Annotated in this window: 211 protein-coding genes and 1 other RNA gene (1 of these 212 running past the window's edge); 87 read left to right on the plus strand and 125 right to left on the minus strand. The window is 62.8% G+C overall.

Annotated features, from left to right (window positions below; genetic code table 11):
* The 16 genes from GJ699_RS15955 to GJ699_RS16030 all read right to left on the minus strand — a co-directional run.
* Positions 1-297 (minus strand): chemotaxis protein CheW (locus GJ699_RS15955; protein ID WP_195763561.1); only part of this gene is annotated, 297 nt, incomplete at its 3' end.
* Between the two features lies 1 nt (position 298).
* Positions 299-2755, minus strand: a complete 2457-nt coding sequence (locus GJ699_RS15960) for a methyl-accepting chemotaxis protein (protein WP_154377955.1) — start codon at positions 2753-2755, stop codon at positions 299-301.
* Between the two features lie 255 nt (positions 2756-3010).
* The gene (locus GJ699_RS15965) at positions 3011-3247 is read right to left on the minus strand and encodes a hypothetical protein (RefSeq protein ID WP_154377957.1); all 237 of its coding nucleotides are present in this window, start codon (positions 3245-3247) and stop codon (positions 3011-3013) included.
* A gap of 81 nt (positions 3248-3328) precedes the next feature.
* Positions 3329-3676 carry a hypothetical protein gene (locus tag GJ699_RS15970; RefSeq protein ID WP_154377960.1) on the minus strand — a complete coding sequence of 116 codons (348 nt, stop codon included), beginning with the start codon at positions 3674-3676 and terminating at the stop codon, positions 3329-3331.
* A complete protein-coding gene (locus GJ699_RS15975; protein WP_154377962.1) occupies positions 3673-4029 on the minus strand; it encodes a DUF4339 domain-containing protein in 357 nt (118 codons plus the stop codon). Before GJ699_RS15975 ends, GJ699_RS15970 begins: the two co-directional genes overlap by 4 nt.
* 15 nt (positions 4030-4044) lie before the next feature.
* Positions 4045-5355 carry an SPFH domain-containing protein gene (locus GJ699_RS15980; protein WP_229262124.1) on the minus strand — a complete coding sequence of 437 codons (1311 nt, stop codon included), beginning with the start codon at positions 5353-5355 and terminating at the stop codon, positions 4045-4047.
* A 61-nt stretch (positions 5356-5416) separates the two neighbouring features.
* Entirely contained in the window at positions 5417-6382 is a 966-nt protein-coding gene (locus tag GJ699_RS15985; RefSeq protein WP_154377966.1) for a zinc ribbon domain-containing protein, read from the minus strand.
* Between the two features lie 69 nt (positions 6383-6451).
* Positions 6452-7069 (minus strand): hypothetical protein, encoded by a 618-nt coding sequence (locus GJ699_RS15990; protein ID WP_154377968.1) that lies wholly within the window; start codon positions 7067-7069, stop codon positions 6452-6454.
* Positions 7070-7139: 70 nt separating this feature from the next.
* Positions 7140-8174 (minus strand): hypothetical protein, encoded by a 1035-nt coding sequence (locus tag GJ699_RS15995; protein ID WP_154377970.1) that lies wholly within the window; start codon positions 8172-8174, stop codon positions 7140-7142.
* Positions 8171-9334 carry a hypothetical protein gene (locus GJ699_RS16000; protein ID WP_154377973.1) on the minus strand — a complete coding sequence of 388 codons (1164 nt, stop codon included), beginning with the start codon at positions 9332-9334 and terminating at the stop codon, positions 8171-8173. Before GJ699_RS16000 ends, GJ699_RS15995 begins: the two co-directional genes overlap by 4 nt.
* 254 nt (positions 9335-9588) lie before the next feature.
* Entirely contained in the window at positions 9589-9945 is a 357-nt protein-coding gene (locus GJ699_RS16005; protein ID WP_154377975.1) for a winged helix-turn-helix domain-containing protein, read from the minus strand.
* Positions 9946-9993: 48 nt separating this feature from the next.
* Complete coding sequence (locus tag GJ699_RS16010; protein ID WP_154377977.1) at positions 9994-10482, minus strand: hypothetical protein; 489 nt, start codon at positions 10480-10482, stop codon at positions 9994-9996.
* 149 nt (positions 10483-10631) lie between these two features.
* On the minus strand, positions 10632-12329 hold the full coding sequence (locus tag GJ699_RS16015; protein ID WP_154377979.1) for a methyl-accepting chemotaxis protein: 1698 nt from the start codon (positions 12327-12329) through the stop codon (positions 10632-10634).
* 785 nt (positions 12330-13114) lie between these two features.
* The gene (locus GJ699_RS16020; protein WP_154377981.1) at positions 13115-13903 is read right to left on the minus strand and encodes an isocitrate lyase/PEP mutase family protein; all 789 of its coding nucleotides are present in this window, start codon (positions 13901-13903) and stop codon (positions 13115-13117) included.
* A 10-nt stretch (positions 13904-13913) separates the two neighbouring features.
* Positions 13914-16283, minus strand: a complete 2370-nt coding sequence (locus GJ699_RS16025) for a DNA polymerase II (RefSeq protein ID WP_154377984.1) — start codon at positions 16281-16283, stop codon at positions 13914-13916.
* 45 nt (positions 16284-16328) lie between these two features.
* Entirely contained in the window at positions 16329-16991 is a 663-nt protein-coding gene (locus tag GJ699_RS16030) for a hypothetical protein (protein ID WP_154377986.1), read from the minus strand.
* Positions 16992-17129: 138 nt separating this feature from the next.
* On the opposite strand from GJ699_RS16030, the gene GJ699_RS16035 reads away from it, so the two are divergent.
* Together GJ699_RS16035 and GJ699_RS16040 are read left to right on the plus strand one after the other, a co-directional pair.
* Positions 17130-17849 (plus strand): response regulator transcription factor, encoded by a 720-nt coding sequence (locus GJ699_RS16035; RefSeq protein ID WP_154377988.1) that lies wholly within the window; start codon positions 17130-17132, stop codon positions 17847-17849.
* Positions 17846-19792, plus strand: a complete 1947-nt coding sequence (locus GJ699_RS16040; RefSeq protein ID WP_154377990.1) for a sensor histidine kinase — start codon at positions 17846-17848, stop codon at positions 19790-19792. The genes GJ699_RS16035 and GJ699_RS16040 overlap by 4 nt, the downstream gene beginning before the upstream one ends.
* On the opposite strand, the gene GJ699_RS16045 is transcribed toward GJ699_RS16040, so the two are convergent.
* From GJ699_RS16045 to GJ699_RS16065, 5 genes are all read right to left on the minus strand, one after another.
* Complete coding sequence (locus GJ699_RS16045; RefSeq protein ID WP_154377992.1) at positions 19789-20343, minus strand: TadE family protein; 555 nt, start codon at positions 20341-20343, stop codon at positions 19789-19791. The two genes, GJ699_RS16040 and GJ699_RS16045, sit on opposite strands and share 4 nt — an antisense overlap.
* A gap of 2 nt (positions 20344-20345) precedes the next feature.
* Complete coding sequence (locus tag GJ699_RS16050; protein ID WP_154377994.1) at positions 20346-20786, minus strand: TadE family protein; 441 nt, start codon at positions 20784-20786, stop codon at positions 20346-20348.
* Complete coding sequence (locus tag GJ699_RS16055; RefSeq protein ID WP_154377996.1) at positions 20783-22243, minus strand: pilus assembly protein TadG-related protein; 1461 nt, start codon at positions 22241-22243, stop codon at positions 20783-20785. Before GJ699_RS16055 ends, GJ699_RS16050 begins: the two co-directional genes overlap by 4 nt.
* A 282-nt stretch (positions 22244-22525) precedes the next feature.
* Positions 22526-23749, minus strand: a complete 1224-nt coding sequence (locus tag GJ699_RS16060) for an acyl-CoA dehydrogenase family protein (protein WP_154377998.1) — start codon at positions 23747-23749, stop codon at positions 22526-22528.
* A gap of 11 nt (positions 23750-23760) precedes the next feature.
* Positions 23761-24465, minus strand: a complete 705-nt coding sequence (locus tag GJ699_RS16065; protein WP_154378000.1) for a histidine phosphatase family protein — start codon at positions 24463-24465, stop codon at positions 23761-23763.
* A gap of 84 nt (positions 24466-24549) precedes the next feature.
* On the opposite strand from GJ699_RS16065, the gene GJ699_RS16070 reads away from it, so the two are divergent.
* The 9 genes from GJ699_RS16070 (at position 24550) to GJ699_RS16110 (ending at position 32785) form a co-directional block, all read left to right on the plus strand.
* On the plus strand, positions 24550-25452 hold the full coding sequence (locus tag GJ699_RS16070; protein WP_154378002.1) for a LysR family transcriptional regulator: 903 nt from the start codon (positions 24550-24552) through the stop codon (positions 25450-25452).
* Between the two features lie 136 nt (positions 25453-25588).
* The gene (locus tag GJ699_RS16075; RefSeq protein WP_154378004.1) at positions 25589-26332 is read left to right on the plus strand and encodes a GntR family transcriptional regulator; all 744 of its coding nucleotides are present in this window, start codon (positions 25589-25591) and stop codon (positions 26330-26332) included.
* An 11-nt stretch (positions 26333-26343) separates the two neighbouring features.
* Complete coding sequence (locus tag GJ699_RS16080) at positions 26344-28071, plus strand: fumarate reductase/succinate dehydrogenase flavoprotein subunit (RefSeq protein ID WP_154378006.1); 1728 nt, start codon at positions 26344-26346, stop codon at positions 28069-28071.
* 10 nt (positions 28072-28081) lie between these two features.
* The gene (locus GJ699_RS16085; RefSeq protein ID WP_154378008.1) at positions 28082-28315 is read left to right on the plus strand and encodes a 4Fe-4S dicluster domain-containing protein; all 234 of its coding nucleotides are present in this window, start codon (positions 28082-28084) and stop codon (positions 28313-28315) included.
* 13 nt (positions 28316-28328) lie between these two features.
* Positions 28329-29747 carry an ABC transporter substrate-binding protein gene (locus tag GJ699_RS16090; protein ID WP_154378011.1) on the plus strand — a complete coding sequence of 473 codons (1419 nt, stop codon included), beginning with the start codon at positions 28329-28331 and terminating at the stop codon, positions 29745-29747.
* Between the two features lie 12 nt (positions 29748-29759).
* Complete coding sequence (locus tag GJ699_RS16095) at positions 29760-30569, plus strand: ABC transporter permease (protein WP_154378013.1); 810 nt, start codon at positions 29760-29762, stop codon at positions 30567-30569.
* On the plus strand, positions 30566-31405 hold the full coding sequence (locus tag GJ699_RS16100; RefSeq protein WP_154378015.1) for an ABC transporter ATP-binding protein: 840 nt from the start codon (positions 30566-30568) through the stop codon (positions 31403-31405). The genes GJ699_RS16095 and GJ699_RS16100 overlap by 4 nt, the downstream gene beginning before the upstream one ends.
* A gap of 7 nt (positions 31406-31412) precedes the next feature.
* Positions 31413-32402, plus strand: coding sequence for a HEAT repeat domain-containing protein (locus GJ699_RS16105; RefSeq protein ID WP_154378017.1), 990 nt, complete (start codon positions 31413-31415; stop codon positions 32400-32402).
* Positions 32399-32785, plus strand: coding sequence for a DUF971 domain-containing protein (locus tag GJ699_RS16110; RefSeq protein ID WP_154378019.1), 387 nt, complete (start codon positions 32399-32401; stop codon positions 32783-32785). Before GJ699_RS16105 ends, GJ699_RS16110 begins: the two co-directional genes overlap by 4 nt.
* On the opposite strand, the gene GJ699_RS35320 is transcribed toward GJ699_RS16110, so the two are convergent.
* From GJ699_RS35320 to GJ699_RS16130, 5 genes are all read right to left on the minus strand, one after another.
* Complete coding sequence (locus GJ699_RS35320; RefSeq protein WP_154378021.1) at positions 32724-33098, minus strand: PIN domain-containing protein; 375 nt, start codon at positions 33096-33098, stop codon at positions 32724-32726. The two genes, GJ699_RS16110 and GJ699_RS35320, sit on opposite strands and share 62 nt — an antisense overlap.
* Positions 32984-33241: an AbrB/MazE/SpoVT family DNA-binding domain-containing protein gene (locus tag GJ699_RS34180; protein ID WP_195763563.1), complete on the minus strand. Its 258-nt coding sequence runs from the start codon at positions 33239-33241 to the stop codon at positions 32984-32986. Before GJ699_RS34180 ends, GJ699_RS35320 begins: the two co-directional genes overlap by 115 nt.
* 92 nt (positions 33242-33333) lie before the next feature.
* Positions 33334-33927 carry a PqiC family protein gene (locus GJ699_RS16120; RefSeq protein WP_154378023.1) on the minus strand — a complete coding sequence of 198 codons (594 nt, stop codon included), beginning with the start codon at positions 33925-33927 and terminating at the stop codon, positions 33334-33336.
* Entirely contained in the window at positions 33924-35543 is a 1620-nt protein-coding gene (locus tag GJ699_RS16125; protein WP_154378025.1) for a PqiB family protein, read from the minus strand. The genes GJ699_RS16120 and GJ699_RS16125 overlap by 4 nt, the downstream gene beginning before the upstream one ends.
* The gene (locus GJ699_RS16130; protein ID WP_371867572.1) at positions 35536-36804 is read right to left on the minus strand and encodes a paraquat-inducible protein A; all 1269 of its coding nucleotides are present in this window, start codon (positions 36802-36804) and stop codon (positions 35536-35538) included. Before GJ699_RS16130 ends, GJ699_RS16125 begins: the two co-directional genes overlap by 8 nt.
* 104 nt (positions 36805-36908) lie before the next feature.
* Between GJ699_RS16130 and GJ699_RS16135 the strand changes: the two genes are divergently transcribed.
* The gene (locus tag GJ699_RS16135) at positions 36909-37625 is read left to right on the plus strand and encodes a transporter substrate-binding domain-containing protein (protein ID WP_154378027.1); all 717 of its coding nucleotides are present in this window, start codon (positions 36909-36911) and stop codon (positions 37623-37625) included.
* Here GJ699_RS16135 and GJ699_RS16140 read toward each other — a convergent pair.
* Both GJ699_RS16140 and GJ699_RS16145 read right to left on the minus strand, forming a co-directional pair.
* Positions 37618-38841: an ArgE/DapE family deacylase gene (locus GJ699_RS16140; RefSeq protein ID WP_154378029.1), complete on the minus strand. Its 1224-nt coding sequence runs from the start codon at positions 38839-38841 to the stop codon at positions 37618-37620. The two genes, GJ699_RS16135 and GJ699_RS16140, sit on opposite strands and share 8 nt — an antisense overlap.
* A gap of 11 nt (positions 38842-38852) precedes the next feature.
* Positions 38853-40061 carry a urate hydroxylase PuuD gene (locus GJ699_RS16145; RefSeq protein WP_154378031.1) on the minus strand — a complete coding sequence of 403 codons (1209 nt, stop codon included), beginning with the start codon at positions 40059-40061 and terminating at the stop codon, positions 38853-38855.
* Between the two features lie 120 nt (positions 40062-40181).
* Between GJ699_RS16145 and GJ699_RS16150 the strand changes: the two genes are divergently transcribed.
* The 3 genes from GJ699_RS16150 to GJ699_RS16160 all read left to right on the plus strand — a co-directional run bounded on the left by GJ699_RS16150 (position 40182) and on the right by GJ699_RS16160 (position 45213).
* Positions 40182-41120 carry a LysR substrate-binding domain-containing protein gene (locus GJ699_RS16150; RefSeq protein WP_154378033.1) on the plus strand — a complete coding sequence of 313 codons (939 nt, stop codon included), beginning with the start codon at positions 40182-40184 and terminating at the stop codon, positions 41118-41120.
* Positions 41121-41188: 68 nt separating this feature from the next.
* Complete coding sequence (locus tag GJ699_RS16155) at positions 41189-42946, plus strand: allantoate amidohydrolase (RefSeq protein ID WP_154378035.1); 1758 nt, start codon at positions 41189-41191, stop codon at positions 42944-42946.
* A gap of 74 nt (positions 42947-43020) precedes the next feature.
* Complete coding sequence (locus GJ699_RS16160) at positions 43021-45213, plus strand: prolyl oligopeptidase family serine peptidase (protein WP_154378037.1); 2193 nt, start codon at positions 43021-43023, stop codon at positions 45211-45213.
* Here the strand turns inward: GJ699_RS16160 and GJ699_RS16165 are convergent.
* A complete protein-coding gene (locus GJ699_RS16165) occupies positions 45202-46119 on the minus strand; it encodes an AraC family transcriptional regulator (RefSeq protein WP_154378039.1) in 918 nt (305 codons plus the stop codon). The two genes, GJ699_RS16160 and GJ699_RS16165, sit on opposite strands and share 12 nt — an antisense overlap.
* Positions 46120-46215: 96 nt before the next feature.
* Here GJ699_RS16165 and GJ699_RS16170 point away from each other — a divergent pair, with 96 nt between their 5' ends.
* A complete protein-coding gene (locus tag GJ699_RS16170; RefSeq protein ID WP_154378041.1) occupies positions 46216-47109 on the plus strand; it encodes an SDR family oxidoreductase in 894 nt (297 codons plus the stop codon).
* Here the strand turns inward: GJ699_RS16170 and GJ699_RS16175 are convergent.
* The 10 genes from GJ699_RS16175 to aptA all read right to left on the minus strand — a co-directional run bounded on the left by GJ699_RS16175 (position 47057) and on the right by aptA (position 61004).
* A complete protein-coding gene (locus tag GJ699_RS16175; protein ID WP_154378043.1) occupies positions 47057-48445 on the minus strand; it encodes a tetratricopeptide repeat protein in 1389 nt (462 codons plus the stop codon). The two genes, GJ699_RS16170 and GJ699_RS16175, sit on opposite strands and share 53 nt — an antisense overlap.
* A complete protein-coding gene (locus GJ699_RS16180) occupies positions 48445-50073 on the minus strand; it encodes a putative bifunctional diguanylate cyclase/phosphodiesterase (protein ID WP_229262125.1) in 1629 nt (542 codons plus the stop codon). The genes GJ699_RS16175 and GJ699_RS16180 overlap by 1 nt, the downstream gene beginning before the upstream one ends.
* A 106-nt stretch (positions 50074-50179) precedes the next feature.
* Complete coding sequence (locus GJ699_RS16185; protein WP_154378047.1) at positions 50180-51406, minus strand: Zn-dependent hydrolase; 1227 nt, start codon at positions 51404-51406, stop codon at positions 50180-50182.
* A gap of 10 nt (positions 51407-51416) precedes the next feature.
* Entirely contained in the window at positions 51417-52811 is a 1395-nt protein-coding gene (hydA, locus tag GJ699_RS16190) for a dihydropyrimidinase (RefSeq protein ID WP_154378049.1), read from the minus strand.
* 11 nt (positions 52812-52822) lie between these two features.
* Positions 52823-54307, minus strand: a complete 1485-nt coding sequence (locus tag GJ699_RS16195) for an NCS1 family nucleobase:cation symporter-1 (protein WP_154378051.1) — start codon at positions 54305-54307, stop codon at positions 52823-52825.
* A 51-nt stretch (positions 54308-54358) separates the two neighbouring features.
* Complete coding sequence (gene preA, locus GJ699_RS16200; RefSeq protein WP_154378053.1) at positions 54359-55654, minus strand: NAD-dependent dihydropyrimidine dehydrogenase subunit PreA; 1296 nt, start codon at positions 55652-55654, stop codon at positions 54359-54361.
* Positions 55654-57024, minus strand: coding sequence for an NAD(P)-dependent oxidoreductase (locus GJ699_RS16205; protein ID WP_154378055.1), 1371 nt, complete (start codon positions 57022-57024; stop codon positions 55654-55656). Before GJ699_RS16205 ends, preA begins: the two co-directional genes overlap by 1 nt.
* Before the next feature lie 16 nt (positions 57025-57040).
* A complete protein-coding gene (locus GJ699_RS16210; protein ID WP_154378056.1) occupies positions 57041-58534 on the minus strand; it encodes a CoA-acylating methylmalonate-semialdehyde dehydrogenase in 1494 nt (497 codons plus the stop codon).
* 22 nt (positions 58535-58556) lie between these two features.
* Positions 58557-59672: an alanine dehydrogenase gene (gene ald / locus GJ699_RS16215; RefSeq protein WP_154378058.1), complete on the minus strand. Its 1116-nt coding sequence runs from the start codon at positions 59670-59672 to the stop codon at positions 58557-58559.
* 15 nt (positions 59673-59687) lie between these two features.
* Positions 59688-61004, minus strand: a complete 1317-nt coding sequence (gene aptA, locus GJ699_RS16220; protein ID WP_154378060.1) for an omega-aminotransferase AptA — start codon at positions 61002-61004, stop codon at positions 59688-59690.
* A 179-nt stretch (positions 61005-61183) separates the two neighbouring features.
* Between aptA and GJ699_RS16225 the strand changes: the two genes are divergently transcribed.
* Positions 61184-62611 carry an aminotransferase-like domain-containing protein gene (locus GJ699_RS16225; RefSeq protein WP_154378062.1) on the plus strand — a complete coding sequence of 476 codons (1428 nt, stop codon included), beginning with the start codon at positions 61184-61186 and terminating at the stop codon, positions 62609-62611.
* Positions 62599-63252 carry a TetR/AcrR family transcriptional regulator gene (locus tag GJ699_RS16230; RefSeq protein WP_154378064.1) on the plus strand — a complete coding sequence of 218 codons (654 nt, stop codon included), beginning with the start codon at positions 62599-62601 and terminating at the stop codon, positions 63250-63252. The genes GJ699_RS16225 and GJ699_RS16230 overlap by 13 nt, the downstream gene beginning before the upstream one ends.
* Here GJ699_RS16230 and GJ699_RS16235 read toward each other — a convergent pair.
* Positions 63218-64198, minus strand: coding sequence for a choice-of-anchor A family protein (locus GJ699_RS16235; protein WP_229262126.1), 981 nt, complete (start codon positions 64196-64198; stop codon positions 63218-63220). The two genes, GJ699_RS16230 and GJ699_RS16235, sit on opposite strands and share 35 nt — an antisense overlap.
* 94 nt (positions 64199-64292) lie before the next feature.
* On the opposite strand from GJ699_RS16235, the gene GJ699_RS16240 reads away from it, so the two are divergent.
* The 5 genes from GJ699_RS16240 to GJ699_RS16260 all read left to right on the plus strand — a co-directional run bounded on the left by GJ699_RS16240 (position 64293) and on the right by GJ699_RS16260 (position 67408).
* The gene (locus GJ699_RS16240) at positions 64293-64883 is read left to right on the plus strand and encodes a GNAT family N-acetyltransferase (RefSeq protein ID WP_154378066.1); all 591 of its coding nucleotides are present in this window, start codon (positions 64293-64295) and stop codon (positions 64881-64883) included.
* A 101-nt stretch (positions 64884-64984) separates the two neighbouring features.
* A complete protein-coding gene (locus tag GJ699_RS16245) occupies positions 64985-65236 on the plus strand; it encodes a hypothetical protein (RefSeq protein WP_154378068.1) in 252 nt (83 codons plus the stop codon).
* Complete coding sequence (locus GJ699_RS16250; protein WP_154378070.1) at positions 65233-66162, plus strand: sensor histidine kinase; 930 nt, start codon at positions 65233-65235, stop codon at positions 66160-66162. The genes GJ699_RS16245 and GJ699_RS16250 overlap by 4 nt, the downstream gene beginning before the upstream one ends.
* Positions 66159-66923, plus strand: coding sequence for a LytR/AlgR family response regulator transcription factor (locus tag GJ699_RS16255; protein ID WP_154378072.1), 765 nt, complete (start codon positions 66159-66161; stop codon positions 66921-66923). The genes GJ699_RS16250 and GJ699_RS16255 overlap by 4 nt, the downstream gene beginning before the upstream one ends.
* A gap of 56 nt (positions 66924-66979) precedes the next feature.
* Positions 66980-67408, plus strand: a complete 429-nt coding sequence (locus GJ699_RS16260) for a VOC family protein (RefSeq protein ID WP_154378074.1) — start codon at positions 66980-66982, stop codon at positions 67406-67408.
* Here the strand turns inward: GJ699_RS16260 and GJ699_RS16265 are convergent.
* From GJ699_RS16265 to xapA, 7 genes are all read right to left on the minus strand, one after another.
* Positions 67405-68625: a nucleoside deaminase gene (locus tag GJ699_RS16265; RefSeq protein WP_154378076.1), complete on the minus strand. Its 1221-nt coding sequence runs from the start codon at positions 68623-68625 to the stop codon at positions 67405-67407. The two genes, GJ699_RS16260 and GJ699_RS16265, sit on opposite strands and share 4 nt — an antisense overlap.
* A complete protein-coding gene (locus tag GJ699_RS16270; RefSeq protein ID WP_154378078.1) occupies positions 68625-69032 on the minus strand; it encodes a cytidine deaminase in 408 nt (135 codons plus the stop codon). Before GJ699_RS16270 ends, GJ699_RS16265 begins: the two co-directional genes overlap by 1 nt.
* Positions 69029-70354 (minus strand): thymidine phosphorylase, encoded by a 1326-nt coding sequence (gene deoA / locus GJ699_RS16275; RefSeq protein ID WP_154378080.1) that lies wholly within the window; start codon positions 70352-70354, stop codon positions 69029-69031. The genes GJ699_RS16270 and deoA overlap by 4 nt, the downstream gene beginning before the upstream one ends.
* A 91-nt stretch (positions 70355-70445) precedes the next feature.
* On the minus strand, positions 70446-72827 hold the full coding sequence (locus tag GJ699_RS16280) for an aldehyde dehydrogenase family protein (protein WP_371867573.1): 2382 nt from the start codon (positions 72825-72827) through the stop codon (positions 70446-70448).
* A gap of 13 nt (positions 72828-72840) precedes the next feature.
* Positions 72841-73794 carry a deoxyribose-phosphate aldolase gene (deoC, locus tag GJ699_RS16285; RefSeq protein WP_154378082.1) on the minus strand — a complete coding sequence of 318 codons (954 nt, stop codon included), beginning with the start codon at positions 73792-73794 and terminating at the stop codon, positions 72841-72843.
* A complete protein-coding gene (locus GJ699_RS16290; protein WP_154378084.1) occupies positions 73791-74984 on the minus strand; it encodes a phosphopentomutase in 1194 nt (397 codons plus the stop codon). The genes deoC and GJ699_RS16290 overlap by 4 nt, the downstream gene beginning before the upstream one ends.
* A gap of 52 nt (positions 74985-75036) precedes the next feature.
* Entirely contained in the window at positions 75037-75876 is an 840-nt protein-coding gene (gene xapA / locus GJ699_RS16295) for a xanthosine phosphorylase (protein WP_154378086.1), read from the minus strand.
* Positions 75877-76090: 214 nt separating this feature from the next.
* Here xapA and GJ699_RS16300 point away from each other — a divergent pair, with 214 nt between their 5' ends.
* From GJ699_RS16300 to GJ699_RS16310, 3 genes are read left to right on the plus strand one after another with little or no spacing between them, the layout of a single operon-like run.
* Positions 76091-77221, plus strand: coding sequence for a carbohydrate kinase (locus GJ699_RS16300; RefSeq protein ID WP_371867574.1), 1131 nt, complete (start codon positions 76091-76093; stop codon positions 77219-77221).
* Between the two features lie 4 nt (positions 77222-77225).
* Complete coding sequence (locus GJ699_RS16305; RefSeq protein WP_154378090.1) at positions 77226-78137, plus strand: pseudouridine-5'-phosphate glycosidase; 912 nt, start codon at positions 77226-77228, stop codon at positions 78135-78137.
* A gap of 10 nt (positions 78138-78147) precedes the next feature.
* Positions 78148-79056, plus strand: coding sequence for a LysR family transcriptional regulator (locus tag GJ699_RS16310; protein WP_154378092.1), 909 nt, complete (start codon positions 78148-78150; stop codon positions 79054-79056).
* On the opposite strand, the gene pcp is transcribed toward GJ699_RS16310, so the two are convergent.
* Genes pcp through GJ699_RS16330 form a run of 4 tightly spaced genes read right to left on the minus strand, consistent with a single transcriptional unit; the run spans position 79053 to position 83755 of the window.
* Positions 79053-79703 carry a pyroglutamyl-peptidase I gene (pcp, locus tag GJ699_RS16315; RefSeq protein WP_154378094.1) on the minus strand — a complete coding sequence of 217 codons (651 nt, stop codon included), beginning with the start codon at positions 79701-79703 and terminating at the stop codon, positions 79053-79055. The genes GJ699_RS16310 and pcp overlap by 4 nt on opposite strands.
* A gap of 37 nt (positions 79704-79740) precedes the next feature.
* A complete protein-coding gene (locus tag GJ699_RS16320) occupies positions 79741-80697 on the minus strand; it encodes a DUF979 domain-containing protein (RefSeq protein ID WP_154378096.1) in 957 nt (318 codons plus the stop codon).
* Positions 80694-81383: a DUF969 domain-containing protein gene (locus GJ699_RS16325; protein WP_154378098.1), complete on the minus strand. Its 690-nt coding sequence runs from the start codon at positions 81381-81383 to the stop codon at positions 80694-80696. Before GJ699_RS16325 ends, GJ699_RS16320 begins: the two co-directional genes overlap by 4 nt.
* A 47-nt stretch (positions 81384-81430) precedes the next feature.
* Positions 81431-83755 (minus strand): TonB-dependent receptor, encoded by a 2325-nt coding sequence (locus tag GJ699_RS16330; protein ID WP_154378100.1) that lies wholly within the window; start codon positions 83753-83755, stop codon positions 81431-81433.
* Between the two features lie 387 nt (positions 83756-84142).
* Between GJ699_RS16330 and tal the strand changes: the two genes are divergently transcribed.
* From tal to GJ699_RS16355, 5 genes are all read left to right on the plus strand, one after another.
* Entirely contained in the window at positions 84143-85216 is a 1074-nt protein-coding gene (tal, locus tag GJ699_RS16335; protein WP_154378102.1) for a transaldolase, read from the plus strand.
* Positions 85217-85304: 88 nt separating this feature from the next.
* Positions 85305-86300, plus strand: coding sequence for a BMP family lipoprotein (locus GJ699_RS16340; RefSeq protein ID WP_154378104.1), 996 nt, complete (start codon positions 85305-85307; stop codon positions 86298-86300).
* Positions 86301-86376: 76 nt separating this feature from the next.
* A complete protein-coding gene (locus GJ699_RS16345; protein ID WP_154378106.1) occupies positions 86377-87915 on the plus strand; it encodes an ABC transporter ATP-binding protein in 1539 nt (512 codons plus the stop codon).
* A complete protein-coding gene (locus GJ699_RS16350; RefSeq protein WP_195763564.1) occupies positions 87912-88988 on the plus strand; it encodes an ABC transporter permease in 1077 nt (358 codons plus the stop codon). Before GJ699_RS16345 ends, GJ699_RS16350 begins: the two co-directional genes overlap by 4 nt.
* A 7-nt stretch (positions 88989-88995) precedes the next feature.
* Entirely contained in the window at positions 88996-89967 is a 972-nt protein-coding gene (locus GJ699_RS16355) for an ABC transporter permease (RefSeq protein ID WP_154378108.1), read from the plus strand.
* A gap of 39 nt (positions 89968-90006) precedes the next feature.
* Here GJ699_RS16355 and GJ699_RS16360 read toward each other — a convergent pair whose 3' ends face one another.
* Entirely contained in the window at positions 90007-90456 is a 450-nt protein-coding gene (locus GJ699_RS16360; RefSeq protein ID WP_154378110.1) for a helix-turn-helix domain-containing protein, read from the minus strand.
* Positions 90457-90526: 70 nt separating this feature from the next.
* Positions 90527-91102: an NUDIX domain-containing protein gene (locus tag GJ699_RS16365; protein WP_154378112.1), complete on the minus strand. Its 576-nt coding sequence runs from the start codon at positions 91100-91102 to the stop codon at positions 90527-90529.
* Between the two features lie 69 nt (positions 91103-91171).
* Here GJ699_RS16365 and GJ699_RS16370 point away from each other — a divergent pair, with 69 nt between their 5' ends.
* Complete coding sequence (locus GJ699_RS16370) at positions 91172-91942, plus strand: DeoR/GlpR family DNA-binding transcription regulator (RefSeq protein ID WP_154378597.1); 771 nt, start codon at positions 91172-91174, stop codon at positions 91940-91942.
* Here the strand turns inward: GJ699_RS16370 and GJ699_RS16375 are convergent.
* Positions 91939-92328, minus strand: a complete 390-nt coding sequence (locus tag GJ699_RS16375; protein ID WP_371867575.1) for a c-type cytochrome — start codon at positions 92326-92328, stop codon at positions 91939-91941. The two genes, GJ699_RS16370 and GJ699_RS16375, sit on opposite strands and share 4 nt — an antisense overlap.
* 4 nt (positions 92329-92332) lie before the next feature.
* On the opposite strand from GJ699_RS16375, the gene GJ699_RS16380 reads away from it, so the two are divergent.
* Positions 92333-92977, plus strand: coding sequence for a site-2 protease family protein (locus tag GJ699_RS16380; protein ID WP_195763565.1), 645 nt, complete (start codon positions 92333-92335; stop codon positions 92975-92977).
* A 95-nt stretch (positions 92978-93072) separates the two neighbouring features.
* Complete coding sequence (locus GJ699_RS16385) at positions 93073-93942, plus strand: transporter substrate-binding domain-containing protein (protein ID WP_229262127.1); 870 nt, start codon at positions 93073-93075, stop codon at positions 93940-93942.
* Here GJ699_RS16385 and GJ699_RS16390 read toward each other — a convergent pair whose 3' ends face one another.
* From GJ699_RS16390 to puuE, 10 genes are all read right to left on the minus strand, one after another.
* On the minus strand, positions 93943-95001 hold the full coding sequence (locus GJ699_RS16390) for a S1/P1 nuclease (RefSeq protein WP_154378117.1): 1059 nt from the start codon (positions 94999-95001) through the stop codon (positions 93943-93945).
* Positions 94998-96221, minus strand: a complete 1224-nt coding sequence (locus GJ699_RS16395) for a phospholipase D-like domain-containing protein (protein WP_154378601.1) — start codon at positions 96219-96221, stop codon at positions 94998-95000. The genes GJ699_RS16390 and GJ699_RS16395 overlap by 4 nt, the downstream gene beginning before the upstream one ends.
* Entirely contained in the window at positions 96221-97921 is a 1701-nt protein-coding gene (locus GJ699_RS16400) for a bifunctional metallophosphatase/5'-nucleotidase (RefSeq protein ID WP_154378120.1), read from the minus strand. Before GJ699_RS16400 ends, GJ699_RS16395 begins: the two co-directional genes overlap by 1 nt.
* Before the next feature lie 123 nt (positions 97922-98044).
* The gene (locus tag GJ699_RS16405; RefSeq protein ID WP_154378122.1) at positions 98045-100432 is read right to left on the minus strand and encodes a TonB-dependent receptor; all 2388 of its coding nucleotides are present in this window, start codon (positions 100430-100432) and stop codon (positions 98045-98047) included.
* A 450-nt stretch (positions 100433-100882) separates the two neighbouring features.
* Positions 100883-102328 (minus strand): amidohydrolase family protein, encoded by a 1446-nt coding sequence (locus GJ699_RS16410; RefSeq protein ID WP_154378124.1) that lies wholly within the window; start codon positions 102326-102328, stop codon positions 100883-100885.
* A 14-nt stretch (positions 102329-102342) separates the two neighbouring features.
* Complete coding sequence (gene guaD / locus GJ699_RS16415) at positions 102343-103650, minus strand: guanine deaminase (RefSeq protein ID WP_154378126.1); 1308 nt, start codon at positions 103648-103650, stop codon at positions 102343-102345.
* A gap of 60 nt (positions 103651-103710) precedes the next feature.
* Positions 103711-104733, minus strand: coding sequence for a xanthine dehydrogenase accessory protein XdhC (gene xdhC / locus GJ699_RS16420; protein WP_154378128.1), 1023 nt, complete (start codon positions 104731-104733; stop codon positions 103711-103713).
* On the minus strand, positions 104733-107132 hold the full coding sequence (gene xdhB / locus GJ699_RS16425) for a xanthine dehydrogenase molybdopterin binding subunit (protein WP_229262128.1): 2400 nt from the start codon (positions 107130-107132) through the stop codon (positions 104733-104735). Before xdhB ends, xdhC begins: the two co-directional genes overlap by 1 nt.
* An 11-nt stretch (positions 107133-107143) precedes the next feature.
* On the minus strand, positions 107144-108613 hold the full coding sequence (gene xdhA / locus GJ699_RS16430) for a xanthine dehydrogenase small subunit (RefSeq protein WP_154378130.1): 1470 nt from the start codon (positions 108611-108613) through the stop codon (positions 107144-107146).
* A gap of 7 nt (positions 108614-108620) precedes the next feature.
* Positions 108621-109574, minus strand: a complete 954-nt coding sequence (gene puuE, locus GJ699_RS16435; RefSeq protein ID WP_154378132.1) for an allantoinase PuuE — start codon at positions 109572-109574, stop codon at positions 108621-108623.
* A 109-nt stretch (positions 109575-109683) separates the two neighbouring features.
* Here puuE and uraH point away from each other — a divergent pair, with 109 nt between their 5' ends.
* The 7 genes from uraH (at position 109684) to GJ699_RS16470 (ending at position 117438) form a co-directional block, all read left to right on the plus strand.
* Positions 109684-110037, plus strand: coding sequence for a hydroxyisourate hydrolase (uraH, locus tag GJ699_RS16440; protein ID WP_154378134.1), 354 nt, complete (start codon positions 109684-109686; stop codon positions 110035-110037).
* Positions 110038-110063: 26 nt separating this feature from the next.
* A complete protein-coding gene (locus GJ699_RS16445; protein WP_154378136.1) occupies positions 110064-111557 on the plus strand; it encodes a tetratricopeptide repeat protein in 1494 nt (497 codons plus the stop codon).
* On the plus strand, positions 111548-112144 hold the full coding sequence (locus tag GJ699_RS16450) for a VOC family protein (protein ID WP_154378138.1): 597 nt from the start codon (positions 111548-111550) through the stop codon (positions 112142-112144). The genes GJ699_RS16445 and GJ699_RS16450 overlap by 10 nt, the downstream gene beginning before the upstream one ends.
* A gap of 11 nt (positions 112145-112155) precedes the next feature.
* Positions 112156-112911, plus strand: coding sequence for an APH(3') family aminoglycoside O-phosphotransferase (locus GJ699_RS16455; protein WP_154378140.1), 756 nt, complete (start codon positions 112156-112158; stop codon positions 112909-112911).
* Positions 112912-113061: 150 nt separating this feature from the next.
* Positions 113062-114351: an HlyC/CorC family transporter gene (locus GJ699_RS16460; protein WP_154378142.1), complete on the plus strand. Its 1290-nt coding sequence runs from the start codon at positions 113062-113064 to the stop codon at positions 114349-114351.
* A gap of 123 nt (positions 114352-114474) precedes the next feature.
* Entirely contained in the window at positions 114475-116208 is a 1734-nt protein-coding gene (pilB, locus tag GJ699_RS16465) for a type IV-A pilus assembly ATPase PilB (protein ID WP_154378144.1), read from the plus strand.
* A gap of 15 nt (positions 116209-116223) precedes the next feature.
* Positions 116224-117438, plus strand: coding sequence for a type II secretion system F family protein (locus GJ699_RS16470; RefSeq protein ID WP_154378146.1), 1215 nt, complete (start codon positions 116224-116226; stop codon positions 117436-117438).
* Between the two features lie 2 nt (positions 117439-117440).
* On the opposite strand, the gene GJ699_RS16475 is transcribed toward GJ699_RS16470, so the two are convergent.
* Entirely contained in the window at positions 117441-118169 is a 729-nt protein-coding gene (locus tag GJ699_RS16475) for a sensor histidine kinase (protein ID WP_154378148.1), read from the minus strand.
* Between the two features lie 194 nt (positions 118170-118363).
* Here GJ699_RS16475 and GJ699_RS16480 point away from each other — a divergent pair, with 194 nt between their 5' ends.
* The 4 genes from GJ699_RS16480 to GJ699_RS16495 all read left to right on the plus strand — a co-directional run bounded on the left by GJ699_RS16480 (position 118364) and on the right by GJ699_RS16495 (position 120889).
* Positions 118364-119245 carry a prepilin peptidase gene (locus GJ699_RS16480; protein WP_154378150.1) on the plus strand — a complete coding sequence of 294 codons (882 nt, stop codon included), beginning with the start codon at positions 118364-118366 and terminating at the stop codon, positions 119243-119245.
* Complete coding sequence (gene coaE, locus GJ699_RS16485; RefSeq protein WP_154378151.1) at positions 119245-119883, plus strand: dephospho-CoA kinase; 639 nt, start codon at positions 119245-119247, stop codon at positions 119881-119883. Before GJ699_RS16480 ends, coaE begins: the two co-directional genes overlap by 1 nt.
* A 68-nt stretch (positions 119884-119951) precedes the next feature.
* Positions 119952-120707 carry a cell division protein ZapD gene (gene zapD, locus GJ699_RS16490; protein ID WP_154378153.1) on the plus strand — a complete coding sequence of 252 codons (756 nt, stop codon included), beginning with the start codon at positions 119952-119954 and terminating at the stop codon, positions 120705-120707.
* A gap of 8 nt (positions 120708-120715) precedes the next feature.
* A complete protein-coding gene (locus GJ699_RS16495) occupies positions 120716-120889 on the plus strand; it encodes a DNA gyrase inhibitor YacG (RefSeq protein WP_154378155.1) in 174 nt (57 codons plus the stop codon).
* A gap of 3 nt (positions 120890-120892) precedes the next feature.
* Here GJ699_RS16495 and GJ699_RS16500 read toward each other — a convergent pair whose 3' ends face one another.
* From GJ699_RS16500 to argJ, 3 genes are read right to left on the minus strand one after another with little or no spacing between them, the layout of a single operon-like run.
* Positions 120893-121288 carry an NUDIX domain-containing protein gene (locus GJ699_RS16500; protein ID WP_154378157.1) on the minus strand — a complete coding sequence of 132 codons (396 nt, stop codon included), beginning with the start codon at positions 121286-121288 and terminating at the stop codon, positions 120893-120895.
* Positions 121285-122154 (minus strand): ATP-binding protein, encoded by an 870-nt coding sequence (locus GJ699_RS16505; protein WP_154378159.1) that lies wholly within the window; start codon positions 122152-122154, stop codon positions 121285-121287. Before GJ699_RS16505 ends, GJ699_RS16500 begins: the two co-directional genes overlap by 4 nt.
* A gap of 1 nt (position 122155) precedes the next feature.
* Positions 122156-123394 carry a bifunctional glutamate N-acetyltransferase/amino-acid acetyltransferase ArgJ gene (gene argJ / locus GJ699_RS16510; protein WP_154378161.1) on the minus strand — a complete coding sequence of 413 codons (1239 nt, stop codon included), beginning with the start codon at positions 123392-123394 and terminating at the stop codon, positions 122156-122158.
* A gap of 322 nt (positions 123395-123716) precedes the next feature.
* On the opposite strand from argJ, the gene GJ699_RS16515 reads away from it, so the two are divergent.
* From GJ699_RS16515 to GJ699_RS16525, 3 genes are all read left to right on the plus strand, one after another.
* Complete coding sequence (locus tag GJ699_RS16515; RefSeq protein ID WP_154378163.1) at positions 123717-124943, plus strand: porin; 1227 nt, start codon at positions 123717-123719, stop codon at positions 124941-124943.
* Positions 124944-124971: 28 nt separating this feature from the next.
* Complete coding sequence (locus tag GJ699_RS16520) at positions 124972-125367, plus strand: type 2 periplasmic-binding domain-containing protein (protein WP_371867576.1); 396 nt, start codon at positions 124972-124974, stop codon at positions 125365-125367.
* Between the two features lie 81 nt (positions 125368-125448).
* Positions 125449-127431, plus strand: a complete 1983-nt coding sequence (locus GJ699_RS16525) for a sensor histidine kinase (RefSeq protein ID WP_154378168.1) — start codon at positions 125449-125451, stop codon at positions 127429-127431.
* A gap of 8 nt (positions 127432-127439) precedes the next feature.
* Here GJ699_RS16525 and GJ699_RS16530 read toward each other — a convergent pair whose 3' ends face one another.
* The 3 genes from GJ699_RS16530 to secA all read right to left on the minus strand — a co-directional run bounded on the left by GJ699_RS16530 (position 127440) and on the right by secA (position 131960).
* The gene (locus GJ699_RS16530) at positions 127440-128183 is read right to left on the minus strand and encodes a sterol desaturase family protein (protein WP_154378170.1); all 744 of its coding nucleotides are present in this window, start codon (positions 128181-128183) and stop codon (positions 127440-127442) included.
* Complete coding sequence (locus GJ699_RS16535) at positions 128171-128920, minus strand: PEPxxWA-CTERM sorting domain-containing protein (protein ID WP_195763566.1); 750 nt, start codon at positions 128918-128920, stop codon at positions 128171-128173. The genes GJ699_RS16530 and GJ699_RS16535 overlap by 13 nt, the downstream gene beginning before the upstream one ends.
* Positions 128921-129176: 256 nt before the next feature.
* Positions 129177-131960, minus strand: coding sequence for a preprotein translocase subunit SecA (gene secA, locus GJ699_RS16540; RefSeq protein ID WP_154378174.1), 2784 nt, complete (start codon positions 131958-131960; stop codon positions 129177-129179).
* 212 nt (positions 131961-132172) lie between these two features.
* Between secA and GJ699_RS16545 the strand changes: the two genes are divergently transcribed.
* Positions 132173-132661, plus strand: coding sequence for a DciA family protein (locus GJ699_RS16545; RefSeq protein ID WP_229262129.1), 489 nt, complete (start codon positions 132173-132175; stop codon positions 132659-132661).
* A 13-nt stretch (positions 132662-132674) separates the two neighbouring features.
* On the opposite strand, the gene lpxC is transcribed toward GJ699_RS16545, so the two are convergent.
* On the minus strand, positions 132675-133610 hold the full coding sequence (lpxC, locus tag GJ699_RS16550) for a UDP-3-O-acyl-N-acetylglucosamine deacetylase (RefSeq protein ID WP_154378178.1): 936 nt from the start codon (positions 133608-133610) through the stop codon (positions 132675-132677).
* Between the two features lie 131 nt (positions 133611-133741).
* Between lpxC and GJ699_RS16555 the strand changes: the two genes are divergently transcribed.
* Positions 133742-134026 carry a hypothetical protein gene (locus GJ699_RS16555; RefSeq protein ID WP_154378181.1) on the plus strand — a complete coding sequence of 95 codons (285 nt, stop codon included), beginning with the start codon at positions 133742-133744 and terminating at the stop codon, positions 134024-134026.
* Complete coding sequence (locus tag GJ699_RS16560; RefSeq protein ID WP_154378183.1) at positions 134017-134442, plus strand: PIN domain-containing protein; 426 nt, start codon at positions 134017-134019, stop codon at positions 134440-134442. Before GJ699_RS16555 ends, GJ699_RS16560 begins: the two co-directional genes overlap by 10 nt.
* Positions 134443-134445: 3 nt before the next feature.
* Here the strand turns inward: GJ699_RS16560 and GJ699_RS16565 are convergent, their stop codons facing one another.
* The 3 genes from GJ699_RS16565 to GJ699_RS16575 all read right to left on the minus strand — a co-directional run bounded on the left by GJ699_RS16565 (position 134446) and on the right by GJ699_RS16575 (position 136968).
* Positions 134446-135288 (minus strand): DMT family transporter, encoded by an 843-nt coding sequence (locus tag GJ699_RS16565; RefSeq protein ID WP_154378185.1) that lies wholly within the window; start codon positions 135286-135288, stop codon positions 134446-134448.
* Positions 135289-135442: 154 nt separating this feature from the next.
* Positions 135443-136414: an NAD-dependent epimerase/dehydratase family protein gene (locus tag GJ699_RS16570; RefSeq protein WP_154378187.1), complete on the minus strand. Its 972-nt coding sequence runs from the start codon at positions 136412-136414 to the stop codon at positions 135443-135445.
* The gene (locus GJ699_RS16575) at positions 136411-136968 is read right to left on the minus strand and encodes a TetR/AcrR family transcriptional regulator (protein ID WP_371867577.1); all 558 of its coding nucleotides are present in this window, start codon (positions 136966-136968) and stop codon (positions 136411-136413) included. Before GJ699_RS16575 ends, GJ699_RS16570 begins: the two co-directional genes overlap by 4 nt.
* A 128-nt stretch (positions 136969-137096) precedes the next feature.
* Here GJ699_RS16575 and GJ699_RS16580 point away from each other — a divergent pair, with 128 nt between their 5' ends.
* Positions 137097-137351: an AbrB/MazE/SpoVT family DNA-binding domain-containing protein gene (locus GJ699_RS16580; RefSeq protein ID WP_154378191.1), complete on the plus strand. Its 255-nt coding sequence runs from the start codon at positions 137097-137099 to the stop codon at positions 137349-137351.
* Positions 137348-137563, plus strand: coding sequence for a hypothetical protein (locus tag GJ699_RS34185; RefSeq protein WP_195763567.1), 216 nt, complete (start codon positions 137348-137350; stop codon positions 137561-137563). Before GJ699_RS16580 ends, GJ699_RS34185 begins: the two co-directional genes overlap by 4 nt.
* Here GJ699_RS34185 and GJ699_RS16590 read toward each other — a convergent pair.
* Entirely contained in the window at positions 137560-138336 is a 777-nt protein-coding gene (locus tag GJ699_RS16590) for a helix-turn-helix transcriptional regulator (protein ID WP_154378193.1), read from the minus strand. The two genes, GJ699_RS34185 and GJ699_RS16590, sit on opposite strands and share 4 nt — an antisense overlap.
* A 93-nt stretch (positions 138337-138429) precedes the next feature.
* Here GJ699_RS16590 and GJ699_RS16595 point away from each other — a divergent pair, with 93 nt between their 5' ends.
* Positions 138430-139191, plus strand: a complete 762-nt coding sequence (locus GJ699_RS16595) for a class I SAM-dependent methyltransferase (protein WP_154378195.1) — start codon at positions 138430-138432, stop codon at positions 139189-139191.
* Positions 139192-139261: 70 nt separating this feature from the next.
* Complete coding sequence (locus GJ699_RS16600) at positions 139262-139759, plus strand: DUF2244 domain-containing protein (protein WP_154378197.1); 498 nt, start codon at positions 139262-139264, stop codon at positions 139757-139759.
* A gap of 48 nt (positions 139760-139807) precedes the next feature.
* Here GJ699_RS16600 and GJ699_RS16605 read toward each other — a convergent pair whose 3' ends face one another.
* The gene (locus tag GJ699_RS16605) at positions 139808-140203 is read right to left on the minus strand and encodes a hypothetical protein (RefSeq protein WP_154378199.1); all 396 of its coding nucleotides are present in this window, start codon (positions 140201-140203) and stop codon (positions 139808-139810) included.
* Positions 140204-140392: 189 nt separating this feature from the next.
* Between GJ699_RS16605 and GJ699_RS34610 the strand changes: the two genes are divergently transcribed.
* Positions 140393-140632: a hypothetical protein gene (locus GJ699_RS34610; protein WP_229262130.1), complete on the plus strand. Its 240-nt coding sequence runs from the start codon at positions 140393-140395 to the stop codon at positions 140630-140632.
* Between the two features lie 365 nt (positions 140633-140997).
* Here the strand turns inward: GJ699_RS34610 and GJ699_RS16615 are convergent, their stop codons facing one another.
* The 21 genes from GJ699_RS16615 to rnpB form a co-directional block, all read right to left on the minus strand.
* Positions 140998-141501, minus strand: coding sequence for a peroxiredoxin (locus tag GJ699_RS16615; RefSeq protein WP_154378201.1), 504 nt, complete (start codon positions 141499-141501; stop codon positions 140998-141000).
* Between the two features lie 79 nt (positions 141502-141580).
* Positions 141581-142807: a cell division protein FtsZ gene (gene ftsZ / locus GJ699_RS16620; protein WP_154378203.1), complete on the minus strand. Its 1227-nt coding sequence runs from the start codon at positions 142805-142807 to the stop codon at positions 141581-141583.
* Positions 142808-142931: 124 nt separating this feature from the next.
* Positions 142932-144164 carry a cell division protein FtsA gene (gene ftsA, locus GJ699_RS16625; protein ID WP_135200696.1) on the minus strand — a complete coding sequence of 411 codons (1233 nt, stop codon included), beginning with the start codon at positions 144162-144164 and terminating at the stop codon, positions 142932-142934.
* Positions 144165-144179: 15 nt separating this feature from the next.
* On the minus strand, positions 144180-144983 hold the full coding sequence (locus tag GJ699_RS16630; protein ID WP_154378205.1) for a cell division protein FtsQ/DivIB: 804 nt from the start codon (positions 144981-144983) through the stop codon (positions 144180-144182).
* Between the two features lie 7 nt (positions 144984-144990).
* Complete coding sequence (locus GJ699_RS16635) at positions 144991-145950, minus strand: D-alanine--D-alanine ligase (protein WP_371867578.1); 960 nt, start codon at positions 145948-145950, stop codon at positions 144991-144993.
* A 3-nt stretch (positions 145951-145953) separates the two neighbouring features.
* On the minus strand, positions 145954-147345 hold the full coding sequence (murC, locus tag GJ699_RS16640; RefSeq protein WP_154378207.1) for a UDP-N-acetylmuramate--L-alanine ligase: 1392 nt from the start codon (positions 147343-147345) through the stop codon (positions 145954-145956).
* Positions 147342-148409, minus strand: coding sequence for an undecaprenyldiphospho-muramoylpentapeptide beta-N-acetylglucosaminyltransferase (gene murG / locus GJ699_RS16645; RefSeq protein ID WP_154378209.1), 1068 nt, complete (start codon positions 148407-148409; stop codon positions 147342-147344). Before murG ends, murC begins: the two co-directional genes overlap by 4 nt.
* Complete coding sequence (ftsW, locus tag GJ699_RS16650) at positions 148406-149626, minus strand: putative lipid II flippase FtsW (RefSeq protein WP_154378211.1); 1221 nt, start codon at positions 149624-149626, stop codon at positions 148406-148408. Before ftsW ends, murG begins: the two co-directional genes overlap by 4 nt.
* Positions 149627-151300, minus strand: coding sequence for a UDP-N-acetylmuramoyl-L-alanine--D-glutamate ligase (gene murD, locus GJ699_RS16655; protein WP_154378213.1), 1674 nt, complete (start codon positions 151298-151300; stop codon positions 149627-149629).
* Positions 151300-152469, minus strand: a complete 1170-nt coding sequence (gene mraY, locus GJ699_RS16660; RefSeq protein ID WP_154378215.1) for a phospho-N-acetylmuramoyl-pentapeptide-transferase — start codon at positions 152467-152469, stop codon at positions 151300-151302. The genes murD and mraY overlap by 1 nt, the downstream gene beginning before the upstream one ends.
* Positions 152470-152471: 2 nt before the next feature.
* Entirely contained in the window at positions 152472-153857 is a 1386-nt protein-coding gene (locus GJ699_RS16665; protein ID WP_154378217.1) for a UDP-N-acetylmuramoyl-tripeptide--D-alanyl-D-alanine ligase, read from the minus strand.
* A complete protein-coding gene (locus tag GJ699_RS16670) occupies positions 153857-155404 on the minus strand; it encodes a UDP-N-acetylmuramoyl-L-alanyl-D-glutamate--2,6-diaminopimelate ligase (protein ID WP_154378607.1) in 1548 nt (515 codons plus the stop codon). The genes GJ699_RS16665 and GJ699_RS16670 overlap by 1 nt, the downstream gene beginning before the upstream one ends.
* 20 nt (positions 155405-155424) lie before the next feature.
* A complete protein-coding gene (locus GJ699_RS16675; protein WP_154378219.1) occupies positions 155425-157200 on the minus strand; it encodes a peptidoglycan D,D-transpeptidase FtsI family protein in 1776 nt (591 codons plus the stop codon).
* A complete protein-coding gene (gene ftsL, locus GJ699_RS16680; protein ID WP_154378222.1) occupies positions 157197-157472 on the minus strand; it encodes a cell division protein FtsL in 276 nt (91 codons plus the stop codon). Before ftsL ends, GJ699_RS16675 begins: the two co-directional genes overlap by 4 nt.
* Positions 157469-158431: a 16S rRNA (cytosine(1402)-N(4))-methyltransferase RsmH gene (rsmH, locus tag GJ699_RS16685; RefSeq protein ID WP_154378224.1), complete on the minus strand. Its 963-nt coding sequence runs from the start codon at positions 158429-158431 to the stop codon at positions 157469-157471. The genes ftsL and rsmH overlap by 4 nt, the downstream gene beginning before the upstream one ends.
* 11 nt (positions 158432-158442) lie before the next feature.
* The gene (gene mraZ / locus GJ699_RS16690; RefSeq protein ID WP_371867579.1) at positions 158443-158871 is read right to left on the minus strand and encodes a division/cell wall cluster transcriptional repressor MraZ; all 429 of its coding nucleotides are present in this window, start codon (positions 158869-158871) and stop codon (positions 158443-158445) included.
* 588 nt (positions 158872-159459) lie between these two features.
* Entirely contained in the window at positions 159460-160692 is a 1233-nt protein-coding gene (locus GJ699_RS16695) for a DUF2252 domain-containing protein (RefSeq protein ID WP_154378229.1), read from the minus strand.
* A gap of 30 nt (positions 160693-160722) precedes the next feature.
* A complete protein-coding gene (locus GJ699_RS16700) occupies positions 160723-161094 on the minus strand; it encodes a type II toxin-antitoxin system RelE/ParE family toxin (RefSeq protein WP_371867580.1) in 372 nt (123 codons plus the stop codon).
* Positions 161091-161372, minus strand: a complete 282-nt coding sequence (locus GJ699_RS16705) for a type II toxin-antitoxin system Phd/YefM family antitoxin (protein ID WP_154378231.1) — start codon at positions 161370-161372, stop codon at positions 161091-161093. Before GJ699_RS16705 ends, GJ699_RS16700 begins: the two co-directional genes overlap by 4 nt.
* Before the next feature lie 79 nt (positions 161373-161451).
* A complete protein-coding gene (glpK, locus tag GJ699_RS16710) occupies positions 161452-162951 on the minus strand; it encodes a glycerol kinase GlpK (RefSeq protein WP_154378233.1) in 1500 nt (499 codons plus the stop codon).
* Positions 162952-163011: 60 nt separating this feature from the next.
* Positions 163012-163368: RNase P RNA component class A (gene rnpB / locus GJ699_RS16715), an RNA gene on the minus strand.
* Between the two features lie 118 nt (positions 163369-163486).
* On the opposite strand from rnpB, the gene GJ699_RS16720 reads away from it, so the two are divergent.
* Positions 163487-165184 carry a thiamine pyrophosphate-binding protein gene (locus GJ699_RS16720; RefSeq protein WP_154378236.1) on the plus strand — a complete coding sequence of 566 codons (1698 nt, stop codon included), beginning with the start codon at positions 163487-163489 and terminating at the stop codon, positions 165182-165184.
* A 31-nt stretch (positions 165185-165215) separates the two neighbouring features.
* On the opposite strand, the gene GJ699_RS16725 is transcribed toward GJ699_RS16720, so the two are convergent.
* Complete coding sequence (locus tag GJ699_RS16725; protein ID WP_229262131.1) at positions 165216-165761, minus strand: hypothetical protein; 546 nt, start codon at positions 165759-165761, stop codon at positions 165216-165218.
* Positions 165762-165830: 69 nt separating this feature from the next.
* Complete coding sequence (locus GJ699_RS16730; protein ID WP_154378239.1) at positions 165831-166919, minus strand: porin; 1089 nt, start codon at positions 166917-166919, stop codon at positions 165831-165833.
* Positions 166920-167990: 1071 nt separating this feature from the next.
* On the opposite strand from GJ699_RS16730, the gene GJ699_RS16735 reads away from it, so the two are divergent.
* The 10 genes from GJ699_RS16735 (at position 167991) to GJ699_RS16780 (ending at position 179170) form a co-directional block, all read left to right on the plus strand.
* Positions 167991-168938, plus strand: a complete 948-nt coding sequence (locus GJ699_RS16735; protein WP_154378241.1) for a MerR family transcriptional regulator — start codon at positions 167991-167993, stop codon at positions 168936-168938.
* 83 nt (positions 168939-169021) lie between these two features.
* On the plus strand, positions 169022-170059 hold the full coding sequence (gene ftsY / locus GJ699_RS16740) for a signal recognition particle-docking protein FtsY (RefSeq protein WP_154378243.1): 1038 nt from the start codon (positions 169022-169024) through the stop codon (positions 170057-170059).
* A 10-nt stretch (positions 170060-170069) separates the two neighbouring features.
* Positions 170070-170726: a cell division ATP-binding protein FtsE gene (locus GJ699_RS16745; protein ID WP_154378246.1), complete on the plus strand. Its 657-nt coding sequence runs from the start codon at positions 170070-170072 to the stop codon at positions 170724-170726.
* Positions 170723-171643: a permease-like cell division protein FtsX gene (ftsX, locus tag GJ699_RS16750; protein ID WP_154378247.1), complete on the plus strand. Its 921-nt coding sequence runs from the start codon at positions 170723-170725 to the stop codon at positions 171641-171643. Before GJ699_RS16745 ends, ftsX begins: the two co-directional genes overlap by 4 nt.
* Positions 171644-171885: 242 nt before the next feature.
* Positions 171886-172773, plus strand: a complete 888-nt coding sequence (gene rpoH / locus GJ699_RS16755; protein WP_371867581.1) for an RNA polymerase sigma factor RpoH — start codon at positions 171886-171888, stop codon at positions 172771-172773.
* A gap of 281 nt (positions 172774-173054) precedes the next feature.
* A complete protein-coding gene (locus tag GJ699_RS16760) occupies positions 173055-173501 on the plus strand; it encodes a hypothetical protein (protein ID WP_371867582.1) in 447 nt (148 codons plus the stop codon).
* A gap of 119 nt (positions 173502-173620) precedes the next feature.
* The gene (gene ggt / locus GJ699_RS16765; protein WP_371867583.1) at positions 173621-175267 is read left to right on the plus strand and encodes a gamma-glutamyltransferase; all 1647 of its coding nucleotides are present in this window, start codon (positions 173621-173623) and stop codon (positions 175265-175267) included.
* A gap of 77 nt (positions 175268-175344) precedes the next feature.
* Positions 175345-176022, plus strand: coding sequence for a signal peptidase I (gene lepB, locus GJ699_RS16770; RefSeq protein ID WP_154378251.1), 678 nt, complete (start codon positions 175345-175347; stop codon positions 176020-176022).
* A gap of 59 nt (positions 176023-176081) precedes the next feature.
* Positions 176082-176822: an ABC transporter ATP-binding protein gene (locus tag GJ699_RS16775; protein ID WP_154378253.1), complete on the plus strand. Its 741-nt coding sequence runs from the start codon at positions 176082-176084 to the stop codon at positions 176820-176822.
* Positions 176819-179170 (plus strand): CPBP family intramembrane glutamic endopeptidase, encoded by a 2352-nt coding sequence (locus GJ699_RS16780; RefSeq protein ID WP_154378255.1) that lies wholly within the window; start codon positions 176819-176821, stop codon positions 179168-179170. Before GJ699_RS16775 ends, GJ699_RS16780 begins: the two co-directional genes overlap by 4 nt.
* Here the strand turns inward: GJ699_RS16780 and GJ699_RS16785 are convergent.
* The 5 genes from GJ699_RS16785 to garD form a co-directional block, all read right to left on the minus strand.
* On the minus strand, positions 179167-181611 hold the full coding sequence (locus tag GJ699_RS16785; protein WP_229262132.1) for a TonB-dependent siderophore receptor: 2445 nt from the start codon (positions 181609-181611) through the stop codon (positions 179167-179169). The two genes, GJ699_RS16780 and GJ699_RS16785, sit on opposite strands and share 4 nt — an antisense overlap.
* Positions 181612-181676: 65 nt before the next feature.
* Positions 181677-182672: a FecR family protein gene (locus GJ699_RS16790; protein ID WP_371867584.1), complete on the minus strand. Its 996-nt coding sequence runs from the start codon at positions 182670-182672 to the stop codon at positions 181677-181679.
* Entirely contained in the window at positions 182669-183166 is a 498-nt protein-coding gene (locus GJ699_RS16795; RefSeq protein ID WP_308495522.1) for a sigma-70 family RNA polymerase sigma factor, read from the minus strand. Before GJ699_RS16795 ends, GJ699_RS16790 begins: the two co-directional genes overlap by 4 nt.
* A gap of 119 nt (positions 183167-183285) precedes the next feature.
* Entirely contained in the window at positions 183286-184092 is an 807-nt protein-coding gene (locus GJ699_RS16800; RefSeq protein WP_229262145.1) for an NAD-dependent epimerase/dehydratase family protein, read from the minus strand.
* A gap of 22 nt (positions 184093-184114) precedes the next feature.
* Positions 184115-185677: a galactarate dehydratase gene (gene garD, locus GJ699_RS16805; RefSeq protein WP_154378259.1), complete on the minus strand. Its 1563-nt coding sequence runs from the start codon at positions 185675-185677 to the stop codon at positions 184115-184117.
* Between the two features lie 279 nt (positions 185678-185956).
* On the opposite strand from garD, the gene GJ699_RS16810 reads away from it, so the two are divergent.
* The 7 genes from GJ699_RS16810 (at position 185957) to GJ699_RS16840 (ending at position 197111) form a co-directional block, all read left to right on the plus strand.
* On the plus strand, positions 185957-186661 hold the full coding sequence (locus GJ699_RS16810) for a FadR/GntR family transcriptional regulator (protein WP_154378261.1): 705 nt from the start codon (positions 185957-185959) through the stop codon (positions 186659-186661).
* Between the two features lie 210 nt (positions 186662-186871).
* Positions 186872-189586 (plus strand): TonB-dependent receptor, encoded by a 2715-nt coding sequence (locus GJ699_RS16815; protein ID WP_154378263.1) that lies wholly within the window; start codon positions 186872-186874, stop codon positions 189584-189586.
* Positions 189587-189678: 92 nt separating this feature from the next.
* Positions 189679-190455 carry a rhamnogalacturonan acetylesterase gene (locus tag GJ699_RS16820; RefSeq protein ID WP_154378265.1) on the plus strand — a complete coding sequence of 259 codons (777 nt, stop codon included), beginning with the start codon at positions 189679-189681 and terminating at the stop codon, positions 190453-190455.
* 11 nt (positions 190456-190466) lie between these two features.
* On the plus strand, positions 190467-193166 hold the full coding sequence (locus tag GJ699_RS16825) for a pectinesterase family protein (protein ID WP_229262133.1): 2700 nt from the start codon (positions 190467-190469) through the stop codon (positions 193164-193166).
* A gap of 10 nt (positions 193167-193176) precedes the next feature.
* Positions 193177-195018 carry a glycoside hydrolase family 28 protein gene (locus GJ699_RS16830; protein ID WP_229262134.1) on the plus strand — a complete coding sequence of 614 codons (1842 nt, stop codon included), beginning with the start codon at positions 193177-193179 and terminating at the stop codon, positions 195016-195018.
* A gap of 11 nt (positions 195019-195029) precedes the next feature.
* The gene (locus tag GJ699_RS16835; RefSeq protein WP_229262135.1) at positions 195030-196595 is read left to right on the plus strand and encodes a pectinesterase family protein; all 1566 of its coding nucleotides are present in this window, start codon (positions 195030-195032) and stop codon (positions 196593-196595) included.
* 33 nt (positions 196596-196628) lie between these two features.
* Positions 196629-197111: a hypothetical protein gene (locus GJ699_RS16840; protein WP_154378271.1), complete on the plus strand. Its 483-nt coding sequence runs from the start codon at positions 196629-196631 to the stop codon at positions 197109-197111.
* Here GJ699_RS16840 and GJ699_RS16845 read toward each other — a convergent pair whose 3' ends face one another.
* From GJ699_RS16845 to GJ699_RS16880, 8 genes are all read right to left on the minus strand, one after another.
* Positions 197112-197381 (minus strand): hypothetical protein, encoded by a 270-nt coding sequence (locus tag GJ699_RS16845; RefSeq protein WP_154378273.1) that lies wholly within the window; start codon positions 197379-197381, stop codon positions 197112-197114.
* Complete coding sequence (locus tag GJ699_RS16850; protein WP_154378275.1) at positions 197381-197605, minus strand: hypothetical protein; 225 nt, start codon at positions 197603-197605, stop codon at positions 197381-197383. Before GJ699_RS16850 ends, GJ699_RS16845 begins: the two co-directional genes overlap by 1 nt.
* A 74-nt stretch (positions 197606-197679) precedes the next feature.
* Complete coding sequence (locus tag GJ699_RS16855) at positions 197680-199236, minus strand: glycoside hydrolase family 43 protein (protein ID WP_154378277.1); 1557 nt, start codon at positions 199234-199236, stop codon at positions 197680-197682.
* Positions 199237-199238: 2 nt separating this feature from the next.
* The gene (locus GJ699_RS16860; protein ID WP_154378279.1) at positions 199239-200117 is read right to left on the minus strand and encodes an SMP-30/gluconolactonase/LRE family protein; all 879 of its coding nucleotides are present in this window, start codon (positions 200115-200117) and stop codon (positions 199239-199241) included.
* Entirely contained in the window at positions 200105-201682 is a 1578-nt protein-coding gene (locus tag GJ699_RS16865) for an aldehyde dehydrogenase (NADP(+)) (protein WP_154378281.1), read from the minus strand. Before GJ699_RS16865 ends, GJ699_RS16860 begins: the two co-directional genes overlap by 13 nt.
* Positions 201683-201754: 72 nt before the next feature.
* The gene (gene kdgD / locus GJ699_RS16870) at positions 201755-202666 is read right to left on the minus strand and encodes a 5-dehydro-4-deoxyglucarate dehydratase (protein WP_154378283.1); all 912 of its coding nucleotides are present in this window, start codon (positions 202664-202666) and stop codon (positions 201755-201757) included.
* Between the two features lie 134 nt (positions 202667-202800).
* Entirely contained in the window at positions 202801-203541 is a 741-nt protein-coding gene (locus GJ699_RS16875) for a FadR/GntR family transcriptional regulator (RefSeq protein WP_154378285.1), read from the minus strand.
* 124 nt (positions 203542-203665) lie between these two features.
* Positions 203666-204484 (minus strand): HDOD domain-containing protein, encoded by an 819-nt coding sequence (locus tag GJ699_RS16880; RefSeq protein ID WP_154378287.1) that lies wholly within the window; start codon positions 204482-204484, stop codon positions 203666-203668.
* Between the two features lie 212 nt (positions 204485-204696).
* On the opposite strand from GJ699_RS16880, the gene GJ699_RS16885 reads away from it, so the two are divergent.
* Positions 204697-206016 carry a porin gene (locus GJ699_RS16885; RefSeq protein WP_154378289.1) on the plus strand — a complete coding sequence of 440 codons (1320 nt, stop codon included), beginning with the start codon at positions 204697-204699 and terminating at the stop codon, positions 206014-206016.
* A 64-nt stretch (positions 206017-206080) separates the two neighbouring features.
* Here the strand turns inward: GJ699_RS16885 and GJ699_RS16890 are convergent, their stop codons facing one another.
* From GJ699_RS16890 to GJ699_RS16905, 4 genes are all read right to left on the minus strand, one after another.
* Positions 206081-206662, minus strand: a complete 582-nt coding sequence (locus GJ699_RS16890; protein WP_154378291.1) for a TerD family protein — start codon at positions 206660-206662, stop codon at positions 206081-206083.
* 16 nt (positions 206663-206678) lie between these two features.
* The gene (locus GJ699_RS16895) at positions 206679-207377 is read right to left on the minus strand and encodes a TIGR00266 family protein (protein WP_154378293.1); all 699 of its coding nucleotides are present in this window, start codon (positions 207375-207377) and stop codon (positions 206679-206681) included.
* A 25-nt stretch (positions 207378-207402) separates the two neighbouring features.
* Entirely contained in the window at positions 207403-207978 is a 576-nt protein-coding gene (locus GJ699_RS16900; RefSeq protein ID WP_154378295.1) for a TerD family protein, read from the minus strand.
* Positions 207979-208062: 84 nt separating this feature from the next.
* A complete protein-coding gene (locus tag GJ699_RS16905) occupies positions 208063-209112 on the minus strand; it encodes a DUF475 domain-containing protein (protein WP_154378297.1) in 1050 nt (349 codons plus the stop codon).
* Between the two features lie 102 nt (positions 209113-209214).
* Between GJ699_RS16905 and nhaR the strand changes: the two genes are divergently transcribed.
* The 4 genes from nhaR (at position 209215) to GJ699_RS16925 (ending at position 214031) form a co-directional block, all read left to right on the plus strand.
* Entirely contained in the window at positions 209215-210132 is a 918-nt protein-coding gene (gene nhaR, locus GJ699_RS16910; RefSeq protein ID WP_154378299.1) for a transcriptional activator NhaR, read from the plus strand.
* Positions 210133-210223: 91 nt separating this feature from the next.
* On the plus strand, positions 210224-211723 hold the full coding sequence (locus GJ699_RS16915) for an OmpA family protein (protein WP_154378301.1): 1500 nt from the start codon (positions 210224-210226) through the stop codon (positions 211721-211723).
* On the plus strand, positions 211720-213204 hold the full coding sequence (locus GJ699_RS16920; RefSeq protein ID WP_154378303.1) for a hypothetical protein: 1485 nt from the start codon (positions 211720-211722) through the stop codon (positions 213202-213204). The genes GJ699_RS16915 and GJ699_RS16920 overlap by 4 nt, the downstream gene beginning before the upstream one ends.
* Entirely contained in the window at positions 213201-214031 is an 831-nt protein-coding gene (locus GJ699_RS16925; protein ID WP_154378305.1) for a hypothetical protein, read from the plus strand. Before GJ699_RS16920 ends, GJ699_RS16925 begins: the two co-directional genes overlap by 4 nt.
* A 3-nt stretch (positions 214032-214034) precedes the next feature.
* Here GJ699_RS16925 and GJ699_RS16930 read toward each other — a convergent pair whose 3' ends face one another.
* Entirely contained in the window at positions 214035-214940 is a 906-nt protein-coding gene (locus GJ699_RS16930) for a choline sulfate utilization transcriptional regulator (protein ID WP_154378307.1), read from the minus strand.
* A gap of 171 nt (positions 214941-215111) precedes the next feature.
* On the opposite strand from GJ699_RS16930, the gene betC reads away from it, so the two are divergent.
* From betC to GJ699_RS16965, 7 genes are all read left to right on the plus strand, one after another.
* Positions 215112-216650, plus strand: coding sequence for a choline-sulfatase (gene betC / locus GJ699_RS16935; protein WP_154378309.1), 1539 nt, complete (start codon positions 215112-215114; stop codon positions 216648-216650).
* The gene (gene choX / locus GJ699_RS16940) at positions 216647-217645 is read left to right on the plus strand and encodes a choline ABC transporter substrate-binding protein (protein ID WP_154378311.1); all 999 of its coding nucleotides are present in this window, start codon (positions 216647-216649) and stop codon (positions 217643-217645) included. Before betC ends, choX begins: the two co-directional genes overlap by 4 nt.
* Before the next feature lie 38 nt (positions 217646-217683).
* Positions 217684-219915: a TonB-dependent receptor gene (locus GJ699_RS16945; protein WP_154378313.1), complete on the plus strand. Its 2232-nt coding sequence runs from the start codon at positions 217684-217686 to the stop codon at positions 219913-219915.
* Between the two features lie 14 nt (positions 219916-219929).
* Positions 219930-220973, plus strand: a complete 1044-nt coding sequence (locus GJ699_RS16950; protein WP_154378315.1) for a quaternary amine ABC transporter ATP-binding protein — start codon at positions 219930-219932, stop codon at positions 220971-220973.
* Positions 220974-220975: 2 nt separating this feature from the next.
* The gene (locus GJ699_RS16955) at positions 220976-221800 is read left to right on the plus strand and encodes an ABC transporter permease (protein ID WP_154378318.1); all 825 of its coding nucleotides are present in this window, start codon (positions 220976-220978) and stop codon (positions 221798-221800) included.
* 192 nt (positions 221801-221992) lie between these two features.
* Entirely contained in the window at positions 221993-223330 is a 1338-nt protein-coding gene (locus GJ699_RS16960; protein WP_154378320.1) for a hemolysin family protein, read from the plus strand.
* A 26-nt stretch (positions 223331-223356) separates the two neighbouring features.
* Entirely contained in the window at positions 223357-224151 is a 795-nt protein-coding gene (locus GJ699_RS16965; RefSeq protein WP_154378322.1) for a substrate-binding periplasmic protein, read from the plus strand.
* On the opposite strand, the gene GJ699_RS16970 is transcribed toward GJ699_RS16965, so the two are convergent.
* Positions 224148-225188 carry an AI-2E family transporter gene (locus GJ699_RS16970; RefSeq protein WP_154378324.1) on the minus strand — a complete coding sequence of 347 codons (1041 nt, stop codon included), beginning with the start codon at positions 225186-225188 and terminating at the stop codon, positions 224148-224150. The two genes, GJ699_RS16965 and GJ699_RS16970, sit on opposite strands and share 4 nt — an antisense overlap.
* Before the next feature lie 14 nt (positions 225189-225202).
* Positions 225203-225799, minus strand: a complete 597-nt coding sequence (locus GJ699_RS16975; protein WP_154378326.1) for an SCO family protein — start codon at positions 225797-225799, stop codon at positions 225203-225205.
* Positions 225800-225895: 96 nt separating this feature from the next.
* On the opposite strand from GJ699_RS16975, the gene GJ699_RS16980 reads away from it, so the two are divergent.
* Complete coding sequence (locus tag GJ699_RS16980) at positions 225896-226162, plus strand: hypothetical protein (RefSeq protein ID WP_154378328.1); 267 nt, start codon at positions 225896-225898, stop codon at positions 226160-226162.
* Between the two features lie 143 nt (positions 226163-226305).
* Here GJ699_RS16980 and GJ699_RS16985 read toward each other — a convergent pair whose 3' ends face one another.
* The 5 genes in view from GJ699_RS16985 to GJ699_RS17005 are tightly spaced (at most 13 nt apart) and all read right to left on the minus strand, a layout consistent with a single transcriptional unit that may run on beyond the window.
* A complete protein-coding gene (locus GJ699_RS16985) occupies positions 226306-227355 on the minus strand; it encodes an acyl-CoA dehydrogenase family protein (protein WP_154378330.1) in 1050 nt (349 codons plus the stop codon).
* Positions 227356-228252: a heme o synthase gene (cyoE, locus tag GJ699_RS16990; RefSeq protein WP_154378332.1), complete on the minus strand. Its 897-nt coding sequence runs from the start codon at positions 228250-228252 to the stop codon at positions 227356-227358.
* Positions 228253-228265: 13 nt separating this feature from the next.
* Positions 228266-229420, minus strand: a complete 1155-nt coding sequence (locus tag GJ699_RS16995) for a COX15/CtaA family protein (RefSeq protein WP_195763568.1) — start codon at positions 229418-229420, stop codon at positions 228266-228268.
* A gap of 2 nt (positions 229421-229422) precedes the next feature.
* On the minus strand, positions 229423-230043 hold the full coding sequence (locus GJ699_RS17000; RefSeq protein WP_371867585.1) for an SCO family protein: 621 nt from the start codon (positions 230041-230043) through the stop codon (positions 229423-229425).
* Positions 230027-230135, minus strand: the 3' portion of a protein-coding gene (locus GJ699_RS17005) for an SURF1 family protein (protein WP_371867588.1). 623 nt of this gene lie beyond the right edge of the window; 109 of the gene's 732 nt are visible here — the last part of the coding sequence; the start codon falls outside the window, past its right edge — the gene reads right to left on this strand; its stop codon occupies positions 230027-230029. Before GJ699_RS17005 ends, GJ699_RS17000 begins: the two co-directional genes overlap by 17 nt.

Below are 230135 nucleotides of genomic sequence, written 5' to 3' on the forward strand. Positions count from 1 at the left end.
GGCGTTGGCGACGTTGGCGTTGGCCGCTGCCGCGCCGGGCCTGGCGGCGCTTGCGGCAGCGTTGGGCGCGGCATCGGCGTTGGCCAGCGCGACCCAGCAGCCGATGTCGATCACCGGCACCGGCTGGCCATCCACCGCCAGCAGGCCGAGCAGCGCGCCGTGGCGGCGCGGCAGCGGCGTGTATTCTGGCGGCGCCGCCAGCGCGCGTTCCACGCGGGCGGCCGGGATGCCGATGCGGGCGGCGCCGATGCGCACCACCACTTGCGGCGCCAGGCCGCTATCGTCGCGGGCGTTCATATCAGTTCTTGGCAGCGGTCATGCGTTCCAGATCCTGCAGCAGCAGGGCGACGTCGCTGGTGGCCGAGGCCTGCGCGGCGGTCGACTGGTGGATGCTGGCGATCGATTCGCGCGTGGTCACCACCGATTTGACGATGCGCGCGAACGCCGCCTCGACTTCGCTCGACAACCGGCCGCCCTCGTCGACGCGGCTGACGGTCTGGTTGATCAGCTTGGCGATCTCGCGCGCCGCGCCGGCCGATTTCTCGGCCAGCTTGCGCACTTCGTTGGCCACCACCGAGAAGCCCTTGCCATGCTCGCCGGCGCGCGCCGCCTCGATCGCGGCGTTGAACGCCAGCAGATGGGTCTGGGCGGCGATGTCGCCGATCGCGTCGACGATTTCGTGCACTTCGCCGGACGAGGTCTGGATCGCCTGGTTGGCGGCGCGCGCCGATTCCACCAGCTGGCCGCCCTCGTGCGCCTCGTTCTGGGTCTGGCCGGCCAGGCCGCTGGAGCGCTCGGAACCGCGGGCGATTTCGTTGATCGAGTTGGTCAGCCCGTTCAGCAGCTGGGTGATGGCTTGCACTTTCTGCGTGATGGCTTGTTCGCGCTGCACCTGGTCGGTGATGTCCATGGCGAACTTGACCACCTTGTAGGGCTTGCCGTTGAAGTCGAGGATCGGGTTGTAGGTGGCCAGGATCCACACCTCGGCGCCATGGCGGGCGCGGCGCAGGAAGCGGCCCGACTGGTACATGCCCTGCGCCAGATTGGCCCAGAAGTGGCGGTATTCGCTGCTTTGTACCAGCGCCGGCGCGCAGAACATGCTGTGGTGCTGGCCCAGCACGTCGTCGGCGGTGTAGCCCAGCGTGCGCAGGAAGTTGTCGTTGGCCGAGATCACCTGGCCGCGCAGGTCGAACTCGATCACCGCCTGCGAGCGGCCGATCGCGTCCAGCTTGCCCTTGATGTCGGCGTGCATGCGCTTTTGCTCGGTGATGTCGGTGGCGAACTTGACCACCTTGTACGGTTTGCCGTCGCCGTCGAAGATCGGATTGTACGAGGCCAGGATCCAGATGTCCTTGCCGCTCTTGCTGCGGCGGTGGAATTCGCCGGCGTGAAATTCGCCGCGTGCCAGCCGCTCCCAGAAGGTCAGGTAGTCGGTCGAGTGGGCGTATTCGGCGTCGCAGAACATGCGGTGGTGCTGGCCCTTGATTTCGTCCAGCTGGTAGCCGACCACGGCCAGGAAGTTGTCGTTGGCGCTCAGCACCCGGCCCTGCAGGTCGAACTCGATCACCGCCTGCACCCGGTCCATGGCGGCGTTGCGGCCGGCGTATTCGGCGTTGCGCAGCTTGGTCTCGGTGATGTCGGTGGCGAACTTGACCACCTTGATCGGGCGGCCCTCGTCGTCCAGGATCGGATTGTAGGAGGCCTGGATCCAGATCGGCCGGCCATCCTTGGTCACGCGCTTGTATTCGCCGGCGTGGTAGCCGCCGCCGGCCAGGTGGCGCCAGAAGCTGTGGTATTCGGTCGACTGGGTGAAGGCTGGCTCGCACAGCAGGTCGTGCGAGCGGCCGATCAATTCTTCGCGGCTGTAGCCGAAGGCGTCGAGGAAGTTGTCGTTGACTTGCATGACGCGGCCTTCCAGGTCGAACTCGATCACGGCCTGGGCCCGGTTCAGCGCCGCCACCTTGCCTTCGAATTCCAGGTTGCCGTGGATGATGGTGGTGATGTCGGACGCGTATTCGACGATCTTCAGCGGCTGGCCATCCGGCCCCAGCACGGCGTTGAACGAGGCGCTGATCCAGATGCGGCGGCCGTCCTTGGTGCGGCGGCGGAATTTGCCGACCTGGCAGCCGCCGGCCGCCAGCTGGCGCCAGAAGTCGGCGTAGTCTTCCGACTGCACGTCGTCGCGGTCGCAGAACAGGCGGTGGTGCTTGCCCACCACTTCGCTGGCGCTATAGCCGTAGATGGCGCTGAAATTGTCGTTGGCGGACAGGATGGTGCCGTCGGTATTAAACTCCATCACCGCGTGCACGCGGTCGATGGCGGACATCTTGCCTTCGTGGTCGGCGGCGCGGGTTTTCGGCTCGGTGACGTCGACCGCCAGCTGGATCACCTTGATCACCTTGCCGTCGTCGTCCAGCACCGGGTTGTAGGAGCCATACAGCCACAACGGCTTGCCAGCGCTGCTCAGGCGCACGCACACGCCCTGCTTCTCGACCTCGCCCAGCGCCAGCCGGCGCCACAGCTCGCCATATGCCTCGGAATGGATGTATTCCTGGCTGCACAAGATGCGATGATCGCGGCCGACCAGCTGCTCGCGCGAGTAGCCAACGATGTCGAGGAAATTCTGGTTGGCGTCGAGCACGCGCCCGTCCGGATCGTATTCGATCACGCCCTGGGTCAGGTCGATGGCGGTGGCAATCGCGGCGGCGCGTTGCAATGCGGCGGCCGGCGCCGCAGTCGCGGAAAGATCGGTCATGGTGGTTTGGTCCTGAGAGAGCCCGGGATGTCACGATGAAAGAGCAGTGATCCGGAGCGACGGCGCGATGTGGCGCTCGGTTGGGGCCGGCAGGCGGGGGATGGGGCGCAGCGGCGGGGGATGTCGTAATGTAACCGCGACGTTGGCGTGAGGCAAGAAAATTTTAACTATGAGAGCGATGGCCGCGATTGGCGGTCATGCGGCGGCGACGGCGATGCGGCGGCCCTGCGGCGACGCTGTGCCGCCACGTCCGCCTCAGCGCGCGCTGGCGCGTCGGCTGCCGCTACGGTGGCTACGACTCTTGCGGCGCGAGGCCGAGCGCTTCACCGGCCGGTGCTGATATTTTTTAGTTTCACCGCTCTCGGCACGCTGCTTGTTGACGATGCGCGCCGCCACCTCGTCCTCGCGGCCCGGGTAGCGGCCTTCCTGCTTGAACTTTTTTTCAAGCTTGCTATATTCGCGCTCGCGTTTGGGGCTGGCTCCGCGTGGCATGATGGCCTCCGTGCAAAATGGACGCTTCGATCATGCCCGCGCGGCGCGCGGCGGTAAGTGCGTTGACTAACGCTGAGCCGCTTACTGGCGCGCCGTGTAGAGCGCTTGCGCCAGCAGCACGTAGAGCAGGAACAAGATGCCGCAGCACACCACGTAGGTCGATTGCGCAAACGCGGCGTAGGCGAAGATCAGGTTCAGCACCAGGTCGCCGGCAAAGAACAGCAGCGACAGCATGCGCACGTTGACGCCGACCCGGCCGCCCTCGAAGCTGACGCCGATGGCCAGCGCCAGCGTGCTGGCCAGGAAGGCAAACGCGCCGACGCCGATGGTGCCCTTCATGGCGTTGCTGTCGATCGAGACCAGCCCGAACGTCAGCAGGCCGGCGATCAGCAGGGCGATTAATAAGTTGACTGCGTGGATGCGCATCATGCTCCTTCCGAGGGAAATGGGGGTGGCGCCAAGGCCACCAGCCGCAGCACGTCGGCCACCTGCTCGGCCAGCTGCCACTGGGCCATGCCGGGCTTCCAGACATGGCTTTGTTTGGTGAGCTTGCCGGCCACGATCAGTTGCAACAGCTCGCGCTCGCTGAAGGGGCCGGCCGGTTTGCCGTCCAGCAGCACGTGGTATAGCCGCGCCAGCGCGCTCAACGGCGCGGTGTGGGAACCGGGGATGTGGGTCTGGCGCAGCGCTTCCTGCATCGATTCGCTCATCTGGCGCGCGATCGCCACGCCCATGCCGAATTCGACCAGCCGCTGCACCGAATAAAAGTTATCGTCGCTCATGTCGGCTCCGGTTGCTTACAGCGCGGGTGGTGGCGGTGGTGGTGGCGGCACCGGCGGCTGGGCCGCCGCGAACAGCGGCGCCAGTTCGGCCACCTGGCCGGCCAGTTCCCAGTTGGCCATGCCGGCCTTCCACACATGCTGTTGCGGCGTCAGCTGGCCGCCGCGCGCCTGCTCCTGCAGCTGGACCAGATTGAATGGCCCGGTGCTGACGCCATTGACGCTGACGTTGTACAGCGTTTGCGGTGGTGGCGGCGGTTGCTGCATGGTCTGGCCGGCCGCGGTCATCATATTGGCCATCTGGCCGCCCATGACGCCGCCCACCGCCATGCCGGTCATCATGCCGACCGGGTTGAAACCGCCACCGCCGCCCAGCGGCATCGCGCTCATGTCGCCCAGGCTGGCGGCGGCGGCGCTCAGCACCTGGGTCTGCTGGTTGATCTGGTGTGCCGCCAGGTGCTGGCTCTGGGTCTGCAAGGTCTGGAAGCGTTCGCTGGCCTCGCGCTGGATGCGCATGGTTTCCGCCATGTTGATGGCGTTGATTTCCTGGGTCTGGTCCAGATTGCGCAGGCTGACTTCGTTCTGCTTCTGGCGCATGGCGATTTCCAGATCGGCGGTGATGCTGCGCAGTTGCTGGTATTCGTGGGTTTCCTTGTCGACTTCGATGGTGGCGAGGTCGAAGCGCACCAGGTTGACGCCGAAATCGTCCTTGAACGCCTGCGCCAGTCGCGGCGCGATCAGGTCGTTAATTTCCAGCAGCTTGCGCTCGATCTGCAGCACCGGCATGCCGTGGTCGGCCGGGATGTTGCTGATGATGCCTTTGACGTATTTCAGCACCGCGTCGCGCACCAGCACACGGAATTGCTCCAGGTCGAAGTTGACCAGGCGGTGCAGCTTGATGAAGGCGCGGTAGTCGGTGATGCTGAACTTGATCGCGCCGCGCGCCGCCATGCGCACCGGGAAGTCCATGAAGCGCGGATCGAACACGTCGAAATACGGCACGCCGAACGGCAAGTCCTGCTGGCCCTGCAGGTTGATGAAGTACACCTCGGCCTGGAACGGGCTCTGGCCGGCATAGGCCAGGCCGATCAGGTTGGAGATGATGGGGAAGTTGGCGGTCTTGATGGTTTCGTCGAACGGTCCCTCGATGAAGTCCTGGGTGGCGCCGTCCTGTTGCTTGTAGACGAACACCGCCACCTCGCCATCCTTGACGCGCAGGCTGCTGCCCCAGCGGATGGCGTTTTCCTTGTTGGTGCTGTTGGCGGCGCCGCTCGGGCGCCACTTCCAGATCAGGTATTTTTCTTCGTCGCAGCGGATCACGTCCAGCATGCCGCCTTCATTTTTTTTGCCAAAAAAACCCATGTCCAGTCGTCCTTTACTTATCTGGTGCTTACCACTTCTTTTCGACTTCGCGGGCTTTTTCCTTGTCGGCCGCGATGCGGGCCACTTCGGCGCTCTTTTGCTCGGTCGCGACTTTTTCCGCCGTGGCGCGCTCGGCGGCGGCGTTGACGGCGGCTTGTTCGGCCGCGACCGCGCCGGCGATCAGCGCGCTCAGCTCGGCGCGCTTGCCGTCCCACAGGCTGCGCGCCTGCTGGTTGTCGCTCTGCTTGCAGCTGCCGTCGGCCAGTTCCCAGCGCAGCTTGGCGGCGGCGGTCTGGGCCGCGCTGTAGTTTTTGCCGCGGTACTGCTGGTCGGCCTCGCCGGCGACGATGCGCAGACGCGCGCTCTCGTCGTGCGCGGCCTGCACGTACTGGTCTTCGCACTGCTGCGCCTTGTGGCTGTCCAGTTGCGAGCTGACCACGCCGATCCCGCCCAGAATCACCACGCCGCCCAGCAGCGCGAACAGCAGCGGGTTGCGCTTGGCCTTGATCTGCAAGTCCTGGCCGACGCTGCTTTGCAGGCTGGCTTCGACGCGGTCGAACTCGGCCAGCGCGGCGGCGTCGTTGCGGTAGGCGTTGCGGGCGCGGTTCAGCACTTCGAGGAATTTGCTGCGCCAATCCTCCAGGTTGGGATCGGGCTGCACGCTGGCGACGATTTTGGGCTGGATGAAGAACATCAGCTGTTGCAAGTCTTCGCGCGAATTCGGCACCGGGAAGTCGCGGATCACGCGCGCGCGCTTGGTGACGATGGCTTGCTCGCGGTGGCGGCCCTTGAGGCCGCGTTCATCGGCTTCGCGCTCGATGTCCTCGAAGCGCTGGGTCAGCGCCAGGATCGAGCGGTTGGCTTCGATATCGGTAAATTCATGCCCGCAGGCCTCGCAGGCCGAGACAAATGCCGCCAGTTGGGCGCCGCAGCTGGGACACTTGTGGATCGCGCCGCGCTTTTGCGTGGCCGGGCTGTCGGACATCTGATTCATGGTGGTTCCTGATGGTGGGGTGGCGACATGCGCCGGGAGCGGCCACGGCCGCCCCACGGCGGGACGGGATTACAGCAGGCTGGTGGCGTCGGCCGGAATCTCGATCTTGTTTTCCTTGGCGAAGTCGAGCGAGCGCTTGAGCGTGTTTTTCAGCGAGCTCATGTTGTCAGGCAGCGACTTCACCACGTAGGCGGCGGCAGCGGCGCCGGCGCCCAGCGAGCTGACGCTCGGCTTGAAGCCTTTGACGTCGCCGGCCACCCCGGTGTAGCTCTTGATGCCTTTGACCAGGTCAACCAGGCCCAGCGTGTAATTCTTTTTGCTTTCCGCCGACAGCGCGACCTTGTTGCCGCTCATGGCGGCGTCCAGCGCCTTGCTGTTGTCGGTCTGCACCTGGGCCGCGTCCTGCATGCTGGACACGGTGGCGCCGGTGGTCAGGTTCTTGGCCGCCAGCTCGGTCTTGTCGGCCTGGTCTTTCAGCCCCAGCGCCTTGAGGAAGTTGACGTCCGCGCTCATGACTTGCTGGGTGCCGCCGACATAGCTTTTCACCAGCGATTCCGCGCTGACGCTGCCGCTGCTGCTGTTGCCGCCGCCCAGCGCTTTGCTCAAGCCGCCCAACTGGGCGTGCGCCGGCACGGCCATTGCCGCGATTGCCATGGCCACCACGGCCGCCATCATTTTGCTGCTCATAGATCCCTCTCCTGCCGACTTATCAGATACAGCGCGCCCCGTCAGCTGGTGAGCGCGCCCGTGAGAATCGTTATTGCACGCCGGCGGCGTTGAGGCGGCTGATCACCTCGCGCGTGGCGAGCGTGGCGGCGTCTTTCAAACCCTTGTCGCGCGCCATCGCGTTGTCCGGCGCCACCCCGTACAGCTGCACCGCCGGCACCGAGGCCACTTCGCGCGGGAAATTGCCGCGCAAGTCCAGCACCCTGGCCGTGACCGTGACCGCGACCCGCGCCAGGCCGCTGACCGGGTCCTTGTCCACCGCGCCGACGTCCAGCGTGGCGGTGACGAAGAACGGCACCCGGTTCTTGCGCAGCGTGGCCACCACCGCGCGCTGGGTGGCCGGCGCCAGGTCGTTACCGGCCGAGAAATCCTTGCTCGCGGTCTTGAAATCGCTGTCGCTGATGACGAACGAGGAATCGGTGGCCTCGAAGCCGCCCTGCGAGAACTGGCTGCTGATGGCGGTGCTGGCGTTGGTCAGCGGCAGCAGGCGGAAATTGACCTCGTCGGCCTTTTGCTGGCTGCTGCCGCCGCTTTCGACTTGCAGCGCGGCGCGCTGGGTGCCCTTGGCGCTGCCGCTGTTGGTGGCTTCGGCCTCGACCCGCTTGAGCACGCGGGCCTCGAAGCTGCGCACGCTGGCCGCCTCGCGGCCGACGAACAGATACACCAGTTGCGACTTCTCGCCGTGCGCCGCCTTGCTGACGTTGCTGGCCGAGCGCAGCAGGATATTCAGCTTGGTCAGGCTGAGGTCGCCACGGATGGCGACCGAATATTTGCGCAGGCTGGTCTGGTCCTGCTCGTTGATGACCACGGTGTTGCTGATGTATTTCTCGATGTTTTCCTGGATCTTGTCCTGCACCGCCGCGAAGTTCTGCATTTCAGCCTCGCCGCGCTCGTCGAAGTAATGTTCGATGGCGGCCATCTGCGCCTTGACGTAGGCGCTTTCCTTCAGTTCCGGAGTGGGGGTGCTGGTATAGGTCACGGTGCCCACGCCCTTGACCTGCACCACTTGCGCCGCCGCCAGCAGCGGGCACACCAACAGCATCAGCATCCACAGGCTTTTTTTCATTTAATCTTCCTTAAGGTGTCACGCGCAACAGCCATTTGCGCCTCGATATCCTTGGCCGAGGCCGCGGTTTTGATCCATGCCGCGGCGGGCTGCGCCAGCGCGTCGGCAAACTTGGTGTACAGGCCGCGCACCGCGTCCTGGTAGGCCGAGAAGTCGTCGCTATTGACCTGCCCGGTCGGCAACACGGCGACTTCGCCGTTCTTCAGGTCGGTCTGGATGAAGGCGGTATTCATCAGCGGCTCCGAAAAGCCCAGCGACATATAGGCGCCGTACACATAGGTGGTGCTGACGCTGGTTTCGGCGGTCTTCAGCTTGGCGAATTTGTTCAGCTTGATGTCGAACACATAGTCGCCGGACGGCAGCGTCAGCTTGATGTCGTCGCCGTTTTCCAGCCGCAGCGACATCACGCCGCCGGTGTGGCCGATGCTGCTCGGCAGCATCGACAGTCCCAGCCGCGACGACAGCACCGAGCCCAGGGTGTCGGCCAGCATGGCTTGCACCGTGGCCGGGTTGTTGCGCAGGATTTCGGGGAAGGCGGCCAGCGCTTCGGCGCTGACCTCGCCCTTGCGCACTTGCAGGGTGCGGACGTTGTCGCCCGGCAGGGTGGCGCGCTGCAGGCACTGGGCGAACTGCGAGATCAAGCCTTTTTCATCCGGACGGCGGATCAGATTGTCGACAAAACCGCTCAGGCGTTCTTCGCTCGGCGCTTGCGTGGTGGCGTCGAACAGCACCACGTTGACCGGGCAGTTGCGGACGATGGTCTGATTTTTATAATCAAATATCAGCGTGTCGGCACGCAGATTGACAAAGGTCTTGTAATAATTCCCGTAATGCTCGGTCACCACGGTTTCACCGGTTAACACCAGCGCCGCCATTAATGCGCGGTCGGCCTGCAGATTCACCATGCCGGCACGGGTAAAGTGGAATTGCGGGTTATTAATCGCACCGGCTTTTTCCGCCACCATCGCGGAATAACGCTCCTGGATATTCTCCGATCCCTGGCGCAGCGTGAACAGGCGATAGGCCCGCGGGAAGCGCTGCGCGGCACTCTGAAAATCGCCGGCAAAGGCAAATCCGGCGACGGAAACATCGGTGGCCCACGCTTGGCAGGAAAAACACAGCATCCCTAGCAGGAACGATATTATTTTAGTGATTTTCATAAGAAAATTATACAAGCCAGCTTTTCCAAACGGCAACTATTTTTTCTGAATTTTATTTTTTTAAAATACTGAAACCAGATTCAATGCGATCGCATTCAGTCTGTGATAACAAATATATTTTTTGAAATATTGTGATTATTGGAGAGAATTAACCCGTCTTGTTTGTGCGACGATCGCGCGCAACAAACTATGTTCTAATTTTTAGAACAGTCTAGCCGCAGAGTGGCTGGTGTGCAATATATTTCGTTGAGGAATTAGATTTGTTGCGCGGCCTGCACCATGCACTTCGACAGTTTGTCGAAGTGCAGCAAGGCGGCCTGGGTCAGCTCGATTTGCTTGCGACGCGGATCTTCGGTATCGCTCAGCATGATCCAGCCTTTTTCGCGCATGGAGGTCAGCCGGCTATGCAGGGTGGCGGGGGCGCCCAGGTCTTTTTTCGCCATCATGTCGCGCACCGACAAGCGCTGCCGCTCCTGGCCGGCACGGGCAATGATGGCCAGGATGCGTTCTTCCAGCGGGTCCAGCGGCGGCAACGACGGCAGACCACGCAAGGCTTCAGCCAGCTGCAGGAAACGCAGGTAGAGATCGGCAGGTCGCTTGGCAGTGGTCATAGGGTGAGATGAAGGGAGGGTGCTGCGGCAAATTCTAGCATAGCCCCTCTAGCGCGCGCCTTGCGGCAGCGGCAACAGGGACAGCGCGTATTTGGCGGTGTAGACCACGATCAGGCTGCCCATCAGATCACCGATGAACATGACCGGAAAACCGGGCAGCAATCCCAGCTCGCCATGCAGGGCAAACCACAGGTGATGCAGCAGCGGGCTGGCAAAGGCGCAGCCCAGCGCGCAGATCAACAGCCGCTGCGGCGTCAGCTTGCTCAGCGAACTGCGCAAGCCCCAGCGTTGTTGTGCGATCAGGTAGATCAGATACGGCCCCAGCGCGCCGCAAATGGCGCCGCTGGTGGCGCGCAATAGCTCGCCCGGGAAGTAGTACCAGTAACAGGCCAGCCAGCCTGCGATCAGCAAGCCCAGCGCACCGGTCCAGCCGAACATCAGCACGCACAGCAATCTGGTCCCCGCCGGCAGGTAAATCCAGCCGATGCCTTGCATGAACTCGGTGCGGCGGAAGAACAGCTCGTTCACCATCATCATCGTCCCATGCAGGCAAACTGCGCCGATAACCATGTAGAGATTCAAGCGGGACGACGAGATGGGCTGTTTCATAAATCAGGCGGAGCGGGTGCAAGTTGTCGCACAGTAGCACACTCCAGCCTGACTGTGGCCTGACTGCGGCCTGCCGGTCAGAACTCTTCCCAATCGGCGGCGGCGGCTTTCGCGGTCTTGGCCGGCTGGCGCGCCATCGCCAGCTGGACCGGCGGCTGAGCCGCCTTGGCGGGCAGGCGCGCCGGTGCTGGCGCCACCGCCACACGCGACGGCGCGGCGCGCTCGCTGGCCTCCAGCTTGAACACGCTGACCACCCGTGCCAGTTGCTCGGCTTGCTCCTGCATCGAGGCCGACGCCGCAGCCGCCTGCTCCACCAGCGCGGCGTTCTGCTGGGTGACGGTATCCATCTCCGCCACTGCCTGGTTGATCTGCTCGATGCCAACCTCCTGCTCCTTGCCGGCGGTGGTGATTTCCGCGACGATGTCCGACACCTTGCGCACGCTGGCCACCACCTCCTCCATGGTCTTGCCGGCCTGGTGCACCAGCTTGCTGCCCGCTTCCACCTGCGCCACCGAGTCGGTGATCAGGCTCTTGATTTCCTTGGCCGCGCTGGCCGAGCGCTGCGCCAGATTGCGCACCTCGGACGCCACCACCGCGAAGCCGCGCCCCTGCTCGCCGGCGCGCGCCGCCTCCACCGCCGCGTTCAGCGCCAGGATGTTGGTCTGGAACGCGATGCCGTCGATGACGCCGATGATGTCGACGATCTTGCTGGACGAGGCGTTGATCGAACCCATGGTCTGCACCACCTGCGACACCACGTCGCCGCCCTGCACCGCGATCCCGGAGGCCGAGTGCGCCAGCTCGTTGGCGCGGCGGGCGTTGTCGGCGTTCTGCTTGACGGTGGAGGTCAGCTCCTCCATCGACGACGCGGTTTCTTCCAGCGAGCTGGCTTGCTGTTCGGTGCGCGCCGACAGGTCCAGATTGCCGGTGGCGATTTCGCTGGCGGCGGTGGAAATCACGTCCGTTCCCTGCCGCACCTGGCCGACGATTTTCTGCAGATTGTCATTCATCTCTTTTAGCGCTTGCAGCAACTGGCCGGTTTCGTCGGTGGTGCTGACCACGATCTGGCTGGTCAGGTTGCCGGCGGCCACGGTCTGGGCGATGTGCACCGCGTTTTCCAGCGGCCGCGCGATCAGGCCGGAAATCCACACCGCCTGGATCGCGCCCAGCGCCACGCAGGCCACCACGATGCCCATGATCCACCAGCGCGCCGAGGCATACAGTGCGTCGCCCAGCTCGCTGGCCTTGTTGCCGCCATCGATGTTGATGACCGCCAGCCGCTCCATGATGTCCGATGCCTGGTTGAACAGCGTGGCCGCGTCGCCGCGCGTGAGTGCCCGCGCTTCGGCGTTCTTTTCCTGGCGCGACAGTTTGATCACTTCCGCGCTTTGCACCAGATATTTATCCCACAGTCGGCTGAATTCGGCGTAGCCGCTGCGCTCTTCCGGTTCGGTGATCAGCTTTTCATATTCGGCGCGGTGCTTCTTCAGCTTGTCGGCGAATTCGCCCATGCGCTTTTCGTACTTGTCCATGTCGGCCGGGGTTTCGGACAAGATGTGCTGCGCTTCCTGCGAGCGGTAGCGGGCGATGTCGTATTTAATCTCCAGCAGCACGCGCACACTGGGCATCCAGTTGGTCTGCAGATCGGTGGAAGTCGCGTTGACCCGGGCCAGTTGCACCACCGAGAAGCTGCCCAGGCCCACGCATAACAGCAGTACCACGGCAAACGACAGCATCAGTTTGGTAAACAGACGGAGATTCAAAAAGGCGCGCATGGTCAGCTCCTGAACAGGGTTCACTGCGGCAGCGCGGGGGCGAGGCGCCATGTCTGTAATTCATCGAACGTTTCTTGTTATACCAGACATGCAAATTGCAAGCGATTGTATGTTTCTATGGCCGCGAGCATATCCATCGCCATTACGGACGGCGGGGTATATACAGGGGGTTCCCTTCCCCACTCCCTGTGGCAAACCTCCTATTTTCTCTCCTATTTTCCCCTGCTTTTCTCGATTTTCCCCTGCACTGAACTTTGCAGGGGAAAGCAGGTCTAAATAGGGAAAAGCAGAGGGAGAAATAGGATGAAATCCACAGTGACCGTGCAGGTAGACACCGATACCCTGCTCCGCCTGATCAGCCAGCTTCAAATCCGTGGCGGCGCGCAAGACGTCTCCGCCGCGATCAACAGCGCCATCGACTTATGGCTGCGCGAACAGACGCAACTGGCCAAGGGCAGCGACCCTGCCAGCGTGCGCGGCTACCAATGGAAAACACTGTTCCTGCCCGAGGGCACCGAGATCCGCTCATGGAGCTACGGCGAACACAACTACGCGCGTGTAGTCGGTGACGAAATCATCCACAACGGCAAAGCCGTGACGCCCAACCAGTTCGCGCACGCGTTCGCCCGCACCACGCGCAACGCCTGCTGGCCGGCGCGACTCATCCGTGCGGCCAGCCACGCGACACCACGCCCGGCGAGGGTTGGGATCTGCCCGAGCGCCGCAAATTCCGCTTCCGGATTGAAGACGTGGCGTTCGAATAAACCGACCGGCGGCGCGCGCCGTCAGCCCTGCGGCTTGAGGAACAGCGCCTGCAGATCGCCATACGGCATGGCCTGCGCGATCAGCGGACCGGCGTTGCCGGTGGCGAGGAAATCGCGCGCCATGCCGGCCGCCACCGCCCACAATGCCTGCGGAATACCGGAACCGGCGCTCAGCCGCGCCACGCCCAGCGCATGCAACTGCTCGGCCGATGGCAAGCCCGGCCAATCCATCACATTGACCGGCAGCCCGGCGCCCGCCACCACCGCGCTGATCTCATCCACCTTGCAAATGCCCGGCACAAACAAACCATCCGCGCCAGCCTCGCGATACAGCGCCGCGCGCCGCAGCACCTCGGCCACGCGCTCGCCTTCCGGCGCCAGCCCCTTCAAATACACATCCGTGCGCAGATTGATGAACAGCTCCTTGCCCAACGCCTTGATGGCGCGGATCTTGTCCGCCACCAGCGCCGGCGCATCCGCCCCATCTTCCAGATTGATGCCAGCCACACCCGCATCGATCAGCCGCGCCACATTGGCCGCCACCTGCGCCGGATCGGCCGCATAACCATTTTCAAAATCCACCGACAGCGGCACCGTCAACACCCGCGCGATATTCGCGGCCACCGCCACCGCGCGCTCCACCGGCAGATGATCATTGTCGGCATAGCCCTGCGCCCACGCCACGCCGGCGCTGGTGGTGGCGATCGCCGTCGCGCCCAGACTCTCGAACAAACGCGCGCTGCCCGCATCCCAGGCGTTCGGCAAATGCAACAACTTGCTGCCGTCATGCAGTTTCTTGAATTCGCTCATACCGTCTCCGTTAAAAAAGGCTGGCTTGCGCCGTGGTCAGGCTGTTGAAGCTATCGTTCATCGGCAGCAGAATGGAATCGGCAATCGGCTGCAACTGCTTGCTCAGATAATGCTCGTAATCGATATGCGAGCGCACCACCTCCAGCGGTTCCGGACCGCCAGTGGTCATCACATAGCTGATCCAGCCGCCGTTCTGATAACGCAACGGGCGACGCTGCGCTTGATTGTAGTCGTCGGCGATGCGCGCCGCGCGCACCTGTGGCGGCACATTGACCTTGTATTCGTCCAGCGGCTGCCGCAGCCGCTTGCGGTACACCAGCAAATCATCATAATCGCCGGACAGGGTTTTCTGCGCATAATCGCGCACGAAATCCTGATACGGCTCGTCCTTGAAAATGCGCGTGAACAGCCCCTGCTGGAACTGCTGCGCCAACGGCGTCCAATCGCTGCGCGCCACCTCCAGCCCGCGATAAATCACTTCCTCTTCGCCCTTGCTGTTGATGGTCAGCCCAGCGTAGCGCTTCTTGCTGCCCATGTCGGTGCCACGGATGGTTGGCATGAAGAACTTGGCATAGTGCGTGTCGAACTCAATCTCCAGATGGCATTCCAGCCCGTGCTTTTCCTTCAGCATGGTACGCCACCAATCGTTGATGTAATCCGCCAGCCCGGCGCCGATCGCCAGCGCCTCATCGTTCGGGTACTCTTTTTTCAGCCAGATGAAAATCGAATCGGTGTCGCCGTAGATGACGTCATAGCCGCGCGCCTCCACCAGCTCGCGGGTTTGCTTCAGCATCTGGTGGCCACGCAGCGTCACCGACGACACCAGCCGCGGATTGAAGAAGCGACACTCGCTGGCGCCCAGCACGCCGCAGAAGGAATTCATCAACAGCTTCAGCGCGGTCGATAGCGGCTCGTTCCTGGCCCGCTTGGCGGCATCGCGCTGCTTCCACAGTTCCGTGGTGATAGCCGGCAGACAGTGCTTGTCGCGCGAGAACACGGTGCCGTTGACGCCCTCCACCACCTCGGCCGCGTCCTCGGCAATCTCGCCCTCGATCAGCCCGACCGGGTCGACCAGAAAAGTACGAATAATCGACGGATACAAACTCTTGTAATCCAGCACCACCACCGAATCGTACAGGCCCGGCTTGGAGTCGATCACAAAGCCGCCCGGCGAGGCGCCGCCATTGACGTCGCCCACGTTCGGCGCCACATAACCCTCGCGGTGCATGCGCGGCAGATAATGATGATTGAAAGCGGCGATCGAACCGCCCAGATGGTCGGCCTGCAGCCCGGTCACGGTGGCGCGCTCGATCATGAAGGCCAGCAGATTGGCCTTGGCAAAGATGCGCGTCACCAGCTCGCAGTCTTTCAGGTTGTACAGCGCCAGCGCCGGCTTGTCGTCGTGGAAGCGGCGCTCGATCTCGGCCATCTTGTCGTAATCGTCGCCGATCTCCTTGCCCTCGCCCAGCATGGACTGCGCCACGTTTTGCAGACTGTACGACGGAAACAGCCACGACGCCGCCTTCAGCGCATCGATGCCATCCAGGATGATGCGCCCCGGCAGCGGCGCAAACAGATAGCCCTGCTTGCCCGGATGCTCGCGCCACTCGATGGCCTTGCCCTCGCGTCCCAGCGCCAGCGCCACCTTGTGTTTGTCGGCATTCTTTTGCAGCACGCGCAAGTCGAACTGCACCACGTTCCAGCCGATGATGACGTCCGGATCATGGCGCGCCATCCAGCCGTTGAGACGCTCGATCAGCTGGCGCGGCGTGGCGCAGTACTCCAGATCGAAATCGACCGCCGCCGCGCCCTCCGGCGCCGCGCCCAGCATATACACCTGACGCTGGCCGCAGCCCTCCAGCGCGATCGAATACAAATCCTCGTAGGCGCTGGTCTCGATGTCGAGCGACACCATCCTCAGCGCCGGCCGGTAATCCGGCGCCGGCTTCAGCTTGCAATTGTGGATCACGCTGCCGCTGGCGTGGCCGCCCTCGATCTGCACCCCGGCGGTGATGAAGCGCTCCATCAGATACCGCTCGGGCGGCCGGATGTCGGCCTCGTACAGCTTGATGCCGTGGTCGCGCAGCGTGCGCTCCAGCGCGGTCAGCTGCTTGTAGCGCGACGCGTACACCCCCAGCACCGGCTGCTGCTGGAAGGTCTTCAGTTGCAGCTCGCGCAACTCGATGCCGGCCGTCGGCGCCAGCTGCGCCTCGATGGCCGCGCGCACCCCGGCCTCGGCGAAAGCCACCGAGGTTTGCGCGGTGAGGCGGACTTTCCTGGGCCCGGCGTCGGTCGCCAGCCAGAAATCGATCTCCGTGCCGCCGGCGGTGTCGCGCCAGTGACGGGTCAGGATGAAGCCGTTTTGTGCGGGATGCGTCATGCCAGAATTATACTGTATGCGCATACAGCTGGCACTACCAGTGTGCTATTCCAGCTTGACCCACGCCGCCGCCAGATACGACAGCCGCAAGGCCGCCGGCCCGCGCGGCGCCGGCCGGTGCTCCGGCCGCCCCGGCTGGTCCGGCCGCTCGACGTCGAACGCGACGCCATCCAGGCTGATTTCCACCGTCGCGCCATCCTCGTCGCGGCCGGAAAACAGCAGCAACGCGCCATGGCCGCGCACCGCGCCGCGCAGCGTGGTCAGGCCAGACCAGCGGTAGCTCATCAAGTCGCCGGCCAGCCGCGTCGCCGCCTGCACCAGCGGCAAGCGCTGCTCCTGCGACGGATCGCCGCCGCTGATCCAGTGCAAATGCACCTCGCACAGCCGGCCGTACTCGGCGTCAAACACATAGCGCAAACGCGCCGGCCCTGGCCCCGGCGGCAGCGCCGGCAGATCCAGTTCAAACCATTCCTCGCCGCTGAGGCGGTCGAATTCATGACGCATGCCGGCCTGCGCTTTCGGATGCTCGCGCGCGATCACCGTCATCACCGCCGCCATGTCCATGCCCCAGCGCGCGCGGCCGTAACCCTGGCAGCGATAGCGCTGCTCGCGCACCTGCCACGAACGTGGCTGGCCAGTCAGGGATAATTCAAGCAAGGGGCGCCGCCAGCGGGTGCGCGGCTGTGGCAGGATGTCGGTCGTGTGCATGGAAACAACAGTTAAAAAACAGGCAAATAAAACTAGCTTCATTCTATGTTGCCGGCCCCGCCATTGTATGTAGCACGAAAGTGCTACACGGCCCGCTTGAGCGCCTTGCGGTGTCCGCATCCAGCGTAAAATGGCCGCATGAAGCAGACCGAACCCACCGATACCAGCCGCACCATCCACGTCGCCATCGTCGAGGACGATCCGGATTTCAGCAGCGCCCTCAGCCTGGTGGTGCAAAGCGCCGCCGACATGCGCCTGATCGGCCGCGCCGGCACCCAGGCGGAAGGACTGGCGTTGCTGGCCGGGCCGCCGGCCGACGTGCTGCTGGTCGACCTCGGCCTGCCGGACGGCTCCGGCATCGAAGTGATCCGCGCCGCCGCGCGCCACTGGCCCAGCTGTAACATCATGGTCAGCACCAATTTTGGCGACGAAACCCATGTGATGCGCTCGATCGAGGCCGGCGCCGCCGGCTACCTGCTGAAAGACAGCTCGCCGTCGCGCATGAGCGATGAAATCCGCAGCCTGGCCAACGGCGGCAGCCCGATCAGCCCGATCATCGCGCGCCAGGTGCTGGCGCGCTTCCGCCCCACCCCGGGCGCGCCGGCCAGCGCCGCCGCCGTCGACAGCGCCGATCCGGCCGCCGACACCGCCAGCGATGAAGCGCCGCTGCTGTCGCAGCGCGAACGGCAAGTGCTGGACTACATCACCAAGGGCTTCACCGTGCATGAAATCGCCGGCCTGATGCAACTGTCGCACTTCACCGTGCGCACCTTCGTGCGCCGCATCTACAGCAAGCTCAAAGTCAGCTCCAAGGCCGAAGCCATCTTCGAGGCGCGCAGCCAGGGACTGCTGTCTTGAGCGACACCCCGTCGCGCCTGCCGGCCAGGCTGCTGTTGCTGTTCTCGCTGGCGGTGCTGCTGACCGCCATCGTGCTCTACCTCGACAACGACAGCGGCGACGCCCCGGCCGCCAGCCTGCTGCTGACCCAGGCCAGTTGGCAGGAAACCGAGGCGCCCGCCACCACCCCGCCGCCGAGCGAGCTCGACAGCGCCAGCCTGCCGGCCCGCTGGCAGCTGGTGTCGCTGCCGTTCGGCCCCTCGATCGCACTGCTGCGCCAGGCCCGCGCCGGCGCCAGCGCCGCCCCCGTGCCGACGGTGCGCGTGACCTGGCTGAAAGTCAGCGTCGACGGCCTGCCGGCGCAGGCGCGCCGCCTGGCGCTGTACGGCGCCCGCGTCAAAACCGACGGCACCATCGCGGTCTACGTCAACGGCCGGCTGGCGCACCAGGCGCAAATCAGCGGCCCATCGTGGAACAGCACCCGCACCCCGCTCTGGTTCACGCTGCCCGCCGATCCTGGCGCGCCGCCGGTGCATGAAATCCTGCTGCGGCTGGAACACAGCCCAGCCTCGCAAACCGCCGTCTCCACGCTGCACCTCGGCCCCGAGGAAGCGCTGCGCACCCGCTACCATGTGCGGCTGTGGCTGCAGCAACAACTGCCGGCCATGCTGAGCGCCGCCTTCCTGGCGGTCGGCGTGTTCGCGCTATGCGTATGGCTGCGCCGCCAGCATGAAATCGCCTACCTGCTGTTCTTCAACCTGGCCGTCACCACTTTCCTGCGCGGCCTGCACTTCTACATCGAGCTGCCGGTCGAAAACGGCTGGTTCGCCTGGCTCACCGTCAACTCGCTGTTCTGGCTGGTGCTGGCGGTGCACTACTTCCTGTGCCAGTTGCACCAGCGGCCGCTGGCCTGGCTGACCCGGCTCCTGGTGACGGTGACGCTGGCGATCGGCGTGCTGACGCTGCCGGCGCTGGCGCTGCTGCCGAATATGCCAACCGTGACGCCGCTGATCTACATCGTGGCGCCGATGATGAGCGCGCTGGCCTGCGTGGTCGGCGGCATCTGCGCCTGGCGCCACTCGGCCGAGGGCCGGCTGGTGGTGTACGGCATCGTCGCCTGCACCCTGATGGGCATGAGCGACTGGCTGCTGCAAAACAACGTCATCAGCGCCGAAGGCTGGTACCTGGGTGCCTACACGCCGGCGGTGTGCTTCATCACCTTCGGCGTGCTGATGTACCGGCGCTACGTCGCCGCCATCGTCGAAGTCGAGCGCGTCAACGCCAGCCTGGCCGAACGGCTTGCGCGGCGCGAGGCCGAACTGGAAGCCAGCCACCAGCGGCTGCGCGACATCGAACTGCGCCAGACCATCAGCGACGAACGCCAGCGCCTGATGCAAGACATGCACGACGGCCTCGGCTCCTCGCTGATCGGCGCCATCCGCTCGGTCGAGCGCGGCGGCCTGGGCGAAGCGCGGGTGGCGCAAATCCTCAAGGACTGCCTGGACGACCTGAAACTGACCATCGACTCGATGGAACCGGTCGAGGCCGACCTGCTGCTATTGCTGGCCACCTTGCGCTTCCGGCTCGAACCGCGACTGGAAGGCAGCGGCGTGCGGCTGCTGTGGGCCGTGCGCGAAACCCCGGCGCTGCCGTGGCTCAATCCGTCCAGCGCGCTGCACATCCTGCGCATCGTCCAGGAAAGCATCGCCAACATCCTGCGCCACACCAGCGCCAGCGAAATCCGGGTCGACACCAACGCCGGTGCCGACGGCGTGCAAGTCCACATCATCGACAACGGCGCCGGCTTCAACGTCACCCACGCGCTGCGCCAGGGCGGCGGCCGCGGCCTGCAAAACCAGCAGCGCCGCGCCGCCGCGCTGGACGGCCGGGTCGACTGGCAGTCGGACGCCGGCGGCACCCGCTTCACGCTGTGGCTGCCGCTCACCCGGCCCGGCCACAGCTAGGGACAAGGCGCCGCCCCCGGCAGCGCGCCCAGCGTCTCGGCGGCCGCGATCGCGGTCGCGGTGGGCAGCGTCAGCGGCAAGCTGAGGAAGGAAAACAGCGGCTGATACAGCACCGCGCGGCACTCGCCGCTGTCAGCCGGATCGCAGATGCGCGCCCGCACCAGCCGGATGCAGCTGGCGTCATACGGGTCCTTCATGCAGACCAGGCGATTGTTGGCCGGACAGGCCGGCAACGCCGCCGCCGCGATCGGCGTCATCGCCGCGCCATTGCTGGTCAGCGCCAGATAATCGATGCGCACATAGGCCGCGCTGACCGGCGCCCCCAACAGCAGGCCGCCGCCACCATCGCGCAACAGCGCCTGCTGCCGCAGCACGGCCAACGCCGCCGCATCGGCAAAATCGGTATGCGCGGCGGCGCTGGCGGCGCGCAGCGTCACCGCCTGCAGCGTATTGAACATATACAGCACGCGCGCCAGCTCCAGCACGCCGCAGCACAGCAGCATGAACCACACCAGCACGATGCTGAACTCGGCCGTCACCACCCCACGCATGCTCACCTCCCGATATAGGGATAACTGGCTTCCACCACCAGCGGCAGCGGCTGCCAGGTCAGCCAACTGAAACTGGTGTCCTCCAGATACAGCTGAATATTCACCGTGACCGTGCTTGGCGTCACCACCCCGATACAGATCTGCCCATCGCACAACGTGGTCAAACCGTACGGAATGCTGCCCGGCGACAGCTCGGCCAACTCGGCCGCCACGATCTGGCCGGCCACCGCCGCCGCCGCCGGTGCCCGCGCCGGATTATTCATATCGCCCAGCGGCACCCGCGACAGATAGCGCGCCGCGTCCTGCGCCGCCCGCTCGATCGCCGTGTAATGCCAGAACACCCGCCCCAGAAACAGCGGAAACACCAGCAGCGACACAAATAGCGGCAGCAGCAGCGCCATTTCCACCGCCGCCAGCCCACGCCGCGCGCGCCGGCGCCTCATCGGTACAACTCCACGCCGCCGCCCAGCGTGGCTGGCGCCGCCACCCCGCCAAACTCGGCATACAAGGCGCTGGCGGTGGCCGGCACCGTCATCAGAAACTTGCCGACCGCCAGCACCGTCGCGCTACCGCCGCTGACCGGACACGCCAGCAGCGGCACATTCAGCACCCGCCGTCCCGCCACACCCTTGTGCGCGCTCGACGGCGCCAGAAAAAAGCTGCCGCTGCTGGTCTTGTACGGCGTCAGCGTGCCGCTCGGATACGTGGTCTTGGCCACCGGCAGCCCCGGCGCGTACAGCGTGGCCCAATCGCCGGTGGCAAACGGCGTATAGCCAGCGCTGGGTTCCGCTGCGCCAGCCACATAACTGCTGTAAGGCACCGCCCGCGCATACGCCCACAGCGGCCCGTACATCGCCGCCGTATTGCCGGTCGGCGCCGGCAGCGGATCGGCCACCGTCCACAGCTTGCCGCCGCTGGTGGACGACTGCGCGCCCTGCGCGGCCGGCGTCACCGTCATCCACGGCGCCGCGCTGCTATAGACATACGACTTGATATTGGTATCCGGCGGCGCCGTCACAAACGAGCACAGCGCCCCGCTGTACTGATCGAAACGCGCATTCAGCTGGTTATACAGCGACGCCAGCGGAAACGGCCTGGCCACCGTCAGCGCGCCACCCGTCACGCGCGGCATCGCCAACTGACCGGTACAGACATACGGCCCGACCAGACTAACGGCGGTATTACCGGCCGCGCCAGTCGCGCCGGGCGGCGTAAACGGATCGACCACAAAATTCTCGGCCGTAGTGCCGTCCGGATTCAGCTGCATCAAATCATAGGCCACGCCACGGCGGAAACCATATTCCACCAACTCGGTATTGGCCGGTGGCCCCGGATTGGCGCGCGCCGTGGCCGGCGTGGCCGACAGCGCGCACAGCGCCAGCGGCGCCACATCGATGGTCGAGCGCCCGGCCACCGCCACCGCCCGCACCGACGCCGAAGCCAGCGCGGCCGACAGCACCCGCATGAACAAGCCATCCACCGTTCCCGGATCGCTGGCCAGCGCACCGGTATCGACACGCACGAAAAACAGCGCCTCCGGCGCCGCCTGCGCGCTGGCGGCATCGACCCAAACGCCATCCGACGCGCTGGAAAAACTGAGCGCCGCGCCGCTCCAGCTGATAGTCTGCTGCCGATACTGATAGCGCGCCCCCGCCACCGCGCTGGCCGCCTGCGCCAACGCATTGACAACCCCGGCCGCGCTGCCATTCAACTGACGCGCCGCCGCCAGCGCCGCCGTATTCGCCACCGCCCGCAACTCCGCCTGCCGGTTATACAAACACCCCAAATCGAGCGCCATCGCGATAAACCCTAGCAGGATGAACAACATTAACGCAAACACCAGCGCCACCGCGCCGCGCGGCGCGCCAGAGGGATAGCGATAGGAAGGATGCAGGCTCATGCGCCGATTCTAGGCCCGGCCTTTCCTGCGAGCATTGACGCAAGGCAAAAAAAAAGCCCGCTACAGAGAGCGGGCTAAATCTATTTCCTTGGAGGAGAATAGAGGAGACAGGTGCAATCATGCCCGTCGCCAAACTATTAATCCAATTTATCTTACTGATCTCAGAGATTCACACAACGCATAATGCTCTGCCCAGCCCGTGTCCACTTCGGGGTCAGTTCCAAAAATCGGACATTGAATCGCTCGCGATCCAATGTCCGATTTTTAGAACTGACCCCGAAGTTAGGACATTGCTTTCCAGCGTGCTAATTCCAGCTTGCCGATCTGGGCGCGGTGCACTTCGTCGGGGCCGTCGGCCAGGCGCAGTGAGCGGGCGCTGGCGTAGGCATGGGCCAGGAAGGGGTCGGCCATGCCGCCGCCGCCCTGTATCTGGATCGCCCAGTCGATCACCCGGCACGCCATGGCCGGTGCCGCCACTTTGATCATCGCGATCTCTTTGGCTGCTACTTTGTTGCCGACCGTGTCCATCATGTAGGCGGCGTTCAGCACCAGCAGCCGCGCTTGGTCGATCTCGATGCGCGCTTCGGCGATCCGCTCCAGCGTCACGCCCTGCTCCGCCACCGGTTTGCCGAACGCCACCCGCGCCAGGCTGCGTTTGCACATCTGCTCCAGCGCGCGCTCGGCCAGGCCGATCAGGCGCATGCAGTGGTGGATGCGGCCCGGCCCCAGCCGGCCCTGGGCGATTTCAAAGCCACGCCCCTCGCCCAGCAGCAGATTCGATGCCGGCACCCGTACCTTGTCGAACACGATTTCGGCGTGGCCGTGCGGCGCGTCGTCAAAGCCGAACACCGGCAGATGGCGCAGGATGGTCACGCCCGGCGTGTCGCGCGGCACCAGTATCATCGACTGCTGCTTGTGACGGCTGGGGTTATCCGGATCGCTCTTGCCCATGAAGATGAACACCGCGCAGCGCGGATCGTTGGCGCCGGACGACCACCACTTGCGGCCATTGATCACATACTCGTCACCGTCGCGCGCGATCGAGCTTTCGATATTGGTCGCGTCCGACGACGCCACCGCCGGCTCGGTCATGCCGAAGCAGGAGCGGATACGCCCATCCAGCAGCGGCTCCAGCCACTGCCGCTGCTGCTCCGGCGTGCCGTAACGCGCCAGCACTTCCATATTGCCGGTGTCCGGCGCCGCGCAGTTGAACACTTCCGGCGCCCAGTGCACCCGGCCCATGATTTCGCACAGCGGCGCGTATTCCAGATTGGTCAGCCCGGCGCCATGCTCGGAATCCGGCAGGAACAGATTCCACAGCCCGGCCGCGCGCGCCTTCAGCTTCAGCCCCTCCATGATGCGGGTCGCCACCCAGGCATTGCCGGCGGCGCGGTTGGCGTCCACCTCGGCGTGAAACGCCGCCTCGTTCGGATAAATGTGCTGCTCCATGAAGGCCGTCAGGCGGGCCTGCAGTTCCCGTACTTTCGGGCTGTAGTCGAAATCCATGTGATGTCTCCTTATCGGTATGTGACGGCGCCGGGTTGTCCCAGCCATTCCAGATGCGCGTAATTATTCAGATAGCCCAGCGTGAACTGGCCGGGCCGCTGCAGGATTTTGGTGACGGCGCAATTGGCCAGCGTCCAGTTCAACTCCATCACCTGGAAGTCCTGCAGCCCAAGCAGATGCTGCATCAAGGTCGCGATCACGCCGCCCGAGGTGAACACGATCACCTCCTGGCCGCGCGTGTCGGTGTCCAGCCGCTCCAGCGCGCGGATGCAGCGGCGGCGGAAGTCCGGCCAGGTTTCGCTGTATTCGTCGTCGTGCCAGCCGCTCATCCAGCGCTGCATGGCGGCGCGGAACAGATGCTCCAGCGCGCGCGGCGGATCGACGTGATTCGCCAGCAGCGCCTTGAACGCCACCGCGTCGGCAAACTCCGGCACGTGCCGCAGCAGCACTTCGTGATGATCGAATTCTGCGAAATCCTCGTCGGTGATCCATTCGGCATCGACCAGCTGCTGTTTCGGCAGCTCGCCCAGGCAGGTATCCGCCGTCTGCCGATGGCGCGCCATGCCGCCGGTGATCACGTGGCTGAACGATTGCTGGCGGTTGGCGTACCACTGTCCCAGCAGGCGCGCCTGCTCATAGCCCAGCGTCGACAGCTGATCGTAATTGGCGCTGCCGAACGAGGCCTGCCCGTGGCGCACCAGATAAATTTGTCCCATATCGCATCCTATGTAAGACCCGTAGCTTACCGGCCGGCCTATAATTCATCAAATGAATAGAATTAATGTGAATGGATAAATCTCATGCATATATCCAAGGTCGACCTCAACCTGTTCACCGTGCTGGACGCCATCTACACCGAAGGCAGCATCACCCGCGCCAGCCTGAAGATGAACCTGACCCAGCCCGCCATCAGCCACGCGCTGAACCGCCTGCGCCAGCTGTTCGACGATCCGCTGTTCGAACGCCAGGGCCACACCATGACGCCAACGCCGCTGGCGCGCTCCATCATCGAACCGGTGCGGCGCGCGCTGCGCGGATTCGAGGTCACGCTGAGCGGCGCCGCGCGCTTTGAAGCCGCCAGCAGCGAGCGCAGTTTCTCGCTGGCGGTGCGCGACGTGCTGGAAGCCAGCGTGCTGCCGCCGCTGATGGCCAATATCGCCCACAGCGCGCCTTCGACCACGCTCAACACGCTGCAGGTCAGCCGCCGCGAGCTAGAAAGCGAACTGGCGGCCGGCACGCTGGACGCCGCGATCGACATCCTGCTGCCGCTATCGAACGACATCCGCCGCGCCCAGTTGGCCGGCGACCAGACCGTGGTGCTGGTGCGGCGCGGCCATCCGCTGATCAAGCGCCGCAAGCTAACGCTGGAGACCTATCTGGAACTGGAACACATCCAGACCAGCTCGCGCCGCCGTGGTCCCGGACTGGAAGACGTGGAACTGAGCCGCCACGGCCTGCAGCGCCGCATCCGCCTGCGCTGCCAGCACTACTTCGCCGCCTGCCGCGTGGTCAGCCAAACCGACCTGGCGCTGACCATGCCGGACCGGCTGGCGCGCATCGTCAACCAGCAGTTCGACAACCAGATCCTGCCGCTGCCGCTGGAGATGCCGTCGCTGGACGTCTATCTGTACTGGCACGCCAACGTCGACAACGACCCGGCCAATAGCTGGCTGCGCGCCCAAATCGCCGCCGCGATGAACTAAGTGCCCGCATTTTCCGCATAAGTTTTCCGCATAAGTTAGCGCAATTTCATTCGTTCCCAAGTTTTTGCGACGCCGATAGACTCGGCCTCATTCGACATAACCTGTTATGACAGGTTATACCTATCAGAGTGAGGCCATGAAAAATTTCCGTACCATCGAACTGTCGCCGGTGCCGTTGTACACCCAGGTCAAAGAGAATCTGCGCGAGCGCATCCTGGATGGCACCTACCTCGCCCACGCCAAACTGCCGGCCGAGAGCGAGCTAAGTACCGTGTTCGGCGTCAGCCGCATCACCGTGCGCCAGGCGCTCAGCGACCTGCAAAAGGAAGGCGTGATCTTCAAGATCCCCGGCAAAGGCACTTTCGTCGCCAAGCCCAAGGCGTTCCAGCAGTTGACGCAGCTGGAAGGCTTCGGTGAAGCCATGGGCCGCATGGGCTACGAAATCTACAACCAGGTCACCAGCCACAAGACCGTCGCCGCCAGCCCGCACGTCGCGCAGCAGCTGCAAGTGGCGGTCGGCAGCGACGTCACCGAAATCAAGCGCATCCGCCACCTGAACCGCGAGCCGGTATCGCTGGAAGTGACCTATCTGGCGCAGGACATCGGCGAGCGCCTGCGCCGCGAAGACCTGGCCACGCGCGATATCTTCCTCATTCTGGAAAACGACTACGCCATCCCGCTCGGCCGCGCCGACCTGCAGGTCGACGCCATGCTGGCCGACGATAGCCTGGCGCACGCGCTGCGCGTCGAACAAGGCAGCGCCGTGCTGCGCATCGAACGCCTGACCCACCGCGCCGACGGCAGCCCGCTCGATTTCGAATACCTGTACTTCCGCGGCGACGCTTTCCAGTACCGCCTGCAAATCAACCGCCGCCCATAAAAGGAGCCGCCATGCAAACCCATATCGAAACCGTCGACGTGCTGGTGATCGGCGGCGGCACCGCCGGCCCGATGGCCGCCGCCAAAGCCAAGGAAGCCAATCCGCAGCTGCGCGTGCTGCTGTTGGAGAAAGCCCACGTCAAGCGCAGCGGCGCCATCTCGATGGGGATGGATGGCCTCAACAACGCCATCGTGCCCGGCTTCGCCACGCCCGAGCAGTACGTCAAGGAGATCACCACCGCCAACGACGGCATCGTCAACCAGAAGACAGTGATGGCCTACGCCGAAAACAGCTACGCCATGATCGAAGAGCTGGACCGCTGGGGCGTCAAGTTCGAGAAGGACGAAACCGGCGACTACGCGATGCGCAAGGTGCACCACATGGGCACCTATGTGTTGCCAATGCCCGAGGGGCACGACATCAAAAAGGTGCTGTATCGCCGCCTGAAACGCCAGCGCGTCGAGATCACCAACCGGCTGGTGGCGACCCGGTTGCTGCTGGCGGAAGATGGCAGCATCGCCGGCGCCATGGCTTTCGACTGCCGCACGGCCGACTTCCACGTCATCCGCGCCAAAAGCGTGGTGCTGGCCACCGGCGCCGCCGGCCGTCTCGGCCTGCCAGCTTCCGGCTACCTGTTCGGTACCTACGAAAACCCGACCAACGCCGGTGACGGCTACAGCATGGCCTACCACGCCGGCGCCGAACTGTCGGGTATCGAATGCTTCCAGATCAACCCACTGATCAAGGACTACAACGGCCCGGCGTGCGCCTACGTCACCGGCCCGTTCGGCGGCTTCACCACCAATAACAAGGGCGAGCGCTTCATCGAATGCGACTACTGGAGCGGCCAGATGATGCAGGAGTTTTACAACGAACTCCAGGGCGGCAACGGCCCGGTATTCCTCAAGCTGGACCACCTGGCCGAGGAAACCATCAGCACCATCGAAACCATTTTGCACACCAACGAGCGTCCGAGCCGCGGCCGTTTCCACGCCGGTCGCGGTACCGACTACCGCCAGCAGATGGTGGAGATGCACATCTCTGAAATCGGCTTGTGCAGCGGTCACTCGGCGTCCGGCGTATGGGTCAACGAGCGCGCCGAAACCACGGTGCCCGGCCTGTACGCCGCCGGCGACCTGGCCTGCGTGCCGCACAACTACATGCTGGGCGCCTTCGTCTACGGCAAACTGGCCGGCGAGGCGGCGGCCGAGCGCTGCGCCGCCATCGAACTGCCGGCGCTGGATGAAGCCCAGGTCGAGACCGAGCGCGCGCGCGTGTGGGCGCCGCTGGACCGGCCGGATGGCTTGCCGCCGTCACAGGTGGAATACAAGCTGCGGCGCATGGTCAACGACTATCTGCAACCGCCCAAGGTTACGCGCAAGATGGAGATCGGCCTGACCCGCTTTGAAGCGATCCGCGCCGACCTGGATCGGCTGTCGGCCCGCAATCCGCATGAGCTGATGCGGGCGCTGGAAGTTCACGCCATCCGCGATTGTGCCGAGATGGCGGCGCGCGCCTCGCTGTATCGCACCGAGAGCCGCTGGGGCTTGTATCACAACCGCGTCGATCATCCGGACCGCAACGACGCCGACTGGCTGTGCCACGTGCAGGTAAAGAAAATCAACGGCGCCATGCAGTGCTTCAAGCGCCCGCTGGAACCCTACATCATCGCCCTCGAGGAAGAGGAAAAACAAGCTTACCAACGCCTGCGCATCGTCGCGCCGGCACTGGCAGCATAAGGAGAACATCATGCCCATCGCCCTGACACCCAGCAGCGTGCCGGTGCGCGTCAACGACGCGCTGTGCATCGCCGACAAAGGCTGCACCGTGTGCGTTGACGTCTGCCCGCTCGACGTGCTGGCCATCGATTTCAGCAAAGGCAAAGCCTATATGAAGTTTGACGAATGCTGGTACTGCATGCCCTGCGAAAAAGACTGCCCGACCGGCGCGGTAACGGTCGACATCCCTTATTTACTAAGATGACTGGAGAAGCACCATGACTTTGCACCAGAAACTGATTGCCCTGCTGGCCGCCACCCTGACTTTGAGCGCGGCCCACGCCGAAACCATCCGCGTCGCCATCGGCACGCAGGACACCACCATCAACTGCGCCACCGGCGGCCTGCTGATCCGCGAACTGAAGCTGCTGGAAAAATACCTGCCGCACGACGGCAAGTACAAGGACGTCCAGTACGACATCCAGTGGAAGAACTTCACCTCCGGCGCGCCGCTGACCAATGAAATGGTAGCCGGCAAACTGGATATCGGCTCCATGGCCGACTTCCCCGGCTCCTTCAACGGCGCCGCCTTCGCCAAGGCCGGGAAGAAAAGCCTGTTCATCAGCGTCTTGTCCGGCAGCGTGCAAGGCAGCGGTAACGGCATCGTGGTGCCGAAGTCGTCGCCGGTGCAGTCGCTGTCCGAGTTGAAGGGCAAGACCATCTCGGTGCCATTCGCCTCCACCGCGCACGGCATGCTGCTGCGCGCCATCAAGGCCCAGGGCTGGGAGCTGGACAAGGACATCACCGTGGTGACGCAAGCGCCGGAAGTCGCCGGCTCCGCGCTGCAGTCCAACAAGATCGACGCGCACGCCGACTTCGTGCCGTTCGCGGAACTGTTCCCGCATCGCGGCTTCGCCCGCAAGATCTTCGACGGCTCGCAGGCGCAGGCGCCAACGCTGCACGGCAGCCTGGTGGACGCCGACTACGCGAAAAAATATCCGGAGATCGTCACCGCCTTCCTGCGCGCCGCCATCGAAGCTGACCGCATCATCGCCGCCGAGCCGGAAAAATACAGTGAGCTGATCGCCAAGGTGACCGGCATCGAGGCCGAAGTCGATTATCTGTTCCATGGCCCGCTCGGCCTGCAGACGCGCGACTTCACCTGGAAGCCGGAATACCGTCAGGCTGTCAAGACCTCGATTGAAACGCTGCGCCTGATGAAGCGCACCGACCAGGATCTGGACGTCAACAGCTTCATCGACGACAGCTACATCCGCGCCGCCTTCAAACAGGCCAACCTGGATTACGACGCCGCGCTGAAGAACTATGCGCGCCGCCCGCTGGTCGCCAAGGACGCCGCCACCGGCAAACCGATCACCGACTTCTCGCGCCTGACGCAGGTGTGGGTGGACGGCGAGCCGCTGGTGCGTCACTACGCCAACGTGGAATCGGCCTTCGCCGCCGTGCGCAAGCTGGAAAAGGACGGCAAGAAGATCCGCGTGGTGTATGCGCATGACCGCAACAGCGGCCTGAAACTGTTCGCCTACGATGCCTGGTTCGTCACCGCTAAAAACGAGACCAGCGCCTTCCTGTCCAAGTCCTCCGCCGACGCCTGGGCCAAGCAGCATGGCGGCACCGTCGCCAGCTACGCGGCCGTGCTGGATGCCGCCGGCGACCGTAAGCTGGCCAGCCAATAAGGATAGCCGCCCATGAGCGCAACCACCATCCATCGCGCAGCCAGCCGCAACGCGCTGCGCTGGGGCCTGCGTCTGGCTTCGCTGGCGGCCTGTCTGCTGGCCTGGCAGTGGGCGGCAGGCCACCACCTGAATCTCGGCCTGCTGACGTTCCAGAACGTGCCGCCGCCGGTGGAAGTGGCCCAGGCCGCATGGGAGTTGCTGCACTCACCGCAGTTGCTGGGCCACCTGCGGGCCAGCCTGTGGCGCGTGTTCAGCGGCTTCGCGGTGGCGGCGCTGGTCGGCATCGTGCTCGGGCTGACCATCGGCCGCTGGCAACGCTGGCAGGACGTGCTGATGCCGCCACTGGAAATGCTGCGCCCCATACCGGCCGTGGCCTGGATTCCGCTGGCGATCCTGATGTTTCCCTCGTCCGAAATGTCGATGATCTTCATCACCTTCACCGGCGCGCTGTTTCCCATCCTGCTCAACACCATCCACGGTGTGGAGCAGATCGACCCGCGTCTTATCGCCTCCGCGCGCAGCCTGGGTGGCGGCGCGTGGGCCATTTTTGTCGAAGTGGTGCTGCCCGGCGCCGCACCCAGCATCGTCACCGGCCTGTCGATCGGCATGGGCACGGCGTGGTTTTGCCTGGTGACGGCCGAAATGATCTCCGGCCAGTTCGGCATCGGCTATTACACCTGGGCCTCGTACACCATTCAGAACTACGCCGATATCGTGGTCGGCATGCTGGTGATCGGCGCGCTGGGCATGGGCAGCAGCGTGCTGGTGAAACGCGCCGGCCACGCGCTGATGCCGTGGCATCAACAGGAGGGCAAGGCATGAGAGACGTGAACCAGGCATTGGGCCGCATCGATATCGGGCAGCTGTCGCTACGTGTCGGCCACGGCGAGCAGGCATTCGAGGCGGTGCAAGATGTTTCGCTGAACGTGGCGCCGGGCGAATTCGTCTGCCTGATCGGTCCATCGGGCTGCGGCAAATCGACGCTGCTGGGCGCACTGGCCGGCCATCTGCAACCGAGCAAGGGCAGCATCGCGGTCGATGGCGTGGCGGTGAAGGGGCCACATGCGGAGCGCGGGCTGGTGTTCCAGCATCACACGCTGTTCCCGTGGCGGCGTGTGATCGACAACGTGGCGTTCGGCCTGAAGATGCAGGGCGTTCCGCGTGCCGAGCGTCATCGCCGCGCGCTGGAGCTACTGACCATGGTCGGCCTGCGCGATTTCGCCCAACACTATCCGGCGCAGCTGTCGGGTGGCATGAAGCAGCGGGTGGAAATCGCCCGCGTGCTGATCAACCATCCGCGCGTGATTTTGATGGACGAACCGTTTGGCGCACTCGATGCGCAAACGCGGTTGATGATGCAGCAGTTGCTGTTGCAGCTATGGGCGAGTATCCGCACCACCATCGTCTTCATCACGCACGACATCGACGAGGCGCTGTTCCTGGCCGACCGCATTCTGGTCATGAGCCCACGGCCTGGCCGCATCATCGAAGAAATCGCGGTCGACTTTGCGCGGCCGCGCGACGCCTCGCTGGTCACGTCCGAACATTTCACGCGGCTGAAGCGACGCTGCCTGCAACTGCTGCAGCCGCACGGCGCCGAGCTGCCGCTGGAGCGCCTGTCCCCACTAGGCGCGTCCAACCTGCAATTTGCGATTTAAGGAAAACATGAACACGATTTTTGACGAAGACGCCGAGCTCGCGCAGTACCGCGAACGCCTGCACCACCCGGACAGCGCGGTGCGCCGCATCGCCGTGCTGGAACTGGCCGATCTGGACGGCGACGAACACGCGCCACTATTCATCGAAGCGCTGCGCGACAGCGATGCCAGCGTCCGCGCCGAAGCCGCGCGCGCGCTGGAAGCATTTGAAAGCGTGGACAGCGTGGCCGGCCTGGTGCCGCTGCTGTCCGACGCCGACGAAGAAGTCCGCGCCGCAGCCGCGCAAACACTGAGTGAATTGAAGCACCCCGCTTCGGCGGCGGTGCTGCTGCCGCATGCCGCGCATCCGCACGCTTTCGTGCGCGTCGCCGTGCTGCGTGCCGTGCGCGAACTGCGCGCCGCCGGCAGCTATGCCCCAGCCCTGGCCGCGCTCAACGACACCGACGCCGCCGTACGCCGCGAAGCCGTCACCGTCCTGGGTTACCTGAAGCAGCCAGCCGCCCTGCCCGCGCTGACACAACTGGTCAGCCAGGACGCCGACGCCGAAGTGCGCCGCGCCGCCACCGGTGCGGTGGGCTATGCCGGCATCGACGACGCAGTGCCAGTCCTTTCCGCGCTGCTCGACGGCCTGCGCGACAGCACCTGGCAAGTGCGCGAAGAAGCCGCCACCACACTGGGCAAACTGGCGTTGCCGCCAGCCGGCGCGTCACAAGCCGGCAACGCCCTGATCGCCGCGCTGGAAGACGCTTATTGGCAGGTCCGCCTGCGCGCCGCCCGCAGCCTGGGACGGCTGCGCCACGCCGCCGCGCGCGAAGCGTTGGTGCAAACATTGGCCCACACCATCAGCAACCTGCGCAAGGAAGCCGCACTGGCGCTGGGTGAACTGGGCGACGCCGCCGCCGTACCGGCGCTGAGCGTGGCCGCCGAAGACTCCGACCCCGAAGTCCGCAAAGCCGCGCGCCTGGCACTGGCACAGATACAGGCAGCCACACGATGAACAGCCCACAGCAGATCACCAACAACCGCCAGCAGCGCGTGCTGGACATCATCTGGGACGACGGCAGCACCCAGCAACTACCGCACGCCACCCTGCGCGCGCAATGCAAATGCACCGTCTGCCAATCGCAACGCCTGCTGGCCGGCACCGATGCCGATGCCGACGTCCCGCCGCCGCCCGCGCCCGCAGCCGACATCCGCATCGAAGAAATCCACCCAGTCGGCGCCTACGGCATGCAACTGATCTTCAGCGACGGCCACGAACGCGGCATCTACCCCTGGCCCTATCTGCGCTCCTTGGAAATGAACGCAAGCGAATCAGCTATTGACTCCAATCCTCCAACTGCAGTCCAGCGGAAAAAAAGCCAAATGCTGCATCGCTAGTCACGAGGGTCGCGCCGATTGTTTTCGCATGAGCGGCGATCAATAGATCCATCGGTGCCAACGGAGCTCCCGCAGCCTCGCGCATGACACGCATCGCTGCATAAACAGGAACCAGTTTGCTACCCCAAGGCAGCACTATTACCTGCAATAGAAAATTCTCCACCCGTGCAGCCAATTTCACTGGATTTCCGCGCTTGGCTACTCCGTAATCGTCAAAAAGGTCGCGGTCTGCTCGCCCTGGTTTCGGTCCGCTGGAGACATGAAATCCGCTGGCACAATCTCCCTGACGTCTTCCTTGAAGAACTCTTCCCATGACATGGGGCGCCGCGACAAAATGACATCTCCGCTAAACGTATCGTACCGAACATAGATGTCATTTCCTTTGAGCATCATCCCCTCCGGCAAATGAACCAACTGCCTGGAGCCATCGAAATATAACTGAGCCTTTTCGTACATGATGCGCTCCCGAGAAAAAGAGAGCTCTCAATATACGCCCGATGCAGAGTAGATCAAACCACGTTCACATGCAGAGTTTGATCCAGGCCAAATCAGCACGCCGGCTTAGCGCCCTGCGCCAGCGCGCGCACGGCTTTGGAAATGTCGGCGCCGATGCGGGTGATGGCGCGGCGGTGGCCGGCCACCAGCTCGTCATAACCGGCGCTGACGCTTTCCTGCGCCACGCTGCGGCAGGTCAGCACCTGCGTGTCCCCCACTTTGCGCACACTCCACACCGCATCGATCAGCGCATACTGCCCCGGCGCCGATTCGAAACGCTGCACGTTGGTGCTGATGCGATACACCGTCGCCGCCTCCGGCGCCGGCGTGCGGAACACGTCCACCGTTCCCAGCTCGCCTGTGATGGCCAGCGACAACGCCTGCTGAACCTCCGCCGCCGGCTGCTGCGACCAGCGCTCCTGCTCCAGCAAGTCAACGCGCCCGCCGCCCAGTGTCACCACCAGCTGATTGCGTGCCACCTGCTGCGGCACCGTCACCGCCGGCACTTCGATGTAGTATGCGGCCGGTGCCGGCGCTGCCGCCGCCCCCAGGCCCGTGCTCAAACTGTAAAAATGTTCCGGCGGCGCGCTGGCACATCCCGCCAGAGCCAGGGCCAGCGCCGCTGCGGCGGCATAGACACGCATCATTTCTGCTCTCCTTTTCGTTCCGCCTTACCGCGGATCAGCGACTCCGGATGCCGCTCCAGATAATCCGACAAAGCATTCAGCGATTGCAACGTCTGCGTCAGCTGCTGCAAGGCTTCGCGCAAATCCGACTGCACCGGCGAATCCTTCTGCAGCAGCTGATCGGCCTCGTTGAAGGTCTTGCGCGCCGCGCCCAACGTATCCTTCATCTCCGGCACCACCTGCGCGTTCACCTGATTGAACAAGGCGTTCGCGCTCTTCAGCGTATCGCGCAGGTTTTTGCCGATTTCATCGAAAGGCACCTTATCCAGCTTGCGCGCGATGCTGGAAATCTGCGTTTGCAATTCATCCAGCGAATTCGGCACCGTCGGCAGTTCCGGCACCTCGGCCGCCATGTCAACCTTGACCGCCGGTGCATTCGGGAAGAAGTCCAGCGCCACATACAGCTGTCCGGTCAACAGATTTCCGGTCCGCAGCTGGCCGCGCAGACCGCGCGCCACCAGCTTCTCCAGCAACTGCGGCCCGGCGTTGCGATCCTGATCGGCAGTGATCGACTGCGCGAAGTTGCGGCCCAGCCGCGCCGGATACATATCCACCGTCACTGGCATGCGGAAGTTCTTCTTCACCGGATCGAACTCCACGCCCACCGAGCGCACCTCGCCCATCACGATGCCACGGAAGTCCACCGTCGCCCCCGGCGACAGGCCGCGCAGCGACTGGTCGAAATACAGCACCGTGGTCACCGGCACGCCATCCGGTTCGCGCATCGCGGACGCCTGATCGTCGGCCAGCGAGAACTCGCTACCCTGCGGCGCCACCGCCGATGGTTTCTGTCCGCTCACCGATTCGAACGCAATGCCGCCCACCAGCAACGCCGCCAGCGATTGCGTGTTGACCTTGAAGCCGCTGGAATCCAGTCGCACATCGACGCCGCTGGCATGCCACCAGCGCGTGCTCTTGCCCACATACTGGTCATACGGCGCGCCGACAAACACCGTCATCTTCACGCCGCGTCCCTTGTCTTCCAGGTCAAACCCGGTAACCTGTCCCACCTGAATGCGGCGATAGAAAATCGGTGAGCCGACATCGATGGAGCCCAGCGAGTCGCCATGCAGCGTATATGTGGTGCCCTTCTCGTCGCGCGTTACCTGCGGCGGTTTTTCCAGCCCGGTGAATTCATGACTGGTGTCCTCCGACTTGCCGGCATCGACACCGATGTAAGAACCGGACAGCAGCGTATTCAGCCCGGTCACGCCACTGGCGCCGATGCGCGGCTTGACCACCCAGAAGCGTGTATCGGCCGCCGTGAAGCGCTTGGCTTCCTTGCTCATGTCGATCATGACCAGCACTTTGGACAAATCGTGTGCCAGCGAAATCGAGCGCACCAGGCCAATATCCACGTCCTTGTATTTGACCTTGGTCTTGCCCGGCTCCAGCCCATCCGCACTGCGGAAGCTGACCGTGACGGTCGGCCCCTGGTCCAGCACCGACTTGACCACCAGCGTCAGGCCGATAATCGCCGCCAGCAGTGGAATCAGCCACACCAGCGACGGCAGGCGGCTGGGCTTTTCCACCTGTGGCTCCGGCAGCGGCGCTGTGCCGCTCTCGTTTTCAGACATGCTTCTCTCCGTGAGTATCGACAGGATCCCAGATCAGACGGGGATCGAATTGCATAGACGCGATCATGGTCAGCACCACCACCGCGCAAAACGCCAGCGCGCCCGGGCCGGCCGTGATCACCGCCAGCGACTGGAAACGCACCAGCGCCACCGTCAGCGTGATCACAAAAATATCCAGCATCGACCAGCGGCCGACAAACTCCACGATGCGATACAACAGCGTGCGCTGCAACGGCCGCCAGCGCGAGCGCCGCTGCGCGGTCCACGCCAGCAGCGCCAGCGCCGCCAGCTTCAGCACCGGCACCACGATGCTGGCGACGAAAATGATGGCCGCCAGCGCCGGCGAACCGCTGGTCCAGAAGTAGACCACGCCGCTGATGATGGTGTCGTCCTCCTGCCCGAACAGCGAATGGGTGTACATCACCGGCAGCAGATTGGCCGGAATGTACAGAATGGCCGCCGCCAGCAGAAAGGCCCAGGTGCGGCCCACGCTGTCCGGATGACGGCGATGCAAACGCGCGCCGCAACGTGCGCAATACTGATGCCGCACCGTGCGTTTCAGCGATTCCACCAGGCCGCAACTGTGGCAGGCCAGCAGCGGCGCGCCCTTGGCCAGCGCCGCGTAACGGAATGGCTGCTGCGCCGCGCGTCGTGGTCCCGGCAAGTGCTCACCGATATTCCATAAAATCTTGGGGTCGAAAGACACCACCACCGCCAGCATCAGCGTCAGCGCGCCGAACGCAAACAGGCCAGGTTGCACCAACACCTGCGCCAGGCTGGTCATCTTCACAATCGTAATCAGAATGCCGATCATCAGCACTTCGGTCATGCCCCAGCGCCGCGCCAGGCCCACCGCCCGCAGCAGATGGTCAAAACCCGGCGGCCGGCGGCCCTCGCGCAGCGACAGCGTCACGTACAGCAGCGCCCCCAGCTCCACCGCCGGCAGCACCATGGTGAACAAAAACACCACCGCCGCCACCAGCTGCATGCCCTCGCTCCACAGCACGCGGATGGCGCCCAGCAGCGTGGCGCTGCTGCTGTAGCCATTGACCTCCAGCTCGACGATGGGGAAAAACTGCGCGATCAAAAAGACAAACACCGCGCCCAGCGTGATGGCCGCCATGCGGTTGGCGTCGGAATGGATGCCGCGATACAGAATCGAGCGGCAACGCACGCAGCGCGCTTTCTCGCGCGGGCGCAGCGGGCGGCGCTGATGCAGCACGCCGCAATCGTGGCAACTTATCAGATCGTATCGATGCACAGGCTATGGCCGTTCAGTCAAACATCCGCCTATCATACGGCAAAGCGAATCGGCTATCATAAGCTTTACACCTTGCTTTGCCCCTTACATTCCGGAGACAGCCCATGCCCCGCTGTTGGCCAATTCTGGCTATCGTCACGATTACAGCAGGCGCGCGTGCGCAGGGTCCGGACACGCTCGTTTTCGGCACCACGCACGAAACCGACTCCGTCGTGTACCAATTTGCCAGCGAATATTTGCAGCGTCTGTGCGGTGAGATACATCAGCGCTGCCAATTACAAAACCTGCCGGGCCGGCGCAGCGAAGCGATGCTGGCTAACGGCAGCCTGGCTGGGGAAATGGGACGGGTCAAGGACTATGGCAGCAAGCACCCGCGCTACCAGCGGATAGAAGAGCCGTTCGTGCTGACCAGCACCTACATCTTCACCCCCACCGGCAAACCGGTCATCGACAGCTGGGAAGCGCTGATCCGGCAGGCACGCTCGGTCAGCTACAAGCGCGGCATCTACACCTATCAGACACGCCTGGAAGCGCTGCGGCCACGCATCCAGCCGCACGACGTGCAAAGCGTGCCGGCCTGCCTGCAAATGGTCATCAACGGCCGTGACCAGGCATGCATCTACGACGACGGTAGCCTGAGCGCCGCCTCGCGCGCCATGCTGTCCATGGGAGGCACCGGCAAGCCGCTGGAAGAACTGGGGCTGTATATCTACCTGAGCCCCGACCAGCGCGCACTGGCGCCGGCCATCAACGCCGCAGCGCGCCACCTGCATGCCAAGGGCATTCCGGCGGAGCTGCGGCGCAAGTACTTCCTCAAGTAAGGAAGTCGAACAGCGTGCAGGCCACCACCTTGGTGGCCTTGCGCAGGTCTTCGAGCTTGAGGCGCTCGTCGGCCTTTTTGGCGTTCGATTCGGGCACGGTGCGCGGGCCGGCGCCATACAGCACGGCGGGAATGCCATGTTCGCCGTACAGGCGGGCGTCCGCGTACAGCGGCGTGCCTTGTGCAGGGATCTTCTCGCCGATGAAGGTTTCGGCGTTCTGCTGAATCGCCGCCACCAGCTTTTCCGTGCCCGGACGTTCGCGCAGCGCGTGCGACAGCAACAAGCGCTTGATCTCCAGCGTGATGCCGGGCACACCCTGCACCGCGTTTTCGATCAGCGCGCGCACCTGCGCTTCCACTTCCACCGGATCTTCTTCCGGTATCATGCGGCGGTCCATCTTCAGCACCACTTTGCCCGGTACCACGTTGGTGTTGGTGCCGCCATCGATACGGCCCACCAGCATGGTCGGGGAATCGATGCCGGCGATCTTCGATTTGATCTTTTTCAGCTCCGGCAGCTGGTCGTAGATGGCGTTGAGAATGCGGGTCGCCGCCTGCAGCGCATCGTGGCCGGTTTCCGGCATCGCGCCGTGGCCCGACTTGCCATGCACCGTGATCTCCAGCTGCAGGCAAGCGTTGTGCGCGGTGACGATGTTGTAGCTGAAGCCAGCGGCGATCACGTAATCCGGCTTGGTCAGCTTTTGCTCCAGCAGCCAGCCCGGCCCCAGCAAGCCGCCGAATTCCTCGTCGTAAGTGAAGTGCAGTTCGAGTCCCCCCTTGAGCGGCACGCCCAAAGCCTCCAGCGCGCGCACCGCGAAGATGTAGGTCGCGAAGTCGCACTTGGACACCGCCGCCGCGCGGCCGTAGATATAGCCGTTATCGATCACCCCACCGTATGGCGGGTAAGTCCAGTTATCGCCCGGCGGCACCACGTCGCCATGCGCGTTCAGCGCCAACGTCGGTCCGCCCGCAGCGTAGGGGCGGCGCACGATCAGATTGGTGATGCTCTCCATGCCGTAATCGCGCACGGTCTGCTCCGGCACCGCGTGCTTCTCGGTGATCCAGCCATAGCCCTGTAGCAGTTCCGCCACCATGTAGGCATGCGGCGCGTTGTTGCCGGGTGGGGTATCGGTCGGTACGCGCAGCAGTTGCTGCAGCACGCCGACTTCCTCATCGAAGTGTGCATCGATCCATTCTGCCAGTTGTTGCTTGCTCATTTCGTGTTCCTTCATTTGGCGCCGGATTCATACCAGGCGGCTATCTGCGCCCGTTCGGCATCGGTCATATTGGTCAGGTTAGCCAAAGGCATGGCCTTGGTCTGCACCACCTGCTTGTAGATTTTTTCCGCGTTCTGATGAATCTCGGCGGCGTTATCGAACGCCACGCCCAACGGCGCGGCCGCAAATCCAGGCTGTGTAGGATGCGCCGAGTGGCAGCTCACACAACGCTGTCCAATCACACCCTGCACAGCGTTAAAGGCCGCCGCAGGATCTGCCGCCGGCGCTACCGCAGCAGGCTTGGGCGGCGCAATCGCCACCGCCACGCCAGCCAGCAGCGCCAGGCCAATCGCTGGATAGCGCCATTCCACGCGGCCCTTGTGGCGCAGATTGAAGAAGTGGCGGATGAACACACCGGCCGCCATGATAAACGCCAGCACCAGCCACGCGTGGTCGTTCCGGTAAGTCATCGCGTAGTGGTTGCTGATCATGATGAACAGCACCGGCAGCGTGAAGTAGTTATTGTGCACGCTGCGCTGCTTGGCCTTCTGGCCGTGCACCGGGTCCGGCATGCGGCCGGCCGACATGGCCTCCACCATCTTGCGCTGGCCCGGAATAATCAGCATCAGCACATTGCCGACCATGATGGTGCCGATCAGCGCCCCCACATGGATGTAAGCGGCGCGCCCGCTCAGCACATGCGTCAAACCATATGCCGCGCCGACGATCAGCGCAAAGATCACTACCCCGAACAGGCCATCGCGCTTGCCCAGCGGCGAACGGCACAGCAAATCGTAGACCGTCCATCCCACCACCAGCGTGCCGATGCCGATGCCGACCGCCTGCAGGCTGCTGATGTCGGCCACCGATTTATCGATCATCATCGCCTGCGCGTTGAAGTAGTAAGCGATGGTCAGCAGCGCGATCCCGGACAACCAGGTGGAATACGCTTCCCACTTAAACCAGTGTAATTCCTTCGGCAGCTCGGCCGGCGCCACCAGATACTTCTGCGGATTGTAGAAGCCACCGCCATGCACCGCCCACAGCTCGCCCGACACGCCCTTCTTCGCCAGTTCCGATCCCGGCGCCGGCGGACGGATCGAATTATCCAGCCACACAAAGTAAAACGAGGCGCCTATCCATGCGATGCCGGTGATGATGTGCAGCCAGCGTACGAGCAGATTCGCCCATTCAAGTCCATAAGGGATCAGATATTCCATGTAGTTTTCAAGAGGTCAAAGATGTGGCTAATTTACAGAAGATAAACGGATTTGATTCCTGCTACATGAACATTAGAGTATATTAGACATATCCGATCCCGTATAAAACTTAGCCTGCACATGTCCGCTTTGCCGCAACACCTGGACCTTCACCTGATCCGCATCCTCTACCTGCTGCTGGTCGAGAAAAACGTCTCCCGTGTCGCCCTCAAACTGAATCAGCCGCAGCCCTCGATTTCGGCCTCGCTGCGCAAACTGCGCGAGCTGACCGGCGATCCCATTTTGGTGCGCGGCGCGCGCGGCATGGTGCCGACCCAGCATGGTGAAAGCCTGCTTGCACCAGCAAAGCGCATTCTCGACGAAACCGAGAACCTGTTCCTCAAGAAGGCACCTTTCGTGCCACAGGAAGAGGCACGCACCTTCCACGTCGCCGCGCCGGACTATCTGGACAGCCAGTTCCTGCCTAATCTGGTGGCGCTACTGCGTCGCGGCTCACCCAACAGCCGCGTGAAAATCCATGGCCTTGGCCCCGGTGTCGACTACGTGCGCCTGCTGTCCGATGGCGACATGGACCTGGTCATCGCCAACTGGGACGAACCGCCCGAACACCTGCACATGTCCAAGCTGTTCGAAGATCCCATCATCTGCGTGATGCGCGCCGACTGTCCGTACGCGCTACGCACCGCGGCCGACAAGATGACGATGGACGATTACCTCACGCTACCGCACGTGGCGCCAACCCAGATCCTGCCCGGCTACACCGGCGTGATCGACAACTACCTTGAGCGCCAGGGTTTGCAGCGCAACGTGATGGTGGAATCGGCCTACTTCGGCCTGATCCCGCACATGCTGGCGCAGACCGACCTGGTGCTGACCACCGGCAGCCAGTTCGTGCGTCACTACGAAAAGCTGATGCCCCTGAAGACTTACGCCGTGCCGGTGAAGTTCCCGCCGATGCGTTTCTACCAGCTGTGGCACGAGCGCGTGCACCAGGCGCCGGAACACAAGTGGCTGCGCGAGCAGGTCGGCGCCGCCGCCAAGGCGCTGGCGCAAAAGTAAGCGCGACGATATAAACCTTACCGCATACTGCATATATTGTGGCGGCCCTGCCGCGTTATGATGGAGTCATGATGACACTCTCCGACCTGAATAACTGCGACACCGCCAGCTTCGTCGAACGCCTGCGCGGCATCTACGAACACTCGCCATGGATACCGGAGCGCGCCGCCGTGCAGCGCCCGTTCGCCAACGTCACCGCGCTGAAGCAAGCCATGCAGGCCGTGGTCAGCGCCGCCACGCTGGACGAACAACTGGGCCTGATCCGCGCCCACCCGGAGCTGGCCGGCAAGGCCGCCGTGGCCGGAGAACTCACCGCCGAATCCACCAGCGAACAAGCCAAGTCCGGCCTGCACCTGTGCAGCGCCGAGGAATTCGCCACGCTGCATCAGCTGAACGCTGACTACAACGCCAAATTCGGTTTCCCCTTCATCCTCGCGGTCAAAGGTCCGACCGGACAAGGACTGACACGACAGAGCATCATCGCCACCTTCACGCGCCGCCTGAAGAATCAGCGCGCCGATGAAATCGCGGAATGCCTGCGCCAGATAAAACGCATCGCCGAGATGCGCATCAACGACCTGCTGGCGGTGCAGCTGGAGTTCGGTCCCACCATCATGCAATGGAGCGAAGACCTGGCCGCGTGGAGCGACGACGACGGCGCACTCACCTGCGCCTACATGACGCCCGCCCACCGCAAGACCGCCACCCAGCTGCTGGACTGGATGCGCGCGGCTGGCATGGATGCGCACATCGATGCTGTCGGCAACGTGGTCGGCGTCTACCGCGCCGACGAAGACGACGCCAAAACCCTGATCACCGGCTCGCACTACGACACCGTGCGCAACGGCGGCAAGTACGACGGCCGTCTCGGCATCCTGCTGCCGATCGCCATCGTGCGTAGCCTGCATGCGCGCGGCGAGAGGCTGCCATTCAACTTTGAAATCATCGGCTTCGCGGAAGAAGAAGGCGTGCGTTTCAAGAGCACCTTCCTCGGCAGCACCGCCGTCACTGGCCGCTTCGACCTGTCGCTGCTGGAGCAGCTCGACGCCGATGGCGTCAGCATGCGCGAGGCACTGCTGGCCGCTGGCCACGACGTAGCGCGCATCCCCGCCATCGCCCGCAATCCGGCCGACCTGCTGGGCTTTGTGGAAGTCCATATCGAACAAGGGCCGGTACTGCTGGAGCGCGACCTGCCGCTGGGCGTGGTGACGGCCATCGCCGGCAGCTCGCGCTATCTGGTCGAACTGACCGGCCTCGCCAGCCACGCCGGCACCACGCCGATGAGCATGCGCAAGGACGCCGCCGCAGCGGCAGCCGAAATCGTGCTGCTGGTCGAACAGCGCTGCGCGCAGGCGCCGTCGCTGGTCGGCACCGTCGGCCAGTTGCAAGTGCCGGGCGGCTCGGTCAACGTGATTCCCGGCGCCTGCAAACTGTCGCTGGACATCCGCGCCGCCGATGACGCGGTGCGCCGCGCCGCCGTCAAGGACGTATTGGACGGCATCGCCGCCATCTGCGCGCGCCGCCAGATCGAATCCAGCCTGCAGCTGCTGCTGGACGCCAGCGCCGCGCCATGCGCGCCGCGCCTGATGCGGCAATTCGGCGACGCCATCGAACGCGCCGGCCTGCCGCGCTTCGACCTGCTGTCCGGCGCCGGTCACGACGCCATGGAAATGGCGTCCGTCACCGACGTCGCCATGCTGTTCACACGCTGCGGCAACGGCGGCATCAGCCACAATCCGCTGGAGATCATGACCGCTGACGACGCCGACCTGGCCGCCCGCGTGCTGCTGGACTTCCTGCGTAATTACAACAGTGACAAAAAGTGAGTTTGTTGACAACATAAAAGTCATACAATTCCGGGCCTGAACAGATCGATGTGCTCACCGGCCCGGAGGTTGTCATGGCAGCTCTTAGCAGCAAGCTCGTACAGCTTTTTTCGCTCACCGTTTTATTCCTTTCCGCGCGAGCGGACAACCTTCCCACCGCCGCGATCCACAAGGTAGAAGACACCTACTTCGGTGTCACCGTCAACGACGACTACCGCTATTTTGAAGACGTCAAGAACAAGGAAGTGGCGCAGTGGATCAAGACCCACAGCGACTATGCCCACAACACCCTGACGCATATCGGCGGTCGCGACGCCATGCTGGCCGAGTTGAAGAAACTGGAGTCATCGGTGCCGGGCCGCGTCTACAGCGTGACCCGCACGGCGGGCGATAAATGGTTTTACGAGAATCGCGGCGCGCAGGACAACCAGTTCAAACTATGCATGCGCGTCGGCCTGACCGGCAAAGAGGTGGTACTGGTCGATCCCGACAAAATCGCCAAGCGCGCCGGCAAACCGTACGCCGTCAATTACTTCATGCCTTCGCCGGATGGGCGCTATCTGGCCTACGGCCTGTCGCAGCAGGGTTCCGAAAGCGCCAGCCTGTATCTGATGGACTTGCAGACCGGCCGCAATATCGGCAAGCCGTTCACGCGCGCCGAATTCGGTGCGCCGGACTGGGCTCCGGACAGCAAATCGCTGAACTTCGTGCGGTTGCAGGAAATGAAGCGTGGCATGCAGGCGACCGATAAGTTCCAGAAATCGGCGGTGTGGCACGTCGACCTGCCATCGTTGAAAATATCGGCGGCGCCGGTGTTCAGCCTCAAGTCGCCGGGCGTCGCGATCACGCCGGCCGAGATTCCCTTCACCGATACCAGCCCCGATGGGCGCTGGGTATTTGGTATCGTCGTCAATGGCGTGCAGCGCGAACTCAAGGTCTATGCCACCAGGGCCAGCGACCTCAAAGCTGGCAAGCCATTGTGGCGCAAGCTGGTCGGCTATCAGGACGAAGTGACCGATGTCGCCTACATGAACGACAAGCTGTATCTGCTGTCGCACCTGAAGGCGCCGCGTTCGGAAATCAAGCTGCTGGACATCAATGCGCCAGACGCCGGCACCTCCACGCTGGTCGCGCAAGGCAATCGCGTCATCACCTCCATCGCACCGGCCAGCGATGCGATCTACATCGAAGCGCGCGACGGCAATATCAAGCGCCTGTCGCGCCTGACCTACCAGAACGGCGCCCAGCAGCAGGACGTCAAGCTGCCGCTGGAAGGCACCTTTAATCTCGATGACATGGAATCCAACATCAGCGCCGCCAATCCGCGCTTTCCCGGCGTGGTGCTGGATCTGCAAAGCTGGACCCAGGCGCGCCAGATCTACAGTATCACGGCCGATGGCACAGTGACCAATACCGGCCTTCAGCCGCGAGGCCTGTACGATGCGCCAGCCGACATCGAAGCCCGCGAAGTACTGGTGCGCAGCCATGACGGCGCCATGGTGCCGCTCTCCATCATGTACCGCAAAGGGACGGCGCTGGATGGCCGCAGTCCCACCCTGCTATACGGCTACGGCGCCTACGGCATAACCGAGGAACCGCGCTTCTCGCTGTACCGGCTGGCATGGATCAACCAGGGCGGCGTGTGGGCGGTTGCCAATCCGCGTGGCAGCGGCGTGTTTGGCGAAGAGTGGTATCGCGGCGGCTACCAGGAAACCAAGCCGAATACCTGGAAGGACTTCATCGCCTGCGCCGAATATCTGATCGCACAGGGCTACACCAAGCCCGCCAAACTGGGGATCTACGGCGGCAGCGCCGGCGGCATCCTGGTTGGCCGCGCGATGACGGAACGGCCGGACCTGTTTGCCGCCGTGGTGTCCGCCGTGGGCGTCAACGACACGCTGCGCGCGGAATTCACCGCCAACGGCATTCCCAACATCCCGGAATTCGGCAGCGTCAAAACGGAGGCCGGCTTCAAAGGGCTGCTGGCCATGAGCACCCTGGCCAACGTCAAGGATCACACAGCTTATCCGGCCTTGCTGGTGTATGGCGGCTTTAACGACCCACGGGTCGAGATCTGGCACAGCGCCAAACTGGCGGCACGCGTGCTGGCCGCCAATGACAGCGGCAAACCGGTGCTGCTGCGCGTCGATTACGATGCGGGGCACGGCATCGGCGCCACCAAACAACAACAGCTGGAAGAGCGGGCCGACGTATTCTCCTTCCTGCTATGGCAATTCGGCCAGCCCGGATACGCCTTACGCCCCTGATGGCGACTGCTCGCGCACGTACTGGCGCGGCGAGCAGCCCATCACCCGCTTGAAGGCGGTGCTGAAGGCGCTGTCCGATTCGTAGCCCAGCGATTGCGCGATGGTCGATACCGGCTGATTGGAATGCACCAGCCGGTCGCCGGCCAGCAGCATGCGCCAGCGCGTCAGGTATTCCATTGGCGAGCTGCCAACGGTCTGCTTGAACTTCAGCGCCAGCGTGGAACGCGACATGCCGACATGCTGCGCCAACCGCTCCAGCGTCCAGCGTTGCGCCGGTTCCGCATGCAGCGCGCCGATGGCGCCGCCGATCTGCGGATCGGCCAGCGCATACAGCCAGCCCACGCCGCCGCCCTCTTCAGCCAACACCAGCCGCAGCGCCTGCACCAGCATCATGTGCGCCATGTGCTGCGCGATCAGCGCATGGCCGGGCCGCTGTTCGCGCAGCTCGGCGGCCAACCGCTGCAGCGACCAGCGCAAGGTATCGCGGTCCGACTCCTTGTGCACGTGGGCGATCGGCGGCAGCGCCTCCAGCAGGATGCCTGTGTGCTTGCCGTTGAAGACGAAGTGGCCGCCGACCATGAAGCAGTTACCGCCATCGTTGATGATGCCGATACCGCCTTCCCGCCGCTTGCGCAGCACATCCAGCGCGTTCACCGGCGGCAGCGAGAGATCGCTGGCGATGCGGAACGGCAGGCCACGCGGCAGCAGGAAGCAGTCACCGGATTTCAACAGCACCGGCTCCGGCACGCCCTCCAACGCCAGCCAGCACTGGCCGGAGACGATGGCGTAGCACTTGATGCCCTCGTGCTGGTGGAACTGCAGCGCCCATTCGCCGCCCACGTCGAAGCCGCCGGCCATATAGCTGCTCGGCTTGAGCAGCGAAAGCACATCTGACAATGGATCCATGATTTCCGGACGATCGCAAAGAAAATACGGATTGTATAGCATGGATCGTCTGGCGATGCGCGTCTATCATGCCTCCATCTCAACAAGGAGGACAGCATGAAAGTATTCGTCACCGGAGCAACCGGCTGGGTGGGATCAGCCGTGATACAGGAACTGCGGGCCGCAGGACACGAGGTACTGGGACTGGCGCGCAGCGACGACGGCGCAGCCCTTTTGCGCGAGCGCGGCGTCACCGTGCATCGCGGCTATCTGGAAGATCTGGATGCGCTGGCCGCCGGCGCGCGTGCCTGCGATGGCGTGATCCACACCGCCTTCATACACGACTTCAAGGACTTGAATGCCGCCGGAGAAACCGACCGCCAGGCCATCGAAGCCATCGGCGAAGCGCTGGCAGGCAGTGGCAAGCCGTTCATCACAACGTCTGGCAGCGCGCTGCTGCCACATGGCCGCGTCGGCACCGAGAGCGATGCCGCCAATCCGGACGGCGCGGCCACACACCGCAACGCCTCGGAAGTGCTGACACTGGCGCTGGCCGCGCGCGGCGTACGTACTTCGCTGGTGCGCCTGCCGCCCACGGTGCATGGCGATGGCGACCATGGCTTCGTGCCCATGCTGGTTCGCATCGCGCGCGACAAGGGCATAGCGGCCTATGTGGGCGATGGCCAGAACCGCTGGCCGGCGGTGCACCGCTTCGACGCGGCCCGCCTGTATCGCCTGGTGCTGGAACATGGGGTGGCCGGCACCCGCTATCACGCCGTCGGTGAACAGGCCGTGGCCACGCGGGACATCGCCGCCGCCATTAGCAAAGGATTGGACCTGCCGCTGGCGAGCCTGTCGACCGAGGAAGCGGCAGCGCACTTCGGCTTCCTGGCACGCTTCTTTGGCGCCGACTGCCCAGCCTCCAGCGAACTGACACGGCGGCAGCTGGGCTGGCAGCCTAACGGCCTGCCGCTGCTTGAGGATCTGGCGCTGCACTACTTCCGAGACTGAGCAACGCCGCCGCCACCTGTTCGATAACAGGCTTCCAGCCGCCGTCGCGCGGCTGGCGGAACAGGCGCATGCCTGGATACCACGGCGTATCGTCGCGCTCCTTCATCCAGCGCCAATCGCAGCGATAGTCGGGCAGCAGCAGCCAGCATGGCTTGCCCATGGCGCCGGCCAGATGCGCGACCGCCGTGTCCACGCTGATCACCAGATCGAGATTGGCGATCACCGCCGCCGTCTCCGCAAAATCCGCCAACTGCGATGCGATCGGATACAGCACCATGCCGGCCGGTGGCAACAACGCCTCATCCTCGCCCGCGCCTTTTTGCAGGCTGATGAAATGGGCCGGCACGGCGGCCAGCGGCGCCAGCGTCATCAACGATGGCAGCGAGCGATCGGCGTCGTTTTCGAAATTCGCATTGCCGCGCCAGGCCAGGCCCACGCGCAAGCCTTGCTGCGGTAACGCCTCGCGCCAGTAGGCCACGCGCACCGGTTCCGCATGCAGATAAGGTACATCCGCCGGAATGCTGTCCAGCGTGGTCCCGAACATGCCAGGCAAACGCATCGGCCGCGTCCAGTAATCCCAGCCGCCGGGCAACGCGGTGCCCAACGCGTGCACAGCATCCACGCCTGGCAGCGTGGCGAACAAGCGCACCAGCGCTGGATGGCACACCACGTCCACCCGCACCGCGCCGCGCGCCTTCAGATACGGCGCATAACGGCAGAAATGGATCATGTCGCCATGCCCGGCCTCCAGGCCGATCACAATCGCCTTGCCGTCCAGCGCCTCGCCTTCCCACAACGGACAATCGAAGGACAGCGGAAAATGATCGAACTGCCAGCGCGCCTCCAGCATGCGCCAACCTTCGTCGAAGCGCGCCTGCCGCAGCAGCAGATAACTCAGATTGAACTGCGCGCGCGCATGGCCCGGCTCCAGCGCCAGCGCGCGCCGGTAGCACGCTTCGCCTTCCTCTTCGCGATGCGTACACACCAGCAGCACACCCAATTGACTCAGAGCCGAAGGCGATTGCGGCGCCAGCGTCACTGCCGCCCGCGTCGCCACCTCCGACTCTGCTAGCCGCTTCTCCTTGAACAGCAGGGCACCCAGATTCTGCTGCAGTTGCGCGTGCTCCGGCATCAGCGCAATCGCCTGCCGATAATGGAACTCCGCCTCGGCCGCAATGCCCTGCTGCTCCTTCAGATAACCAAGATTGGCCCGCGCCGCCGCATGCCATGGCTGCAAAGCCAGCGCCTGCAAATAACACGCCTCCGCCGCCGCGAAGTCGCCTGCGGCCATGCGGTGGTTCCCGTCGATATAAGCTTGCTGTGGATCGGTGTGCATCAGGATCGCGCGATGAGCGCCGTCAATTCATGCTCCGGCAGCGGCTTGCTGAACCAATAGCCCTGATAATACTGGCAGCCTTCGGCGGCGACGAAGGCCAACTGCTCCGGCGTTTCCACACCCTCGGCCAGCAGCGACATGTTCAAGGTTTTTCCCAGTGCGGCGATCATGCGGACGATGGCCTCGCCATGGCCTTGCTGGCCGCTTCCGGCGATGAAGGAACGGTCTATCTTCAGCTGCGACAGCGGCAATCGGTGCAGGTAGGACAGCGACGAATAGCCGGTGCCGAAATCGTCCACCGCGAAGCTCACGCCCACGGCGCGCAGGCGTTCCATTTTCAATATCGTGCTTTCCACGTCCTTCAGCAGCAGGCTTTCGGTCAACTCCAGCCGCAGCCGCTCCGGCCGCGCGCCGGTCAGCGTCAACACTTCCAGCACTTGTTCGACAAAGTCGGGCCGGTGGAACTGCACCGGGCTGACGTTGACCGCCATTTCCAGCGTGGCAGTGCGCGTGTCGTCGGCCCAGCGTGCCAGCAACTGGCATGCTTGCAGCAGCACCCAACGACCCAGCTGCAAAATCATATTGGTCTCTTCGGCCAGCGGAATGAATGCGCACGGTGACACCATGCCACGCAGCGGATGCTGCCAGCGGATCAACGCTTCGGCGCCGGCGATCTGACCGTCAGTGCTGGCCAGCGGCTGATAATGCAGTACGAATTCATCGCCCGCCAGCGCGCGCCGCATTTCGCTCTCCAGCTGGGCGCGCGCAGATACCCGCGCCTGCATGCCGGGATCGAAGAGGGATACACAGTTGCGGCCCTCGGCCTTGGCATGGTACATCGCCAGGTCGGCGCGCTTGAGGACTTCGTCGACGGTGGTGGGCTCGCGGCCGAACACCGCCACGCCGATGCTGGTGGTGCTGTAGTGCTGCGCGCCGTCGATTTCGAACGGTTCATGGAACGATTGCAGCACCTTGGTCGCAATCTCCTGCGCCGAAGTGGCGGCGTCGATGCCCAGGTCTTCAAGCAGGATGACGAATTCGTCGCCACCGAAGCGCGCCACCGTGTCGCAGCTGCGCACTGCGTCGTCCAGCCGGTCCGCCACCAGCTGCAGCAGCATGTCGCCCTTGTCGTGACCGCGCGTGTCGTTGATGCTCTTGAAGTTATCGAGGTCGATGAACAGCGCCGCGCCAGGCCGGCCGCCGCGTTGGCCCAGGGCCAGCGCATGCTCCAGCCGGTCCAGCAGCAGCTGGCGGTTGGGCAGGCCGGTCAACTTGTCGTAGAACGCCAGCCGGTGAATCTCCGCTTCGGTGGCCTTGCGGCCGCTGATATCGCGGAAGTAAATGGTCAGTCCCTGTTCGGATGGATAGGCGCGGATCTCGGTCCACAGGTTGAGTGGCGCGTAATGCTCCTCAAACGACACCGGCGTGTTGGTCTCCACCGCCTGGTGATAGGCGCGATAGTAAGGCCCATCCACCGCTTCCGGGAACACGTCCCACAGGTTGCGACCAAGGACATCGGCCCGCACCAAGTGCGTCAGCCGCTCGGCATTGCCGTTCATGTAGCGGATTTCCCACGCATGCCCAAGGATCAGCACCGCGTCCGAAATGCTCTCCAGGGTGGCGGTCAAGGCGGCGCCTTGGAGCGCTTCAACGTGAGATTCGTGTGGTCCTTGCATGGCAATAGCTGGGCATACTGATATGGAACAGTCAGTATGCCCTGAGGCAGGACGCCGGTCAAACCAGCCGTGCGCGCTCCAGCATGGCGTGCAGCAGCACGTTGCAGCCGGCTTCCAGGTGCTCGGCCTTGGCATCTTCGATTTCGTTGTGACTGATGCCGTCCTTGCAAGGCACGAAGATCATGCCGGCTGGCGCCAGGCGGGCGGCGTAGATGGCGTCGTGGCCAGCGCCGGACACCACGTCCATGGTCGAGTAACCCAGTTTGGCGGTGGCGCTGCGCACCGCGTCCACGCACTCCGGATGGAACGGGCATGGCGGGTAGTAGGACACGCGCTCGATCGAAATCTTCAGGCCCGATTCGCTACGCGTCTTGTCGATAAACGCCAGCATCTCTTCGTGCATGGTGTTGAGCAGTTCATCGTTCACGTTGCGCAGGTCGATGCTGAATTTGACCTCGCCCGGGATCACGTTGCGGCTGTTGGGGAACACCTGCACCATGCCCACCGTGCCGCGTCCATACGGCGGGTAGCGGTTGGCGATCGCCACCACTTCCTGCATGATCCTGGTGGACACCTGCAGCGCATCCTTGCGCAGTCCCATCGGCGTGGGGCCGGCGTGGGCTTCCATGCCGGTGACCACGCAGTCGTACCACGACAATCCCATCACGGCCGGCACCACGCCGATCACCTTGTCGGCGTCTTCCAGCACCGGGCCTTGTTCGATATGGGTTTCGAAGTAGGCGCCGATTGGATGGTCTCCCGGCACTTGCGGGCCTTTGTAGCCGATGCGTTCCAGTTCTTCGCCCACCGTTTTGCCATCGACGTCTTTCGCCGCGTAGGCGGTTTCCAGGCTGAAGGCGCCGCAGAATACGCCGGAGCCCATCATCACCGGCACGAAACGCGAGCCTTCTTCGTTGGTCCAGAAGGCGACTTCGATCGGCGCTTCGGTTTTGATTTTGAGGTCGTTCAGCGTGCGCACCACTTCCAGCCCGGCCAGCACACCGTAGTTGCCGTCGAATTTACCGCCGGTGGGCTGGGTGTCGATATGGCTGCCGGTCATCACCGGCGGCAGCGCGTTGTTCGTGCCGTCGCGGCGCATGAACACATTGCCGATCTGGTCGATGGTGATGGACATGCCGGCTTCCTTACCCCAGCCGACCACCAGATCGCGGCCCTGCTTGTCGAGGTCCGTCAGCGCCAGGCGTTTGACGCCGCCCTTTTCCGTCGCGCCGATCCGCGCCAGTTCCATCAGCGATGCCCACAGGCGGTCACCATTAATTTGCATCTCATACTCCTTAACGTGCCGACGTTGCTTTGAACGCCGGCCGATTGATATAGCGGCCCGCGCCCTCGACGGCCATCAGCACGCCGCGATGGAACACGACGTTACCGGCAGCCAGCGTGGTGCTGGGGATGCCGCGCACGGTGCGGCCTTCGAACACATTGAAACCACCCTTGGCGAACTGCGTCAGCGCGGAGATGGTACGCGTACCTTCGGGGTCCCACACCACCACGTCCGCATCCGCGCCCGGCGCGATCACGCCCTTGCGCGGATAGATGTTGAAAATCTGCGCCGTATTGGTCGAGGTGATGCGCACGAATTCCGACGGCGTCAGCATGCCGCTGTTGACGCCCGCATCCCACACCACCGACATGCGGTCTTCGACCCCACCGCAGCCATTCGGAATTTTGGTGAAATCGTCCTTGCCCATCGCCTTCTGCTCGGCGCAGAAGGTGCAGTGATCGGTGGCCGTGGTGTGCAGATTGCCGCCGCGCAGACCTTGCCACAACGCGGCCTGATGATGCTTGCTGCGGAACGGAGGGCTCATCACATGGCCCGCCGCGAATTCCAGGTCATCACTCTGGTACACGCTGTCGTCGATCACCAGATGGCCGGCCAGCGCCTCGCCATACACTCGCTGACCATGCGCGCTGGCGCGCGTGATCGCCTCCAGCGATTCGGCGCAGGAGACGTGCACGATATAGATCGGCGTATTCATCACATTGGCGATGGCGATCGCACGGTTGGCCGCTTCCGCCTCCACTTCCGGAGGACGCGACAACGGATGCGAGCTTGGCCCGGTCAGCCCACGCTTGATCAGATCCTGCTGCAGCTGGTACACCAGCTCACCGTTCTCCGCGTGCACGGTCGGAATCGCGCCCAGCTCAAGACAGCGGCGGAAGCTCTTCACCAGCGTTTCATCATCGGCCATGATGGCGTTCTTGTACGCCATGAAGTGCTTGAAGCTGTTGACGCCATGGTCCTTCACCAGTATGCCCATGTCGCGGTGCACCGTCTCGTCCCACCAGGTGATCGCGACGTGGAAGGTGTAATCGCCGGCCGACTTCTGCGCCCACTCGCGCCACTGCTGATACGCCTCGATCAGATTCTGCTTCGGCGAAGGAATCACGAAATCGATGATGGAGGTGGTGCCGCCGGCCAGGCCGGCGGCGGTGCCGGTATAGAAATCATCCTGCGTCACCGTGCCCATAAAGGGCAGGTTCATGTGCGTGTGCGGATCTATCCCGCCCGGCATCACATACTGACCGCCGGCGTCGATCACCTTGGCGCCGGCCGGCACTTCCAGATTCTCGCCAACGGCGATGATCTTGTCGCCATCGCACAGCACATCGGCGCGGAAGGCGCGGTCGGCGTTGACGACAGTGCCGCCACGGATGATGGTCTTCATAAAACGTCTCCTTACGGGTGAGCCGGCGCGCGCACTGCGGGCACGGTTTTCCCTTTCATCATTACCCCATACACCACGGCCGAAATGGCCAGGCCAACGAACCAGGCGTAGGTATAAATCGTTTTAAACGCGACCGACACGTCCGGGAAGGAGGCCGGGAAAGCGGCGTTGAGGAAGCCGGGTATATTCGGCAGCACGCCCACCACGAACGCCGCCACCGCCGCCATGTTCCAGCCCTTGCCGTACGAGTACTGGCCATCTTCGCGATACAGCTCGGTGACATTCAACTCCGTCTTGCGCACCAGGTAGTAGTCGACAATCAGCACGCCGGCGATAGGACCGAGCAGCGCCGAGTAGCCCACCAGCCAGGTAAAGATATAGCCTTGCGTCGATTCCAGTATCTTCCACGGCATCATCAGAATGGCGATGGTGGCGGTGATGTAGCCGCCGACCTTGTAGCTGATCTGCTTCGGCGCCAGCGACGAGAAATCATACGCCGGGCCGACCAGATTCGCCGCCAGGTTCACCGACACGGTATCGATCAACAGAATCAGCAGCGCCACCAGCACCGCCGCGCCGGTCATGCGGCTGGACAGGTCGACCGGGTCCCAGATCGCCTTGCCGTACAAGACCACCGTGGCCGACGTGACGATCACCGCCATCGCCGCCAGCAGGCCCATAGGGATCGGCAGGCCGACCGACTGGCCAATCACCTGGTCGCGCTGGGTTTTGGCGAAGCGCGTAAAGTCCGGAATGTTCAATGCCAGCGTGGCCCAGAAGCCCACCATGGCCGTCAGCGAAGGCCAGAATACGGCCCAGAACTGGCCCGCCTTCTTGCCGCCTTCGACAAACTGCGATGGTGCCGACAGCAGATCGCCAAAGCCGCCGGCCTTGCTGTACACCCAGCCGAGCAGCACGAAGCAGATCAGGATCTTCAGCGGCGCGGTATAGGTTTCCAATTTGCGGATCGCATCCATGCCATGCACGATGTAGTAGAACTGAATCGCCCAGAACACCAGGAAGCACAACAGCTGCGAGCCGTTGATGCCCAGCCCAGCGATCTTGTCGCCGCCGATTTCGCCGCCCATCATCACGCCCAGCAGCGTGTAGATCATCTGACCGCCAAACCAGGTCTGGATGCCGTACCAGCCGCAGGCCACAATCGCGCGCATCAGCGCCGGCAGCTTGGCGCCGGAGGTGCCGAACGAGGCGCGCGCCAGCACCGCATACGGAATACCGTACTTGGTGCCGGCATGACCGATCAGCAGCATCGGCAGCAGCACGATGGCATTCGCCAGGAACACCGTCAGCACCGCCTGGTAACCCGACATGCCGCCTTCGATCAAACTGGCGGACAGCGTGTAAGCCGGAATGCACATCACCATGCCGACCCACAGCGCGGAGAAGTGATACCAGCGCCAGGTACGCTGCGCCGCCGTGGTCGGTGCCAGGTCTTCGTTCCAGAGTTGCGTGCTGCCAGATAGTTCTGTGCTCAAGGCGTTCTCCAAAAAGGTTGAGTTATCGCTTTAACACTGCAAGTTCCGTACCTATGCAGCCTCCACCACCTTGATATTTTCCGCACGCGGATTGCGCGGGTCCTGAGTCCAGTTCATGTATGGCTTGCCGGTATCCTGCGGCACCATCGTGATGCAACCCTGCACCGGACAGGTGATCTCGCACAGATTACACCCAACACACTCCTCTTTGTTCACTTCATACGTGCGCGTGCCGGTGACCGCATCGATCAGCTGATTGATCGATTGGTGCGAGGTATCTTCGCACGCCACGTAGCAGCGGCCGCACTTGATGCAATCATCCTGATTGATCTGCGCGATCACCTGATAGTTCATGTTCAGGTATTTCCAGTCGGTGGTATTGGGCACTGCCTTGCCGACGAAATCGGCAACGCTCTTGTAGCCCTTCTGATCCATCCAGCGCGACAAGCCATCCTTCATCTCTTCAACGATGCGGAAGCCGTGCAGCATCGCCGCCGTGCAGACCTGCACGCAGCCCGATCCCAGCGCCATGAACTCGGCCGCGTCGCGCCAGTTGCCAATGCCGCCGATGCCGGAAATCGGCAAGCCCGCCGTTTGCGGATCGCGCGCGATCTCGGCCACCATGTTGAGCGCGATCGGCTTCACCGCCGAACCACAGTAACCACCGTGAGTGCTGGCGCCGCCCACAATCGGGAACGCCACCATCTGGTCCAGATCCAGATGCGTGATCGAGTTGATGGTGTTGATCAGCGAGACCGCATCCGCACCGCCAGCCTTGGCGGCGCGCGCCGGCGCGCGCACGTCGGTGATGTTGGGCGTCAGCTTGACGATGACCGGCAGCTTGCTGTGTGTCTTGCACCAGCGCGTCACCATCTCCACGTACTCCGGCACCTGGCCCACGGCCGCACCCATGCCGCGCTCCGGCATGCCGTGCGGGCAGCCGAAATTCAGCTCGATGCCATCGGCGCCGGTGGCTTCCACTTTCGGCATGATCTCGGCCCACAGCGCTTCCTCACAAGGCAGCATCAGCGAGACGATGATCACGCGGTCCGGCCAGTCCTTCTTCACCTGCGTGATCTCTTGCAGATTGAGTTCCAGCGAACGGTCGGTAATCAACTCGATGTTGTTGAAGCCGAGGACTTCGCGGTTCTTGCCGTAATGCGCCGAGTAGCGCGACGACACGTTGACGGCGGCGGGGTCTTCACCCAGCGTCTTCCACACCACACCGCCCCAACCGGCTTCAAATGCGCGCACCACGTTGTAGGCTTTATCGGTCGGCGGCGCGGAGGCCAGCCAGAACGGGTTGATGGATTTGATGCCGCAGAATTCTATGCTCAGGTCAGCCATTATGCAGCCTCCTTCAGACCGTTGATGTCGTGATGAATGGCGTGTGCCGCCAGCTTGCCGTGTTGGACCGCTTGCACGGTCAGATCCTGTCCAGGCGCCACACAATCGCCGCCGGCGTAGATGCGCGGCAGGACTGTGCGGAACTGATCGTCGACGTGGATTTTGTCACCGTCGCGTTTCAGCGTTTTCGCCAGCGGATCGCTGATGCTCGTTTCGTCCATGCTCTGGCCGATGGCTTTGAAGATCGCGTCGGCCGCGATCTCGAAGGTCTCGCCGGTGCCGGACAGGCGGCCATTGACCACCGCCGTTTTCTCGAAGCGCATGCCGCGTACGCGGCCGCCGTCATCCAGCAGTACTTGCTGCGGCTGTGCCCAGGTGCGCATGCGAACCTGATTCTCTTTGGCGATGTGCTGTTCGTGTTCGGTCGCGCTCATCGCTTCGAAGCCGCGACGGTAGACCAGCGTGACTTCGTCCGCACCCAGACGCTGGATCTGCACCGCCATGTCGATCGCGGTATTGCCGGCGCCGACGACGATGGCGCGCGAAGGCACCGGCAGCTTGCTCAGGTCATCGGCCTGACGCAGTTCGGCGATGTAGTCGACGGCGGCCAACAGGCCGGGCGCTTCTTCGCCGGTGAGGCCGAGCTGCTTGCTGGCGCCCAGGCCAAGGCCAAGGAAAACGGCATCGTATTCCGCATGCAGGTCTTTCAGCTGCACGTTACCGCCCAAGGTCTGGCCATGCTTGATGCTGATGCCGCCGATCTGCAGCAGGAAGTCAACTTCCTTCTGTGCGAAGTTGTCGGTCAGTTTGTACTTGGCGATGCCGTATTCATTGAGGCCACCGGATTTTTCTTTGGCTTCGTAGATCACCACGTCGTTGCCCAGCATGGCCAGGCGGTGCGCGCACGACAGGCCGGCGGGGCCGGCGCCGACCACGGCGATCTTCTTGCCGGTTACGGCGGCGCGCTGGAATGGATGTTCTTCGAACTGCATATTGTCGATGGCGTAGCGCTGCAGCAGGCCGATTTTCACCGGCTGGCCTTCGGCATCGTGATTGCGCACGCAGGCATCTTCACACAGGATTTCGGTCGGACAGACACGCGAGCAGCTGCCGCCAAGGATGTTCTGTTTGAGGATACCGGCGGCGGCGCCGTTGATATTTTCGTCGTGGATGTTGCGGATAAAACTGGCCACATCGATATCCGACGGGCAGATGCGCGTGCACGGCGCATCGTAGCAATACAGGCAGCGCGAGGATTCAATGGCGGCCTGTCGTGCGTTCAGCGCCGGTGCCAGATCAGTGAAGTGTTTCGCCAGTGATTCATTGGCTTCCTTCGATTTCGGCAGGTAGCTTAGCGATTCGAGAATCATGTTGGTTCCTGGTTGATTATTTCATCTGTGGGAATGCAAATTCTGCGCCAGCGCTGGCGGTGTTGGGCCAGCGCTGCATCACTGCCTTGTGGCGCGTGTAGAAGCGCACGCCTTCAGGACCGTATGCGTGATGATCGCCGAACAGACTGCGCTTCCATCCACCGAAACTATTGAACGCCATTGGCACCGGCAGCGGCACATTCACGCCCACCATGCCGACCTGAATCTGCCGCACAAATTCGCGCGCCACACCGCCATCGCGCGTGTAAATCGCAACGCCATTGCCATACTCATTGCGATTGATAAGCTCCACCGCAGTGCCCACATCCGGCGCGCGCAACATGCACAGCACCGGACCGAAAATCTCTTCCTTGTAGATCGTCATCTCCGGCGTGACGTGATCGAATAAAGTACCGCCAACAAAGAAGCCATTCTCGCGATCCGGCACTTTGTAATTACGCCCATCGACCACCAGTTTCGCACCCTGCTCGACACCTTCACCAATCAAGCGCTCTATACGCTGCTTGGCCGCGTTCGTTACGACAGGCCCCATTTCGGCGTCCGACGACATCCCGTCGCGCACTTTCAGTGCAGCGGTGCGCTTTGCCAGTGCATCGACAATTTTGTCGCCCGCGTCACCCACCGCCACCACCACCGAAATCGCCATGCAACGCTCGCCGGCCGAACCGAAGGCGGCACCCATCAGCGCATCGACCGTCATGTCCATATCCGCGTCCGGCATCACCACCATATGATTCTTGGCGCCGCCCAAAGCCTGCACGCGCTTGCCCGCCGCGCTGCCGCGCGAGTAGATGTATTCCGCAATCGGCGTCGAACCGACAAAGCTCACCGCCTGCACCACCGGATGATCGAGCAGCGCATCGACCGTGACCTTATCGCCCTGCACCACATTGAACACACCATCCGGCAAACCGGCTTCCGTCAGCAGACGCGCATGCAGCAGCGACGGCGACGGATCGCGTTCGGAAGGCTTGAGCACAAAGGTGTTCCCGCATGCCAGCGCGATCGGGAACATCCACATCGGCACCATCACCGGGAAGTTGAACGGCGTGATGCCGGCCACCACGCCCAGTGATTGGCGCATCGACCACGCGTCGATGCCGCGCGAAATCTGATCGGTGAATTCCCCCTTCAGCATCTGCGGAATGCCGACTGCGAACTCCACCATCTCGATGCCGCGTGCCACTTCGCCCTGCGCGTCGGCAAAGGTCTTGCCATGCTCGCGCGTGATCATCGCCGCGAATTCATCCACATGCTGTTGGCACAGCTGCAGGTATTTGAACAGCACGCGCGCGCGCGTCAGCGGCGGCGTTGCGGCCCACGATGGAAATGCTTTTTCCGCTGCGCGCACGGCGGCGTCGACTTCATCCGCCGTGCCCAGCGCGACTTTGGCTACCGGCTCGCCCAGTGCGGGATTGAACACGTCTGCATGGCGGCCGCTTTGCGTATCGACGGTAACACCGTTGATGTAATGGGTGATGGTGTCCATAATGCTCTTTCAAGTTTGCGGTTCAACCCAGAAGGCTGTCCGCGTCTACATAGTTATAACCAAGGCCGTGCGCCACCGCTTCATAGGTGACTTTGCCGAGGCTGACATTCAAACCATTCTTCAGATGCGGGTTGGCTTTCAACGCTTTCTGCCAGCCCTTGTCGGCCAATGCGACTGCATGGCCTATCGTTGCGTTGTTCAATGCGAAGGTCGAAGTGCGCGCCACCGCGCCCGGCATATTCGCCACGCAGTAGTGCACCACGCCATCCACCACAAAGGTCGGCTGCTCGTGCGTGGTGGCGCGCGAGGTTTCAAAACAGCCACCCTGATCGATTGCCACATCCACCACCACCGCGCCCGGCTTCATGCGCGAGATCATCGCGCGCGTCACCAGCTTGGGTGCTGCGGCGCCGGGCACCAGTACGCCGCCAATCACCAGGTCCGCGTCCAGCACCGCTTCCTCGATTGAATGCGCGTTGCTGTACATGGTGGCGACGCGGTTGCCATACACGAGGTCCAGCTGGCGCAGGCGATCCACGTTTTTATCCAGGATGGTGACGCGCGCGCCGATGCCCACCGCCATCTGCAAGGCATTGGTGCCGACTACGCCGGCGCCGATGATGGCGATATGCCCTGGCGCCACGCCCGGCACGCCGCCCAGCAACAAACCCATGCCGCCCTTGGATTTCTCCAGGTGTGCGGCGCCGGCCTGAATCGACATCCGCCCCGCCACTTCACTCATCGGCGCCAGCAGCGGCAAGCCGCCGTTGGCACCGGTGATAGTTTCATAGGCGATGCACACCGCGCCCGATTTCACCAGCGCCCTGGTCTGCTCCGGGTCCGGCGCCAGATGCAGATAGGTGTACAGAATCTGCCCTTCGCGCAGCATCGCGCATTCCTGCGGCTGCGGTTCCTTCACCTTCACGATCATCTCGGCGCGGCGGAAAATGTCGGCCGCGTCTTCGACGATGCTGGCGCCGGATGCTTCATACATCGCATCCGTCAGGCCAATGGCCGCGCCGGCGTTTTGTTGTACCAGTACTTGATGACCACGCAAAATGAGTTCCTTCACACTGGCCGGGGTAAGGCCAACACGGGACTCCTGGTTCTTAATCTCTTTTGGGACGCCGACCAGCATGGTTGTCTCCTTTATTTAATCCAGGTTTTTAAGCACATCCCTCAACTTTCCAAACAGTTCATCGATGTGTTTTTTCTCCAGCACCAGCGGTGGCGACAACGCGATGATGTCGCCGGTAACGCGAATCAGAATGCCGTCCGCGAAAGCCTTCTTGAACGCCGCGAACGCGCGCGCGCCAGGCTTGCCGGCGATCGGCGCCAGCTCGATGCCGGCGATCAGACCGATGGTACGGATGTCGATCACATGCGGCAGTCCTTGCAGCGAATGCACGGCGTCGGCCCAGTACGCGGCGATGCCGGCCGCGTGTTCGAGGATCTTTTGTTCTTTGAAGACTTCCAGCGTTGCCAGCGATGCGGCGCAGGCCACCGGATGGCCGGAATAGGTATAACCGTGGAACAGCTCAATCCCGGCCGGCGCATCCATGAAGGCGTCGTGGATATGCTGTTTGCTGAATACCGCGCCCATCGGAATGGTGCCGTTGGTGAGCCCTTTCGCCGTCGTCATCATGTCCGGCTCGACGTCGAAATAGTCGGCCGCGAACGGCGTGGTCATGCGGCCAAAGCCGGTGATCACTTCATCGAAGATCAGCAGGATGCCGTGCTTGGTGCACAGCTCGCGCAAGCGCTTCAGATAACCCTTGGGTGGAATCAGCACGCCGGTGGAACCGGCCACCGGCTCGACGATCACCGCCGCGATGGTCGACGCGTCGTGCAGCGTGACAATGCGTTCCAGTTCATCGGCCAGATTGGCGCCGTGTTCCGGCTCGCCGCGCGTGTAGGCGTTCTTCTCCAGATTGTGGGTATGCGGCAGATGGTCCACGCCCGGCAACATAACGCCATACGGCTTGCGGTTGCCGGCGATGCCGCCCACCGAGATGCCGCCGAAGCCGACGCCGTGGTAACCGCGTTCGCGGCCGATGAAGCGGGTGCGGCTAGCCTCGCCGCGCGCCTTGTGATACGCCAGCGCGATCTTCAGCGCGGTATCGACCGACTCGGAGCCGGAGTTGGTGTAGAACACATGACCGAACTTGTGGTTGGTGTACTCCATCAGCTTTTCGGCCAGATCGAAGGCGGCCGGATGGCCCATCTGGAAGGTCGGCGCGAAGTCCAGCTGCCCCACCATCTCGCGCACGGCGGCGACGATTTTCGGCTGCGCGTGACCGCACGGCACGCACCACAGGCCGGCGGTGCCGTCCAGGATGCTGCGGCCGTCCACGTCCTTGTAATACATGCCTTCGGCCGACACCAGCAGGCGCGGGTGCGCCTTGAAGTCGCGGTTATTGGTAAAGGGCATCCAGAAGGACGCCATCGATTCTGGTCGGGATTCGTTCATGCACATCTCTCCTATGAAACAACTGCTTTCGGATTTTTTGGCGAACCGTAAAAAAAATTTACCAGTTGGCAAAATGATGATGCAATAATAGACAGCAGGACAACTATGGCACAGATACACAATTCATCAAACTGTCCAACCGTACAGGCAACAAAAACACTACAGTTTTGGAGTTGAGGATGGAAGAAGGAAGTTGGCCCTGCATTGCTATCGAGCGTAGACAAAAGGGTAGCCTGGTGGATCAGATCGTGACGGCGATCAGCGCCATGGTCGGCCGCAAGGAGTTGCGCGTGGGCACCAAGATGCCCTCGGTACGCCAGTTCGCCAAGTGTAATGGCATCTCTACCTTTACAGTTGTGGAGTCGTACGACCGGCTGGTGACGCTCGGCCTGTTGTCGTCGCGGCGCGGTTCCGGCTATTTCGTGGCGCGCCAGGAGGTGCCGGCGACGTTGCTGCCGGCCGCGCTGCACATCATCCCCAACGCCATCGACGCGCTGACGCCGGAGCTGTATTCCGGCGTGTCGGAAGCACTGCCGGTGGGCGCCGGCTGGCTGCCGCCCGAGTGGTATGGCGAAGACACCATCCTCGATGCCGTGCGCCAGGCGATGCGCATTCCGGCCAACCGCCTGCGCGGCTATGGCCATCCGCTCGGCTTTCCCTCGTTGCGCCAGCAGCTCGCCACCACGCTCAGCGACGAGCTGTTTCCGGTCGAGGCCGAGCAGATCCTGCTGACCCACGGCGCCACCCACGCCTTCGACCTGGTGCTGCGCACCTTGACGCGGCCGGGCGATACCGTGTTGGTTGAAGATCCCGGCTACAGCAATCTGCTGTCGCTGATCCGCCACCATGGCTGCATCCCGGTCGGCATCCCGCGCGGCGAGCAGGGGCTGGATCTGGAAGCGCTGGCGCAGCAAGCGGCGCAGACCCAGCCCAAGCTCATGTTCGTCAACACGGTGCTGCAAAATCCGCTCGGCACCTCGCTCAGCATCGCCCAGGCGCACCGGCTGCTGGCATTGGCCGAGCAGTTCGACTTCTGGCTGGTGGAGGACGATATCTACCGCGAGCTGGCGCCGCGCGGCGAGGCGTCGCTGGCGGCCATGGATGGCTTGCGGCGCGTGATCCGCGTCGGCAGCTTTTCCAAGACGTTGTCGCCGGTGCTGCGGGTCGGCTCGATCTGCGCCTCGTCGTCATTGATACCGGAGCTGCTGCGGGTGAAGATGCTGGCCGGCCTCACCACCTCCGAGATCAACGAGCGCGCCGTTTATCACGCCATCACCGCTCGCCCCTACAAGCGCATGGTGGACAAGCTGGTGACGCAGCTGGACGCCGGCCGCGAACGCGCCATGGCCAGTCTGCGCGACATTGGCATGACGCTGCTGGCGCGGCCGCGCGGCGGCATGTTCGTCAGCGCCGGCTGGCACGACGCGCCAACGCCGGAATGGAACGGCAAGATCATCGCCGACCTGGCGCTCAAGCACGGCATCCTGTTGTCGCCGTGCGACTTCTTCATGCTGCGCGCGCCGGAATCGATCTGGTTCCGCTTCAACGTCGCCTACGCAGACCACCCGCAACTACAAACCTTCCTCAAGCACATATGTCGACAGTAAAAATCAATCGTCGCCTGCTCAATCGCGACAAGCTGGAAGCCGAGATCACCGCCGAAGCGGTGCGGGTGTTTGCCGAATTCGGTTACGAGGGCACCTCGATCGCCATGGTGGCGGAAAAGGTCGGGCTGTCCAAGCAAAACCTGATGTACTACTTCCCCACCAAGCAGGCGCTGTATCAGCGCGTGCTGGACGAGGTGCTGGACGAATGGCTGGCGCGCATGGAGACGCTGGCCGCAGCCGACCAGGACCCGCGCGAAGTGCTGCGCACCTATGTGCAAGCCAAGCTGAAATTCTCGCGCGAGAATCCGTGGGCCTCGCGGGTGTATGCGATGGAAGTGATCAGCGGCGCGCCGCTGTACGGCGGCCAGATTCAGAACCGCGTGGTGCCGCTGGTGCGCAAGGATATCGAGGTGTTTGAACAGTGGATCAGCGAGGGCAAGATGGCGCCGCTGAACGCCACCCACCTGCTGTTCGCCATCTGGGCGATGACGCAGTCCTACGCCGATTTCTCGGCGCAGATGGCGCTGGTGCTGAATCGCAAGCAGCTGACCAAAAAGGATTTCGACGATGCCGAGAAGGTCATCGTCGATATGGTGCTGGCGGCGATTAGCGTGCCGCAGCCTTGCGGCGACGGCCGATAAAGCCCAGCAGACCGAGGCCGGTCAGCAGCATGGCGTAGGTATCGGCTTCCGGCACGGCGCTGACCGTCAGGCCGGTGACGTTCACCGACTGGAAGGCGTTACCGCTATTGATCTGGATGCCGGAATTCCAGTCCTTGACGATGACGTCGCCGGTGATGTGGCCGCCGCCATTGGTCACGGTGGCCAACGGCGCCAGCACGCTGGCTTCCAGGCCGACACCGTTCAGCGTCAGCGTGGTCGCCTGGTAGAAGTTGAACAGCACGTTGTAATTCGCCAGATCGGTGTAACCGCCGCTCAGCGTGGCGGTAGTGCCGCTGACGTTGAAGATAATCGTGCTATAGGTCGAGCTGTCGCTGGTGGCGCGGCTGGCCATGGTGCTGGTGATCAGATTATTGAACGTGAAGTTATTGATCGACGACAGCTGAGCGGCCGTGATGTCGATAACTTCCACCCGGTTGCCGCTGCTGGCGGTGCCGGTCACCACCAGGCCGCTGTACTGCACCACGGCGCTGGCGTTGGTGGTTGGCGTTACCGCCGCCAGCGCGGCCGAACGCTCGGCCTCGTAGGCGGCCAGCGTGTTCAGGTTGAGCGGCGCGGTGCCACCTACCTGCGGCGTCGAATAGACGCCGGCGCTGGTGATGGTGCTGCTCAGGCCAGCGTAGGTGTCGCCGTGATTGATCGAGCCACTGGTCAGGCTCAGATTGCCGCCAACGATCAGCGAGTAATGGCCCAAGGCATCCTTGTCGTTTTGATTGACCGAGTAGCTGCTCAGCGTAACATTGCCACGAGCAATGATCGAACCTTCGGTATCCGAGCCGGAAGAGGTGAAATTGCCCAACGTGAACACGTTCGCGCCGTTCAGACCCAAGTTCAACGTGGCCGCGTGCGCGGTTCCCAGGGAAGCGAGTGCAATAGTAACGGCTGCTGCTGCGAGTTTCATCGACATGGCAATTACCTCATGGAAATTTGTATTGTATGTATTGTATATAAAAATTTGTTCCATGCCAATGAAAATGGTGTTTGTTACAATTCAAGTTAATATGAATAATCTTCCCTCTTCCTGGGCGCCTTTCGCCCTGCATACTCCGCGCCTGACATTGCGCTTCCTCACCGCCGATGACGCCGACAGTTTGTTCCCGCTGTTTAGCGACCCGGAGACGCTGCGCTACTGGAGCAGCGTGGCCTGGCTCCATCCCGACCAGGCCCGCGCCAACATCGAGCAGACGCTGCAAGGCTATCGGGACGGCAGCAGCCTGCGCCTGGGGCTGGTGCTGCGCGACGGCGATCAGGCCGGCGCGCTGATCGGCACCGTCACCCTGTACGAGTTCGACCGCCGCAACCACCGCTGCGACATCGGCTACATGCTGGGCCGGCCATACTGGGGCCAACGCTACATGCAGGAGGCGCTACCGGCGGTCATCAGCCACGCTTTCGGTCCGCTGGAACTGCACCGTATCCAAGCCGATATCCATCCTGATAACATTGCCTCCGAGCGGCTGCTGCAAAGCCTGCATTTCCAGCGTGAAGGCCATCTGCGCGAGCGCTGGTTCGTCGGCGACGAAATCTCCGACAGCATCATCTACGGGCTGTTGCGGCGCGACTGGCAAGCCGCCGTTCATCCGGCACAATAACCGGCCAGCCCCGCCAAATTGCAGTTGATCGGAATCCGCTGCGGCAGTTGCCGCCGCTTTGTTACAGTGACCTCATCGCAACACTTTTATGGAGACACCAAATGGACAAAGTAAGCGCCCTGTTCAATGAAATCTTTGAAGCCTTCATGCGCACGCTGCGCTTTGGCGTCGGACTGATCGGCCGCATGTCGCCGCAAGCCCTGCTGGGCGCGGCGCTGGTGCTGGCCTTCATTTGCTCGATCCTGCCGCTGGCCCTGACGCTGTTTGTGGTATTCCTGCTGATTAAGCTGGCGGTCGGCGCCTGCTTCCTCAACCGCCGCCAGCGCCCTACGCCGTACAAGGATGTTGAATGAAAAAGAATAAGCTGGCCCAGGCCGGCTACAACAACGCCAAGACCTTGCTGGACATCGTGCGCGAGATCGGTGACACCGCCATCACCCTGTGGTGGCGCTTCTTCGACTGGCTGGCCCAGGTCGAGTGGCGCAAGCTGATGATGATCTGGCTGCTGTTGCTGCTGTTTAGCCTGACGCCGTTGGGCCTGTCCAAGCAGGCGGTGTTGTTTATCGCCGTCTCGGCCGGCCTGAAGATTCTGGCCGGCGGCAAGCGCAAAGCCGAGCTGAACGCGCGCGACGCCGAATCGCATGCCGACGAGGAAGGCATGGAGCGGCGCGTGGTGGAGGCGCGCATGGCGGCGCTGCAAGCCCAGGTCGAGCCGCATTTTCTGTTCAACACCCTGGCGCTGATCGGCCAGTTGATCGAGACCGATCCGCCGCAGGCCGCCCGCATCCACCAGAACCTGATCGACTACCTGCGCGCCACGCTGCCGCAGATGCGCGCCAAGGGCGCCGGCACGCTGGGCCGGCAAATCGAAATGTCGCGCGCCTACCTGGCCATCATGCAAGCCCGCATGCGCTCGCGGCTGGCGGTGTCGATCGACGTGCCGGACGAGATGCTGAGCGCCACTTTCCCGGTGATGATGCTGCAGATCTTGATTGAAAACGCCATCAAGCACGGGCTGGAGCCGAAGATCGACGGCGGCCGCATCGACCTCCGCGCCAGCGTGGAAAACCAGATGCTACAGGTCGACGTGATCGACGACGGCATCGGCTTCAACCACTTTGCCGGCGACGGCCTCGGTCTGGCCAATGTGCGCGAGCGCTTGCGCATCCAGTACGGCAACCGCGCCCAGCTGGTGATCGAAGCGCCGCTCACCGGCGGCACCCGCGCCAGCATCCGCGTGCCCTACGCCCCCGACATTTTTGCCGCGAGTCCCAAATGAGCCGCCCTACCGCCCTGATCGCCGACGATGAAGAAGGCATGCGCCAGCAATTGCGCAGCCGCTTGCAGGATGCGTGGCCGGCGCTGGAGATTGTGGCCGAAGCCGCCAACGGCATCGAAGCCGTGGCGCTGGCCGGCCAGCACCAGCCGGACATCGTGTTTCTCGACATCCGCATGCCCGGCCTGTCCGGGATTGAAGCGGCGCGCATGCTGTTCAACCGCTGCCACCTGGTGTTTGTCACCGCTTACGACCAGTACGCGATCGAAGCGTTTGAACAGGGTGCGCTGGATTATCTGCTCAAGCCGGTGGGCGGCGAGCGCCTGAAAACCACCTGCACCCGGCTGCAAGCGCTGATCGGCCATCAGCCGTCCAACATCGAGCGCCAGCTGAGCCAGTTGCTAACGCACCACAGCAAGCCGACGGCGGCAGCGCCCGAATACCTGCGCTGGATCCAGGCCGTGGTGGGCGCCAATCTGCGCATGATTTCCACCCGCGAAGTATTGTTCTTCCAGGCCGACGAAAAATACACCCGCGTGCAAACCGAACAGTCGGAAGTGCTGATCCGCAAGACGCTGAAAGAGCTGGCGGACGAGCTGGACCCAAACGAATTCTGGCGCATCCACCGCTCCACGCTGGTGCGGGTCGACGCCATTCAGGAAGTCACGCGCGACCTGCGCGGACGGCAAATGGTCCGCATCCGCAACCACCCGGAGCTGCTGGAAGTGAGTCGCGGCCACACTCATTTATTCCAGCAAATGTAACGCAGGGCGCTGATGGCTCGGCGTATACTGGCTATTCTCACTCAAGGGAGGGAACGATGACCAGCATACCCAAGCAAACGCTTTGCGGCGTCATACCATGTCTGCGTTACCGCGACGCGCCGGCCGCCATCGTGTGGCTGCGCGACACGCTGGGCTTTAACGTCCAGTTCGTGGTGCCCAACGCGGATGGCAGCATCGCCCACGCCCAGCTCACCTTCGGCAACAGCATGATCATGCTTGGTTCCGCTTTCGACAGCGAATATGGCCAGTTGCTGAAACAGCCCTCCGAGACCGGCGGCTACGTCACCCAAAGCGCCTACCTGGTGGTCAACGATGCCGACCACGTCTACGGCCGTGTGCTGGAAAACGGCGGCCGCATCCTGCTCGACATCAAAGACGAAGACTACGGTGGCCGCGGCTTCACCTGCAGCGACCCCGAAGGCCACGTCTGGAGCATCGGCACCTACGATCCCTACGCGGATTAAGACAACGCGGCAATCAGCGCGGCATCCGCGACTTGGGTGGGGTGGATTTGAATGATGTCGCGATAGAGCGGCGGCATGGCAGCGCAGATGGTGTGCAGTTCCTCTGCTGGCATCGAGGTCAGCACGTATTGGAGTTGCGTCGGATTGTTGGGTGGCAGCGGGCCTTCCATGGTGGAGCCGTAGGCACCCAGATCCATATAGCTGATGGCGCTGGCGTCCGGTCCCTGGGCAAACACGAAAGTGCCGTACTTGGAGTGGCCGAGGTAGCGCCGCACTTCCGTCTGCTGCTGCGCGCCGGCGCCATTCAGCAGCTTGTAGCGCAGTTGCGCGTAGGCGCGCGCGGTTTCCATGAAGGCGCTGCGGATGCCGGACTGCGTCATGCGTCCGCTCATGCACAGCAGCAGATTGCCGAACGCATCCAGCAAGGCCACCGCATCCCCCGCCCCGCCATGTTCGCGGTCGCGCGCCATCGCTTGCCGCAGGAAGGGCGCGAGGCCGGCGTCCGGCTGGTGCGGCGTGCAGCGGTAGGCCAGCGCATCCGGGTACTGCTGCTTCAGCGCGTGGACGATGAAATGGTCGGCCGGCAGCGTGGCCGGATCCAGCAGCTGATCCTGCGGCAGATCCGCATTAATCAGCGCCATCACGTCGGACGACGTGGCCTCGAACACCAGCGCGCACAAGGCTTGCGTCGGTTCAGAGATGGTTTTCCCGATGAAGAACGATTTCGGCGTGGCGCCCAGCGCCGCGCGCGCGTACAGCGAGGAGCCAAGAATGGCCGGATAGCTGAAGCTGTCGGCCGCCTGCGCGCGCAAGGGCTCGGGCAGCGTGGCGAACACCGCGCTGGCATCGTAGTTGATGCCGGATTGCGGATCGGGCGCCGCCACCACCACATTGAAGCCGCCGGCCAGAATCGCGCCGCTGCACATGCAGCACGGATCGAGCGAGGTGACGATGGTGATGTCCTGTGGCTCCGGCAGCACACGCCCCTTGGCGCGTTCGGCGTAGTACCAGTCGATCAACTGGCGCTCACCGTGCGCGGTGGGGTCGAACACCAGACCATCCTTGATGACGTTGTTGTGCAACGACTGCAGCACGTTTCCGTGCTGGTCGAGCATGACGCCGCCGACACCGAAGGTGCCCTGGGTCTTGGCCGCAATCGCTTCGGATGCCGCGATCGCGACGGCGGCCTGCACATCAATCGTCTTTTTGAGTGCCATTACTGCTTTTTCAAATCCTGGCCGCCGAATGCATTGGGCAGCTGCGCGGCGGCGGTGGTTTCGAAAATATCGCCTTTGAGGTTGGTCAGCAGGACTGGCAGCTCATTGCCGCCCAATTCCAGGATCACCTGGCGGCAGGCGCCGCACGGCGCGATCGGACCATCGGTTTCGCCGATCACCACCAGATGGGCGAAATCGCCCTGCTTGTAGCCGTGGGCGAAAGCGCTGAAGAAGGCGGTGCGCTCGGCGCAGTTGCACAGGCCATAGGACGCGTTTTCCACGTTACAGCCGTGGAACACCTTGCCATCGTTGGTCAGCAGCGCGGCGCCGACCTTGAAGTTGGAGTACGGCGTGTAAGCCTTCAACCGCGCGGCGGCGGCTTCGGCGATCAGTTCTTGTTTATTCATGGACGGATCGTGCGATAGATGACAGGGTTGGCAGCAGGTGCTGCATCGGTGATCTGGTAAGCCGCCTGGATTTCGCGGATCGCCTGCTCGGCCGCTTGCTGGGTGCGCGCGTGCACCATCGCCAGCGGCTGGCCGGCTTCGATCTTGTCGCCCAGGCCAGCCAGATCGGTCAGACCGACCGCGAAGTCGATCGGATCGGCGGCACGGCGACGGCCACCACCCAGCGATACCACCGCCAGGCCGATATCGCGGCAGTTGGTCGACGCGGCATAACCCGACGTCAGCGCAGGCGCCGGTACGATGATCGGCGAACGTTCCAGGTACTTGTCCGGATTGTCCATCAGATCGGCAGGACCGCCCAGCGCCACCACCATGCGCGCGAAGCGCTCGGCCGCTTCGCCGCTGTCCAGCGATGCCTGCAGCTTGGCGCGCGCTTCTTCTTCGGTGGCGGCCAGCTTGCCCAGCACCAGCATCTCGGCGCACAGCGCCATGGTCACTTCGTGCAGACGCGCTGGACGCGACTTGCCACTCAGGTAGTCGATCGCGCCGCGCACTTCAACCGCGTTACCGGCATACGGTGCCAGCGATTCGTTCATGTCGGTCAGGATGGCCGAGGTCATCATGCCGGCGCCATTGCCGACCTTGACGATGCTGTCCGCCAGCTCCACCGATTTCTCGTAAGTCGGCATGAACGCGCCGCTGCCAACCTTGACGTCCATCGCCAGCGCATCCAGGCCGGCCGACAGTTTTTTCGACAGGATCGAGCCGGTAATCATGGCCACCGACTCCACCGTCGCGGTCACGTCGCGCACGCCGTAGAAGATCTTGTCCGACGGTGCCAGCGACGAAGTCTGGCCGATGATGGCGACGCCGACTTCCTTCACCACCTTGCGGAACAGCGCATTGTCCGGCACCGTGGTGTAGCCAGGGATGGAATCGAACTTGTCCAGCGTGCCGCCGGTGTGGCCCAGGCCACGGCCGGAAATCATCGGCACATAGCCGCCACAAGCCGCCACCATAGGGCCGAGCAGCAGCGACACCACGTCACCGACGCCGCCGGTGGAGTGCTTGTCGACCACCGGGCCGTTCAGGTCCAGCGAGCGCCAGTCCAGCACTTCGCCGGAATCGCGCATGGCCAGCGTGAAGGCGACGCGTTCGTCCATGCTCATGTCGTTGAAGTAGACCGCCATCGCCAGCGCGGCGATCTGGCTTTCGGTCACGCGGCCCGAGGTGATGCCGCCAACGAAGAACTGGATCTCTTCGGCCGACAGAATGCCGCCGTCGCGCTTTTTGCGGATGATCTCTTGAGGTAGGTAGGACATGGAATGCTCCGTTTAAATCGAGGTATTTTTTAAGTGCGATGGGCCGGCGCCCGAAAATCGGAGCGCCGGCCCTCGCCGTCCCGCAGCGCGATTAAACGCCGTACGGAATCCAGATGTTTTTCACTTGCGATGCCTGCGCCAACACGGCACGACCGCCCGACTGCGCGGTGCTGTACCAGTCGCGGCCTTTGGCGCCACCGACCCAGGTCCGCTTCAGCGTCGCCGCCGACAGGCGCTCCACTTCAGCACAGCCTTCGGCCGAACCGTCGTGACGCCATACCGCATCGATATCGCCATGGGTCGCCAGCGTGCGCGCCAACTCGTCGGCCGAACCGGTAACGATATTGACCACACCGCCCGGCAGATCCGACGTATCGAACACCTGATACAGATCGGTAGCCGACAGCGGATGCGCTTCCGACGGCACCACCACCACGCGGTTACCCAGCGCGATCGCCGGCGCCACCAGCGAGATGAAGCCCAGCAGCGGCGCCTCGTTCGGGCACACGATACCAATCACACCCAGCGGCTCATTCAGCGCCACGGTAATGCCGTGCATCGGCGGCTGATGCGCCAGGCCGTCGTACTTGTCGGCCCACGCGGCGTAGTAGAACAGACGCTCGATCGACGCCTGCACTTCCTTCTCGGCGTTCTTGGTGCCGGTCATGGCGGCGATGCGGGCGGCGAATTCCTCGCCGCGCGCGGCCAGGTTTTCAGCGATGTAGTACAGCACCTGTGCGCGATTATGCGCGGTGGCCTTGGTCCAGCCGCCGGCTTTGTGCGCGGCTTCCACGGCGTTGCGGATGTCCTTGCGGCTGCCCTCGCCCACTTCGGCGATGAAGGCGCCATCGGCACCGTGGATCGCACGGCTGTAGGCGCCGTCAGGGCGGGCTTGTTTGCCGCCGATGTACAGCTTGGCGGTACGGTCGATGGCGAAAGCGCCGCCGGTCGACGGTGCGGCTTTCGCCTTGGCTTTCGGCTCGACCAGCGGTGCGGCCGGACGCGCATCTTCCGACAGTGCCGTCATGTACTCGTACATGCCTTCGCGGCCGCCTTCACGGCCGTAGCCGGATTCGCGGTAGCCACCGAAGCCGCAAGCGGCGTCGAACTGATTGGCGGTGTTAATCCACACCACGCCAGCCTTGATCGCAGGCGCGACGTCCAGCGCCAGCGAAATATTCTCGGTCCACACGCAAGCAGCCAGGCCGTACACGGTGTTGTTCGCCAGTTGTACCGCTTCCGGCGGAGTGCGGAAGCTCATCGCCACCAGCACCGGGCCAAAGATCTCGGCCTGCGCCACGGCGGCGGCGGTCGAGGCGCCGGTGATCAGGGTTGGCGGGAACCACGAGCCATCGGCTGGCAGTTCGCACGCTGGCTGGTACACGGTGCAGCCTTCGTCGCGCGCCGATTGCACCAGACCTTCAATACGCTGCTTCTGCACCGGGTCGACCAGCGCGCCGATGTCGATCGATTTTTCCAGCGGCGAGCCGAGGGTCAGCTTGTCCATGCGGGCACGCAGCTTGGTCAGGAATTTATCCTGCACCGATTCCTGCACCAGCAGGCGCGAACCGGCGCAGCACACCTGGCCCTGATTGAACCAGATCGAATCGACCAGGCCCTCAATCGCGGCATCCAGGTCAGCATCTTCGAATACGATGAACGGCGACTTGCCGCCCAGTTCCAGCGACAGCTTCTTGCCGCTGCCGGCGGTGGCTTCGCGGATCAAACGACCGACTTCGGTCGAACCGGTGAAGGCCAGCTTGTCGATGCCCGCGTGCTTGACGATGGCTTCACCCACGCGGCCATCGCCGGTGATGATGTTGACCACACCGGCCGGCACGCCAGCCTGCACGCAGATGTCGGCGAACAGCATCGCGGTCAGCGAGGTGAATTCGGCCGGCTTGAAGACCACGGTGTTACCGGCGGCCAGCGCCGGCGCGATTTTCCACGCCAGCATCAGCAGCGGGAAGTTCCACGGCACGATCTGGCCGACCACACCCACGGCGCGGTAGTCGGCGAATTCTTCGGCTTGCAGCTGCGCCCAGCCAGCGTGATGGTAGAAGTGGCGTGCCACCAGCGGCAGATCGACATCGCGGGTTTCGCGGATGGTCTTGCCGTTGTCTAGCGTTTCCAGCACCGCGAACAGGCGCGCGTGCTTTTGCATCAGGCGCGCGATCGCGTACATGATCTTGGCGCGGCCATGGCCGCCCAGTGCTTGCCAGCCCGGTTGCGCGGCACGCGCGGCGGCGACGGCGCGGTCGACGTCTTCGGCGCTGCCCTGGGTCAGGTCGGCCAGCTTGCTGCCATCGGCCGGATTGATGGAGGCGAACAGCTCACCGGCCGCGCTCCACTCGTTGTTGATAAACAGGCCGAATTGACGGCCACGTTGTTCCAGCCACGCTTGCGCTTCTTTGGTGCTTTCCGGTGCTGGGCCGTATTCCATAGTATTCAGGATCTCTTTAATTGATGGCATGACGTGTCCGTAATTAAGGTTGCGCGTGGCGGTGAGCGGCCGAGTAGGCGCCGGTCACGTAATGTTCGAGCTGACGTTCGATGTCGGTCAGCAGGCTCGATGCGCCGATGCGGAACAGATGCGGTTCCAGCCACTCGTTGCCCAGTTCTTCCTTCATCAGGGACAGGTACTGCAGCGCGGCCTTGGCCGTGCTGACGCCGCCCGCAGGCTTGTAGCCGATCTTGAAGCCGGTCTGCTCGTGGTAGTCGCGAATCGCGCGCACCATGGTCAGCGACACCGGGATGGTGGCGTTGACCGACTCTTTACCGGTCGAGGTCTTGATGAAGTCCGCGCCGGCCATCATGCACACCCACGATGCCTTGGCCACGTTTTCCAGCGTGACCAGTTCACCGGTCGCCAGAATCGCTTTGACGTGCGCTTCGCCGCAAGCTTTGCGGTAAGCCAGCATCTCGTCGTACAGCGCTTGCCAGTTGCCGGTCAGGACGTGCTGGCGGGTGATGACGATATCGATCTCGGTCGCGCCAGCGGCCACCGACAGTTCGATCTCGCGCACCTTGGTTTCCATGCTGGTCAGGCCGGCCGGGAAGCCGGTCGACACGGCGGCGATCGGCAACCGGCCTTGCAGCACTTCCACCGCCGGCTTGATCATCTCGTGATACACGCAGACGGCGCCGGTGGCCAGGTTGACGTCCTGCAGGCCCAGTGCCTCCACCAGATCGGCGCGCAGCGGACGCAGCGCCTTGCGGCACAGGCGCTCGACGCGGCCAGGAGTGTCGTCGCCGGACAGCGTGGTCAGGTCGATCAGGCCGATGGCCTTGACCAGCCACGCGGCCTGGTATTCCTTCTTCACCGTGCGGCGGTTCGCCAGGCTGGCGGCGCGGCGGTCCGAGGCCGATTTATTAACGCGGATGTGATTAATCCAGCTGAGGTCCAGCGGGACCGCTTCATTGCGCTTGAAGTCGCTCATAACAGATTGCTTCCGTTCGAAAGTGGCTTGACGCCGAGGTGATGGGCCAGGGTCTGGCCGATGTCGGAGAAGGATTCGGAAATGCCCAGCGATTGCGCTTGCACCTTCGGACCGAAGAAGATCATCGGGATGTGTTCGCGGGTATGGTCGGAGCCTGGCCAGGTCGGATCGCAGCCATGGTCGGCGGTGATCACCACCAGATCGTCCGGTTGCAGCTTGGCGATGAATTCCGGCAGGCGCGCATCCATTTCATGCAGCGCGTTCGAATAGCCATTGACGTCGCGGCGATGACCGAAAGCCTGGTCGAAGTCGACAAAGTTCACGAAGGTCAGCGATTTGTCGCCGGCTTCGTCGGCCACTTTCAGCAGCGCGTCGAACAGCGCCATATTGTCCTTGCCCTTGACCACGCGCGATACGCCTTGTGTGGCGAAGATGTCGCTGATTTTACCCAGCGCGATCACTTCGCCGCCATCGTTCTTCACGTGGTCCAGCAGCGTAGGCGCTGGCGGGGCGACCGCATAGTCGTGACGGTTGGTGGTGCGGGTGTAATTGCCGTTGGCGCCGACGAACGGACGCGCGATCACGCGGCCGATGTTGTACGGCTCCACCAGTTTGAAGGCGATCTCGCACACTTCATACAGGCGCTCCAGACCGAACGATTCTTCGTGCGCGGCGATCTGCAGCACCGAGTCGGCGGAGGTGTAGATAATCGGCTTGCCGCTGGCGACATGCTCGTCGCCGTGCTTGTTGATAATTTCGGTGCCCGAGGCGTGGCAATCGCCGAGGAAGCCCGGCACGCCGGTCAGTTCCTGCAGCTTGGCGGTCAACTCGGCCGGGAACGATGGCACGGTTTTCGGGAAGTAGCCCCAGTCGAATTCCACCGGCACGCCGGCGATTTCCCAGTGGCCGGACTGGGTGTCCTTGCCGGTCGAACGTTCGCGCGCGGCGCCGTAGGCGGCGGTGAAGCCTTCGCGTTGGGTGAAGCCGGTGGCCCATTCGCCGCTGGCCAGATGCGCGGCGGCGGTCAGGCCCAGGTTTTCCATGGTCGGCAGCGACATCGGCTTGCCGCTCTTGGCGACTTGCTCGGCGATGTGGCCGAAGGTGTTGGCGCCGGCGTCGTTGTACTTCGCCGCGTCGGGCGTGGCGCCCAGACCAAACGAATCGAGCAGCAGGATAAATGCGCGTTTCATAACGAGACTCCTAAAAAGCAAAAGGGCGGACTAGCCGACCCTGTTTGGTTCCTTAAGCCTGCGGCGTTTTCGCTACATTGCCCAGGAAGCCCAGGATCACTTCAACCAGCGAAGTCGCCGCAACGGCAGCGTACTTCAGGGTCTGTTCATGCGACAGCGGGAACGGCGACAAGCCTTCGGCCAGATTGGTGATGGCCGATACGCCCACCACTTTCAAACCGCAGTGACGCGCCGACACCACTTCCGGCACCACCGACATGCCCACCACGTCCGCGCCCAGCGTCTTGAAGGCGCGGATTTCCGCAGGCGTTTCAAAGTTAGGACCGGCGTAGGCGATGTACACGCCTTCATGCAGCGTCACGTTTTTCTCTTTGGCCGACGCTTGCAGCAGCGCGCGCAGTTCGGCGTCGTAGGCATTGGCCATGCTGAAGAAGCGCGGACCGAAACGCTCATCGTTCGGGCCCATCATCGGGGTGCCCGGCAGGAAGTTGATATGGTCGGTCAGCGCCACCAGCGAACCGGCGTCCACTTCAGTGCGCAGCGAACCGGCCGCATTGGTCACGAACAGCATTTCGCAGCCCAGCAGCTTCATGGTGCGCACGGCGCTGGTCATCACGCCCAGGCCATAGCCTTCGTAGACGTGGCCGCGGCCCTTCATGCACACCACCTGCACGCCCGCCAAGGTGCCGATCACCAGCTCGCCGGCATGGCCGTGCACGGTGGAGATCGGGAAGCCCGGCAGCTGATCGTAGCCAATGGTGATCGCGTCGGTCATTTGTTCCGCCAGCACGCCCAGACCGGAACCAAGAATCATCGCTACACGCGGCTTGAAGCCTTCTGGAAGACGGGAGCGAATAATGTCGGCGGCCTGAAATGGGGAATTATTAGACATGAAATCCTCGAATATTTTTGATGTGACTGGGGAAGCTGACACTATGCATCATCGTCCATATGTATGGCAAATACCATTTTTCTTATCCATTTATACAAATCACATATAAATCAGGCGTATTATAAACGACAGAAAACTGAGCCGCAGCGCAGCCATTGACCGCATTCAGACAAATGTTTACCATTAAGGACAATTGTTTAACGAGGCCACTACCGTGTCCGATTCCTCCAAAAAGGACCAGCTCTACCAGCTGATCCGTGCCAACCCCTTTATCTCCCAGCAAGACCTGGCGGTAGAGCTGCGCCTGTCGCGCTCCGCCGTGGCCGGTCATATTGCCAGCCTGATCCGCGAACGCCGCCTGCTCGGCCGCGCCTACGTGCTGCCGGACAAGCGCCCTGTAGTCTGTATAGGCGCTGCCAACCTCGACCGCAAGCTGCGCACCATTGCCTCGATGCAACTGGGCACCTCCAATCCGGCCACCGCCGAGGAAGTCTATGGCGGCGTGGCACGCAATATCGCCGAAAACCTGGCCCGGCTGAGCCTGCCGGTCGCGCTGCTGACCGCGCTGGGCGATGACGGCGCCGGCCGCAATCTGCAAGATCACGCGGAAGCCGCCGGCATCGACACCCGGGGCAGCCTCAAGCTGCAGGACGCCGCCACCGGCACCTACACCGCCATCCTCGACGACAAGGGCGAACTGGTGGTGGCGCTGGCCGATATGGCGCTGTACGACCGCATCACGCCCGACTTCCTGACCAGCCGCCTGCCGCAGCGCGCGGCCGCCGCCATGACCGTGGTCGACCTCAACCTGCCGGCCGACAGCATCGCCGCGCTGCTGGACAGCGCGCGTCACGACAACGTGCCGCTGGTGATCGTGGCGGTATCGCAGCCGAAGATGGCGCGCCTGCCGCAAGACCTGCGCGGCCTGCGCCTGCTGATCCTGAATCGCGGCGAACTGGAAACCCGCGCCGGCCGCGCCCTGCCCACCGAGGCCGACGTGCGCGCCGCCTGCCACGCGCTGCGCGAACAGGGCGTGCAGGATGTCATCGTCACCTGCGGCAGCCAGGGCGTCTACCACACCCGCGACAGCGAACTGGTGTGGCTGGCCGCGCATCAGGTGGACGTGGTCGACGTCACCGGCGCCGGCGATGCGTTTTCCGCCGCCGTGTGCTGGTCACTGTATCAAGGCAGCGGCGATCTGACGCTGGCCTGCCGCCGTGGCCTGAAGGTCGCGGCGATGACGCTGGAAAGCCCCGAGACCGTGTCGCCAGTACTGGCCGCCGACGTGCTCGACGAAATACACGATTTTGACTTGAGCGCCCCACTCTTCCCAAGTAAAGGATAAAACCATGCACCAATACCTGCTGTTCTCGCCGGAAGTGGCCGCCGCCCGTGCCGCCGGCAAACCCATCGTCGCGCTGGAATCGACCATTATTTCGCACGGCATGCCGTATCCGCAAAACGTGCAGATGGCGCGTGAAGTGGAACAGATCATCCGTGATGGCGGCGCCGTGCCGGCCACCATCGCCATCATCGGCGGCAAAATCTGCATCGGCCTGTCGGATGAACAGCTGGAGCTGCTGGGCACCGCCGGCGACGCCATCAAGGTCAGCCGCCGCGACCTGCCGTTTGTTCTGGCACAGAACAAACTAGGCGCGACCACCGTGGCCGCCACCATGATCTGCGCCGAGCTGGCCGGCATCCAGGTGTTCGTCACCGGCGGCATCGGCGGCGTGCATCGCGGCGCCGAAACCAGCTTCGACATCTCGGCCGACCTGCAGGAACTGGCGCACACCTCGGTGGCGGTGGTGTGCGCCGGCGTCAAATCGATTCTGGATATCGGCCTGACGCTGGAATACCTGGAGACGCATGGCGTGCCAGTGGTCAGCGTCGGCCAGCGCGGCTTCCCGGCGTTCTTCACGCGCGAAAGTGGCTTCAACGCCGACTTCCAGCTGGACACGCCGGCCGAGCAAGCCGCCTTCATTCACACCAAGTGGACGCTGGGCCTGAAAGGCGGCATCGTGGTCAGCAATCCGGTGCCGGCCGCCGAGGCCATGCCGAAGGAAGAAATCGACCGCATCACCGAACAGGCGCTGGCGGAGGCCGAGCAGCAAGGCGTCACCGGCAAGAACGTCACGCCGTTCCTGCTGGCGCGCATCAAGGCGCTGACCGAGGGCCGCAGCCTGGCCACCAATATCGCGCTGGTGAAAAACAACGCCCGCTGCGGCGCCGCGCTGGCGGTGGCCCTGCTGCACAGCTGACAACACCACCATGTCCATCGACCTCAAACAACTGAAGTACTTCCTGGCCGTGGCCGAAGAAAAAAGCTTCAGCCGCGCGGCCGAACGCCTGCACATCTCGCAGCCACCACTGAGCCAGCAGATCATGAAGCTGGAGAGCGAACTGGGGGTCAAACTGTTCGCCCGCACCACCCGCACCTTCGAACTGACGGTGGCCGGCAAGGCGCTGATGAACGAGGCAACCGACCTGCTGGCCAAGATGCGCATGACCATCGACACCATCCGCCAGATCGATCGCGGTGAGGTCGGCCGGCTGCGCGTCGGCATCGTCGGTTCCGCCATGTGGGGGCCGATTCCCAGCCTGCTGGAGGAGTTCCAGACCAAGTTCCCGCGCGTGACCTGGACCCTGCACGAACTGGGGCCGACACTGCAATACGAAGCGCTGCGCGCCAAGCAGGTTGACGTTGGTTTCTGGCGCGAGCCGCGCCTCAACGAGGACGATTTAAAGAACGATAATCTGCGTCAGGAACTGTGCTTCCGCGAGGACGTGTGCGTGGCCATCAACGAGCATCACCCGCTGGCCAAGCAGGAAGCCATCGAATTGATGGACATCGCCGACGAACCGATGCTGACACTGGCGCTCGACAAGTCGCCCTTCCCGCGCTACCTGCTGCAATGCTGCGTCAACGCCGGCTTCCAGCCGACCATTTTCCAGGAAGCCTCCGAGCCGCAAACCTTGCTGGCCATGGTCGGCGCCGGATTGGGCGTGGCGCTGATGCCGGAAACCACCAGCCGCATCGGCTGGCCGGGCGTGGTGTTCGTACCGATCCGCACCAACCCGCCGTCGGCCAATCTGTACATCACCTACACCACGCAGGATGACGCGCCGGTGGTGCGGGCTTTCCTCAACATCCTGAACCCGCCGGCGCGCGCAGATTAGTGCGTCAGTCCGCCCGCCTCGCGCATATCGACCGTGTGCGCGAGCGTGGTGCGGACCGCGATACGCAAGCCTTCGACCACGTCTTCCAGTTTCATGCTGGCCGCGCCCGGATGCTGCGCCGCCTGTTGCGGCAGATAGGGAATATGAATGAAGCCGGCGCGCATGGTGGTACCCCACTCGTGCGCCGAATGCATCAGACCATAGAACACATGGTTGCAAACAAACGTGCCGGCGGTCTGCGACACCGACGCCGGCAGGCCCGCCTCGCGCAGCTCGTGCACAATGGCCTTGATCGGCAAAGTGGAGAAGTAAGCGGCCGGGCCGCCATTGACGATAGCTTGATCCACCAGCACGCGTTGCTGGTTGTCCGGAATCGGCGCGTCATCAACGTTGATGGCCACGCGCTCGACTGAAATATCAACCCGGCCGCCAGCCTGGCCAACCGCGATCACAATGCTGGGCTGCAGTTCTTCCACCGCACGGTGGACCACTTTCAGCGCGTGACCAAATACACACGGCAGCTGCCGCACATGGACCACGAATTCGCCTTCGTGCCAACCGTCCAGCTGACGCACTGCTTCCCACGAGGGATTGATGGTCTCCTTGTTGAACGGCTCAAAGCCCGTTAACAATATTATCTTTTTCATCTCGCCTGCTCCGGTGATGCTCAGACCCGAAAGCGTCTCACAGATTCATCAAAAAATAAAGGAGCGCAATATTTGCTAACAATAATGGCAACGCGGTCGGCACTTGCATTTTTACCACCGCGTTCTTGTCCGGCAGTTCCAGCAGCGCGGCCGGCACGATGTTGAAGTTGGCCGCCATCGGCGTCATCAGCGTGCCGCAGTAAGCGCTGAACATGCCGATCGCCGCCATCACCGCCGGGTTGGCATGGTAGACGCCGACCAGCACTGGAATGCCGACCCCGCCCGCCATCACCGGAAAGGCGGCAAAGCCATTCCCCATGATGATGGTGAACAGCGCCATGCCGACGCAGTAGACCGCCACCGCCACCAGCCGCACGTCCATGTTGATGTAAGAGGTGACCACGTGCGCCACCGCCTTGCCCATGCCTGCCTCGGTGAACAACAGACCCAGCACGGCCAGCATGTGCGGCAACACCACCGCCCAGCCCAGATGGTCGATCAGGCGGCGCGATTCGCGCATCGCCTGGGCCGGCGTCGAGCGCGTCAGCCAGCAGGCGGTGGTAACCGCGAACAGCGAGCCGCAGCCGAGGCTGACCAGGGTCAGGTTTTTCGGATCGAGCAGGAACAGGCCGTCCCATTTGACGTCCTTGAACAATGTGGAACCGATGACGGTGGTGATGGGAATCAGCAGCGCCGGAATCAGCAGCTTGTGGCCCAGCCGCTGCGCGCTGTCGCGGCGTTGATCCGCCGTGCGCTCGCCGTAGCGGCCCAGCGTGACGCCGCCGAAGCCGGCGATCAGCGCCATCACCGCCATCAGCACGCCGGCCAGCACCGGCGGCAGATAATCGCCAGCCAAGTAGATCAGCGCATACAGCGCCCAGAACAGCGCGCTGCTATAGCGCTTGGGATTGTGCGGATCGCGCAACGCCATCCACGCCACCGCCAGCAGCATCGCGCCCAGCACGTAAAAGAAGAAATCCAGCGTGACGATCATGCGGCGCTCCGGGCGATCGCCAGGTCGAGGCGGCGCAGGCGCCAGGCGTGAATCACGAAAGCGCAGATGGCGGTCGGGATGCCCCACAACGCCATGTGCAACGGATCGACTTCCACTCCCTCGCCGCGCAGAATGGTTTGCATCAGCACGATGGCGCCGAAGGCGACGAAAATATCCTCGCCAAAGAACAGGCCGACATTATCGGTGGCGGCCGCCATGGCGCGGATGCGGTAACGCATGTCCTGCGTGATATTGGGATAGCGCACCTCGGCGGCGCCCTCCGCCATCGGCGCGATCAGCGGCCGCACCATATTGGGATGGCCGCCGATGCTGGTCAGGCCGAACGCGGCCGCCAATTCGCGGATGGCCAGGTAGACGATCAGCAACCGGCCGGTGGTGGCCGAGCGGATGCGCGCGATCGACGCCTGCGCGTGTTCTTTCAGGCCGTGCCGCTCCAGCAGGCCGATGGCGGCGATCGGCAACAGCAAGATCATCGGCAGGTTGCGGGTCTTGATGAAGGCCGTGCCCAGCGTGGCCAGCAGCTGGTCGATCGGCATGGCGGCGGTGAGGCCGGTGACGATGCAGGCGGCGATCACCACCAGCACCGGATGGGCGCGCAGCGCGAAGCCGGCGACAATGACCGCCACCCCAAGCAGCGGCCACAAATTAACGACTGTGTGATTCAAATCCGGCTCCCAAAGAAAAATCCCCGCAGGGCGCGGGGATTGTAACCTTAGAAGCTCATCTTGAACGAAGCACCCCAGGTACGCGGCTCATTCAGCATGCCGGTCAGGTTGTCAAAGTCGATGGCGCCGATGATGACCTGCTTGTCGGTGATGTTGCGGCCAAACGCAGCCACTTCATACTTGCCGTCGCCCCATTTGTAACCCAGGCGCACGCCACCTTCGGTCAGCGGCTTGGCCTTGTACTCCGGCGCTTCGTACAGGAAGAAGTTGTAGCTGCTGCGGTAGGTCCAGTCGGTGTAAGCGTAGAACTCGCCGTTGCCGACTTCGGTGCTGTACTTCAGCGTGAAGTTGGCCTGCGTCTTCGGCGCGCGCGGCAGCGGGTTGCCGTTGATGCTGGAAGTGCCCGCGAACGGACCTGCCTTGTTGGTCGGGGTGCAACCGCTGGACGCGTTGTTACTCACGTTGCCGCAATACTGCACGAACAGGTTCGGGTCCTTGATCTCGGTATCGTTGTAGCTGTAGCCGAAGGTGCTGCTGAAGCCATAGCCCAGGTTAGCCTGCAGATCCAGCTCCACACCCTGGCCAATGACCTTCTCGGCGTTGATCAGCTGGTTCATATTGACGCTGCCGCTGCCGGCGGTCAGCTGCTTGTCCTTGACGCGGTATTTGAACACCGACGCGCTCAGGCGCGCGCGCTTGTCGAACAGATCCTGCTTGACGCCGAACTCACCCGACAGCGCTTTCTCGGCGTTGGCTTGCGACGGCACGTCGGTCAGGGCACTCAGGCGGCCCTGCATTGACGGCGCGCGGTAACCGGTGGCGACGCGGGCGAACAGATTGGTGTTCTTGTCCAGTTCATAGGTGCCGCTCAGATCCCAGCTCAGGTTGTTGGAATTGCTGTGCAGGTCGTGGGTCACCGTGGTCAGCGTGGTCGAACCGGTTGGGTAGTCGATACGCGAGGCCGAGAAGTCCTTCTTGTCGTTGGTGTAGCGCAGGCCGCCGCGCAGCTTGAATTGCTCGGTAACCGCGTAGTTCAGGGTGCCGAACGCCGCCCACGATTTGTTTTTCTGATACTGCACCGCATACGCCGGGCTCAGCACGTTGCCGACGCTGAAGGTGTTGTAGGCAACCGAGTTGATCTGGATGTTCTCGTCAAAGAAGAACAGGCCGCCAATCCACTGCAGCGGACCGCTGTAGTTGGACTCGGCACGGAACTCCTGACTGAACTGCTTGTGGTTCGGCAGTTGGTCTTCGGTCTCGACCGCGAACGGGATGTAGCCGGGGCCGTACGGCGGCGCGTATACCGCGCCATAGCCGCCGTCGACGTCGGCGCGGCTGTAGAACTCCAGCTTCTCGTAACCGGTGATCGAGTTCAGCGTGATGTCGTTCAGGTTGTACTTCAGGCGCACGCTGCCGCCCTTGGTTTCCAGGCGCTGATAGTTGATGCCGTCGCTAGGATAAGAACCGTAGTCGAAGCCATCCACCAGGTCGTTGGTGCCCTTCTTGATGATGTTGGCGCGGAACAGCGTGGCGGTGCCGTGATAGTCGCGCTCGTGGTAGTTGAACAGCGCGCTGAAGTCCTTGCTCGGCTGCACCAGTGCTTGCAGGCGGAAGGCGTTGTCGCCATAGCCTTCGAAGTCCTGGGTGCCCTTGCCGGCGGTCGGATTGGTGTTGTGCACGCGATCGTCGCGATGCTGGGTGGTGCCGGAGAAGCGCAGCGCCACAGTGTCGCTGACCGGGATGTTGAACACGCCTTCGGCATTCTTGGCGCCGAAGTTACCCACGCCGAGTTGCAGATAGCCTTCGGTCTTGAACACCGGCTTGGCCGAGTCGAACTTGATGACGCCGGCCGGCGAGTTACGGCCAAACAGCGTGCCCTGCGGGCCGCGCAGCACCTCGACCTGCTCCACGTCGAACACCGGGAAACCCTTCAGCATGGCGTTTTCCTGCACCACGTCGTCCATCACGTAGCCGACCGGCTGCGAGGCGTTGAGGTCGAAGTCGGTATTGCCCAGGCCGCGAATGTAGAAGCGCGGGAAGGTGCGGCCATAGTCGGATTCGACGTTGACCGACGGCGAGCGGCCGGCCAGGAAGCGGATGTCGGCGGCGCCGGAGGTCAGCACGTCCAGCTTGTCGCCCTTGAGCGTGGCGATGGACATCGGCACGTCCTTGATGTTTTCAGCGCGGCGCTGGGCCGTCACGATCACTGTTTCCAGCTGGTCTTTGCTGGCGGCGGCCGGGGCGTCCTGTCCCTCAGCGGCTGCCGGCTGGGCGTTGGCCTCAGCTTCGGTGGCCAGGGCCGCGTGCAGCGGAAAAGCGCTGGCGACGGCCAGGGCGATCAACGATCGCACTGCGAAACCTTGTTTGCTCATTTTGTCCTGCTCCCTTGATTGTGTAGTGGATATTTATTATTGAATCTGTATCGAAACTGAACGTGGAGCGCATATCGATATACAAATTACCAATCATGCTAGCACGGAAAAAATTGCAGGAAAGAGCACTTTTGGCGGAATTGATTCATATCTATTTTGAATAAATCACTAAGTAAAAACGAATTTGTCCTACATATCGGCACTGATGCATAGTATTGGACTCCCTGCGGATGGGGCTAAGCGAACGCTTGCTCTATGAAATCGGGGTAGCCCGGCAAGCCGCATGGACGCGTGATTTTTTCCAAACGGACAAAAAAGCAACAATATAAAAATATTTAATTCGGCGGACGCTGTTGTTGCAGTGCGACATACATTCTTGGACGGTAGATGAACAACATGCTCGAACACAGCCGCCTGCAGGCAGTTGGCAGGCTGGGACAACAAATCTGGCTCGACAACCTGAGCCGCGACCTGCTCGCCTCCGGCCGCCTGGCCGAACTGATCGCCGAAGACGGCGTGCAAGGGCTGACCTCGAATCCCGCCATCTTCTATCAAGCCATCCAGCACGATCCGGCCTACCAGGCCGCGCTGCCGCTGCTGCGCACCGCCCACGCCACGCCGGAAGCGCGCTTTGAAGCGCTGGTGATTCCCGACGTGCAGCGCGCCTGCGACCTGTTCGCGCCGCTGTACCGCGACAGCGATGGCCGCGCCGGCTTCGTCAGTTTTGAAGTGTCGCCGCGTCTGGCGCATGACGCCGACGCCACCGTGGCCGAGGCCAAACGACTGTGGACGCTGATCGCCCGCCCCAACCTCATGATCAAGATTCCGGCCACGACGGCCGGCATCGCCGCGCTGGAGCAAGTCATTTACGCCGGCATCAACGTCAACATGACGCTGATCTTTGCCGCCAGCCAGATTCAGGCCGTGCGCGCCGCCCACCGTCGCGGGCTGGCACGCCGCTTGCAAGACAAATTATCGGTACAACGCATCGCCAGCGTGGCCAGCGTGTTCATCAGCCGCATCGACGTCGCGGTCGATGCGCTGCTGCCGGACGGCGACCCGCTGCGCGGCCAGGCGGCCATGGCCGCTGCCCGCATCGCCTACGCCGACTGGCAGCAGGACAGCGGCTTCGGCGTGTTCGCCGCCTTTGGCGCCACGCCGCAGTGGCTGCTGTGGGCCAGCACCGCGACCAAGACCGCGGCCGAGCGCGACGTGCGTTATGTGGAAGGCTTGATCGGCGCCGACACCATCAACACAGTGCCGGACGCCACGCTGGCCGCGTTCCGCGCACACGGCGTGGCTGAAACCACGTTAACGCGGCAGGTGGAAGGCGAGCGCGCGCTGCTGGCGCAGCTGGCGCATCGCGGTATTGATTTGGAAACTATCGGTGAGCAATTGCTGGCGGCGGGGCTGCTGCAATTCGAGCAAGCTTTTAGCAAGTTGCTAGCACTTACCGAGTGAAATCAGGGATTTAGAGGAATTAAACGGCCGGGAATTATATGTTTCGGCCAATAAAAATATACAATACGGATCTTCCAGGAGCCTATTCATGAAACTTTCACAACTTAGTTTGACGGTTGCAGCACTGTTTGTCGCTGCCAGCGCGTCCGCGGCTGACCCTAAGCTGGGCATCGTGTATGACGCAGGCGGCAAGTTCGATAAGTCGTTCAATCAATCCGCTTTCGAAGGCGCATCGCGCTTCAAAAAAGACACCAACATCAATTTCATCGAGGTCCAGGCCTCCAGCGATACCCAGGCTGAACAGGTGCTGCGCGGCCTCGCCCGCAAGAACCTCGACCTGATCGCTTCGATCGGCTTCGCCCAGCAGGCGGCGGTGCAGAAGGTCGCCAAGGAATTCCCGAAAGTCCACTTCGTGCTGATCGACGGCGTGGCGCAAGGCGCCAACGTCAACTCCATCACCTTCAAGGAAGAAGAAGGTTCCTACCTGGTCGGCGTGGCCGCGGCCATGGCCTCCAAGTCGAAGAAGCTGGGCTTCATCGGCGGCGTCGACATCCCGCTGATCCGTACCTTCTCCTGCGGCTATGCCCAGGGCGCCAAGGCCGTGAATCCGAAGGTCGACGTCACCTCCAATATGGTGGGCACCACCTCCGATTCGTGGAATAACCCGGCCAAGGGCGGTGAGCTGGCCCGTTCGCAATTCGACCGTGGCGTTGATGTGGTGTTTGCCGTGGCCGGCGGTTCGGGTCTGGGCACGCTGCAAACTGCCAAGGAAAAAGGCAAGCTGGCGATCGGCGTCGACTCCAACCAGAACCACCTGTACCCGGGCACGATCCTGACCTCGATGGTCAAGCGCGTCGACAACGCCGTGTACGACTCCTTCATGCAAATGAAGAATGGCACCTGGAAGGCCGGCGTCACCGCCAAGGGTCTGAAAGAAGGCGGCGTCGATTGGGCGCTGGACGAGAACAACCGCAAGCTGATCACGCCGGAAATCGAGAAGCGTGTGACGGGTGCGCGCAAGGACATCATCGACGGCAAGGTTAAGGTCATCGATATCCGTTCGGGCGCCGCCTGCCCGGTCTAAAATCTGTTTGAACATTGAGCGCGCCGCCGGAGTCATTCTCCGCGCGGCGCGTTTTACTTAATTTAAAAACGATCCTATGCAGCCAGCAGTAGAATTTCGCGGCATCTCCAAGCACTTTGGAGCTGTAAAGGCGAACACGGACGTCAACTTCGCCATCGCCAAGGGCTCGATCCATGGCCTGGTGGGCGAGAACGGCGCCGGCAAATCGACCCTGATGAGCATCCTGTATGGATACTACCGCGCCGACGGCGGGGAGATCCTGCTCGATGGCCAGGCGCGTCGCATCCACAACAGCCAGGAGGCGATTGCGCTCGGCATCGGCATGGTGCACCAGCACTTCATGCTGGTCGAGAACATGACCGTGCTGGATAACGTGATGCTGGGCAGCGAGGGCGGTTTCAAGCTCAAGCCCAAGCGCGCGCGCGTCGAACAGGAGTTGCGCGAAATTTGCACGCGCTACCAGCTGGACGTCGATCCGCTGGCCACCATCCACGATTTGTCGGTGGGGGCGCAGCAGCGGGTCGAGATCCTCAAGCAGATCTACCGCAGTGCCAATATCCTGATCCTGGACGAGCCGACCGCCGTGCTGACCGCGCAGGAGACCGCGTCGCTGTTCGAGATCCTGCGCCTGTTCAAGGAACAGGGCAAGACCATCATCCTGATCACCCACAAGCTGCAGGAAATTCTCGACATCACCGACACCGTGACGGTGATGCGCGCCGGCCGCGTGGTGGGCGCGGTGCCGACCGCCGGCACCACCAAGGAAGATCTGGCCAATATGATGGTCGGTCGTCCGATTGAAAACAACCTGCCGCGCGCGCCCTACAATCCGGGCGCGCCGGTGCTGCAGGTCGAGAACCTGCAACTGCTGGACGACCAGGGCGTCAAGCTGCTGGCCGATATCGGCTTCACGCTGCGCGCCGGCGAGATCGTGGCGGTTGCCGGCGTCTCCGGCAATGGCCAGAGCGAATTGATGGAGATCCTGTCGGGCATGCGCCTGCCGACTTCCGGCAAGCTGGATTTCCTCGGCAAAGCCCTCCCCGGTCTGTCAACCCGCGGCCGCTCGGATGCCGACGGCCTGCCGCGCAAGTTCCGTGAGCTGGGCATCGGCCACGTGCCGGAAGATCGTCTGCGCGATGGCGTGATCAAAGCCTTCTCGGTGATGCACAACACCATCTTCGGTTATCAGGACAAGCTGAAAAATCGCTGGGGTCTGCTCGACTTCAAGGCCATCGCCGCGCGCTGCGCGGACCTGATGAAGAACTTCGACGTCCGCCCCAACAACCACGACCTGCGTATCGGCCTGCTCTCGGGCGGCAATCAGCAAAAGGTGGTGATCGCGCGCGAAGTGCTGGCGCAGCCCAAGCTGATGCTGGTCGGCCAGCCGACGCGCGGCGTGGACATCGGCACCATCGAAAGCATCCACACCCAGTTGCTCAAGCTGCGCGATGAAGGCGTGGCGATCCTGCTGGTCTCGGTGGAACTGGAAGAAGTACGCGCGCTGGCGGACCGCATTCTGGTCATGTGCGGCGGCCGCATCACCGGCGAACTGAAAATTGAAGAATTCGACACCACTCGCATCGGCCTGCTGATGGGAGGCATGCATAAATCATGAATAAAGACCTGCCACGCTGGGCAACCGGCTTTGTAATGCCCGTCCTGAATCTGCTGTCCGCGCTATTGGTGACGGCACTGGTGATCCACCTGCTGGGCGAGAGCCCGACCGAATCGCTGGCCATTCTGGTCAACAGCGCCGTGGTCAATCCGGAAGGCTTGAGCTACACGCTGTTCTACGCGTCGACCTTCATCTTTACCGGGCTGGCGGTGTCGATCGCCATGCAGGCCGGCTTGTTCAACATCGGCGCCGAAGGCCAGATGTATGTCGGCGGTCTGGGTTTGACCTGGGCCATGCTGGCGTTTGACAGCTCGCTGCCGGCCATCGTGCTGATCCCGCTGGGGATCGCCGGCGCGGCGGTGTTTGGCGCGCTGTGGTCCTTCCTGCCCGGCTATCTGCAGGCGAAGCGCGGCAGCCACGTGGTGGTAACCACCATCATGTTCAACTTCATCGCCTCGCAGTTGATGAACTTCGTGATCGTTAAATACATGATCCCGGACGGCGAGCAGAATCCGGCCAGCCGCGCCTTTGCCGCCGCCGCCGAAATGCCACGCCTGAACCAGTGGTTCCCGGTGCTGGGCGAGACGCCGCTGAACATCAGCTTCTTCCTGGCGATTATCGCGCTGGTGATTTACGGCGTGGTGGTGTCGAGGTCGGCCTGGGGCTACAAGCTGCGCGCCACCGGCTTGAACCAGCATGCGGCGCATTACGCCGGCATCCGCATCAGCAAGATGATCATCGTCGTCATGCTGATCTCGGGCGCACTGGCCGGTCTCGGTTCGGTCAATTCGATCATGGGTTCGACCCATTACCTGTCGCTGAACTTCGTCGGCGGCGCGGGCTTCATCGGCATCGCGATTGCGCTGATGGGCCGTCAGAACCCGATTGGCATCTTCCTGTCCGCCGTGCTGTTTGGCGCACTGACCCAGGGCGGTTTCGATCTGTCGCTGGAAAAGCAGAACATCCCTCCGGAGATGGTGATTCTGGTGCAGGGCGTGATCATCCTGTTCTGCGGTGCGATGGAGAATATGTACGGCCCGGCCATCGCCAAAATGCTGAAATTGAAGAAGTGAGGACGATATGACTTTTGACGATCTCCATATCGGCAGTATCCTGGTATCCACCGTGCGCAACGCGCCGGTGCTGATTTTCGCCGGCATGGCCGGCCTGTTCGCGGAACGTTCGGGCGTGATTGACATCGGCCTGGAAGGCAAGATCCTGGCCTCGGCGTTTGTGTCGGCGGCGGTGGCCTTCACCACCCAGAACCCATGGTACGGCGTAATGGCCGGCATGCTGGCGTCGGTGCTGCTGGCGTCACTGCAGGCTTACGTCGCGATCACCCAGAAGGGCAACCAACTGGTGGCCGGCATCGCCATCAACATCGCCATGAGCGGCCTGACCTTCGTGGTGGCGCAATACATCTTCCAGCAGGGCGGCCGCACCCCGGACCTGGGCTCGGCGCGGCTGTTCGACGTGGTGCTGCCCGGTTCCGCAGCGGTGGAAAACATCCCCTTCCTCGGCTGGTTCTACGCGCACCTGATCGGCGGCCATTCGGTGCTGGTGTACGTCGCCTTCCTGCTGGTGCCGCTGGTGCACTGGATCGTGTATCACAGCCGCTTCGGCCTGCGCCTGCGCGCCTGTGGCGAGAACCCGCACGCCGCCGACGCCGCCGGTGTCAGCGTCGAACGTCAACGCTACTTCGCCATGCTGATCGCCGGCGCACTGTGCTCGCTGTCGGGCGCCTACCTGGCGATCGTGCAGAGCGGCTTCTTCCTGCGCGACATGTCGGCCGGCGCCGGCTACCTGGCGCTGACCGCCATGGTGTTCGGTAACTGGCGTCCGCTGTACACCTTCCTCGGTTGCCTGATGTTCGGCTTCTTCGGCGCGGTGCAAATCCAGATCGAAGGCGTGGAACTGCCGGTGGTCGGCCGCCTGCCGGGCGCGCTGATCCAGATGATCCCTTACGTGCTGACCGTGATCGTGCTGGCCGGCCTGATGGCCAAGTCGGTGGCGCCAAAAGCACTCGGCACGCCGTTCGTCAAATCGCGCTGATTCTTTGTTCCATGACAGCAGGCCCAGAGCCTGCTGTCGCTACTTCGCCAACGACAGAAACAGCTGCGGCTTCACGCGAAAATATTCAGCCAGTTTCCGCGCCAAGGTAGCGTCAATCTTTTGATTGCCTGCGAGTACCGCAGCCAATCGAGAGCTATCAATAATTCCCGCCAAGTCTGCGGCAGTGCGTTCGCCCTGCTCCATCATAAACGCCAACATTTCATGCGGCTCGCTTCGGTCTTGCCCGATAGCAAAGTGCGTTTTTTCATATTCACTGATCATGTCTACCAAGAGGTCGAACAAGCTCGACAGCGGATGGGCTGCGTCCTCGCCTACCACGCTCCAAATTGCCTCCACCAGTTGCAAGGCATGCAGATGATCAGCATCGGCTCTCAGCGGCCGCAATCCGCTAACCAACTCCAACCTCATCCATGCCGCTGTCAGATCATCAATATCAAGCGTCTTTACGTCGTCCGCAAAGTTATTCATGGCTTAATCCTCCCGCTGCGAAACCGACTTTAGTCCATTTTGCCGATTGAGCGCACGCAAAAGACAGCGGTCAGGTTAAATGCAGCGCCGCGTACTGCAGCAGCATGATGGTCTTGCCATCGGCGATGTCGCCGGTGGCGATCATGTTCAGCGCTTGTTCCATCGGCAGTTCCAGTACTTCGATATCCTCCCCCTCCTCCGCAATGCCGCCGCCCTGACTCGGGCGTGACGCCGGATCGTATTCGGCCACGAAGAAGTACAGCCGTTCCGTCACCGAACCGGGACTCATGAATGCTTCGAACACCTTGCGCACTTCGCCCACGCGGTAGCCGGTTTCCTCTTCCACTTCTGCCTTGATGCGCTCCTCCGGGCTGGCCTGGTCCAGCAAGCCCGCCGCCGCTTCGATCAGGAAGCCGTCATGGCCGTTGCCGTAGGTCGGAAAGCGGAACTGCCGCACCAGCACCACCGTGCGTTGCGCGCGGTTGTACAGCAGGATGGTGGCGCCGTGACCACGATCGTAGGTTTCGCGCGTCTGGCGCTGCCAGCTGCCGTCGCTGCGGCGGTAGTCGAAGGTGGTTTTCTGAAGCAGGAACCAGTCGTGCGACAGGGTTTCTACCTTGTGAATGCGGATCCGGTCTTCGGGCATGAGATTCTCCTGGTTGCGTATTTTTACGATATCATGCAATATCGTGCAACATCAAGAAAATTCATGCATATGCTGACACGCCAACGCAAGGAACTGCTGCTCACCCGCCTGAAACAGGAAGGGCAGATCGTGGCCCGCTCGCTCAGCGAGGAGCTGGGCCTGTCCGAAGACACTATCCGCCGCGATCTGCGCGAACTGGCCGCCGAGGGCTTGCTGCAACGGGTGCACGGCGGCGCGCTGCCGCTCGATCTGCCGCCATCGCCGGCGCTGGGCGACTTCGCCGCGCGCCAGCAGATTTCCAGCGACGCCAAGCCAGCCATCGCGCGCGCGGCGGCGGCCATGATCGAAGACGGCCAAGTGGTATTCATCGATGGCGGCACCACCGCCGTGCAGCTGGCGCGCGCGCTGCCGCTGACATTGCGCTGCACGGTGGTGACGCACAGCCCTTCGGTGGCGGTGGAGCTGGTGGCGCATCCGCTGATCGAAGTGGTGCTGATCGGCGGCCGCCTGTTCAAGCATTCCATCGTTGCGATGGGGCCGGCGGCACTGGAGGCGATCGCGCAGATCCACACCGACATCTACTTCATGGGCGTGTGCAGCCTGCACCCGCAGGCCGGCGTCAGCACCGGCGATTACGACGAAGCGGGCATCAAGCGCGCCATCAGCGCGATGGCGCGGCGCACGGTGGTGCTGGCGTCACCGGAAAAGCTGGACAGCGCGGCGCCGTATCAGATCGTACCGATGTCGCAGGTAAGCGCCATCGTGGTCCACCGCGACGCGCCAGCAAAGCTGCTGGCGCCCTACCGCGAGCTGGGCATCGCGCTGCACAGCGCAGGCTAGAAGGCCCGCATGTAGGACAGCAGGTCAGCCAATTGCTGCTCGCTCTTGACACCCAAGAAGCGCATGCTGGTACCGGGCACCACGTCATGCGGCGCGCGCAAAAAAGCCATCAGCGTTTTCTCATCCCAGGTGAGGCCGGACTTCTTCATCGCCTCCGAATACTTGAAATCCTTGGTCGACGCCGCGCGCCGGCCGATGATGCCGTTCAGCTGCGGCCCATAGCCCGCACTGGCATACTTGCCCACCGCATGACACGAAGCGCAGCGCAGAAAAAGGAATGCGCCGTTTTTCGGATCGCCCACCAGAGCGGCCGCAGGTGCCGCTTGGCAGATCGCCAGAAGCACAAATAAAAGATATGATCTCATGCGAACGATGTTACCCCACATGCCTATGCCCTTGCTGATTCTAGTCTCCGCAGTATTCATCCACCTGGCGGCGATTGCCCTGATGGGGAAAATGATCGGCGTGAAGCTACACGTATTTTCACTGGGAGTCGGCCCCGCCATTCTGACTCTGGGCCGCTTCCGGCTCAGTGCCATCCCCACCGGAGGCTATGTACGATTTCGCGATTCAACGCAGGACATCGTACCGCCAGGCGAAATGAATACAGCCTTGGATGGCAGGACTACGCTCGAACAATTGGTTGTGGCGCTCTCCGGATGCGTTGTCCTGTTTGCTCTGGGACTGGTACTAGCCGGCGCCGATGGCCTGCATGCCTTTCTCTGTCTTCCTCAACAACTTTTCAGCGGCGTCATCTCACCATTTGAGCGCGCTCCAGCGCTGATCAATAGCAGCCTGGCATTCATGCGTTTAGCACCACACGGTATTCTCGCCGGCACCGTCTGCGCCAAACTTGCAGCCCTCAATCTGCTCCCCCTGCCCGGCATGAATGGCGGCGCCGCACTGCGCATCATCGGCATCCGCATCGGCGCTGCCAAATGGTGGCCCGACGCCGCCACCAGAGCGCTCACTCTCGTGTATGTCGCACTACTCCTTGGCTGGTGCCTCGCGCTGATCGTCTTCCTGCTGGCATAGGCAGATACCCCTCGAAGCTTGCGGGGCGGTGGACTGCGTGGCACACTCCCGACATGATACGTTTCCAATCACCCCGAGTATCCCTGACGCGCTGTTTGCTGTTGGCCGCCCTGTGCCTGGCCGGCAGCGCCGGAGCGGCGGCGATGCGGGTGGTGTATCCGCTGACCACCACCGGCGATGTCGACAGCCGTTATGAGTATGACTGGGCGGTGCTGCGCATGGCGCTGGACAAGACCACGCCGCGCTACGGCCCGTATGAGATGCAGCAGTCGTCCTATCCGATGTCGACGCCGCGCGTGGTGCAGGAGTTGATGACGCCGGGTGGCCGCATCAACGTGTTCGCCCGCGCCACCTCGCCGGAACTGGAACAGCAGTTTGTGCCGGTGCGTCTGCCGATCGACAAGGGCTTGCTGGGCTATCGCATTTTCCTGGTCCGGCGCGATAAGCTGCCGCGCTTTGCGGCCGTCCGCACGCTGAACGATTTGCGCGCAATGAGCGTCGGACAGGGCAAGGACTGGACCGATGTTTCGATCCTGCGCCACGCCGGTTTCAAGGTGGTCGAGGGCACCAATTATTCCGGCCTGTTCGCCATGCTGAACGCCGGTCGCTTCGATTTCTTTTCACGCGCGATCGATGAAGCACAGCGCGAATTCAAAGAGCGCACGGCCGCCTATCCAAACATGCTGATCGAACCGACCGTGCTGCTGCAATATCCGCTGCCGCTGTACTTCTTCACGCGCCGCGACGCCGAGGGCAAGCTGCTGGCGCAGCGCATCACCGACGGCATGGAGATGATGATCAAGGATGGCTCGCTCAACGTCCTGTTCCTGCGCTACAAAGGCGAGCGTATCAAGGCCAGCGCGCTGGTCGGCCGCCACATCCTGCACCTGACCAATCCGCACCTGACGCCAGAGACGCCGCTGTCGCGCAGCGAACTCTGGTTCAATCCCCTGACCGGAAAGTGATTACGGCCAGATCGCCTTGAGCACCGCCGCCAGGTGATAACCTCCCTGGATCAGCTGCGCCTTGGCCTCGGCCGACGACTGCACCGGATAGTTGTCCGGAATCGCCAGCGGCCACACGTTGTAAACCTCACCGCTCTTGCTGGTCTGCTGCGCCATCGCGCCCGGCACCACATCGGTATAGGCCAGCTTGGCCACCACCAGCGTCTGATCGGCCCACTGATACGGCCAGGTCACCGGATCGCCGCTGTTGGGCGCCACCACCGGAGCGTCGGCAATCACCATCTGCGCAAACTGCGCCGGCGTGCGTGCGCCGATGCGGCGGAACGCGTAGTTGACCACCGTGGTATCCCAGTACGAGTGGAAGGCACGCGTGGTCGGCGCCTTGGCCGGCGTGGCGGTGGTCGGCTTGTCGTCGGCCGGCGCGGCCGGAATCAGCTGCGTGCTGTTGGCCGTCAGCTTGGCGTCATCCAGTTGCAGGTTGTTGCCGCCCTGCGTGGCAAAGGCTTCCTTGTCGTCCAGCTGCTTCTGGGTCGGCACCATGAAGCCGCCGCTCTTGGCGACATAGCCCTCGCCCACGTGCAGCGGCTGCGCGATGTCGCCGGTCAGGTGCGTCAGAATCAGCAGCGCCTGGCGCGGCGTGAAGTGATGCGGATTGCTGGCGGCATCCGCCTTGCCCTGCAACACGGCGATGCACTGCTTCGCGGTCTGCACGATGTCGTGATCGGTGGTGCCAACGCCATGGTCCTCATAATGCGACAACTGATACGGCACATCGGTGTAGTGGTACTCGCTGTGTTTCGGATTGGCGGTGGTGTAAGCCACCATCTCCTCCGTTTGCGGACCGCAGTAAGTGCCCTTCACGCAGTCGGCCCAGCTGGCGATCTTCTCCAGGCTTTCGCCCGGCAGCAGCAAAGCCTGCACCTGCTTCTCGGCGTTGCTGCCCTTGATCAGCTGATCGGCAATCGCGCCCACCGCGCGGTGGCCATCATTGCCCCAGGCGTGAGCATTGAAGGAAACGAAGGCGCTGCTCAGCGCCAGTATGCATGCGAGCTTTTTCATTCAGGGCTGCCTTTCGCTGGCTTCGGATATTGTTTATTGATGTCGAGCGCTTGCGCGTACGACGACGACCAGGCCTGCTCATGCAGCGCGGCCAGGCGCTGCGCCATTTTCTCGTTGCGCATCACCACTTCCAGATTGCGCGACAAGTCCATATAGCCGCCGCTCCAGTTGCTGGTGCCAACCCAGGCGATCTGATTGTCGATCACCATGGTCTTGCTGTGGATGACGCGCGCGAACGGAATGAAGCCGGTCGACACCACCGGCAGCGTCACCACGCGGATCTCGACGTTGGGCAGAACCGCCAGCGATTTCAGATACGCCTGCGCCGGCTGCTCCAGATTCCAGTTGGAGACCATCAGCTTGATCTTAACGCCACGGTTGGCGGCCGAGCGCACCGCATTGTCGATCACCGCGTAGTAAGGGCGCGTGCCTTTCGGGCCGTAGCTGAGCGGCGCGTAGTCCAGCAGCTGGATACGCACTTCGCTCTTCGCTTCCGCCAGCAGCTCCGGCAAGCCGGCCTCGGAATTGCCCACACCGGCCGGGTTGTACTGATTCGGGCTGGCCAGCAGGAATGTATCCTGATGGATGTCCGGCAGCGCGCTGCGCACGTTCAGCACCGGCGCCACCTGGCCTTGCGAAGTCAGCGCCTGCGCGGCCCAGTCCTGGTTGAAGATGGCTTGCACCTGCCCCACCACTTTCGGATCGGTGATGCGCAAGCCGGTTTCGTGAATGTGCTCAAACGAGCGCCAGTCGAAGTTCTGGCTGCCGACATAGGCGGTCTGGCCATCCACCACCAGATACTTGGCGTGGATGATGCCGTTGCCGGTCAGCTTGTTGAAATCGATGATGCGCAGTTCCAGATTCGGAATCGCCTTCAGGCGTTCGATGCTCGGTTTTTCCGACAGGCCCACGCCCTTCTGGTCCAGCAGGAAGCGGATCTTGACGCCGCGCTTGCCGGCAGCCTCCAGATGCTCAACCACTTTGTCGAACACGCTGCCCGGCTTGATGACCACGTAAAACTGGCCGATGACGATTTCGTTTTTGGCGTGATCGAACAATTCGCTCCAGACCTGCGCCGGATTGCGCAGATCGTCGCTGTGCAGCGTGGTTTCGACCGGCGCGGTCTGCACCAGCTCATAGCCGGGAATCGAAAATTCGGCGCGGGCCGGCGCGGCCAGCACGCTGGCCGCCACCAGTGCGGATAACAAAATACGACGCATCATTTCTCCTTATAGCGTGCCTGCGCCGCAGCGGCGCCGGCGGGCTTCAAATCCTGTTCGCGCTTCGCCAGATACTCGGTGAAAGCGTCGAGATCGCGAATGCCAGTCGGCGCGCGATTGCTGCCCTTGGTGAAGCCGGGGAAGCCGTCACCACCTTCGGCCAGGAAGTTATTGGTCATCACGCGGTACGAGCCGTTCGGGTCCAACGGCACGCCATTCAGCTTGACGCTGCCCGGCACCACGCGGCTGCCTTCCGGTTGCATCGCATCGTACTCATAGCTGAAGCCTTCCGATACCTGCAGCAGGCCGCGTTTGCTGTCACGGTTGTCCAGCCATTGCTGCTCCAGCAGTTCGACGATCTGCGCGCCGCGCAGATTCATCACCACCAGCGCGTTCCCAAACGGCAGCACCGCCATCGCCTGGCCCAGCGTCACGCGGTTGCCGGCGCTGGTTTCCAGATCCTGGCGAATGCCGCCCGGATTTTGCAGCGCGATCTGCGCGCCGTAAGGACGGCCGGCGTACAACATCGAATCGGCGACCAGATCACCCAGCGCGGATTCGCGTTTGTGATCCTTGTCGCGCTTCACGCTCGGCACCGCGATGGTGGCGACCGGTTGCGCCAGCGCGGCTTCGCTGCGCGCGCGCGCTTTTTTCAGATACGCGTCCAGCGCCGGATCGGCGGGCCAGGTGCCGGGCACCATGACTTCCTGTTTGGCGCTGACATCACGCACGCTATTGGTGTTGGTATCCACCGTCAGCTTGATACGGCCCAGCAGGTGGCCACCCATATCGGACTGCGTCACCAAACGGCCATCCACCTTGCACAGATAACCCTGGTGCGAATGGCCGGAAATCACCAGCCGGATCGCCGGGTCGAGGCGCTTGACCACGTCCACGATCGGACCTTCGAGATGGGCGCAATCCTGCTGGTCGAATTTATCGGTGGTGCGGCCGCCCTGGTGAATCAACACCACGAACACGCCCACGCCCTGCTTGCGCAGTTCCGGCAGTTGGCGGTTGATGGCGTCCGCCTCGTCGACGAATTCCAGGCCAGCGATGCCCGAGGCCAGCGATGCCTCGGCGGTTTCTTTCAGCACGGTGCCGATGAAGGCGATCTTCACGCCATGCGCGGTTTCGATTTTGTACGCCGGCAGCACCGGTTTGCGGGTCGTCATGTCGATCACATTGGCGGCCAGGTACTGGAACTGCGCGCCCTGATAACTACCGTCGAATTTGCAGGCTTTGTCAGCACGCGGCGACTTGCAGCCGCCGGTCTGCTGACGCAGCAGCTCAATCCGGCCCTGGTCGAATTCGTGATTGCCGACCGAGGTCGCGCGCAGGCCGAGCAGATTCATGGCGCCGATGGTCGGTTCGTCGGCCCACATCGAGGAGATGGCCGGGCTGGCGCCGACCAAATCGCCGGCACCCACCAGCAGCAGTTCCGGGTCCTGCTTGCGCCACGCCTGCAGCGCCGCGCCCAGCGTGTCGATACCGCCGGCCGTGATCACGCGCTCGCCGCCGCCGGCCGCGCTGTCCAGCGTGTACTTGCTGGCTTCGAGATTACCGTGGAAGTCATTGACGGCCACCAGCTGAACTTCGGTGACGCCGGCCGGCAGCGCCGGCGGCTTGCTCGCGCAGCCGGCCAGCGTAACGCCAAAGGCCAGCAGCAGCGAGGTGGAAAGAGTGTGTGGGATATGCATAGAGAGATGAAGCGCTTGCGGAGCAAAGCAGTTAGCGTACACGAAAAAACGGGCCCGAAGGCCCGTTGAATTGTTTCGCTTTGTCGCTGCGGCCAGCCATGACCGGCCGCAGTTCCAGGTGACTTAGAAGTCAGCCGAGAAGGTGACCGACGTGAAGCGAGGAGCAGCAGCGTAGTACGACACAGTCTTCGCGGTGACGCCGGTGTAAGCCAGCGCGTTGACCACGGTTTGCGAAGCTGGGTTCAGGTACTGTTTGTTGGTCAGGTTGCTCATGTTCAGCGAGACCTTCGGACGTTTCAGCCAGCCCTGGTTCGGGAAGGTGTAGCCAGCGTCGAAGCCGTAGGTGGTGTAGCCAGCGGTTTGCTCGTCGTTCATCAGAGTCGACTGCTGCTTGCTGGTGGCACGGGCTTTCACACGAGCGTAGAACGGACCATCGCTGTATTCCAGGCTCAGTGCTGCTTTCTGACGTGGGGTCAGCGGGTACTCTTTACCCACGGTGTCCAGGTAGTACGAGGTTTTCACGCCGTTGACGGTCGCCACGTTGGCCAGGAACTTGCTCTTGATTTCCGACTTGCTGTAGCCGTACGAAACGTAAGCTGCCCAGCCGTTGATCGGGGTGTTACCCAGTTCCAGTTCCACACCCTGGTTGGTGACTTTACCCACGTTGGCCACTACGCTGGTCGCGGTGTTAGGATCGTAGGCGGTAGCCAGACGGTCCTTGAAGTTCACGTTGTAGAAGGTGATCGAGCTGACGATCGCCTTGCTCTGGTGACGGTAGCCGATGTCCAGATTGGTCGAGGTCTCTGGATTCACTGGCACGGTGTACTGTGCCACGCCGTTCACCACGGTCACGTTGCCGCTGGTTGGAGCGAAGGTGAAGTTGGCAGGTGCCTTGAAGTTCTGCGCCACGCTGGCGAACAACTGGTCGTCGTTGGTGATGCGGTAACGAACACCCACTTGCGGCAGCACTTTGTGGTCGGTCTGCTTGAAGGTGTAAGCCACTGGCGACGCTTCGGTTGCGTAGTTGGTGAAGTCGCGCTTGCTGTAAGGCGTACGGATACCGAAGTTGATGGTCAGCTTGTCATCCAGCGTGGTGAAGGTATCTTGCAGCGATGCCTGGTACGCGGTCGAAATGGTTTGCCAGTTACGCGACTCGAATGGCGAGCCGTCGGAACGCAGCAGCTGGCCGTTTTGCAGGTAGTCGTCCACTGCGGTGCCGTCGGCGTTGACGCCAACCGCAGGACCGGTTTGACGGTGCTTGGCGCGTTCGAACCAGAAGCCGGCCAGGATGGTGTGGTCGCCGTAGGTGTAGGTCGCCGATGCGGTCACGCCAGGACGGTTGGTCTTGGTGACCGAGGAGTTAGCCACGATCACGGTGTCCAGGGTGTCGCCGTCGCCGTTCAGGTCTTTCGAGGCGGTGACTTTGCCGGTCGATGGATCCAGGAAGCTGCTGCTTTCAGCCAGCGCGCGCTGCTGCGTGCCGCCGGTGCCGAAGCCGTACCAGTAGTAAGGAACGATCTTGATGTCCAGATTGTCGTTCAGACGGAACTTGGCGGTGGCCGAAGCGATCGCGTTCTTGAACGGGTTCTTCGACAGCGCGTAGTAGGCTGGGCTGTTCGCGGTTTCCTTCTGGGCGGTGCCTGCCACTGGGGTCAGGTGGCCGTTGAAGGTCGACGAGTAATCGTAGTAGTAGCCATTCTTCGCAAAGTCGGACTTGGACGCGCTCAGGAAGTTGTTGTTGTTGGCATCGTTGTACAGAATGGTCGCTTTGATGTAGTTGAAGCGATCCCAGGTGTAGTTGTAGCCGGCGTCGATGTGATCGCGCAGACCCTGGCCCAGGCCCTTCCATTTGTCGGTTTCAGCGTGCGAGGCCGACACGAACAGTTTCTGGCGCTGGCTGTCACCGAACAGGCCGGTGTCGTAGCGCAGGAAGGTTTTCTTCATGTTCAGCTGACCGATGGTCTGCATGGCGCGGAAGCGCTGCTTGTCTTCAGGGTCGCAGGTGGTGATGCCAATGTTACCGCCCGAGGCGCCAACCTGTGGCGAGTCGACGTCGGTCGAACCTTGGGTCACGTATTCCTGGCAGGTGTTTTCCTGGTCGACGTACTCTTGTGGGTACACCGAGTAGCTGCCCGAGTCATTGACCGGCACGCCGTTGATGGTGAAACCGATCTGATCGGAGTTAAAGCCGCGCAGGGTCAGACCGCCGCCGAACAGGCCGGTGGCGTCGTAGTTGTAGCTGTTAACTGCTGGCAGCATTTCCAGTGCTTCATACGCATTGCCGGTTGGGCGCTGCTTTTCCAACTCTTCCGCAGTGATGGTGGAGCGTGCTTTTGGCGCGTCTTCCGTAACCATCAGGCCCATACCCAGTTTTTTACCGGTGATGACTACCTCAGCCTTGCCTGGAGTGACGGTATCGTCCGCGTACGCCGCGCCGGCTGCCAGCGCAGTCAGGTGGGCCGCTACGGCGATGACGCTCATGCGCAAGACCGGAGATTGTTTGGATTGCATTAAAAACCCCTTAGAGTGTTATTGTGAAAACTAGAAACTAGCGAAATCTGCTGGCGAGAGCGACAAACCTCTGCACCAAAATGAGGAGTGTAATTGCTCTAAATGACACTGGTATGACAATAAAAGTTGTCAATTTGCTCTAACTGACTATAACTATTGCATGACGCTATAAGCGCGACAAATACGTTTTTACTATGCGATTAAGTGGAAAAACATATAAATAGCCATGAGTTACTATGTTTTTGGCAATTTCTACGGCCAACAGAGGCTGGATCGGGGCGAATTATAAAAGCAGTGCTAGTCGATGAATTTTATTCATGACAACTTTTAGAGGGAATTTCTCAGTTTTGTTGTTTGTGCACCACAGCAAACGGAGGAAATTTTGACAAAAAACAAAGCCGGCTGGTATTCCAGCCGGCTTGTTTTTTTTGGTGCCGGTGTGGTGTATTTTTAACGTTTGGCCTGGGTGGCGGCGCCGGCGATGTCCGCCTCAAATTTGGTGAACTTGCCGTCCAGCGCTTTCAACAGACGTTGTTTGTCGGCGTCGGCAAGGAAAGAGTAACGGATACTGTCATATGACAGTTTTTTCACTTCCGCATAGTCCGGCTGGTAACGCGCCGCGTACAGCACGTATTCCCCCGACAGATTGTTACGCGAGACGCCGGCATCGTCGGTGGCCAGCACGTACGGCACGCCGTACTTGCGGTACAGCGTGACCGGGTGCGACTGCTCCTTCACGCCCAGGATAAAGTCGTTGCTACTGAGGTTGACCTCGACCGCGATCTTCCGATCACGCATTTTTTTCATGATCGCCAGCGCATTGGTCTCGTGCGCGATATCCATGCCGTGACCGATGCGGTTGGCGCCAGCCAGATCAACCGCCTGCTGGATGTGGAAGGTCAGCCCTTCCGGCGGCACCATGCCCAGCGACAGTTCGCCGGCGTGCAGCGCCAGTTTCACGTCCGGGTACTTGGTTTTCAGGTATTTGTACATCTGCATGTGTAACGTGTAGTCGCGCATCGAGACGTTGACGCTTTCCTGGCCGACGATATTGATGCCGACGATTTTCGGATGGCTGGACGCCAGCTTGAAGCTGGACAGAATCTGCGAATACACCTGCGATGGCGACAGGAAGCGCAGCGCGAACGGCTGGTAGCGCAGCGTGAACTGGTTGTCGTCGATGCCGGCGCTGGATTTGTTGACGTTGTCGATGTAGGCGGCGATCCAGCCGGTGTAGGCAGGATCTTTTTCCAGCTTGGCCGACAGCGCGGCGAAGTCGGTGTCGCCAACGCCACCCGCCAGCGCCTTCTTGTCGAAGTCCGCGTCCTGCGCGATCGGCGCGATTTCAAACACGGTCTCGATGTAGCTGACGTTTTCCTGAATCGCACGCTGCTTCAGGCGCTGCAGGCCGTCAACGGTGTTGGTCGAGGCCACCGGGCCGAAATAGGCGAAGGTGTCGAAGAACTGGCGATCCGGCGGCGACTGAATGCCGCTGTGGTTGTAAAAGTCCTTGTCCGACCAGCGCTGCAGCAGATTGGCCAGCACGGTGGTGTCGTTCATCACCGCTTCGCCGGACAGGCATCCTTCGGCAGGCTTGTTCTTCTCGATGGTGTAGTTGGTCTTGTTGACGCAGAAGCCTTCCTTGTCGACCCACTCCAGATACTGCTCGGCGTAGATCGCGCCCGAGTAGTGGTGATGCAGGTCGCCGCCTTTCGGCATCATGGTGAAGAACATCGTCAGCTCGGCGAGCTTGGGTTCCTTGCCCGGAGCGATCAGCGACGCGAAGTGGCGCTTGGTCGCTTCCTCGTTGGCGTTGGCCGCCTGCGCGCCATGCATGGCACAGACGGTGGCCGCTGCCAGCGCGACGGCTTTCAGGCTGACGATCGATTTCTTCATGTGGGTTTCCTTAATTAAGTCGTTTCACGGACATGCACCTGACGGCCGGCTGCATAGGTGGCGGCGATGGCGCGATCGTCACCCAGCAGGGCCAGCGCGAACAGCAGTTCTTCCAGGCTCTCGCTGCGCGCGGTACGGCGCTGCAGCAGCGGCGTAGCTTGCGGATCGATGACGATGAAGTCCGCCTCGGCGCCGGCGCTGAAACTGCCGATCGTGCCTTCCAGCTGCATGGCGCGGGCGGCGCCCAGTGTGGCCAGGTAGAACATGCGCAGCGCCGGCAGGTAGCTGCCCTTCAAGCGCGCTACTTTATAGGCTTCGTTCATCGTTTGCAACATGGAGAACGAGGTGCCACCGCCAACGTCGGTGGCCAGCGAGAGCAGCACGCCGGCATCGTCGGCGCGTTCGAAGTCGAACAGGCCGCTGCCGAGGAACAGGTTGGAGGTCGGGCAGATGGCGGCGGCAGACTGGGTTTCGGCCATGCGCTGGCGGTCGCGTTCATCGAGCCAGATGCAGTGGCCGTACATGGCGCGCGGACGCATCATGCCGTAGCTGTCGTAGACGTCGATATAGCTACGAGCGTTGGGGAACAGCTCGCGCACCCAGGCGCATTCGGCTTCGTTTTCCGACACGTGGGTCTGAATGAACGTGTCCGGATAGGCGCGCGCCAGTTCGCCGGCCAGCTGCAGCTGCAAATTGGTGGAGGTGGGCGCGAAGCGCGGCGTGATGGCGTACAGCGAGCGGCCACGCTTGTGCCAGCGCTGGATCAGCGCTTCGGTATCGCGCGCGCTGGATTCGGCGGTGTCGCGCAGGAAGTCGGGGCAGTTCCGGTCCATCATCACCTTGCCGGCCACCATGCGCAGGCCGCGCTGCTCGCTGGCGGTGAAGAAGGCATCCACCGATTGCGGATGCACGGTGCAGTAGACCATGGCGGTGGTGGTGCCGCAGCGTAGCAGTTCGTCGAGGAAGAAGTCGGCCACGTCGGCGGCGTGGTGGGTGTCTTCGAACTGGCGCTCGACCGGGAAGGTGTAAGTCTCCAGCCATGGCAGCAGCCCTTCGGACGGTGAAGCGATCATGTCGGTCTGCGGGTAGTGCAGATGGGTGTCGATAAAGCCGGGCATCAGCAGCTTGCCGCTGTAGTCGTGCACCACGGCGCCTTGCGGCAGTGTCGCGTGCAGCGTGGCGTAGTCGCCGGCGGCTTGGACTTTGCCGTCTTCGACGATCAGCAGGCCGTCTTCAAACCAGTCATGCGACTGGTCGCTGAAGGCCGGATCGGCGAGAAAGTGCAGCAAGCTGCCACGGTAGGCTTGCAGGTTGGAGGTCATGGAGGTCTTTCTTTAACTTGAATGCGAATATTAGCGGAGATGGGCGCGCGCAGGGGCGCGTCAGGCGCCGGCCACCAGCCGGACCGGCTTGGTGGCGTCGAGTGCGGCGATTTGCTGCCGCTCCCAGACCATCAGCAGTTGCGCGCACACCGAGGCGGCGATGGCGGCTGGCAGTTTGCTGGTAATGCCGGGCAGGCCGATCGGGCACACCATATTGTCGATGCGGTCTTGCGGCAAGCCGCGCGCGGCCAGGCGGCGTTCGAACTGCACGCGCTTGGTATTGGAGCCGATCAGTCCAAACCAGCCGACGTCCTCGCGCGCGAGGATCGCTTCGCTGAGGCGCTGGTCGAGCGCGTGGCTGTGGGTCATGACGAGGTAGCTGGCGCCAGCCGGAGCTTGCGCGACCGCCGCTTCGGGCGTGTCAGTGGCTTCCACGATGACGTTGGGCGGCAGGCTGGCGGGGAACATGTCCTCGCGCTCGTCGACCCAGGTGACGGTGCATGGCAGCTCGCCCAACATGCGGACGATGGCGGTGCCGACGTGACCAGCGCCGAACAGCAGCAGATGCGCGCGCGGCGCCAGGCAAGGGTCGGCCAGCCAGCGATGGCCATCAGCGTCGCGCAGAATGTGCGTGCCACGCTGGCGGTCGAGGTGCGGCGCGTCGACAACGGTGCCGGCGACGATGGCGCCGCTGGCGTCGAGCAGCAGCGCTGCGGGCGGGCCGTCGATAGCGCTGAGACGCCAGCTATCTTCGCGGCGGCGAGCGCGCAAAGTCTCCAGCACCGCAGCCAGCGACGCGTCTACCAGCTCAAACGCCAGATGCACGACGCCACCGCAGCACTGCCCCAGCGTCGGCCCGAGCGCGTAGCGTTCCAGCCACGCGCTGGCGGCCGGGGTGGCGAGCATGTCGCGCGCCAGTTCGATCGCGCACATTTCGAGATGTCCGCCGCCGATGGTGTCGTGCTGACCGCGCGCCGACACCAGCATGCGGGCGCCTGGCTCGCGGGGGCCGGAGCCCTCCACGATCGCCACCGTCACCAGCACCGCCGGCTCCGACACCTGCGCTGTCAGCCACTCATTCATCACGCCGCCATTTCCACTGCGGACACTGCCCGCAGTATCTCTTCACTGGTCGCCGGCGCGTTCAGCGGTGGATTCACCTTGTGGCCGCCCACCGACGAAATCGCATCGCGAATCGCAAAGAACACCGAGAACGGCAACAGCAACGGCGGCTCGCCCACCGCCTTCGAGCGGTGAATGCTATCCTCCACATTGCCGTTATCGAACAGCTGGACGCGGAAGTCCTCCGGACAATCCGAAATGCCGGGGATCTTGTAGGTCGAAGGCGCATGCGTCATCAGCTTGCCCGCCGCGTTCCACCACAACTGCTCCGTCGTCAGCCAGCCCATGCCCTGAATGAACGCGCCCTCGACCTGGCCGATGTCGATGGCCGGATTCAGCGAACGTCCAGCGTCATACAAAGCATCGGCGCGCAGCAGTTTCCACTCGCCGGTCAGCGTATCGACCACCACTTCCGACACCGCAGCACCGTAAGCGAAATAGGAGAACGGATGCCCGTTCATAGTCTTCGCATCCCAATGCAAATGCGGCGTCGCATAGAAACCATCGGACCACAGCTGCACCCGCGCCAGATACGCCTTCTGCACCAGCTCCGCAAACGCCAGCTTGTGGCCATTCACATGCACGTGGTTATCCAGGAAGCGCACTGGTTGGCCATCCTCATCTCCATACAGCTTGACGGCGTAGGCCGCGAGACGCTCGCGGATCTGCCGTGCCGCATCCTGCGCCGCCTTGCCGTTCAGGTCCGCGCCGGTGGAGGCGGCGGTGGCCGAGGTGTTGGCGACCTTGCTGGTGTCGGTGGCAGTGACGCGCACGTGCGACAGGTCCACGCCCAGTTCATGCGCCACCACCTGCATCACCTTGGTGTTGATGCCCTGTCCCATCTCCGTGCCGCCGTGGTTCACCAGCACCGAGCCATCGACATACACATGCACCAGCGCCCCCGCCTGATTCAGGTGAGTGACGTTGAAGGCGATGCCGAATTTCAGCGGCGTCAGGGCGATGCCCTTCTTCAGCACTGGGCTGCTGGCATTGAAAGCCGCAATCGCCTCGCGGCGCGCGCGGTATTCGCTGGTTTGTTCCAGCTCCGCCGTCAGCTTGTCAATAACGTTGTCGACGATCTCCTGTCCGTAGGGCGTGACGTTGCGGTCGGTGGTGCCGTAGAAGTTGATGCGGCGGACATCGAGCGGATCGCGGCCCAGGTTGCGGGCGATTTCGTCGATCACGTATTCAATCGCGATGGCGCCCTGCGGACCGCCAAAGCCGCGGAATGCGGTATTCGACTGCGTGTTGGTCTTGCCGCAGCCGGCGCGAATGTCGACGTCTGACAAATAATAGGCATTGTCGAAGTGGCAGACCGCGCGCGTGGCCACGGGGCCGGACAGATCGGCCGAGAAACCGGCGCGCAGCGTCATATCGGCGCGGGCGGCGAGAATTTTTCCGTTGTCGTCGTAGCCAACTTCGTACTCGTAATAGAAACAGTGACGCTTACCGGTGACCAGCATGTCATCATCGCGGTCGGCACGCAGCTTGACCGGGCGGCGCAGCTTGGACGCGGCGATGCCGGCCGATGCGGCCCACAGCGCCGATTGCGATTCCTTGCCGCCGAAGCCACCGCCCATGCGGCGGCACTCGACCTGCACCTTATGCGAGTGCACGCCGATGGCATGTGCCACCACGTGCTGCATCTCGCTCGGGTGCTGGGTTGAACATTGCACCAGCAGGCCGTTGTCTTCTTTCGGAATGGCGTAGGCGATCTGGCCTTCCAGGTAGAACTGTTCCTGGCCGCCGACGAACAGCTGGCCTTTCACCACATGCGGCGCTTGCGCGAATGCGGCCTGGTAGTCACCACGTTTGAGCTGCATCGGCGGCAGCACGTAGGAGTTGGCGGCCTTGGCTTCTTGCGGCGTGAAGATCGCCGGCAATTCGTCGTAGGTGACCAGCGCGCGGCGCGCGGCGCGGCGGGCATTGTCATGGGTATCCGCCACCACGACGAAGATCGGTTGGCCGACATACATCACCTCTTCCACCGCCCAGATAGGATCGTCGTGGATGATCGGACCGCAGTCGTTGGTGCCGACGATGTCGGCGGCGGTGTAGACCGCCACCACGCCCGGCGCGCTGCGCACCGGCGACAGATCGAGCGCGGTAATGCGCGCATGTGCCTTGGACGACAAGCCCAGCGCGGCGTGCAGCGTGCCTTGCAGTTCGGGGATATCGTCGGTGTAAGTGGCCTGGCCAAGCACATGCAGCTCGGCCGATTCGTGCGGACGCGAGACGCCAACGGCTTTCCAGCCTTGACCAGCCGCCAGCGCGGCGGCGGGCGTTGCATGGGCCGTGCCGGCATCCGGCGCATCGGCGCGCGCGGCAGAGATGGCGGCGGGAGCGTGAGGTTGATTCATGATGGCTCCTTTCAGGCGCGGCAAGCAAAGGCGTTGACGGCATCGGCCGCAAGCGGCGCATCGGCGCGCGTCTCCAGCCAGAAGCGGCGCAGCAGATTCTGTGCGGTCTGCATGCGATAGCTACTGGATGCGCGCATGTCCGACAGCGGCGCAAAGTCCTGCTGCAGCAAGTCCATCGCCACCCGCAGATTGATTTCATTCCAGCCCAAGCCAGTCAGCGACGCCTCCGCGCGCGGCGCGCGGCGCGGCGTGGCCGCCATGCCGCCATAAGCGATGCGGGCATCGACCACCTTGTCGCCATCCAGCGTGAACGCAAACGCGGCGCAAACGGCGGAGATATCCTGGTCGAAGCGCTTGGCCAGCTTGTACGTGCGGAAGCGCACATCGGCACGCGGCAGCGGCACCCTCACGGCGGCGACAAATTCGTCGGCCGCGAGGTCTTTCTTCTGATAGTCGAGATAGAACGCCTCCAGCGGCAGCACGCGGCGGCCGGCCGGGCCTTGCAGCACTACCTCGCTGCCCAGCGCGATCAGCCACGGCATCGAATCGCCAATCGGAGAACCGTTGGCGACGTTGCCGCCCAGCGTGCCCGCATTCCGGATCGGCAGCGACGCAAAGCGCTGCCACAACTCGCCCAGCTCGGACGGATACAGCTCGCACAAGGCGGCATAGGCATCGTTGAGCGAAACGCCAGCGCCGATTTCCAGCATGCCGTCCTTGCGCTCCACGCTTTGCAGCGCGCGCACATGGCCGAGGTAGATGATGTCGCCTAGTTCGCGCATCTGCTTGGTGACCCACAGTCCGATGTCGGTAGAACCCGCCAGCAGCGTCGCTTTCGGATGCGCGGCGCGCAACGCCACCAGCTCCTCCAGCGTGCGCGGCGCGTGGAACGACTGGCCACGCGCGCTGTAGCTGGCGCCGGCCTCGCGCTGCAAGGCTTGCAGCTGCTGGGTCAACGCGGCGCGGTCGAAGTCCACCTTTGGTAGCTCGGTCATGCGCTGCGCGGCATCGATGATCGGACGGTAGCCGGTGCAGCGGCACAGATTACCGGACAGGCAGTCGGCCACCTCCTTGCGCTCGGCCGGCTGGCCATCCTTGTCCAGATACATGCCCCACAAGGACATGACAAAACCCGGCGTACAGAAGCCACATTGCGAACCATGACATTCCACCATCGCCTGCTGCACCGGATGCAGCGCGCCATCCGGCTGCTGCAGATCCTCGACCGTGAACAGTGCCTTGCCATCCAGCGTGGGCGCGAACTGAATGCAGGCGTTCACCGCCTTCATCTCCAACTGGCCGTGCACATTCAGGCTGCCCACCACCACAGTGCAGGCGCCGCAGTCGCCTTCGGCGCAACCTTCCTTGGTGCCGGTGCAATGCAAATCCTCGCGCAGGTGCTGCAGCACGGTGCGGGTAGGCGCGGCGCCATGGATTTCCTGTACTTGGCCACGGAAGTAAAAACGTATCGGTTCAGACATCACAATCTCATTCAGCAAATGGGTGCACTTTGCGCCAGTGTTCGGCGATATCGATGCGGCGCGTGATCCACACGTTATCGTGGCTCTGCACATAATCCAGGAAGCGCGCCAGCGAGGCCGCGCGCGCGGGCCGGCCGACAATGCGGCAGTGCAGGCCGATGTTCAGCATCTTCGGCTGGTTCAGGCCATTCGGATCACCCTCGGCGTACAGCACGTCGAAAGCGTCTTTCAGGTAATCGAAGAACTGGGTGCCGGAGTTGAAGCCCTGCGCGGCGGCGAAGCGCATATCGTTGGTCTCCAGCGTGTACGGCAGGATCAGCTGCGGCGCGCGCGTCGGTTGGCCATCCTTGTCGGTGAAATCGACCTGCTGCCAGAACGGCAGGTCGTCGCCGTAGTAGTCCGAATCGTAGGCAAAGCCGCCGTGTTCCATCACCAGTTTGCGGGTCTGCGGCGAATCGCGGCCGGTGTACCAGCCTTGCGGCGCGCTGCCGGTCAGTTCGCGGATGATGTCGACCGCTTCCTTCATGTGGGCGCGCTCGGTGGCCTCGTCTATGTATTGATAGGTGATCCAGCGCAGGCCGTGGCAGGCGATTTCATGACCCAGTTCGCGGAACGCGGCCACCGCCTCCGGATGGCGCTTGAGCGCCATCGACACGCCAAAGATGGTCAGCGGCAGCTTGCGCTCTTCGAACATGCGCAGCAGCCGCCACAAACCGGCGCGCGAGCCGTACTCGTAAAGCGACTCCATGCTCATGTGGCGGTTGGTGAAAGAAGCGGCGCCGATGATCTCGGACAGGAAGGTCTCTGAGCCGGGATCACCGTGCAGCACGCTGTTTTCGCCGCCTTCCTCGTAATTGAGGACGAATTGCACGGCCACGCGGGCCTTGTTCGGCCACTGGGCGTGGGGCGGGTTGCGGCCGTAGCCGATCAGGTCGCGCGGGTAGTTGTCGTAGGTGGTCATGGCGCCGGCAAGTCTATGGGGAATATAACTCTAATCATATATGCCCAGATTCATGGCAGTATATGATTTACATAATAGATACCTGTTACAAGCAAATATAGGACCAATCATGGGCAAACTCAGTACGCACGTTCTCGATATCTCGATCGGCAAGCCAGGCGCCGGCGTTAAAGTGGCTTTGTATGCGGTGGAAGCGCAGGGCCGGACGCTGCTGAAAACCGACGTCACCAACAGCGACGGCCGCTGCGCCGCCCCGCTACTGGAGGGCGATGCACTGAAACAGGGCAAATATGAGCTGGTGTTCAGCGCTGGCGACTATTTCGCGGCGCAGGGCGTGGCGCTGCCGGAGCCGCGCTTTATCGATGAGGTAACGCTGGCGTTTGGCGTCGCCCACGCCGACCAGAATTACCATGTTCCGCTTGTGGTCTCTCCGTGGGCCTACTCGACTTACCGCGGCAGCTGACGCCCGTCTGCTAAGATGCGGGCACTATGACTGACTCTCTGGCCGCATCTTTACTTCAACAGGCCGTCGAACTGCATCAGCAGGGACGGCTGCAACCGGCGCAAGCGCTGTACCGCCAGGTGCTGGAACTCGATCCACGCCGTTTCGACGCGCTGCATCTGCTGGGCGTGATCGCGCGCCAGCAGGGCGACCACGCCATCGCCATCGATCTGATTTCCCGCGCACTGGCGGTGGATGACGCGCAGGCCAACGCCCACTGCAACCTCGGCGTGGCGCTGATGGATGTCGGCCGCGCGCAGGAAGCGCTGGCCAGCCACGAACGCGCGCTGGCGCTCAATCCATCGTATGCGCTGGCGTGGAGCAATCGCGGCAACGTGCTGCGCCGCCTGGGCCGGCACGACGAGGCGCTGGACAGCTATCAGCAAGCGCTGAAACTCAAGCCCGATTACGCCGAGGCGCACTGCAACCGTGCCATCGTATTGCAGGATATGGCGCGCTATCTGGATGCGCTGGGCGCTGCCGAGGATGCGCTCAACATCAAGGACCGTTACGCCGATGCGTGGCTGGCGCGCGGCCACGCGCTGCACTGCCTGCGCTATTTGCCGGAAGCGGTGGAGAGCTTCGACCGCGCCATTCATCTGCGACCCGATTGGGCGGAAGCCTATGTGGCGCAAGGCACGTCGCTGCAGCGGCTGGGCGAGTTTGCGGCGGCGGTGGACAGTTTCGATCAGGCGCTGAAGCAGCGCGCCGATTACGCGCTGGCGCACTACCATCGCGGCAACGCCCTGCGTTCGCTGGGCCGGCGCGAGGAAGCGATTGCGGCTTACCGCGCCGCGCTGGCGCATGGCGACAATCCGGAGACCATCGCGTTCGCGCTGGCCTCGGTGGGCGCGGGCGAAACGCCGGCCGCGCTGCCGGAGGATTATGTGCGTTCGCTGTTCGACCAGTATGCCAATCACTTCGACCAGCATCTGACCGAGGTGCTGGGCTATCAAACGCCGGCTGTGCTGGACGCGCTGCTGCGCCATGTGGCGCCTTCGTCCGAGCTGGCGACGGTGGATCTGGGCTGCGGCACCGGTCTGTGCGCGCCGTATCTGCGGGCTTATTCGCGCCGGCTGGATGGTGTCGACCTGTCGCAGCAAATGCTGGACAAAGCCGCTGAGCATGGGCTGTACGATACGCTGGCCTGTGCCGACTTGACCGGCTATCTGCAGGGGCGCGCGGCGACGTGGGATCTGGCGGTGGCGGCCGACGTCTTCGTCTACATCGGCGATCTGGCGCCGGTGTTCCGCGCCGTGCACGCGGCGCTGCGGCCCGGCGGCCGGTTCTGCTTCTCGGTGGAGGCGGGCGAAGGCGACGACTATGTGCTGCGTCCATCCAATCGCTATGCGCACACGCTGGACTATCTGCGTCGGCTGGCAGGCGAGACTGGCTTCAACGTGCTGGCCACGCAGGCGCTGGAAGCGCGGCACGAGAATGGTGAGCCGATCGCCGCGCACGCACTGGTGTTATGCAAATAGACCACATCTTCATCCGCGTGCCGCGTGGCGGCGAAGCGGAAGCCACCGCCTTGCGCGCGTTCGGCCTGACCGAAGGCAGTGGCAACACACATCCAGGCCAGGGCACGGCCAACCGGCGCTTCTTCTTCGCCAATGCCTTCATTGAATTGCTGTGGATCGAGAATGAGGACGAAGTGGCCAGCCCGGTAACAGCGCCGACGCGGCTGCGCGAACGGCTGTCCGGCGACGCGAACGTATCGCCATTCGGCATCTGCTACCGCCCCTCGGCGGACCAAAGCGCGGCGACATTTGCGACCTTCGCCTACACCCCATCCTATCTGCCGCCAGGCATGAGCATCGACATCGCCAGCGACACGCCGCTGTCCGAACCGATGTGGTTCTTCTTCCAGCCCGCCACCGCGCCAGAAAGCTGGGACGGCACACGCCAACAACCGCTGCAGCACACCATCGGGCTGCAGCGCATCACCGACATCGCGTACACGACCGGCGACGGCCACCTGCTGGAAATCACCTTCGACAATGCCGCCCAAGGCTTGCAAAAAGACTTTCGCCCCACTCTGCCCTTAATTTTCAGGTATTCGGAATAAGGTCGACATCTATGCATCTGACCATCGCTCAGTTCATTAACGGCGCGGTTCTGCAACGCGACGAGGTGGGCGAGTCGCCTTGTGAGGTGCACAGCTTCTATCGTGGGGAGGAACTTTATTTTCTGAAGACGTCGCCGGCGATCTACCAGGCCACCACGTACAGTGTGTTGCGCGAGGCGGCGGTGTTGCGGTGGTTGGCCGGTAAGGTGAATGTGCCGGAGGTGGTGCTGACGGCGCAGGATGCACAAGGCGAGTATATGATTACCCGCGCCGTGCCCGGTGTGCCGCTGGCCGAGCGCATCGGGGATGCACCGGCGCTGTTCGCGCAAGCGCTGCGGCAGATGCAGTCGATCGACATTGCCGACTGTCCTTTCGATTCCAGCGCGGCGATGCGGCTACGCGAACTGGAATTCCTGCTCAACGAAGGACTGATCGACGAGGACTACGATTTGTCCGACTGGCCGGGCCTACATACGCCGCAGGATCTGCTGGCGCACCTGCACGCCACCATGCCAGACGAAGATCTGGTGTTCTCACACGGCGATCTGGGCGACAGCAATATCTTCGTCACCGATACGGACGAACTCTACTTCATCGACCTCGGCCGAGGCGGCAAAGCCGACCGCTGGCTGGACATTGCCTTCATCCACCGCAACCTGCGCGAAGAAGTCAACGACGCCACCGCAGCCCGCTTCCTCGCCGCCCTCGGCCAGCCAGACGCCGCCGCAAAACGCCGCTTCTTCGAACAACTGGACGAGCTGTTCTGAACGCTCCGACATCAACCTCCCTCCAAAGTCCTGCAACATCATCAAACTTGCACGTAACTCATCATTGCCTTAGAATTCAACACTGTTGCCTACACGTTGACGCCCTGACCGGCGCGCCATCTCCCCATGCAAGCTTCCTTACGGTGACCCTTGGATACCGTGCCTCTTTGGGTGCAATTTCTTGCACTCGCATTCCTGATCCTGTGTTCGGCCTTCTTCGCGATGGCGGAAACCGCGCTGATGGCGGCCAACCGCTACCGCCTGCGCCATGAAGCCAAACGCGGCAGCCGCCGCGCCATCACCACGCTGTGGCTGCTGGACCGCACCGACAAACTGCTGTCGCTGGTGCTGATCGCCAACACCCTGTTCAACGCCGCCGCCACCGCGCTGGTCACCTCGATCGCGATCCAGAGCTTCGGCCACGACGACAACGTCATCACCATTTCCACCGGCGCGGTGGCCTTCCTGCTGATCGTGTTCGCCGAGATTTCTCCGAAAGTGATCGGCGCCACCTTCCCGGAAAAAATCGCGCTGCCGACCAGCATGGTGCTGAAGCCGCTGATGGCGGCCGCCAAGCCGATGATCTGGTTCGTCAACCTGTTCGTGTCGATGCTGCTGAAGCTGTTCGGCATCAAGGCCGGCGCGCACGCGCGCGACTCGCGCCTGTCGCCGGAAGAGCTGCGCTCGATCGTGCTGGAAGGCGGCAACTTCATCCCGCAAAAACACAAGAGTATCCTGCTCAACCTGTTCGACCTGGAAACCATTTCAGTCGAAGACATCATGACCCCGCGCGCGCAAGTCGAAGCGCTGGACCTGGAAATGTCGGTGGAAGAAATCATGCGCGAGCTGACCACCTGCTACCACAACAAGCTGCCAGTCTACGAAGGCGAGATCAACCGCATCGTCGGCATCCTGCACGTGCGCAAAGCCGTCGCATTGCTCAATCAGGAAGACGACATCAGCCACGACGACCTGCGCGCGATGCTGACCACGCCCTACTTCATCCCGCAGGACACCCGCTTGTTCACCCAGCTGCAGTACTTCCAGGAGAACAAGGAACGGCTCGGCATCATCGTCGACGAATACGGCGAGGTGCAAGGTCTGGTCACGCTGGACGACATCATCGAAGAAATGATCGGTGAATTCACCACCTCCACCCCGAGCGCCGCCAAGGCCGATAGCTTTGGCTGGGACGCCAACGGCGAATGCCTGCTGGACGGCACCACGCCGCTGCGCGACGTCAACAAGCGCCTCGGTCTCAACTTCCCGCTCGACGGTCCCAAGACCTTGAACGGCATGCTGCTGGAAGAGTTGCAAGAAATTCCAGACGCGCCGATCAGCCTGAAAGTCGGCCAGTGCATCATCGAAGTGGTGCAGGTGCACGACCAGGCCATCAAAGTCGTTAAATTGCGACGCACCGGCGCCAAAACCACCCCGTAAAGCCACGCAAACGCGTGGGCGGGCGCAACAGAGCGGAGTACAATCGTTGCGCGGGCTTTACAAAAATGATGCCTAAGAGCATCATTGTGTAATCCGCCCTCACCCAACCTGACCAACGCTCTTATGGCAGCTGTCCTTCCGAACGCCGTGCCAGGCGCCCCCATACCGGGGCTGGCGCGAGCTTTGATGCAAGCCGGACGGCTGTCCGCGGCCCAGGCCGAGAGCTTGCAAAAAAAGTCAGTAGCGGAAAAACAAGCCTTCATTGATGTGCTGCTGTCCAGCGGCACCATCGAATCCAAAGCGCTGGCGGCGTTCTGCTCCGAAACCTTCGCCTACCCGCTGATGGACTTGAACGCGCTCAGCATGGAAGCGCTGCCCGCCAAAGTCATCGACAACCGCTTGATGCAGACCCAGCGCGTAGTGGCGCTGTCCAAACGCGGCAACAAGATGTCGGTGGCGATTTCCGACCCGACCAATATCCAGGCGCTGGACCAGATCAAGTTCCAGACCGAGTCCACGGTGGAACCGGTGATCGTCGCCCACGACGCCCTGCTGCAACTGCTGGCGCGCATCAACAAGAGCAGCGAACAGACCATTGCCGACCTGGCCGGTGATGAAAACGAAATCCAGTTCGCCGAGGAAGAGGACGCGCCGGCCACCCAGGCCGCCGCCGACGCCGCCAACGAGGTCGAGGACGCACCGGTAGTACGCTTCCTCAACAAGATGCTGATGGACGCGGTCAACCTGGGCGCCTCCGACTTGCACTTCGAACCGTTTGAAAAGTTTTACCGCATCCGCTTCCGCGTCGACGGCGTGCTGATCGAACATGCCCAGCCGCCGATCTCGATCAAGGAAAAGCTGGTGTCGCGCATCAAGGTGCTGGCCAAGCTGGACATCTCGGAAAAGCGCGTGCCGCAAGACGGCCGCATGCGCCTGATCGTCTCGCCCACCAAGACCATCGACCTGCGGATCTCGACGCTGCCAACGCTGTTCGGTGAAAAGACCGTGATGCGGATTCTGGACGCGACGCAGGCCCAGATGGGCATCGACTCGCTGGGCTACGACCCGGACCAGAAGGAACTGCTGCTGGACGCCATCCAGCGTCCCTACGGCATGGTGCTGGTGACCGGCCCCACCGGTTCCGGTAAAACGGTGTCGCTGTACACCTGCCTCAACATCCTGAACAAGCCCGGCATCAACATCTCCACCGCCGAAGATCCGGCCGAGATCAACCTGCCCGGCGTGAACCAGGTCAACGTCAACGACAAGGCCGGGCTGACCTTCCCGGTGGCGCTGAAATCGTTCCTGCGGCAAGACCCGGACATCATCATGGTCGGTGAGATCCGCGACCTGGAAACCGCCGACATCGCCATCAAGGCGGCGCAGACCGGGCACATGGTGTTCTCCACGCTGCACACCAACGACGCGCCGTCGACGCTGACGCGGCTGATGAATATGGGCGTGCTGCCGTTCAACATCGCCTCGTCGGTGATCCTGATCACCGCGCAGCGGCTGGCGCGCCGGCTGTGCAACTGCAAACAGCCGGTCGACATCGCGCCCGAACTGCTGGTCAAGGCCGGCTTCAAGCCCGAGGATGTCGACGGCACTTGGAAACCCTACGGCCCGGTCGGCTGTGAGCGCTGCAATGGCGGCGGTTACAAAGGCCGGGTCGGCATCTACCAGATCATGCCGATCACGCCCGCGATCGAAGCCCTGATTCTGGCCAACGGCAACGCGATGCAAATCGCCGCCCAGTCCGAGGCGGAAGGCGTGAAGTCGCTGCGTCAGTCCGGCCTGGTCAAGGTCCGCGCCGGCCTGACCAGCCTGGAAGAAGTGCTCGGCTGCACCAACGAATAACAGGAAAAACAGATCATGGCGACATCGGGCAACCAGATCAAGGAATCAGTCTTCGCCTGGGAAGGCAAGGACAAGACCGGCAAAACCGTGCGCGGCGAATTGCGCGCCGGCGGCGAGGCGGTGGTCAACGTCACCCTGCGCCGCCAGGGCATCATGGTCACCAAGGTCAAGAAGAAAGCCTACCGCGCCGGCAAGAAAGTCAGCGACAAAGACATCACCCTGTTCACCCGCCAGTTGGCCACCATGATGAAGGCCGGCGTGCCGCTGCTGCAGGCGTTCGACATCGTCGGCAAGGGCCACGCCAATCCGTCGGTGTCCAAACTGGTGATGGACCTGCGCGCCGACATCGAGACCGGCACCAGCCTGAATCAGGCGTTCCGCAAATTCCCGCTCTACTTCGACCCGCTGTTCTGCAACCTGGTCGGCGCCGGCGAGCAGGCCGGTATCCTGGAAGACCTGCTGACCCGGCTCGCGATCTACAAGGAAAAAACCCTGGCCATCAAGGCCAAGATCAAATCGGCGCTGACCTATCCGGTGTCGATTCTGGCGGTGGCCTTCCTGGTTACCGCCGTCATCATGATCTGGGTGGTGCCGGCCTTCAAGGAAGTGTTCACCAGCTTTGGCGCCAACCTGCCGGCGCCGACGCTGTTCGTGATGGCGCTGTCGGAATTCTTCGTCAAGTGGTGGTACGCCATCTTCGGTAGCATCATCGCGGCGATCTACTTTTTCTTCCGCGCCTGGCAGCGTTCGGTGCCGATGCAGCGCTTCATGGACCGCACCTTGCTCAAGCTGCCGGTGTTTGGCGCGGTGATCCGCAAAGCCACCATCGCGCGCTGGACCCGCACCCTGTCCACCATGTTTGCCGCCGGCGTGCCGCTGGTGGAATCGCTGGACTCGGTGGGCGGCGCCGCCGGCAACGCCGTGTACCTGGACGCCACGCGCAAGATCCAGACCGAAGTCAGCACCGGCACCAGCCTGACCGTGGCAATGCAGAACGCCGACGTATTCCCCAATATGGTGACGCAGATGGTCGCCATCGGCGAGGAATCCGGCGCGCTGGACGCCATGCTGGCCAAGGTGGCCGACTTCTACGAAGAGGAAGTGGACGAGGCCGTCGCTTCGCTGTCATCGCTGATGGAGCCGGCCATCATGGTCATCCTGGGCGTGCTGATCGGCGGCCTGGTGGTGGCCATGTATCTGCCGATCTTCAAACTGGGTTCGGTGGTGTAAGCCTAGTGGGTGCAGCCCAGCCACGCCGCAAAGCGGTGCTGCCAGTCCAGCGGATACGGCGTCTGGTAGCAGACCGCGCCGGGCACCTTGAGGATGGCCTCGGTGCCCAGTCCCGGCAAGCTCATCACATCGATGGTCGCGCTCAGCCGCGCCGCGCGCGCGCGCAACTGGTCCAGTGCCGGCGGCGGCGCGCCATCGTCGCCACTGTCGCGCGCGTGCAGTTCCAGAAATGCGCAACCGTACACCAGCTCCAGCGCCACTTCGCCATCCCGCGCCTGCTGGAACAGGTGCTGCAGCAGCTCGCGCATGATGGCGTAAATCGCCTCGCTGCAATCGCCATGCACCGGCACCGGCCGACCATGCACCTGCAGCCGGAACACGCGGCCATAGCTGTCCTGCAGCGCCTGCCCGAGCGCGGCCAGGCTCTGGCTCAGATTGTCGCCATACACCAGCGGCATGCGCAGCGCCAGAATCTGATGGCGGCCCTCGGCCAGCACCTCGTCGGCCTGATCGAGGATGTGTTCAATCGTGACGCGCTCCGGATGGTCGGCCGCCAAACGGTGGCTGACGCTCTGAAAGCGCAGTATCATGCCCTGCATGCTTTGCAGTAGCGTATCGTGCAGGCTGGTGGCCACACGCTCACGCTCTGCCAGCAAACGCAGCCGTGCCTCGTAGGCGCGACGCGTGCGGCGTAAGCTGAGCAACCATGCGGCGCCCAGCACCAGGACCATGAGTAATAGCCCGGGCAGCAAAAGATATGGTGACGGCAAGGAATGCTCCGAGCGGAAAAACAGAGATCACACCTTGCCAGCGTTTGCCTGCTTTTCCAATCTCCCCGACGAGAGAGTGCATTCCGAAAAACCGTCCGCAAGCGTGTTGTAATGCTTTAATATGGCCCCGTGACAATTAACGTACTTTGACGCCCATGCTGCAATCCACCCTGTTGTTCGCCCCCGCCGGCGACCTCGCCATCAGCCTCATCGCCGCCGTGTTCGGCCTGCTGTTCGGCAGCTTCCTCAACGTGGTCATCCACCGGCTGCCGATCATGATGCAGCGCGAATGGGACAACGACTTTGCCGAAGCCTCCGACAAACCGCCGGTGCACACCACCCGCTACAACCTGGTGGTGCCGCGCTCGGCCTGCCCGCACTGCCAGCATCAGATCACCGCGATGGAAAACATCCCGGTCATCAGCTGGCTCGCGCTGCGCGGCAAATGCAGCAACTGCAAGGCGCCGATCTCGCCGCGCTATCCGCTGGTGGAGCTGCTGACCGCCGGCCTGTCGGCACTGGTGGTGTGGCAGCTGGGCAGCGGCTGGGCCGGCCTGGCCGGGCTGTTCCTGCTGTACATGCTGATCGCGCTGACCTTCATCGACTTCGATACCCAATTGCTGCCGGACGACCTGACCTATCCGCTGATCTGGGCCGGCCTGCTGGTCAACCTGAACGGCACCTACACCTCGCTGCACAGCGCGGTGATCGGCGCCGCCGCCGGCTATCTGGTGCTGTGGTCGATCTATTGGCTGTACAAGCTGACCCGCAAGCGCGAAGGCATGGGTTATGGCGACTTCATGCTGCTGGCCGCGCTGGGCGCGTGGATGGGCTGGACCATGCTGCCGGCCATTATCCTGATGTCGAGCGTGGTGGGCGCCGTGGTCGGCATCGTGCTGATGATTATTAACCGCCGTGGCTTCGACCTGCAGATTCCGTTCGGCCCTTATCTGGCGGCGGCCGGCCTGATCTGCTTCCTGTACCGCGAGCAGCTGCAAACCATCAGCGGCGTGCTGTATCCCTTCCTGAATCCGTGATGACGCAGCTGCCTTTCTCGGTCGGCCTGACCGGCGGCATCGGCAGCGGCAAGAGCACCGTGGCGGACATGTTTGCCGCGCGCGGCGCCAGCATCGTCGACACCGACCTGATCGCCCACAGCATGACCGCGCCCAATGGCCCGGCCATGCCGGCCATCATCGCCGAATTCGGCGCCGAGTTTGCCGACGCCAGCGGCGCCATGGACCGCGCCCGCATGCGCGCGCTGGTGTTCAGCGACGCCGGCGCCAAGGCGCGGCTGGAAGCCATTCTGCATCCGCGCATCCGCGACGCCGCGCTGGCCGCCGGCGCCGCCGCCACCGGCAGCTATGTGATCTACGCGGTGCCGCTGCTGATCGAATCGGGAACGTGGCGTGCACGGGTCACGCGCCTGTTGGCGGTAGACTGTCCGGAGCAAGTGCAAATCGCGCGCGTGATGGCGCGTAACAATCTGCCGGAAACGCAGGTGCGCGCCATCATGGCGGCCCAGGTGAGCCGGGCCGAACGGCTGGCGGCGGCGGATGATGTCATTGTCAATAATGCAGGATTGGAGGCACTGGAACCGCAAATCGAGCGTTTGCATCAGTTATATCTGGCATTTTCACGCGGAACAGCAATAATGCCTACGCAACGTTTGTAATTTTGCTTCGCTTGCTTCAAAATCACGAGAATTCTTTGCTGCAGGTCCATCTATAGAGGGATGTTATTTTGATCGTCTACGAATATCCTTTCAACGAGCGCATCCGCACGTTGCTGCGCCTGGAGGATTTGTACGAGAAATTCAAGTTCTTTGTGCATCAAGAACATCCGATGCAGCACCATGTTGCGCTGGCCACCATCTTCGACATGCTGGAAGTAGCCGGCCGCGCCGATCTGAAATCCGACCTGCTGCAAGAGCTGGAACGCCAGCGCCAGACACTGCTCAGCTACCGCATGAATCCCAACGTCGCGCCGGACATGCTGGACGCCATCCTGGCCGAAGTGGACGGCGTCAGCGGCGCGCTGGTCGCGGCCCAGGGCAAGACCGGCCAGAACGTGCGCGACAACGAATGGCTAATGAGCATCCGCGGCCGCACCATCATCCCCGGCGGCGCCTGCGAATTCGACCTGCCGTCCTACTACGCCTGGCAGCAGCGGCCGGCCGAGGCGCGCTTCAACGACATCATCACCTGGTTCACGCCGCTAGCGCCGTTGTTCGACGCGCTGGCTTTGGTATTGCGCCTGCTGCGCGACTCCGGCGGCCCGGTCAAGATGATCGCCACCGCCGGCAGCTATCAGCAAATGTTGCAGGGCAAGGTGTACCAGATGCTGCGCCTGACGCTGGATGAATCGCAGGGCGCGATTCCAGAAATCTCCGCCAACAAGTACATGCTGTGGGTGCGCTTCACCTCGCAAGGCGGCGACCTGAAACCCAAGCCTTTGGAAGATGATGTACCATTCGAGCTCACGCTCTGTAACTTCTGAAGAAATAAATGGCTACTGTTGTTGAATGCCCGACTTGCTCCGCGAAAGTGGAGTGGAAGCCGGAAAACAAATTCCGCCCGTTCTGCTCGGAACGCTGCAAAAAAATCGACCTCGGCGCCTGGGCCGAGGAAAAATACGTCATCCCCGCCGCGCCGCCCAAAGACCCTAACGACGAGGAGTGATCGTCAGCCGTAACGCACCTGCTCCAGCCACTCCAGCAATGGAATCGTGGCTGGCAACAGCGGCTCCACACCCACCGTCCCCTGCCAGGCGAACGCCTGCCCTTCCAGGCTTTGCGGCTCCCCCGACCAGTCGCGGCTGATGAAGAAATGCAGCCGCACATGCGCATGCGGATACACATACTCAACGCCACACCACTCCTCGGCGCTGTGAATGCGCAGCCCCAGCTCCTCCACGAACTCGCGCTTCAAAGCTTCCAGGATAGTCTCGCCCGGATCGACCTTCCCGCCCGGGAATTCCCAGTAACCTTCATACGGCTTGCCAGCCGGACGCTGGCCCAGCAGCAGGTCGCCATTCGGCTTGATCAGCACGCCGACAGCGACATCAACAGGTTTGCTCATGCCAGCTTCCCTGCGTAATCCTTGGCGAACTGCCACGCCACCCGGCCCGAACGCGAACCGCGCTGCAAGGCCCAGCGCAAGGCATCGCCACGCGCCGCCTCGATCTGCGCCTCGCTGCAACCGAGCGACGACAGCCAGTGACCGACGATGGTCAGATAATCATCCTGCTTGAACGGATAGAAGGTCAGCCACAGGCCAAAGCGCTCCGACAGCGAGATTTTCTCTTCCACCGTCTCGCCCGGATGCAGATCGCCGTTCTCGTCGTGCTTGTACGTCATATTGTCGGACATGCGCTCCGGCAGCAGGTGGCGACGGTTCGAGGTGGCGTAAATCAGCACATTGTCCGACTGCGCGGCGATGCTGCCATCCAGCGCCACTTTCAACGCCTTGTAGCCACTCTCGCCCTCTTCAAACGACAGGTCATCGCAGAAGATGATGAAGCGCTCGGGACGTCCCGCCACCAGATCGACGATATCCGGCAACTCGGCCAGATCGGCCTTGTCCACCTCGATCAGGCGCAAACCATCCTTGGCGAACTGGTTCAGACAAGCCTTGATCAGCGACGACTTGCCGGTGCCCCGCGCGCCGGTCAGCAGCACGTTGTTGGCCGGCTTGCCGGACACAAACTGACGCGTGTTCTGTTCGATCTGCTCCTTTTGCGGGCCGATATGCTGCAAGTCATCCAGCGCGATGTCGGACACATGCGCCACCGCCTGCAAATAGCTCGGGCCATTGGCGCGCTGGCGCCAGCGGTAGGCATAACCGCGCGCCCAGTCGGTCTGCGGCGCTGCCGGCGGCAGGATGGCTTCCACGCGCGCCAGCAGCGCCTCGGCGCGCACGAGGAATTGTTCGAGGGCGGCCGACATCTTAAGAACGGTAGTCAGCGTTGATCGACACGTAATCGTGCGACAGGTCGCAGGTGTACACCGTGGCCGATGCCGCACCGCGCGCCAGCTTCACGCGTACCGTGATTTCAGCCTGCTGCATCACGCGCTGGCCGTCTTCTTCCTTGTAGTCCGGATTGCGGCCGCCGTTCTTGGCCACCCACACATCGTCCAGATACAGATTCAGTTTGCTGACGTCCAGGTCGTCGACACCGGCGTAACCGATCGCGGCCAGGATGCGGCCCAGATTCGGATCGGACGCGAAGAAGGCGGTTTTCACCAGCGGCGAATGGCCGATCGAGTAAGCGATCTTGCGGCATTCTTCCACGCTGGCGCCCTCTTCCACAACGATGCTCATGAACTTGGTCGCGCCCTCGCCGTCACGCACGATGGCCTGGGCCAGGAACAGCGACAGCTCGGTCACCGCGTCGCGCAGTTGCGCGTATTCCGGCTGCTCCACCGAGGTGATTTCCAGCGCGCCGGCGCCGGTGGCGATCAGCATGAAGGAATCGTTGGTCGAAGTATCGCCATCGATGGTGATGCAGTTGAACGAATGATTGGCGGCGTGTTTGACCAGTTGGTCCAGCACCGGCTGCGCCACCTTGGCGTCCAGCGCCAGATAGCCCAGCATGGTCGCCATATTCGGCTTGATCATGCCGGCGCCCTTGGAGATACCGGTCATGGTCACGCTGTGGCCGCCGATGGTGACGGTGCGCGAGCCGGCTTTCGGCTGGGTGTCGGTGGTCATGATGGCTTCGGCAGCGTTATACCAGTTGTCGGCCTTCAGACCGGCCACCGCCTGCGGCAGACCAGCGATCACCTTGGCGGCCGGCAGCGGCTCCAGAATCACGCCGGTCGAGAACGGCAGGATCTGCGCCGCGTCCACGCCCAGCTGCGCCGCCAGCGCGGCGCAGGTCTCATTGGCCAGCGACAGGCCCAGCTCGCCGGTGCCGGCGTTGGCGTTGCCGGTGTTGACCAGCAACGCGGCGATCGGCTTGCCGCTGTCCTTGGCCGCCGCCAGATGCGCCTTGGCGATCTGTACCGGCGCCGCGCAGAAGCGGTTCAGCGTGAACACGCCGGCCACGGTGGCGCTCGGCGCCAGTTTCATCACCAGCACATCCTTGCGATTCGGCTTCTTGATGCCGGCTTCGGCAAAGCCGATTTCAATGCCGGCAACCGGCTTCAGTTCGGAGGCAATGGGCAGGGGGGAATTGACGGCCATATTCGTGATCTCGTGGGTGAAAAGAGGGAGCCGCTATTGTAATGCCTGCGCCGCCGCATGCGCGGAACCGCGCGGAAAGAGGCCATAACAGAACATCAAATTTGTTTAAAAATCACTATAAAGATATCGTACAACCCCCTGTTTTTACACAGGTTTTTGCACAAAAACCACAAAAATTTAGTACGTTCGTTCGGAAATGCATTTTTCATTTCATGCTCTGGGGAAATTAGTCTAAGGTGTCAACGAATGCCCCATCCCCGCATTATCAGAGACACAAGACGGCACAACCGTCACACCAACAACAACCCCTAGGATTGAACTCATGAAAAAGCAACTGTTAGTAGCTGCAGTATCTGCCGCCCTCGCTGCCGCCGCCGCCCTGCCGGCCCGCGCTGGCGCCATGGATGACGGCAATCTGAGCATCAGTGGTTTCGGCACGCTGGGCGTGGCCAAAAGCAATACCGACGAGGCGAAATTCGCCCGTTACAACCAGGCTGACGGCACCGGCGACAGCGCCCGCATCGGCCTCGACACCAACCTCGGCCTGCAAGCCACCTACAAATTCAACGACTGGCTGTCCGGCACCGCGCAGGTTTTGACCCGCAAAGCCACCCAGCCGAACTTCACCACCGACCTGACCTGGGCCTTCCTCAAAGCCCGCATCAACGATGAAGTGTCGGTGCGCGTCGGCCGCGTGGTGGTGCCAACCTTCCTGATCTCGGACTACCAGAACGTTGGCTACGCCAACACCATGATGCGTCCGCCGATCGAGATGTACAGCCAGAACCCGATTGAAAACTCGGACGGCGCCGACATCAACTATCAGCACGCCTTTGGCGATCTGAACTTCACCGCCCAGGCGTTTGCCGGCGTCAGCCGCGGCAAGCTGTTTGTGTCCTCGGGTACCGGCTCGACCGCGACCTACCGCGCGCCAGCCGCCGGTATCAGCCTGAGCGGCGAATACGGCCCGGTGCTGCTGCGCTTCGCCCACGCCCGCGCCGACATGCACATCAACGACCTGCAGCCGATCAACAGCCTGACCACCACCCTGAACAGCGTGGGCCTGAGCCAGCTGGCATCGGACCTCACCTTCACCTCCGGCAAGAAGATCGCCTTCACCTCGGTCGGCGGCACCCTGGACTGGAACAACATCGTAGGCCAGGCCGAGTACGCTCAGCGCCGCGCCAAGGAACCGGTCTATCTGCCGGACACCAACTCCTGGTACACCATGGTCGGCTACCGCATCGGCAAAGTACTGCCGTACTACGCGCATGCTTCGGCCAAGGGCGCCGGCAGCTCGGTCACCCCACCAGCCGCGCTGGCGCGCATTCCGGCGCTGAACAGCGTCGTCACCAGCCTGCTGGCCTCGTCCGAACAGAGCTCCGACATCATCGGCGTGCGTTGGGACTTCGCCAAATCGCTGGCACTGAAAGTACAGGTTGACCGCGTCAAGCCGCAAGCCAAATCGGGCCTACTGATTAACGTGCCGACCGCCGGCTACAGCAAGGACGTGACCGTGGTCGCGGCCGGCCTGGACTTCGTATTCTGATCGGGAGACTATAACAATGAAAAAAATTATGAGTGCGCTCCTGCTGACCGTGCTGGCGGCGGCAGCGCTGCCAGCCTCGGCGGAAATCGTCGTCATCGTCAGCAAGCAGAATCCGGCCACGCGCATGTTCTCGGAACAGGCGTCGCAATTCTTCCTCGGCAAATCCAACCTGTTCACGCCAGTCGACCAGGCTGACGGCTCGGCCATCCGCAACGAGTTCTACCACAAGGTGGCGGACAAGGACGCGGCCCAGGTCAAGGCGCTGTGGTCCAAGCTGGTGTTCACCGGTAAAGCCACGCCGCCGAAGGAATATCCAAACAGCGCCGAGGTCAAGAAAGCAGTTGCTGCCGATCCGAAAGCAATCGGGTATATTGATAAATCGGCAGTTGACGATAGCGTCAAAGTGATCCTGACACTGCCTTAACCCAGGCTGCCACCGGCCTGCCGCATCACCACTGCGGCAGGCGCGTACGCTCCTGGCATCGCCCAACAAGGAGTGAACGATTTGAGCCTGTCGCTACGCGCGAAATTTTTAATGCTCAGCGCCGTGGTGCAGGCGCTAGTGGTTGGCCTACTGATCTGGAACGGCCTGCGGCTGATGAACCACGCCGTCAACACCAATGCCGAACGGGTGGCGCAGGAATACGCCGTCACCCTCAACCTGTCCCTCAGTCCCTATGCCCTCAGCGGCCGTCTGCCCGAGCTCAACAGCTATCTGGGCGAAATGCTGTCCGATCCCGACGACAGCTTCCTGCGCTACCTGACCATCCTCGACGAACACGAGCAGCCGATCATCGCGGTCGGCCGCCGCGATACGCCGTTGCCGACGCTGCTGCGCGAAGGCGGCGGCACCAGCTTCAAGGGCGTGCGCACGCTGCTCAGCGCAGCCACGCTGCACGCGCGCTCGCCGCTGCTGCTGGCCAACAACCGCATCGGCAGCATCAACTTCGGCCTCACCACCAAAGACCTGCAACGCGCGCGCGACGAAGTGCTGATGCAAAGCGTCGGCATCGCGCTGTTCGGCTTTGCGCTGGGGGTGCTGATGTTTTACGTGTTCACCCACGGCATCGGCCGCCGCCTACAGGCGCTGACCGGCGAAGCGCAGCAACTGGCGCTGGGCGATTACAGTCGCGCGCTGCCGGTGCAGGGCGAAGATGAAATCGCCATCTTCACGCGCACCCTCAACACCATGAGCGCGGCGCTGCGCGAACGGATCGGCCAGCTGGAGCAGTCGCAGCAGCGGCTGTCCGAATCCGAGGCGCGCTTCAAGACCCTGTTTGAAATGGCGCCGCTGCCACTGAGCGTGTCCGACCGCGACGGCCGCATCGTGGCCGCCAACCGCGCGCTGGTGCACACCTTCGGCAAGAGCGCTACCAGCCTGATCGGCAAGCGCAGCGACGAAGTGCCGTTCTGGGCCAGCAGTCTGGAGCGCGAACGGATCTGGCGCATGTACCGCGACGATGGCGCCGTGCATGGCGCCATCGCCGGCGTGCTGCTGCCGGACGGCAGCGTGGGCAGCGTCGCCATCTGGTCGTCGTCGCTGACGCTGGACGGCAACGGCGCCATCATCTGGGCGCTGCTGGACCTGACCGAAGAACTGAACGCCAAGCGCGAACTGAAAGACCTGAACTACTCGCTGGAAAGCCGGGTGCGCGAACGCTCGGCCGCGCTGGAGCGCGCCAACACCGACCTCAGCACCGCGCTCGACACGCTGCGTCATACCCAGGACGAACTGCTGGCGTCGGAAAAAATGGCGTCGCTGGGCTCGCTGGTGGCTGGCATCGCGCACGAGCTCAACACCCCGATCGGCAACAGCCTGCTGGCCTCCACCGCGCTGCGCGACCGGGTGCAGGAATTCGAACGCCACGTCGCCGCCGGCGCGCTGCGGCGCTCCGAGCTGAGCGCCCACCTGGACGAAGTGCGCATGGCCAGCGAACTGATCACCGGCTCGCTGCACAAGGCGGCCGAACTGATCTCCTCGTTCAAACAGATCGCGGTCGACCAGACCAACGACCAGCGGCGCGGCTTTGATTTGCTGGCGGCGGTGCAAGACACCATCGCCACCTACATGCCACGACTGCGGCGGGTGCCGTGCGAAGTGGTGTTGCAGATCCCGGCGGGGCTGGTGCTGGACTCGTATCCGGGTGGCGTATACCAGATCCTTAACAACCTCATCAACAACGCCCTGACCCACGCGTTTGAAAAGCGCCAGCGCGGCGAAATCACCGTCCGCGCCGAAGAAACCGCGGACGGCATGATCGACCTGCAATTCAGCGACGACGGCTGCGGCATGACCGAAGAAGTGCAACGCCGCGTATTCGATCCCTTCTTCACCACCAAGATGGGCCAGGGCGGGACCGGGCTGGGCATGAACATCGTCTACAACATCGTCACCGGCGTGCTGGGCGGGCGCATCGTCATCGACAGCGCGCCCGGCGCCGGCACCACCATCCGCATGACCTTCCCCCGCGTCGCGCCCCAAAAATAACCCCGGAGTTAGTCGATGCCGTAGGTGGTGGGCCAGTGGCGCGGCAGGTAGTGGGTGCCGAAGACGCGGTCCAGCACCGGCAGTGTGGAGGCGTAGTTGCGGTTGATGTGGTCGCGCCGGCTATGGTGCCAGTGGTGGAACGCTGGGGTTGCGATCAGCCATTCCAACGGTCCCAGCCGCCAGCGCAGGTTGGCGTGAATGAAAAAGCCCCATAAGGTGCCCAGCAACAGCAGCAGCGCCGGCGCGCCGCTGCCGGCCAGGCTGGGGCCGGCCAGTCCCAACAGGTATAGCGGCACCAGGCCGAATAACCGTGTCACCACCATGTCCACCGGATGGGTGCGGGTGTTGGCGAGGAAATGCATGTGCTCGGTACTGTGGTGGACCGCGTGAAAGCGCCACAGCCACGGCAGTTCGTGGCTCAGCCGGTGTCCCCAGTAGAAGCCGATTTCGCCGACCACAAACGCCAGCAGCAGCCGGACGCCGAGCGGCAGGCTTTGTAGTGCTGAACTCAGCGCTTGCGGCACGATGTGCTGGGCTGTCACCGCCAGCAACGCCGTCGGCGCGCTCAGCAGGACGATCGGCACCAGGCTGCTCATCACGTAGAAGCCCAGATCCTGCAGGCGCTGACGCCATGAGCGCGCCGGCTGGGCGGCGCCAAACCAGCGCTCCAGCGGCACGAACAACGCGGTCAACAGCACCAGCCACAGGCTGAGCCGTACGACCGCGGCAAGGAACTCGTTCAGCGACGGCATGCGGCTGCGACGCGGCGACGACGCGCCATAAAGCCCAGCAGGCCCATGCCGCCAAGCAGCATGCCCCAGGTCGACGGCTCAGGCACGGCCGAGATCAGCGATACGCTGTCCAGCAGCAGGAACGGCGGCGCGCCCGGCGTCGAGCCTTGCGCCAGGAACGACAGCAATTCGCTGGCGCTGGTGGCGGTAAAAGTCATGGAGGCGGTTTTCCAGCCGCTGAAGCCGCCACTGGCGATGCTCAACGCGCTCGAATTCTGCGTGCTGCTGCCCAGCGTCACGGCCCAGTAGTTGTTGCTGTTGTCGCCGTCAAAACCGACCTGCTGCGCCAGCGCGTAGTCAAACGTCAGCGTGTAGGTGCCGCCCACGGTCAGGCCGCTGATGCTCTGCGACAGCGCGCCCGGATAGTACAGCGCGTCGGAAGCGAAGATGTTGCCGCCATTGGCCGAGGCGGTGTACGGGCTTTTCAGCCAAATGGCGGAATCCCAGGTGCCGGCAATCGCGCTGTTCAGCACGAAGTTGTAGCCGCCATCGTTGATATTGCTGTTGTAGCTGCTGCTCCAGCCGGTTATCGTGGTGCGGTTGCTGTCGCTGGTGTCGGCGCCCGACAGCTGTTTGTTGGTGCCGTTGGTGGTTTGTTCGAAATTGCCGTTGGTGACCAGGTTGGTCGAGGCGTGGGCCACACCGCCGCTCAGCGTGGCAACGGCGAACAGGGACAACAGAATAGTTTGAATGCGCATAACGCAAAGCTCCAAAAAAGGTCGATAGGAATACAAGCTATCGGCGTTTTTCTGGGCCGAGATGGGATTCGAAGAGGCACTTCTCTGTCGAACCGGGCGGTAGGATTCGGGACTTGGAGTCATCCAAAGTCATTGCACTAGAGATATTCTAGCAGAGCTTGCGTAAAAAATCACCAATTCTCACTTTCACAGCGACGCATAAAAAAACCCCGTAACGCCATCCGCGCTACGGGGTTTTATCATGGGCTACAGCCGATCAGGCCAGCTTGCCGTGGCAGGCTTTGTATTTCTTGCCGCTGCCGCATGGGCATGGATCGTTGCGGCCGACTTTCAGGCCCAGTTCCATCAGCTGCTCGCCGCTCAGGTTGGCCAGCTCCGGCGGCAGGCCGGTGAATTGCGGCGGCGCCAGCAGGTCTTCCGGCGCGGCGTTCGGGTTGAAATCGGCGTGCTGGTAGCTGACGTTTTCCACGTGCGATTGCTGCATCGCGGCTTCCGCTGCGTCGATCTCTTCGCGCGACTGGATGCGCACGGTCATGATCAGCTTGACGACTTCATTCTTGATCATGTCCAGCATCTGGCCGAACAGTTCGAACGCTTCGCGCTTGTATTCCTGCTTCGGATTCTTCTGCGCATAGCCGCGCAGGTGGATACCCTGACGCAGGTGGTCCAGCGCCGCCAGGTGCTCGCGCCAGTGCGAGTCAACCGACTGCAGCATGACGTTGCGCTCGAAGCCGCCGAACGATTCCTTGCCGACGATGTCCACCTTCGACTGGTACAGCGCATCGGCCGCCGCCAGCACGCGTTCAACGATTTCGTCGTCGATCAGGTTAGGCTCTTTCTCGACCATGGCGCTCAGCGGCACGTCCAGCTGCCACTCGGCGGCCAGCGCCGCTTCCAGACCTTTCAGGTTCCACTGCTCTTCGACCGATTCCGCCGGCACGTATTCACGCACCAGGTCGGTGAACGCGCCGTGGCGCAGCGAGGCGATCAGTTCCGAAATATCGGCCGCTTCCAGCAATTCGTTACGCTGGGTGTAGATCACTTTACGCTGGTCGTTGGCGACGTCGTCGTATTCCAGCAGCTGCTTACGGATGTCGAAGTTGCGCGCCTCAACCTTGCGCTGCGCCGATTCGATCGAGCGCGAAACAATGCCCGCTTCGATTGGCTCGCCTTCCGGCATCTTCAGACGGTCCATCACCGCGCGCACGCGGTCGCCGGCGAAGATGCGCAGCAACGGGTCGTCCAGCGACAGGAAGAAGCGCGACATGCCAGGGTCACCCTGACGCGCCGCGCGACCGCGCAGCTGGTTGTCGACCCGGCGCGATTCGTGCCGCTCGGTGCCGACGATGTGCAGTCCGCCAGCGGCCACCACTTGCTCGTGCAGCGCCTGCCAGCCGTCGCGCAGCTTCTGCGCTTGCGCCGCCTTGTCGGCGTCGCTCAGGTCCGGATTGGCTTCGATGAACTGAATTTGCTTTTCAACGTTACCGCCCAACACGATGTCGGTACCGCGACCGGCCATGTTGGTGGCGATGGTGATCGCTTTCGGCGAACCCGCCTGGGCGATGATCTCCGCTTCGCGCGCGTGCTGCTTCGCGTTCAGCACGTTGTGCGGCAGGCCGGCCTTGGTCAGGATGCCCGACAGCAGCTCGGAGTTTTCAATCGAGGTGGTACCCACCAGCACCGGTTGGCCGCGATCGTAGCATTCGCGGATTTCCAGCATCATGGCGTTGTACTTTTCTTGCGCCGATTTGTACACCTGGTCCTGGCGGTCTTTACGGGCCGACGGACGGTTAGGTGGAATCACCACGGTTTCCAGGCCGTAGATTTCCTGGAATTCGTACGCTTCGGTGTCGGCGGTACCGGTCATGCCGGACAGCTTGGCATACATGCGGAAGTAGTTCTGGAAGGTGATCGAGGCCAGCGTCTGGTTCTCGTTCTGAATCTTGACGCCCTCTTTCGCCTCGACCGCCTGGTGCAGGCCGTCGGACCAACGGCGGCCGGTCATCAGACGGCCGGTGAATTCGTCGACGATCACCACTTCATTGTTCTGCACCACGTAGTGCTGATCCTTGAAGTACAGCGCGTGCGCGCGCAGCGCCGCGTACAGGTGGTGCACCAGCGTGATGTTGGCCGAGTCGTACAGCGAGGCGCCTTCCGGCAGCAGGCCCATCTGGGTCAGGATGCCTTCGGCCTTTTCGTGGCCGGCTTCGGTCAGCAGCACCTGATGCGATTTCTCATCCTTGGTGTAATCGCCCGGCACTTCGACATTGTTCTTGCCGTCCGGGGTTTCCTCACCAATCTGCAGGGTCAGCAGCTTAGGCAGTTCATTGATCTTGTAGTACAGGTCGGTGTGGTTCTCGGCCTGGCCGGAGATGATCAGCGGGGTCCGTGCTTCGTCGATCAGGATCGAGTCAACTTCATCGACGATGCCGAAGTTCAGCACGCGCTGCACGCGGTCCTTGGCGTCGAACACCATGTTGTCGCGCAGGTAGTCGAAGCCGAATTCGTTGTTGGTGCCGTAGGTGATGTCCGAGGCGTAGGCCGATTGCTTCTGGTCGTGCGGCATCTGCGACAGATTGATACCGGTAGTCAGGCCCAGCCAGCTGTACAGCTTGGCCATGGTCTCGGCATCGCGCTGCGCCAGGTAATCATTGACCGTGACGATGTGCACGCCCTTGCCCGACAGCGCATTCAGATAAGCCGGCAGGGTCGCGGTCAGGGTTTTACCTTCACCGGTGCCCATTTCGGCGATTTTGCCGTAGTGCAGAACCATGCCGCCGATCATTTGCACGTCGAAGTGACGCATCTTCATCACGCGCTTGGACGCTTCGCGGCATACCGCAAAGGCTTCCGGCAGGATGGCGTCCAGCGTCTCGCCGGCGGCGATGCGTTCCTTGAAGGCGGGCGTCTTGGCTTGCAGCTCGGCGTCCGACAGTTTTTCCATCGCCGGTTCGAGCGCATTGATCTCGCGTACCGTTTTTTGGTATTGCTTGAGCAGGCGCTGGTTGCGGCTGCCGAAAATCTTGGTCAGAAAAGACATGCTTGAATTCTTGAAAAAACGCCGTTAAAAAAAGCTCTGCGCCTTGACGCACGGAGTTGGACTATGGCAAAAGACGGTGATTTTATCACGCGGCCGAAGCTACATTGGGTTATTAGCCTATATAACAATAGCACTAAGGTGAACAATGTCACAAAATCAAGCAATTTTAACCGGTGGTGACGATTTTGGGGCGCTGTGATATGGTTCGCCGCATGCGTTTCAACTCCTCCAACAATATCGCGCTGGCGCGCCGCACCGCGGTCGGCGCCACTGACTTCCTGCGCCGCCACGACAAGATGGCCGCGCTGATGCCGGCCGTCGAGCGCATGGCGCGGCTGCAGAAGGATTGCGCCGAATGCCTGCCGGCGATGTTCAAGTACTGCGAAATCCTGGCGTTCGAGGATGGCCAGCTGACGCTGTCGCTGCCGACCACCGCGCTGGCGGCCAAGCTCAAACAGCAATTGCCGAAATTACAAGAAACCCTGGCGCGGCGCGGCTGGCAGGTCGCCAACGTGCGGCTCAAGGTGCAGATGACCAAGCCGGCCCAGATCAAGGAAAAGATGCGGGCGCTGGAATTGCCAGGCGCCGCCGTGGAGGCCTTCGACCAGCTCAGCGCGACGCTCGAGCCCTCGCCGCAGAACACGGCGCTGATCGACGCGGTGAAGGCCATGGTGGCCCGTCGCCGCGCCGGTGGCGGCTAACTCGGTTAGCAGCTCAAGTTAGCGCCCACTCACGCGCCATCTGGCGCACATAGGACTGCGGCGCCACGTCGTGGCTTTCAAAAGTGACGATTTCATACGCATCCGGATGCTTGAGCAGTTCCAGCAGCAGCTGGTTGTTCAGCGCGTGGCCGGATTTGTGCGCCTCGTAGCTGGCCAGCAGCGGATGGCCGACCAGGTACAGGTCGCCAATCGCGTCCAGGATCTTGTGGCGCACGAACTCGTCTTCATAGCGCAGACCGTCCGAGTTGAGGATGCGGTACTCATCCATCACAATCGCGTTTTCCAGCGAACCGCCGCGCGCCAGGCCGATGCCGCGCAACATTTCCACGTCTTGCATGAAACCGAAGGTGCGGGCGCGCGCCACGTCGTGCACATAGGAGACGTCGCCAAAGTCGACGGTGGCGCGCTGCTGCGTGCCATCCACCGCCGGATGGTTGAATTCGATGAAGAAGTCCAGCTTGAAGCCGTCGTGCGGCAGCAGGCGCGCCCACTTTTCCTTGTCGCCGCTGCCCTCGCGGATTTCGACCGGCTTCAGCACGCGGATGAATTTCTTGGCGGCCGGCTGCTCCAGCACGCCCGCCTGCTGCAACAGGAACACGAACGACGAAGCCGAACCGTCCATGATCGGGATTTCTTCAGCGCTGACTTCAATGTACAGATTGTCAATACCGAGGCCGGCGCAGGCCGACATCAGGTGCTCGACCGTGGAGACGCGGGCGCCATCCTTCACCAGCACCGACGCCATGCGGGTATCGCCCACCGCCATCGCGCTGGAGGGAAACTCCACCATCGGCTGCAAGTCGACGCGGCGGAACACAATGCCGGTATCCGGCGCGGCCGGCCGCAGGGTCAGCTCGACCTTGGTGCCGGAATGCAGGCCGACACCCGTGGTGCGGACCAGTTCTTTGATAGTGCGTTGTTTTAACATCCGACGATTATAACGAACTTGCCATCGCTATGCTGTTGGACAAGTTCTGAAATCATTTAACGGATAAGGCAAACACCCACTTCCTCAATTGCTATACACTGACTTTCACCAAATCCCGAATGAGGTGTGTCATGCAAGAACCTATTGCGGAGCTCGATGACATAACAATGCAGGCGCTGGCTAAAATGGCGCGCGCCGTAATCGCCGATTCAGGCGGCAAGTCCGGTGCTGAGCTCTTAAAAATGCTTATTCCTGAGCTGGCAAAGCCACGCACGGCTACCGAAAATGCCGCCATCGAGGCACATGCCATGCGACTCCTTACCGCCATGAGCATGCATGGAATCTGGCGGCATAAACCGGACATCATCAAGGACGTCGCCAACTATCAGCAGGAGATCCGGGCTGAATGGCAATAGTCCTATTCGACACGAACATCCTCATCGATTCCTTTGCCGGCTACGGTGCCGCCACTCTGGAGCTGGCTCGCTACGAAGACGCAATCATTAGCGTCATCACCTGGATGGAAGTAGCATGCAAAATGGACGAGGAGGAATTGGCACAGTTCCAATACGTGCTCGATCGTATGGGAATACGTGTTGTCCAGACCAATGAGGCGATCATGCATGCCGCTGCCGCCATCCGCGGTAAGAGTCTCGTCATACACCCTAAAATCGCGCTGCCAGACGCCATCATACGCGCCACCGCAGAAATTGATGGTAGGTTACTCATCACGCGCAATCCCAAAGACTTTGGCGGCATCAGCGCTTCCATACGTGTGCCTTATACTATCGTAGGTGGAGCGGCGATCAATATTCAACCGCCACCTCCCTGAGCGTCATGGATGCTCAGCCTCGGCGTGAACGGCTTCCCGCCGCACCAGATAGATGCCGCTGGCGATAATGATACCGGCTCCCAGCAGCGTGTAACCGTCCGGCAAGGTCTGCCACAAGGCCCAGTCGATCGCCACGCCCCAGGCCAGCGCCGTGTACTCGAACGGCGCCACCACTGACGCCTTGCCCATGCTGAAGGCGCGGGTGATCGCCAGTTGGCCGAAAAAGCCGCTCAGCGCCAGCGCCAGCAGCACCCAGCCATCGTCGGCGCGCACCGGCACCCAGTGCGGATACGACAGCGCCAGGCCAGCGCCGGCCATCATGATCAGATACCAGAACATCATCGACTCATTGCTGTCGGTGCGCGCCAGCACGCGGCTGTTGATGGCGCTGGCCGCGTAGCAAGCCGCCGCGCCCAGCACCGCCAGTCCGCCCAGCGACAGGAAGCCGGTACCCTCGGGCCGCAGCACCACCACCACGCCCAGCAACCCGACCCCGATCGCCACCCACTGGCCGCGGCTGACATGCTCTTTCAGGATGAACACCGACAGCGCGGTAATCAGCGCCGGCGCGATGAAGAACAGCGAATACGCCTCGGCCAGCGACAGCATGCTGAGGCCGTAAGCGAACATTGTCAGCATGCCGGTGCCGAGCACGGCGCGCAGCACGTGCATCGACCAGCGCACGCGCCAGATGCCCTTGAAGGCGCCGCGATACAGGATGTAGCCGCACAGCAGCGGCAGCGAACTGAGTGCGCGCAGCGCGGTCACCTGGGTGGCGGGATAATGTGCGGACAACAGCTTCATGGTGGTATCCATGAAGGAGAACATGGCAACGGCGATCAGCATCGCATAGATCGCGCGCAGATTTTCTTGACGGCTGGACAGGGGAAGCTCCTGGAACGGGAGAACGTCATCATGGCGACGTTGTGAGCCAGGACGGCGCGAGCGCGCCATCGCTGGCATTATAACAAGCCGTTCTAGCCGTCAGGCCAGCAAGCCATCAGGCGGCGGCGCGCAATTCCGCCAGTCCGGCCTCCGTGCTCATCACCGGCTCATAGCCCAGCTCGCGGCGCGCCTTGCCGATGTCCAGCGTAACTTCAACCGCCATGGTGGCAAACTCCTGGCGCGAAATCGGCGGCTTGATGCGGCCCTGGCTGAGATTGGCGAGCAGGTCGCCCACGGCGGCGATCTTGCGCAGCAGCGCGCGCGGCACGCTCTTGTCCGGCGCCACCACGCCCTGCGTGGCCAGCAATTGCGTGATGAACTCGCGGAACAGCTGCGGCTGATCATCGGTAATGAAATACACCTCGCCGCTGCGGCCGCGCTGCAGCGCCAGCTCAACGCCGGCGCACAGATTGGCGATATGCGTGGTCGAGGTGCGATAGCCGCCGCCATCGATCCAGGCCAGTTTGCCGGCGCGGGCGGCGGCCAGCAGCTGCGGCAGCGCGGTGCTGTCGTCGCGGCCCCAGACGAAGCGCGGCCGCAGCGCCATCACCCGCATCGCCGCCGTGGCGAACGACAAGGCAATGCGCTCAGCCTCGCCCTTGGTGCGCGAGTAAGCGCCGGCCGGCCGCGCCGGGAACGGATGTTCTTCGGTGGCGTTGACCAGCGGCTGGCCATCCAGCAGCACCGACTCGGTACTGATGTGGACTGCCTGAGCAATGCCGGCATGGCGCGCGGACGCGAACACATGGCGCGTGCCATCGAGATTGCTGAGGCGCTGCGCCTCGCTGCCCCAGCCGTGATTGGTGTCGGCGGCGGCGTGGATCAGCATGTCGCAGCCTTGCATGGCGGTACTGAGGCCGGCATCCAGCAAATCGCCGTGATACGGCACCGCGCCCAGTTGCGCCACCGTGGCGGCGGCCTGTTCGCTGCGCGCCAATGCGATGACGGTATCGCCGCGCGCGACGAAATGGCGGATCAGGTTGCGGCCGACATAGCCGCTGCCGCCGGTGATGAAGAGGCGGCTCATGCGTCCACCTTCTGCTCGGCCAGCCAGGCGATATCGGCCAGAATGGCGCTGCGCTGCTCCTGCGGCCAGCGATGGAAATCCAGCGATTCCAGCAGCTTCAAGCCTTCCAGCGCCAGATACGCCAGCAGTGCGCCGCGCGGCTGGGCGGCGGTCGCCGTCACCTTGTCGATCACGGCGGCCTGGTTGTTTTGCACATGGGCGCGCAGCTCGCGGTCCTGCGTCAGGGCGGCGCACAGATTGAGCGCGACGGCGCGGAATTCTTCCGGCAAGGGTTGCGCGGCGGCCGCGATGCGGCCACGGATGGCCACGCTGGACACTTCGCCCAGGCTGGCGATAACGGCGTCGTTGTGCGCGTTATCGTTGCGCACCGCGCGCTGCACCACGGCGGCGATCAGCGCCTGCTTGGACTTGTAGTCATACAGCACGCTGGCCTTGCTGATGCCAGCCTGCTCGGCCACCGCCTCCAGCGTCAAGCGCGCCGCGCCATCGCGCGCCACCACCTGCTCCGCCGCATCCAGGATTTGTTCCTGATCGATTACCCGCTTACGCCCCACAACCACCTCCGATAATTTATTTCCGACCGGATGGATATTAATTTTATACAAGCAGACTGTCAAGTAGTGGCTCGTATCAAAACCACGCTCAAAAATCGGCGTAGCATGCGAGGAAAGGAGGCCACGCGATGAAAACACTCACACTCAAAGTGCAGCAGGTGGACGCGCAATTTATTGTTGTAATCCCTGCCGATATTGCCACCAAACTGCATCTATCTGCGGGGCAGCCAATTAAGGTCATCATTCCGTCCACCGCCGATGATATCCATAACGCTCAAAATGACGCTTTAACGTTAGAGCAAAAACTCGCGCTGTACGACGCCGAAAAAATGGGTGGGGAAGTCATGGCTGACATCCCGGCGGGCAAAGAGGTTATCAGATGAAACACACCAAGCTCTGGTCACCAGGGCGGCGCGATATCATCTGGATCGACTTCAATCCACACGTCGGTCTTGAAATGAAGGACTATACACAGCAACCTAAGTCCTTCGATTGGCGCAAGCGTGGCGCAAAACCACACCCGATGAAACAAGCCCCTGTGACCGCATTTCGTTCAGCTTGCGATGCATTAAACCAAATCGTCTTGCTCTGCTAGGCGGGCAGCAACATCACCAACTTGAGGTCGTGGCGTTTGGCGAGGTGGAGGGTGACTTGGTTGAAGCTGAGTTCGCCCGCGCGCGGATGCTGGAAGCGGCGCAGTCCGCCCTCGCGGCCGACCACTTCCTGCGAGGTCCACAACGCCTGGAATTCGGCGCTATCGCGCGCCAGATCGGCAATCAAGGTGGCCAGCGCGGCATCGCCGGCGTGCTTGCCGATGTCGGCGCGGAACTCGGCCACCAGCCGGTGCGCGCGATCTTCCCAGTCGACGATCAGGCCGCGCGCGGCGGCGGCGCGGAACATGAAGCGCAGCAGATTGGGCCGCTGCGCTGCCGTCGCCTCCACATCCAGCCAGCCACCGAACAGTGCCGCCGCGTGCGTGTTCCACGCCACCGCGTTCCACTGCCGATCCAGCACATAGGCCGGCGCGTCGATCGCGGCCACCATCGTATCCAGCGCATCATCGTCGCCGACGCCATCCTCGTCATCGTGTTGCGGATCCAGCCGCTCGGCCAGTTGGAACAGATAGCCGCGCTCGGCCGCGCTGAGTTGCAGCACATCGGCCATGCGCGCCAGCAGCTTGCCGGACGCCGCCACCTCCCTGCCCTGCTCCAGCCACGTCAGCCAGGTCGGGCTGACTTCGCACAGTTGCGCCAGTTCCTCGCGCCGCAAGCCCGGCGTGCGGCGCCGTCCGCCGCCCGACAGGCCGACGCTGGCGGGCGTGGTGCGCTCGCGATGAGCGCGGATAAATTCTCCGAGGGTGGTCTGCATGGTAGTCCTTATACCAGGATAAATCCTTGTCTTGTTACAGGATAAAACGTCCTCTATTCTGCCCTGACCAACTCACTTTTTGGAGAAAAGATCATGCAACAGCCAGCCGTCGTCGCCCAGCAGTTCGGCAATACCGCCAGCGCCTACCTGACCAGCACCGTCCATGCGCAAGGCGCCGATCTGGTCGCGCTGCGCGAGATCGCAGCCGCGCTGCCCAAGCGGCCGGTGGTGCTGGACCTGGGCTGCGGCGCCGGCCACGCCAGCTTTGCCGTGGCGCCGGTGGCGGAATCGGTCACCGCCTACGACCTGTCGCCGCAAATGCTGGAGGTGGTGGCCGACGCCGCGCTGGCACGCGGCCACGCCAACCTCGGTACCCAGCAGGGCAATGTCACCAGCCTGCCCTACCCGGACGGCATCTTCTGCATGGTCATCACGCGTTTTTCGGCGCACCACTGGCAGGATGTACCGGCGGCGTTGCGCGAAATCCGGCGCGTGCTGAAGCCGAAAGGTATCGTCGTCATCATCGACATCACCGCGCCCGAAACGCCGCTGCACGACACCACCTTGCAGGCGGTCGAACTGCTGCGCGATGGCTCGCACGTGCGCGACTACCGCCCGTCCGAATGGACGCGCATGCTGAACGAGGCCGGCTTCCACAGCGAGCGCCTCAACGACTGGAAACTGGAGATGAAATTCGACGAGTGGACCGAGCGCATGCGCACCCCGGCCGAACGGGTGACCGCAATCCGCAGCCTGTTGCGCAATGCACCGGAAGAAACCCGGCAGTATTTCGCCATGCAGGCCGACGACTCCTTCAGCATCGACTCGACCATGTTCCAGGCCCGCAAAGCATAGGCCCGCGCACCGCATCGGCCGATGCAGCTATACTGGCGATCATGCCGCCCATCTGATTGGAGTGTCCGCCATGCCACGCGATGTCCCATCCGAACGCCGCAGCTGGCTGCTGCGGCGGCGCAGCGTGATGAGCCGTCGTCAGCTCAAGCTGCTGTTCGCGGCGCTGTGCGTGCCATCGCTGCTGATCGCCGCCTCATTTTTGTGGTGGGGCTACTGGTACATACTGGCCTACTCGGTACTGGAACTGAGCGTGATCGCCTTATGCCTGCGCCATCACGCCCGCCACAGCGGCGACTACGACCGCATCGACATCTCACCGGCCGTCATCATCATCAAACAGCGCCGGGCACGCAACAGGCGCCGGGTACTACTGAATCCCTGCACCACTCGCCTGCAAGCGCCTGCCCGCGAGCGCGATCCGCTTGTCCTGTCCGACCTCGAAACCCGCATCACCCTGGCCGAATTCCTCCCCGCCGCCCAACGCCGCCAACTGGCACTGGACCTCGTCCATCACGTCCAACAATTCAAGGATACCGGCGACTTGTATGGATCACGTTCAGCACCGTAACTGTAGTAGTCGTCTCAAGAAATATAACGACATAGTGCTTATGAACGACTAACTCGAACGTCCCAGGGACGCGTCCGCGCCTCTGCGTATCGACGCCCACTCATCCGCAGAAAACACCTTATTGCTGCCGTCATTGATGCCGGCAGCCGAGCTTTGGACCTTTGCGGTCAGCCAAGCCATATAGTTCTGCGAGCCTGGACTAGGTACCCATCCGTCGGTATGGACATGGACCGCTACGATGTCCAGTTCGTTCAACATCAGCAAGGCTTCTGCTGGATCGGCAAAGCGCATGTGCGACTGGCCATCGTCCTGAGTTACCCCCGCAGAACCAGAGGCCATGACAACTCTCACTTCAAATGCCTCAACATCCGCCACCAAGCTCACAGACATCACTTGGCCAGCGGCATGCGCCTTTTTTAAATCCTGCACAGTCAGAAATTTCATCGCAATCCCCTTTGTCACAGACTAACCGGCTCGCTCAAGTGGGCTATTGCCCGGTATCAAAATGCTGTGCACCCGCTGGTAGATCACATGGCATAATCAATTAAGTATTCTACATACTAACCAGGTAGAGGGAATATCCAAAGGGCTATCCGTACCCATATCCGAGCCATTACACCCAACGTTAAGACTATGGTATTGGCCGAAGAGTTCGGCGACTGGGTAGGCGCAAATCGACGCATAGATCTTCTCTGCTTGGATGATCAAGCCAACCTTGTTATTGTCGAGCTAAAACGCGATAACAGCGCTCATATGGAACTGCAGGCGTTACGCTACGCTGCGATGGTCTCAACTATGCGCTTTGATCAGGCAGTACTGTGGCTCAACAAGCAGGGGCTGGACCTGCGCTGCGTCCAAATGCGACCACATTAAATTGGTGATCGTGTCTTACTTGATATTCAACAGGTAATTCCGCTGCCGCAAGTGGAGCAATATCACGTGGCAGTTCGCGAGAAGTCTATTGAACAAGGCGCGGCACGCAAGCAAGACAAAGACATGACTCGCTATGACCTTACGATCGGAGAATTTAAGTTCAGAGAGATGGAGTACCAATCAATCCTGTCATGCCTGTGTTGCGCGAACTCGCAACCAAACTGCAGATTCAACTTATCAATGGAAGTGGTAACACTTTAAACACAAGACAACTCGGGCTTGCGGTGATGGATGCGTTGCAAGCTTAGTGCTCATTGCAAAATACGGCTAAAAGTAAAACGGCGCCTAAGGCGCCGTCTTCGTTATTACAGTTGACCCAGCAGGGTTTCAGCGTTCGATACTTCAAACTTGCCGCCCTGCTCGATGTTGAGCTGGGTGACCACGCCGTCCACCGCCAGCAGCGAGTAGCGCTGCGAACGGGTGCCCATGCCGAATTTGCTGAAGTCGGCGTCCAGGCCCAGCGCTTTCGAGTACGCGGCGTTACCGTCGGCCATGAAGCGCACGATGCCGGTGGCTTTCTGATCGCGGCCCCACGCGCCCATCACGAAGGCGTCGTTGACCGAGATGCACCAGATCTCATCCACGCCCTTGGCTTTCAGTTCGTCGGCCAGTTTGACGTAGCCAGGCACGTGCTGTGCCGAGCAGGTTGGGGTGTAAGCGCCTGGCAGGCCGAAGATGGCGATCTTCTTGCCCTTGACCAGATCTTGCACGTTGAAGGTGTTCGGGCCCAGCGAGCAGCCTTCGGTTTCGGTTTCGATGAATTCGGCCAGGCTGCCTTCCGGCAGTTTGTCGCCAATCTTGATGGTCATGGGTAACTCCTTTTTTTAAAATGTAAAAAAGCCGCACCAGAGGTGCGGCTCTTCCCTCGGATAGAACCCGAAGTATGCCTTAATCGGCTTGTTTGCGCAGGAAGGCTGGAATGTCGTAGGTTTCCATGCCGTTCTTCTCCATCGCGCGCACCTGCTCCGAAGCCGACTCGCGACGCCATACCGCTGGCGCCTTCATGCCGTCGAAGGCTGGCGACGCGCCGCCGCCCATGCCGCCGGCCGCGCCCATCGACAGGCCTTGTGCCGCCGCCGCGCCACCCATCGCAGCCGATGGCATCATCGGGCTGTTGTGGGTACCGGTGCGCAGCATCTGCTGCGGTACCAGTTGCACATGCTTCTTGGCCTTGCCCAGACCGGTCGCCACCACGGTGACGCGGATGCTGTCGCCCATGGCGTCGTCGTAGGCGATACCTTGTGCGATCGATGCATCCGGTGCCGCGAACGCGCGCACTGCGGCCATGACTTCCTTGATCTCTTTACCTTTCAGGCCACGCGATGCGGTCACATTGACCAGCACACCGCGCGCGCCCGACAGGTCGACGCCATCCAGCAGCGGCGACGCCACCGCTTGTTCAGCGGCGATGCGCGCGCGATCAACACCGGCGGCGGTGGCGGTACCCATCATCGCCTTGCCCTGCTCGCCCATGATGGTCTTGACGTCGTTGAAGTCGACGTTGATGTGGCCCGGCACGTTGATGATCTCGGCGATACCGGCAACGGCGTTATTCAGCACGTCGTCGGCGTGCTGCAGCCATTCGATCAGCGATTCGTCTTCGTAGATTTCTTCCAGCTTCTCGTTCAGGATCACGATCAGCGAGTCAACGTTGGCCGACAGCTGTTCCAGACCTTCGTCGGCGATGTCCATGCACTTCTGGCCTTCGTGCGAGAACGGTTTGGAAACCACCGCCACGGTCAGCGCGCCCAGCGACTTGGCCACTTCGGCCACGATAGGAGCGGCGCCGGTGCCGGTGCCGCCGCCCATGCCGGCGGCGATGAACACCATGTGCGCGCCGCGCAGCGAGTCTTCAATGCGCGAACGCGATTCTTCCGCCAGCTTGCGGCCGACGTCCGGCTTCATGCCTGCGCCCAGGCCGGTGTCGCCGATCTGGATGATGTTGTCGGCCTTGGAAGTCGCCAGCGCTTGCGCGTCGGTATTCGCGGCGATGAACTCCACGCCGGACATGCCTTTGTTGATCATGTGTTGCACCGCATTGCCACCCGCACCGCCGACCCCGACGACCTTGATGACGGTACCCAAAGCTGCGTTATCGACCATATCGAACTCCATGATGTGACTCCCTATCAGTATGCGGTTTCCAAGCGCCAGTCCTCATAATTGTAGGAGAACTGGAGGTTGAAAACTGCGGTTTTATATAAAAAATTTTGTGCTTCGTGCTTGCTTCGTTCTCGCCTCAGAAATTCCCGAGGAACCATTCCTTCATGCGCTGCCAGACTGCCTTCACTGATCCATCTTGCCGCGTGACGATGTGGCCACGCAGGTACTGCTTTTTCGCTTCCAACAACAGGCCAAGCACGGTCGCGTAGCGCGGGCTGCGCACCACGTCGGCCAACTGGCCACGGTAATCCGGAGTGCCCAGGCGCGCCGGCTTGAGGAAGATGTCCTCCGCCATTTCGACCATGCCCGGCATGATGGAGGTACCGCCGGTCAGCACGATCCCCGACGACAGCACCCCCTCGTAACCCGATTCGCGCACCACCTGGTGCACCATCGCGAACAACTCTTCCACGCGCGGCTCGATCACCGCCGCCAGCGCCTGACGCGACAGATTGCGCGGGCCGCGATCGCCCAGGCCCGGCACTTCCAGCGACTCACCCGGATCGGCCAGCACCTGCTTGGCCACGCCGTAACGGATCTTGATCTCTTCCGCCTCGGTGGTCGGCGTGCGCAGCGCCATCGCGATATCGTTGGTGATCTGGTCGCCGGCGATCGGGATCACGGCGGTGTGACGGATCGCGCCATCCGAGAACACCGCGACGTCAGTGGTACCACCGCCGATGTCGATCAGCACCACGCCCAGTTCTTTTTCGTCGCCGGTCAGCACCGCGTCGGCCGAAGCCATCGGCTGCAGGATCAGGTCCGACACTTCCAGGCCGCAGCGGCGCACGCACTTGACGATGTTCTGCACCGCCGACACCGCGCCGGTCACGATGTGCACCTTCACTTCCAGCCGGATGCCGCTCATGCCGATCGGCTCGCGCACATCTTCCTGGCTGTCGACGATGAACTCTTGCGGCACCGTGTGCAGCAGTTGCTGATCGGTCGGAATGTTAACCGCCTTTGCCGTTTCAATGACGCGCGCTACGTCGGTCGCCGTCACTTCCTTATCCTTGATGGCCACCATGCCGCTCGAGTTGAAGCTGCGGATATGGCTGCCGGCAATGCCCGCGTAGACATTGCGGATTTTGCAGTCCGCCATCAGCTCCGCTTCTTCCAGCGCGCGCTGTATCGATTCAACAGTCGCTTCGATGTTGACCACCACGCCTTTTTTCAGACCTCGCGATTCGTGCTGGCCCAGGCCAATCACTTCGTGGCGTCCATCGCCCATCACCTCGGCCACCACAGCCACCACTTTCGAGGTGCCGATATCGAGGCCGACGATCAGGTTTTTCGCGTCTTTAGTCATTTATTTTCTGCCTGCTCAGTTATGCTTGGTGTCCGGTTTCTTCACTAATGATTTAGGTTTCGCCCCATCCGCAGGAATCTTGAGTCCCTGCGCGCTCAACGCCAAACCGTTCTGGTACCGCATGTCTATCGTGTCTATATCGGGCAGATGCTCCACCAGTTGCGGATAAATCCCCACCAGGCGGTCCACCCTTTCCTTCAATGTGGTGCTGGTCTGTTCCCGTCCCAGCGCCACGCTCATTCCATTGTCCAGCTTCACCGTCCACGCATAGCGACCGGACAGCGACAGTGCCTGCGGCACCAGCTTGAGCGGCGCAAACCACGCGCGCAGCTCGTCGTAACGCGACAGCACTTCCTTCTCGCTGCCATCCGGGCCATCGAACTCCGGCAGCGCGTGGTCCTCTTCCGCCTCGGCCAGGTTGGCGGTGAACGACTCGCCCTTGGTCGACAGCAGCTTGCCATCCTCGCCCCAGGTGCCCAGCACCTCGTACTCTTCCAGCGCCACAATCAACTGGTCCGGCCATTCGCGACGCACCGTGGCGCGGCGTACCCAGGGCACCGTTTCAAACGCCTGGCGTACCGCGTCCAGGTTCGTCGTGAAGAAATTGCCCTTGATCCGTCCCAGCGTGTTATTACGCAGCGTCAGGTGATTCACGTGCTTCAGTTCTTCTTCACTGCCTATCGTCTCAATCCGAATGGTGCGCAGGTTGAACATCGGTCGCTGCGACACCCACCACACGCCGGACGCGATACATGCCAATACCGTCAGCGCAAAGATCCCGCTGGCGGTGGCATTCAGAGCTTTCGCGTCATGCCACATCTACCACTTAACCCTTCATCTTCAAACGCGCCGTGCGCAGGATCTCCACGCACAGGTCTTCGTAACTCATGCCTTCCGCGCGCGCCGCCATCGGCACCAGCGAATGACTGGTCATGCCCGGCGAGGTATTTACCTCCAGCAGGAACGGCTTCTGGTCACGCTCGCGCAACAGCACGTCGACCCGGCCCCACCCTTCGCAACCCAGTTCGCGATAAGCTGCCACCGCGATGCGCTGCATCTCCGCCGCCAGCGCTTCAGGCAGCGCGGCCGGGCAGAAATACTGGGTGTCGTCGGTGAAGTACTTATTCTGATAATCGTAATTGCCCTCTGGCGCCACGATCTCCACGATCGGCAGCGCGCGCGCGCCGGCGCCGCTGCCCAGGATGGCGATGGTGAACTCGCGGCCGGTGACGAATTCCTCGGCCAGCACCGAGTCATCCAGTGCGGCGGCGGTGTCGTAGGCCGCCTTGAATGCGCCGGCTTCGCTGACCTTGGTGATGCCGATGGTCGAACCTTCATGCGGCGGCTTGACGATCAACGGCAGGCCCAGATCGGCGGCGGTGGCCGCCAGATCCGATTGCGCGTTCAGCACCGCGTAGCGCGGGGTCGGCAGACCGGCCGCCAGCCACACGATCTTGGTGGTGATCTTGTCCATGCCCACCGAGCTGGCCATCACGCCGCTACCGGTGTACGGAATACCCAGCAGTTCCAGCGCGCCCTGCAGGCTGCCGTCTTCGCCGAAGCGGCCATGCAGCGCGATGAACACGCGGTCAAATTTTTCCGCCGCCAGTTCGGCCAGCGAGCGTTGGCCCGGATCGAAGGCGTGGGCGTCGATGCCCTTGCTTTGCAGCGCGGCCAGCACGCCGCTGCCGGACATATTCGACACTTCACGTTCCGCCGAGCGGCCGCCGAACAGCACGCCGACCTTGCCGAATGCTTTCACGTCTTGTGGATTCAAAGTGCTCACGATTCAGACCTTCGGATAATTAGTCAGTTTGGCCGGGACGCCGCTGATCGAGCCTGCGCCCATGGTCATTACGACGTCGCCGTCGCGCACCACGCCCATGATGGTCTCCGGCATATCGCCGATGGCCTCAACAAAAATCGGTTCCGTCTTGCCGCGTGCGCGCAATGCGTGCGCCAGTGCGCGGCCGTCGGCAGCCACCACCGGCGCTTCGCCGGCAGCATACACCTCGCCCAGCACCAGAACGTCCGGCGTGCCGAGCACTTTGACGAAGTCTTCGAACAGGTCGCGCGTGCGGCTGTAGCGGTGCGGCTGGAACGCCAGCACCAGGCGGCGGCCAGGATAGGCGGCGCGCGCGGCGGCCATGGTCACTTCCATTTCCAGCGGGTGATGGCCGAAGTCGTCCACCAGCGTGAAGGTGCCACCGCCTGGAATCGCCACATTGCCGTACTTGGTGAAGCGGCGGCCAACGCCGGCAAAACCGGCCAGGCCGGCCTGCGTGGCCGAGTCTTCGATGCCGATCTCGCGCGCGATGGCGACAGCGGAGCAGGCGTTCTGCACGTTGTGCAGGCCGGGCTGGTTCAGTACCACGTCCAGATCCGGATAGCCTTCCTGCTTGACGGTGAAATGCATTTCTGTGCCGACCGCGCGCGCGTTCACGGCGCGCACTTCGGCGTCTTCGGCAAAGCCGTAGGTGGTGACCGGCTTGGTCACGTGCGGCAGAATCGCGCGCACATGTTGATCGTCGATGCACAGCATGGCGCGGCCGTAGAACGGCAGGCGGTGCGTGAAGTGGACGAACGCCTGTTTCAGCTTTTCGAAATCGTGCTCGTAGGTTTCCATGTGATCGGCGTCGATGTTCGTAATCACTTCGATCATCGGCGTCAGATTCAGGAACGAGGCGTCGGATTCGTCAGCTTCCGCCACCAGATATTCGCCGGTGCCCAGCTTGGCGTTGGCGCCAGCCGCGGTCAGACGGCCGCCGATGACGAAGGTTGGATCGAGACCGCCCTGCGCCAGCACCGATGCCACCAGGCTGGTGGTGGTGGTTTTGCCGTGGGTGCCGGCGATGGCGATGCCGCGCTTCAGGCGCATCAACTCGCCCAGCATCACGGCGCGTGGGACGATAGGAACCTTGCGGCCGCGTGCTGCTATAACTTCAGGATTGTCCTGCTGTACAGCGGTCGAGGTCACGACAGCATCGGCCTTGCCGATGTTTTCCGCCGCGTGGCCCTGATACACGGTCGCGCCCATGTCGGCCAGACGCTGGGTGACAGCATTGCTGCCCAGGTCCGAGCCGGACACGTTGTAGCCCAGCGTCAGCAGCACTTCCGCGATGCCGCTCATGCCGCTGCCGCCGATGCCGACGAAGTGTATGTTCTGTACCTTATGTTTCATGCCAGTTCTTCCAAAACTTTAGCGATTGCTTCATTCGAATCGCGCTTGCCGACGTCGCGCGCGGCGTTGGCCATGGCCAGGCACGATGCGCGGGTCAGCGTTTCCAACAGCGTCGCAACTGCTTGCGCGCTCAATTCCGTTTGCGGCATGTGTATCGCCGCTTTTTGTTTCGCCATCCACTGCGCGTTGTCGCGCTGGTGGCTGGTGGTCGATGCCACGAACGGCACCAGCACGCTGGCCACGCCAGCCGCCGTCAGTTCGGACACCGTGATCGCGCCGGCACGGCAGATCACCAGATCGGCGGCGCTATAGGCGGCCGCCATGTCGTCGATGAAGTCGACCACGTTGGCCGTCACACCGGCCTGCTGATACGCCGCGCGCAGCGCATCGATATTCTTCTTGCCCGATTGGTGCGTCACCAGCGGACGCTGTGCCTCGGGGATCAGCGCCAACGCCGCCGGCAGGCTGTCGTTCAGTGCTTTCGCACCCAGGCTGCCGCCCACCACCAGAATGCGCAGCGGACCTTCGCGGCCGGCGAAACGCTGTGCCGGTGACGCCATCTCCAGAATCTCCTTGCGCACCGGATTACCGGTGACAACCGCCTTGCCGGCCGCGCTACCGAAATTGGCCGGGAAGCCAAAGCACACGCGGCCCGCGAACGGCACCAGCGTTTTATTCGACAGCAGCAGCGCCGCGTCGGCGTTCACCAGCACCAGCGGCGTGCCGCGCAGGCGCGACATCAGGCCGCCCGGCACGGTGACATAACCGCCCATGCCCATCACCACGTCCGGCTTGCGGTGGCCGATGAAGCTGAAGCAGTCGGCAAACGCCTTCACCATCTTGAAGGCGCCGCCCAGCGTGTGCTTCAAGCCCTTGCCACGCATGCCGGTGAAATTGATGCTGTCCATGCTGATGCCGTGTTTCGGCACCAAATCCTGCTCCATGCCGGTGGAGGTACCCAGCCAGCTCACTTCCCAGCCCCGCGCGCGCATGGTTTGCGCGATCGCCAGGCCAGGGAAAATATGACCGCCCGTACCGGCCGCCATAATCATTAATCGTTTCATAGTCTGCCACCACGCATCAGTACCCGGTTCTCGTAGTCGATCCGGAGCAGAATCGCGAGTCCGATGCAGTTAATCACAACGCCCGTGCCGCCATAGCTCATCAGCGGCAGGGTCAAGCCCTTGGTTGGCAGTAAGCCCAGGTTCACACCCATATTGATAAACGTCTGCACACCGATCCAGATGCCGATGCCTTTGGCGGTGAGGCCGGCAAAGGTCTGGTCGATGGCGATGGCCTGGCGGCCGATGTCGAAGGCGCGCTTGATGATCCAGTAGAACAGCGCGATCACCACCAGCACGCCGGCCAGGCCCAGTTCTTCACCGATCACCGCCAGCAGGAAGTCGGTATGCGCTTCCGGCAGGTAGTGCAGTTTTTCCACGCTGCCGCCCAGCCCAACGCCAAAAATCTCGCCGCGCCCGAAAGCGATCAGCGAGTGCGTCAGCTGGTATGCCTTGTTCAGCGCATTGTCTTCTTCCCACGGATTCAGGTAAGCGAAATAGCGCTCGCGGCGGAATTTGGACAGCGCGATGATGGAGCCGAAGATCACCACCAGCACCGCGCCGATGCCGCCGAACCAGATGGCGTTGATCCCGCCCAGGAACAGGATGCCCATGGCGATGCAGACGATCACGCCGAATGCGCCAAGGTCTGGCTCCAGCAGCAGCAACAGGCCGACGAAGCCGACCGCCGCCGCCATCGGCATGAAGCCCTTGGTCAGCTTGTGCATGTATTCCTGCTTGCGCACGGTGTAGTCGGCGGCGTACAGCACCGCCACCACCTTCATCAATTCGGACGGCTGCACGTTGAATACTTTGAGTGACAGCCAGCGGCGGCCACCGTTGACCACCACGCCGATGCCGGGGATGAGCACCAGCACCAGCAGCACCAGTGTGCCGATGAATAGATACGGCGCGGCTTTCTGCAGGTCGGCCACGCGGATGCGGAACACGAACAGGCCAACCACCAGCGAGACCGCGATGAACATAGCCTGGCGCTGCAGGAAGTAAGTGTTCTGCCAGCGCACGTAGTTGGCGAACTTGGGCGAGTCCGGCAGCGAAATCGAGGCCGAGTACACCATCACCATCCCCAGCAGCATCAGCAACAGGGTGACCCAGACCAGCGGCTGGTCGTACTCCATCATCTTGGACTGCCGCGCGCGGCTCTCCAGCGGCGTTTCAGCCGACTTGGAACCAAAGCGGAATGGCAGCTGGAGCGGCATTTAGATCTCCTGTCCAGCGTCGAGCGCGATGTCGCGCACGGTGTCGATGAACACCTGGGCGCGATGCGCGTAGTTCTTGAACATGTCCATGCTGGCGCAAGCTGGCGACAGCAGTACGGCATCGCCGGCTTGCGCCAGTTCGCTGGCGCGCTTGACGGCTTGCGGCAGGTCGGTGCCGCAGTCTTCCAGTTCGTACGGCAGCAGCGCGCCCTGCTCGCGCGCGGCCAGCTCCAACGCGGCGCGGATTTGTGCGGCATCGCGGCCGATCAGCAGTGCGGCGCGGGCGTAGCGTTGCATTGGTTCTGCCAGCGGCGCGAAGTCCTGGCCCTTGCCGTCGCCACCGAGGATGACCAGCAGGCGCTGGTTATCGCCAGCGAAGGCTTTGCCCAGGCCATTCAGCGCGGCCACGGTGGCGCCGACGTTGGTGCCTTTGCTGTCGTCGTAGTATTCAACGTCGTTGATGGCGCCGACCAGTTCCACGCGGTGCGGCTGGCCGCGATATTCGCGCAGGCCGTGCAGCAGTGGCGCCAGCGGCAGGTCGATGGCGCGGCACAACGCCAGCGCGGCCAGCGCGTTGGCGGCATTGTGGATGCCGCGAATTTGCAGCGCGTCGGCGGGCATCAGGTTTTTGACGATGCACTCCACCGGTGGTGGTGGCGGGTCGTTCTTTTTGCGTTTCTTCGGTTCGCCCTCTTCCTCGGCCGGGATGGCGGTGGCGAGCCACAGCACGCCGCGTTCGTTGTTCAGGCCAAGGTCGTCGCGCAGGGTGGGCGCGTCGGTGCCGAAGGTGACGTTGGTGCCGGTGGCGCTGGCCATGCGCATGGTGGTGGCGTCGTCGCGGTTCAGCACGCGGACCGTGTTGGCGGCGAAGATCCGGTGCTTGGCGGCGGCGTAGGATGGCATGTCGCCGTGCCAGTCGAGGTGGTCCTGGGTGACGTTCAGCACAGTCGCCGCGTCGGCTTCCAGCGTGAAGGTGGTCTGCAGTTGGAACGACGAGAGTTCGAGCACCCAGATGTCCGGCAGAGCCGATGGCGATGCGGCGGTCGGGGCGGCGGCAGGCTGCGCGACGGCCTCTCCGGCCTGCGCGGTGGCGGCGGCCAGTGCAGCGGCATCAGTGGCGGCGGGTGCGGCTGCATCGGCGGCGGGTGCCGCTGCGGGCGCGGGGCCGGCGGCGTCGAGCACTTCGCGCAGGACGTCAAGCGCGGCCGGACTGATGTTGCCGGCCACGCGCACGGTCTTGCCGGCGCGTTCGCACAGCTGGCCGACCAACGTGGTCACCGTGGTCTTGCCGTTGGTGCCGGTGATGGCGATGATCTTCGGCGCGTAGCCGCGTTCCGCCTTCAGCGCTTCCAGCGCCTGCGCGAACAGCTCAATCTCGCCCCACACTTCAATACCAGCGGCGGCGGCGGCCGGCGCAATCTCTGCCAGCTCACGCCCAGGTGCCAGGCCAGGACTGACGGTCACAAAGTCCACGCCATCCAGCAGCGCGGCGCCAAACGGGCCGGCGACGAATTCAACGTCAGGCACGGCTGCGCGCAACGCTGGCAAGCGGTCCGGCGACTCACGCGTATCGGCCACGCGCACGCGCGCGCCGCTGCGGGCCAGCCACAGCGCCATCGCCAGGCCGGATTCCCCCAGCCCTAATACCAGTGCGTTTTTGCCTTCGTAAATCATCAGCGCAGTTTCAACGTCGACAGACCAACCAGTACCAGAATCATCGTCACAATCCAGAAGCGGACAACGACCTGGGTCTCTTTCCAACCTTTTTGCTCAAAGTGGTGATGCAGTGGCGCCATCAGGAACACGCGACGGCCGGTGCCATAACGCTTCTTGGTGTACTTGAACCAGCTCACCTGAATCATCACCGACACCGTCTCCGCAACGAAGATACCGCCCATGATGAACAACACAATCTCCTGACGCACGATCACCGCGATGGTCCCCAGCGCACCGCCCAGCGCCAACGCGCCCACGTCGCCCATGAACACCTGCGCCGGATGGGTGTTAAACCACAGGAAGGCCAGACCAGCACCCGCCAGCGCGCCGCAGAAAATAATCAGCTCGCCCGCGCCAGGAATATGCGGAATGAACAGATACTTCGAATACGTCACGCTACCGGTCAGATAAGCGAACAGGCCCAGCGCCGAACCCACCATAATCGTCGGCATGATGGCCAGACCATCCAGACCGTCCGTGAAGTTAACGGCGTTGGACGAACCCACGATGACACAATAGGTCAGCGCGATGAAGCCCCACACACCCAGCGGATAGCTGATGGTCTTGAAGAACGGGACGATCAGGTCAGCCTTCGGCGGCAGATCCAGCGAGAAGCCCGACTGCACCCAGGCGAAGAACAACTCGAACACCTTGCCGGTATTCGGCGCCGACACCGAAAACGCCAGATACAGCGCGGCCGCGATACCCACCAGCGACTGCCAGAAATACTTCTCGCGCGATCGCATGCCTTCCGGATCCTTGTACACCACCTTGCGGTAGTCATCTGCCCAGCCCACGGCGCCAAAGCCCAGCGTCACAATCAGCACCGGCCAAATCAGACGGTTCGACAGATCGCACCACAGCAGCGTCGAAATCGCGATCGACAGCAAAATCAGCACCCCGCCCATGGTCGGCGTGCCGTGTTTTTTCAGATGGGTCTGCGGACCATCGGTACGCACCGCCTGGCCGACCTTCATCGCGGTCAGCTTGCGGATCACTGCCGGACCAGCGGCCAGACCGATAAACAGCGCAGTCGCGGTGGCGAACACCGCGCGGAAGGTGATGAAGTTGAAGACCCGGAGTAACCCGACGTCCTGCTGGAAGAGTTGTGCGAGCCAGAGCAGCATGATTAGTGACTTTCCTTGTTAGCTTGTTGCGACCCAATCAAATGCTGCACGACCCGCTCCATCTTCATGAAACGGGAGCCCTTGATTAAAACCGTTGCATCAGGCGACACCGCCGCATCCACCGCGGACAGCAAATCGCCAAAATTCTCAAAATGACGAACCTTCGCGCCGTGGATATGCGCAGCCAGTTCGCCGGTTACCAGCACCGTTTCGATGCCTTTTTCTTGCGCATACGCGCCAACTTCCTCGTGGAACTCGCGTCCCTGCGTGCCGACTTCGCCCATGTCGCCCAGTACCAGCACGCGTGGCGCGGCGGCGTTGGACAGTACGTCGATGGCGGCGCGCACCGAATCCGGATTGGCGTTGTAGGTGTCATCGATGACCACCGCGCCGTTGGCCGCCGCCTTTTTCTGCAGGCGGCCGCTGACCGGAGCAAACGTATCCAGTCCGAGTTTGATTTTTTCCAGCGATACGCCTGCAGCGTAAGTACAGGCCACCGCCGCCAGCGCATTGCGCACATTGTGCTCACCCGCAGCCAGCAGGCGCACGAAGAACTGGCGCACGTCGGCCTCACTCTCGCTGATGGTGAAGAACACCTCGCTGCCAAAGTCATTGGCGCGGAAGGTGCAGCTCACTTCAGCATCCTTGGTGAAGCCGAAGCGCAGCAGACGACGACCGGCCGACAGTTCTTCCCACACCGGCGTGAACTCATCGCCATACGGGAACACCGCCACGCCGTCGGTCGGCAGCGCTGACAACACCGCGCCGTTCTCGCGCGCCACCGCTTCCACCGTGTGCATGAATTCCTGATGCTCGCGCTGGGCGTTGTTGACCATGGCGATATCGGCGCCGGCGATGGCGGCCAGACGGCCGATTTCGCCCGGATGGTTCATGCCCATCTCGATCACGGCGGCTTGCTGTTGCGCGTCCATGCGGAACAACGTGAGCGGCACGCCGATTTCGTTATTCAGGTTGCCGCGCGTGGCCAGGCGGCCTTCCTCACCGTGGGCGGCGGCCAGAATCGCGGCGATCATTTCTTTCACCGTGGTCTTGCCGTTGCTGCCGGTGACGCCGATCACCGGCATGTCGAACTGCCGGCGCCACCAGTTAGCGATCTGGCCCAACGCCGCCAAGGTGTTCGGCACAACGATGGCTGGCAGGGTCCAACCCTCCGGAAGCTCTTCCACCACCACCGCCGCCACACCCTTCTCCGCCACTTGCGACAGGAAGTTGTGAGCGTCGAATACTTCGCCGCGCAGAGCGACGAACAAAGCACCTGCGGATACGCTACGGCTGTCGGTCGACACGCCGTCAAAAGCAACATCGCCGGCGTTCACTAAGCGTGCGCCGGTCAGAGAAGGCAGAATTTGTGCGACTGCTGCACGCATTAATTCGTCCTCATCATGGTTAAACGTGCCGACAGCGCCAGCTGGGCGTGATCGGCGTCCGAGAATGGCAGTTTCTTGCCCTTGATTTCCTGGTATGGCTCGTGGCCTTTACCGGCCAGCAGTATCACGTCCGGCTTGGCCGCATGCTTGATCGCGGACAGGATGGCACCGGCGCGGTCGTCCAGCGCCTGCACCGTCGATGCCGGATTGTTCTGGTCCATGCCGGCCAAAATCTGTTCGATGATCGAATGCGGATCTTCGCTGCGCGGATTGTCGCTGGTGACCACCACATGGTCGGCCGCCTGCGCGATCTTGCCCATCTGCGGACGCTTGCCCGGATCGCGATCGCCACCGCAGCCAAACACGCACCACAGTTGGCCGCCACGATCATTGGCCACCGGACGCAGCGCGGCCAGGGTTTTCTCCAGCGCGTCCGGCGTATGCGCGTAGTCGATCACGATCAGCGGCGCATCCTGGCCGCCAACCTGCTGCATGCGGCCCGGCGCTGGTTGCAGCGCTTCCACCGCCTCGATGGCGGCGCGCAGGCCCAGGCCTTTCGCCAGCAGCGCGCCCATCACGCCCAGCGCGTTGCTGATGTTGAAGCCACCCACCAGATGCGTGCGCACCTGCGCCACGCCCAGCGGGCACTCCAGATGGAATTCAGTGCCGCCACCACGGCCGCTGCGCAGCTGGCTGGCGCGCAGTATCGTCACGCCGTCGATGTCCGGACGCGCGGTAGTGTCGTGCAGCGTGTAGCCGATCAGCGGCAGGTCGCCGGCTGGCAGCACCGGCTTGGCTTTCAGATGATCGATGATGCGCACGCCGGCCGGATCGTCCAGATTGACCACCGCCGATTTCAGGCCCGGCCAGTCGAACAGCTTGAGCTTGGCCGCCTCGTAGGCTTCCATGGTGCCGTGATAGTCGAGGTGATCGCGGGTCAGATTGGTGAACAGCGCGACGTCGAAATGCATGCCCGACAGGCGGCCCTGTTCCAGGCCGATCGACGAGGCTTCGATCGCCAGCGAGCTCGCGCCCTTGTCGCGCAGGTCCGCCAGCGAGCGCGCCAGCAGCACCGCGTCCGGCGTGGTGTAGCCGGTGACGTCGTATTCCACATCGCCGCGCGGACGGAACACGCCCACGCCCAGCGTGCCGATCACCGCCGCCGGCTCGCCGCCGCGCGACAGCGCCTGGCCCAGCCACACGGCGCTGGAGGTCTTGCCGTTAGTGCCGGTGACGGCCGCAGTATACATCGCGCCATCCGGCTGGTTGTAGTAAGCGTGGGCGATGAAGCCGGCGTGCTTCTTCAATTCAGCGACCGTCAGATAAGGCACGGCCCACTTGTCGTTCCAGGTAAAGCCGGCCGGGTCGAGCACCACCAGCGCGGCACCCTGCTCGATGGCGCCTTCAATAAAGTTACGCCCATCGCCGGCGTCGCCAGGATAAGCAAAGAACACATCGCCCAGCTTGATGCGGCGCGAATCCGAAGCCAGGTGCGCGGTCGGCGCCAGCTTGCGGATCGCGGCTGCGATCGTGGCAGAATCGGCCATCGGGTCGAAAGTAGAAGTCGTCACATGTTCCCCTGTGCTGCTGATTCAGGAATGATGATATGGGTCAGGTCCGAGTCCGGCGCCACGTTCTTGGCGCGCAGCGCCTGCGCCGCCAGCGCGGAAAACACCGGACCGGCCACGTCGCCGCCGACGTGCACCGGACCACCCGGTTCGTCGATCATGACGGCGATGATGAAGCGTGGGTCCGACATCGGCGCCATGCCGACGAAGTTACCGATATATTTGGTTTGCGAGTAGTGACCGTTCAGGAACTTCTGCGCGGTACCGGTCTTGCCGCCGACGCGGTAGCCCGGCACCTGGGCCTTAACGGCGGAGCCGCCCGGCTGCGTCACCATCTCCAGCATTTCGCGCATATCGGCGGCGGTCTTCGGCGATACCACCTGGGTGCCGTGCGGCGCCTCGTTCAGCTTCTGGAACGACAGCGGAATGATGTCGCCGTTGCGGGCGAAGATGGTGTAGGCGCGCGCCAGCTGAATCAGTGAGACCGAGATACCCTGGCCGAAACTCATATTGGCCTGCTCGATCGGACGCCAGGATTTATAAGGACGCACGCGGCCCGCCACCGCGCCGGGGAAGCCCCACTTCGGCTGCTGGCCGAAGCCGACTTTGGTGAACATCTCCCACATATCCTCGGCCGGCATGCCCAGCGCGATCTTCGACGTGCCGATGTTGGACGACTTCTGGATGATGGTCTGGACGTCGATCAGGTAGTGCGGATGCGTATCGTGAATCACTTTGTCAGCGATCACCATATAGCCGGGACCAGTGTCGAACATGGTGTGCGGCGTGACGCGTTTTTCATCCAGCGCCAGCGCCACCGTGAACGGCTTCAGCGACGAACCCGGCTCGAAGGTGTCGGTCATCACGCGGTTGCGCAGCTGTTCGCCGGTCAGCTTGGAGCGGTCGTTGGGATTGTAGGTTGGCCAGTTGGCCAGCGCCAGCACTTCGCCGGTGTGCACGTCCAGCACCACGGCGGCACCGGCCTTGGCGTGGAACTTCTCCACCGCGTCCTTGACCTGGGTGAAGGCGATGTACTGGATTTTGCTGTCGATCGACAGCGTCAGATCCTTGCCGTCGTGCGGCTCGCGCACCGACTCGATATCTTCCACGATGCGGCCCAGGCGGTCCTTGATGACGCGGCGGCTGCCGGTGATGCCCTGCAGCGTTTTCTGCTGCGCCAGTTCCATCGATTCCTGGCCCTGGTCTTCCACGTTGGTGAAGCCCACCACGTGGGTGGTCACCTCGCCCTGCGGGTAGAAGCGCTTGTATTCCTTGCGGGTCTGGATGCCTTCGATTCCCAGCTTGGTGATCTGGTCGGCCACGTCCTGCTCGACCTGGCGTTTCAGGTAGACGAAGTTGCGGTCGGAGTCGAGTTTTTTCTGCAGCTCGGCGTCGCTCATGTCGAGCAGCCTGGCCAGCTGTTTCAGCTTGGCCGGCGGCGCTTCCTGCACATCATCCGGGATCGCCCAGATGGCTTTGACCGGCACCGACGACGCCAGCACCTGGCCATCGCGGTCAGTGATCTTGCCGCGCGTGGCCGGCAGTTCCAGCGTGCGCGCGTAACGGATCTCGCCCTGCTTCTGCAGGAACTGGGTCGACAAGCCTTGCAGCCACAGGGCGCGGCCGGCCAGCGCGGCGAAAGCGGCAAACAATACGAACAGCACCACGCGCGAACGCCAGGTTGGCAGACGCACCGCCAATACTGGGCTCTTCGAGAAGGCCACGCCTTTGGAGGCGGCCACGCGTGAGGTGTTCACATTGCTGCCGCGGCTCATTTGGCTTGCTCCGGCGTCAGGTATTGGGTACGTGCCGCAGTCAGCGGCGTCATATTCAGGTCACGGCGCGCGATCTCCTCGATGCGGGCGTGCTTGCCCAGCGTCGATTGATCCAGCTGCAGCTGCGCCCATTCGATGTCCAGCTGGCGCGCCTGCGACTGCGCGCGTTCCAGCTCAATGAACAGATGGCGCGCCTGGTACTGGGCGTTCACCAGCGACAGGCCGCATGCGACCAGCAGCATGGTCAGCACCAGATTGACCTTGCCGCTCATGCGCCCTCCGGAATCGGCAGGCGGCGCGCCACCCGCATCACCGCCGAACGGGCGCGCGGGTTGTCATCCACCTCCTGGTCGGAAGGCTTCATCTTGGCCAGCAGCTTCAGTTCCGGCTGCGGCAGGTCGACCGCGCGAATCGGCAGGCGGCGGTCCGGCTGCTCCACATTCGCTTTCGACGCGAAGAAGCGCTTCACCATGCGGTCTTCCAGCGAGTGGAAGCTGATGATGGCCATGATGGCGCCGGGCGCCAGGCTGTCATACGCGCGCGTCAGACCGACTTCAAGGTCTTCAAGCTCTTTATTGATGAAAATCCGGATAGCCTGAAATGTGCGGGTTGCCGGATCCTTGCCCTTTTCGCGTGTTTTGACCGCGCCTGCCACGATACCGGCAAGCTGTCGTGTGCTTGAAATTGGCTCGACTGCCCTGCGAGCAACAATCGCCTTTGCAATCTGAAAAGCAAACCGTTCTTCCCCATATTCCTTTATCACCTTTTCCAGTGTCTGTTCGTTTTCTGTGGCGAGCCACTCCGCCGCCGACATGCCGCGCGTGGTGTCCATGCGCATGTCGAGCGGGCCGTCGTTACGGAAACTGAAGCCGCGCGCGGCGTCGTCCACTTGCGGCGACGAGATACCCAGGTCGAGCAGAATGCCGTCGACCTTGTCCACGCCGTTGGCCGCCAGCGCCTCGCGCATGGTGGCAAAGCTGTCGTGGACGATGGTGAAGCGTGGGTCCTTGATTTGTTCGGCGGTGGCGATGGCTTGCGGATCCTTGTCGAAGGCGATCAGGCGCGCCTTCGGGCCCAGTTTGGACAGGATCAAACGCGAATGGCCGCCGCGACCGAAAGTACCGTCGACGAATACGCCGTTGGCGCGCGCGCCATCCAGCGCCAGCGCATCCACCGCTTCGTCTAACAGCACCGTGCGATGCTGGAATTCAGGCACCGTTGTCGTGTTCATTTGACGGAGCCTTAGAAAGAGAAATTAGCGAGTACATCGGGGGTGCCGGCTTCGAGAGCCTGCAGCTCTTTTTCCGCCATTTTGGCGGCGTCCCAGATCTCGAAGTGCGAGCCCATGCCCATCATCATCACCTCCTTGTCCAGGCCAACAGCGGCGCGGAGTTCGGGCGAAATGAGGATGCGGCCGGCGGTGTCCATTTCCACGTCGGTGGCGTAACCGAGGAAAATGCGCTGCCAGGCGCGCGCTTGCATGGGCCATGCGGAGATTTGTTGACGGTGTTGCTCCCACACAGGACGGGGGAACAGCATGACGCAGCCGTCGGGATGGCGCGTCAGGGTGAGGCGGCCTTCACACTGGATCGACAGCGCGTCACGGTGCTTGGCAGGGATGGACATCCTGCCTTTGGCATCGAGATTGATTGCGGACGCGCCTTGAAACACGTGATTACCTTTAGACCTCAGTAGTTAGCGGAGCATGAAACGATGACTGTTCGCTGTAATCTTCCCTGTCCGCTAAGTCAGGCAAAATTTCCCACAAAAAGACACTTTTTCACACAGATGCCCACTTTAGAGGATGCAAGAATAGTGGTCAAGCGCTTTCAGCCAATCGAAACAGCGATTTTATTAATGAAATTAAGGACTTAGCGCGATTCCTTGAAGCCAGCTGAAAACAAAATAATTCGATAAATTAAGTACTTAGCAAAGTTTGTGAAGGTGCTACCTCACTTGTACCCATGTGTTTTGGTCGAAAAATGCTGATTTAAATAAATTGACCTAAATGCATAAAGTTGCAAACCGCCAACATTGCAGTATCAAATGGACAACAAGGTAACAGGGAAGGAAAATGCAGGTAACAGAGAGGGGGACCAGCCAGTAGGTCGCATCAGGAGCGCCCTGACGCGGAATGGAGAACCTTCGCAAAACAGCCACAGCAATCTTCAACTTTTACTTCACAGCAATGCCTTGGACACAACTTGTCTATACAAATTTTGCGGTGCACAATGGCGTTTCAGGCGCCATTATACGCCGTCAAAACGAGGCCGCGCGTCCCTTTAGTGCGGCGCGATAGTCGGCTGCGTATTGGCGCCAGTCGGCCACCACCTGGGCGTGGTAAGCGCGGGCGTAATCCAGCAATCCGGCCCGCCATTGGGCGGCGTGGCGGCCGTATGCTATCCATTGGTCGGCCGTGGCCGAGCCCTGGCGGCCGCCCGAGCGCAGATGTGACCAGGCGACGATGGCGCCCATGGTGCGCATCACGCTTTCCAGCCGGCGCAGCTTGCCGCCCCACTGGTTCAGCGACAGCCGGTCCTGCTGCGGCAGCAGCTCTTTCAGCACGTAGGACTGCGAGCCGATGCTGACCGCCGACAGGAAGGCTGGCGCGATCGCCTGCATGCGCTGCTGCACCGCCACCACCCGCTCGGCCTCGTTGTGCCATTGGGGCTGTGCCAGCGGCACATAAGGCGCCAGCGCCGAGCCGGTGGCGATTTTCAGGTCGAGCAGGAAATTGCCGTCCAGCCCGCCGCGTCCGCGCACCAGCACGGCATAGCGCTCCAGCCCCAGGCTGCCGGTGCCGGCGATGCGGCGCGCCACGTCCAGCACGCGGAAGAATGCCGGCGTGGGCTGGGTGTCGGCATAGGCGGTCATGAACTGGACGACCTTGTCGCGCTCGGCATGGCTGACCGGCAACGCCTTGACGCCATCCAGCCGCAGCCGGCGCTTGCCCTTCTTGATGTCGGTACGGCGGTCGAGGAAGGCTGGACGCTCACGCAGGCGCAGGTCGCGCAGCAGATCGCGCACCATGCCATCGGCGGTGGCGCGCTCCACCCAGCGCGCCTTGCCTTCGATCAGATTGGCGGCATAGGCGTCGAGGAAACAGTGGCACAGGCCGATGGCCTGCTCCGGGCCGACCTTCAGCGTATCGGCTGCCACCAGCACGCTCACCAGGAAACGGCTCAGCTCCCAGCTGGCCGGCGCCAGCACCGCTTCGTCGAAATCGTTGAGATCGAAATAGGCCAGGCGGTTGTCGCCCTTGTAGCTGCCAAAGTTTTCCAGATGCAGATCGCCACACACCCAGGCCGGCGGCGCCTGGTTGAACTCCGCGTCGGCCGGAAAGTCCTGATAAAACAAATGACAGCTGCCGCGCAGGAAAGAGAACGGATTATCGGCCAGCAGCCGATACTTCATCGTCACCCGCTCCGGATCGCGGCCGGCATTGAACGCCGCCACCAGCCCCACCACATCGCGCTCGCGCAAGTTTGCCATTGCCATTTCCTGAAATACCTCCCAGCTAAGTCAAGGCGGCTCAACATCGAATGATAGCTGACGGTGGTGCTTAATTGACAAAAGATGAACTATAGCCCCATCCGAAGAATATAGAATCAGATAGGCGTCCCACAGAAGTTCCCGCAGCTCGGTGTTATGCGGGAGTTTTGCTTGCAAGACGGCCAGTTCGCGAGAAACTTCAGCCGACCTGTCTGCACGGTCAAGAAAGGGCAGGCCGAGCTCAGGGAAGTGTTCCAGATTAGGGATGACATCGTTGAGCAGTCCAGCAAGTAAGGTATCAAATACCTGCGGCGCCTCGGCATCCAGGAAAAATTGTTCGATAGCCGACAGATTGCGCTCAAAGTTAGCGCTCAGATAAACGTTGGCTCCGTGAGGAGTCACCGTCTTTTCAATGCAGAGATGGCTGCTCGCGCATCCTTGACGCGGCCTGCAGCTACATCGTCAATTCCTTTGGACGCTTCGTCGATCAATGCTAACTGCGTGCGCTCACGCTCCAATTGATGGTAGTACTCCAACCGCGCAGCATCAATTAGCGCCACATAGCTTTTGCCGTTCTTGGTGATGATTTTTTCCGCGCCAGCCTTTACCTGGTCGGCCAACTCCGACAGATTCTCTCCAGCCTGCGACAGGGACACAATATCAGCAGCAGTGATAGCCATAGCATCCTCAGAATCCAATTGATCCTACACATTATAAACTTCAGCGAACAGTTGCCTTGCGATATCACAAACTCGCTGATCAGCTCTCCCAGCCGCGCGAGCGCTCGACCGCGCGTGACCATTTGGCCAGCAATTCGGCGCGGCGGTCCGTACTCATGGCCGGCTCGAAGCGGCGATCGCACTGCCATTGGGCGGCGATTTCTTCCTGCGTTTCCCAGAAGCCGACCGCCAGCCCGGCCAGATAAGCGGCGCCGAGGGCCGTGGTTTCGGTGACTTTCGGTCGCACCACCGGCACGCCCAGCAGATCGGCCTGGAATTGCATCAGCAAGTCGTTGCGGGCAGCGCCGCCGTCGGCGCGCACTTCGACCAGCGGCAGCGAGCGGTGCGACGCTTCAACGTCGCGCTGCATCGCTGTCAGCAACTCGGCGCTCTGATAGGCGATGGCTTCCAGCGCGGCGCGGGCGATGTGGGCGCGGGTGCTGCCCCGGCTCAGGCCAAACAAGGTGCCGCGTGCGTAGGCATCCCAGTGCGGCGCCCCCAGCCCGACAAAGGCCGGCACCATGAACACGCCATCGCTGTCCGGCACGCTGGCGGCCAGCGCTTCCACTTCGGCTGAAGACTTAATGATGCCCAGCCCGTCGCGCAACCACTGCACCGTGGCGCCGCCCATGAACACGCTGCCCTCCAGCAGATAGTCGGTCTCGCCGTCAACCCGCCAGCCCACCGTGGTCAGCAGGCGATTGTGCGAGGCCACTGGATGCCGCCCCAGATGCATCAGCATGAAGCAGCCGGTGCCGTAGGTGTTCTTCACCATGCCCGGCTGATGGCACATCTGACCGAAGGTGGCGGCCTGCTGGTCGCCGGCGATGCCGGCCACCGGTATCGCGGCGCCGAACAGGCTGTGATGGGTGTTGCCCACTTCCTCGCTGGACGAAACGATCTGCGGCAGCACCGATTCGGGGATGCCGAACAGGTGCAGCAAATCGTAATCCCAGCGCATCAGGTGGATGTTGAACAGCATGGTGCGGGCGGCGTTGCTGACGTCGGTCACATGCTGGCCGGTCAGCTTGTACACCAGCCAGCTGTCGACAGTGCCGAACGCCAGTTCGCCCTGCTCGGCCTTGGCGCGCACGCCGGGCACATGGTCCAGCAGCCATTTGAGTTTGGTGGCGGAAAAGTAGGCGTCCAGCTCCAGGCCGGAGATGTCGCTGATTTTTTTCGCCTTGCCATCGGCGCGCAGGCTGTCGCAGATATCGGCGGTGCGGCGGTCTTGCCAGACGATGGCCGGCGCCAGCGGTTCGCCAGTCTTGCGGTCCCACACCACGGTGGTTTCGCGCTGATTGGTGACGCCGATCGCCAGCACCTGGTGGGGGTCGACATGCTGGTCGGCCAGCACCTTGCGCGCCACCGCCAGCTGACTGTGCCAGATGTCCATCGGGTCGTGTTCGACCCAGCCGGGATGCGGAAAATGCTGAGGGAATTCCTGTGCCGCGCAGCCGCAGATCTGACCTTGATGGTCGAACAGAATGGCGCGCGAACTTGTGGTGCCCTGATCCAGGGCCAGGATGTATTTTTTCATCGGCAGTCAGTCCCCAGCGCGGCGTGCGCCTGGTTCCGCGTCCGCCGCGAATATGTAATTAGTTGAAGCAAGCCGATAGGCCGGATTTTGTTACGGCACAGGCGAACCTGCGCTATGACAGCCATTCCTCTAGGCGCTGGATTACTCCAGCGCTCAAGCTTCCTACCCGCACGCTCCGCGAGCAACATCATCGCGTGCCTATTTGGAATTGCTCCAGGTGGAGGTTACCGCGTTTCACCGTAACTTAATACGCTCGTCTCTGTGGCCCTATTCCTCGCCTTATAGCCTACTCCAGCGTACAAGTACGCTGGAGGGGCCTTTCGACGGACGGCCGTTAACCGTCACCCCGCTCTATGGAGTCCGGACCTTCCTCCCGCCAGGCATTACGCACTGGCCAGCGGCTGTCTGGCTTGCATCAGCCGCTATTGTACCAGCCCGGGTCTGCAAATCTGAAATTTGGTGTCGCCATTCGAAAAGCCGCCCCGCCCGCCCAGCCGTAGAATGCTCCGATAATTCACCCACGAGGCTCACAACAATGACGCAACCCTCCCGCACCGGCGGCCAGATTCTGGTCGATGCCCTGAAGATCCACGGCGTGGACACCGCTTTCGGCGTCCCCGGCGAAAGCTATCTGGACGTGCTCGACGCGCTGCACGATTCCGATATCCGCTTCATCATCAACCGCCAGGAGGGCGGCGCCGCCTTCATGGCCGATGCCTACGGCAAGATGACCGGCAAGCCGGGCATCTGCTTCGTCACCCGTGGGCCTGGCGCCACCAATGCCTCGATCGGCGTGCACACGGCCTACCAGGACTCGACGCCGATGATTCTGTTCATCGGCCAGGTCGGCAGCGACTTTATCGACCGCGAAGCGTTCCAGGAAGTCGACTACCGCCGCATGTACGGCCAGATGGCCAAGTGGGTGACGCAGATCGACCGCGCCGACCGCATCCCGGAATACATCGCGCGTGCGTTCCAGGTCGCCACCAGCGGCCGTCCCGGCCCGGTGGTGCTGGCGCTGCCGGAGGATATGCTGACCACGCGCACCACCGTGGCCGATACTCGCAGCTACCAGGCGGTGCAAGCCTCGCCATCGGCGGCACAGATCGACACGCTGCGCACCATGCTGGCCGGCGCGAAGAAACCGCTGGTATTGCTGGGCGGCGGCGGCTGGAACCCGCAAGCCTGCGCCGACCTGCAGCGCTTTGCCGAAGCCAATCAACTGCCGGTGACCTGCGCCTTCCGCTTCCAGGATTTGCTGGACAACGGGCATCCGCATTATGCGGGCGACGTCGGCATCGGCATCAATCCCAAACTGGCGGCGCGCGTGCGCGAGGCCGATGTGATTCTGGCCATCGGCCCGCGCCTGGGCGAGATGACCACCAGCGGCTACTCGCTGCTGCAATCGCCGGTGCCGGCGCAGCGCCTGATCCACGTCCACGCCGATGCCGAGGAACTGGGCAGCGTCTATCAGGCCGAGTTGATGATTAATAGCGGCATGCCGCAAGTGGCGGCGATGCTGGCGGCGATGCAGCCGGTCGACGCCTCGGCCTGGGCCGGCAGCGTGGCGGAAGCGCGCGCCGATTATGCGGCGTGGCAGCAGCAGCCGGCCATCTTCAAGGACGGCAGCGCGCCGCTGGACCTGTGGCAGGTGGTGCAGCAGATCGAGCAGCTGGCGCCGCACGACGTCATCATCACCAACGGCGCCGGCAACTACGCCACCTGGGCGCACCGCTTCCATCGCTACGGCGGCAAGTGCACGCAACTGGCGCCGACCAGCGGCGCCATGGGCTACAGCGTGCCGGCTGGCGTGGCGGCCAAGATCATCGATCCGGCGCGCACCGTGATTACCTTTGCCGGCGACGGCGAGTATCTGATGAACGGCCAGGAGCTGGCCACCGCCGTGCAGTACAAGGCCGGCGTCATCATCATCGTGTTCAACAACGCCATGTTCGGCACCATCCGCATGCACCAGGAGCGCGAGTATCCAGGCCGGGTGTCCGGTACCACGCTGCACAATCCGGACTTCGCGGCGCTGGCCGTGGCCTTCGGCGGCCAGGGCGAGGTGGTGACCACCACTGCGGAATTCGCGCCGGCGCTGGAGCGCGCGCTGGCCTACACCAGCGCACAGAGCCTGCCGGCGGTGATCGAGCTGCGCTACGACGGTAATCTGATTACGCCGGGCGCCACGCTGGACACCATCCGCAAAAACGCCGAAGCGGCGCGCCGCTGACGCGGGGCCGCCTGAACGCGCCGGCCTCGGCCTAGAGGCCGGCGGTGGTGGTCGAGCCGCTGTCCAGCAGCGGTTTCTGTTCTTCTTTTTCCTGCTTGATTTTCGGCGCCGGACAAGCGCGGCAAGCGCCGGCCTTGCGGCCGTAGTCGGTCACCAGCGGCAGCCGCATCGGCACCGACTCGTCGCCGCAGTAGCCGCCATCGAGCACGATAGCCTTGCCGTTATCCACCACGCGGGCATTGATGGTGCGCTCATCCTCGTCGGGCGGCGCCACCGTGAAATAAAACTGCTGGCCGCGCGGATCGATGGTCACGTCGCTGGCCACTGCCGGCCAGCTCAAGCCGCCGGCCGTGTATTCATATAACACCGTATCGACTTCGGCAAAGCGCTGCAGCGTGATGCGCTGGCCGCCAAACTCGCCGCTGTCCGGGTGGATGCACAGATCGGAATACACCAGCATGCCATAACGCGGCAGCGCGCCGCCCGGCTTGGACTTGGACTTGGGCGCCGCCAGCACCGCGCAGGACGCCAGCAGGATGGCACCGGCCAGCAAGGCATGTCGTGTCATCTTCATCATTACCGCTTTCAGAAATGAACAACGGCTGCACCAGGCAGCCGTTGTTGGATCTAAACCTGAATAATCAGATTAGAACGAGTGCTTCAGACCCAAGTTGAAGGCTTTGTCACCGGAACCAGCTTCGGTGTTGTTACCAACGGTGTAGCCGGCGCCGTTTTTGTTCTTGATCTTAGCGTAAGCAACGTAGGTGCTGGTGCGCTTCGACAGAGCGTAGTTGTAGCCGATTGCCCATTGGTCAGCGTCACGGTTAGCAGCTTCTTTGTCGTTCTTGCGGATGTACGAAGCCATCACGGTGCCGTTGCCTGCTGGCGCGGTCAGACCGATCAGAGCGTCGCTGCTGTTCTGCGAAGGAGCGAAGGTGTAGCCGTAGAAGCTGGTGGTCGCGGTGGCGGTCGAGGTGCCGTTGATCGGGGCGCTGCCCAGACCTTTGTCGCTCGAGAACGCGCCGTACAGCTTCACAACCTGGAAGTCGTAGTTGGCGGCGATCAGCGAGTTGTGGCCAACACCGGTGGTTTTCACGGTCGCGGTGTCGTTGTTTTTCATGTTGTAAGCAGCGGCAACGTTCAGAGGACCGTTGCTGTAGCCCAGCGAGCCGCCCACTTGACGAGCAGCCGAAGCGTCGCCAGCGGTTTCACCCAGGCTGTACGAAACAGCGCCGGTGAAGCCTTCCAGGTTAGGGGTTTTGTACACAACTGCGTTCGAGTTGCGGGTCATGTACGCAGCAACTGGGAACAGGTTTTTAGCGGTACCAGCGTAGCCCATTGCGAATGGATCGCCAACGTCGCGCAGGGTTTCGTAGTACGGGGTGTACTGACGGCCCAGGGTCAGGGTGCCGGCGGTTTTCGACGACAGGCCAACATAGGCTTCACGGTTGAACAGGGTGCTGGTGGTGTTGTCCAGGGTGCCGTCATCAACTTTAACGCCGGTTTCCAGTTTGAAGATCGCGCTCAGACCGCCACCCAGATCTTCGGTGCCTTTGAAGCCGATACGGGAAGCCGAAGCCGCGCCGCTGGTCACTTTGGTGACGTTACCCGTGGAGCCGCCGCGTTCCGAGGTGATGCCTGCGTCCAGGATACCGTAGATGGTGACGTTCGATTGAGCAAATGCTGCGGAGCTGGTAGCAGCCAGCACGGCGATAGCGATAAGGGATTTTTTCATTACGTGTTTCCTTCAGTTGTGTTGCTGTAAAAATAAGCCAGTAGTACGGCGTGTTCGGTGCTTCTGTCGGCTAGAGCCGGTTGTGCGTGAGGGCAAACTCCCCAGCTGCCACGATGCATCCCGGAGGATGCGTTCACTTAAATGCGGCCGATGAACCTACGCCGGCTTGGTCGCAGCGCCCTTCTGAGGCGCCGGACGCGGCACTATACTGATGCCTTGAAACTTCAACAAGTGTAAAACCATTCATACTGAACAGTCTGTTACCTTGCAGACCACAAGGCGCCCGCATTTTACCGCATCGCAATATTTCCTGCCGATCAAGCGAAACAGGCAAGTCTTTCCAAACGATGAACACGGTGGTTGTACCACTTCTTCGTCGGACCAAGTAAAAATAGCCACATTGCTATTTCTGACGCCATTTTATACTGAACCCCTGCTTCGACTGCCCCTACCGAATGGTAATAAGCTAACAACCCCGCAGTTTGTTCAGCCGGTTTTTATCAGCGAAATGGCCCCGAAACCAACTTTGCTCCTAGCATTACACCTTTAGTTGTGTAGTAAATTTTGTAAAACGCGACAGAAGTTGCATGTCGTTACCGATTTGTAAGAAATTGCTACCTGTTGTATGGAGGAGACAAAGCGGTGCGTTTTATTGAATGACTGCACTAATTTAGTGCATGAAATTGATTCATTCGGCCAGCTGTGGCGCGCTGCCGACGGCAAAAACCGCACTTTTCACCAATAGTTACAATACTGATATCGAAGTGGGCAAAAATTCCACACCCAGCCATATTATTTTTCGTATGGCTAAAATATATTTGTCATGGACAACTATGGCTCTAGCTCCATATTCATTGAAATAGTTCCAGATGCCAACTGTGTGTCGTGGACAAGCAGTTTCCAGTAAGTTAGAGCGGTCCAACGCGCCCCTGTTGGCGCGGTGCTTTCGGGCTAAAAACAAATGTAAAATGCAGATCGCAAGGGAGGCGGCCAGCCCTTCTCTCTGCGTGTGCACCCAAGCCCTGTGCCAACCAACGCGACCGCCGGACCGGCAGCCGCATAAGATGCGTCATGACTAATATCGTTTCCCCACAATCCGCGCCCAGCACCATCAGTGACGTCGAACGCGACACCGGCGTGGCCAAGGAAACCTTGCGCGTCTGGGAACGGCGCTACGATTTCCCGCAGCCGCTGCGCGATCCCAACGGCGAGCGCATCTATCCAATGGAACAGGTGCACAAGTTACGGCTGGTTAAACGCCTGATCGATCTCGGCTTCCGCCCCGGCAAGGTGATCCAGTACAGCACCGCGGAACTGCAGGAATTGACCGGCAAGGCCAGCGGCGCGGGCAACGGTCCCCTGACGGCCGGCCCCGAGCTGCAAACCTATCTCGACTTGTGCAAAAGCCATCAAATGGAAGCCATGCGCCGCAAGCTGTCGCAGGCGCTGCTGATGATGGGCCTGAAAAGCTTTGTGATCGAACTGGTGGCACCGCTGACCACGCTGATCGGCGAAGCCTGGGCCAGCGGCCAGCTGGCCACGTTTGAAGAACACTTATATACAGAGTCGCTGACGGTGGTGATGCGCAGCGCGATCTTTGCCATGCCGCAGTCGAGCGCCAGCAGCAGCGGCGCGCCGCGCATCCTGCTGACCACGCTGCCGCAGGAGCGTCACGGCCTCGGCCTGCTGATGGCCGAAGCCATGTGCGTGGCCGAAGGCGCGCAATGCATTTCGCTGGGCGTGCAAACGCCGCTGCTGGACATCGTCGAAGCGGCGCGCGCGCAACGGGTCGACATCATCGCGCTGTCGTTCTCGGTGGCGATGAATCCGCGCCAGGCGCTGGACGGCCTGGCCGAACTGCACGCCCGCCTGGCCGGCAGCGCCGAACTGTGGGCCGGCGGTTCCAACGCCGCCCTCAAACGCCGCCGCCCAGCCTATGTGCGGGTGTTCGAGCTGGCCGACCTGGCCGCCGCGATTGCCGAATGGCGGCGCCGCCACGCCGCCGCCATCGCCAGCTAAGCGGCTCGCCAAGCGCTGGCGGTGTGGCCGCTCTGGTAAAATAGTCACATTCCCGTGCTGGCCAGCACCCCAATCACACATCCATGTTCAGCTTTTTCAAGAAAAAACCTGTCGCTCCCGAAGCGCCTGCGGCGCCTGTCGCCGCCCCCACTCCCGTCGCCACAGCGGCGCCCGCCCCCACCGATGTCGCCGCCCTGTTGCCGATCGAAGAACCGGCCGAGAAAAAACAATCGTGGATGACGCGCCTGAAGGCCGGCCTGTCGAAAACCTCGAATAATCTGTCGATCCTGTTCGTCGGCGCCAAGATCGATGACGATCTGTACGACGAGCTGGAAGCGGCGCTGCTGATGTCCGACGCCGGCGTCGACGCCACCGAATACCTGTTGGCCGAACTGAAACGCAAGGTCAAGGAAGACAAGCTGCTGGACGCCGCCGCCGTCAAGGCCGCGCTGAAGCAACTGCTGGTCGAACTGCTGACTCCGCTGCAACGCCCGTTCGAACTGGGCCGCCACACCCCGACCGTGATGATGATTTCCGGCGTCAACGGCGCCGGCAAGACCACCACCATCGGCAAGCTGGCCAAGCACATGCAGACCCACGGCCAGTCGGTGCTGCTGGCCGCCGGCGACACCTTCCGCGCCGCCGCCCGCGAGCAGCTGATGGTCTGGGGCCAGCGCAACAACATCACCGTGATCTCGCAAGCGTCGGGCGACCCGGCGGCGGTATCGTTTGACGCCGTGCAGTCCGGCAAAGCCAAAGGCGTCGACGTCGTCATGGTCGACACCGCCGGCCGCCTGCCGACCCAGCTGCACCTGATGGAAGAGCTGAAAAAAATCCAGCGCGTGATCGGCAAGGGCATGGAAGGCGCACCGCACGAAACTCTGCTGGTGATCGACGGCAATACCGGGCAAAATGCGCTGGCGCAGGTCAAGGCCTTCGACGACGCCCTCAAGCTGAGCGGCCTGGTCATCACCAAGCTGGACGGCACCGCCAAGGGCGGCATCCTGGCCGCGATCGCGCGGGTGCGGCCGGTGCCGGTGTATTTCATCGGCGTGGGCGAAAAGATTGAAGACTTGCAGCCGTTTGTCGCGGCCGAATTTGTAGAAGCACTGCTTGGATAATCAGACCTCTATGATCGAATTCCGGAACGTCTCCAAACAATACTCTTCCGATGTGACGGCGCTGCGCGACGTTTCATTGACAGTCAATAAAGGCGAACTGGTCTTCTTGGCCGGCCCCTCCGGCGCCGGCAAATCCACCCTGATGAAAATGATCGCCGCCATGGAGCGCCCCAGCTCCGGGCAAGTGATCGTCAACGGCCAGGATATTTCCCGCATCAAGCCGGTGGCGGTGCCGTTTTTGCGCCGCAACCTGGGCCTGATCTTCCAGCAGCAGCGCCTGCTGACCGACCGCAGCGTGCTGGCCAACGTCATGCTGCCGCTGCTGGTGACCGGGGCCTCCCATGGCCAGGCCGAGCAGCGGGCCCGCGCCGCGCTGGATAAAGTCGGCCTCGGCGACCGCGCCAGCGCCCAGCCGCTGGCCCTGTCCGGCGGCGAGCAGCAGCGGGTCTCGATCGCGCGCGCCATCGTCAACCGGCCGCAAGTGATTCTGGCCGACGAACCAACCGCCAACCTCGACCGCGCCAGCGCCAACAAAGTGCTGGAAGCGCTGAAGGCATTCAATTCAGTCGGCGTCACCTGCTTGATTTCCAGCCACGACGAAGTGATGCTGGATGCCGCCGCGCGCGTGATCCATCTCAACCAGGGCCAACTGGAGGTGGCGGCATGACCTACTGGTTCCGTCAACACCGTTACGCGCTGGCTGCCGCGCTGGTGCACCTGCGCCGCTCGCCGGGCGGTTTCCTGTTCAATATATTAGTAGTGGCGATCGCGCTGGCCCTGCCCTTCATGGGCGTGACCTTGCTGGACAATGTGCGGCCGATGTCGGAGTCGCTGTCGGTCGATCCGGAAATCAGCATCTTCCTCAAGCAGGACACGCCACGCGACCAGGCCGAAGCGCTGGCGACGCAACTGCGCCAAACGGTCAAGGACAAGCAAGCCAAGATCATCTTCACCCCGCGCGAAAAAGCGCTGGACAACCTGAAGGACAAAAACGGCCTGGCCGACGTGCTGGCCACGCTGGGCGACAACCCGCTGCCGGACAGCTATGTACTGAAGCTGGACGCCTTCCGCAACGCCCAGGCCGGCGGCGACGTCGACCAGCTGGCCGAGCAGATCCGCACCCTGCCCGGCGTCGACACCGTGCAGGTCGACTCCGCCTGGGTCAAGCGGCTGGCGGCGCTGCTGAATATCATGCGGCTGGCGCTGCTGCTGCTGGCGGCCACGCTGGGCACGGTGGTGGTGGCGGTGATTTTTAATACCATCCGGTTGCAGGTGCTGACCCAGCGTGAAGAAATCCTGGTCTCCAAGTTGATCGGCGCCACCGACAGCTTCATCCACCGCCCGTTCTACTACACTGGCGCCCTGCTCGGCCTGTGCGCCGGCGCAACGGCGCTGGGCGCGGTAACGCTGACGCTGAAGCCACTGAACACCGCAATTGCCGAATTCGCAAGACTGTACGCCTCCGAATTCCAGCTGACCGCGCTGCCGCCGCTGGCCATGGCCGGCCTGCTGGCGCTGTCGGCCACACTGGGCCTGATCGGCGCCCGGCTGTCGGTCAAGCGCCATACCGCGCGCCTGAACTAAGCGCCTGAGCCATTCCGTGCGTCCGCGCACGGAATGCGCCCTTCCCCCGGCCTACGATGCTTTCTATCGTTAAGGCATCTCTAAGATCCATCGCGCATCCTAAACACATCGGAAGACCTCATAGTATTTTTGCTATCAGGCCCATTTATTTCGGATGATTGGCACTCAACGACAGAGAGTGCTAATATATGTTCGAAAGAGCACAAAAGTGCTCACCAGCAACTCAAGCGAAGGAAACGAAAATGACTATGATGTCCGTGGTACCTGCAAGCAACAGTACTCTGGGACTCGGGTTTAGTGGCAACCTGGGTAACCTGGACGCCTATATTTCGGCCGTTAATCGCCTGCCGATGCTGACGCATGAAGAAGAAATTTCGCTGGGCAAGCGCCTGAAAGACCAGAACGACCTCGGCGCCGCCGAGCGGCTGGTGATGTCCCACCTGCGCCTGGTGGTCTCGATCGCGCGCGGCTATCTGGGCTACGGCCTGCCGCACGGCGACCTGATCCAGGAAGGCAATATCGGCCTGATGAAAGCCGTCAAGCGTTTCGACCCGGATCAGGGCGTGCGCCTGGTGTCGTACGCCATGCACTGGATCAAGGCCGAGATGCACGAATACATCTTGAAGAACTGGCGCCTGGTCAAAGTGGCCACCACCAAGGCCCAGCGCAAACTGTTCTTCAACCTGCGCAGCCACAAGCAAGGTCTGGACGCGATGACGCCGGCCCAGATCGACCAATTGGCCAAGACGCTGGACGTCAAGCGCGAAGAAGTGATCGAAATGGAAACCCGCCTGAGCGGCCGCGACATCGCGCTGGAATCGCCGACCGACGACGAAGATGACAAATTCGCACCGATCGCCTACCTGTCGTCGGAAGCGTCGGAACCGACCCGCGTACTGGAAGCCGAACAGGTAACCCGTCTGCAATCGGAAGGCCTGGAAGAAGCGCTGAGCAAGCTGGACCCGCGTTCACGCCGCATCATCGAAGCGCGCTGGCTGGCCAACGATGACGGTTCGGGCGCCACGTTGCACACGCTGGCCGACGAATTCGGCGTCTCGGCCGAGCGCATCCGCCAGATCGAAGCCGCCGCGCTGAAAAAAATGAAAAGCGCCCTGGCCGCCTACATCTAAGTCCGCCAACCATCCCCCGAGTGCCGCCGGCGTTCACGCCGCGCGGCATTTTTTTTTGCCCCAACTCCGGGGTCAGGTCCATCATTTCTACACGAGCTCAACGGTAGGCGTACGCCTACCGTTGAGCTCGTGTAGAAATGATGGACCTGACCCCGGAATATCTTTGAGCTAAAGCTGACCTTGCGCCGTTCGTGCGCCGCTGAGGTGGTCTTTTTGTTAAGCTTGCCTACAACTGAAGGTCGAGGTGTATGATGAAAACAACAATATTGCGGCAGCTCTTTGTGTTGCCTCTGCTCGTGGCCGTCATGGCCGCGCTATATGCTTGTGGCAGCGCAGGCTCCACTACCCGCGCCGCGCCGGCGCCATTCTCTACTACCTATGTGTTGCGGCAGGGTTCTAGCGCGGCGATCACGCCGGCGGCGCCGGCCGGCCTGGCTACAGCCGCGCCGGTGCTTAAGCTGGAGCGCGTCAACGATAGCCGCTGTCACGCCGGCGCGGTGTGCGTCTGGGCCGGCTATATCAGCTTCAGCTTTACGCTGCATCAGCCCGATGGCAGTAGCAGTAGCTTTGTGCTGTCCGATAACATGCCCAACGGGGTCGCCAGCATCAGCAGCAACGGCCTGCACTTCACGCTGCAGGGCTACGAGCCGCGGCAAGTACCGGCGAAAAATGAGCCTGCGCCGGATTATCAGGTAAGCTTAAAGGTGAGCAACATTAACTCTCCTTAAAGCTTGCCCACATGACCCTCTCCCATCCAGTCCGCACTCTCCTCGTTTCTTCCATCCTTGTTTCCCTGGCCTTGCCGGCCGTAGCCAAGACGCCAGTCGCCACCGGCACTGGCGGCGCTGTGGCGACTATCAGTGAACCGGCTTCGCAAGCCGCGATTGCCATTCTGAACCAGGGTGGCAATGCCATCGACGCTGCCGTGGCGGCGGCCGCCACGCTGGGCGTGACCGATCCGTTCAGCTGCGGCATCGGCGGCGGTGGTTTCATGGTGATCTATCTGGCCAAGGACAAACGCGTGATCACCATCGACCATCGCGAAACGGCACCGGCCAGCTTCACGCCGACGGTGTTCCTCAAGGATGGCAAGGAGCGCGATTTCGAGACGGTGGTGGCCAGCGGCATGTCGGTCGGCGTGCCCGGCACGGTGCGCGGCTGGCACGAGGCGCTGGACCGCTACGGCAGCATGAGCTTCAAGCAGGTGCTGGCGCCGGCTATTGACGTCGCCAGCAAGGGCTTCAAGGTCAACGACAATTTCTCCCATCTGGTGCAGGAGAACGAAGCCAAGTTCTCGCTGTTCCCCGCCACCGCCGCGCTGTATCTGCGCAATGGCAAAGCCCTCCCTGCCGGCAGCACGCTGCGCAATCCGGACCTGGCCAAGGCATATAAAGAGCTGGCGGCCGGCGGCGTCAAAGCCTTCTACAACGGTAAGCTGGCGCGCGCGATTGTCGATGCGGTCAACGCACCAGCCACCCCGCCAGGCGTGCGGGTCGACGCCGGCAACATGACGCTGGCCGATCTGGCCAATTACGAAGCGCGCCTGCGCCAGCCGGTGCACAGCACTTATCGCGGCTATGATTTATACGGCATGCCGCTGCCCAGCAGCGGCGGCGTGGCGGTGGCCGAAGCGCTCAACATCCTGGAGGGCTACGATCTGAAAGCCATGCCGCGCGCGCAGGCCGAACATCTGTATCTGGAAGCCAGCCGCCTCGCCTTCGCTGACCGCAACGCTTATCTGGCCGATCCGGAATTCATCGACGCGCCGGTGGCCGGTCTGCTGAACAAGGATTACGCCGCGCGCCGTCGTGAGCTAATCAATCCCGCGCAGGCCAGCCTGCATGCGCCGGCCGGCGATCCCTATCCGTTCCAGAACGATGTCAGCGTGCCGCTGCGCCCCAACGCCAGCAAGCTGATTGCGGAAGGCGCGCACACCACCCACCTCACCGTCTCCGACAAGGACGGCAATATCGTCTCCTACACCTACACCATCGAATCGTGGGGTGGCAGCGGCATCGTGGTGCCGGGTTATGGCTTCCTGCTGAATAACGAGATGACCGACTTCGATTTCTCCGGCCCGGCGCCAAATGTGCCGGAAGCCGGCAAGCGTCCGCGCAGCAGCATGTCGCCGACGCTGGCCTTCAAGAACGGCAAGCCGGCGTTCTCGATCGGCAGCCCTGGCGGCGCCACCATCATCACCACCGTGCTGCAGACCATCTTCAATTACGTGGATCTCGGCATGTCGATGCCGGACGCGGTGAACGCGCCGCGCCTGTCCGAGCGCAACGGCCAGGCCACCGATGTGGAGCCGGGCTTCAGCGGCAGCGCGCAGGCGCAGGCGCTGGAGAAGAGCGGCCAGCACTGGAGCCAGACGGCGGAGGAAATCGGCGCCGCCAACGCGCTGGTGTTCAATCCCGACGGCACCGTAACCGCAGTCAGCGAAGGCCATCGCCACGGCATTGGCAGCGCGCTGGTGCAAAAGACTGCGCACTAAGGATTGATTAAGATTCTGCTCACAGTATAGACGTCGTCGGCCACTCGGCCGACCGTCCACCACTTGGGAGAATAATAATGAACAACTGGCTGCGCGCCAATAAAGGCTTTCTGCTGTTCCTGGCACTGTTCGGCATCTTCCGCACCGCCGTCGCCGACTGGAATCCGATTCCCTCCTCGTCCATGCATCCCAACCTGCTGGAAGGCGACGTGGTGTTCGTCAATCGCCTCGCCTACAACGTCAAAGTGCCGCTGACCGACATCGTGATCGGCCACACCGGCGAGCCGCAGCGCGGCGACATCGTCACCTTCTCCTCGCCCGCCAATGGCACCCGCCTGATCAAGCGCGTGATCGCCCTGCCCGGCGACCGCGTCGAGATGCGCAACGAACAGCTAATCATCAACGGCCAGCCAGCCGCCTATACCGAGCTTGGAGCAGCCACCGAAAACATCCACGGCGTCGGCCCGCTGGCCGCCGTGCGTGTCGATGAAACCCTGGGCAATAGCAGCCACGCCATCCAGTTCCTCCCGCAGGTAAAGGCGCGCCGGGATTTCGCGCCGCTGGTGGTGCCGCCTGGCGAATACATGATGTTGGGCGATAACCGCGACAACAGCGAAGACTCGCGCTACATCGGCCTGGTGCCGCGCGCGCTGCTGATCGGCCGCGCCGAGCGCGTACTGGCCTCGGCCGACATCACCAGTAACTGGATGCCGCGCGCGGAACGCTTTGGCATGAGCCTCTACCCGCGACAGTAAGCCATCGCGCCGGCGGTGTTATGATGGCGTAGTAAATTCATAATATTGCCGGTGCCATCATGATCGAGTTTCAAGGACTGACCAAAGTCTACGGCGGTTTCCAGGCCGTCAAGCCGCTGTCGCTGACGGTGCGGCGCGGTGAAGTGTTCGGCTTCCTCGGCCCCAACGGCGCCGGCAAAACCACCACCATCCGCATGATGATGGGCATCCTGATGCCAAGCGCCGGCCAAGTGCTGATCGACGGCCTCGATTGCCACGCCGAGCCGGCCGAAGTAAAACGCCGCGTCGGCTATCTGCCCGACACGCCCATCTTCTACGACTACCTGCGCGGCCGCGAGATCCTGCAATTCGTCGCCGAGATGCACGGCTTTACACGTCGCGACGCCGCCGAACGTGGTGCGCGCCTGCTGGCCGAATTCGGCCTGGAGGAAGCCGGCGAAGACTACGCCGTCAACTACTCGCTAGGCATGAAGAAGCGCCTCGGCCTGGCCTGCGCACTGATTCACGATCCGTCGGTGCTGATTCTGGACGAACCAATCAACGGCCTCGATCCGCGCGCCTCGCGCGAGGTGCAGGAGCGCTTGCTGGCAGCGGCGGCGCGCGGCGTCACCATCTTCGTCTCCACCCATTTGCTGGACATGGCCGAGAAGCTGTGTGACCGCGTCGGCATCATCCACCATGGCCAACTGGTCGCCACCGGCACGCTGGATGAAATCCGCGCCGAAGCCTCGGCCAGCGGCTCGCTGGAAGACGTCTTCCTCAAGATCACCGACGAAGCCGCAGACGAGATCGCGCAATGAGCGCGCTGCAAACCATCTGGCTGATGACGCGCATGCGTCTGACCCGCCAACGCAACATGGTGCTCAACAACCTGTTCCGCTTCCGCAAAAAGAAAGCGCGCGACGCCAACGCCGGCAAGAGCAACAACCTGTGGATACTGACCTTGCTGATGGTCGGCTGCATGCTGTTCTCCTTTGTCCACGTGGCCGACAACGCGGTGCTGAACATGCACTGCCACCTGGATGCCAGCAGTGCCTGTCGCTACACCGACAGCGTTGGCGACCCGCACACCGACCTGCACAAAGCCGCTGCGGAACTGGCGGTCGCACCGTTCGCGCCGGCGCTGATGAACGGGCTGACGATGGAGCTCAGCATCCTGTTCCTGGTCGCCGTGCTGCTACCGCTGGGCAGCAAGGAGATGACGCAGCCGGACTGGGATCTCGAATGGCTGGTCACCATGCCGGTGGAACGTGGCACGCTGCTGTGGGGACGCGTGCTGGAACGCAGCGCATCGAATATCTCCGGCTGGTTCGCGCTGCTGCCGGCCTTCGGCACCATCGCCTGGCACTCCGGCTACACCTGGAGCGTACTGCCGATCGCCGTGCTGTCGGTGGCCACGCTGCTGCCGCTGGCGGCATTGCTGCACACCGTGGCCGACACCGGCCTGCGCATGTGGCTACCGGCGGCGCAGCTACGCAACCTGCAAGCGCTGACAGGTCTGTTCAACATGCCGCTGATTTATCTGGTGATGGCGCTCGGTATGCCACAGGCCAACGCCTTCGCCATGGAGTGGGCGCGCGCCTTCCCGGCGTGGATGCAATGGACGCCGCCCGGCCTGGTGCTGCAGGCGATCCAGGCGCAGCACAGCGGGCAGCTGCTCTCCAGCGTGGCGCTGCTGCTGGCACAGATCGTAGTGCTGATGTGGGCCGGCATGGCGCTGCTACGTCACCAGCTGCGCCACGGCGTGGTCAATTCCGGTGCGCGCGAAAGCGGCCGCGATGCCGCGCCACGCGCCCTGCGGCCCGCCGACGCTGCCGCCACACACAGTCCGTTTGCGTTTCTAAGCGCCGTGCTGTCGCCGTTGCAGCGGCGCGAATTGCGTCTGCTGAGCCGTGATCGCAACTTCATGTTCCAGACCTTGCTGGTGCCGGTGATCGTGGTGTTCAGCCAGATGCTCTTCAACGGCAAACTGAATAGCATGGGCGAGCTGGGCGAACATCACACGCTGGCCGCCGCCATCGCCTTCGGCATCGGTGTCTATGTGCTGATGCTGTCGGCCTTCCAGACGCTCAACAACGAAGGCCACGTCCTGTGGTTGCTGTACACCGTACCGCGTTCGCTGGAAAGCGTGTTGAAGGAAAAGGCGCAACTGTGGGCGGTGCTGACCATGATCTATCCCGCCATCGTGATCGGCGTCAGCGCCTGGTACACCACGCATTTCGAGTGGAGCATGCTGGTGCTGGTGCTGACCGTAGCCGCCGGCATTCCAATCTACTCGATGATCGCCGTCTCGCTCGGTGTGTTCGCCTGCGACCCGCTGGCCGTCGATGCGCGCACCCGCGTGCGCCCCACCTACGTCTACCTGTACATGCTGCTGGCCAGCTTCTATACCTGGTCCATCTACAGCAACGTGTGGTCGCAAAAGCTGGTGGTGATGGTGTTGATCGCCTCGATGGCACTGGCGCTGTGGCAAAAAGCGCGCGACTCGCTGCCCTATCTGCTCGATCCGGCCGCTGCTCCGCCGCCGCGTGTATCGACCGCCGATGGCCTGATCGCCGCCACCGCCTTCTTCATCCTGCAGGGTATCGTGCTGATGGTGGCCGGCCGCATGGACATGCAAGCCCTCACCATCGCCTTCGGCGTCGCCGGGCTGGTGGTGTATCTGCTGATGCGCTACGTCTACTGGCGCAACAAGGCCGCCGGCGTGCCGACCATCTGGCGCGGCGCCGACCTGCGCCTGTCGCTGCGCTACGCCGCCATCGCCACCGCCGTCGCCTGTGCGGTGGGTCTGAGCTATCTCGCCATACTGCGGCACAGCGCACTGTGGGAAGAACTGACCAAATCCGCGCCAGCACTGCCGGGTGGCCGTAGCTGGATCTACGCGCTGGCGGTGCTGGCCGCGCCGCTGTGCGAGGAATTCATTTTCCGGGGCTTGATCTACGGCGGCTTGCGCCGCTCGATGAAGGCACCACAGGCGATGCTGATGAGCGCCGCCGTATTCGCTGTGGTCCATCCACCGCTATCGATGCTGCCGGTATTCGTGCTTGGCCTGTGCACCGCATGGACCTACGAACGCAGCAAAACCCTGCTGGCGCCGATGCTGGTCCACGCGGTGTACAACGCCATGGTACTGACCTTCGGGTCCTAGAACTGATACTTCAAGGTCAGCAGCGCATTGCGCGGATCGCCGTACACGCCGGTGCCGTATGAGCCCAGGCCCGGCATATAGGTTTTGTCGAGCGCATTATTGATGTTCAGCGTCACACTCAGATGGCGGTCCAACTCATAGCGCGCCATCAGGCCGAGCACCGCGTAGCCTGGCTGGTTGGCGCGCCAGTAATTGCCGTCCGAGGTTTCATAGTAAGTCGAACTTTGCACCGACAGCGAACCGCCAACCACCAGCTGGTGCAAGCGATATGAGGTATTCACCTTGAACAGATGCTTGGGCTGATTGGTGTTCACCGCGCTCAGAATCACATCCGGCTGCGCTGGCACCCGCGAGCGGCGATAGGTATAACCGCCGGAGACGTTCCAGGCCGGCGTCGGCTGGCCGGACAGCTCCATTTCAATGCCATCGCTGGTGATGCCATCCACCGGCTTGTAGATCTCCTCGAAAGTATCCGGATTCACATCCACATACTGGGCGGCGTTGTTCTGCTTGATCTTGAACGCGGCCAGGCTGACATTGAGGCGCTTGTCAAACAGCTCGCCCTTGATGCCGACCTCACTGCTCTTGCCGGTCAGCGGCGCCAGTGGACGGCCGTTGGCATCCTTGTAGTAAGTCTGCGGATTGAAGATGTCGGTGTAGCTGGCATATACCGACCACTCGCGGTTAAGGTCAAACACCACACCGGCATAGGGGATGGTTTTGGTGCCGGTATTCAGATCGTCCGACACGCTGCGCTCACCGGCCGTGCTGACCTCATAGTCGAGCAATTTGTACTGGCTGGCGCGCGCGCCGAGTATCACCGACAGCTGGTCAGTCGGACGCAGCCGCACCGCCGCCGATACCCCCTTCTCAATGATGGTGGTGTCGCGGTCCGCGCGTTTGGTGAAGGTCGGCTGCGTCAGATAACCATCCCACGTGTAGTAATTGTCGACCGCCACAAACACCGAGCGATACAACTCCGCCGTCTTGTGCTGGCGCGAATAACCAGCCGTCAGCACCAGTTCATGCGTGCGGTCCAGCAGCTGGAAAGGACCGGATAGCGCCAGATTCGCGCTGTCGGTCTTCGCTTCCGACGGCAGCAAACCAGTCAGCGCGCGGATGCCGGCGCCGGTCTCGCGATTGACGCTGCCGTTGTAGGCCGAGCCATACATCACGTCCTTGGACTGATCGAGATGGCTGGCCGTGGCATCCAGCTGCCAGGCATTGTCGAAAGTATGCTTCAGCGTGGCGAAGCTGTTGGTGCTGTCATTATTCCAGTACGACCAGCGCGCGCCCGGATTCAGCGAGCGGCGGAAATGAGTTTGCGTGCCGTCGCTGTAGAACAGCGGCAGATGACCAAAGGTGGCGCCGTTGGCGCGCGTCTCCATATGATCCACACCGGCGCTGAGCAAGGTGCGCGGTCCCAGATCCGCCTCGATGATGGCGTAAGCATTGCGCGTATCGCGGCTGTAGTAGTCGATGTAGGAATCGGCGTTTTGCGCCGCCACCACCACGCGCGCCCGCACGCTGCCGTCCGCGTTCAGCGGCGTCGAAAGATCTCCGGTGACGTGGTATTTACTCCACGAGCCGGCGCTGGCCGCCACGCTGGCCGCGAATTCCTTGCCCGGACGCTTGCGCACCAGATTGATGGTGGCGGAAGGATTACCGGCGCCGGTCAGCAGACCGCCCGCGCCCTTGACGATTTCTACCCGGTCGTAGATGGCGCTATCACCGATCGCGCTGGTGTACTGGTTGGAGCTGTCCAGCGTATTCGGCATGCCGTCGAACTGGAAATTCTCGATCACATAGCCGCGCGCGTAAAAGGTGGCGCGTTCGCTGTCATTGCGCCCCACCGTGACGCCGACCGTCTTTTCCAGAATATCCGGCACCGTAATCAGCGCCTGATCGTCCATCTGCTGGCGTGTGATCACGCTGACCGATTGCGGCGTCTCGCGTACCGACAAACCGAGACGAGTGGCGGTGCCCATCGACGGCATGGTGTACAAGCCACTGCCCTCGGATGGACCATCGGCGCTGGCCGCCGCGGTAATCGCTGGCAGCACCTGCGGCTGTTCGCTGTCCCGCACCTGCGATGGCGCGGCGGCCACCAGCACATAACCGGCGTCGGTGGCGCCGATGGCGTAGCCGGTGCCGCGCAACAGGCGCTCAAAGCCTTCGTTGACGTTGTAACTGCCTTTCAAGCCCTGTGTGCGCAAGCCCTGCACCTTGGCCGGTTCGATCACGATCGAGACCCCGGCCTGCAGCGCGAATTGGTTCAACGCCGGACCTGGCGCGCCGGCCGGAATATCGTATTGACGCGCGGACGCGGACGCCTGTGCCAGCGCGGCCGGCACGGCAGCCTGCAGCACAACGCCGCAAGCGAGATGGATGGCCAGCGCCAGCGGCGTCAGGCGGGTGCTCATGATACGGGTAGCAAACATGTTGATGATTCCTGTTTTCGTTGGTTTCACAGCGTTTAACGAACCACAGCGAAAAACACGAACCATTATTTTTTATCGACCACCACCCAGTACGGTGTGAAGCGGCGGATGCGCAGTTGCGGGAAGTTGTTGAGCAGGAGTTGCAGCGCGCGGTCGGTATCGTCCAGCGGCAGCACGGCGGTGACGCGGATGTCCGCCAGTTGCTGCGCATCGAACGACAAACGGCCGGCGCGATAGCGGTTCAACTGTGCCAGCACTTCGGTCAGCGGACGGTCTTCCACCGCCAGCTTGTGGTGCTGCCACGCGTAGTCGGTACCGGTGGCATCGATCTGTTCCACCGGACTGACCGCGCCGGCGCTGATGCGTACCCGCTCGCCGGCTTGCACCACCACCGCGTGCGTGTCGCCAGCGGCGCGCTCATTAGCGGTCCGCACCGCGACCTTCGATTCCAGCATCGACAGCGTGGTCGCGTCCTCGCCGCGCTCCACCATGAAGCGCGTGCCCAGCGCACGCATCTCGCCTTGCGGCGTGTCGACCACGAACGGTCGCGCCGCATCCCTGGCCACCACCACCCGCACGCTGCCCTGCACCAGCTCAACCTCGCGACGCTGCTGACTGAAGTGCAGGTTGACGGCACTACCGCTGTCGAGCGCGATGGTGCTGCCGTCATCCAGCGTGACGCTGCGCCATTCGCCGGTGCCGGTTCGCAGGTCGGCACTGAAGTAGCGCGGACTGTGGCTGTCCAGCGTGAGCGCGAGCGGGACGCCGATCAGCACCGCCAGCACCAGCGTTACAGCGGCCACGCGGTTGCGCCGGCGTTGGCCGGAGCGCGACAACACCGCATTCAGCGCCACGCGCGCCGGCCGCGCCTGCGCGCCTCGCATCGCCTGCAGATGATCGAGCAAAACTTCGATTTCAATCGCCGCCTCGGCATGGCGCGGATCGGCCGCCTTCCACGCCGAGAAGCCGGCTTGCGCCTGGCGGCGCTCCACAGCGTTGTCGCTGCTGAGCAGCACCAGCCACTCGGCCGCCTGTTCGGCCAGTACCGCGTCGTCTGTCACAGCGCGGCTTCCGCCATGGCAGCGCACTTCAGGCGGCACTGCAACAGCGCCTGCACCAGATACTTCTGCACCATGCGCGTCGAGATGCCCAACCGCGCCGCCACTTCGGACTGCGGCTGATCGTCCAGATAATGCAGCATGAACGCTTCGCGCGCCTTGGGCGGCACGCGCTCCAGCGCCTGCGCGATCTGGTCCAGCGCCTGCAGCGCCAGCATGGTCTGTTCGGGCGACGGATAACCCTCGGCCGACGCGGCCACCAGCGCCAGTTCGGCCAGATAGGTATCGTGCAGCAGCTTGCGGCGCGCGCGGTCGATCAGCAGGTGTTTGGCGGTGGTGGTGAGATAGGCGCGCGGCTGCTGCCGCACGCCGAGCAAGGCGTCACGCGAAGCGATGATGCGCATGAAGGTGTCCTGCGCCACATCGGCCGCTTCATGCGCGCAGCCGAGTTTAGCGCGCAACCAGCCCCGCAGCCAGTCGTAATGGCTGATATACAAAACATCCAGCTGATGCTCGGGGGCTGATTCGGCTAAAGGCACAAAAACCGCACATGAGAATAAGAATTACTCTCATTATACGGCCGACTTGCCGAAAATGTCAGCAAGCCGTGTAAAACTCAGGCCTTGTAGCGCACTTCGGCCAGCGCGAAAGCGCCGCCGTGGTAGGTGACCGAGGCGTTCGGCGCCGGGTAGTCGCCGCTGTCGGGGAACTTGGCGTCAAACTGCGACGAGCTGTCCTTCGGCTTGTAGCCGAGATGCGCGGCCTTGCTGTTGTCCCACCACGCCACGTCGTTGTTGGACATGCCGAACAGGATGGTGAAACCGACCCGCGTCGCAAACAGCGAACGGCGCAGCGCCTCCTCCAGATCGTCGTAGCTCAACCAGGTGACCATCATGCGGCGGTCGTTCGGCTCCGGGAACGAGGAGCCGATGCGCAGCGCCACCGTCTCCAGGCCGGTGCGGTCCCAGTAGTAGCTGGCCAGCTGCTCGCCGAAGCACTTGCTGACGCCATAGAACGAATCCGGCCGCGTCACCGCGCCGGCGTCGATGTAGTCGGTGTTGCGGTAGAAGCCCACCGTGTGATTCGAGCTGGCGAACACGATGCGTTTCACGCCCAGCTTGTGCGCCGCTTCATAAATATTGGCGGTGCCGAGAATATTGGCCTGCATGATGTTCTCGAAGGTGTTCTCGGTCGAGATGCCGCCGAAGTGCAGCACCGCCTCCACGCCTTCCATCAGCTTCATGACCGCCGCCTTGTCGGCCAGGTCGCACTGGACGATTTCCTCGCCCTCGCGCGCCTCGCCCATGTCCGCGATATCGGACAGCACCACCACATCGGCCCAGGGCTTGATGCGGTCGCGCAGAATCTTGCCCAGGCCACCAGCGGCGCCGGTCAGCAACAGTCGTTTGAATGGTTTTGTCATCATGTCTCCGTTGTTATATTTTTTACGTCACCGGGGCCGGATTGAACAGCACCAGTGCATTGTGCAGCTTCCACTTCTCGGCCCAGGTCTCCTTGCCGCTGGCGACATCCAGCAGCATCTGGAACAGCTCCCAGCCCACGTCCGGAATGGTGGCCTCGCCGCTGGCGATGCGGCCGGCGTTGATGTCCATCAGATCATGCCAGCGCTTGGCCAGATCGTTGCGGGTGGCGACCTTGATCACCGGGACTTCGGCCAGGCCATACGGCGTGCCGCGGCCGGTGGTGAACACGTGCAGATTCATGCCGGCCGCCAGTTGCAGCGTGCCGCAAATGAAGTCGCTGGCCGGGGTGGCGGCGTAGATCAAACCCTTTTGCGTCAATTTGTCGCCCGGCGACAGCACGCCGGTGATCGGCGCGCTGCCGGATTTGACGATCGAGCCCATGGCCTTTTCGACGATGTTGGACAAGCCGCCCTTCTTGTTACCCGGCGTGGTGTTGGCGCTGCGGTCAACGCCGCCGCGCGTCAGGTAAGCGTCGTACCAGGCCATCTCGCGGATCATGGCGTCGGCCACTTCCGGCGACGAGGCGCGCGAAGTCAGTTGGTCAATGCCATCGCGGACTTCGGTCACTTCCGAGAACATCACGGTGGCGCCGGCGCGCACCAGCAGGTCGGTGGCAAAGCCCACCGCCGGATTGGCGGTCACACCGGAGAAGGCATCGCTGCCGCCACATTGCACGCCCACCACCAGCTCCGAGGCCGGCACGGTTTCGCGCTGGCGCTTGTTCAGCTCCGCCAGATTGACCTCGGCCTGCTTCATAATCGAGTCGATCATCGACATGAAGCCGACGTGGTGCGCGTCCTGCAGACAGACCAGGCCAGGATCGGCGCCGCCGGCGTTCTGGATCGGGATCGAGCCTTTCGGGAACAGCCGCGTAGGCTGCAGCTTTTCGCAACCGAGGCTGACCACCATGGCCTGACCGCCGAAGTTCGGATTCAGCGCGATATTGCGGATGGTGCGGATCGGGATCGGCGCGCCCGGCGCCTCGATCGCCACGCCGCAGCCGTAGGTGTGCTCCAGCCCAACCACGTCGTCGACGTTGGGGTACTTCGGCAGCAGTTCATTCTTGATGCGCTCGACCGCGAATTCGACCACGCCCGACACGCACTGCACGGTGGTGGTGATGGCCAGGATGTTGCGCGTGCCAACGCTGCCGTCCGGATTGCGGAAGCCCTGGAAGGTATACCCCTCCAGCGGCTCCATCGGCGGCGGCTTGACGGTGGCGATCGGCAAACCTTCCAGCTCGCGCGCGGCCGGCATCTCCACATTGTGTTCGGCCAGCCAGCTGCCGGCCGGCAGATCTTTGGCGGCAAAACCGATGGTGACGTTGTAGCGGATCACATGATCGCCCTTGGCCAGGTCGCGCAGCGCCACCTTGTGACCCTGCGGGATCGGTTCCAGCAGCGTCAGGCCGTTCGGGAAGACCGCGCCGGCGGGCAAACCGCCGTCGTTAACGACAATCGCGACGTTATCGTTGTCGTGCATGAGGATATAGCGCGGTGTAGCGGCGCTCGTCGGTGTCGTCATATGGATTCCTACGTTGTTTTTTGGTCTCGTAAAGTGGTCTGACCACTTATGTTATTGGTCGGCCAGCTCGATGTTGTGGCCTGCGCGCCACACTCTGAAAGCCGCATGTTTACAAGCTTGTAGCCTTGAAAACATGGGCCGCAGACGGCTGCACCATGAAATCAGTATGCCAGTTTAAAATTAATTTGGCTAGTCCACATTGCGTATTTGGTCTGACCACCTTAGAATGGCCTGACCAGATGGCAATATATAAAGCCACATAAAAAAGACGAGACATCAATGCTGAAAAAGACTGCCCTTCCTGCTGAAAGCAACGCTCACGAACCGCGCCTGTACCGGGTGGTGGCTGACCGTATCCAGGAACTGATCCGCAACGAAAACATCGCCGCCGGCGAGCGCCTCCCCTCCGAGCGCGACCTCGCCACCAAGCTCAGCGTCAGCCGCGCCTCCCTGCGCGAAGCCCTGATCGCGCTGGAACTGGGCGGCGTGATCGAAGTGCGCGGCGGCTCGGGCGTCTACGTCAGCGAACTGCCGGAACCGGCCGAAACCGATCTGCCGGAAGCTGGTCCGGGTCCGTTCGAAGTGCTGTCCGCGCGCCGCCTGATCGAATCCGAAATCGCCGCCATCGCCGCCCGCGTCGCCACCGACAGCGCCATCGACGCCATCCTGCAAGCGGTGGTCGAGATGGAAAAACACCACGCCAATTATTCCAGCAACGAGCAGGCTGACCGCAACTTCCACCTCGCCATCGCGCGCGCCACCGGCAACAGCGCGCTGGTCGGATCGCTGAACTATCTGTGGGACCAGCGAGGCCGCCTGTGGCACAAGCTCAAAGAACACTTCCAGACCGAAGAGCTGCGTCAGGAAACGCTGAAGGACCACCGCCGCATCCTGGAGGCGATCGCCGCCCACGATCCGGCAGCGGCGCGCAAAGCCATGCGCGCCCACCTGGAACGCGTGACCCGTACTTTCTCGCGCGGATAAATAGTACCCGAAGTAACGCAGGTCCGGCCTCGATGCCGGCCGCGAAACATAAAGTAATCAAGTTATTGACCGGCTTGACCTAGGCACGCCCGCGCATCGCGCGCGGCACTGCCCTCGTTACAGCGGCACGGAGTACGCGAGGTGCTCCAATCACGCAGCCACCTGCCCTGCTGCGTATAACTTTATTCAAGAGACGAAGGAGACAACACCATGAAGTCCGAGCACTCGGTCCAGAACCGTTCCGCCCAACCTCGCCTGCTGCTCACGGCCATTGCACTGGCCGTGGTCACGCTAGCCAACCAGGCTTCCGCGCAGACCGATGACGCCAACATGACCCGTGTCGAAGTGACCGGTTCCAGCATCAAGCGCGTAGCCAACGAAGCATCGCTGCCAGTCACCAGCGTCAAGGCTGAAGACCTGGTCAAACAAGGCATGACCACCCTCGCCGACTTCATGATGGCGCTGCCGCAATCGGCTTCGCTGGCGCCCTCGAACGCCGGCTCCGGTACCAACATCAACCTGCGCGGCCTCGGTGTCAACCGCACCCTGGTGCTGCTGAACGGCCGCCGCATGGCCAACGAGGCGATCGCCGACGGCTACGCCAACCTGGACGTGATTCCGCTGTCCGCCATCGCCCGCGTCGAAATTCTGCGTGACGGCGCATCGTCGATCTACGGTTCCGACGCCATCGGCGGCGTGGTCAACTTCATCACCAAGACCTCGTTCGAAGGCACGCAAATCACCGCGCAAGCCGTGCAGCCAGAGAAAAAAGGCGGCGGCGACGAACAGCGCATCAGCGCCACCTGGGGCAAGGGCAATCTGGAACGCGACGGCTGGAGCTTCTACGCCACCATCGATGCCCACCAGCGTTCGCGTCTGGCCGCATCCGACCGCGCCTATCTGAGCTCGGCCGCCGTGCTGACCGCGCTGGGCCGCGCACCAACGCTGGGTACCGGCGGCAACGCCACCCCGGCCAACTTCACCACCGCCACCAACAAGACCGCGCGCAATCCATACGCCGGCACTTGCGATGCGCCCTACTCCATCGTTGGCCAGAAAGGTACTTGCGTACTGGACGCCAATGAGTATGGCACCGCGCTGTACGCCAACCAGCAGGTCACTTTCTACACTCGTGGCGCCTACAAGTTCAGCGAAGACCACATCGTCACCGTCGACTACGCGCGCGGTCAGGAATACATCCTCGGCACCAAGAACCCGACCAATGCGCTGGCTGTCAACGGCGTCTCGGCGACCGTGCCATCGACCAGCAAATGGTATCCTGGTAACAGCGGCGGCGTGCCCGCCGTCGCCGGCCTAACCGGCGAACCGCTGACCGTCACCTGGGCGGTGGCGGACGGCGGCCTGGCCACCACCAAGGACGTGCAGGTCAATCAGCGCCTGGCCCTGAGCGACGAAGGCGTGATCGCCGGCTGGGACTACAAGGCCGGCCTGGTGATCGGTATCTCCAACCGCGACAACTACTACTACTCCGGCTACTACAAAGGCCAGGGTCTGATCGACGGCCTGGCCAGCGGCGTGCTGAATCCATTCGGCACCCAGGACGCGGCCGGCAGCGCTTACCTGGACACGATCAGCGTCGACGGCCAGAAAAACCGTACCTCGAAATCGACCTACAAGGGCGTTGACCTGACCATCAGCCGCGCGCTGGCCGAACTGCCTGGCGGTTCGCTGGCAGTGGCGGTGGGTGCCGACGTGCACCGCGACACCACCGAAGACACCAAGCTGCCGATTACCTCGCTGGTCACCTACGCCGGCACTAGCCCGTCGCACGGCGAAGGCGCGCGTAACGTGTCCGCGCTGTTCACCGAGATCAACGCGCCGGTCACCAAATCGCTGGAACTGAACGCCGCCGTCCGCGCCGACCATTTCAGCGATTTCGGCACCACCGTCAATCCGAAGATCAGCTTCCGCTGGGAAGCCAGCAAGGCGCTGATGTTCCGTGGCTCGGCCAACACCGGCTTCCGCGCACCGACGCTGTTTGACGCCTACGGTTACCGCCTGCCAGGCGCCACCACCACCACTTCCGCCAAGTGGGACGATCCGGTACTGTGCCCAGGCGGCACCCCGGGCGTGGCCGGCACCGGCACCGCGCTGCCAGGCTATGTGGCATCGACCGTCTGCAACACCACGCTGCCTAAACAGACCGGCTCCAACGCCAATCTGAAGCCTGAGAAATCGAAGGGCTACACGCTGGGCGTGGTGATGGAACCGATCAAGAACAGCATGATCTCGCTGGACTACTGGAACATCAAGATGAAGGACATGCTGGCCAACCTGCCAGAGCAAGTGTACTTCCTCGATCCAGTGAAATACGCATCGTACTTCGTGCGTAATGCGGACGGCACCATCGCCTACATCAACAACACCACCATGAATCTGGGCGGCCAGCGCGCGGCGGGTATCGACGTATCGGCTTCGTATGCGTTCCCGAGAACCGCTTACGGCGACTTCAAGGTCTACCTGGACGGTACCTACCTGACCCAGTTCGACAACCAGCTGTATGACGGCTCGGCATTCGTGTCGAACATCGGTCAGTTCGGCCTGGCCAGCAACGGTACCACTTCCAGCTTCCCTATCATCACCTACCGCTGGAAGCACACCGCGCGTTTGAACTGGGCCAAGGGTAACTGGAACAGCACCCTGACCATGAACTACAACTCGAAGTACACCGACCAGAATCTGGTGGCGCAGCAGTACTGGCGCAACATCAACTCGTACAAGCTGTGGAACCTGACCACCACGTACAACGGTTGGAAAAACATCCAGGTCACCGGTGGCATCACCAACCTGTTCAACGCACCACCGCCAGCAACCAACAGCAGCCTGTATAGCTATGGTTACCTGAGCAGCGCCGGCAGCCCGATCGGCCGCGCTTACAACGTGCGTGTCACCTACAACTTCTGATGAAGCTGTGGGGTCATAAACCGCGTCACTCCGCCTGAGTTGTGGGCGCCGGACCGCATCGCGGCCGGCGCCCTTTTTTTGTGGATTTCATCATGAAACACCTGATTTCCTGCGCCGTCCTGGCCCTGCTGGCCGGCGGCGCTCATGCAGCAGACAAGCCAGTGCGCTTCATCCTGGTCGGCGATTCGACCATGGCCAACAGCAGCGGCTATGGCGACGCCTTCTGCGCGCGCGTCAACCGCGCCAACACCTGTCTCAATCTGGCCAAGGGCGGCCGCAGCTCCGGCAGCTTCCGCGCCGAAGGACGCTGGGACGAAGTCGAGGGACTGCTGCGCGGCTCCGCCGCCTACCGCGCCACCTATGTGCTGATCCAGTTCGGCCATAACGACCAGCCGGGCAAACCTGGCCGCTCCACCGATGTGAAAACCGAATTCCCCGTCAATATGAATCGCTACGCGCAGGAAGTGAAAGCGCTGGGCGGCATACCGGTGCTGCTTACGCCGCTGACGCGCCGCACCTTCAAGGACGGCGTCCTCGAAAATAATTTCGGCCCATGGAACGATGCGATTCGTGCCGCCGCCAACGCGCAGCAAGTGGCTCTGCTGGACCTGAACGCGGACAGCTACGCCGCCGTGCAGGCCATGGGTCAGGACGAGGCGGACACGCTGGCCATGGTGCCGCGTCCGGCCGACTATGGCGTCCCCGCCGCCGCAGGCAAGGTCGAAGTGGCCGGCGCCGCCAAGACCGCGTTCGACCGCACCCACCTGGGCGTCAAAGGCGCGGCCTACTTCTCGCGCATGGTGATGGAAGAACTCAAACGCACCGTGCCGGAAACGGCCGGGCAATTCAAGCCGGAGAGCGAGCAGTGAAGCAGCACGCCATGCCCCATCGCGCCGGCCGCCCCGACGCGCCGCGCCGCGCCATGCCGCTTGTCGCGCCATCCACCGCAGCCGGTCTGGCCGGCGCTGCTGCTCGTCGCAAGTTTGCGGCCGCAGCGGCGACGCTGATCGCGGCAGCGCTGCAACTGCCGGCCCACGCGCAGGACGCGCGCAAGGTCAGCGAACCGGTGGCACCGCCCTCGTGCGCCGTGCTGACCGCTGGCGCGGCGGGCGGCGACGACACCGCGCGCATTCAGGCCGCCATCGACAAATGTCCTGCCGGCCGTGCGGTGCGTCTGTCCGCCAGCAACGACAAGCAGCGCTTTGCCGCCGGCCCGCTGACGCTGCGTAGTGGCGTCAGTCTGCAGGTGGACGCCAACACCACGCTGCAAGCCAGCGGCAATCCCAAGCTGTACGACAAAGGCGCCAACACCTGCGGCACCATCGACCAGCAAGGACGCGGCTGCAAGCCCTTCATCACCATCGACAACGCCAAGTCCAGCGGCATCTACGGCGAAGGTGTCATCGACGGCCAGGGCGGCCGCGTGATCGACGGCGGCAGCGAATCCTGGTGGCAGTTGGCGCGCCGTGCGCAAAAGGAAGACGCACGCCAGAACGTGCCGCGCCTGATCGAAATCACCAACTCGCAGGACATCAGCCTGCACAAGATCACGCTGCGCAATTCGCCCAACTTCCACGTCACGCTGAACAAAGTGGATGGCTTCACCGCCTGGGGCGTGCGCATCGACACCCCTGCCACCGCGCGCAACACCGACGGCATCGACCCGATCTCCTCACGCAACGTCACCATCGCCTACAGCCATATCCGCACCGGCGATGACAACGTCGCAGTCAAAGCCGGCAACAACGGCCCGACCGAAAACATCTCCATCCTGCACAACCGCTTCTACAGCGGCCATGGCATGTCGATCGGCAGCGAAACCAATGGCGGCGTGCGCCGCGTGCTGGTGGAAGACCTGAGCATGGACGGCACCACCTCCGGCCTGCGCATCAAGAGCGACGTCTCGCGCGGCGGCGTGGTGGACCTGGTCGCCTATCGCAACGTCTGTTTGCGCGACGTGAAAACGCCGATCGACATCAGCACCCGCTACAGCAAAACCGCAGAGGGATCGCAGATTCCGGTCTACACCAACATCGCCTTCGACGACGTGCACAGCGTGTCGCCGGGCCGCGTGCTGGTGCAGGGCTACGACGAACAGCGTCCAGTACAGGTGGCAATGCGCAACGTCAGCATTACCGGCAAGGCCGATCGCAAGATCGAATTCGCCCAACTGGCGGGTAACATCGGCGCTATCGACACCAGCACCTGCGCCCAGCGTTTCGCGCCCTTCCCTGAAACAGCCGCCGCCAGCGCGCGGCCGCAACTCACGCTGGAACAGGCGAAGCAGTTCTCCTATGCCGAGGTACTGAAATACGTCGGCATCGCCGGCCAGGAAACGGTCGACCCGTGGGACCCGCTAAACGATCCGCTGGCCAAAGGCGCGGCGTTCACGCCGGACTACATCGTCGACAAAGCCGCGCGCGCCGACGGCATCCGCAGCTTCAACACCGTGCAGGAAGCCGTCAGCCACGCGGTGCTGGACAGCGCCGCCCATCCGGCCAAGCGGCTGTATCTGCTGCTGAAACCCGGCGTGTATCAGGAGCTGGTCTACATCCCCGCCTCCGCCGCACCGATCACCATGTACGGCGAAGGCAAGGATGCGGCGGCGACCAAAATCACCGCAAAACTGGATGCCTCCAACACCGGCGCCGAATACAGCGCGCGTCATGGCGCCCAGTTCGCACAAGCCGCGCCAGACGTGCAGGCCATGTATGCCAGCATCAAAGACCGCCCGCAGATCGGCACCTTCGGCACACAGACCGTCTGGGCCAGGAACAATGGCTTCCAGGCGCGTAACCTGACCTTCGAAAACGGCTACAACAAAGACACCGGCAACGCCCGCGCCGAAGCGCTCCCCAACATCAACAACATCCACCATCAGGCATTGGCGCTGAACGTGGACAGCGCCGACAAGGCGCAATTCGAAAACGTCCGTCTGCTTGGCTTTCAGGACACGCTGTATCTAAAGTCGCCGCAGCCCGGCAGCACCGTGCGCAGCTTCTTCAACAAATCCTATATCGAAGGTGATGTCGATTTCATCTTCGGTGACAGCACCGCTTACTTCTACCAGAGCGAAATCCGCACACTGGGCGACCGTGGCGTGTCCTACGTCGGCGCGCCGGACACCCATGTCAAAACCAAGTACGGCTTCGTGTTCGACAACGTGCGCTTCACCCACGAAGGCAAAAAGGACGGCGATTTCTACCTGCTGCGCCAATGGTTCCACAGCTCGCGCTGCACGCCGTACGCGCCGTTGCCGCTGGAAGGCTATCGTTGCACCTACGGCCCCACCAACGTCTACACCGCCCCAACCGGCACCGTGGCGCGCGTATCGCTGGAAGCGGTCGGCAAAATGGTGGTGATGAATTCGCACATCGGCGCCCACATCAACAAACAGCATCCCTGGTCCGACTGGAACAAGAAAGGCACCCTCTCCTACCGCCCCGCCCAGTACAACTCGGACGACCATTGGAACAACCTGATTAAAGCCGGCATCGATCCCGTCAAGGATCTCGGCTACAGCAAACCACCTTCGCCAGCCGACGTGTTTATCGGCGAATTCAATAATTCGGATGAATGAGGAATACCGCATGACCATCAATACCCAACGCCGCCACCTGATGAAAGCACTGCCAGCGGCGGGCCTGTCGTTCAGCCTCCCCGCCGTTGCGGCGACCGCGCCCGATCCGTGGCTGCAGGCGCAGGCCATCATCGATCACGTTTCGCGTCCGTGCAATTTCCGCAAGCAGGATTTCGACATCACCGCCTATGGCGCCAAGCCGTGCAAGCTGACCAAGGTGCAAGCCTGGGTATCGCACGAGGATCGGGACAATATCGACACACCGGCCGCCGATGCCACCGACTGCTACGCCGCCATCAAGGCCGCCATCAAAGCATGCAATGAAGCCGGCGGCGGCCGCGTGCTGATTCCGGCCGGCGACTGGTTCTGCGCCGGTCCTATGGTGCTGCTGTCGAATGTGAATGTGCATCTGGCCAAAGGCGCGCACGTGTACTTCAGCCACAATCCGGCGGACTACGCCAAATACGGTGATATCGACTGCGGCAAGCACGGCAAGCTGACCATCTCGCGCTGGCAGAGCAACGACTGCCTGAACTACTCGCCGATGGTGTACGCCTACGGCCAGGACAACATCGCGCTGACCGGCGAGGACTGGACCGCGATCCTGGACGGCCAGGGCGGCGTGGCCTTTAACGACGCCGGCGATTGCTGGTGGACCTGGAAGGGCAAGCAGAAAACCATCAATTCCATCGGCCAGGGCACCACGCCCAACTTCAAGGCCGGCAAGATGTCGGAAAACACCGAGAATCCACTGAACCCGACTTCGCTGGCGGCGGTGGCGCCGGCGCTGACCGAAGCTGAGCGCGTGCTGATTCAAGGTGAAGGCGGCAAGTGGCGCGCCGATGCGTCCTATCTGCCGGCGCTGTCGGAAGCAGGTGTGGCGTTGTCGAAGCGCGTATTCGGCATCGGCCACTATCTGCGCGCACCGATGATTCAGATTATCGGCTGTACCAATGTGCTGCTGCAGGGGTACAAGGTGCAGAACACGCCGTTCTGGCAGCACCATCCGGTCCATTGCCGCAATCTGGTGATCCGTAACGTCTACATGCACAGCCACGGCCCGAACAGCGATGGCTTCGATCCGGAAGCCTGCGACCATGTGCTGGTGGATGGCTGCACCTTCGATACCGGTGATGACTGCATCGCCATCAAGGCCGGCAAGGATCTGGATACGCAGTATGGTCCTTCGCAGAATATCGTGATCCAGAATTCGATCATGCATAGCGGCCATGGCGGTGTGACTTTGGGCAGCGAGATGGCGGGCGGGATTCAGAACGTGTTTGCGCAGAAGCTGGTGTTCGAGAACGCGAACTGGAAGACCAATCCGCTGAATACGGCGATTCGGCTGAAGACCAATATGAACCGTGGCGGCTATCTGCGCAATTTCTATGTGCGCGATTGCACGATACCGAATGGGGTGCAGACCAGTCCTTCGTTCTATGCCTCTCTGCCTGGATCGCCGATTCAGTCGAAGACGGTGGCGACGGCGGCGGGCGCGATCGTGACCTTCGATTGCGATTACACGCCAACCAGCGACAACGTGCGTACGCGGCCGCCGGTGGTGGACAATGTGCAGATCTCGAACATCAAGGCAGGCAATGTGACGACCAAGGATGGCAAGCAGGTGTCGTGCTATCAGGCGATTGTGGTACTGGGGCCGGTGGCTTCGGACTACAACGGATCGCAGCCGATGCCGCCGGTGCTGCCGGTGACCGGCGTTACCATCACCGACTGCGATTTCGGCACGCCGGTGAATGCCGCCGCGCCGTGGTACCTCTACAACGTCAAAGGACTGACGCTGAAGAATGTGACCATCGGCGGCAAGGTGCACAACGCCACGCTGTCAGCCTGAGAGCGGCGACCATGCGCGCGCACTTAAGGGCCGTCACCATGACGGCCGCGATCACGCTGGCGCCTGCCGTGGCGCTGGCCGTCGCGGCGGCCGATCCGGCGGCAGGGGCCGAAGCTGCGGTGGCGGATGCCACGACGGCGGTCACTCCGGCGCTCATCGCGCTGCAGCCGGCCGATGGTGCGCGGGAAGTGAATCCGGATACGCATCTGGTGCTGCGCTTCGCCCAGCCGCCGGTGCTGGGCGCATCGGGCCTGATCCGCATCTACGACGCCGCCACCGGCAAGCTGGTGGACACGCTGGACCTCAGCATCCCCGCCGGCCCAACCGAGCGCACCACGCTGCCACAAGCGCCCTATCTGGCCACGCCCTACGTCTACGCCGACGGTCCGCGTGCCACCAACGCCACCACCAAAGCCGGCACACCCTCCACCGGCGCCGATCCCGGCGATCCAGGCCGCTACCAGCTAACCATCATCGGCGGCTTCACGGACGGTTTCCACTTCCACCCGGTGATCGTGCAAGACACCAGCGCGACCATCTACCCGCACAACAACCTGCTCGCCTATGGCAAGCGCTATCGCGTGCAGGTGGACCAAGCGGTATTCGGCAAAGCGCTGCAATGGGAATTCAGCACCAAGCCACACGGTCCTGCAAAAGACACCGAGCGCGTGGTAGTCAGCGCCGACGGATCGGCCGACTTCAGTACCGTGCAAGGCGCGCTGGATCATGTGCCCGACCATCCAGCCAAACGCGTGACCATCTTCGTCCGCAACGGCGACTACGAGGAAATCGTCTACTTCCGCAACAAGCGCAATCTCACCATACAGGGCGAGCAGCGCGACAAAGTCCGCATCCATTACGCGAATAATGAAGTATTCAACCCGCATCCACCCAACATCAGCACCAACGAAGTAGCCGGCACCTTCCCTTCGCGACGCGCGGCCTTCGCGGCGGACAACGTGCGCAGCGTGCACCTGCGCGACCTCACGTTGGAGACCACACTGCAAGGCCAGGCCGAAGGCTTGCTGATCACCGGCGCCGAAAATATCGTCGCCAACACCACCATCATCGGCTCCGGCGATGCGCTGCAGGTCAACGGCAGCACTTACCTGCCGGATGTCAAAGTCATCGGCGGCGGCGACACCATCCTTGGACGCGGCCCAGCATTCTTCGAGCGCTGCGAAATCCAGTCGCAGCATGCGTATATGTGGATCCGCAACCCGGCCGGCAATCACGGCAACGTATTCGTCGGCTGCCGCTTCACCACACTGGGCGGCGGACAAACCGAACTGGCGCGCCTGCCAGCGAACAAAGGCAGGAACTACCCGTACGCCGAAGCCGTGCTAATCGACGCCACGCTGAGCGGCATCAGTCCTGCTGGCTGGGGACCGGTGGAAGGAGACGTCAGCAACGTACACTTCTGGGAATACAACAGCCGCAATGTGGATGGCACGCCGGTGGATGTCAGCAAGCGCCATCCGGCATCGCGCCAGCTGACCATGGAGCGTGATGCTGAGACCATCCGCAACTATCGCAACCCGGCGTGGGTGCTGGACGGATGGATGCCGCCGCGCTGATATACTGCCTCAAATTACATCAGGAGGCCCATCATGCGTCCAATGCTCGCGTTGTTGCTGTTGTCTTCCACCGTAGCGCAGGCCGCGCCTGCGGAGGCGCTCAAGCCGATGGCGTTTTTGGCGGGGCATTGCTGGAAAGGGGAATTCCCTGGCGGGCAGCAGACCGACGAGCATTGCTTCCAATGGACGCTGGACGGACACGCGCTGCGCGACGTCCACACCGTGCGCGCGCCGGGCAAGCCGGACTACGTTGGCGAGACGCTGTACTACTACGATTCGGCGGCACAGCAAGTCGCCTATCTGTATCTGGAAAACAGCGGCGGCTACAGCCACGGCACCATGAAGCCCACCACCACCGGCCTCGAATTCCCCGAAGCGCGCTACATCAACGGCAGCATGGTCCTGCCCTACCGCAGCCAGTGGACCATCGGCACCGACTCCTACGAAGCCTTCAGCGAAATGTACATCAAAGACAAATGGACCACCCAACTGCGCATGGTGCTGAAGAAGCAGTGATCATTTTTTCGAACCACTCGTAAAATAGAAAGAGATGACCAATGTCGCCATCGGCAACACGCCAATCTTAATGACTTCAAATAATGCTGCAAGCGCCCTATTTTCTGGATAACAGCCGTATCCAACCATGATTGCCGAGCTAATAATCGCCAGTCCTAGCGTTATCTGCTTGGCGAAAACCAAGCGATCGGCCTCATTGATAGCAACACTTGAATCACGCTGGAAAATGTCCTCGTGATAATTAACGATGGGCTTGTCCGAGATTGGCATTATGCCCCCGTCACCAAACCGACTACTTCCAATGAATCATCTGGCATGCGCCGGATCAGGCCGAGCGATGAACCATCGCCCTTTCGTTTTTGATCGTCCGCGATTTTCAAAAGCGCAAATGCTCCCTTTATCGCTTCTGCCTTCGTAATTCCTCGCTCGCAAGCATAGGCATTCAGGAAGTCATCAATATCTTCCGACAAACTCAAAGTCATGCTTCTTTTCATGGCACACCTCCGCATGGTGAACAAAAATTATACTGCGGGGGTTTGGGGCGCGCGTTTGACGCAGGCCAAACGGATCAGGGAGTGACGCGGAAGTAGTCGATGTCGACGTGGCCGGTGGTGCCGGCGCTGAACAGGCCCATTTGGGCGCCGACCCAGCGGCCCATCCTGGCGGTGAACTGGGCACCGATCGGCGTGTACTTTTCGCCGTCGACGCTGTACGAGAAATTGGTCACGCCACCCGCCAGCACCTGCATGCGCAGCCACACCTGCGGTGACGACAGCTCGACACCAGCCTCCTGCTGTTCGTGACAGTTGGCCTCCGCCTTGTAGCAGCTGACCAGCGCCAGCTGGGTGCGGCCATCGGTGCGGCGCGTACCCAGCCAGGCGTAATCGAAGCCATACATCACCAGCCCCGCCACGCCAGCCTCGCCCAGCGCGGAAGCGTCGACACGCGTGGTGACAGTGAAGGTCTCTGCCGGCAGCTTTTGCAACAGCACCGACGGCACATCCCACAGATTGCCGGAACGCGGCTGCGCAAACAAGCGTAAACGCCCATCCGCCACCTGATACCACGACGGCTGCCAGTTAGCATTCCACTGCCACTGCAAGCCCAGCGCGGCGCCATTGAATTCATCCGACGTTGGCGGCGCCGCAGCGGTCTGCCCCGCCACCGGCAAACGATAACGCAGCACCGGCTCCCCCGCCGCCGTGCCGACATCCTTACCGATCAACGGCCAGCCATCGCGCCACGCCATTGGCTGCAGATGCACCACGCGCCCATAAGCGCGCTTGTCCTGGAAGTGAACGAACCAATCCTCACCCTGCGGCGTCTGCACCCACGCGCCTTGATGCGGACCGTTCACCGGCGAGCCGCCTTGCGCCATCACGATGCGGTCCTCATACGGCCCGTCGACGCGACGCGAACGGAACACCGACTGCCAGCCGGATTCCACGCCACCAGCCGGCGCAAACACATAGTAATAGCCATCACGCTTGTAAAACTTCGGTCCTTCCAGCGTGGTGTACTTCGACAGCTTGTTACCGTCGATGATCACCGTACCCTTGTCGTCCAGCAGACGGCTGCCATCCGGCGCCATGCGGCGCAGCGTCAGCACGTTGGCGAAACCTGCACGACTCTTGGCCCACGCATGCAGCAGATAAGCCTGACCATCATCGTCCCACAGCGGGGTTGGATCGATCAGCCCTTTGCCTGCCGCCAGCAGCTGCGGCGCGCTCCACGGACCAGCGAACTCCTTCGCCGTCATCACGTAGATGCCGAAATCGGGATCGGGATAGAAAATCCAGAACTTGCCGTCGTGGTAGCGCAGGCAAGGCGCCCACACGCCCTTGCCATGCTGCGGCTTGGCGAAGACATCCAGCGGCACCAACTGCGGCAAGGCGTGGCCGACCAGCGTCCAGTTGACCAGGTCCGGCGACTCCAGCAACGGCAGGCCGGGCGCATTGTTAAAGCTGGAGGTAATGAGATAGTACTTGTCGCCCACGCGGATCGCATCCGGATCGGAGTAATCGGCGTGCAGCACAGGATTCTGATAATCGCGCGGAGCGGTCGCGCAGGCGGCCAGCAAGGCCGCAAAAACAAAGGGCAGACACCGCAACAGTATCCGCCCCATGATCATGCTCCAAACAGCGTTTCTGCAACGCCTTTGACACCGGGCCGCAGCATCACCACCGAGCCGCCCCACTCCGCATCTTCCGGCTTGCCGGAGACGATGGAGGTGACCAGCAGCGTGTCCAGATCCTTGCCGCCGAAGGCGCACATGGATGGCTTCAACATCGGCACATCAATACGACGATCCAGCTTGCCGTCCGGCGTGAAGCGCAGCACGCAACCGCCGTCGTTACCGCATACCCAGTAGCAGCCATCGGCATCCACTGCGGCGCCGTCGGGACGACCGGCATAGCTGGTCATGTCGGCAAACACGCGGCGATTGCTCGGCACACCGTCGTCGATATCATAATCAAACGCCCACACCATGCGCCGCGCCGGATGCGAATCCGACAGATACATGGTGCGGCCATCCGGCGCAAACGCCGTGCCGTTCTGCGTCACCAGCTCCGACACGAACGGCGCCGAAATACCGCGCGCCGCATCGTAGCGGAACAGCTGACCGACCGCCTTCACCGCGCTCATATCCATGAACATGGTGCCGGCCCAGAAGCGGCCCTGACGATCGCAGCGGCCATCGTTAAAGCGCATGCCCTCGCCCAGACCCGAAGCCGGCGTCGCCAGCTTGAGCGCGGTCGCGGCTTGCGCCTCGCCCAGCTCCAGACTGAAGATACCGGACTCCATGCCCGCGATCAGGCCACCGCCAGCCTTGGCCGCCACACAGGCGACCATCTCGGCGTTGTCCCAATAGCGCACGGCGCCGGACGAAGCGTCCAGACGCCACACCCGGCGCGCCGGGATATCGACCCAATACCAGGCCGATTCCGCCGCGTTCCAGGTTGGGCTTTCGCCCACCGTGCATTGAACGCTGTTTACGCGTTCCATACCAGATCGCCGTTCACTACGCGCGGGATCTTCTGTGGGTTGGCGTCCTGCAGCGATTCAGGCAGCAGGTAGGCCGGTACGTCCTGGTACGACACTGGACGCAGGAAGCGATCGATCGCCGACGCGCCCACCGAGGTGGTGCGGCTGTCCGAGGTCGATGGGAACGGGCCGCCGTGAACCATGGCGTGCGCCACTTCCACACCGGTGCCGAAGCCGTTGAACAGGATACGGCCCACTTTACGCTCCAGCACTGGCAGCAGCTTGGCGGCCAGTTCCTTGTCGTCGGCGGTGGCGTGCACGGCGCCGGTCAGCTGGCCTTCCAGATGCTCGGCCACAGCCAGCAGTTCGGCTTCGTTTTCAGCCACTACCAGCAGCGAGGTTGGGCCAAAGATTTCGCCTTCCAGCGCGGTGTCGGTCAGGAAGCGCTTGGCGTCAACCTGGTACAGGAACGCCTGCGCGCCGCATGGCAGTTCGCCAGCCTGGCCGGCCGCTACCTGCTTCACGCCTTCCACGCCGGCCAGACCTTTGACGCCGCCGGTGTAGGCTTTGTGGATGCCAGGGGTCAGCATGGTTTGCGCTGGCTTGGCGCCGATGGTGCCGGCGGCCGCGTCAACGAAGGCTTGCAGCTTGTCCGATTTCAGCGCGATCAGCAGACCAGGGTTGGTGCAGAACTGGCCGGCGCCCAGCGTCAGCGAATCAGCGAAAGCCTGTGGCAGCTTAGGATTGTCCAGCGCGCCCGGCAGCAGGAACACAGGATTGATCGAGCTCATCTCTGCGTACACAGGGATCGGTTCTTTACGGGCAGCTGCGGTGTGCATCAGCGCCACGCCACCAGCGCGCGAGCCGGTGAAGCCGACGGCCTTGATGAATGGATGCGCCACCAGGTTTTGACCAATGGTCTGGCCCGAGCCGATCAACATCGAGAACACGCCTTCCGGCAGGCCGCACTCTTCCACCGCTTTGGCGACAGCCTTGCCAACCAGTTCCGAGGTACCCAGGTGAGCCGAGTGAGCTTTGACGATGACCGGGCAGCCGGCTGCCAGTGCCGAGGCGGTATCGCCACCAGCCACCGAGAATGCCAGCGGGAAATTCGAAGCGCCGAACACGGCAACCGGGCCCAGGCCGATTTTGCGCAGGCGCAGGTCAGGACGTGGCGCAGGCGCGCGGTCCGGCAGCGCGCTATCCAGCGCGGCGGACTGGAAGCGGCCATCGCGCACCACTTTGGCGAACAGACGCAGCTGGCCCACGGTACGGCCACGCTCGCCTTCCAGGCGGGCTTGCGGCAGACCGGTTTCCTGCATCGCGCGTTCGATCAGGGTCGGGCCCAGATCCAGGATGCGGTCAGCGATGGTTTCCAGGAATTTGGCGCGCTGTTCCAGGCCGGTGGCACGGTACACATCGAAGGCCGCGTTGGCCAGCTCGGCCGCGCGTTGCAGATCGGCGGCACCAGCCAGACCGAATGCCGGTTCGATTTCGACGTTGCGCGATGGGTCGACGGCTTTCACCGAGCCTTCTTTACCAACGAAGGCGGTACGACCAATGATCATTTCTCCTGCTACTTGCATTTTTGTGCGCTCCTATGTGTGAAAAGCGCGGACAAGCCGCGCTTAATGTGTGTTACCCGATAGCTTAGCCGATTACTGCGCGCCTTGCTTGAGCATCAGCTTGTGGAGTTGCTCAACTTCTTCCGGCGTCAGATCGGTCAGCGGAGCGCGCACCGGACCGGCATCGTGACCAGCCAGTTTGGCACCCGCCTTGACGATCGACACTGCGTAGCCGGCCTTACGGTTACGGATATCCAGGTATGGCAGGAAGAACTCATCGATCATGCGATTCTGTTCAGCGTGGTTGTCCGATGCCACGGCGTGGTAGAAGTCCATCGCCAGTTTTGGCATGAAGTTGAACACAGCCGACGAGTACACTGGGGTGCCCAGCGCTTTGTAAGCAGCGGCGTAAACTTCCGCGGTTGGCAGGCCGCCCAGGTAGCTGAAACGGTCGCCCATTTTGCGCCAGATCGAGACCATCAGTTCGATGTCGCCGATACCGTCTTTGAAGCCGATCAGGTTAGGGCAACGGTCGGCCAGGATCGCCAGCGAGGTTGGGCTCAGGCGGCAGTTGGCGCGGTTGTAGACCACAACGCCCAGGTTGGTGGCTTTGCAGACTTCCGCCACGTGTTCGATCAGGCCGTCTTGCGACGCTTCGGTCAGGTAGTGTGGCAACAGCAGCAGACCTTGCGCGCCGGCTTTTTCAGCTTCCTTGGCGTAAGCAGCGGCAACGCGGGTTGGACCACCAACGCCGGCCAGAATCGGCACCTGGCCACGGCAGGTATCGACGGCGGTCTTGATGATTTCTGGGTATTCCTGTGGGGTCAGCGAGAAGAACTCACCGGTGCCGCCGGCGGCGAACAGCGCGGTCGCGCCGTACGGTGCCAGCCATTCCAGACGCTCAATATAGGTCGACTTGCGGAAGTTGCCTTCTGCATCGAAGTCGGTTACCGGGAAAGACAGCAGGCCGGAGGAAAGGATTTTTTTCAGGTCATTCGGTTGCATTACGGTCTCCAATATTGGCGTCTGATGAGGTGAGGAACGACATTGCGCGTCGTGTTGTATGACATCGTACAACCAGATTCGGACGGAAGCAAGCGATTTAACGTAAACCGTCAGATCACCGCCGCGAACGTTGCTTATCCGCTCACTTCCTGCTGCGCACGGCGCAGGCGCTCGCGGCTGTTACTCAAATGGGTACGCATCGCGGCGCGCGCCGCCTCCGCATCCTGACGCAGGATGGCGTGATAAATATCGTCGTGTTCGCGGTTGACGCGTTCCTGGTAGGCCACCGGATCGTCATGCGCCAGCTGCGCCGAATCGAGGCGCGCGCGCGGAATGATGGTGTTGCCGAGATCGCTCAGGATATCAATGAAATAGCGGTTGCCGGTTGCCTGCGCGATCAACAGGTGGAACGCCTTGTCCGACTCCACTGCCCCGGCGCGGTCCGGCGCGGTGATGATGCGCTTCAGCGCGGCATCCATTTGCTGCACCTGCTCTTCGCTGCGGCGGGTGGCGGCCAGCCAGGCGGCCTCAGTCTCCAGGCTGATCCGCAGTTCCAGGATGGACAGTACATCGCCAATGGTGCGGATGGTGTCGGACGAGAACAGATTGGACGGCTGCGGCTCCAGCACAAAGGTGCCGATGCCGTGGCGGGTCTGCACCAGGCCGGCGGCCTGCAGGTGCGAGATGGCCTCGCGCACCACGGTGCGGCTAACGCCGTGCATTTCCATGATGACCGACTCGGTCGGCAGTTTCTCGCCCGGCTTCAGCGTGCCGCCCTGGATGCTGCTGGTGAAGGCTTCCACCACGCCCTGGGCGAGGTTGCGGTGCTTCTTCTTGGGCGGGGCGACGGAGGCGGCTGTTGCGATCTGATTCATGGCACGTAAACTGTTGTATGACGACTATTAGGATACACGCATTGGCGTATAAAACGATGCGCATATTGCCAGAGATTGGCGTCCGATAGTATCGGCTAGGTCATTTTTGCCACAAATTGCAGGGTTAGACCAGCAAGGCGGCACTCATGGAAGCGGCCTCATCGGCCGATTCGCGCAGCATCTGCTCGACCAGCGCGTTGTCGTCCAGGAAACCGTCGAGCGAGGGGTTGTCCTGCTCCCCCGCCAGCGGCGACGATACCGGCGCCAGCCGCTTGGCGATTAGCAGCGTGTCGCGCAGGCCCAGCGGCGGCGGCGTCAGCGTGGCGCCGCGCAGCGAGACGATGGCCTGGCTGACCGGTTCCGGGATGGCCAGCTTCTTCATCATCTCGCGCGAGATGATTTCCATCGCCGCACCCATCCAGTCGGCCGGGTCGTCCAGCAGGCCCGGCATTTCGTCGGCGCGCGACAGCAGGTAAAAGCCGCCGGCCTCGTGCACGATGCCGGCAAACAGCGCGGTATCAGCATCGCTGGCGGTCAGCTTGCGCGCCACCACATGGGCCAGCGCCGCCACGTGCGCGGTGTGGCGCCACAATTGCTCGGCCTGGGCGCGCAGCTGCGGGTCGCGGATGCGCGCGCCGAACTGCCGCACCACCATCGCCGCCGTCATGCTGTACAGATTGCGATACCCCACCCGCTGCACCGCCGCCCGCACGCTGGTGACCGGCGTGCCGCTGCGGTTGAACACCGCCGCATTGGCCAACGCCACCGTGCGCGCCGCCAGCACCGGCTCGGCCAGCACCTTGCGGATCACATCGTCCAGCTCGCAGTCCGGATCGGCCAGCGCCAACTGCAGCCGCAAGGCCGCGTTGACGCTGGTGGGAAACACCAGCTCGCCGCGCGATGCCTGCGCCACGATCTGCGAGAAGTCTCTGAGTTTTTCCATGGAAATATTATAGCGCGTTGTCCAACGGCGCTACTTGCAGCGCTTAAGCCGGTCAGCAATCAAAGCACATTTACTTCCAAATGCTAAGTATGCGTTCGTTTTTTGCAAGTGTGTTTTCCCTGCCACGAATTTATAGAACACTCGTGCCATTCTTTCCGGACTGCTATAGAGTCGAGTTACCGAAACATAACAAAACATCGGAGACAAACCACATGAAGAGAACCGCCGCATCCGCAGCGTGCCTGGCCGCGCTCGCCCTGATCACCGGCCATGCCGCCGCCCAATCCTCGGTCACCATCTACGGCACGCTCGACGTCGGCCTGGACCGCGTCGACAAAAGCCAGGGCAATGTACAGGGCACCGTGTTTGGCAGCAGCGGCGGCGTCGCCGTGCCCAACAGCGTGGCAGCGCCGGCCAGCGTCACCAGCCGTCTCAGCCCGTCGCACACGCGCCAGAGCAATATCGGCTTCAAGGGTGTGGAAGACCTGGGCAGCGGCTGGCGCGGCCTGTTCGTATTGGAGGGCGGCATCACTATCGACAACGGCGGCCTCGCCAACGACAACCGCCTGTTCGGCCGCCAGGCCTATGTCGGCCTGACCACGCCGGGCGGTGAAGTCAAGCTGGGCCGCCAGGCCAGCCCGATGCTGATCTCCTACTACCTGGTGACGCCGGAAGCGCTGGGCAGCACCGACCTGTTCGGCGCCGGCCTGGTGCTCAACACCGTGCAGACCTGGCAGGACAACCAGGTCAGCTACGCCATCAAGCAGGGGCCGATCACCGCCATCCTGTCGTACGCCACCAATGCCGGCATTGGTTCCGGCATCAGCGCGGCGCGCTCGGTGGCCACTTCGTCGACGCCGGTGGCCACTGCCAGCACCGGCCAGATCGTCGGTGGCCTGACCGCCGGCGCCGAAACCGCCAGCGGCCGCGGCAAGGCGGCCGGCGCCATGCTGGCCTACCGCACCGAGGAACTGGTGGCGCTGGCGTCCTACCACCGCAACAACTTCGACAACGTGCCGATCGGCGTGGTGTCCGGCACCACGCTGGTGCCGCTGTTCTACGGCGAGAAGTTCAGCTCCTACATGGGCGCGGTGAAATACACCATACCGGGCGTCGGCACCTCGATCGCCGTGGCCGGCCATGAAGCCAAGTTCTCGCTGCGCGGACCGATCGATCCGAAAGTGCGCACCTGGACCGCGACCCTCAAGCATCCGATCGGCGCGTTTGACCTCAGCCTGATCCTGCTGGACGCGCGCTTCACCAACTACACCGAGGGCAAGGACCGTGGCGCCATGCTGGGCCTGGACTACAACTTCTCCAAGCGCACCGCGCTGTACTCGCGCTTTGGCGGCATCAAGGACACGCGCGGCAAGACCGTGGTATCGAGCGCAACGCCGCTGCCGTTGTCGGGCGGCCCTGGCGCCATCCTGATCCCGCTCGGCACGCAGGAAGTGCCGCTGTTCTCCGGCGCCGGCCAGAACATCGATGCCCGCACCACCATGCTGAGTCTCGGCATCCGCCACTCGTTCTAAAAAAAAAACGGCGCACTGTTGGTACAGTGCGCCGCAAAAGACTACAGCCGGAAATCGTTATAACTTACAGGTGGGTGGCGATCTGCGGCAGCAGATCGTCAAAGGTGCGGCCATTGCCGTTTTCGCCGATGGCATGCATTTTCCACTCGCCGTTGTGACGGTAGACCTTGGCCATGATCTGCGCCGAGTGCGGCCCTTGCACCGACAGGTTGAAGCGCGCCACCTCGCGGCCGTTGGCCGCATCCAGCAGACGGCAATACGCATTCTCCACCTGCGCGAACGTCTGGCCGGTGAAGCTGTTCACCGTGAACACCAGGCTCTTGATGTGCGACGGCACCGCATTCAGGTCGACATTGATCTGCTCATCGTCGCCATCGCCGGCGCCGGTGCGGTTGTCGCCGGTGTGAACCACGCTGCCGTCCTTGCTCTTCAGCTGACGGAAGAAAATCACATCCACCGGACGATGGCCTTCGTCGAACAGCACGCACGACGCGTCCAGATCGACCGCTTCGGTTTTGGCGCCGAAGCCGAGGAAGCCCTTGGTCTTGATGGCGTCCCACCCCAGGCCCATGGTCACGCGGCCCAGCGCGCCGCCGGCTTCCTTCTCCAGCGAGATCTTCTGACCCTTGCTCAAATTGACTGACATAGTTGCTCCTTAATTTTTACGATGCGGATTGGCGCATCAGCCAGGCCTGCAGCGACGCGCTGTTGCGCGAGCAGATCAGCACCTTGCCTTTGCCCGAGAAGCGCAATACCACGCCCTCGCCGCTGGTCTGGCTGTTCACCAGATTGCTGAGAAAACCGCTGTTGCCGCCGGTGGTGACCGAGATTTCATGGTGCAACGCACTGTCCCATGCCACCACGTGCGAGTTGTCGATGATGATGTCGCGCCCCGGCTCCACCTCCAGTTGCGAGATCGAGCCAAAGCCCGATACCACCACCTGGCCGACGCCGCTGGTCTCGGTGACGAAGAAGCCACCGCTACCGGCGAACAGCGCATTGCCCAAGCTTTGCGTGCGCACCTTCAGCTCGACGCCGGAGGTGGCGGCGACAAACGCACCGTCGCTCAGCATGTATTGCTGGTTGCCGGTGTCGAGCGTCTGCAACGCGCCCGGCAGAGTCGGCGACAGCAGGCAATCGCCATCGCCGCGCACCGCCTCGATATGCTGCTGGAAGAAGGACTCGCCGTTGGCGAAGCGCCGCATGATCGCCGCACCGATGCCACCGGTGATCTTGCCCTTCAGGTCGAGCGCCGCTTCCATCATCACCATCGCGCCGGATTCGCAGTAGATCTTTTCGCCCTGCCGCATCGACACGTGCAGGAAGGGATCGACATCACCGGTGATCGTAAATACTGGCATGATTGCGAGTCCTTTCTATGTTGAGTTAAACGCCGACGCCGAACGAGCCAGCCAGCGGACCGAGGCCGCCCTTGAAACCCTGGCCCACGGCCTTGAACTTCCAATCGCCACCATTGCGATACACCTCGCCGAAGATCATCGCCGACTCGGTCGAACCATCTTCCGACAGGTCGTAGCGAGCGATTTCGGTGTTGCTGCCGGCGTTCACGGTGCGGATGAAAGCCTTCTGCACCTGGCCGAAGTTCTGACGGCGCGCGTCGCCCTCGTGGATGGTGACGCAGATCGCGATACGTTCCACATCGGCCGGCACCTTGGTCAGATCGATGGTGACGGTTTCGTCATCGCCATCACCGGCGCCGGTGCGGTTGTCGCCCGAGTGCGCCACCGACTGGTCGGTCGATTTCAGGTTGTTGTAGAAGATGAAGTCGGTGTCATTGCGCACCTTGCCATCCGCTTTCAGCAGGAAGGCCGAGCCATCCAGGTCGAAGGCATTGCCATCGGTGGCGCGCACGTCCCAGCCCAGGCCGACGGTGATCTTGGTCAGGCCAGGGGCCTCTTTGCTCAGGTTGACGTTGCCGCCTTTTTGCAGACTGATTGCCATTTGTATTGCTCCTAAAATGAGAACCGGACTATGGGTACTGCAGGCGGCGGGCCGTTGTCCGTAATGAACGACCCGCCGGATTCTTTACGCCGTCACGGCGAGGCTGGCTTGCTGGCGGCGGTGACGTACCGACGACCATACCGAGGCGGCGATAAACGCCACGCCGATCAAGCCGGTGAAGATCTCGGGCACATGGAACTTCATACTCGCCAACATGATCACGGCCAGAATGCCGATCGCGTAGTGGGCGCCGTGCTCCAGGTACAGGAACTGGTCCAGCGTGCCTTTCTTCACCAGGTAAATCGTCATCGAGCGGACAAACATCGCGCCGATCGCCAGGCCCAGCATGATGATCACGACGTCGGTGGTGATCGCGAAGGCGCCGATCACGCCGTCGAAGCTGAACGAAGCATCCAGCACTTCCAGGTACAGGAAGCCTCCGATACCGCCGCGCTTCACCATGTCACCGACGTTGCCGCCGCCTTCTTCTTCCTTCTCCAGCAGGCTGCTGATGCCGTCGACACCGACGTAGATCAGAATGCCCCACAGGCCGGAAATCAGCACCACCAGCTTCTGCGCTTCAGTCACCAGGCCCATACAGCCCAGCAGCACACCGATCGCGATCATCACCGAGATCGAAGAGACCTTGCCCAGCGAGCCCAGTTTCTTCTCGAAGTTGCCCAGCCAGTGGGTTTCCTTCTCGTGGTCCAGCAGGAAATTCAGAAACACCAGCAGCAGGAACATGCCGCCGAATGCCGCCACTTCAGCGTGGTGATTGGTCAGGTGGGTCGAGTAGGTTTTCGGGTCGTTCAGCGCCAGCGTCCACACGTCCAGCACATTCATGTCCGCCGCCACCGCCACAATCACCAGCGGGAACACCAGTCGCATGCCGAACACCGCGATGATGATGCCGACGCCGAGGAACAGCTTCTGCCAGTACTCATCCCAAGTCTTCAACACCGAGGCGTTGACCACCGCGTTGTCGAACGACAGCGAAACTTCCATTGCCGCCAGAATCAATGCAATACCGAAGGCGGACAGCGCGCCGCCCCACCCCGCCAGCCCGTAGCCCCACCAGCCTGCAACGGCAAGGCAGATGAGGCTGACGAGAAATGAAAATCTAAAGTGCTTCATCGTCTATCCCCGTGTTTATTAATCAGTGGGATGCAGTGTAAAGAATTCCGACACTTTGAAAAATAGAAGATAATTGAAGCTTAACTTCGTAAAAATCGAACTATGAAAAACAGCGGATTGAATTTCAGACACCTGTATTTCTTCTGGACAGTAGCCAAAGAAGGCGGCGTCACCCGTGCCGCTGAGCGGCTGGGGCTGGCGGTGCAGACCATCAGCATGCAACTGGCATCGCTGGAGCAATCGATCGGCAAGCAGCTGCTTGAACCGCAGGGACGGCGGCTGGTGCCCACCGAAGCGGGCAAGCTTGCGCTCAGCTATTGCGATCAGATCTTCGCGCTGGGCGATCAGTTGCAGGATGCGTTGGAGGAAGCCGAGACTGGCAAGATGCGCCTGACGGTCGGCATCTCCGACTCGCTGCCCAAGCTGATCGCCTACCGCCTGCTGCAGGCGACGCAAAGCATGGGCACGCAAGTGCGCCTGGTCTGCATGGAAGATGAATTTGAAAACCTGCTGGCCGAGCTGGCGCTGGGCAAGCTGGACGTGGTGCTGACCGACCGCACCGTGCGCGCCGGCGGCAGCCTGAAAGTGTTCAGCCACCTGCTGGGTGAAAGCGACATGAAACTGTTTGGCGTGCCGCGCCTGGCGCGCAAGTACCGGCGCAACTTCCCGGCCAGCCTGCACGGCGCGCCGCTGCTATTACCGACCCGCAACAACGCCTTGCGCGGCCGCATCGACGCCTGGCTGGTGGAACGCGAAGTGCGACCGGAAGTGATGGGCGAGTTCGAGGACAACGCCATGCTCAACACCTTCGGCCGCAATGGCCTCGGCATGTTTTTCGCGCCATCGGCACTGGCGCAGGATATCGAAGACCAGTTCGGCGCGGTGCTGATCGGCGACGCACCGGAGCTGCGTGAACACTTCTACGCCATCTCCAACGCCCGCAAGATCACCCATCCGGCGATTGAAGCGATATTGAGCGCGGTGCACACGGGAACTTTCCTCACATCCACTCACGAATAATTCAAGAGCATTCTGAAGCAGATCAAAACCTGAGCGGTTAGGCGGACTAAATTAGTGGATATTCGCCGTCAGCCGTCCAGGGGAGATCGCCGTGAAAACACGCTATGTCATCGCCGTTGCCAGCGTCTCCCTGCTGAATGGTTGCGCCACCGATCCGCGTACCGGCCAGCCCTCGCTACAGGAAACCTTCGCCAGCAAAGATCCGTGCTCGAATAACGCCCGCAACCTGGGCATTGCCGGCGGCGTCATACTGGGAATCCTCGTCGCCAATCAGGTCAGCCATTCGGACCGGGCGCGCATCGCTGGCGCGGTGGCCGGCGCCACCGTCGGCGGATTGATCGGTCAAGATATGGACCGCCGGCGCTGCGAGCTGGCCAGGATCGCACAGCAATACGACCTGCAGTTGAAAACCTCAACCGTATTGAGTAACGGCGCGGTGGTGCCGGATACCAACCGCAAGGACGCGGCCGGCATGGTGGTGGAGGTGCACGAGCCAGCTGGCCGGCCAGGTCATTTCGACAGCAATTCCGATCAATTGACCCAGGCGGCGCAAAGTTACTTCTCGGCGATTGCCGATGCTTATCATCAGCGCGCCAGCAGCAGCGGCGGCGTCCAGCGCAAAATCTTGCTGATCGGCCATACCGATGATACCGGCGATACACGCCTGAACGCCGACTTATCCGAGCGCCGCGCCCGCACCGTCGCGGCTTATATGGAAAAGCGCGGCATCCCGCCAGCATCGCTGTATTACCAGGGCGCGGGCGAAGCCTATCCGATCGCGGACAACAGTTCGGAACCGGGACGCGCCCAGAACCGCCGCGTGGAAATCGTTGAAGTGGCCGACAGCGCCACATTCAACCGCTACCTGGCTGACCGCAAGCCGCGCTACGACTTGTATCGCACCACCGAGGCATCTGCCGTCGCCCGCCTCGACGTCGCGCCACCACAGACGAAAGCCGCACCCGCGCGGCCATCCGCACCGGCAAACACGACACCCCCGGCCAGCGATGGCATCGATTTTGGCGGCACGCCTTTCAGCGGCACCGCCGCCATCGATATCGGCAAGCCGGCCGAGGCCAGCCGCCTGTTCTCCCTGATCAGCGCGGCGCACGCGGATGCCCCCGCCATCATCACCGATTGCTCCCGCGACCGGCCGCGCATCGCCAACAGCGTCAAGACGCTGGCGGATGGCAAGACCTACCGGACCAGCGAGTACCTCCCCGGCCTGTACGGCAAAACCTGGGCCGACCTGGTCAACGGCCATCTGGTGGTGCTCAACAAAGTCAGCGTACTGGCCAGCGAAGGCGCCGCCGCCAACCTGCCCGAATTCAAGGTCTACCCCAACTACAAGCCTGCCAACAGCGCCATCGCCGCCATCAACGCCACCCCGGACGTCAACACCTATCTGGGCGACAAAGGCGTGCTCTACCGCATGTTCCTGAAGGACAAAGGCGGCCTGCTCTGCGCCGACGTGGTGTTCGGCAAAGACGGCGGCAACTCGGCCCACGGCGGCAGGCTGATCTACTCGCGCGGCGCGCGCCTGATGAGCGCCGACTTCAAACCATCGATCAACCGCAGGGGAAGCCCATGAAAGAATTCATCGACCTTCATCCGGCGCTGCTCTGGAGCATCGCCGGCCTGATCCTGCTCCTGGTGCTGGCCGCCACCTTCTGGCAGCAAATCAAATGGTGGTGGTTCAACACCTGGGTCAACTTCCCGCTGATCGGCCGCATCGCCACGCTATCGCGCGACGCCAATGAAGACATCTGGTATCCAGGATGGTTCTGCGGCGAGCGCACGCTATGCCAGGAATACAAAGACTTCGTCCACCTGCAGGACGAGCTCGACTTCGACGAGAAAGTCACATACCTTACCAAAGCCGGTGACAATGGCCGCAGCGGTACACCCGGCTGGATCTGGTTGCTGACGGTGGTCATGGTATTCATCGAGGCATTGGGTTTCTCCTACGTGCTGGCCGGCTACACCATTCCTGGCGCCAGCGAAAACCTGCAACAGACCGGCGCCTACGGCATCGCCTTCCTGATCGCCGCGATCCTGGTCGCCTTCACCCATCTGGCCGGCCACGAACTGTACAAATCCGGCCGCATCAAGAACGCCCGCCGCGAATGGGTAGAAGACAAGCGCCGCTTCAAACTGTCGACCGGCACCATCCCGCTGGCGCGGCCGCAGAACAGCGACGACCACATGCCCGCCTACACTCAGCTATGCAACCGCGTCGGCGCCCATCCCACCTATCTGGTGTCGATCGCCACCCTGATCATCGTGCTGCTGATCGCCGGCGCCGCCACCTACGTGCGCGGCCAGGTATTGGAGAAAGAACTGGTGGCGCGCGTCACCCACAGCAGCCAGCGGATCGACAGCATGGACCTGAGCCGCCCCTTGCCACGCTTGCCGGATGCCGATGCCGCGTCCGATCGCGACGCCGACCGCAAGGCAGCCAGCGACGAAGCGGACATCGACCGCCATGGCGGCTGGGCCACCTTCATTGTGCTGGCGTTTGTATTTGTCTTCCTGCAGATGCTGGGCGTGATCTTCGGCTACCGCTGGGGCTTTGCCGGTCAAAACAGCGCCCAGGCGTTTCGCGAGATGGGCCACGGCCAGTATTCCAGCTACGCCGCCATGCGTGAAAGCTACCGCCGTGTGGCCGACACTGCGCAGGCAAGGTTGGCCGTCCTGCAGCAGAAGATCATGGCCCGCAACAGCCATGTCGGCACCTCCGGCCAACACCTGAGCAAGACCTTTCGCGACTACATTCAGGAAACCCGCATCGCCGATCAGGCCGAATGGCAGAACCAACGCCATCACGCCGAAGCCGTGCGGCGCCAGCAAGCCGCCAGCCAGGACATGGGTGACGCGGCGCCGCCAGCGGATTCCGCCGTCGACGCCGTGATGGAACAACTGGCAGCACTCGGCGACGACAAAGCGGCCAAGCTGGCGATACTGTCAGACTTACCGGACCAGCTGCAGCAACAGGTGATCACCGCTCTCAAGCGGCGCAAGCAAGCACAGGCCCGTCGCGCCCGCAATACCGAACTGGAGAACCTGCTGTGAAGTGGAACACGCTGCTGCCAGCGCTATTGCTGAGCGGCGCCGCGCTGGCCGGCAACACCGACGCCGTGCCCAGTTGCGCGCACCAGGCGCTGCCCGTCTTCCCGCCGATCGCGCGCGAACTGATGGTGGCCATCGACCAGACCACGCTGCTCGACAGTTCGCTACAACAATCGGTCGCCAACGCCATCAAGCCCTTTCTGAGCGCCGGCAACCGCTTCAGCATCGTGGTGTTTTCCGCCTACACCCAAGGGCACTACACCGATGTGCTGGTCTCCGGCGGACTGGACGCCCCGCTGCCATCGCAAGCGCGTGACGACATCGCCAAACCGCTGCTGGTCCGGCTAGACCTGTGCCAGCAACGCCAGCGGGAACAGGCGGCGCAAGCCGCCAGTCAGGCGTTGCGCGCGGCGTTCCAGGGCAGCAGCGGGCATATCGCCCGCTCCGACATCTACGCCAGTCTGCGGGCAACCTCCAGCATCATCCGGCGCTCCGCCGCGCCGGACAAGGTGGTGCTGATTGTGTCCGACATGCTGGAGAATTCATCGGTGGCCAACTTCTACGGCGACGCCGGCAAATCGGTGCGCAACATCATCACCGCGCGTGAAATGCGCATCGTCGAAAACAACCACTTGCTGGCAGACTTCGGCGGCGCGCGCGTCTACGTCATCGGCGCTGGCCTGTTGGCCGACGATGCCGCGCACAACAAGAGCTACCGAGATCCCAAGACCATGCAAGCGCTGCAAGCCTTCTGGAGCGCGTACTTCAGCAAGTCCAACGCCCGCTTGATGGAGTTCGGCCAACCGGCGCTGCTCAATCCCATCCCCTGAAAATCATGACGCGCACTGCCGCACGATCCAGTCCTGCAGGCTGTCCAGCGCTTCCCAATGCTCGCGGCCATGCGGCGTGACCAGGTGGTAGCCGCGCGCGGTTTCCAGCGGCGGCACCGCCGGCGCCACCAGTTGGCCTTCTCGCAGCAGCTCGTCCACCAGCGGGCGCCAGCCCAGCGCCACGCCGCGTCCGGCCATCGCGGCCTGTATCACCAGCGGATAATTCCCCAGCGTGAGGCTTTGCGTGTGCGCTGTCGCTGGCAGCGCTTGCAACTGCGCCCAATCGTCCCACGTCATCCAGCGCGTGCGGTTGCCGCTTTCCAGATGCAGCAGCGGCATCCGCATCACCTCGGCCGGCGTGCCGGCGCCTTGGTGGCGTGCCAATAACGATGGGCTGCAGACCGGCACCACCAATTCCGGCAGCAGCTTGCGCGCATCGCAGCCCGGCCACACGCCGTCGCCAAACACGATCGCCAGATCGACCGGCTCGTCGCGGATGTCGAACATGCTTTGCGCCGTCATGATGCGCACGTCGAGCTCCGGCCGCTGCTCCTGAAACGCGGCCAGGCGCGGCATCAGCCAGAAATTGGCGAAGGCGAAATCGGTGGCCACCGTCAGCACCCGGCGCGTGCGGCGCGTGCGGATCTTGTCCACTGCGGTGTGAATCGCCGCCAGATGCTCGCGTATCGCCTCGTACAGCGTGCTGCCTTCCGCCGTCAGCGACACGCCGCGATGCGCGCGCTTGAACAGCGGCGTACCCAGATCTTTTTCCAGCGCGGCGATGCGCTGGCTGACCGCCGGCTGGCTGGTCCCGAACTCCTCCGCCACCTGGGTAAAACTCAGATGGCGCACCGCCGATTCGAAGTACACCAGATTTTGCAGCGGCGCGTTGGCGGGCTTGTATGACATAATTTTTCCTTATGCATCCATAATCAAATACGCTGAATATACGCTATAAATCAGTGACTTAGACATAAACTTAGATTATGAATTCGCATATGAATATACGAATTGATACGTTCCATTGATGGTGGTTTGGCATGCAGAATGAGGGCCATTCATCTGCTTTTGACAACGTTTATGCCGCAACGCCAGCCCAACATCCTGATCGTGATCGCCGACCAACTGACGCCACGCGCGCTATCGGTCTATGGCAATCGCGTCACCCGCACGCCGCACATCGACCGGCTGGCGGAGCAGGGTGTGGTGTTCGATTCGGCCTATTGCAATTCGCCGCTGTGCGCGCCGTCGCGCTATGCCTACATGACCGGCCGCCTGCCCTCGTCCACCGGCGGTTACGATAACGCCGCCGAGCTGCCGGCCGATGCGGTCACCTACGGCCACTATCTGCGCCACGCCGGTTATCGCACCATCCTGGCCGGGAAGATGCACTTCTGCGGCGCCGATCAGCTGCACGGCTTTGAAGAACGCCTGACCACCGATATCTATCCGGCGGACTTCAGCTGGACGCCGGATTGGGAGCGCCCGCAGCTGCGTCCCAGCTGGTACCACGACATGAGCTCCGTCACCGAGGCTGGTCCGTGCGTGCGCACCAACCAGCTGGATTTCGACGACGAGGTGGTGTACGCCACGCGCCAGAAACTGTTCGACCTGGCGCGCGATGCCGATCAGCGGCCATTCTGCCTGACCGTCTCGCTGACGCATCCGCATGATCCCTACGCCATCTCGCGCAAATACTGGGATCTGTACCGCGATGAAGAAATCGACGCTCCGCGCGTGCCGCAAGCGCCGGCCGATGAAGACCCGCACTCGCGCCGTCTGCGCGACGTCATCGACATCGAACGCACGCCAGTCACCGAACAGCAGGTGCGCGATGCGCGCCACGCCTATTACGGCGCCATTTCCTACGTCGACGAGCAAATCGGCACGCTGCTGCAAACGCTGGAGGAGACTGGCCAGGCCGACGACACCATCATCATCTTCACCTCCGATCATGGCGACATGCTGGGTGAGCGTGGCTTGTGGTACAAGATGACTTTCTTCGAGCCGGCCACCCGCGTGCCGCTGATCGTGCACGCGCCGCTGCGCTTTAACGCGCGCCGCGTGGCGGCATCGGTATCGCTGATCGATGTGCTGCCAACGCTGCTCGACCTCACGCACGCCGACAGCGCCGACAGTCCCGACTTCCCGCGCGAGCTGGATGGCCGTAGCCTGCTGCCGCACCTGCAAGGCGCAGCGGGCCACGACGGCGTCACCGGCGAATACCTGGCTGAAGGCGCGCTGGCGCCGCTGGTCATGCTGCGCAAAGGCGCCTACAAATATATCCACTCGCCGGCCGATCCGGACCAGTTGTACCACCTGGGCGATGATCCCGATGAACTGCACAACCTCGCCACCGATGCCAACGCCGCGCCAGTGCTGGCCGCGTTCCGCGCCGAAGCACAGCAACGATGGAACTTCGAACAGTTGCACCAGCAGGTAGTGAGCAGCCAGCGCCGCCGCCGTTTCATCGGCGCCGCCAACGCGATCGGCACGCATCACGCGTGGGACTATCAGCCGAAGCAGGACGCCAGCCAGCGCTACATCCGCAACCACCTGTCGCTGGGCGAGCTCGAAACGCGTGCCCGCTTCCCGGCCGTGAAAAAGGGCGCGGCATGAAGCCCTCGCTACGCCTCCGCCTGCATCACCTCGCCCACCTCGGCCGCCTGTGCGCAGCCGCCGCGCTGGCCGCCAGCGCCGCAGGCATGGCAACGGCGGCCGGCGCCGCCCCCATCACCGATCCCGCCTCCTGCCGACTGGTGAAGATGGCCGATCCTGGCTGGACCGACATCGCCGCCACCAACGCGCTGACTGGCATCGTGCTGGAAGCACTGGGCTACGAACAACGCGTGATGCCGTTATCGGTGCCAATCACCTACGCCGGCATGAAGAAAGCGCAGGTCGACGTCTTCCTCGGCAACTGGATGCCAGCGCAATCGCGCCTCGTCACGCAGCTGCTGAACAAGGGCGTCATCGAACAACTGCACGCCAACCTGCCCGCCGCCAAATTCACCCTGGCCGTACCAAACTACGTCGCCAAAAACGGCGTGCGTACCTTCAGCGACCTGGCGCACCACGCCGACAAATTCGACCGCAAAATCTACGGCATCGAAACCGGCGCGCCGGCCAACCAGACCGTGCGCAAAATGCTGGCGGATAAAGCCTACGGTCTGGATGGCTGGAGCATCGTCGAATCCAGCGAACAAGGCATGCTCAGTCAAGTCGCGCGCAAACAGCGCAGCAATGAATGGATCGTCTTCCTCGCCTGGGAGCCGAACCAGATGAACAACACCTTCCAGCTCACCTACCTCGACGGCGACAAAGACTACTTCGGCCCCAACTTCGGCAGCGGCAGCGTGCATACCGTCACCCGGCGCGGCTACCGCGCCGCCTGCCCCAACCTCGGCCGCCTGTTCAGCCAGATCGAATTCAACACCGCGCTGGAACACGCCATCATCGCCGACATCGTCCACAAACGCCCACAGGCGCGCCCCTCCGCGCTACGCCAACTGCAGGCGCATCCCGAATTAATCAACGCCTGGCTGACAGGCGTCACCACCCTCGATGGCCGTGACGGCGCCGCCGCCCTGCGCGCGCGCCTGGCCCAACCCTGATTCCACTTCCCCCTAACAGCCAACCGTCGGAGCACCTGATGCGACAAAAATTAAAAATCCAGCCCCTCACCTTCGCCGTCCTGCAAGCGCTGGCATGCAGCGCCTACGCCGCCGAACCAGCCGATCCCGCGCCGCTGCCGTCCAGCGATGCGCAATCGATCGACACCGTGTTCGTACAAGGGCAAGGACGCCAGGTGCAAAACATCACCCGCAAGGATCTGGAACAGGCCACGCCCGGCAGCAGCCCGCTGAAAACGCTGGAGAAGCTGCCCGGCGTCTCGTTCCAGTCGGCCGACGCGTTTGGCGCGTATGAATGGTCGACCCACATCGCGATTCGCGGCTTCAGTCAGAACCAACTGGGCTACACGCTGGACGACATCCCGCTGGGCGACATGAGCTACCGTAACCACAACGGCCTGCATATCAGCCGCGCCATCTCGTCCGAGAACATCGGCAACGTCACCGTCTCGCAAGGCACCGGCGCATTGGGCACCGCATCCACCAGCAACCTTGGCGGCACCATCAGCTTCACCACACGCGGCCCGGCCGACGTGGCGGGTGTAACGCTGGCACAGACGCTGGGTCAGGACAGCACCTCGCGCACCTTCGCCCGCTACGACACCGGCTTGCTGGACACTGGCACCAAAGCCTACCTGTCGCTGACGCGCCAGCGCGCCGACAAATGGAAAGGCGACGGCGGCCAGGATCAGGACCAGTTCAACTCCAAAGTGGTACAGAACTTCGGCGCCAATAAACTGAGCGCCTTCTTCAACTACTCCACCCGCGACGAAACCGACTACCAGGACTTGTCGTTCGACGCCGTGCACCGCCTCGGCTACAACTGGGACAACTACGCGCCGGACTGGCAGCGCGCCGTCAATGCCGCCAAAGGCATCTACAGCGGCGGCGTGAATAATCTCGACGACGCCTACTACCTTGGTCGCGGCCTGCGTAACGACTGGCTGGGCGGCGTGGCGCTGGAGCTGAATCCCAACGACGACGTGCGCGTCAAGCTGAACGCCTACAACCATCGCAACCACGGCGAGAGCCACTGGTACACACCGTACACGCCATCTTCGGCCACGGTGCCGATCTCGGTGCGCGCGCAGGAGTACTTCATCGACCGCGATGGCGTCACCGCCAATGTCGACTGGTCGCTGGGCGATCACACCGTGTCGTTCGGCGGCTGGGCCGAGCGCAGCGTGCATAGCTGGACCCGCGCCTTCTACGCCGTCAACGGCCCGGAAAGCACCGACCACTTCCTGGAAAATCCATTCTCCACCGTGATCGCGCAGCGCTTCGTCACCCACACCGCGCAGCTGTATCTGCAGGACGTCTACGCCGCCAGCGACAAACTGAATCTGAGCTACGGCTTCAAGAGCACCAAGGCCAAGATCGACGGCGAAAACCAGATCGGTGGCCGCGCCGGTGGCACGCTGAACGCGCAAAAGAACTTCCTGCCGCAAGCCGCGCTGACCTACGCGCTGACGCCGCAGGACGAACTATTCGCCTCCTTCGCCAAAAACATGAAGGCCTACCAGGCCGGCGCCGACGGTCCATTCTCACAAACGCAGCAAGCATTCAACCTCAGCGCCGGCAAGGTCAAGCCTGAAACTTCGACCAGCATCGACCTTGGCCTGCGCTCGCGCCACGGCCCGCTGCAAGGATCGCTGGCGCTGTACGCGGCCGACTTCAAGGACCGTCAACTGAACGTCGCCACCTGCACCGGCATCGTAGGCTGCGCCACCACGCTGGCCAACGTTGGCAAAGTGCAGACCAAAGGTCTGGAAGCGGCGTTGGACTGGAAGATCGACAGCGCGTGGGGCTGGTTCAACTCCTTCACCTACAACGACTCCACCTACAAGGACGCGCCGCTGTACTACGAAGGCACCACCGCCATCAACGTCAACGGCAAGCGCGTGGTCGATGCACCGCGCCTGCTGTTCAACACCGAACTGTCGTACGAACACGCCGGCTGGTTCGCCAAAGCCGATGCCAAGTACACCGGCACCCGCTACTACACCTATCTGAACGACAGTCCGGTGCCATCGTACTGGCTGGCCAATCTCAGCGCCGGCTACAAGCTTGGCAAGGTCGGACCATTCAAGAGCGCGACGCTGCAGCTGAACGTCACCAACCTGTTCGACAAGCGCTACTTCGCCACCATCGGCACCAATGGTTTTGTCAGTTCGGATCCATCGGGCAGCTTCGCCACCATGCTGGCCGGCGCACCGCGCACCGCCTTCATCACGCTAAGCGCCAAACTCTAAACGAAAGGAACACCATGTCCGCCATCAAAGTCGCGCTGCGCAATGTGTCCAAAGTGTATGGCGCCGATACCGCAGGCGCGTTGGCGCGGCTGCGCGAGGGCGCCGGCCGTGACGCGCTGTTCGCCGCCACCGGCCAGACCGCCGCGCTGGACGACGTCTCGCTCGACATTCCCGAGGGCGGCATCTGCGTGCTGATGGGGCTTTCCGGCTCCGGCAAATCGACGCTGCTGCGCACCATCAATGGCCTGGTCACGCCGTCGGCCGGCCAGGTACTGGTGGATGGCGAAGACCTGGCCGCGATGAAGCAAAAGCAGCTGCAACGCGTGCGGCGCGGCGGCATGGGCATGGTGTTTCAATCGTTCGCGTTGCTCGATCATCGCAGCGTCATCGACAACGTGTGCTTTGGGCTGGAGATCGCCGGCGTCAAACGCGCCGAGCGCCAGCGCCGCGCACTGCGAGCGCTGGAACAAGTCGGGCTGCACGCGCATGCGAAGCAGTATCCGCATCAACTGTCCGGCGGCATGCGCCAACGGGTCGGACTGGCGCGCGCGCTGGCGGTCGAACCGTCGCTGCTGCTGATGGACGAAGCCTTTTCCGCGCTCGATCCGCTGAAGCGGCGCGAGATGCAGGAACTGCTGTTATCGCTGCAACGAGAACAGCGCCGCACCATCGTCTTCGTCTCGCACGACATCGAAGAAGCGCTGCACATCGGCGACCGCATCGCCATCCTGCACGGCGGCCGGCTGCTGCAATACGCCGCGCCGCGCGAGCTGCTGAGCAATCCCGCCGACGAACATGTACGCGCCTTCTTCCAGGGCGTCGACACCTCGCGCTACCTGCAAGCCGCCGACCTGATCGACCATGCCGCCGAAGCACCAGCGCTGGCGACCGACCCGGCGCAACACGTACCAGCACACACACGCCTGTCCGAACTACTGCCACGCCTGACCGACTTCCGCACCCCGCTCGCCGTGCACGACGCCAGCGGCGCCACACTAGGCCTGATCACCGCCGCCAGCGCGCTGCGCATCCTGTCCCGCAACAGCGCCCGGATCTGACCATGCAGGCACACGACTACCTCGCCCTCGGCAGTTGGATCAACGACGGCGTCCAATACCTCACCGAGCACAATGGCCACCTGTTCGACTACGCCGGCAACGCCATCGAAAGCTTCGCCAGCGCGGTCGAAGCGCTGCTGCTGTCGCTGCCCGCGTGGGCGTTGATCGCGCTGGCGACCGTGGTGGCGTGGCGCCGCCTGTCATGGCGCTTCGCCGTGTTTGCGGCGCTGGCGCTATCGCTGATCTACGCGCTCGGCTACTGGCCGCAAACCATGGTGACGCTGGCGTTGACCTTGTCCGCCACCTGTATCAGCCTATTGCTGGGTGTCCCGCTGGGGATCTGGGCCGCCAAAAGCCCCACCCTGCGCAACGCCGTGCGGCCGCTGCTCGACTTCATGCAAACCATGCCAGCCTTCGTCTACCTGATCCCGGCGGTGATGCTGTTCGGGCTGGGACGCGTGCCGGGCGTACTGGCCACCGTCATCTTCGCCATGCCGCCGGCGGTGCGGCTGACCACCATGGGCATCTTGCAGGTCGACCGCGAACAGATCGAAGCCGGCCAGGCGTTTGGCGCCAGCGGCACCCAATTGCTATTCAAAGTCCAACTGCCGCTGGCGCTGCCGGTGCTGATGAGCGGCATCAACCAAACCATCATGATGGCGCTATCGATGGTAATCGTCACCTCAATGGTCGGCGCGGGCGGGCTGGGCGGCGAAGTACTGAACAGCATCCAGCAGCTCGACGTCGGCCTCGGCTTCGAGAGCGGCCTGTGCGTGGTCCTGCTAGCCATCATCCTGGACCGCACCACCCAAAGCTTCGGCCGCTAAGGCCCACCTCGTGTCCACTTCGGGGTCAGTTCTAAAAATCGGACATTGAATAGCGCGCTATTCAATGTCCGATTTTTAGAACTGACCCCGAAGTGGACATTTCACTGGGGAAAATGGTGGATTTTGCGCTGTGTGGGGGCGCAGTCGTTTAAGATGCAGGTTTCAATTACGGAAATCTGCCGCTCGGCCCCTATGCAAAATGTCCTGCTTGTCGTTCTCGCCCTGTTGCTGGTCGCTTTGAACGGTTTCTTCGTCGCGGCCGAATTCGGCATCGTCACTCTGCGAAAAACGCGCGTGCGCGCCATCGCCAAGACTCAGGGATTAAGGGGGCGCATCCTCGGCAAGGTGCACGGCGAGCTGGATGCTTATCTGTCGGCCTGTCAGCTCGGTATCACGCTGGCTTCGCTGGGCCTCGGTTGGGTCGGTGAACCGGCCTTCGCCGGCCTGCTGGAGCCGCTGTTGACCTTTGTCGGCATCACTTCGCCCGAGCTGGTGCATGGCATCGCTTTCGTGTTCGCGTTTGGTGTGATCTCGTTCCTTCACATTGTGGTCGGCGAGCTGGCGCCAAAGTCGCTGGCGATTCGCATGCCGGAGGTGATCGGTCTGTGGAGCGCGCTGCCGCTGTATGGCTTTTATTGGGCCATGTATCCGTTCATTTATCTGCTGAACGCCAGCGCCAATATGGTGCTGCGCCTGGCCGGCCTGTCTGGCAAGGGCGGCCATGATAGTCACTATTCGACGGAGGAGCTGAAGCTGATCCTGCGCACCAGCCAGCCGGGCGAGAAATTCAATCAGGACGAGCGCAACATCCTGGCCCACTCGCTGGATTTCAGCGATCTGGCGGTGTCGGACCTGATGCGCCCGATTAACGAGGTGATCAGCCTGCACGCCGCCCGTCCGCTGCAGGACAATCTGGACGCCATGCTGCGCAACCGCTTCAGCCGCTATCCGTATTACGATAAGGATGGCGAGACGGTGCTGGGCGTGGTGCACCTGAAAGACTTGTTCTTTGCCATGCAGTCCGGCAAGCCGGTCACCGATCTGGTGCCTTTCCTGCGTCCGGTGGAGACGATTTCCGCCCGCACGCCGGCGCTGGAACAGTTCCGCCGCTTCCGCGACGGCGCGCCGCACTTCGCGCTGATCGGCGAGAAGGGCAAGCGTCCGGTCGGCTTCATCACGCTCGATAATCTGCTGGGCGCGATGGTGGGCGAGATCCACGACGAGTTCCGCCTCAACGAGAACGATTGGCTGAAGCAGCCGGACGGCACGCTGATCGGCAAGGCCAGCCTGCCGATCTTCTCGCTGGAACGCACGCTGGGTATCGATATCGAAAATGAGGAGCTGGGCCTGGAAGAGGTAGAATCTGTAGGCGGCCTGATCATGCTGAAGCTGGGCGATATCCCGAAACAGGGACAACGCATCAGTTTCCGCAGTTTCGACATCGTCGCCAAGAAAATGAATGGCCCGCGTATCCTGCTGGTCAAGGTCATCCCCAAGGATGACACCGAGGATAACGCCGACCAGGACTGACCGGCGTCCGACGCCAGGGAGGAGACATGTTAGCCCGGCTGATCGTTTGCGGTGCCCTGCTGTGCCTGTCCGGCGCGGCCAGCGCCGACCACCATGGCCCGACCTGCGGCCATCTGCGCAGCGCTTTCTATGAATACGGCGCGCTCTATTACAAAACCGCCGACGGCCACTGGACCGGCATCGACAAGGATGTGGTCGACGAGGTGGCGCGCCGGCTCGGCTGCACCATCGAGGCGCTGACCGATTCGCGGGTGCGCATCTGGGCCGGACTCAGCGGCGGCAGCATCGATATGTCGGTGTCGGCGGTGGCGACGCCGGAGCGCGAGAAGATGGGCCGGCTGGTGCCGTATCTGGCCGAGCGCAACTATGTGCTGCTGCAAGCCTCGGCGCCGGACAACATGCACAGCATGGATGACTTCCTGGCCAATCCCGCGCTGAAAATCGGCGTCATCAAATCCTTCCGCCACGGCAAAGCCTACGATGCCTGGCTGGCGCAGTTGCGCGCGCGCGGCCGCGTCTACGAGGCGCCGGATTACGAGGCGCTGCTGCGCCTGTTCAAAGTGGGCCGGGTACACGCGGTGATGGCGATCAGCACCGGCTGGTATCCGCTGTTCAAGCGCGAACCGCTGCGCATCATGGACTGGGCGCCGCCCAAGGATGCCGTGATCGGCGGCCTGATCCTGTCGCGCCAACACATCGACGAAGCGCTGGCCGAACGTTTCAGCCAGACCATCCGCGCCATGCGCGAGGATGGCACGCTGAAGCGCATTTTCGAGCGCCACCTGAATCCCGAGCTGGCGGCCAAGCTGCTGAATTTCTAGGGCTGGTGGGCAGCTGTCCAGTTGCGCAACAGGCCCAGCGCCACCGCCAGCAAGGTCGGGCCGATGAACAGGCCGACAAAGCCGAACGCCAGCACGCCGCCCATCACGCCCAGCAGTACCAGGATGAATGGCAGGTCGCTGCCGCGCGAGATCAGCATCGGCTTGACCACGTTGTCGACGCCGCTGATGACGAACATGCCCCATACGAACATGAAGATGGCCCAGCCGGTGCTGCCCTGGTTAAACAGCCAGATGGTGGCACCGCCCCAGATCAGCGGCGGGCCGACCGGTATCAGCGAGAACAAAAAGGTGGCCACCGACAGCAGAGCCACCGCCGGCACGCCGGCGATCAGGAAGCCGATCGCGGCCACCACCGCCTGCGCCAGTGCCGTGCCCAGCAGGCCGTACATGACGCCGCGCACGGTGCGGCTGACGGTGTCGGCCACCGCCACGCTGTGTTCACCGATCAGCTTGTCCATGGCGATGGCCAATGCGCGCAGCATGGCCTGGCCATCTCGGTACAGAAAGAAGCTGACAAACACCGCCAGGCTGACCTGGGCCACACCGCTGCCCAGCACCATGCCGCCGCCCAGCAGCAGCCGGCGCGCTGGTTCCAGCAGGTTCTTGGCCACGTTCAGCAATTCCTCGCGGTTGTGCAGCAATTTGTTCAGATAGGTGTCGAGGTACTCCCCCACCACCGGAATATCCTTCAGCCAGGCCGGCGGGTCCAGCGTGCCGCTACCCAGGCCGGCCTTGATCTGGTCGTAGAAATCGGAGGCGTTGTCGGCGATATTCCAGGTCACCAGCGTCAGCGGCACGATGATCAGCAGCGTCAGGCCCACGCTCATCAGCAGCGCGGCGATGGTGCGGCGCTGCTTGAGCTTGTCCAACAGCCGCAGATACAGCGGCCAGCTGGAGATGGTGATGGCGGCGGCAAACAGAATCGCGGCCAGGAACGGCCGCAGCACGGTCAGGCAGCCGATCACCAGCAGGATGGTGGCGGCCAGGCGGGTGTAGGGCTGGAAGCGCTGTTGCATGCGGGGCTCCGGGGTCAGGACAGCAGCAGTTTCAGATCATGCACGGTGGTGCTGGTTGGCTGGCCGGGACGCAGCAGCAAGCGCAGCTTGCCGTCCTTGTCGAACACATAGCTGGCGGCGGTGTGGTCCATCGAATAGCTGCCCTTGGTCGTGCCCGGCACCTTGTTGTAGATGACCTTGAATTCCTTGGCGACGGCGGCGGTCTGCTCGGCGGTGCCGTACAGGCCGAGGAAGCGCTTGTCGAAGGCCGGCACGTATTCGGCCAGCAGCTTTTGCGTGTCGCGCTCGGGATCGACGGTGACGAACAGCACTTGCACCTGCTCGGCCTGCGGACCGAGCTGCTTCATCACTTCCGACATCTCGGCCATGGTGGTCGGGCACACGTCCGGGCACTGGGTATAGCCGAAGAACATGATCACCGCCTTGCCCTTGAAATCGGCCATGGTGCGCGGCTTGCCGTTATGGTCGGTCAAAGCGAAATCGCGACCGAAGTTGGCGCCGGTCAGGTCAGTGCCCTGGAACACCTGCTTGGGCGCCGCCGCCCCCGGCTTCTCGCCGCAGCCGGCCAGCAGGGAAACAGCAATCAGGACAAAGGCTAGGAGTTTTTTCATTGGGGCGTGTCTTTCAGTTGAACTTGTTTTATCGCAGGCTGGTCTAAGCAGCATGATGCCATCATCAATGCTTGAGTTGCACACAAAGAGGCAATCATGACCGAAAGCGACACCAAAGAAAAGATTCACACCGCAATCACCAGATCCGAACACCTATGGCGTACAGCGACGGGCATCGCGCGCGATACCGGTCTGGCCCTGGAAACAGTCATAAAAACCCTCGAAACAGGCGATGGATTTCTACAGGCCGATCATACCAATGGGAGGGGGCAATCCCTGTACACAACCAGAGAGAAATACCTTTCGGACACGCCTTGGCACCGCAGACTACTTGATCTGATAGTCAATAAAGTCGGGGTTTGACATGCATCCAATCGCCCCTACAACCAACTTGGAATTGGTGCTCATCGCAGGTGCCGGTCTGAGTGTCTCCACGACATTGCAGTCTATGGTCGCGAAAGCATCGGTCGATTCAAGTCGTGCCCACACGGGTGAGCAAAAATAACTTAGGGGAGTAACAGCGGGTGCTGGGCGGCGGTGTGGAAGTCGCGCCAGACCTGGTTGAGCGGGCTGGCTTCTTCGGCTGCCCACAGGCCGCAGTACGGATACAGCGTGTTCACGGCGGCGCGCGCGGCGCCTACCAATCCCAGCGAGGCGGCGCGCACGGCGGCGATGGTCGCCGCGTCCAGCGTCTTGCCGGACTCGACTTGCGCCCAGCTGCTGTCCAGCATAGCAAAAAAGTGGATGCGCGCGTCGGCCAGTGCTTGTGCGTGTGTGTCCAGCAGGCTGACCTCATGGCGTTTGCGACGCACAATCTGCTCACGCGCCAGTTGCAGGAAATGCGAGGCCATGCCGGCGATGCTGGCGCTCAGCGTGACGTCGGCCAGCGAGTAGAAAGGGTAGCGGTACAGCGGACCCGGCGCGGTGGCCGCGTCCGGGCTGATGGTGAAACCGTGATCGGCGTGCACCCATTGCGCATCGATGCGGTAGCGATGCGTGCCGCTGGCGCGCATGCCCATGCACTGCCATGACGGCAGCATTTGCACCTGCGCCGCCGGCACGATGAAGGCGCGCACGCGCGGCGCACCCTGAGCGTCCAGCAGCGGTTGGCCGGCACGTTGCAGCACCGCGTTCAGCGTGAAATGCGTGGCCATCGGCGCGCCGCTGGCGAAGTCCCAGGCGCCCGTGATGCGGTAACCGTCACCCTCCTCCTCGGCCACGCCGGTCGGCGCGCCGCTGCCACCAACACACACGCGCCGCGTGCCGATGATGTCGCGCGCCACATGCGGCGGCAGGAAGCCGGCAAACCAGCCGGCGCCGGCGCACAGCGTCAACACCCAGCCCATGCTGCCATCGACCGCCGCAACCGCCTCCTCCAGCCGCACCGCCTGCGGCAGCGGCAATTCCGCGCCGCCGGCCGCGCGCGGCGCCAGCATGCTCAGCCAGCCGCGACTGTGCAGCAAGGCGCGCTGCACCGGATGCAGAAAGCGCGCGGCATCGGCCGCCGCCACATGGCGCCGGATCCGGTCAGCATCGCGTGTGTTCAGTGGCAGCAATCAGAGTTTGATGTAGTGGTCCACCAGCAAGGCCACGAACAGCAGGCCGAGGTAGATGATCGACCAGGCAAACGCCTTGCGGGCGATCAGGTCGGTGTAGTGGCGGTAGATTTTCCACGCGTGACGCAGGAACACCGCGTTCAGGATCACCGCGCTGATCAGGTAGATCAGGCCGCTCATCTGCACCGCATACGGCAGCAGCGTGGTGGCCGCCAGCGCGATCGAATACAGCCAGACGTGGAATTGGGTGAACTGCATGCCATGCGTAACCGGCAGCATCGGCAGCCCGGACTTGGCGTAATCATCGCGACGGTACAGCGCCAGCGCCCAGAAATGCGGCGGGGTCCAGACGAAGATAATCATCACCAGCAGCCACGCCTGCATCGGCACCTCGTTGGCGACGGCGGCCCAGCCCAGCGCCGGCGGCATCGCCCCCGACAGACCACCGATAACGATGTTCTGCGGCGTGGCCGGCTTCAAGATCATGGTGTAAATGATGGCGTAGCCGAGGAAAGTGACAAAGGTCAGCCACATGGTCAACGGATTGACCTTGTTATACAACACCCACATGCCGGCGCCGCCAATCACCAGCGCAAACACCACCGTCTGCCCGACCGAAATATCGCCCAGCGCCATCGGCCGCCGCGCGGTGCGCGCCATGCGGGCGTCAATCTCGCGCTCGGCCAGGCAGTTGACGGCAAACGCCGCCCCGGTCAACAGCCAGATGCCCACCGTGGCCCACAGCACCAGTTGCCAATCCGGCAATCCATCCGGCGTGCCGAGGAACATGCCGATGACGGCACAGAACACGGCCAGCTGAGTGACGCGCGGTTTGGTCAGCGCCCAGAATTGCGAGGCGCGGCTCTGATGTTTGGTGGTTACGGTTTGCGTGGTCATGAGGGTTGCAGAGTCAATGCCGTACCGTTGACGCAGGCGGATGTGCACTGCCTGACGCTGCCTTTTTGGCAACGTCATATTGGTACTTAGCCTTGTAGTTTAACATGGTCAGCAAAAGTACCAGCAGCGCGGCCCCCGCGTTGTGCAATACAGCAATTGTCAGCGGGAAACTCAGATAGATGGTGGCGATGCCGGTGGCCAGCTGCGCCACCAGCACCAGCGCGATGTTGCGCGCGGTTTTATGCAGGGTATCGTGGCCCCAGGCGCGCCACGCCGCGTAGCCGGCCACCAGCGCCACGATAAAGCCCATATTCCGGTGCACCCAATGGATCGCCGTCAGCGCCGAGAACGGCAGATAGTGGCCGGCCGCCGTCTTGCCCAGCTCGCGCCACAGCGTGAAGCCGTGCTCGAAGTCCATCTCCGGCACCAGCTTGCCGCCGCACAGCGGGAAATCGGTACAGGCCAGCGTGGCGTAATTGGTGCTGGTCCAGCCGCCCAGCGCCAGTTGCACCAGCAGCGCGACCGCCGCCAGCGCGGCAAAGATGCGGATATTGCGCATCGCCGGCGCCGAGGCGCTGACCACGGTGCGCGGCGACGCCAGATGATTCTGGCGGCCGCCGTACCACACCAGCATGGCCAGCAGCCCCATGCCCAGCAGCAGATGGGTGGTGACGATCACCGGCTGCAGCTTCAGCGTCACGGTCCAGGCGCCGAACGCGCCTTGCAGGCACACCGCCAGCAACAGCGCGGTCGGCATCCACGGCGCGTACTCCGGGCGGCGCTGCTTCAGCCATTGGTTCCAGCTTTGCGCCATCATCGCCACGATCAGCACACCGATGGTCATCGCCAGATAGCGGTGGATCATCTCGACCCACGCCTTGAATACCGTCACCGGCCCGGTCGGCATCAGCGCCTCCGCCGCCACGATCTGCTCGTGCGCGATGAAGGGATTGGCGGCGCCGTAGCAGCCCGGCCAGTCCGGGCAGCCGAGGCCGGAATCGGTCAGGCGGGTGAAGGCGCCGAACACGATCAGGTCCAGCGTCAGGAATACGCAGACCCAGACCAGCTTGCGGTATTTGTTGGCGTCCGACGAAGTCCAGACGATGGCGGCCGGCAGCAGCGCGATCATCAGCGCGGTAATGGCCATTTGAGCGAGAGTGAGATGCATGACTAACCTATTGCGGAAGCTTTCAACAGTTTGGCGATGTCCTTGTGGACCCGCTTGACCTTCTCGATATCGCTGGACACCGCGCCGGCCGGGAAGCGCATCATCAGATTGCCCAGCGGGTCGATCAGGTACACATGATCGGACGCGCGATCGGCCACACCGGGTTCCAGCGGCAGCCAATGATCCACCGCCGCAGCCGGCGCGCGCAGCATGCGGGTGCCGTCGTTCACGCGCAGCAGCATGGTTTCCAGCGGCTGGTTATCGGTAATCAGCCAAACCCGCTCGATGCGCTCCATTTCCTTGCCCTGCATGGTGCGCAGCTGACGCATCGCGAACAACTGATCCTGGCAGGCTTGCGTGCAATCGGACGGCCCCACCTTCAGCATAATCCATTTGCCCTTGAAATCCTCCAGTTTCGCCGGCTTGCCGTCCAGCGTGGTGCTGGCCATGGCGGGGATCGGGTAGGCGCGCGGATCGATCAGCGCGCCGTAATTGGTTGCCCCACCTTTGGGTTTGACAACGTAGTAAGTAAAGTACGACGCCAGCAGCGGCGCCGCGCACACCGCCAGCACAGCCAGCAATTTCCAGCGGCCACGGCCAACCGGGTTATTTGGTTTTTCCACGTCTGAATCCATTCACAACAAAAAAGACAACGGCCATCGCCGACAGCGCATACCACTGGAAGGCGTAGCCCTGATGTTTTTCCACGCCCAGC

The organism is Duganella guangzhouensis, assembly GCF_009674535.1.
In the GTDB taxonomy this organism is placed as follows: domain Bacteria; phylum Pseudomonadota; class Gammaproteobacteria; order Burkholderiales; family Burkholderiaceae_D; genus Rugamonas; species Rugamonas guangzhouensis.

Coding starts and splice junctions, on each gene's coding strand:
- ald (WP_154378058.1), bottom strand. CDS start 59,672: ATGCTGGTCGGCGTCCCAAAAGAGATTAAGAACCAGGAGTCCCGTGTT.
- GJ699_RS16630 (WP_154378205.1), bottom strand. CDS start 144,983: ATGTGGCATGACGCGAAAGCTCTGAATGCCACCGCCAGCGGGATCTTT.
- garD (WP_154378259.1), bottom strand. CDS start 185,677: ATGACGACACCGACGAGCGCCGCTACACCGCGCTATATCCTCATGCAC.
- GJ699_RS16880 (WP_154378287.1), bottom strand. CDS start 204,484: ATGGAAAAACTCAGAGACTTCTCGCAGATCGTGGCGCAGGCATCGCGC.
- GJ699_RS16165 (WP_154378039.1), bottom strand. CDS start 46,119: ATGGATCCATTGTCAGATGTGCTTTCGCTGCTCAAGCCGAGCAGCTAT.
- xdhB (WP_229262128.1), bottom strand. CDS start 107,132: ATGAATCAACCTCACGCTCCCGCCGCCATCTCTGCCGCGCGCGCCGAT.
- GJ699_RS16600 (WP_154378197.1), top strand. CDS start 139,262: ATGCCACGCGATGTCCCATCCGAACGCCGCAGCTGGCTGCTGCGGCGG.
- GJ699_RS16825 (WP_229262133.1), top strand. CDS start 190,467: ATGCCCCATCGCGCCGGCCGCCCCGACGCGCCGCGCCGCGCCATGCCG.
- GJ699_RS16005 (WP_154377975.1), bottom strand. CDS start 9,945: ATGACCACTGCCAAGCGACCTGCCGATCTCTACCTGCGTTTCCTGCAG.
- GJ699_RS16780 (WP_154378255.1), top strand. CDS start 176,819: ATGAGCGCGCTGCAAACCATCTGGCTGATGACGCGCATGCGTCTGACC.
- GJ699_RS16815 (WP_154378263.1), top strand. CDS start 186,872: ATGAAGTCCGAGCACTCGGTCCAGAACCGTTCCGCCCAACCTCGCCTG.
- mraY (WP_154378215.1), bottom strand. CDS start 152,469: ATGCTGCTCTGGCTCGCACAACTCTTCCAGCAGGACGTCGGGTTACTC.
- GJ699_RS16100 (WP_154378015.1), top strand. CDS start 30,566: ATGAGAGACGTGAACCAGGCATTGGGCCGCATCGATATCGGGCAGCTG.
- GJ699_RS16775 (WP_154378253.1), top strand. CDS start 176,082: ATGATCGAGTTTCAAGGACTGACCAAAGTCTACGGCGGTTTCCAGGCC.
- GJ699_RS16515 (WP_154378163.1), top strand. CDS start 123,717: ATGAAAAAGCAACTGTTAGTAGCTGCAGTATCTGCCGCCCTCGCTGCC.
- GJ699_RS16085 (WP_154378008.1), top strand. CDS start 28,082: ATGCCCATCGCCCTGACACCCAGCAGCGTGCCGGTGCGCGTCAACGAC.
- ftsY (WP_154378243.1), top strand. CDS start 169,022: ATGTTCAGCTTTTTCAAGAAAAAACCTGTCGCTCCCGAAGCGCCTGCG.
- GJ699_RS16120 (WP_154378023.1), bottom strand. CDS start 33,927: ATGATGCGTGTCTATGCCGCCGCAGCGGCGCTGGCCCTGGCTCTGGCG.
- GJ699_RS16455 (WP_154378140.1), top strand. CDS start 112,156: ATGCATCTGACCATCGCTCAGTTCATTAACGGCGCGGTTCTGCAACGC.
- GJ699_RS16390 (WP_154378117.1), bottom strand. CDS start 95,001: ATGAAAAAGCTCGCATGCATACTGGCGCTGAGCAGCGCCTTCGTTTCC.
- GJ699_RS16015 (WP_154377979.1), bottom strand. CDS start 12,329: ATGCGCGCCTTTTTGAATCTCCGTCTGTTTACCAAACTGATGCTGTCG.
- GJ699_RS16895 (WP_154378293.1), bottom strand. CDS start 207,377: ATGCCAGTATTTACGATCACCGGTGATGTCGATCCCTTCCTGCACGTG.
- GJ699_RS16345 (WP_154378106.1), top strand. CDS start 86,377: ATGCAGCCAGCAGTAGAATTTCGCGGCATCTCCAAGCACTTTGGAGCT.
- GJ699_RS16380 (WP_195763565.1), top strand. CDS start 92,333: ATGCCCTTGCTGATTCTAGTCTCCGCAGTATTCATCCACCTGGCGGCG.
- GJ699_RS16445 (WP_154378136.1), top strand. CDS start 110,064: ATGACTGACTCTCTGGCCGCATCTTTACTTCAACAGGCCGTCGAACTG.
- glpK (WP_154378233.1), bottom strand. CDS start 162,951: ATGAAAAAATACATCCTGGCCCTGGATCAGGGCACCACAAGTTCGCGC.
- xdhC (WP_154378128.1), bottom strand. CDS start 104,733: ATGAATGAGTGGCTGACAGCGCAGGTGTCGGAGCCGGCGGTGCTGGTG.
- GJ699_RS16980 (WP_154378328.1), top strand. CDS start 225,896: ATGACCGAAAGCGACACCAAAGAAAAGATTCACACCGCAATCACCAGA.
- GJ699_RS34185 (WP_195763567.1), top strand. CDS start 137,348: ATGAAACACACCAAGCTCTGGTCACCAGGGCGGCGCGATATCATCTGG.
- GJ699_RS16615 (WP_154378201.1), bottom strand. CDS start 141,501: ATGACCATCAAGATTGGCGACAAACTGCCGGAAGGCAGCCTGGCCGAA.
- GJ699_RS16360 (WP_154378110.1), bottom strand. CDS start 90,456: ATGAATAACTTTGCGGACGACGTAAAGACGCTTGATATTGATGATCTG.
- GJ699_RS16830 (WP_229262134.1), top strand. CDS start 193,177: ATGACCATCAATACCCAACGCCGCCACCTGATGAAAGCACTGCCAGCG.
- GJ699_RS16145 (WP_154378031.1), bottom strand. CDS start 40,061: ATGGAATATCTGATCCCTTATGGACTTGAATGGGCGAATCTGCTCGTA.
- GJ699_RS16570 (WP_154378187.1), bottom strand. CDS start 136,414: ATGAGCCGCCTCTTCATCACCGGCGGCAGCGGCTATGTCGGCCGCAAC.
- GJ699_RS16060 (WP_154377998.1), bottom strand. CDS start 23,749: ATGGATTTCGACTACAGCCCGAAAGTACGGGAACTGCAGGCCCGCCTG.
- GJ699_RS16025 (WP_154377984.1), bottom strand. CDS start 16,283: ATGACGCATCCCGCACAAAACGGCTTCATCCTGACCCGTCACTGGCGC.
- GJ699_RS16185 (WP_154378047.1), bottom strand. CDS start 51,406: ATGCAAATTAATGGTGACCGCCTGTGGGCATCGCTGATGGAACTGGCG.
- GJ699_RS16030 (WP_154377986.1), bottom strand. CDS start 16,991: ATGCACACGACCGACATCCTGCCACAGCCGCGCACCCGCTGGCGGCGC.
- GJ699_RS15980 (WP_229262124.1), bottom strand. CDS start 5,355: ATGCTGGACGTGATCCGCTGCGACGAAGAAAAATACCTGATCTGGAAG.
- GJ699_RS16800 (WP_229262145.1), bottom strand. CDS start 184,092: ATGACAAAACCATTCAAACGACTGTTGCTGACCGGCGCCGCTGGTGGC.
- coaE (WP_154378151.1), top strand. CDS start 119,245: ATGACGCAGCTGCCTTTCTCGGTCGGCCTGACCGGCGGCATCGGCAGC.
- GJ699_RS16480 (WP_154378150.1), top strand. CDS start 118,364: ATGCTGCAATCCACCCTGTTGTTCGCCCCCGCCGGCGACCTCGCCATC.
- GJ699_RS15990 (WP_154377968.1), bottom strand. CDS start 7,069: ATGAGCAGCAAAATGATGGCGGCCGTGGTGGCCATGGCAATCGCGGCA.
- GJ699_RS16470 (WP_154378146.1), top strand. CDS start 116,224: ATGGCGACATCGGGCAACCAGATCAAGGAATCAGTCTTCGCCTGGGAA.
- GJ699_RS16890 (WP_154378291.1), bottom strand. CDS start 206,662: ATGTCAGTCAATTTGAGCAAGGGTCAGAAGATCTCGCTGGAGAAGGAA.
- rsmH (WP_154378224.1), bottom strand. CDS start 158,431: ATGAACACGACAACGGTGCCTGAATTCCAGCATCGCACGGTGCTGTTA.
- GJ699_RS16400 (WP_154378120.1), bottom strand. CDS start 97,921: ATGCATATCCCACACACTCTTTCCACCTCGCTGCTGCTGGCCTTTGGC.
- GJ699_RS15970 (WP_154377960.1), bottom strand. CDS start 3,676: ATGATGCGCATCCACGCAGTCAACTTATTAATCGCCCTGCTGATCGCC.
- GJ699_RS16850 (WP_154378275.1), bottom strand. CDS start 197,605: ATGAAAAGAAGCATGACTTTGAGTTTGTCGGAAGATATTGATGACTTC.
- cyoE (WP_154378332.1), bottom strand. CDS start 228,252: ATGACCACGCAAACCGTAACCACCAAACATCAGAGCCGCGCCTCGCAA.
- ftsL (WP_154378222.1), bottom strand. CDS start 157,472: ATGAGCGGCAAGGTCAATCTGGTGCTGACCATGCTGCTGGTCGCATGC.
- ftsA (WP_135200696.1), bottom strand. CDS start 144,164: ATGACTAAAGACGCGAAAAACCTGATCGTCGGCCTCGATATCGGCACC.
- GJ699_RS16720 (WP_154378236.1), top strand. CDS start 163,487: ATGACGCAACCCTCCCGCACCGGCGGCCAGATTCTGGTCGATGCCCTG.
- xdhA (WP_154378130.1), bottom strand. CDS start 108,613: ATGTCTGAACCGATACGTTTTTACTTCCGTGGCCAAGTACAGGAAATC.
- GJ699_RS15975 (WP_154377962.1), bottom strand. CDS start 4,029: ATGAGCGACGATAACTTTTATTCGGTGCAGCGGCTGGTCGAATTCGGC.
- GJ699_RS16270 (WP_154378078.1), bottom strand. CDS start 69,032: ATGAATAAACAAGAACTGATCGCCGAAGCCGCCGCCGCGCGGTTGAAG.
- GJ699_RS16340 (WP_154378104.1), top strand. CDS start 85,305: ATGAAACTTTCACAACTTAGTTTGACGGTTGCAGCACTGTTTGTCGCT.
- GJ699_RS16075 (WP_154378004.1), top strand. CDS start 25,589: ATGAAAAATTTCCGTACCATCGAACTGTCGCCGGTGCCGTTGTACACC.
- GJ699_RS16865 (WP_154378281.1), bottom strand. CDS start 201,682: ATGCAAGTAGCAGGAGAAATGATCATTGGTCGTACCGCCTTCGTTGGT.
- tal (WP_154378102.1), top strand. CDS start 84,143: ATGAACAACATGCTCGAACACAGCCGCCTGCAGGCAGTTGGCAGGCTG.
- GJ699_RS15995 (WP_154377970.1), bottom strand. CDS start 8,174: ATGAAAAAAAGCCTGTGGATGCTGATGCTGTTGGTGTGCCCGCTGCTG.
- GJ699_RS16595 (WP_154378195.1), top strand. CDS start 138,430: ATGCAACAGCCAGCCGTCGTCGCCCAGCAGTTCGGCAATACCGCCAGC.
- GJ699_RS16855 (WP_154378277.1), bottom strand. CDS start 199,236: ATGGGGCGGATACTGTTGCGGTGTCTGCCCTTTGTTTTTGCGGCCTTG.
- secA (WP_154378174.1), bottom strand. CDS start 131,960: ATGTCTTTTCTGACCAAGATTTTCGGCAGCCGCAACCAGCGCCTGCTC.
- preA (WP_154378053.1), bottom strand. CDS start 55,654: ATGGCTGACCTGAGCATAGAATTCTGCGGCATCAAATCCATCAACCCG.
- GJ699_RS16495 (WP_154378155.1), top strand. CDS start 120,716: ATGGCTACTGTTGTTGAATGCCCGACTTGCTCCGCGAAAGTGGAGTGG.
- GJ699_RS16290 (WP_154378084.1), bottom strand. CDS start 74,984: ATGAAACGCGCATTTATCCTGCTGCTCGATTCGTTTGGTCTGGGCGCC.
- GJ699_RS16305 (WP_154378090.1), top strand. CDS start 77,226: ATGCACCAATACCTGCTGTTCTCGCCGGAAGTGGCCGCCGCCCGTGCC.
- GJ699_RS16885 (WP_154378289.1), top strand. CDS start 204,697: ATGAAGAGAACCGCCGCATCCGCAGCGTGCCTGGCCGCGCTCGCCCTG.
- murG (WP_154378209.1), bottom strand. CDS start 148,409: ATGAAACGATTAATGATTATGGCGGCCGGTACGGGCGGTCATATTTTC.
- GJ699_RS16245 (WP_154378068.1), top strand. CDS start 64,985: ATGGACAAAGTAAGCGCCCTGTTCAATGAAATCTTTGAAGCCTTCATG.
- GJ699_RS16670 (WP_154378607.1), bottom strand. CDS start 155,404: ATGGCCGATTCTGCCACGATCGCAGCCGCGATCCGCAAGCTGGCGCCG.
- GJ699_RS16665 (WP_154378217.1), bottom strand. CDS start 153,857: ATGCGTGCAGCAGTCGCACAAATTCTGCCTTCTCTGACCGGCGCACGC.
- GJ699_RS16840 (WP_154378271.1), top strand. CDS start 196,629: ATGCGTCCAATGCTCGCGTTGTTGCTGTTGTCTTCCACCGTAGCGCAG.
- GJ699_RS16835 (WP_229262135.1), top strand. CDS start 195,030: ATGCGCGCGCACTTAAGGGCCGTCACCATGACGGCCGCGATCACGCTG.
- puuE (WP_154378132.1), bottom strand. CDS start 109,574: ATGACCACCTACGACAACTACCCGCGCGACCTGATCGGCTACGGCCGC.
- GJ699_RS16260 (WP_154378074.1), top strand. CDS start 66,980: ATGACCAGCATACCCAAGCAAACGCTTTGCGGCGTCATACCATGTCTG.
- GJ699_RS16705 (WP_154378231.1), bottom strand. CDS start 161,372: ATGGCTATCACTGCTGCTGATATTGTGTCCCTGTCGCAGGCTGGAGAG.
- murC (WP_154378207.1), bottom strand. CDS start 147,345: ATGAAACATAAGGTACAGAACATACACTTCGTCGGCATCGGCGGCAGC.
- GJ699_RS16170 (WP_154378041.1), top strand. CDS start 46,216: ATGAAAGTATTCGTCACCGGAGCAACCGGCTGGGTGGGATCAGCCGTG.
- GJ699_RS16155 (WP_154378035.1), top strand. CDS start 41,189: ATGATGACACTCTCCGACCTGAATAACTGCGACACCGCCAGCTTCGTC.
- GJ699_RS16105 (WP_154378017.1), top strand. CDS start 31,413: ATGAACACGATTTTTGACGAAGACGCCGAGCTCGCGCAGTACCGCGAA.
- GJ699_RS16370 (WP_154378597.1), top strand. CDS start 91,172: ATGCTGACACGCCAACGCAAGGAACTGCTGCTCACCCGCCTGAAACAG.
- GJ699_RS16065 (WP_154378000.1), bottom strand. CDS start 24,465: ATGGGACAAATTTATCTGGTGCGCCACGGGCAGGCCTCGTTCGGCAGC.
- GJ699_RS16135 (WP_154378027.1), top strand. CDS start 36,909: ATGCCCCGCTGTTGGCCAATTCTGGCTATCGTCACGATTACAGCAGGC.
- GJ699_RS16235 (WP_229262126.1), bottom strand. CDS start 64,198: ATGTCGATGAAACTCGCAGCAGCAGCCGTTACTATTGCACTCGCTTCC.
- GJ699_RS16410 (WP_154378124.1), bottom strand. CDS start 102,328: ATGAAGAAATCGATCGTCAGCCTGAAAGCCGTCGCGCTGGCAGCGGCC.
- GJ699_RS16560 (WP_154378183.1), top strand. CDS start 134,017: ATGGCAATAGTCCTATTCGACACGAACATCCTCATCGATTCCTTTGCC.
- GJ699_RS16010 (WP_154377977.1), bottom strand. CDS start 10,482: ATGATGATGGTGAACGAGCTGTTCTTCCGCCGCACCGAGTTCATGCAA.
- GJ699_RS16125 (WP_154378025.1), bottom strand. CDS start 35,543: ATGTCTGAAAACGAGAGCGGCACAGCGCCGCTGCCGGAGCCACAGGTG.
- GJ699_RS16150 (WP_154378033.1), top strand. CDS start 40,182: ATGTCCGCTTTGCCGCAACACCTGGACCTTCACCTGATCCGCATCCTC.
- GJ699_RS16000 (WP_154377973.1), bottom strand. CDS start 9,334: ATGAAAATCACTAAAATAATATCGTTCCTGCTAGGGATGCTGTGTTTT.
- GJ699_RS16580 (WP_154378191.1), top strand. CDS start 137,097: ATGAAAACACTCACACTCAAAGTGCAGCAGGTGGACGCGCAATTTATT.
- GJ699_RS15960 (WP_154377955.1), bottom strand. CDS start 2,755: ATGACCGATCTTTCCGCGACTGCGGCGCCGGCCGCCGCATTGCAACGC.
- GJ699_RS16675 (WP_154378219.1), bottom strand. CDS start 157,200: ATGAGCCGCGGCAGCAATGTGAACACCTCACGCGTGGCCGCCTCCAAA.
- GJ699_RS16175 (WP_154378043.1), bottom strand. CDS start 48,445: ATGCACACCGATCCACAGCAAGCTTATATCGACGGGAACCACCGCATG.
- GJ699_RS34610 (WP_229262130.1), top strand. CDS start 140,393: ATGGTATTGGCCGAAGAGTTCGGCGACTGGGTAGGCGCAAATCGACGC.
- ftsX (WP_154378247.1), top strand. CDS start 170,723: ATGACCTACTGGTTCCGTCAACACCGTTACGCGCTGGCTGCCGCGCTG.
- hydA (WP_154378049.1), bottom strand. CDS start 52,811: ATGAAGACCATCATCCGTGGCGGCACTGTCGTCAACGCCGACCGCGCC.
- kdgD (WP_154378283.1), bottom strand. CDS start 202,666: ATGCAACCGAATGACCTGAAAAAAATCCTTTCCTCCGGCCTGCTGTCT.
- choX (WP_154378311.1), top strand. CDS start 216,647: ATGAAGCCCTCGCTACGCCTCCGCCTGCATCACCTCGCCCACCTCGGC.
- GJ699_RS16475 (WP_154378148.1), bottom strand. CDS start 118,169: ATGGTCCTGGTGCTGGGCGCCGCATGGTTGCTCAGCTTACGCCGCACG.
- GJ699_RS16530 (WP_154378170.1), bottom strand. CDS start 128,183: ATGCCGTCGCTGAACGAGTTCCTTGCCGCGGTCGTACGGCTCAGCCTG.
- GJ699_RS16365 (WP_154378112.1), bottom strand. CDS start 91,102: ATGCCCGAAGACCGGATCCGCATTCACAAGGTAGAAACCCTGTCGCAC.
- GJ699_RS16965 (WP_154378322.1), top strand. CDS start 223,357: ATGTTAGCCCGGCTGATCGTTTGCGGTGCCCTGCTGTGCCTGTCCGGC.
- GJ699_RS16280 (WP_371867573.1), bottom strand. CDS start 72,827: ATGCCATCAATTAAAGAGATCCTGAATACTATGGAATACGGCCCAGCA.
- argJ (WP_154378161.1), bottom strand. CDS start 123,394: ATGGCCGTCAATTCCCCCCTGCCCATTGCCTCCGAACTGAAGCCGGTT.
- GJ699_RS16545 (WP_229262129.1), top strand. CDS start 132,173: ATGCGTTTCAACTCCTCCAACAATATCGCGCTGGCGCGCCGCACCGCG.
- lpxC (WP_154378178.1), bottom strand. CDS start 133,610: ATGTTAAAACAACGCACTATCAAAGAACTGGTCCGCACCACGGGTGTC.
- GJ699_RS16505 (WP_154378159.1), bottom strand. CDS start 122,154: ATGTCGGCCGCCCTCGAACAATTCCTCGTGCGCGCCGAGGCGCTGCTG.
- ftsZ (WP_154378203.1), bottom strand. CDS start 142,807: ATGGAGTTCGATATGGTCGATAACGCAGCTTTGGGTACCGTCATCAAG.
- betC (WP_154378309.1), top strand. CDS start 215,112: ATGCCGCAACGCCAGCCCAACATCCTGATCGTGATCGCCGACCAACTG.
- GJ699_RS16255 (WP_154378072.1), top strand. CDS start 66,159: ATGAGCCGCCCTACCGCCCTGATCGCCGACGATGAAGAAGGCATGCGC.
- GJ699_RS16070 (WP_154378002.1), top strand. CDS start 24,550: ATGCATATATCCAAGGTCGACCTCAACCTGTTCACCGTGCTGGACGCC.
- GJ699_RS16555 (WP_154378181.1), top strand. CDS start 133,742: ATGCAAGAACCTATTGCGGAGCTCGATGACATAACAATGCAGGCGCTG.
- GJ699_RS16395 (WP_154378601.1), bottom strand. CDS start 96,221: ATGCGTCGTATTTTGTTATCCGCACTGGTGGCGGCCAGCGTGCTGGCC.
- uraH (WP_154378134.1), top strand. CDS start 109,684: ATGGGCAAACTCAGTACGCACGTTCTCGATATCTCGATCGGCAAGCCA.
- murD (WP_154378213.1), bottom strand. CDS start 151,300: ATGATTTACGAAGGCAAAAACGCACTGGTATTAGGGCTGGGGGAATCC.
- GJ699_RS16140 (WP_154378029.1), bottom strand. CDS start 38,841: ATGAGCAAGCAACAACTGGCAGAATGGATCGATGCACACTTCGATGAG.
- GJ699_RS16590 (WP_154378193.1), bottom strand. CDS start 138,336: ATGCAGACCACCCTCGGAGAATTTATCCGCGCTCATCGCGAGCGCACC.
- deoA (WP_154378080.1), bottom strand. CDS start 70,354: ATGTCCTACCTACCTCAAGAGATCATCCGCAAAAAGCGCGACGGCGGC.
- GJ699_RS16090 (WP_154378011.1), top strand. CDS start 28,329: ATGACTTTGCACCAGAAACTGATTGCCCTGCTGGCCGCCACCCTGACT.
- GJ699_RS16230 (WP_154378064.1), top strand. CDS start 62,599: ATGTCGACAGTAAAAATCAATCGTCGCCTGCTCAATCGCGACAAGCTG.
- GJ699_RS16960 (WP_154378320.1), top strand. CDS start 221,993: ATGCAAAATGTCCTGCTTGTCGTTCTCGCCCTGTTGCTGGTCGCTTTG.
- GJ699_RS16035 (WP_154377988.1), top strand. CDS start 17,130: ATGAAGCAGACCGAACCCACCGATACCAGCCGCACCATCCACGTCGCC.
- GJ699_RS16205 (WP_154378055.1), bottom strand. CDS start 57,024: ATGATTCTCGAATCGCTAAGCTACCTGCCGAAATCGAAGGAAGCCAAT.
- GJ699_RS16860 (WP_154378279.1), bottom strand. CDS start 200,117: ATGGAACGCGTAAACAGCGTTCAATGCACGGTGGGCGAAAGCCCAACC.
- GJ699_RS16225 (WP_154378062.1), top strand. CDS start 61,184: ATGGAAGAAGGAAGTTGGCCCTGCATTGCTATCGAGCGTAGACAAAAG.
- GJ699_RS16955 (WP_154378318.1), top strand. CDS start 220,976: ATGCAGGCACACGACTACCTCGCCCTCGGCAGTTGGATCAACGACGGC.
- GJ699_RS16520 (WP_371867576.1), top strand. CDS start 124,972: ATGAGTGCGCTCCTGCTGACCGTGCTGGCGGCGGCAGCGCTGCCAGCC.
- nhaR (WP_154378299.1), top strand. CDS start 209,215: ATGAAAAACAGCGGATTGAATTTCAGACACCTGTATTTCTTCTGGACA.
- GJ699_RS16905 (WP_154378297.1), bottom strand. CDS start 209,112: ATGAAGCACTTTAGATTTTCATTTCTCGTCAGCCTCATCTGCCTTGCC.
- deoC (WP_154378082.1), bottom strand. CDS start 73,794: ATGAGCGACTTCAAGCGCAATGAAGCGGTCCCGCTGGACCTCAGCTGG.
- GJ699_RS16930 (WP_154378307.1), bottom strand. CDS start 214,940: ATGTCATACAAGCCCGCCAACGCGCCGCTGCAAAATCTGGTGTACTTC.
- GJ699_RS16810 (WP_154378261.1), top strand. CDS start 185,957: ATGCTGAAAAAGACTGCCCTTCCTGCTGAAAGCAACGCTCACGAACCG.
- GJ699_RS16050 (WP_154377994.1), bottom strand. CDS start 20,786: ATGAGGCGCCGGCGCGCGCGGCGTGGGCTGGCGGCGGTGGAAATGGCG.
- GJ699_RS16745 (WP_154378246.1), top strand. CDS start 170,070: ATGATCGAATTCCGGAACGTCTCCAAACAATACTCTTCCGATGTGACG.
- GJ699_RS16975 (WP_154378326.1), bottom strand. CDS start 225,799: ATGAAAAAACTCCTAGCCTTTGTCCTGATTGCTGTTTCCCTGCTGGCC.
- GJ699_RS16405 (WP_154378122.1), bottom strand. CDS start 100,432: ATGCAATCCAAACAATCTCCGGTCTTGCGCATGAGCGTCATCGCCGTA.
- GJ699_RS16020 (WP_154377981.1), bottom strand. CDS start 13,903: ATGAGCGAATTCAAGAAACTGCATGACGGCAGCAAGTTGTTGCATTTG.
- GJ699_RS16250 (WP_154378070.1), top strand. CDS start 65,233: ATGAAAAAGAATAAGCTGGCCCAGGCCGGCTACAACAACGCCAAGACC.
- GJ699_RS34180 (WP_195763563.1), bottom strand. CDS start 33,241: ATGTACGAAAAGGCTCAGTTATATTTCGATGGCTCCAGGCAGTTGGTT.
- GJ699_RS16320 (WP_154378096.1), bottom strand. CDS start 80,697: ATGATCGTCACGCTGGATTTCTTCTTTTACGTGCTGGGCGCGATGCTG.
- GJ699_RS16210 (WP_154378056.1), bottom strand. CDS start 58,534: ATGGACACCATCACCCATTACATCAACGGTGTTACCGTCGATACGCAA.
- GJ699_RS16045 (WP_154377992.1), bottom strand. CDS start 20,343: ATGCGTGGGGTGGTGACGGCCGAGTTCAGCATCGTGCTGGTGTGGTTC.
- pilB (WP_154378144.1), top strand. CDS start 114,475: ATGGCAGCTGTCCTTCCGAACGCCGTGCCAGGCGCCCCCATACCGGGG.
- xapA (WP_154378086.1), bottom strand. CDS start 75,876: ATGTCTAATAATTCCCCATTTCAGGCCGCCGACATTATTCGCTCCCGT.
- GJ699_RS16735 (WP_154378241.1), top strand. CDS start 167,991: ATGACTAATATCGTTTCCCCACAATCCGCGCCCAGCACCATCAGTGAC.
- GJ699_RS16310 (WP_154378092.1), top strand. CDS start 78,148: ATGTCCATCGACCTCAAACAACTGAAGTACTTCCTGGCCGTGGCCGAA.
- GJ699_RS16160 (WP_154378037.1), top strand. CDS start 43,021: ATGGCAGCTCTTAGCAGCAAGCTCGTACAGCTTTTTTCGCTCACCGTT.
- GJ699_RS16055 (WP_154377996.1), bottom strand. CDS start 22,243: ATGAGCCTGCATCCTTCCTATCGCTATCCCTCTGGCGCGCCGCGCGGC.
- GJ699_RS16920 (WP_154378303.1), top strand. CDS start 211,720: ATGAAAGAATTCATCGACCTTCATCCGGCGCTGCTCTGGAGCATCGCC.
- GJ699_RS16535 (WP_195763566.1), bottom strand. CDS start 128,920: ATGCGCATTCAAACTATTCTGTTGTCCCTGTTCGCCGTTGCCACGCTG.
- GJ699_RS16695 (WP_154378229.1), bottom strand. CDS start 160,692: ATGGCAAACTTGCGCGAGCGCGATGTGGTGGGGCTGGTGGCGGCGTTC.
- GJ699_RS35320 (WP_154378021.1), bottom strand. CDS start 33,098: ATGGGAAGAGTTCTTCAAGGAAGACGTCAGGGAGATTGTGCCAGCGGA.
- GJ699_RS16565 (WP_154378185.1), bottom strand. CDS start 135,288: ATGCTGATCGCCGTTGCCATGTTCTCCTTCATGGATACCACCATGAAG.
- GJ699_RS16785 (WP_229262132.1), bottom strand. CDS start 181,611: ATGTTTGCTACCCGTATCATGAGCACCCGCCTGACGCCGCTGGCGCTG.
- rpoH (WP_371867581.1), top strand. CDS start 171,886: ATGACTATGATGTCCGTGGTACCTGCAAGCAACAGTACTCTGGGACTC.
- aptA (WP_154378060.1), bottom strand. CDS start 61,004: ATGAACGAATCCCGACCAGAATCGATGGCGTCCTTCTGGATGCCCTTT.
- GJ699_RS16330 (WP_154378100.1), bottom strand. CDS start 83,755: ATGAGCAAACAAGGTTTCGCAGTGCGATCGTTGATCGCCCTGGCCGTC.
- GJ699_RS16500 (WP_154378157.1), bottom strand. CDS start 121,288: ATGAGCAAACCTGTTGATGTCGCTGTCGGCGTGCTGATCAAGCCGAAT.
- GJ699_RS15965 (WP_154377957.1), bottom strand. CDS start 3,247: ATGCCACGCGGAGCCAGCCCCAAACGCGAGCGCGAATATAGCAAGCTT.
- GJ699_RS16730 (WP_154378239.1), bottom strand. CDS start 166,919: ATGAAAAAATCCCTTATCGCTATCGCCGTGCTGGCTGCTACCAGCTCC.
- GJ699_RS16950 (WP_154378315.1), top strand. CDS start 219,930: ATGTCCGCCATCAAAGTCGCGCTGCGCAATGTGTCCAAAGTGTATGGC.
- GJ699_RS16095 (WP_154378013.1), top strand. CDS start 29,760: ATGAGCGCAACCACCATCCATCGCGCAGCCAGCCGCAACGCGCTGCGC.
- GJ699_RS16995 (WP_195763568.1), bottom strand. CDS start 229,420: ATGCATCTCACTCTCGCTCAAATGGCCATTACCGCGCTGATGATCGCG.
- GJ699_RS16605 (WP_154378199.1), bottom strand. CDS start 140,203: ATGAAATTTCTGACTGTGCAGGATTTAAAAAAGGCGCATGCCGCTGGC.
- GJ699_RS16110 (WP_154378019.1), top strand. CDS start 32,399: ATGAACAGCCCACAGCAGATCACCAACAACCGCCAGCAGCGCGTGCTG.
- guaD (WP_154378126.1), bottom strand. CDS start 103,650: ATGACCTCCAACCTGCAAGCCTACCGTGGCAGCTTGCTGCACTTTCTC.
- GJ699_RS16355 (WP_154378108.1), top strand. CDS start 88,996: ATGACTTTTGACGATCTCCATATCGGCAGTATCCTGGTATCCACCGTG.
- GJ699_RS16450 (WP_154378138.1), top strand. CDS start 111,548: ATGCAAATAGACCACATCTTCATCCGCGTGCCGCGTGGCGGCGAAGCG.
- GJ699_RS16820 (WP_154378265.1), top strand. CDS start 189,679: ATGAAACACCTGATTTCCTGCGCCGTCCTGGCCCTGCTGGCCGGCGGC.
- GJ699_RS15985 (WP_154377966.1), bottom strand. CDS start 6,382: ATGAATCAGATGTCCGACAGCCCGGCCACGCAAAAGCGCGGCGCGATC.
- GJ699_RS16350 (WP_195763564.1), top strand. CDS start 87,912: ATGAATAAAGACCTGCCACGCTGGGCAACCGGCTTTGTAATGCCCGTC.
- GJ699_RS16265 (WP_154378076.1), bottom strand. CDS start 68,625: ATGGCACTCAAAAAGACGATTGATGTGCAGGCCGCCGTCGCGATCGCG.
- GJ699_RS16725 (WP_229262131.1), bottom strand. CDS start 165,761: ATGATGAAGATGACACGACATGCCTTGCTGGCCGGTGCCATCCTGCTG.
- ftsW (WP_154378211.1), bottom strand. CDS start 149,626: ATGCCGCTCCAGCTGCCATTCCGCTTTGGTTCCAAGTCGGCTGAAACG.
- GJ699_RS16240 (WP_154378066.1), top strand. CDS start 64,293: ATGAATAATCTTCCCTCTTCCTGGGCGCCTTTCGCCCTGCATACTCCG.
- pcp (WP_154378094.1), bottom strand. CDS start 79,703: ATGAAAAAGATAATATTGTTAACGGGCTTTGAGCCGTTCAACAAGGAG.
- GJ699_RS16945 (WP_154378313.1), top strand. CDS start 217,684: ATGCGACAAAAATTAAAAATCCAGCCCCTCACCTTCGCCGTCCTGCAA.
- GJ699_RS16875 (WP_154378285.1), bottom strand. CDS start 203,541: ATGAATCAGATCGCAACAGCCGCCTCCGTCGCCCCGCCCAAGAAGAAG.
- GJ699_RS16375 (WP_371867575.1), bottom strand. CDS start 92,328: ATGTGGGGTAACATCGTTCGCATGAGATCATATCTTTTATTTGTGCTT.
- GJ699_RS16080 (WP_154378006.1), top strand. CDS start 26,344: ATGCAAACCCATATCGAAACCGTCGACGTGCTGGTGATCGGCGGCGGC.
- lepB (WP_154378251.1), top strand. CDS start 175,345: ATGAACAACTGGCTGCGCGCCAATAAAGGCTTTCTGCTGTTCCTGGCA.
- GJ699_RS16845 (WP_154378273.1), bottom strand. CDS start 197,381: ATGCCAATCTCGGACAAGCCCATCGTTAATTATCACGAGGACATTTTC.
- GJ699_RS16970 (WP_154378324.1), bottom strand. CDS start 225,188: ATGCAACAGCGCTTCCAGCCCTACACCCGCCTGGCCGCCACCATCCTG.
- GJ699_RS16900 (WP_154378295.1), bottom strand. CDS start 207,978: ATGGCAATCAGTCTGCAAAAAGGCGGCAACGTCAACCTGAGCAAAGAG.